Annotated in this window: 207 protein-coding genes, 1 riboswitch and 1 other annotated feature (2 of these 209 cut by a window edge); of the genes, 91 read left to right on the top strand and 116 right to left on the bottom strand. The window is 53.9% G+C overall.

The window, feature by feature from the left end; translation table 11 throughout:
- The 45 genes from ACN28R_RS22435 to ACN28R_RS22655 all read right to left on the bottom strand — a co-directional run.
- Window positions 1-849: the 5' portion of a tail fiber assembly protein gene (locus ACN28R_RS22435; protein WP_095835512.1), read on the bottom strand. 33 nt of this gene lie to the left of the window's left edge; 849 of the gene's 882 nt are visible here — the first part of the coding sequence; its start codon is at window positions 847-849; its stop codon lies off the left edge, out of view.
- Window positions 849-1604: a phage tail protein gene (locus tag ACN28R_RS22440; protein ID WP_095835513.1), complete on the bottom strand. Its 756-nt coding sequence runs from the start codon at window positions 1602-1604 to the stop codon at window positions 849-851. The genes ACN28R_RS22435 and ACN28R_RS22440 overlap by 1 nt, the downstream gene beginning before the upstream one ends.
- A gap of 2 nt (window positions 1605-1606) precedes the next feature.
- Complete coding sequence (locus ACN28R_RS22445; protein ID WP_095835514.1) at window positions 1607-2191, bottom strand: YmfQ family protein; 585 nt, start codon at window positions 2189-2191, stop codon at window positions 1607-1609.
- Entirely contained in the window at window positions 2176-3249 is a 1074-nt protein-coding gene (locus ACN28R_RS22450; RefSeq protein ID WP_095835515.1) for a baseplate J/gp47 family protein, read from the bottom strand. The genes ACN28R_RS22445 and ACN28R_RS22450 overlap by 16 nt, the downstream gene beginning before the upstream one ends.
- Window positions 3239-3688, bottom strand: a complete 450-nt coding sequence (locus ACN28R_RS22455; protein ID WP_095835516.1) for a phage GP46 family protein — start codon at window positions 3686-3688, stop codon at window positions 3239-3241. The genes ACN28R_RS22450 and ACN28R_RS22455 overlap by 11 nt, the downstream gene beginning before the upstream one ends.
- A complete protein-coding gene (locus ACN28R_RS22460) occupies window positions 3685-4224 on the bottom strand; it encodes a phage baseplate assembly protein V (protein WP_095835517.1) in 540 nt (179 codons plus the stop codon). The genes ACN28R_RS22455 and ACN28R_RS22460 overlap by 4 nt, the downstream gene beginning before the upstream one ends.
- On the bottom strand, window positions 4215-5297 hold the full coding sequence (locus ACN28R_RS22465) for a phage baseplate assembly protein (RefSeq protein ID WP_095835518.1): 1083 nt from the start codon (window positions 5295-5297) through the stop codon (window positions 4215-4217). Before ACN28R_RS22465 ends, ACN28R_RS22460 begins: the two co-directional genes overlap by 10 nt.
- Window positions 5290-6549, bottom strand: coding sequence for a DNA circularization protein (locus ACN28R_RS22470; RefSeq protein ID WP_095835519.1), 1260 nt, complete (start codon window positions 6547-6549; stop codon window positions 5290-5292). Before ACN28R_RS22470 ends, ACN28R_RS22465 begins: the two co-directional genes overlap by 8 nt.
- Window positions 6549-8330 (bottom strand): phage tail tape measure protein, encoded by a 1782-nt coding sequence (locus ACN28R_RS22475; RefSeq protein WP_095835520.1) that lies wholly within the window; start codon window positions 8328-8330, stop codon window positions 6549-6551. Before ACN28R_RS22475 ends, ACN28R_RS22470 begins: the two co-directional genes overlap by 1 nt.
- A 98-nt stretch (window positions 8331-8428) precedes the next feature.
- Window positions 8429-8812 carry a phage tail assembly protein gene (locus ACN28R_RS22480; protein ID WP_095835521.1) on the bottom strand — a complete coding sequence of 128 codons (384 nt, stop codon included), beginning with the start codon at window positions 8810-8812 and terminating at the stop codon, window positions 8429-8431.
- A 2-nt stretch (window positions 8813-8814) separates the two neighbouring features.
- Window positions 8815-9165 (bottom strand): phage tail tube protein, encoded by a 351-nt coding sequence (locus tag ACN28R_RS22485; protein WP_095835522.1) that lies wholly within the window; start codon window positions 9163-9165, stop codon window positions 8815-8817.
- A 9-nt stretch (window positions 9166-9174) separates the two neighbouring features.
- Complete coding sequence (locus ACN28R_RS22490; RefSeq protein ID WP_095835523.1) at window positions 9175-10653, bottom strand: phage tail sheath subtilisin-like domain-containing protein; 1479 nt, start codon at window positions 10651-10653, stop codon at window positions 9175-9177.
- Window positions 10654-10655: 2 nt separating this feature from the next.
- Window positions 10656-10844, bottom strand: a complete 189-nt coding sequence (locus ACN28R_RS22495; protein WP_095835524.1) for a DUF2635 domain-containing protein — start codon at window positions 10842-10844, stop codon at window positions 10656-10658.
- Window positions 10825-11445 carry a hypothetical protein gene (locus tag ACN28R_RS22500; RefSeq protein ID WP_095835525.1) on the bottom strand — a complete coding sequence of 207 codons (621 nt, stop codon included), beginning with the start codon at window positions 11443-11445 and terminating at the stop codon, window positions 10825-10827. Before ACN28R_RS22500 ends, ACN28R_RS22495 begins: the two co-directional genes overlap by 20 nt.
- Entirely contained in the window at window positions 11442-11984 is a 543-nt protein-coding gene (locus tag ACN28R_RS22505; protein ID WP_095835526.1) for a phage virion morphogenesis protein, read from the bottom strand. The genes ACN28R_RS22500 and ACN28R_RS22505 overlap by 4 nt, the downstream gene beginning before the upstream one ends.
- Window positions 11984-12418, bottom strand: a complete 435-nt coding sequence (locus tag ACN28R_RS22510; RefSeq protein WP_236840167.1) for a gp436 family protein — start codon at window positions 12416-12418, stop codon at window positions 11984-11986. The genes ACN28R_RS22505 and ACN28R_RS22510 overlap by 1 nt, the downstream gene beginning before the upstream one ends.
- Window positions 12418-12894, bottom strand: coding sequence for a hypothetical protein (locus ACN28R_RS22515; RefSeq protein WP_147438986.1), 477 nt, complete (start codon window positions 12892-12894; stop codon window positions 12418-12420). Before ACN28R_RS22515 ends, ACN28R_RS22510 begins: the two co-directional genes overlap by 1 nt.
- 63 nt (window positions 12895-12957) lie before the next feature.
- Complete coding sequence (locus ACN28R_RS22520) at window positions 12958-13860, bottom strand: Mu-like prophage major head subunit gpT family protein (protein ID WP_095835529.1); 903 nt, start codon at window positions 13858-13860, stop codon at window positions 12958-12960.
- A complete protein-coding gene (locus ACN28R_RS22525; RefSeq protein WP_095835530.1) occupies window positions 13860-14825 on the bottom strand; it encodes a phage protease in 966 nt (321 codons plus the stop codon). Before ACN28R_RS22525 ends, ACN28R_RS22520 begins: the two co-directional genes overlap by 1 nt.
- Window positions 14826-15037: 212 nt before the next feature.
- Entirely contained in the window at window positions 15038-15880 is an 843-nt protein-coding gene (locus ACN28R_RS22530; RefSeq protein ID WP_095835531.1) for a phage head morphogenesis protein, read from the bottom strand.
- A 104-nt stretch (window positions 15881-15984) separates the two neighbouring features.
- Entirely contained in the window at window positions 15985-16428 is a 444-nt protein-coding gene (locus ACN28R_RS22535) for a hypothetical protein (protein WP_095835532.1), read from the bottom strand.
- Window positions 16429-16651: 223 nt separating this feature from the next.
- Entirely contained in the window at window positions 16652-16966 is a 315-nt protein-coding gene (locus ACN28R_RS22540) for a hypothetical protein (protein WP_095835533.1), read from the bottom strand.
- A 141-nt stretch (window positions 16967-17107) separates the two neighbouring features.
- Window positions 17108-18688 carry a DUF935 domain-containing protein gene (locus ACN28R_RS22545; protein ID WP_095835534.1) on the bottom strand — a complete coding sequence of 527 codons (1581 nt, stop codon included), beginning with the start codon at window positions 18686-18688 and terminating at the stop codon, window positions 17108-17110.
- Entirely contained in the window at window positions 18688-20259 is a 1572-nt protein-coding gene (locus ACN28R_RS22550; protein ID WP_095835535.1) for a hypothetical protein, read from the bottom strand. The genes ACN28R_RS22545 and ACN28R_RS22550 overlap by 1 nt, the downstream gene beginning before the upstream one ends.
- Window positions 20259-20846: a DUF3486 family protein gene (locus tag ACN28R_RS22555; RefSeq protein ID WP_183096788.1), complete on the bottom strand. Its 588-nt coding sequence runs from the start codon at window positions 20844-20846 to the stop codon at window positions 20259-20261. Before ACN28R_RS22555 ends, ACN28R_RS22550 begins: the two co-directional genes overlap by 1 nt.
- Window positions 20847-20848: 2 nt before the next feature.
- Window positions 20849-21136, bottom strand: a complete 288-nt coding sequence (locus tag ACN28R_RS22560; protein WP_095835877.1) for a VpaChn25_0724 family phage protein — start codon at window positions 21134-21136, stop codon at window positions 20849-20851.
- A gap of 10 nt (window positions 21137-21146) precedes the next feature.
- Window positions 21147-21449 (bottom strand): DUF2730 family protein, encoded by a 303-nt coding sequence (locus ACN28R_RS22565; RefSeq protein ID WP_095835537.1) that lies wholly within the window; start codon window positions 21447-21449, stop codon window positions 21147-21149.
- Window positions 21430-21660, bottom strand: coding sequence for a TraR/DksA family transcriptional regulator (locus tag ACN28R_RS22570; protein WP_095835538.1), 231 nt, complete (start codon window positions 21658-21660; stop codon window positions 21430-21432). Before ACN28R_RS22570 ends, ACN28R_RS22565 begins: the two co-directional genes overlap by 20 nt.
- A complete protein-coding gene (locus ACN28R_RS22575; RefSeq protein ID WP_095835539.1) occupies window positions 21653-22261 on the bottom strand; it encodes a hypothetical protein in 609 nt (202 codons plus the stop codon). Before ACN28R_RS22575 ends, ACN28R_RS22570 begins: the two co-directional genes overlap by 8 nt.
- The gene (locus ACN28R_RS22580) at window positions 22249-22623 is read right to left on the bottom strand and encodes a hypothetical protein (RefSeq protein ID WP_095835540.1); all 375 of its coding nucleotides are present in this window, start codon (window positions 22621-22623) and stop codon (window positions 22249-22251) included. Before ACN28R_RS22580 ends, ACN28R_RS22575 begins: the two co-directional genes overlap by 13 nt.
- Entirely contained in the window at window positions 22598-22834 is a 237-nt protein-coding gene (locus ACN28R_RS22585; RefSeq protein ID WP_095835541.1) for a hypothetical protein, read from the bottom strand. Before ACN28R_RS22585 ends, ACN28R_RS22580 begins: the two co-directional genes overlap by 26 nt.
- Window positions 22835-22836: 2 nt before the next feature.
- On the bottom strand, window positions 22837-23418 hold the full coding sequence (locus ACN28R_RS22590; RefSeq protein ID WP_095835542.1) for a glycoside hydrolase family 108 protein: 582 nt from the start codon (window positions 23416-23418) through the stop codon (window positions 22837-22839).
- A gap of 103 nt (window positions 23419-23521) precedes the next feature.
- Window positions 23522-24043: a hypothetical protein gene (locus ACN28R_RS22595; RefSeq protein WP_095835543.1), complete on the bottom strand. Its 522-nt coding sequence runs from the start codon at window positions 24041-24043 to the stop codon at window positions 23522-23524.
- A gap of 9 nt (window positions 24044-24052) precedes the next feature.
- Window positions 24053-24448, bottom strand: a complete 396-nt coding sequence (locus ACN28R_RS22600) for a Mor transcription activator family protein (protein WP_095835544.1) — start codon at window positions 24446-24448, stop codon at window positions 24053-24055.
- Entirely contained in the window at window positions 24438-24968 is a 531-nt protein-coding gene (locus ACN28R_RS22605; RefSeq protein ID WP_095835545.1) for a hypothetical protein, read from the bottom strand. Before ACN28R_RS22605 ends, ACN28R_RS22600 begins: the two co-directional genes overlap by 11 nt.
- On the bottom strand, window positions 24965-25495 hold the full coding sequence (locus tag ACN28R_RS22610) for a gp16 family protein (protein ID WP_095835546.1): 531 nt from the start codon (window positions 25493-25495) through the stop codon (window positions 24965-24967). The genes ACN28R_RS22605 and ACN28R_RS22610 overlap by 4 nt, the downstream gene beginning before the upstream one ends.
- An 86-nt stretch (window positions 25496-25581) precedes the next feature.
- Window positions 25582-25776, bottom strand: a complete 195-nt coding sequence (locus ACN28R_RS22615; protein ID WP_095835547.1) for a hypothetical protein — start codon at window positions 25774-25776, stop codon at window positions 25582-25584.
- A gap of 2 nt (window positions 25777-25778) precedes the next feature.
- Window positions 25779-26393, bottom strand: a complete 615-nt coding sequence (locus tag ACN28R_RS22620) for a DUF3164 family protein (RefSeq protein ID WP_095835548.1) — start codon at window positions 26391-26393, stop codon at window positions 25779-25781.
- Entirely contained in the window at window positions 26386-26661 is a 276-nt protein-coding gene (locus ACN28R_RS22625) for a host nuclease inhibitor protein (protein WP_095835549.1), read from the bottom strand. Before ACN28R_RS22625 ends, ACN28R_RS22620 begins: the two co-directional genes overlap by 8 nt.
- 15 nt (window positions 26662-26676) lie before the next feature.
- Entirely contained in the window at window positions 26677-26913 is a 237-nt protein-coding gene (locus tag ACN28R_RS22630) for a hypothetical protein (protein ID WP_095835550.1), read from the bottom strand.
- A 1-nt stretch (window position 26914) separates the two neighbouring features.
- Window positions 26915-27166 carry a host nuclease inhibitor protein gene (locus ACN28R_RS22635; RefSeq protein ID WP_145957990.1) on the bottom strand — a complete coding sequence of 84 codons (252 nt, stop codon included), beginning with the start codon at window positions 27164-27166 and terminating at the stop codon, window positions 26915-26917.
- 5 nt (window positions 27167-27171) lie between these two features.
- Entirely contained in the window at window positions 27172-27369 is a 198-nt protein-coding gene (locus ACN28R_RS22640; RefSeq protein ID WP_095835551.1) for a hypothetical protein, read from the bottom strand.
- Window positions 27366-28322, bottom strand: a complete 957-nt coding sequence (locus ACN28R_RS22645) for an AAA family ATPase (RefSeq protein WP_095835552.1) — start codon at window positions 28320-28322, stop codon at window positions 27366-27368. The genes ACN28R_RS22640 and ACN28R_RS22645 overlap by 4 nt, the downstream gene beginning before the upstream one ends.
- Before the next feature lie 12 nt (window positions 28323-28334).
- Complete coding sequence (locus ACN28R_RS22650) at window positions 28335-30326, bottom strand: transposase domain-containing protein (RefSeq protein ID WP_095835553.1); 1992 nt, start codon at window positions 30324-30326, stop codon at window positions 28335-28337.
- Window positions 30323-30595 carry a helix-turn-helix domain-containing protein gene (locus tag ACN28R_RS22655; protein ID WP_183096789.1) on the bottom strand — a complete coding sequence of 91 codons (273 nt, stop codon included), beginning with the start codon at window positions 30593-30595 and terminating at the stop codon, window positions 30323-30325. The genes ACN28R_RS22650 and ACN28R_RS22655 overlap by 4 nt, the downstream gene beginning before the upstream one ends.
- 117 nt (window positions 30596-30712) lie before the next feature.
- Here ACN28R_RS22655 and ACN28R_RS22660 point away from each other — a divergent pair, with 117 nt between their 5' ends.
- From ACN28R_RS22660 to serA, 3 genes are all read left to right on the top strand, one after another.
- Entirely contained in the window at window positions 30713-31525 is an 813-nt protein-coding gene (locus ACN28R_RS22660) for a S24 family peptidase (protein ID WP_220701762.1), read from the top strand.
- A 454-nt stretch (window positions 31526-31979) separates the two neighbouring features.
- A complete protein-coding gene (rpiA, locus tag ACN28R_RS22665) occupies window positions 31980-32636 on the top strand; it encodes a ribose-5-phosphate isomerase RpiA (RefSeq protein ID WP_048639791.1) in 657 nt (218 codons plus the stop codon).
- Window positions 32637-32934: 298 nt separating this feature from the next.
- Window positions 32935-34167, top strand: a complete 1233-nt coding sequence (gene serA, locus ACN28R_RS22670) for a phosphoglycerate dehydrogenase (RefSeq protein WP_095835554.1) — start codon at window positions 32935-32937, stop codon at window positions 34165-34167.
- 41 nt (window positions 34168-34208) lie between these two features.
- On the opposite strand, the gene ACN28R_RS22675 is transcribed toward serA, so the two are convergent.
- Both ACN28R_RS22675 and ettA read right to left on the bottom strand, forming a co-directional pair.
- Window positions 34209-35210 carry a zinc-binding alcohol dehydrogenase family protein gene (locus tag ACN28R_RS22675; RefSeq protein ID WP_095835555.1) on the bottom strand — a complete coding sequence of 334 codons (1002 nt, stop codon included), beginning with the start codon at window positions 35208-35210 and terminating at the stop codon, window positions 34209-34211.
- 181 nt (window positions 35211-35391) lie between these two features.
- Window positions 35392-37059, bottom strand: a complete 1668-nt coding sequence (gene ettA / locus ACN28R_RS22680; RefSeq protein WP_095835556.1) for an energy-dependent translational throttle protein EttA — start codon at window positions 37057-37059, stop codon at window positions 35392-35394.
- A 447-nt stretch (window positions 37060-37506) separates the two neighbouring features.
- Between ettA and sltY the strand changes: the two genes are divergently transcribed.
- Window positions 37507-39435, top strand: coding sequence for a murein transglycosylase (gene sltY, locus ACN28R_RS22685; protein ID WP_048637415.1), 1929 nt, complete (start codon window positions 37507-37509; stop codon window positions 39433-39435).
- 70 nt (window positions 39436-39505) lie between these two features.
- The gene (trpR, locus tag ACN28R_RS22690; protein ID WP_095835557.1) at window positions 39506-39853 is read left to right on the top strand and encodes a trp operon repressor; all 348 of its coding nucleotides are present in this window, start codon (window positions 39506-39508) and stop codon (window positions 39851-39853) included.
- On the opposite strand, the gene yjjX is transcribed toward trpR, so the two are convergent.
- The gene (gene yjjX, locus ACN28R_RS22695) at window positions 39850-40386 is read right to left on the bottom strand and encodes an inosine/xanthosine triphosphatase (protein ID WP_048637417.1); all 537 of its coding nucleotides are present in this window, start codon (window positions 40384-40386) and stop codon (window positions 39850-39852) included. The genes trpR and yjjX overlap by 4 nt on opposite strands.
- Before the next feature lie 52 nt (window positions 40387-40438).
- Between yjjX and gpmB the strand changes: the two genes are divergently transcribed.
- Window positions 40439-41089 carry a 2,3-diphosphoglycerate-dependent phosphoglycerate mutase GpmB gene (gene gpmB, locus ACN28R_RS22700; protein WP_095835558.1) on the top strand — a complete coding sequence of 217 codons (651 nt, stop codon included), beginning with the start codon at window positions 40439-40441 and terminating at the stop codon, window positions 41087-41089.
- A gap of 8 nt (window positions 41090-41097) precedes the next feature.
- Here the strand turns inward: gpmB and robA are convergent, their stop codons facing one another.
- Window positions 41098-41970, bottom strand: a complete 873-nt coding sequence (robA, locus tag ACN28R_RS22705; RefSeq protein WP_048637419.1) for an MDR efflux pump AcrAB transcriptional activator RobA — start codon at window positions 41968-41970, stop codon at window positions 41098-41100.
- Window positions 41971-42215: 245 nt separating this feature from the next.
- On the opposite strand from robA, the gene creA reads away from it, so the two are divergent.
- Window positions 42216-42683, top strand: a complete 468-nt coding sequence (creA, locus tag ACN28R_RS22710; protein ID WP_048637420.1) for a protein CreA — start codon at window positions 42216-42218, stop codon at window positions 42681-42683.
- Window positions 42684-42771: 88 nt separating this feature from the next.
- On the opposite strand, the gene arcA is transcribed toward creA, so the two are convergent.
- Window positions 42772-43488, bottom strand: coding sequence for a two-component system response regulator ArcA (arcA, locus tag ACN28R_RS22715; RefSeq protein ID WP_048637421.1), 717 nt, complete (start codon window positions 43486-43488; stop codon window positions 42772-42774).
- 685 nt (window positions 43489-44173) lie between these two features.
- On the opposite strand from arcA, the gene ACN28R_RS22720 reads away from it, so the two are divergent.
- The 5 genes from ACN28R_RS22720 to thrC all read left to right on the top strand — a co-directional run bounded on the left by ACN28R_RS22720 (window position 44174) and on the right by thrC (window position 49965).
- Complete coding sequence (locus ACN28R_RS22720) at window positions 44174-44860, top strand: tRNA/rRNA methyltransferase (protein ID WP_048637422.1); 687 nt, start codon at window positions 44174-44176, stop codon at window positions 44858-44860.
- A 211-nt stretch (window positions 44861-45071) separates the two neighbouring features.
- Window positions 45072-45140, top strand: coding sequence for a thr operon leader peptide (gene thrL / locus ACN28R_RS22725; RefSeq protein WP_072065937.1), 69 nt, complete (start codon window positions 45072-45074; stop codon window positions 45138-45140).
- Window positions 45079-45194, top strand: a sequence feature (Thr leader region). Its footprint overlaps the gene before it by 62 nt.
- A gap of 86 nt (window positions 45195-45280) precedes the next feature.
- Window positions 45281-47740 carry a bifunctional aspartate kinase/homoserine dehydrogenase I gene (thrA, locus tag ACN28R_RS22730; RefSeq protein WP_095835559.1) on the top strand — a complete coding sequence of 820 codons (2460 nt, stop codon included), beginning with the start codon at window positions 45281-45283 and terminating at the stop codon, window positions 47738-47740.
- 2 nt (window positions 47741-47742) lie between these two features.
- Window positions 47743-48672 carry a homoserine kinase gene (gene thrB, locus ACN28R_RS22735; RefSeq protein WP_095835560.1) on the top strand — a complete coding sequence of 310 codons (930 nt, stop codon included), beginning with the start codon at window positions 47743-47745 and terminating at the stop codon, window positions 48670-48672.
- A gap of 3 nt (window positions 48673-48675) precedes the next feature.
- The gene (gene thrC / locus ACN28R_RS22740; protein ID WP_048637425.1) at window positions 48676-49965 is read left to right on the top strand and encodes a threonine synthase; all 1290 of its coding nucleotides are present in this window, start codon (window positions 48676-48678) and stop codon (window positions 49963-49965) included.
- Between the two features lie 164 nt (window positions 49966-50129).
- Here thrC and yaaA read toward each other — a convergent pair whose 3' ends face one another.
- Window positions 50130-50903 (bottom strand): peroxide stress protein YaaA, encoded by a 774-nt coding sequence (gene yaaA / locus ACN28R_RS22745; protein WP_095835561.1) that lies wholly within the window; start codon window positions 50901-50903, stop codon window positions 50130-50132.
- 364 nt (window positions 50904-51267) lie between these two features.
- On the opposite strand from yaaA, the gene tal reads away from it, so the two are divergent.
- Window positions 51268-52221, top strand: a complete 954-nt coding sequence (tal, locus tag ACN28R_RS22750; RefSeq protein WP_048637427.1) for a transaldolase — start codon at window positions 51268-51270, stop codon at window positions 52219-52221.
- 166 nt (window positions 52222-52387) lie between these two features.
- Here tal and ACN28R_RS22755 read toward each other — a convergent pair whose 3' ends face one another.
- A complete protein-coding gene (locus tag ACN28R_RS22755) occupies window positions 52388-53476 on the bottom strand; it encodes a GGDEF domain-containing protein (RefSeq protein ID WP_048637428.1) in 1089 nt (362 codons plus the stop codon).
- Window positions 53477-53867: 391 nt separating this feature from the next.
- On the opposite strand from ACN28R_RS22755, the gene mog reads away from it, so the two are divergent.
- Window positions 53868-54455, top strand: coding sequence for a molybdopterin adenylyltransferase (gene mog / locus ACN28R_RS22760; protein ID WP_095835562.1), 588 nt, complete (start codon window positions 53868-53870; stop codon window positions 54453-54455).
- Window positions 54456-54582: 127 nt separating this feature from the next.
- Window positions 54583-55920: an MFS transporter gene (locus ACN28R_RS22765; protein ID WP_048637430.1), complete on the top strand. Its 1338-nt coding sequence runs from the start codon at window positions 54583-54585 to the stop codon at window positions 55918-55920.
- 107 nt (window positions 55921-56027) lie between these two features.
- Here ACN28R_RS22765 and satP read toward each other — a convergent pair whose 3' ends face one another.
- Complete coding sequence (gene satP, locus ACN28R_RS22770) at window positions 56028-56600, bottom strand: acetate uptake transporter (RefSeq protein ID WP_048637431.1); 573 nt, start codon at window positions 56598-56600, stop codon at window positions 56028-56030.
- A gap of 462 nt (window positions 56601-57062) precedes the next feature.
- Between satP and dnaK the strand changes: the two genes are divergently transcribed.
- Together dnaK and dnaJ are read left to right on the top strand one after the other, a co-directional pair.
- A complete protein-coding gene (gene dnaK, locus ACN28R_RS22775; RefSeq protein ID WP_048637432.1) occupies window positions 57063-58982 on the top strand; it encodes a molecular chaperone DnaK in 1920 nt (639 codons plus the stop codon).
- A 111-nt stretch (window positions 58983-59093) separates the two neighbouring features.
- Window positions 59094-60224, top strand: coding sequence for a molecular chaperone DnaJ (gene dnaJ / locus ACN28R_RS22780; protein WP_048637433.1), 1131 nt, complete (start codon window positions 59094-59096; stop codon window positions 60222-60224).
- Window positions 60225-60515: 291 nt separating this feature from the next.
- Here the strand turns inward: dnaJ and rpsT are convergent, their stop codons facing one another.
- Window positions 60516-60779: a 30S ribosomal protein S20 gene (gene rpsT, locus ACN28R_RS22785; protein WP_009111382.1), complete on the bottom strand. Its 264-nt coding sequence runs from the start codon at window positions 60777-60779 to the stop codon at window positions 60516-60518.
- A gap of 416 nt (window positions 60780-61195) precedes the next feature.
- Here rpsT and ribF point away from each other — a divergent pair, with 416 nt between their 5' ends.
- The 9 genes from ribF (at window position 61196) to ACN28R_RS22830 (ending at window position 74046) form a co-directional block, all read left to right on the top strand.
- Entirely contained in the window at window positions 61196-62137 is a 942-nt protein-coding gene (gene ribF / locus ACN28R_RS22790; RefSeq protein ID WP_048637434.1) for a bifunctional riboflavin kinase/FAD synthetase, read from the top strand.
- A 32-nt stretch (window positions 62138-62169) separates the two neighbouring features.
- Entirely contained in the window at window positions 62170-64983 is a 2814-nt protein-coding gene (gene ileS, locus ACN28R_RS22795) for an isoleucine--tRNA ligase (protein ID WP_095835563.1), read from the top strand.
- Window positions 64983-65492: a signal peptidase II gene (gene lspA / locus ACN28R_RS22800; RefSeq protein ID WP_048637436.1), complete on the top strand. Its 510-nt coding sequence runs from the start codon at window positions 64983-64985 to the stop codon at window positions 65490-65492. The genes ileS and lspA overlap by 1 nt, the downstream gene beginning before the upstream one ends.
- Complete coding sequence (fkpB, locus tag ACN28R_RS22805) at window positions 65492-65965, top strand: FKBP-type peptidyl-prolyl cis-trans isomerase (RefSeq protein ID WP_095835564.1); 474 nt, start codon at window positions 65492-65494, stop codon at window positions 65963-65965. The genes lspA and fkpB overlap by 1 nt, the downstream gene beginning before the upstream one ends.
- The gene (gene ispH / locus ACN28R_RS22810; RefSeq protein WP_048637438.1) at window positions 65946-66896 is read left to right on the top strand and encodes a 4-hydroxy-3-methylbut-2-enyl diphosphate reductase; all 951 of its coding nucleotides are present in this window, start codon (window positions 65946-65948) and stop codon (window positions 66894-66896) included. Before fkpB ends, ispH begins: the two co-directional genes overlap by 20 nt.
- A 310-nt stretch (window positions 66897-67206) precedes the next feature.
- Window positions 67207-68028 (top strand): 4-hydroxy-tetrahydrodipicolinate reductase, encoded by an 822-nt coding sequence (gene dapB / locus ACN28R_RS22815; protein ID WP_095835565.1) that lies wholly within the window; start codon window positions 67207-67209, stop codon window positions 68026-68028.
- A gap of 436 nt (window positions 68029-68464) precedes the next feature.
- Window positions 68465-69613, top strand: a complete 1149-nt coding sequence (gene carA, locus ACN28R_RS22820) for a glutamine-hydrolyzing carbamoyl-phosphate synthase small subunit (protein WP_095835880.1) — start codon at window positions 68465-68467, stop codon at window positions 69611-69613.
- Window positions 69614-69627: 14 nt separating this feature from the next.
- A complete protein-coding gene (gene carB / locus ACN28R_RS22825) occupies window positions 69628-72855 on the top strand; it encodes a carbamoyl-phosphate synthase large subunit (protein WP_048637440.1) in 3228 nt (1075 codons plus the stop codon).
- Window positions 72856-73113: 258 nt separating this feature from the next.
- On the top strand, window positions 73114-74046 hold the full coding sequence (locus tag ACN28R_RS22830; RefSeq protein ID WP_095835881.1) for an SDR family oxidoreductase: 933 nt from the start codon (window positions 73114-73116) through the stop codon (window positions 74044-74046).
- A 58-nt stretch (window positions 74047-74104) separates the two neighbouring features.
- Here ACN28R_RS22830 and ACN28R_RS22835 read toward each other — a convergent pair whose 3' ends face one another.
- A complete protein-coding gene (locus ACN28R_RS22835) occupies window positions 74105-74719 on the bottom strand; it encodes a LysE family translocator (protein ID WP_095835566.1) in 615 nt (204 codons plus the stop codon).
- Between the two features lie 162 nt (window positions 74720-74881).
- Here ACN28R_RS22835 and ACN28R_RS22840 point away from each other — a divergent pair, with 162 nt between their 5' ends.
- The 3 genes from ACN28R_RS22840 (at window position 74882) to folA (ending at window position 76710) form a co-directional block, all read left to right on the top strand.
- Window positions 74882-75658, top strand: a complete 777-nt coding sequence (locus tag ACN28R_RS22840) for a threonine/serine exporter family protein (RefSeq protein WP_095835567.1) — start codon at window positions 74882-74884, stop codon at window positions 75656-75658.
- Window positions 75649-76119, top strand: a complete 471-nt coding sequence (locus tag ACN28R_RS22845) for a threonine/serine exporter (protein ID WP_095835568.1) — start codon at window positions 75649-75651, stop codon at window positions 76117-76119. Before ACN28R_RS22840 ends, ACN28R_RS22845 begins: the two co-directional genes overlap by 10 nt.
- Before the next feature lie 108 nt (window positions 76120-76227).
- Window positions 76228-76710 carry a type 3 dihydrofolate reductase gene (gene folA, locus ACN28R_RS22850; RefSeq protein ID WP_048637444.1) on the top strand — a complete coding sequence of 161 codons (483 nt, stop codon included), beginning with the start codon at window positions 76228-76230 and terminating at the stop codon, window positions 76708-76710.
- 117 nt (window positions 76711-76827) lie between these two features.
- Here folA and apaH read toward each other — a convergent pair whose 3' ends face one another.
- From apaH to lptD, 6 genes are all read right to left on the bottom strand, one after another.
- Window positions 76828-77667: a bis(5'-nucleosyl)-tetraphosphatase (symmetrical) ApaH gene (apaH, locus tag ACN28R_RS22855; RefSeq protein ID WP_095835569.1), complete on the bottom strand. Its 840-nt coding sequence runs from the start codon at window positions 77665-77667 to the stop codon at window positions 76828-76830.
- Between the two features lie 5 nt (window positions 77668-77672).
- Window positions 77673-78050 carry a Co2+/Mg2+ efflux protein ApaG gene (apaG, locus tag ACN28R_RS22860; protein ID WP_048637446.1) on the bottom strand — a complete coding sequence of 126 codons (378 nt, stop codon included), beginning with the start codon at window positions 78048-78050 and terminating at the stop codon, window positions 77673-77675.
- Between the two features lie 14 nt (window positions 78051-78064).
- Entirely contained in the window at window positions 78065-78883 is an 819-nt protein-coding gene (gene rsmA, locus ACN28R_RS22865; RefSeq protein WP_048637447.1) for a 16S rRNA (adenine(1518)-N(6)/adenine(1519)-N(6))-dimethyltransferase RsmA, read from the bottom strand.
- Window positions 78876-79877: a 4-hydroxythreonine-4-phosphate dehydrogenase PdxA gene (gene pdxA / locus ACN28R_RS22870; RefSeq protein WP_095835570.1), complete on the bottom strand. Its 1002-nt coding sequence runs from the start codon at window positions 79875-79877 to the stop codon at window positions 78876-78878. The genes rsmA and pdxA overlap by 8 nt, the downstream gene beginning before the upstream one ends.
- Window positions 79877-81172 carry a peptidylprolyl isomerase SurA gene (gene surA / locus ACN28R_RS22875; RefSeq protein WP_095835882.1) on the bottom strand — a complete coding sequence of 432 codons (1296 nt, stop codon included), beginning with the start codon at window positions 81170-81172 and terminating at the stop codon, window positions 79877-79879. Before surA ends, pdxA begins: the two co-directional genes overlap by 1 nt.
- A gap of 97 nt (window positions 81173-81269) precedes the next feature.
- A complete protein-coding gene (lptD, locus tag ACN28R_RS22880; RefSeq protein ID WP_095835883.1) occupies window positions 81270-83630 on the bottom strand; it encodes an LPS assembly protein LptD in 2361 nt (786 codons plus the stop codon).
- Window positions 83631-83816: 186 nt separating this feature from the next.
- Here lptD and djlA point away from each other — a divergent pair, with 186 nt between their 5' ends.
- On the top strand, window positions 83817-84683 hold the full coding sequence (gene djlA, locus ACN28R_RS22885) for a co-chaperone DjlA (protein ID WP_095835571.1): 867 nt from the start codon (window positions 83817-83819) through the stop codon (window positions 84681-84683).
- A 104-nt stretch (window positions 84684-84787) separates the two neighbouring features.
- On the opposite strand, the gene rluA is transcribed toward djlA, so the two are convergent.
- From rluA to ACN28R_RS22905, 4 genes are all read right to left on the bottom strand, one after another.
- On the bottom strand, window positions 84788-85441 hold the full coding sequence (gene rluA, locus ACN28R_RS22890; RefSeq protein ID WP_095835572.1) for a bifunctional tRNA pseudouridine(32) synthase/23S rRNA pseudouridine(746) synthase RluA: 654 nt from the start codon (window positions 85439-85441) through the stop codon (window positions 84788-84790).
- Between the two features lie 157 nt (window positions 85442-85598).
- Complete coding sequence (gene rapA, locus ACN28R_RS22895; protein WP_095835573.1) at window positions 85599-88502, bottom strand: RNA polymerase-associated protein RapA; 2904 nt, start codon at window positions 88500-88502, stop codon at window positions 85599-85601.
- A gap of 307 nt (window positions 88503-88809) precedes the next feature.
- Window positions 88810-91176 (bottom strand): DNA polymerase II, encoded by a 2367-nt coding sequence (locus ACN28R_RS22900; protein ID WP_095835574.1) that lies wholly within the window; start codon window positions 91174-91176, stop codon window positions 88810-88812.
- A 134-nt stretch (window positions 91177-91310) separates the two neighbouring features.
- Complete coding sequence (locus ACN28R_RS22905; protein WP_082153022.1) at window positions 91311-92885, bottom strand: sensor domain-containing diguanylate cyclase; 1575 nt, start codon at window positions 92883-92885, stop codon at window positions 91311-91313.
- Window positions 92886-93685: 800 nt separating this feature from the next.
- Here ACN28R_RS22905 and ACN28R_RS22910 point away from each other — a divergent pair.
- The 6 genes from ACN28R_RS22910 to ACN28R_RS22935 all read left to right on the top strand — a co-directional run bounded on the left by ACN28R_RS22910 (window position 93686) and on the right by ACN28R_RS22935 (window position 99339).
- Entirely contained in the window at window positions 93686-94750 is a 1065-nt protein-coding gene (locus tag ACN28R_RS22910) for an ABC transporter substrate-binding protein (RefSeq protein WP_372490528.1), read from the top strand.
- Window positions 94751-95018: 268 nt separating this feature from the next.
- Entirely contained in the window at window positions 95019-95918 is a 900-nt protein-coding gene (locus ACN28R_RS22915) for a branched-chain amino acid ABC transporter permease (RefSeq protein WP_048637455.1), read from the top strand.
- Window positions 95919-95977: 59 nt separating this feature from the next.
- Window positions 95978-96961 (top strand): branched-chain amino acid ABC transporter permease, encoded by a 984-nt coding sequence (locus tag ACN28R_RS22920; RefSeq protein WP_236840259.1) that lies wholly within the window; start codon window positions 95978-95980, stop codon window positions 96959-96961.
- Complete coding sequence (locus ACN28R_RS22925; RefSeq protein ID WP_231604333.1) at window positions 96948-97730, top strand: ABC transporter ATP-binding protein; 783 nt, start codon at window positions 96948-96950, stop codon at window positions 97728-97730. Before ACN28R_RS22920 ends, ACN28R_RS22925 begins: the two co-directional genes overlap by 14 nt.
- Window positions 97723-98418, top strand: a complete 696-nt coding sequence (locus ACN28R_RS22930; RefSeq protein WP_048637458.1) for an ABC transporter ATP-binding protein — start codon at window positions 97723-97725, stop codon at window positions 98416-98418. Before ACN28R_RS22925 ends, ACN28R_RS22930 begins: the two co-directional genes overlap by 8 nt.
- 150 nt (window positions 98419-98568) lie before the next feature.
- Window positions 98569-99339 (top strand): DedA family protein, encoded by a 771-nt coding sequence (locus tag ACN28R_RS22935; protein ID WP_048639796.1) that lies wholly within the window; start codon window positions 98569-98571, stop codon window positions 99337-99339.
- A gap of 142 nt (window positions 99340-99481) precedes the next feature.
- Here ACN28R_RS22935 and ACN28R_RS22940 read toward each other — a convergent pair whose 3' ends face one another.
- The 7 genes from ACN28R_RS22940 to ACN28R_RS22970 all read right to left on the bottom strand — a co-directional run bounded on the left by ACN28R_RS22940 (window position 99482) and on the right by ACN28R_RS22970 (window position 108103).
- Window positions 99482-100567 (bottom strand): iron-containing alcohol dehydrogenase family protein, encoded by a 1086-nt coding sequence (locus ACN28R_RS22940; RefSeq protein WP_095835577.1) that lies wholly within the window; start codon window positions 100565-100567, stop codon window positions 99482-99484.
- A 132-nt stretch (window positions 100568-100699) separates the two neighbouring features.
- Window positions 100700-101869: a histidinol-phosphate transaminase gene (hisC, locus tag ACN28R_RS22945; protein ID WP_095835578.1), complete on the bottom strand. Its 1170-nt coding sequence runs from the start codon at window positions 101867-101869 to the stop codon at window positions 100700-100702.
- Between the two features lie 152 nt (window positions 101870-102021).
- Window positions 102022-103716: a urocanate hydratase gene (gene hutU / locus ACN28R_RS22950; protein WP_095835579.1), complete on the bottom strand. Its 1695-nt coding sequence runs from the start codon at window positions 103714-103716 to the stop codon at window positions 102022-102024.
- A 55-nt stretch (window positions 103717-103771) separates the two neighbouring features.
- Window positions 103772-105322, bottom strand: a complete 1551-nt coding sequence (gene hutH, locus ACN28R_RS22955; RefSeq protein ID WP_095835580.1) for a histidine ammonia-lyase — start codon at window positions 105320-105322, stop codon at window positions 103772-103774.
- A gap of 117 nt (window positions 105323-105439) precedes the next feature.
- A complete protein-coding gene (locus ACN28R_RS22960; RefSeq protein ID WP_095835581.1) occupies window positions 105440-106225 on the bottom strand; it encodes an ABC transporter ATP-binding protein in 786 nt (261 codons plus the stop codon).
- Window positions 106225-107106, bottom strand: coding sequence for an ABC transporter permease (locus ACN28R_RS22965; protein WP_095835582.1), 882 nt, complete (start codon window positions 107104-107106; stop codon window positions 106225-106227). Before ACN28R_RS22965 ends, ACN28R_RS22960 begins: the two co-directional genes overlap by 1 nt.
- A gap of 16 nt (window positions 107107-107122) precedes the next feature.
- A complete protein-coding gene (locus tag ACN28R_RS22970; protein ID WP_095835583.1) occupies window positions 107123-108103 on the bottom strand; it encodes an ABC transporter substrate-binding protein in 981 nt (326 codons plus the stop codon).
- A gap of 731 nt (window positions 108104-108834) precedes the next feature.
- Between ACN28R_RS22970 and hutC the strand changes: the two genes are divergently transcribed.
- Together hutC and hutI are read left to right on the top strand one after the other, a co-directional pair.
- Window positions 108835-109635 (top strand): histidine utilization repressor, encoded by an 801-nt coding sequence (gene hutC, locus ACN28R_RS22975; RefSeq protein ID WP_095835584.1) that lies wholly within the window; start codon window positions 108835-108837, stop codon window positions 109633-109635.
- Between the two features lie 172 nt (window positions 109636-109807).
- On the top strand, window positions 109808-111070 hold the full coding sequence (gene hutI, locus ACN28R_RS22980) for an imidazolonepropionase (protein WP_095835585.1): 1263 nt from the start codon (window positions 109808-109810) through the stop codon (window positions 111068-111070).
- Between the two features lie 189 nt (window positions 111071-111259).
- Here hutI and ilvN (ACN28R_RS22985) read toward each other — a convergent pair whose 3' ends face one another.
- The 9 genes from ilvN (ACN28R_RS22985) to ACN28R_RS23025 all read right to left on the bottom strand — a co-directional run bounded on the left by ilvN (ACN28R_RS22985) (window position 111260) and on the right by ACN28R_RS23025 (window position 118366).
- The gene (gene ilvN, locus ACN28R_RS22985) at window positions 111260-111553 is read right to left on the bottom strand and encodes an acetolactate synthase small subunit (protein WP_095835586.1); all 294 of its coding nucleotides are present in this window, start codon (window positions 111551-111553) and stop codon (window positions 111260-111262) included.
- 4 nt (window positions 111554-111557) lie between these two features.
- Entirely contained in the window at window positions 111558-113222 is a 1665-nt protein-coding gene (gene ilvB / locus ACN28R_RS22990; RefSeq protein WP_095835587.1) for an acetolactate synthase large subunit, read from the bottom strand.
- 113 nt (window positions 113223-113335) lie between these two features.
- Window positions 113336-113440 (bottom strand): ilvB operon leader peptide IvbL, encoded by a 105-nt coding sequence (locus tag ACN28R_RS22995; RefSeq protein WP_072065837.1) that lies wholly within the window; start codon window positions 113438-113440, stop codon window positions 113336-113338.
- 131 nt (window positions 113441-113571) lie between these two features.
- Window positions 113572-114252: a fumarate hydratase C-terminal domain-containing protein gene (locus ACN28R_RS23000; RefSeq protein WP_048637461.1), complete on the bottom strand. Its 681-nt coding sequence runs from the start codon at window positions 114250-114252 to the stop codon at window positions 113572-113574.
- Complete coding sequence (locus ACN28R_RS23005) at window positions 114228-115181, bottom strand: fumarate hydratase (protein ID WP_095835588.1); 954 nt, start codon at window positions 115179-115181, stop codon at window positions 114228-114230. Before ACN28R_RS23005 ends, ACN28R_RS23000 begins: the two co-directional genes overlap by 25 nt.
- Window positions 115178-116953 (bottom strand): L-aspartate oxidase, encoded by a 1776-nt coding sequence (locus ACN28R_RS23010; RefSeq protein WP_095835589.1) that lies wholly within the window; start codon window positions 116951-116953, stop codon window positions 115178-115180. Before ACN28R_RS23010 ends, ACN28R_RS23005 begins: the two co-directional genes overlap by 4 nt.
- 2 nt (window positions 116954-116955) lie before the next feature.
- The gene (gene sdhC, locus ACN28R_RS23015; RefSeq protein WP_197088977.1) at window positions 116956-117312 is read right to left on the bottom strand and encodes a succinate dehydrogenase, cytochrome b556 subunit; all 357 of its coding nucleotides are present in this window, start codon (window positions 117310-117312) and stop codon (window positions 116956-116958) included.
- Window positions 117309-117644, bottom strand: a complete 336-nt coding sequence (locus tag ACN28R_RS23020) for a succinate dehydrogenase/fumarate reductase transmembrane subunit (protein WP_236840168.1) — start codon at window positions 117642-117644, stop codon at window positions 117309-117311. Before ACN28R_RS23020 ends, sdhC begins: the two co-directional genes overlap by 4 nt.
- 2 nt (window positions 117645-117646) lie before the next feature.
- Entirely contained in the window at window positions 117647-118366 is a 720-nt protein-coding gene (locus tag ACN28R_RS23025; protein WP_095835591.1) for a succinate dehydrogenase/fumarate reductase iron-sulfur subunit, read from the bottom strand.
- Window positions 118367-118887: 521 nt separating this feature from the next.
- Here ACN28R_RS23025 and ACN28R_RS23030 point away from each other — a divergent pair.
- Window positions 118888-119943 (top strand): ABC transporter substrate-binding protein, encoded by a 1056-nt coding sequence (locus tag ACN28R_RS23030; protein WP_095835592.1) that lies wholly within the window; start codon window positions 118888-118890, stop codon window positions 119941-119943.
- Window positions 119944-120230: 287 nt separating this feature from the next.
- On the opposite strand, the gene adhE is transcribed toward ACN28R_RS23030, so the two are convergent.
- From adhE to sgrR, 5 genes are all read right to left on the bottom strand, one after another.
- Window positions 120231-122912 (bottom strand): bifunctional acetaldehyde-CoA/alcohol dehydrogenase, encoded by a 2682-nt coding sequence (gene adhE, locus ACN28R_RS23035; protein WP_095835593.1) that lies wholly within the window; start codon window positions 122910-122912, stop codon window positions 120231-120233.
- 1129 nt (window positions 122913-124041) lie between these two features.
- Window positions 124042-124689, bottom strand: a complete 648-nt coding sequence (gene thiQ, locus ACN28R_RS23040; protein WP_095835594.1) for a thiamine ABC transporter ATP-binding protein ThiQ — start codon at window positions 124687-124689, stop codon at window positions 124042-124044.
- Window positions 124673-126283 (bottom strand): thiamine/thiamine pyrophosphate ABC transporter permease ThiP, encoded by a 1611-nt coding sequence (gene thiP / locus ACN28R_RS23045; protein WP_048637468.1) that lies wholly within the window; start codon window positions 126281-126283, stop codon window positions 124673-124675. Before thiP ends, thiQ begins: the two co-directional genes overlap by 17 nt.
- The gene (gene thiB / locus ACN28R_RS23050) at window positions 126259-127245 is read right to left on the bottom strand and encodes a thiamine ABC transporter substrate binding subunit (RefSeq protein WP_095835884.1); all 987 of its coding nucleotides are present in this window, start codon (window positions 127243-127245) and stop codon (window positions 126259-126261) included. Before thiB ends, thiP begins: the two co-directional genes overlap by 25 nt.
- Window positions 127246-127341: 96 nt before the next feature.
- Window positions 127342-127460: riboswitch (TPP riboswitch) on the bottom strand.
- Between the two features lie 41 nt (window positions 127461-127501).
- The gene (sgrR, locus tag ACN28R_RS23055) at window positions 127502-129160 is read right to left on the bottom strand and encodes an HTH-type transcriptional regulator SgrR (RefSeq protein WP_095835595.1); all 1659 of its coding nucleotides are present in this window, start codon (window positions 129158-129160) and stop codon (window positions 127502-127504) included.
- 90 nt (window positions 129161-129250) lie between these two features.
- Between sgrR and sgrT the strand changes: the two genes are divergently transcribed.
- On the top strand, window positions 129251-129415 hold the full coding sequence (gene sgrT / locus ACN28R_RS23060; RefSeq protein WP_048637470.1) for a glucose uptake inhibitor SgrT: 165 nt from the start codon (window positions 129251-129253) through the stop codon (window positions 129413-129415).
- A 223-nt stretch (window positions 129416-129638) separates the two neighbouring features.
- On the opposite strand, the gene phnE (ACN28R_RS23065) is transcribed toward sgrT, so the two are convergent.
- The 4 genes from phnE (ACN28R_RS23065) to phnD are packed head-to-tail and all read right to left on the bottom strand — an operon-like array spanning window position 129639 to window position 133114.
- Complete coding sequence (phnE, locus tag ACN28R_RS23065; protein ID WP_048637471.1) at window positions 129639-130454, bottom strand: phosphonate ABC transporter, permease protein PhnE; 816 nt, start codon at window positions 130452-130454, stop codon at window positions 129639-129641.
- Window positions 130454-131260 carry a phosphonate ABC transporter, permease protein PhnE gene (gene phnE / locus ACN28R_RS23070; protein WP_095835596.1) on the bottom strand — a complete coding sequence of 269 codons (807 nt, stop codon included), beginning with the start codon at window positions 131258-131260 and terminating at the stop codon, window positions 130454-130456. The genes phnE (ACN28R_RS23065) and phnE (ACN28R_RS23070) overlap by 1 nt, the downstream gene beginning before the upstream one ends.
- Complete coding sequence (phnC, locus tag ACN28R_RS23075) at window positions 131260-132093, bottom strand: phosphonate ABC transporter ATP-binding protein (RefSeq protein ID WP_048637473.1); 834 nt, start codon at window positions 132091-132093, stop codon at window positions 131260-131262. Before phnC ends, phnE (ACN28R_RS23070) begins: the two co-directional genes overlap by 1 nt.
- Window positions 132094-132151: 58 nt before the next feature.
- On the bottom strand, window positions 132152-133114 hold the full coding sequence (gene phnD / locus ACN28R_RS23080; protein ID WP_048637474.1) for a phosphate/phosphite/phosphonate ABC transporter substrate-binding protein: 963 nt from the start codon (window positions 133112-133114) through the stop codon (window positions 132152-132154).
- 217 nt (window positions 133115-133331) lie between these two features.
- Between phnD and ACN28R_RS23085 the strand changes: the two genes are divergently transcribed.
- Entirely contained in the window at window positions 133332-134042 is a 711-nt protein-coding gene (locus ACN28R_RS23085; protein ID WP_095835597.1) for a type III effector HopF2, read from the top strand.
- Window positions 134043-134167: 125 nt separating this feature from the next.
- On the opposite strand, the gene leuD is transcribed toward ACN28R_RS23085, so the two are convergent.
- The 4 genes from leuD to leuA are packed head-to-tail and all read right to left on the bottom strand — an operon-like array spanning window position 134168 to window position 138858.
- On the bottom strand, window positions 134168-134770 hold the full coding sequence (gene leuD, locus ACN28R_RS23090) for a 3-isopropylmalate dehydratase small subunit (RefSeq protein ID WP_048637476.1): 603 nt from the start codon (window positions 134768-134770) through the stop codon (window positions 134168-134170).
- Between the two features lie 13 nt (window positions 134771-134783).
- Window positions 134784-136184: a 3-isopropylmalate dehydratase large subunit gene (gene leuC, locus ACN28R_RS23095; protein WP_095835598.1), complete on the bottom strand. Its 1401-nt coding sequence runs from the start codon at window positions 136182-136184 to the stop codon at window positions 134784-134786.
- A gap of 2 nt (window positions 136185-136186) precedes the next feature.
- Window positions 136187-137278, bottom strand: coding sequence for a 3-isopropylmalate dehydrogenase (gene leuB / locus ACN28R_RS23100; protein ID WP_095835599.1), 1092 nt, complete (start codon window positions 137276-137278; stop codon window positions 136187-136189).
- Entirely contained in the window at window positions 137278-138858 is a 1581-nt protein-coding gene (leuA, locus tag ACN28R_RS23105) for a 2-isopropylmalate synthase (RefSeq protein WP_095835600.1), read from the bottom strand. The genes leuB and leuA overlap by 1 nt, the downstream gene beginning before the upstream one ends.
- A gap of 634 nt (window positions 138859-139492) precedes the next feature.
- On the opposite strand from leuA, the gene ilvI reads away from it, so the two are divergent.
- The 5 genes from ilvI (at window position 139493) to def (ending at window position 144931) form a co-directional block, all read left to right on the top strand.
- Window positions 139493-141211, top strand: coding sequence for an acetolactate synthase 3 large subunit (ilvI, locus tag ACN28R_RS23110; protein ID WP_048637480.1), 1719 nt, complete (start codon window positions 139493-139495; stop codon window positions 141209-141211).
- A gap of 2 nt (window positions 141212-141213) precedes the next feature.
- Window positions 141214-141705 (top strand): acetolactate synthase small subunit, encoded by a 492-nt coding sequence (gene ilvN, locus ACN28R_RS23115; protein ID WP_048637481.1) that lies wholly within the window; start codon window positions 141214-141216, stop codon window positions 141703-141705.
- Between the two features lie 375 nt (window positions 141706-142080).
- Window positions 142081-143085, top strand: a complete 1005-nt coding sequence (gene cra / locus ACN28R_RS23120) for a catabolite repressor/activator (protein ID WP_048637482.1) — start codon at window positions 142081-142083, stop codon at window positions 143083-143085.
- An 84-nt stretch (window positions 143086-143169) separates the two neighbouring features.
- Entirely contained in the window at window positions 143170-144423 is a 1254-nt protein-coding gene (locus ACN28R_RS23125; protein ID WP_095835886.1) for a DUF2075 domain-containing protein, read from the top strand.
- Window positions 144410-144931 carry a peptide deformylase gene (def, locus tag ACN28R_RS23130; RefSeq protein ID WP_048637483.1) on the top strand — a complete coding sequence of 174 codons (522 nt, stop codon included), beginning with the start codon at window positions 144410-144412 and terminating at the stop codon, window positions 144929-144931. The genes ACN28R_RS23125 and def overlap by 14 nt, the downstream gene beginning before the upstream one ends.
- Window positions 144932-144959: 28 nt before the next feature.
- Here def and ACN28R_RS23135 read toward each other — a convergent pair whose 3' ends face one another.
- The gene (locus tag ACN28R_RS23135) at window positions 144960-145433 is read right to left on the bottom strand and encodes an L-alanine exporter AlaE (RefSeq protein ID WP_048639801.1); all 474 of its coding nucleotides are present in this window, start codon (window positions 145431-145433) and stop codon (window positions 144960-144962) included.
- An 893-nt stretch (window positions 145434-146326) separates the two neighbouring features.
- On the opposite strand from ACN28R_RS23135, the gene mraZ reads away from it, so the two are divergent.
- From mraZ to lpxC, 16 genes are all read left to right on the top strand, one after another.
- Complete coding sequence (gene mraZ, locus ACN28R_RS23140) at window positions 146327-146785, top strand: division/cell wall cluster transcriptional repressor MraZ (RefSeq protein ID WP_048637484.1); 459 nt, start codon at window positions 146327-146329, stop codon at window positions 146783-146785.
- Window positions 146786-146787: 2 nt separating this feature from the next.
- Window positions 146788-147729 (top strand): 16S rRNA (cytosine(1402)-N(4))-methyltransferase RsmH, encoded by a 942-nt coding sequence (gene rsmH, locus ACN28R_RS23145; protein WP_048637485.1) that lies wholly within the window; start codon window positions 146788-146790, stop codon window positions 147727-147729.
- The gene (gene ftsL / locus ACN28R_RS23150; RefSeq protein WP_048637486.1) at window positions 147726-148046 is read left to right on the top strand and encodes a cell division protein FtsL; all 321 of its coding nucleotides are present in this window, start codon (window positions 147726-147728) and stop codon (window positions 148044-148046) included. Before rsmH ends, ftsL begins: the two co-directional genes overlap by 4 nt.
- Before the next feature lie 23 nt (window positions 148047-148069).
- Window positions 148070-149833: a peptidoglycan glycosyltransferase FtsI gene (locus ACN28R_RS23155; protein WP_048637487.1), complete on the top strand. Its 1764-nt coding sequence runs from the start codon at window positions 148070-148072 to the stop codon at window positions 149831-149833.
- The gene (murE, locus tag ACN28R_RS23160; protein ID WP_048637488.1) at window positions 149820-151307 is read left to right on the top strand and encodes a UDP-N-acetylmuramoyl-L-alanyl-D-glutamate--2,6-diaminopimelate ligase; all 1488 of its coding nucleotides are present in this window, start codon (window positions 149820-149822) and stop codon (window positions 151305-151307) included. Before ACN28R_RS23155 ends, murE begins: the two co-directional genes overlap by 14 nt.
- Window positions 151304-152665, top strand: coding sequence for a UDP-N-acetylmuramoyl-tripeptide--D-alanyl-D-alanine ligase (gene murF, locus ACN28R_RS23165; RefSeq protein WP_095835601.1), 1362 nt, complete (start codon window positions 151304-151306; stop codon window positions 152663-152665). Before murE ends, murF begins: the two co-directional genes overlap by 4 nt.
- On the top strand, window positions 152659-153741 hold the full coding sequence (gene mraY, locus ACN28R_RS23170) for a phospho-N-acetylmuramoyl-pentapeptide-transferase (RefSeq protein ID WP_048637490.1): 1083 nt from the start codon (window positions 152659-152661) through the stop codon (window positions 153739-153741). Before murF ends, mraY begins: the two co-directional genes overlap by 7 nt.
- A gap of 3 nt (window positions 153742-153744) precedes the next feature.
- Complete coding sequence (murD, locus tag ACN28R_RS23175; protein WP_095835602.1) at window positions 153745-155061, top strand: UDP-N-acetylmuramoyl-L-alanine--D-glutamate ligase; 1317 nt, start codon at window positions 153745-153747, stop codon at window positions 155059-155061.
- Window positions 155061-156263 (top strand): cell division protein FtsW, encoded by a 1203-nt coding sequence (gene ftsW, locus ACN28R_RS23180; RefSeq protein ID WP_048637492.1) that lies wholly within the window; start codon window positions 155061-155063, stop codon window positions 156261-156263. Before murD ends, ftsW begins: the two co-directional genes overlap by 1 nt.
- Window positions 156260-157351, top strand: coding sequence for an undecaprenyldiphospho-muramoylpentapeptide beta-N-acetylglucosaminyltransferase (gene murG / locus ACN28R_RS23185; protein ID WP_048637493.1), 1092 nt, complete (start codon window positions 156260-156262; stop codon window positions 157349-157351). The genes ftsW and murG overlap by 4 nt, the downstream gene beginning before the upstream one ends.
- 67 nt (window positions 157352-157418) lie before the next feature.
- Window positions 157419-158879 (top strand): UDP-N-acetylmuramate--L-alanine ligase, encoded by a 1461-nt coding sequence (murC, locus tag ACN28R_RS23190; protein ID WP_048637494.1) that lies wholly within the window; start codon window positions 157419-157421, stop codon window positions 158877-158879.
- An 8-nt stretch (window positions 158880-158887) separates the two neighbouring features.
- Window positions 158888-159808 carry a D-alanine--D-alanine ligase gene (locus tag ACN28R_RS23195; protein ID WP_095835603.1) on the top strand — a complete coding sequence of 307 codons (921 nt, stop codon included), beginning with the start codon at window positions 158888-158890 and terminating at the stop codon, window positions 159806-159808.
- 1 nt (window position 159809) lies between these two features.
- Window positions 159810-160676, top strand: coding sequence for a cell division protein FtsQ (gene ftsQ / locus ACN28R_RS23200; RefSeq protein ID WP_048637496.1), 867 nt, complete (start codon window positions 159810-159812; stop codon window positions 160674-160676).
- Window positions 160673-161929, top strand: coding sequence for a cell division protein FtsA (gene ftsA, locus ACN28R_RS23205; RefSeq protein WP_048637497.1), 1257 nt, complete (start codon window positions 160673-160675; stop codon window positions 161927-161929). The genes ftsQ and ftsA overlap by 4 nt, the downstream gene beginning before the upstream one ends.
- 68 nt (window positions 161930-161997) lie before the next feature.
- On the top strand, window positions 161998-163146 hold the full coding sequence (gene ftsZ, locus ACN28R_RS23210) for a cell division protein FtsZ (protein ID WP_048637498.1): 1149 nt from the start codon (window positions 161998-162000) through the stop codon (window positions 163144-163146).
- A 102-nt stretch (window positions 163147-163248) separates the two neighbouring features.
- Window positions 163249-164166: a UDP-3-O-acyl-N-acetylglucosamine deacetylase gene (gene lpxC / locus ACN28R_RS23215; RefSeq protein ID WP_048639802.1), complete on the top strand. Its 918-nt coding sequence runs from the start codon at window positions 163249-163251 to the stop codon at window positions 164164-164166.
- Window positions 164167-164178: 12 nt separating this feature from the next.
- Here lpxC and ACN28R_RS23220 read toward each other — a convergent pair whose 3' ends face one another.
- Window positions 164179-164706, bottom strand: a complete 528-nt coding sequence (locus tag ACN28R_RS23220; protein WP_095835604.1) for a DUF721 domain-containing protein — start codon at window positions 164704-164706, stop codon at window positions 164179-164181.
- A 28-nt stretch (window positions 164707-164734) separates the two neighbouring features.
- Between ACN28R_RS23220 and secM the strand changes: the two genes are divergently transcribed.
- From secM to mutT, 3 genes are all read left to right on the top strand, one after another.
- The gene (gene secM, locus ACN28R_RS23225) at window positions 164735-165247 is read left to right on the top strand and encodes a secA translation cis-regulator SecM (protein WP_048637500.1); all 513 of its coding nucleotides are present in this window, start codon (window positions 164735-164737) and stop codon (window positions 165245-165247) included.
- Between the two features lie 97 nt (window positions 165248-165344).
- Window positions 165345-168047, top strand: a complete 2703-nt coding sequence (gene secA, locus ACN28R_RS23230) for a preprotein translocase subunit SecA (protein WP_048637501.1) — start codon at window positions 165345-165347, stop codon at window positions 168045-168047.
- A 133-nt stretch (window positions 168048-168180) separates the two neighbouring features.
- Window positions 168181-168576, top strand: a complete 396-nt coding sequence (gene mutT / locus ACN28R_RS23235; protein WP_048637502.1) for an 8-oxo-dGTP diphosphatase MutT — start codon at window positions 168181-168183, stop codon at window positions 168574-168576.
- 41 nt (window positions 168577-168617) lie between these two features.
- Here mutT and yacG read toward each other — a convergent pair whose 3' ends face one another.
- The 4 genes from yacG to ACN28R_RS23255 form a co-directional block, all read right to left on the bottom strand.
- On the bottom strand, window positions 168618-168815 hold the full coding sequence (gene yacG, locus ACN28R_RS23240; RefSeq protein ID WP_048637503.1) for a DNA gyrase inhibitor YacG: 198 nt from the start codon (window positions 168813-168815) through the stop codon (window positions 168618-168620).
- 85 nt (window positions 168816-168900) lie between these two features.
- The gene (gene zapD, locus ACN28R_RS23245; protein ID WP_095835605.1) at window positions 168901-169653 is read right to left on the bottom strand and encodes a cell division protein ZapD; all 753 of its coding nucleotides are present in this window, start codon (window positions 169651-169653) and stop codon (window positions 168901-168903) included.
- Window positions 169646-170272, bottom strand: a complete 627-nt coding sequence (gene coaE / locus ACN28R_RS23250; protein WP_095835606.1) for a dephospho-CoA kinase — start codon at window positions 170270-170272, stop codon at window positions 169646-169648. Before coaE ends, zapD begins: the two co-directional genes overlap by 8 nt.
- Before the next feature lie 303 nt (window positions 170273-170575).
- Window positions 170576-172153 carry an alpha-N-arabinofuranosidase gene (locus ACN28R_RS23255; protein WP_095835887.1) on the bottom strand — a complete coding sequence of 526 codons (1578 nt, stop codon included), beginning with the start codon at window positions 172151-172153 and terminating at the stop codon, window positions 170576-170578.
- Between the two features lie 353 nt (window positions 172154-172506).
- Here ACN28R_RS23255 and ACN28R_RS23260 point away from each other — a divergent pair, with 353 nt between their 5' ends.
- A complete protein-coding gene (locus tag ACN28R_RS23260; RefSeq protein ID WP_048637506.1) occupies window positions 172507-173547 on the top strand; it encodes a GMP reductase in 1041 nt (346 codons plus the stop codon).
- A gap of 51 nt (window positions 173548-173598) precedes the next feature.
- Here the strand turns inward: ACN28R_RS23260 and hofC are convergent, their stop codons facing one another.
- From hofC to nadC, 4 genes are all read right to left on the bottom strand, one after another.
- Window positions 173599-174804, bottom strand: a complete 1206-nt coding sequence (gene hofC / locus ACN28R_RS23265) for a protein transport protein HofC (RefSeq protein WP_095835607.1) — start codon at window positions 174802-174804, stop codon at window positions 173599-173601.
- Window positions 174804-176246 carry a type II secretion system protein GspE gene (gene gspE, locus ACN28R_RS23270; protein ID WP_095835608.1) on the bottom strand — a complete coding sequence of 481 codons (1443 nt, stop codon included), beginning with the start codon at window positions 176244-176246 and terminating at the stop codon, window positions 174804-174806. The genes hofC and gspE overlap by 1 nt, the downstream gene beginning before the upstream one ends.
- 2 nt (window positions 176247-176248) lie before the next feature.
- Complete coding sequence (gene ppdD / locus ACN28R_RS23275) at window positions 176249-176695, bottom strand: prepilin peptidase-dependent pilin (protein WP_095835609.1); 447 nt, start codon at window positions 176693-176695, stop codon at window positions 176249-176251.
- 291 nt (window positions 176696-176986) lie between these two features.
- The gene (gene nadC / locus ACN28R_RS23280) at window positions 176987-177877 is read right to left on the bottom strand and encodes a carboxylating nicotinate-nucleotide diphosphorylase (RefSeq protein WP_048637510.1); all 891 of its coding nucleotides are present in this window, start codon (window positions 177875-177877) and stop codon (window positions 176987-176989) included.
- A gap of 406 nt (window positions 177878-178283) precedes the next feature.
- On the opposite strand from nadC, the gene ampD reads away from it, so the two are divergent.
- From ampD to ACN28R_RS23315, 7 genes are all read left to right on the top strand, one after another.
- Window positions 178284-178859, top strand: coding sequence for a 1,6-anhydro-N-acetylmuramyl-L-alanine amidase AmpD (gene ampD, locus ACN28R_RS23285; protein ID WP_095835610.1), 576 nt, complete (start codon window positions 178284-178286; stop codon window positions 178857-178859).
- Window positions 178856-179710: a beta-lactamase regulator AmpE gene (ampE, locus tag ACN28R_RS23290; protein WP_048637512.1), complete on the top strand. Its 855-nt coding sequence runs from the start codon at window positions 178856-178858 to the stop codon at window positions 179708-179710. Before ampD ends, ampE begins: the two co-directional genes overlap by 4 nt.
- Window positions 179711-180124: 414 nt before the next feature.
- Window positions 180125-182737 carry a type VI secretion system Vgr family protein gene (locus ACN28R_RS23295; protein ID WP_095835611.1) on the top strand — a complete coding sequence of 871 codons (2613 nt, stop codon included), beginning with the start codon at window positions 180125-180127 and terminating at the stop codon, window positions 182735-182737.
- Window positions 182734-184062 carry a VRR-NUC domain-containing protein gene (locus ACN28R_RS23300; protein ID WP_095835612.1) on the top strand — a complete coding sequence of 443 codons (1329 nt, stop codon included), beginning with the start codon at window positions 182734-182736 and terminating at the stop codon, window positions 184060-184062. The genes ACN28R_RS23295 and ACN28R_RS23300 overlap by 4 nt, the downstream gene beginning before the upstream one ends.
- Window positions 184063-184078: 16 nt before the next feature.
- Window positions 184079-185314, top strand: coding sequence for a type VI immunity family protein (locus ACN28R_RS23305; protein WP_095835613.1), 1236 nt, complete (start codon window positions 184079-184081; stop codon window positions 185312-185314).
- Window positions 185315-185326: 12 nt separating this feature from the next.
- Entirely contained in the window at window positions 185327-186565 is a 1239-nt protein-coding gene (locus ACN28R_RS23310; protein WP_095835614.1) for a type VI immunity family protein, read from the top strand.
- 12 nt (window positions 186566-186577) lie between these two features.
- The gene (locus ACN28R_RS23315) at window positions 186578-186802 is read left to right on the top strand and encodes a hypothetical protein (protein ID WP_095835615.1); all 225 of its coding nucleotides are present in this window, start codon (window positions 186578-186580) and stop codon (window positions 186800-186802) included.
- Here the strand turns inward: ACN28R_RS23315 and ACN28R_RS23320 are convergent.
- On the bottom strand, window positions 186799-188157 hold the full coding sequence (locus ACN28R_RS23320) for an amino acid permease (protein WP_095835616.1): 1359 nt from the start codon (window positions 188155-188157) through the stop codon (window positions 186799-186801). The genes ACN28R_RS23315 and ACN28R_RS23320 overlap by 4 nt on opposite strands.
- Before the next feature lie 657 nt (window positions 188158-188814).
- Here ACN28R_RS23320 and pdhR point away from each other — a divergent pair.
- The 5 genes from pdhR to ACN28R_RS23345 all read left to right on the top strand — a co-directional run bounded on the left by pdhR (window position 188815) and on the right by ACN28R_RS23345 (window position 197546).
- Window positions 188815-189579, top strand: coding sequence for a pyruvate dehydrogenase complex transcriptional repressor PdhR (gene pdhR, locus ACN28R_RS23325; protein ID WP_048637514.1), 765 nt, complete (start codon window positions 188815-188817; stop codon window positions 189577-189579).
- A gap of 263 nt (window positions 189580-189842) precedes the next feature.
- A complete protein-coding gene (aceE, locus tag ACN28R_RS23330) occupies window positions 189843-192506 on the top strand; it encodes a pyruvate dehydrogenase (acetyl-transferring), homodimeric type (protein ID WP_095835618.1) in 2664 nt (887 codons plus the stop codon).
- Between the two features lie 14 nt (window positions 192507-192520).
- A complete protein-coding gene (gene aceF, locus ACN28R_RS23335; protein ID WP_095835619.1) occupies window positions 192521-194401 on the top strand; it encodes a pyruvate dehydrogenase complex dihydrolipoyllysine-residue acetyltransferase in 1881 nt (626 codons plus the stop codon).
- Window positions 194402-194674: 273 nt separating this feature from the next.
- Window positions 194675-196102: a dihydrolipoyl dehydrogenase gene (gene lpdA / locus ACN28R_RS23340; protein ID WP_095835620.1), complete on the top strand. Its 1428-nt coding sequence runs from the start codon at window positions 194675-194677 to the stop codon at window positions 196100-196102.
- Between the two features lie 271 nt (window positions 196103-196373).
- Entirely contained in the window at window positions 196374-197546 is a 1173-nt protein-coding gene (locus tag ACN28R_RS23345) for a dienelactone hydrolase family protein (RefSeq protein ID WP_095835888.1), read from the top strand.
- 39 nt (window positions 197547-197585) lie between these two features.
- On the opposite strand, the gene ACN28R_RS23350 is transcribed toward ACN28R_RS23345, so the two are convergent.
- The gene (locus tag ACN28R_RS23350) at window positions 197586-198572 is read right to left on the bottom strand and encodes a helix-turn-helix transcriptional regulator (RefSeq protein WP_095835621.1); all 987 of its coding nucleotides are present in this window, start codon (window positions 198570-198572) and stop codon (window positions 197586-197588) included.
- A gap of 389 nt (window positions 198573-198961) precedes the next feature.
- Between ACN28R_RS23350 and ACN28R_RS23355 the strand changes: the two genes are divergently transcribed.
- Entirely contained in the window at window positions 198962-201256 is a 2295-nt protein-coding gene (locus ACN28R_RS23355; RefSeq protein WP_095835889.1) for a TonB-dependent siderophore receptor, read from the top strand.
- Window positions 201257-201457: 201 nt separating this feature from the next.
- Complete coding sequence (locus tag ACN28R_RS23360; RefSeq protein WP_048637519.1) at window positions 201458-202324, top strand: alpha/beta hydrolase; 867 nt, start codon at window positions 201458-201460, stop codon at window positions 202322-202324.
- 49 nt (window positions 202325-202373) lie between these two features.
- On the opposite strand, the gene ACN28R_RS23365 is transcribed toward ACN28R_RS23360, so the two are convergent.
- Window positions 202374-203993: a methyl-accepting chemotaxis protein gene (locus ACN28R_RS23365; RefSeq protein ID WP_095835890.1), complete on the bottom strand. Its 1620-nt coding sequence runs from the start codon at window positions 203991-203993 to the stop codon at window positions 202374-202376.
- A 417-nt stretch (window positions 203994-204410) separates the two neighbouring features.
- Here ACN28R_RS23365 and acnB point away from each other — a divergent pair, with 417 nt between their 5' ends.
- Entirely contained in the window at window positions 204411-207008 is a 2598-nt protein-coding gene (gene acnB / locus ACN28R_RS23370; protein WP_095835891.1) for a bifunctional aconitate hydratase 2/2-methylisocitrate dehydratase, read from the top strand.
- A gap of 256 nt (window positions 207009-207264) precedes the next feature.
- Entirely contained in the window at window positions 207265-208335 is a 1071-nt protein-coding gene (locus ACN28R_RS23375; RefSeq protein ID WP_095835622.1) for an alkene reductase, read from the top strand.
- 112 nt (window positions 208336-208447) lie between these two features.
- On the opposite strand, the gene ACN28R_RS23380 is transcribed toward ACN28R_RS23375, so the two are convergent.
- From ACN28R_RS23380 to fepB, 4 genes are all read right to left on the bottom strand, one after another.
- On the bottom strand, window positions 208448-209257 hold the full coding sequence (locus ACN28R_RS23380; protein WP_095835623.1) for an ABC transporter ATP-binding protein: 810 nt from the start codon (window positions 209255-209257) through the stop codon (window positions 208448-208450).
- A 36-nt stretch (window positions 209258-209293) separates the two neighbouring features.
- Window positions 209294-210328 carry an iron-enterobactin ABC transporter permease gene (gene fepG / locus ACN28R_RS23385; protein ID WP_095835624.1) on the bottom strand — a complete coding sequence of 345 codons (1035 nt, stop codon included), beginning with the start codon at window positions 210326-210328 and terminating at the stop codon, window positions 209294-209296.
- Window positions 210329-210339: 11 nt separating this feature from the next.
- A complete protein-coding gene (fepD, locus tag ACN28R_RS23390) occupies window positions 210340-211317 on the bottom strand; it encodes a Fe(3+)-siderophore ABC transporter permease (protein WP_236840260.1) in 978 nt (325 codons plus the stop codon).
- Between the two features lie 272 nt (window positions 211318-211589).
- The gene (gene fepB, locus ACN28R_RS23395) at window positions 211590-212603 is read right to left on the bottom strand and encodes a Fe2+-enterobactin ABC transporter substrate-binding protein (protein ID WP_095835626.1); all 1014 of its coding nucleotides are present in this window, start codon (window positions 212601-212603) and stop codon (window positions 211590-211592) included.
- Window positions 212604-212892: 289 nt separating this feature from the next.
- On the opposite strand from fepB, the gene ACN28R_RS23400 reads away from it, so the two are divergent.
- Complete coding sequence (locus tag ACN28R_RS23400; protein WP_095835627.1) at window positions 212893-213819, top strand: Rpn family recombination-promoting nuclease/putative transposase; 927 nt, start codon at window positions 212893-212895, stop codon at window positions 213817-213819.
- A gap of 358 nt (window positions 213820-214177) precedes the next feature.
- Here ACN28R_RS23400 and ACN28R_RS23405 read toward each other — a convergent pair whose 3' ends face one another.
- On the bottom strand, window positions 214178-216934 hold the full coding sequence (locus tag ACN28R_RS23405; RefSeq protein WP_095835628.1) for a winged helix-turn-helix domain-containing protein: 2757 nt from the start codon (window positions 216932-216934) through the stop codon (window positions 214178-214180).
- Between the two features lie 221 nt (window positions 216935-217155).
- Here ACN28R_RS23405 and ACN28R_RS23410 point away from each other — a divergent pair, with 221 nt between their 5' ends.
- The 5 genes from ACN28R_RS23410 to yacL all read left to right on the top strand — a co-directional run bounded on the left by ACN28R_RS23410 (window position 217156) and on the right by yacL (window position 222681).
- Window positions 217156-218118 carry a thiamine pyrophosphate-dependent dehydrogenase E1 component subunit alpha gene (locus ACN28R_RS23410; RefSeq protein ID WP_095835629.1) on the top strand — a complete coding sequence of 321 codons (963 nt, stop codon included), beginning with the start codon at window positions 217156-217158 and terminating at the stop codon, window positions 218116-218118.
- A gap of 10 nt (window positions 218119-218128) precedes the next feature.
- A complete protein-coding gene (locus tag ACN28R_RS23415) occupies window positions 218129-219148 on the top strand; it encodes an alpha-ketoacid dehydrogenase subunit beta (RefSeq protein ID WP_095835630.1) in 1020 nt (339 codons plus the stop codon).
- A 2-nt stretch (window positions 219149-219150) separates the two neighbouring features.
- Window positions 219151-220683, top strand: a complete 1533-nt coding sequence (locus ACN28R_RS23420) for a 2-oxo acid dehydrogenase subunit E2 (protein ID WP_095835631.1) — start codon at window positions 219151-219153, stop codon at window positions 220681-220683.
- Window positions 220684-220691: 8 nt separating this feature from the next.
- Window positions 220692-222089: a dihydrolipoyl dehydrogenase gene (gene lpdA, locus ACN28R_RS23425; protein WP_095835632.1), complete on the top strand. Its 1398-nt coding sequence runs from the start codon at window positions 220692-220694 to the stop codon at window positions 222087-222089.
- Window positions 222090-222318: 229 nt separating this feature from the next.
- The gene (yacL, locus tag ACN28R_RS23430; RefSeq protein WP_048637533.1) at window positions 222319-222681 is read left to right on the top strand and encodes a protein YacL; all 363 of its coding nucleotides are present in this window, start codon (window positions 222319-222321) and stop codon (window positions 222679-222681) included.
- Window positions 222682-222865: 184 nt separating this feature from the next.
- On the opposite strand, the gene ACN28R_RS23435 is transcribed toward yacL, so the two are convergent.
- The 4 genes from ACN28R_RS23435 to ACN28R_RS23450 all read right to left on the bottom strand — a co-directional run bounded on the left by ACN28R_RS23435 (window position 222866) and on the right by ACN28R_RS23450 (window position 227371).
- The gene (locus ACN28R_RS23435; protein ID WP_082153026.1) at window positions 222866-224188 is read right to left on the bottom strand and encodes an MFS transporter; all 1323 of its coding nucleotides are present in this window, start codon (window positions 224186-224188) and stop codon (window positions 222866-222868) included.
- A 112-nt stretch (window positions 224189-224300) separates the two neighbouring features.
- A complete protein-coding gene (locus ACN28R_RS23440; RefSeq protein WP_095835633.1) occupies window positions 224301-225251 on the bottom strand; it encodes a phosphoglycerate dehydrogenase in 951 nt (316 codons plus the stop codon).
- Between the two features lie 62 nt (window positions 225252-225313).
- Window positions 225314-226198 (bottom strand): dihydrodipicolinate synthase family protein, encoded by an 885-nt coding sequence (locus ACN28R_RS23445; protein WP_048637535.1) that lies wholly within the window; start codon window positions 226196-226198, stop codon window positions 225314-225316.
- Window positions 226199-226234: 36 nt separating this feature from the next.
- The gene (locus ACN28R_RS23450) at window positions 226235-227371 is read right to left on the bottom strand and encodes an iron-containing alcohol dehydrogenase (protein WP_048637536.1); all 1137 of its coding nucleotides are present in this window, start codon (window positions 227369-227371) and stop codon (window positions 226235-226237) included.
- Between the two features lie 215 nt (window positions 227372-227586).
- Between ACN28R_RS23450 and dtnK the strand changes: the two genes are divergently transcribed.
- The 3 genes in view from dtnK to ACN28R_RS23465 are tightly spaced (at most 45 nt apart) and all read left to right on the top strand, a layout consistent with a single transcriptional unit that may run on beyond the window.
- Window positions 227587-228900 carry a D-threonate kinase gene (gene dtnK, locus ACN28R_RS23455; RefSeq protein WP_095835634.1) on the top strand — a complete coding sequence of 438 codons (1314 nt, stop codon included), beginning with the start codon at window positions 227587-227589 and terminating at the stop codon, window positions 228898-228900.
- A gap of 16 nt (window positions 228901-228916) precedes the next feature.
- The gene (locus ACN28R_RS23460; protein ID WP_236840261.1) at window positions 228917-229873 is read left to right on the top strand and encodes a D-threonate 4-phosphate dehydrogenase; all 957 of its coding nucleotides are present in this window, start codon (window positions 228917-228919) and stop codon (window positions 229871-229873) included.
- A gap of 45 nt (window positions 229874-229918) precedes the next feature.
- On the top strand, window positions 229919-230686 hold the 5' portion of the coding sequence (locus ACN28R_RS23465) for a DeoR/GlpR family DNA-binding transcription regulator (RefSeq protein ID WP_048637539.1). The gene runs 48 nt beyond the window's last position; the window shows 768 of its 816 coding nt (coding positions 1-768); it begins with the start codon at window positions 229919-229921; the stop codon falls past the right edge of the window.

Below are 230686 nucleotides of genomic sequence, written 5' to 3' on the forward strand. Positions count from 1 at the left end.
GGTAGACGTGTCAACGCGGTTTAATTCGACGCGGTACGTCTCCCACAATGGTAATGCGGTTGTTTCGCTTTCTGAGGCGATTCCGTTATTAACTGCATACGTCAGAATAGATATTTGTTCCGTGGCGGCCGTTAATAGTCTGGCCTTTTGACGTTCAGCAAGATCAACGTAATAGGCGTGTTCGCTTTCTTCATTTTTTACCCATGCGCTGCCGTCCCATTCATCAAATTGCCCAGGGACTAATAGCGTATAATCGGCGGGCAGTGGCCCCAGTTCAGAAATAACAAGCGCAGCTTTAGTTTCGGTGGAATAGGCAACCTGACCGCGCAAGTCTTTCACATAAACCCATTCGTTGCCGTCCCATTGCGTGACGAACGTGGGCTTAGCGTCTGGTGGTGCCATGAATGTATAGCCATCAGGGAGCGTGAAATAGGCATTTGGGACAAGGTTTTTATTGCCGTTTCTATCGTAATAAGCCTGGCCGGTTTTATCTTCAATTTGCGTCCATTCATCATCAACAAACAGCAATACATAGCCATCATCCGGCGCTGGCGGCGGCGTCAGAATAGCCCAATCAGGTAATGATTCCTGAATAGTGGAAATAACAAAGCCAACGCCACGAGGATTCCAGTATTGCGTACCGCGACTATCATCAACGTAATTCCATGACTCGCCATTAAATACACCAGTTTTTCCAGCAGCGGGTTCACACGGGATGTGAGTGGTATTAGCAGGTAAGCCCGTATATGGAGGGATAAAATAAAAACTATTTCCAACATAGACGCCGGTTTCATCATATGAATAAATCCATATGCTGCGTGGATCACCAGAAAATTCAAACTTATCCATTAATACAGCCTCACAATATAGTTAAACGCCCGATTTTTTACCGTGTTTTCGGTGTTACCCGTTGCCAGTATTGTGGCCAAGTGTTTATGAGCACCCAGGACAAGATTATGTATATGGGCACCGGCTGAACTTGTTGACCGATTATTCCCGTCAGTAATTGTTTCCCGATAGATGTTATCAATAGAAAAATTATCACCGGTTACACCGTACGTATGAACGTGTGCGCCGTTCTCCGTCGTCTGTTTTGTGCCCAAATCAGTGTTATCAATCTCAATGCCATGCGTGTGGCTGATTACACCATCAGCCTCATAACTCAATGGATCACGCCCTGGTGGCGTCCCTTTTATCGTGATGCCGATCATGTCTGGAATGATTAAATCGGGGTAGGCTTCCGCTAATAAAGGGTACGCCAGTCCACTGAATGATTGCCCAACCATAAACGCATACCTATTTCCATACCGGGCGGGAATGGTTGTGCGAGTCCAAGGCAAGGGAATACCGGGCATCAACATATAATCAGACGAAAAAAAACGAATTGCCTGGGCGAACTGGTCATGCTGATTTTTATCTGGGGTAATATTAGCCAATGCTAAAACATTCATCATTTCAGCTTGAATAATATTAAACCAGTCAGCGCCAGGGTAACTCGGCTGAATACCGTCACCGCCCTCGGTAAACCAACGGCGCTCGGTAAATAATACCGGGGCCGTTTGGGGCATATCGACAACGCTGGAATCATTATCCAAGTGATACATAATTAAACCTCATACTGAAAATCATAATCGTGACCACCCAGGCGATAGCGTCTTAAGAAACACTCCAGAATTTGAGCCTGATAACTAATTAACGGCGTCAGCACATTACTAATGGTTCTAAATCGAATCATCGGCATATCCGTTACCGTGACCTGCATAATGAATCGATATTTGCGTGAATAAATGGGATACATAATATTGCGCAGGCAGTGATGCGGTAATATTTCCGTTACCTGGATGGTGAATCCCAATGCATCTTTAACTGCCTGTTCAATCTGCCAGGGCGCTAATCCACCCTTACGATGATATTTTTCAACCACAACATCACGGCGGCGTTCAAAGCCATCAGGAATGGCATTACATTCCGGCAAGCCTAAATAGTCTTCCCATTCTTCCAGCATTAATTCTGTCGTTTCCGGCCGCATCTCGTTAATCAGCAAGTCGGCATTGGCTTCAGCCGCGTGTAAACGGGCGCTAAACCCCTTTAAAAGTGACGTTAAAGCGGCCGTTTGATCGCGTGGCCAGGCTTTACCGCGCGGCATCAATTGCTGAATGACGTCATGCCATTCGTCTACACTATGCGCCATGTGATCGCTCCCATCGTAATCAGCTCATAGTTTTCACTGTTCTGATTCGTCGTAAGGTCTAGCTCGTAGTCCGTCACGCCCGTAGCCGAGCCGATCGCGGTACGAATGGAAGAAAGTAGCAATGTATCTCCGGGAGAAACAGAGCGGAACAGCGCCGTTAAATTGCTTTGTGTCGCGGTGCGAGTTGACGCCGTATCCGGCACGATGCGAATTTCCATATCGACGGGCTTTAGCGTTAACGGAATTGGCCAGACTTCAATCCCGCCGGGCTTGCCCACCCAGTCTCCGGTAGCCGGATCCTGATGACGGTATAGATAGGCGAACATCGTGGTTCTGTCCGTCTCTGTCGGGATAATGTCGGGGCGCTGGTCATAAACCCATGCAAGGCCAACAGTGCTTAATCCGTGCCAGCTATCAAACGCCCAGGCGCGGCTTACGCCCGCTGTTTCAGTGGCCCAGATAACGTAATCATGCAGTGCGCCGCCCAGCGGCGGGTTGCGCTTGCGGTACAGCAAGCGGGTGAGTAGCTCGCTGATGGTTTCAATATCCGCGCCGCCGCTTACGCCTTCACTGGCCACCGTACCTTCGCTGTTAACGCCAGGAACTGGCGATATCAGCGTCAATACTTCGCCGCTGGCCAGGTTGCCGCCGGTGCCGACGTCTTCGGCCTGGACTGTTACGCGCACCTGGCCGTTCGCCGGGTCTTCAGTCGCCGTAACGTAATAAACAACGCCGTCATCCGTCTGCATTTCCGTATCAAGCGGCAAAGGGTTAGTACCGGTGAATATTACCGGCCCGGATGCATACGCCGCCGCTTTACGAATAACGCCTTCATTTCTGGCGGTATCGACAATAGTGTCGTCATCAGATTTATCAGACGGGATAATTTGATTTTTAATCCACGTTTGATGGTCATATAAATCACGTAATGCGCCGCTGAATGCCGTATTTAACGCGCGTTCAACGCCGACTATCGGCAACTGCTGATTTAATTCAATCTCTAAGTCTTGAATGCCGGTGCGAATAAGCTGGCGAGTGGTCGGGACGTTATACGCCATTGGATATCGCCTCCCAGCGTTTATTTATTTCTACCGTCAGCGCCGATTTATCCGGCCGGGTCAGCACAATACTCAGCGCCAGCCAATTCATACGCGGAATAGTGGCAATAACCGTCGCGGTACGGGCGTAGCCGTAGCTGATCAAGGGTTGCATTGAAAGGGTGGCGTAGTTTTCCGCACGCAGCCGCACGGCTTCTGTGAGCTTTTCACGCTCAATTAGCCACAGCTTTGAACCCCAGGGGAAATCACTAAAAGAATCGCCGGGCCAGCCACGCCGGTCATCAGTACCGTCGGGAATTTCGTCGCTGTCGTCAGCACGGGCATCTGTGAATAAGCAAATCAGCACTAAAGAAACAAGGCCCTCGTCAGACGAAAGGCCATTGTGTTCTATTTCAATATCGCCGCCAGCGGGCAGGTGCCAATTTACTCTGATGGTCATAACGGTGTCGTTGTTTGCGCACCTTCACCATCCAAATGAGTGTGGTCGAGGAAACTTTTTCCGCTAACCGTAATATCTTCACTGAAGTGGGTGGGGCCGGTGACATTAATCAGTGGACTCACAATGTCACAGGACTCTTCAGCAACCAGATTAACCTTTTTCCCCCTTATCTCTATGACGCCGTCTTGCTTGAGGGTAATTGTGTGGCCCTCACCGTGATACACGCAAACGTCGCACGGATCCAGCCCTTTCGGTCGACAGGTTTTATCCTCGACGGCGATGGCCACCATGCCCGAACGGCGGCCACCGATAGCCACAACAACAGCTTCAGAACCGGCTGGCGGCACGGACGACATCCCGTAATTTTGGAATCGCTCGACGTTGTCATTCGTCTCGTCTGCCAGGCTCTGAACCTGTAGGTTTTGCCGCCCCAGGCTATCAGTCACAATGCGCACCACGGCGCGGTCAACAATCAGGCGCAGACGTCGGCCGATAGCGCTTATAGAGCGGGAAAAATTGCTTTCTTTCAGTCCCATGTCATCCCCACGCTCGACTTTTTCCCTTTCTTCTTCTTGGCATTCTGGCGCGGCATATCCATTGATTCAGGCGGCACCAGCGTTAACACCGTCTGACGGCCGTTATCGCTCTCCATGAATGAAACGGTTTTAATCAGCCATGTCACGTCCATTTGTTGAATAACGTCTTTGACGGGGATCAGCCGGTTTACCTGCCACAACGCTCCGGTTGCGCCGTTCTCCCGCCAGCCCGCCACTGTGATTTCCGTTGTATTGGCTTCGCCCAGTACCGTCGCTTTGTACCACTCTCCACGTGCGCTGGCACCGCCGACGGTTAGATTGTCTTCATTCACCAGAATCTTGGGGCGGTAGCGAGTTATCTCTGAGTCGGTGACAATGACCTGGCGACCGCCAACCACTTTGACGGGCTGATCGTCCCATGTTGCGCCACCGGCAGCGGCGGAGCCTTTGACGATGTATTGACTGGCCCGTTCGCGCCAGCTAAAGCGGCCACGGGCGGCAAGGATGTTATCACCCAGCACCAGGGAAACACCGGCGCGGGTGGTTGATGCGCGGGTGATAACCAGCCGCCCCCAAGCGTCGGACGTCATCAATACGCCGCGCTGTTTGGCCAGGCGATCAAGCAGTTCGAACCCGGTTTCACCTTGTTCCAGCGTGATGCTGGTGAAGGCTTCGCCGGTGTCGGTTTCGTTGATAACCTCGATACCGTAGGGTTTGCATATGGTTGCCGCCAGTTGTTCCAGCGTCTGACCGCGCCACTGGCCGGATTTATCGACCACAGAGCTATCGACCAGATCGCCGGTTTTGTCTCGTCCCAGCACGCGCAATGAAACATTCTCGGCGTCATAGCTGGGGATAAAGTCGTCGATGTATCCGGTCATCACCCGGTCACTACCGATAGAGACATAACACACCATCCCCGGCTTAATGGAGCGCGGCGCGGCGGCAGACCAGCGAGCGGTGATAGTAAGGTCAAACTCACCGGCGATGCTGTCCAACGAGCGGTTAATCGTCATTTCCGTCCAGCCACCCCAGATTTTACCGTCAACGTTCAGGGTTAATTCTTCACTCACTATCAACTACCTCAATCACCTGTGATGGCAGGATAAACGACGGATGGCGCATACGGTTACGCGTCACAAGGGCATCGCTCCGCTCGGCATCGCCCGTTTCACGCCAGGCTAACAGCATCACCGGCGTCGTCTGCGTCGGCGATATGCGCCTTAGCTCAGGGAGTTGGACGCTACGAATACGCACGTCGTTAACCACGGCGAAACGCAGATCGCGCAGGCTACGCCACAGCTCACGCTGGCCGGATTCAACCGCATCTATCGCTTGCTCACCCAGCCGTTCGGCCAGGACGTCGCCGGCGTTTTCCGCGTCCTGGCTGGTTTCAAATGTCATGCTGGCCACGGTTTCCGCCTGTGCAACCAGGGAAGACACAATCACCATGCGCTGAAACTCATCGATATTCGTTTGCATGGCATCAGAAATTTCAATAGTCGATGACCGGGTCACGCTACTTGCAAATCCGGTTTCAACGTTGACAACTATATTTTCCGCCAGTGATTTGGTCGCTGCCTGTGATGCCCGTTCGCCGTCCCACTTATCGCGTAACTGGTCATAAACGCTCAACGCCCAGGGTGGCTCTGTGACCAGGTCTTTTATGTCGCTGATAATGCCGGTGACGTCGCGGATCAATTCGCCTGGCGCGGCGGCGATAATGCCAGCCTGGTCTTTAAAGCGGTTCAGCCTGTCCATCCATTCGTTTACCGCATCAGGGATGGAAGGCAGATTAGTGACAAAGCCGTCCAGATCATCAAGCAGCGTATCCACCATGTTGCCGACGCCATCCAGCGCGGCAAAGTAATCCCCATTGGCCAGGGCTTCCTTGACGCTGTCGGCCGCACTCAGCGCCGTGGCCGTGGTGTCTTCGGTCTGCGTGGGGAAAAGCTGTTCACCGGCTTCGAACACTTCAAACGACACATAGGCAATGCCGCCCTGTTCTGTACTGAGCTTGTGCGTGACCTTGCCGATTTGTACCTGCTGCGCCCCGAACCACGGATGCACAAGCTCGCCTGGCCCGGCCGTATTCAACGCCGCAAGCAGGCGGTCAAGCTGGGTCTGGTAATCACTTCCCAACAGGATGGCGTTAATCTGCTGCTGGGTCAGTACCGCACCGTGGTCTTCCGTCCAACCTACTTCTTTTTTCGGATAAGCGTGGGGAATGGCGCGACGGCCGCCAGTGCCTTCGACGTCAACAAAGTAAAAGGGGACGTTCCGAAATGACGCATCGCGCAGGTCTTCCCATCTAGTCGTGGCCATTAGTCTTGCTCCACATTGCGAATGCCGGTTTGCGCACTCATCGTTACGCCAGGCGTATTGATTTTTACTTTGCTGACCTGCACCCGGTCATCTTTAACCGTGACCTCGATTTCGCCCTGGAGCTGTTGTAGCTGCTGCGGAATGTAGGGATAGGTTCCCATCATGTTGGGGTGCAATGCATCCCATTGCGGGGATGACGGCGGCGCTGGCGGTGCGGTCAGCCATTTCTTAATGTCATCCCACATTGTTTTGCGGTTGCTGTTATCCTGCGCCCGTTGGATGAGTGCGGCACGTTCTTCATCAGTTTTCGGGAATGGCACCAGGGATGTGATTTCCGATGCGGTATTGATGGCCATGCCGAGTACGCCGCCCTTGTCGTACTTGCTTTTGTTACTACCTGGTAAGTCTGGGACGCCCGGCCCGCCATTCCCCATGCCGCCCACGCCCATATTGGTGACATAGACAGGCATAACACCGGATCCAAATACGTCGGCCACTCCGGCTGGAATGCCTTTTTTCCCCGGACGCAGGAAGTCATACGCGCCTTTACTGATTTGAAACGCCTTTCTTGCAACCAGCAATCCGCCCGTTGCGATGGCGACGTTCTTGCCGATCTCCAGCCAGTTCTGTACTGTTTCCTGGTCTACTGAATTAAGTGCGTCGGCCAGCTCTTGTACTGGCGCGGCAAGCTGGCTATTGGCAAATTTGTTCCATGTGGTATTCATGCTTTGCATAGCGGACGTAAAGTCTTTAGCGGCATATTCGGCATCTTTCATAATGCCTGTGCCGTCGCCAATCACTGACTGATAACGTTTCAGGTTCTCAGCGCCTTTCCCAGATGTCACGCTGCTGATTAACAGAATACTATCCTGATTAAAACCAGCGTCTAATAAGCGGGCATTTTGCTGTTCTGCGCCCCGACTACCTGACTTTTTTGCAATTTCTTGAAGCAGCGTTGGAAGGTCACGCATCTTTCCAGATTTGTCATAAACATCAACACCATTTTTTCTCAATGTCTTGACAGCTTTAGGAAGTTGCAGATCACGAATGAGATTTTCTGTAGCAGTAGCAGCAGTGTCACGATTACCGGTCGCATCAATGGCAGATTCCATAACTACACCAACGGCCTTTATCCCGGCAACACCAAGTCCACCGGCTGATGCATACAGTGAAAAGGCTCTGGCACCTTTTTCCGCTAGATCTTTTAACTCAAACGCACCTTCTTTACCCAATCGGTTCAGCGTATCCATCGATTTGATTGCGTCTTGTTCATTCTGAATTTGGAACTTTGTAAAGCTAGCAAACAGCCCCCCGATAGACTCACCCGAACCGCCCGATGCTGCGATAGATGCTGATATCGCATTACGATTTTTATACCCGTAATCAATATCGCCCGTAACCGTGCCGACTTTTTCGATAGCGTTAACCACTTCGCTATCATCGACACGGAATTTGATTGATGCATCTTGCATACCGCTCAGCATCTCGGCCATTTCTGCCTTTGTCTTTTCTGCCGCGATACCAATGCGCGTCATTCGTCGATCAATCTGGGTAAACTCGCGCAACATCGAACCGCCAGCAAATCCCGCGACCAGGCCGGTATAGCGGTTTCCCAGCATATCCAACCCGCGCCCAGCCGCCGCGCTGGTTGCCTTAACAACGGACATTGCCCGCTCATTGCGGCGGGCGAACTCAGACATATTGGCACCGTACTGGCGGGCTTTGGCGGTCAGATTGCCCGCCAGATTGATGATGATTTCAGTGTCGAGGCGCTTGGCCATGCTGCTTCCTCAGTTGTTCGGTGATGCGGAACAGTTGCCGCAACGGCAACTGTTCCAGGTATGACACACTAAAGCGTGATGAGAGGTTGACGAGAAGGTTAGTCAGCGCCGTCGCCAGCGGCATCAGTTCGCCCCCGGTTGCTGACCTCCGTCAGCAAATCATCCATGTCGCTGGCGCGTTCCGTCAGCAGATCGAGATCTTTGGGGTGAAGCTGGTAAAGCTGCTTGAGACTGAGCGGGCCGGGGATATCCCCGACAGATGCAATCTGCCGGCGCAACATTTCCAGCCCCATCATGACTTCAGAGCAATAGGCATGCGCTTTGCCGTTCTCGCCGATAACAACGCGCTCACTAGCAAGCTGGGAGTCAATCACATCCTTAGTATCCAGTTCGCGCAGTTCAACAACCATGTGCCGAGCTTCATCTGCCGTGCCTTTGCCCGTGACCAGGCCATGAATCAGCGTTACCGTAATCGTTGCCATGCTTACACCTTCACGCACTTGGCGCCGATGAATGTGACTGAGATTTGCCCGTCAGACTCGGACAACTCGCTGGGGTTTTCCGCCGCCGCGCCGGTCATCATATAGCTCAGCCCATTGTCGCCTTCGAACATCACCGTGACTTCTTCCCAACCGCTGATCTCGATAACGTCCATATCTTCAGCGGCCGCGATAGTAAGCTGCACAGACGGATTAACCCGCTTACGGGACATGCCCCACGTTTTACCCGCGCCGTTGTGCGCCGTGCGGGCATAGCCGCCAGGGTTCAGCGTGGACGTCCCTTTAGTTTTGATTTCACGGCCATTCACGCGAATGGCTGCTTCGCCTAAAATCATGCTGCCCCCTTAGAGCTTGAACTGGATCAGGCCCGCTAATACGCGGAGCTGGTTAACGATGTTCGGGTGAATGATGAAGTTCAACCGGTTGCGGTCTGCGGTATCACGCACTACGGACAACGTCTCTTTGTAGTCGTCAAAATCCTCGACTAACCCGGCAGGCTCCAGCTCCGTAAGAAAGATATCAATCAGCTCCTGCGTGCACAGTTTGGGCGTCATGACCGGCTGGCCGGGTTCTAATACGTCGAGCACGTCATCATCCGCCAGCTTGTGACGGGGATAGCGGTTAGTGAACCGGTTCTTAATGACGTAACGAATATTGCCCAGCGTTGCCGGGGACGTGATATCAAGATAAGACGTATCCGCATCGCCAAAGCTGTTCACGCGGTACGTCGTGATTTCACGCTCGATGCATACATTGCCTGACGCATCGACATAGTGCGTTGCCACCCCGTCAAACAGCAGCAGGTTGCGCTCTGTCATATCCCAGCGGACTTCTTTAGCCGGGGCCAGGATGCCAGGCAATGCCAATGTTTGAAGCGGCCGCGCCGGGTCAATCGCCAGGTAATAAGCGGCGATCCCCGCGTAAGCAGCGGCCCACAGATAAGCCGGTTGCGGAGCCTGATTGGTTCCCATTGCGGTAATCAGATAATCATTGCGGTTGCCGCCCCAGGTGCCGGTGGCGGCATGGGTGCCGCGAACGGCGGTATAGGCGATGGCTTCAATCATGCGCATCGGCCCCCAGCGGTTCAGCAATTCATCGCGCAGTGTGTTCAGGCTGGCCACATCGTTGAACGGGCAAACGATGTGGTTAATCCATTCATCGCCCAGCGCCGCCACCACCGATGACATATCCGGGGTGCCGGTGCCGCCGGTGAACGCCGTCGGCGTTACGCTCAGCCCGGCCGGGGTCTGCTCGCCCACGTAGTAATTGACGCGCACGTCCAGGTCGTTGGTCGTCTGGCCTTTCCAGTTAGCCGTGAGCACCACCGTACCGGCCGCATCAGCTTTCACGGCGGCCGTAACCGGCAATGTAACCACGGCATTGACAGCCGACACAATTGACGCAGCCACCGTATCAGCGGTATCCGCCGCGCTGACGCCAACCTGCACCGTTACGCCACACACCAACAGCGCCAGCGTACCGGCGGCGGTAGCCGGGCCCGTCACCACAATTTCAGCGCTGGCAGCATTTCCGGCCGCAAGGTCTTCAATACCCATCGCCCAGGTTTCGGTATAGCTATTGCCTTTGCGCAAGGTCTTCAGCATTTCCGCCAGCATGGATCCGCGCCCATACAGATTATCGGCCGTGCTGTCGCTTGTGATGCGGTTCTGCGTCAACGGCGCGGCGCTACCGGATGCCAGTTGCTGGCCGATCACCAGAATCTTGTGTTGCTGCGCCGGGGCGCTGTCGAGCGCCATCGAATTATCGATTTCGATATAGACCAGCGGCACCCGGATATCATTGGGAATAGAGCCTAACGCCATGGTTATTTCTCCGCCTTGGTGGATTTGGTGACCGGTACGGTGGCGACGTCAGTGACTTCAAGGTCGCCTTCGGCGATGCGCCGCAACCAATAGGATGACAGCGGTAAATCTTCGCCGTCGTCTTTTAAGTATGTGCCGTCGGGCTTGCGTACCTTGACGCTGCCCTTGGGCTTAAGGTGTTTGGTCTTCATTGTTTTCCTGTCCTCTTACGGGGATCACGGCTTCAATTACAGGGACGCCGCCGCGTGGCGTGGCTGTCATCCCCAGTCTGAGGAAATCAGGCAATTCGCTGATATCCGTTTCTTCATCGAGTTTGAATTCCTGGCTCCACATCACCGCCCACATCGTCAGCCCCAGGTTATCCAGGGAACCGCTGTAGATGTTGTCCGCTGATAACGTGTCGGCCTTGCGCTCCGCGCCTATCTCTTTGGCTGCCAGCGGGTTGGCAATACGTTTAGCCAACCGCGCCACCATCACTTCAGCGCGGAGATCACGGCCATAGCCCCAGTAGTCGGTGGCCATTACATACGCGCACCAGGTCACCGTCCCAACCACGCCACCCGCTTGATGTTGGATGTCACGGACGCGCAGGGCCGCGATGCGGATACAGCCATTTTTATCGGACAGATGACGCTTAACCTCGTCCGGGGTATTGAACTGACCGATATGGCGCTCAACCATTGGAACCTGGTCGGCAGCGGTTCCTTGCAAAACCGGTTGCAGCCAGGCAACAATCCGTTCAGCGGCGGATATCGTGCTGCCCAGCGTGACCAGGCTAGGACGTTCACTCACGGCAATACCTCTTTCCAAAAGTCACCAATGACGTGCAACAGCTCTTCGCTATTGCTGTTTGACAGGCCCAGCCATTCACGCTGGGGGATGCTCATCATGCGGCTATGCGCTTTCACGCTTTGCCAAACCGGGTGTTTGAGTACCCGGCCGAACGCCTTTTTAATCAAGCGCTGATGCGCACTAATCGCCACGTTACCGCTGTACCCGTCTTGATGGACGCCCGCGTATCCCAGCGGGGAACCGACGCGCACTTGATTGCGTTCAACAACAAAGGTGACGCTGTCCAGCAAGTCACCATTGCCTTGCAACAAGCTCTGGTTGCCGTGTCGGGTCTTTGCATAGCCTTCCGACCAGTCTTGCCATGCTGTACCGGCTGGCGATTCTTTCTCATCGGTAATGCGGCGACGGGTCTGTGACTCAGCAATGGCACCGATGCTTTCCAGCAGTTCGGCGCGGAGGCTGCTATCTGCCAACTTCTCCATTGCCTGACGGATCTGCGCGAGCTTTTCCGCCCCCATCACTTCGACCTGGATCCCCATTACAAGACGCCTTTGAGGTTGTTACGGGTGAACAAGCGCGGGTTTTCGCCGGTCATGAACACTTTGCCGCTTTCCCCCTCGGTAGGCTGTTCCAGCGTCGGCAGGCCGATATCACGCTGGCCGCTGGCGATTTCCTTCAACGTCTTGATGGCATCTTCATAGCGCTTGCGCACCAGTTCAGTGGCAACGTTGTCGCGGTCAGCCAGCCAATAAAAGGCGATTGATACCGCCACCCGGTTCAGAATGCGGGGAACCGTGGTCTCCAGCGGCAGCTTGTACCGGCGCGACAGCAACGAATTGATTTCCTCGTCGGTGTCTTCCAGCGCCTGAGCAATTGCGGCTTCATCCAGTTCATTGGTTTCCCTGTTGATCGCCACGTTCCAGACGTAGGAACCATCGGCAACCAGCAAATCCTCACGGGTGGCGTAGCTCATTATTCCCCCTGGCTTTCAGCCGTGACGGTCTGTATCACCGTCACACGCAATTGCGGTTCAGCTTTCAGCCGTTCGGCAATAGCCGCACTGATGAACGGCTGAATCGGCGTACCGTCATCCGCCTCGCTTTCGGCGTTGTCGCCGTCCGGGTCATCACTGACGAACACATGCACGCCATCGAACGGCCAGAAGCGGCCGCAACGATAGAAGCCGTTCTTTGATTTGGCTTGTACCAACAATGCTTCTACATCCATTGCGGCGGCGTCAGAGGCAGACAGTACCGCGTCGGCTACTGGTTGATTACCTGGGATGACGGGTTGTGAACCCACCGGGATGTAATGCCCTGGTAATACGATTCCCGGTTCATGTCCGTCACCGTTGCTTTCAGTAAGCGGTGCCACTTCCGGCGATGGAACCGGGACAGTGCTATCCGTAGCCTTTTGCTGGCTCGCTGTCTTTGTTTTCGCTCCACTCATTTTCCATCCTCTTTAAAGGGGCGTTACAGCGGGTTTAACCCCGCTGTAAACCGGGGTTACTGGTTATGCCGGGGTGACAACGAACGGGCTGTTTACGATTTCCACATCCTTGTAATAGATGTTTGAATCCCCGCCATCGACCAGCATAGCGTCAATTATTTTCTTGGCGGCGGCGCGGTTTTGGCGGCCCACGACAAGCGTAGTCGGGTTGATACCCAGCGGCTCACCATCGTCGCGCTTCATACCCTGGAGGAGAACAACGGCCTTTTCGTAGTTCGCTACCGTCAGCGGCGCACGGGAGCCAACGGCGGTTTGCCAAAAGCCGAAACCGACATTGCAACGGCCATCGACGCCATACACGAACTCGTTATTCAAAACAGTGTGGGGATTGTCTAAATCATCCAGTGCGACGAACTTAAACGGACGACGGTTCTGATACAGGATCGGTTTCAGAACCTGCGATTCATCAATTAAGAACCACGGCTCACCGGTATCCGTTGTAATGTCGCCCACGACATTACTGTATGTACTGCCCGCCATGGGATGGTCAGTGTCAAAGAAGTTTTGCCCATCAAAGCAAAGCGAATTGAACCCATTAGACAGCAGCTTAAATGACAGCGTATCCGGGAAAACGCCGACTTTGCGGCCGTATCCCTGCGATACAATGCTGTATTGCCCGATTTGATCATCTTCAATATTTTCCCGCTTCACGCGGATGGAACTTTCCCATGTACGGTTGGTGATGGTGTAACCCTGTTGGCTCAACACTGCGAGCTGGCGTTCGCCGATCCATTCTTTGATTTCTGGCAAGTCGGACAGCCAACCATATGTATTAGATGCTGAACTGCTCGGCACTTCGGTAGCGATGCGTAGGTATTGCGGCTTGACGCCTGCCAACCCGGCGGTAAAGGCGGCACTCAGCGATGTAGTTAGCGCGTGTAAAATCTCGGCGGATGGAGTCGGCATTATTGCTGTTCCTCTTGGTTAGCTTTTGCGGCCAGGAATTGTTCTTTGCTGATGCCCATAGCGCGGCAGGTCGCCAGCTCCACGTCGGTCAGTTCCTGATTTGTTTTGGTCGGATTCGGCTTTTTGGCCTGGTCGCCACTGGCAATCACCGGCGCAACTTTGACGAACTCGGTAAACTGCTTGCGGCCTTCTTCGCTGCGGCACGTTGCCAAGTACATCTCTTTGTTGGCCGGGGCCACTTTCCCTTCCTTGATCGCCAAATCCACCAGGGCTTCGGCTTCATTTTCAGCCTGCGCCTTCAGCTTGCCTTCGGCTTCCGTCGCCCGGTTCAACGCCAGTTGATGCGTCTCCACAGGAATGAACTTGGTCAAATCAGGATTTTCGGCACGGTTCAGCGCCACCTGTTCACTGGTTTTGATTTGCTGGATGGCTTTCACAGCGTCATCAACTGACGCGGTGGCAGACAGTCCCAGCACTGTCACAAGCTGGACAGGGATGGTCATATCGGTGTTCTCCGAGTTAAGGGCTGGTAAATCCAGGTTGGGTTTGTTGGTTAGTCCGACGCTGGACAGGCTGGTCACCTGGCCGTCGGCGGTAAAGTAAAAAGCGGGGCTGTAATACAGGTAATTTTTGCCACGAATAAGGGCTTCGCCGTCGTTATTCCATTCGATGCGGGCATCAATAGAACCGTCATCCCGCAAGCGCAGTGTGTCAATCCAGCCAACTGCCGGGGCATCATCACCCTTTGGGCCTTTCAGTTCGGTTGCGTGCTCCTTATCTATCGGTAATTTCGGATAGACGAAAGACGCATCGATCACATTAGCGGGGTTGCTGTTCACCCACGAACGGCCATCACGGCCGGTGAATTGACCAGCGGGAATGACGGGGAGCCATTCAGGAAGTTTGTCGTTATCAAACCGTGGCAATTCAAAGCACAGGGCCAACAGTTCAAGCTGGGGGTTCATGGTGTCGTCCGTAATCAGGAATACTGACGGACAGTGTGCGATGTGAGGGTAAGAAAGGCGGATTAACCGCCTTCACTCTAACTGGGGGGAGGAACCGCGTTTAAACCATGTTTAAAAACGCACAGAAACGTTTAACAAAATTTCCATGCGCCATCGTATCACAGACGACGATAACGTCACCACGGCGGTTTTATGGAGACTAACAGATAAGGTTATTGGTCGGCATCGAATGCCTGTTGCTTGGCATTGAGCTGGCGCTCAAGCGCGGCCTGGCGATTGATGCCGGGGTTATAGTTCCAGCCTGGATCGATGCCTTCAGGAATTAGCTCTTCTTCACCCGTGCGCTTATTCAGCCACTTCACATTTTTAACCGGCGGTGCCTGTGTCTTCAGCGGCACTTTAGTCCGCGTGACCTGACCTGTCGGCTGGCCGTCTTCATACACCGGGGCGGTGGCCGTGACGCCGTTCTTCACCATTTCGTCATACTCGTATTTGCTGACCTGGCGCAGACTGCATTTACATCCCCATCCGTTTGGGCAGGAATGCGTCAGCCAAAACGGATGTTCTACAGGTAAGCAAGTGTTTGCCCATTTAAGATGATCAACGCGGTGTTCACGTGACGGCCCCAGCGTATACAACAAATACGGCATGGCGCGTTTGGTTCGCTCGATGCGTTGCCATTGGCCAGCGGCGCGGGCGGTACGCATATTGGTGTCGTAGATAGTACGCAAACGCTGGTCGCTGCCGAGCTGTACCAGCTTGTTTTCCCCCGTTAACGGGTCAACCATTTCGCGCACACCCCACCAACCGCGTTTCACCAGTTGCGGCTCTAGCGCTTTCTGGAACTCCCTGAAGGTCTGGCCTTCTTCCAGTGCCTTGGTAAGCATCTCTTTTACGTCGTTAAGCAAATCAAGATTGGTCATCTTGGCAACGGTAAAGGCGGCGCTATGCTCTTCGAGCCAAACGTCGCGATAGTCAAAGCCTGGCTTCAGCTTTTTGGCTTTAAACCAGGCCAGAGACTCTTTTGGGATGATGTCGGGGATTTTATCAGACATGCTTCCTACCGTAATAATAGCCATGGACTTGAGCAAAATACGTATGATGTTTCACCGGCCAGTATTCAGGCCGATGGAAATCAAGCCGCTCACGGCGTACATATTTAGTTCGCATCGGCGGTATCCTTTATCGTCTCGCTAATCCAACTCAGCCCATCGACTTTTTTGAACTGCCGGATAAGGCTGGCAGAACTGGAAAAGTATGGAACCCGGTAAGACATAGATTCATGCAGCGATGGGAAGTTTTTCTTAGCGCTCCGTTTACCGAATCGCTTTTCAATCTCTGCAACACGCTTTGGTGAATAATAGCGTTTCTTCTTCTCGCACCAGAAAAGTTTGGTCATAGGGTTGTAACTATCGCTTTTTTCTAAACCCCAGCCGCCGCGAATTATGCCGTCAAAATAAATGGATAAGACTGTACGGCTTTCACCGTGCCGCTCACGCGTGACAGTAATCACCGTATCATGGTACTTGAACTGAACGCGGCAGAAGTAACCCTGTAATTCCTCTGCTATCAGCGCCCATTGTTCTTTAGTGATATCTGACATCATCCTTCCTCATTCGGTTGGTGATCGCGCAGCCGGGCGACGTATAGCGCTTTTGTTCGACCAGATGATCCACACGCAGTGCAAATCACGGTTGAATATTCGCTGGGAGTATAGTGATACCCGTTAAATGCGGAATGATTGCAGTAGCGCTGCGACACAAACCATTGACGTTCTTCTACCGGCTTCTTACGTTCGGCACATTTACATCTGAAAGATACAGACATCATTCCCCCTGCTGTGTATCAAGCTGAGCGCGGGCCTGCCATACATGCCAGAAGATGGCCTTAAAAAACGCCTCACTTTCATCACTGGCGGCCGAGCTTTTGTCCGGGGAATAGTCCGATGCAAACCACAGTTCAAACGCTTCTTGCTCGTTGATTGGGGATAGTGCGGGACAGTCTTTCTTTGTCTTCACATCCAAAAGTGCTTTTGCTAACTGATGAATTATGTGATTTTCAGGCCACATAACCATTAAACGGGGCAAATGATCAGGATCATTTGCTAACGTAGCCATACGCTTTTTAGTCGAACTCAACATGATTATTCCCCATCAACCGGCGTAAAGGTTTTGCATCCACAGTTCGGACAGCATTTGTCCGTCCATTTGCCGCGTGGGTTCCACTTATCGACCAGTTCGGCCTTATTCAAAACTTTGCGACAACGACGGCATTTAATCTTTTCAGGCATCACTAACATCCCCCAATCCACGCGCCTGGAAACACAGCCGCGCCAGTTGATCAACAAATTCACCGGCGTCCAGGCTGTCTTGCAGCTCCGGCAACCGGGCCAAAAACGATTCATAGCTATCCACTTCATTGGCCAGCGCTAACACAGGATTGGTAAACGCCGTACCGACGCGTTGCCAGTCGCTGATAGCCTCGCCGGTAAGCTGGTCGATATCGTCCGGGGGCGATGTGCGATTGAGCGCGATTTGCTCCCGGTTCATCGCGGGCAACATGGCATAGCTACCCGATTGAGCATTAACCGGCAGCAGAATTTCCGCGCCTTCTTCCGGCTCGGCCAGGCCGAACTTGTCGCGCAGTTCGGACATCTGCACTTTCATGCCCCTGTCAATCAACGGGATCAGCGACTCGACCAGCGCCTTCAGGTCTTCAGGTTCATTGATGCGTAAACAAACGCGCGGATAGTTTTCCTGCACGCCGTAGTTGAGCATGACGAACGGGCGGATCAGGAACTCATTCAGCGTGTTCTCAAGCTGCCGCGCATCCCATTTTGCAATGTCCATGCGAACCTGGTTATGTACGTTCGCCTGGCTCTGGCTGCTGCCGTCGTCCGTTGTCATAGTCTGGCCAAGCACTGCTTTACTGGTCTGTGCATCGCACCATTCCGCCATACCTTCGAAAAGATCGCCGCCGCCCTGGCGGCTGGCGGTTTCTTTCATGTCAATCAGCATTGATTGCGGGATGGCACAACCGGCATCGCTCGCAAGGGACGCAATCGCATCAATCAGGGTCTGGATATCTTGCGGGCTGGCATTCGGCCCATATTTGCCGATGACGATCGGCAGACCGAATTTTTCACCGAACGCCCACCAATCTCGAACAGTAAAGGATTTCAGCATGTACATAACGGCGACCAGCCGCGCCAGGCCGTTACGCAACGGCAAGCCGGATTTCAGACGGGGTTGGTGAATGATGTACTTGTAAGCGGCCAGCGGTTCGCCGTTAAACGGTTCCGCTTCGGTTAACACATGCACCTTGCGCAACGTGTCGGCGTCCATTTTGAGGAAGCGCGGATCAACCCATGAGTAGTCTCGCGGCATCCAGGGAATCGTTGACGTGTCCCACAATATTTCCGCGACGGCGATACCTTTTCCCAGACCATCAAGCAGGTCAAACAACAGCTCGGGGATTTGCGGCCGTTCCATCATGACGCGTACCGCATCCGCCAGTTTGATGTCGTTTTCATCATCGGATGCAGCTTCTACCGTCGGGACGATCCCGGCGACGGTCAGCTTCCGGGTACGCAGAACGCTGGAATAATGGAGATCACGCTCTTCCATCTCTTCGGCCAGGATAAAGTAGTCTAGCGGACTACCATCAGCGGCATTACGCAACACCCCGGCAAGGCGGCGCGGGGTAAGGGTACTGGCGACGCTGATACCGGCATTTGCCCGACGAATGCCCGTAGAACGGGCGCGGGTCTGCTCTTGCTGCAATGCCTCTTTGCTGACCTGAACCGGTTCCCCGGTATCGGGGTGGAGCAACTTACGGATTGCTCCTGTGACTTTATTTAACATTACAACAGCCCTCGTTGATTCTTCAGCCCACGGGTGATCCGCATCTGGCGGCGTTCTTCTCGCTCGTCCGGCCGTTCGGGTTTATTTAAGCGATGCAGCTCGTAGCGGCGGCAATCTTCTTTGCTGGCCAGGAATGCCAGAAAGATGGCATAGGCGCTGTCGCCATGACGTTTATGGCCATCGCTCCCTTTGTTCTCTTTGTCGTCAATGCCCGGTACGCCGCGCAACACGACAATCTGGCCCAGGTCGTTAATGACGTCCTCATGCTTTGGCACCACCAGTTCATCGTCTTCAAATGCGGCTTTGAAGCGCGGCATGTTCTCCCGATAGTGGGCGACGGATGGCATCACCACTTCGACTTCATTGCCGTAGCGTTCGGCGGCTTGCTCTGCCAGATAGTTACCGTTTCCCCGGCCATCAAGTTTGATACCATCGCGGCGCGGCAGACGGTCACAGATGAAGTACAGCGCCTGTTCCTGCTGCTTGTATGGCACGTTGGCCAGTTCGACCAGGAACGGCACCGTGCGGGTAGTGTCATCGTTGACGGTAATGGGCGCGAATACGGTAAGGTGGCCGCTGCGGGCAAAGTCTTCACCCAATGCATGGCGCAGGGTGACGGGTAGCTGATTGAGCACGGTCAATACGGTTTGCTCTAACCACTCTTGCATATCCAGTGCGCGGAGTGATTCAGGGAGTTCGTTGTATTCCGTTGTGCCGGTAAAGCGCAGAACGGGGCCTGTGCCACGGGCTGCACGCTCCCGGATGGAACGCGGTAAATATGTGCCCCCGCCGTTCTTCGGTACGCAGTAATATTCCTCCAGGGCATCTTCCTGGGTAGCGGTATCGCGCAGCAAATCGGCTTTCCACTGCTCTTCCGCTTCCTGGCTCCACTCCCATTTCCTCACCTGGCAAATGCGCTTATACAGACCATCGTTACACGCATCATCGAGGGTGATTGTATGAACGGAATAGCGTTTCTTCCCTGCTAGACTGTCCTGGATCAACTCGTTGAACAGGTTTTCAACGCCATTGTGTGTGCTGATAATCCGAACTTTCGCCCCCCACATCGTCAGCGCCAGAGCGGCTTTAAGCACTTCGGCCAGACGCTCATGGAATGCGGCTTCATCAATCGTGACGTTGCCCTGCATACCACGCAAGTTACTGGGGTTACTTGATAGCGCCTGGACTTTAAAACCGCTGGCAAAGTAGATGACAAAGGTCAGTATGTCCTTACCATCGTCAACCAGGACTTCTTCACAGACGTCTTCGGCCGCCAGGTCATAGGCTTTGGCCCACATTGCCGCCGCGTCAATAAACTCGCGGGCCATCTCTTTATTTGAGCCGACATAGAAGTGGTTAGTGCCGCCCGCCGACTTTGCTTTAGCGGCGGTCAATGACGCATCGGCGGCTTCTGCCCAGGTGAGACCTGTCCGGCGTGATTTTTGGGCAATCTTGAGCGGCGACTCGTCGGCAATCCATCGGCGTTGATAACCGAGGAGGACTTCATTTTCATTGAAGTCCTCCCCGCCGATAATGCCGCTGGCAACGGCGTTTAAACTGGCTAGTAGCATCAGGCAATCCCCAATATCTGTTTCTTGATGTCGGCGACTTTGTCAGCCGATAGCCCTGCTTGCGAGACGATTTTCTCTGTCTGCGCCGCCGCTTCTTCCGCGAACGCCTGGCGGATCTCTTTTTCTCGCTTATGGCTGGCCATCGCTGCCGCCTCAAGGCGTTGAGCGACAAGCGCCAATTGTCCCAAGGCTTTTGGTTCAACGGCTTTCTTGCCTTCTTCTGACTCTTCGGCGAGGGTCATAGACGTCTCAAACGCCAGCGTCTTCACAAACTCCATCAACAATTTACCGACGTCGGTGGTCGGTGACGTTCCCAGCCGAGCAACCCACACATCGGCCATTTCCCGCGATGCCCGGATGCGTGAACCAATCTTTTCCATCCTGCTGGCGTACCGATTGAGGCCCGTGCGGCTCAGTTGCATATCGTCCGGCAGGTTGTGTTCGTCAATCAGTTCGTTAATGGCCTCGCGGATCTGCTCTTGAGTAAATTGTTTATCACGCAGCATCTGATGCAACGCATCACGAATACCGGGCGGCAACAAATCAATCTTTGAAGGACGGCCACGGGTCGGGCGTTCATCAGCCATAATTAACCCCGCGCCCGTGGTTTCTTAACGCCTGGCACCACGGCCAGGCCGCGAGCCACATCGTCACCGCGCCCAGTTATTGCAGCGACAAAGCAACCGGCCACGTCCTCCAGGTCGATAAGCCCTTGCTCTGACAACCAGCTCAAATGGGTACGCACCGCATCACGGGAAACGCGATGGCCGTATGCCAGCAGGCAGGTTTGCAGCACGGATTCGTTGGCGCTATCGCCCGCATCAAGCAGTGAGCGCAAGATAACTAACCGCTGATCGCTATCCAGAATTTCACGCATGGCCATGGCCTCACTTATCCTTTAATTCATTTTCAAGTAACAAATCGCTAATCCGTTGAACCTGCGCCAACTTTGGGGCCAGTGCTTTCAAATCACCCCGCAAGTTGCTCATTTCCAACTGAAGCGCATGAAGCTCTTTTTGATTCGGCATTGATGCAATAACGGTTTCCATTGCTGTTACCCGCGATTTCAGCGTGTCAACTTCCTCACGCTTCACATAAGTCTTTGCCAAAAGAATCATGACCAGGTTTACCCCGGTCATCACCAGCGCCCAAATGATGCCCCAATACTCTTTAATGACTTGCCAGTCCACGCTGAGCCTCCCGCAATTCTCTGATTTCCTGACACGTCACACAGCAAACGGCATCGGGGTGCGCGGCCAGACGTTGGGCGGGAATGTCATCTCCACAGTCATTACAAAAGCCGTATTCAATCGGGGCTTCTTTAATACGGTTTAAATGGGCATTTAACACCCGTTCCCGTTCATCAATTTCCAGCGAACTGGCGCGATCAAAATCATCCATTGCTCAGCGGCACCTTGTGTTTGCTGGATTTGCTATAACGGGCAAAACCGTCAAGCGTTCTGAATCCCAGATATCCCAGGGCCGGGGTACACAGCATCAGCGCGATATCCCAGTCCGGTGCGGGCATTGTCATTACATGCCCGGTGGCTGTGAAAATGGCGGCAATCTGCTGGCCGATGCTCATCATCAGCACATAGCCAATAGAGCTATACAGCGAGAGCCGGGCCATTTTGGGGCGCGTCTGGCGAACATACTCATCCGTCGCGTTATCCCCGTTTCTGATGGTTTCCTGCTGTTCGTGCTGCGCAGCCTGCTGGTCGGCCAACGTGGCCTTTTCCCGTTCGAGCTGGATTTGCTGCAACTGAACTTTCAGGGACTCAAGTTGAACCAGTTGATCCGGGGGAAGATTCGCCAGCGCGTTTTCTAACACGCGCTGTTGGTCTTGCGGATTAACGGCGCTGTTAACGCTCTCAACGATACCGGCAACCGAATCGGCTGTTTTAGCCGCATCGCTGCCGAACCAGCCGCCGACAGTTCGCAGAACGGACGGGCCAGCTTTCAGCAACACACCGGCGATAGATGAAATGGTTATCGGATCCATGGAACTCCCCACACGGTTGCCGTTCTATGTAAAACCAGGCAGGTAAAACCCGCGACCAGGAAAAATAAGGAGCCGTATTCGACACCGACATAAGCCAGGCACAAAAGCCAGGCGGCGCAGAATGTACCGCAACCGATGACGCCCAGGGCGATTTGATACATGAATATGAACGGCTCTTTATCCGGTAAAAGAGCCGGGTGGCCGCGATGATCAAAAAGGATGATTGAGCCGATAAAACAAAGGGTGGTTATCAAACCGCCCGCCAGCCCGTACATGATGATGCCGCTCACCGCGACAGCAATCACTAATGCTGAACAGGCGGCCCAAAACCATTTGCTACTGAATATTTTTTTGACGCTCACGTTGTATTTCCTTGTAACGCTGACATTGAAAAACAATGTCGCGTAGGTCTACAGAGTTCCAACCTTTCATGTAATAACTGGCATGGGTGCCGTCACAGCCCCGGTAATCCGTTGGTTCTGGCTTCGGGCCGTTGGCCATGCGGTGAAGCACCTCGCGGGTGAGGCGATCACGACGGCCACGGCGCATAGACGACTCCCAGCCCTTACCCATGATTAGGCTCGCGCTACCGACGCAGAGCCGCCGACAACCTCCCAAGCGGCATTGGTGACGCTATCGAGGCGGTTGTACCAGCCGTTGAGGTATTTACCCTGGGAGGAATTCGACTTGATGATGTCCGCGTAATAACGCGCACGGCGTAACAGATAGCGGGTCAGCAACCATTCCGGATCGGCACTGATGACCGCCGCTTTGGTCTTCGGGCCGACGATGCCGTCCGCTGTCACGCCAGCGGCGTCTTGCAACAATTGCAGCGCCTTTTTAACGCCATGCTGCACGGCGGAATCAAAGACGATCAAGGAAATGCCATCCGGCCATTCATTGCAGTACGCCGGATACCAGTAGTCGCGGTAGTAAATCTGGCTGGCTTGTTCGAGGGTTAAATCTTTAATACGGACGTCGGGCTTTTTATCGCCGTCAATGTCCGTCATGCCGTCGGCCACACCGTCGCGCAGGTCGGAAACGCCGAATTTGGTTTCGCCGCCTTTATCAGTAGGGTCATTGACATAACCGCCTTCTTTGCCAAGTACAAAAGTAACGGCGTGGGTGAAGGCGGGAGAGGGAAGAAATTGGCTCACTGTTGCACCTCTGAGACACTCGCTGGATAAAAAAATCAGTAGTGTTCATAGTGCGGCAGGCATAAAAAAAGCCGGATTAACCGGCTTCATTGGAAATGGGTGTTTAAACCTTTTTGGCGGAACAGGTTGTTAACATGACTACTCGGTAAATGCTAACCTTCCAGCCATCAATAACCTTTTCAAATTTTTCGTTATGAACCTTATCAAGATTACTTTCACGCATAAAATTGAATGGGTCATCTTTAGCATCTACTGGATCTGAATCATCATCCCATGATACTGGTTCATCATTTTGGGGTTTCGGGTGTATCAATTCAGATATAACTAATAAGCACACGTCCGTAGTGATTCGGCTAAACTCATCACTGTCCGGGTATTTAGGCCCAGATACATATTGCATCTTGATGTTAACTTCATTATCCCTTACAGACGTTTTTATATGTCGATAAACACCGATAAACCCATCATTTTCAGCAAAGGCTGTATCGCCTTTATTATACCAGTCAACAGAATCTACTCGCGCGTATCGTTCCAACAATGCTTTAGCATCTTCTTTGACGGACGGGGGAGCGGCCAAGGCTGAAAACGATACGAAAAGCAATAGCCCAAGAAGTATTTTCCGCATTTTATATCCTTAAAAAAGTGGCATCTGGTGTTTGCGATGCTCAAGTTTTCGCATCCGTTTGATAGCTTTATACACCGTTTTATAGGTAACTTGGTAGCGTTCAACCAGTTCCGGCACATTGTGGCCGTCAAAATCCCGCCAGATTTTCATATCTCTAACCAGGAATTCAAGCACCTGGCCGCGCGGAAAATAGACTTGCATACCGCCGATCTGCTTGCTAATGGCAACCACAAGTTCCAGCGAGTAGCGCGGGTCACAACCCAGCCGTTCCAGTTCAAGGCGCAGCAACGCATTCAGTTCAGCCAGCAATGTCGGGAAACGGGAGCGTTCGCCGTCATCTTCATCAAGATGATCGAGAATACTATCATCCTGTTTATCATCAAACATATCCAGATTATCCGCCATTTTTAGCGCCTCCGTTACGTTCCAGCCACTCTATGCCGCCCGGCAGTTTCGCAACATCCTGGCCAAGGCTATGCATATGCGATAAGTAATCATCCCGGCTTTTTTCCTGGTCTATAACTCGACTGTTCGCATCCTTCTCCCGTGCCGCGACATTGCTGCCCTGGGCAAACAATTGTTCTGACGTGCGATAGACCTCACGTAAATAACTGTGATTGCTGAGCGGTTTTCTGTCCCCGTTGTTGCGCTTGGCCCGGATCCGTTCGACGGTTTCGCTCAATGCGTGGGTCAGTACGCGGCCGGGCTGGTGTTGTTCCAGCACTTCATTAACCAGCTTTACGGCGCGAGAGTTAGACAAGTTCGACTTCTCCGGGCGGAACAGACCGATATACGCCACCATGGCTTTGGCCGCGCCGCCGGGTAATTTAGTTAATACGGTTAGCAGATCCCGCGCGGCATCATCTTCCAGAATGGCGTCAAGATGCAGATCGGAATGGCAAACAGGGCAACGTGCAATTTTCATCGGCGAGCCTCATACAAATTCACAATAACGCTGTAGTCCCGCGATGCTTTACCGTTACTCGGATTAATAACAAAACCTAACCGATCAAGAAGCATGGATTTAAGCATCAACCGTATATGCCATTGCTTGATTGATTCGAGAACGCGGGTAGCTAACGATGGATTCAGCCAACCCAATTCATCAACACCGTGGCCGTTATTTAACGATGCTGTCATACGTTTTACATAAGCATTAAGCGCCGCATCATCGCCATTTTTAACAAAACCGTGCCGGTGCATGGTGATCCAGATGGCGCGGATTTTCGCTATTTCAGCCGTTTTAACTTTCGCTGGCGTCTTTTTAAAACTGCGTTTAAACCCTTTTTCACGCAACGCGGAATAAACACTTTCTAATTCCTTGTGGTTCATTTCGCTGCAACTTGTTTTACCATTGGCAATATTGGCTAACAACGCCCGGTAAGTTTCATCGTCAATTTTCAGCGTTCCTTTTGCGACGTGAATCAGCCTGATTAATTGCGGCTTATCCATAGTTCACCTCGTAATACATTGATTTTGGCGTAAGCCGATACCGACGGGTTTACGCCATATAAATCAGAATGAATATATTGGGTTAATTAATCTGTCGGTTTTAGTGAAGACAATTTCACAAAAAAAGGAGCCAGACTAATTTCCACAATTGCCCCGGACTTTTCAAAATCCCGCGCAACATCTTTGGTTCTTACTACCTTACCGCCCAATTCAGCCGGGCCGATAAGATAGATAAAACGCGAACCGATAGAATATTTCCGGTTAAACTCTTTTGCGTTCATCGTCACACCTTCGCAATATCGAGGTTGATTTGCTGATACTGACCATCCTGTTTGCGCTCATAAATGCGCAGGTACTGGCTGGTGCCGGACACCTGGATAGAGTCAGCGATAGCAGACATAGCGGATTGCCATTCTGGATCGTCGATATCAATCTGGCGCAAGCTAAGCACCTGATTAACATCAATCCGACCTTGTTTGTTCACGCGGAAAGCATGGTTGATGATCGCTTTTATTTTAGGGTCGGCATCGGCTCCCCAGCGAATAACCAAATCATCCAGAATCTTTTTTGCTGCCTGGATGCGCTCATCAAAAACACGATGATCGCCAACCGCGCGGCGCACCTGATAATGGCCGTCAAAGCTGCTCAACAGCACGTTCCCTTTAGCTCCGCCGTATTCAACGCCGTACTCACTGGCAGACAGATCAACAAAGTCGGCGATTTCGGCCATGGACTCAATCTTGAATTCAGCCATTGCCTTACGCTGTTCCTTCGCCTTATTAACGATATTCAGCACAACGTCGTCACGCAGCTTATCGATGGGCTTGATTAAGTCCTCCGGCACCAGATGGCCAAGGGAATTCAGGCGGTAGCCTGCCGGTATAGTTTCTTTATTCATGGTCGTTTCCTCTGGAGACAATACGGTCATACGTTTCTTTTACGCGGCTGGTAAAACGGATTAAGGCATCACAGGCTTCATGCTGGCTATCTGATTCTGGAATGCCTGGAACAAGCAAATCGTCATTGACACGAGAATGACGCGCAATCACATCAATAGCTTCACGCACAGCGCTATCTTGACCACGAATTACAGGTAACGCGCCATCAGGCAATGTTTTCCCAAACTCAATTAAACCGCTGGCCCAGGCGTATGCAATTAATTTCATTTATTTCCCCTTGCATTAATTCAAATAACGCGGTTTTTGGTTAATCGGGATTTCGATTAAATTCTGTGTATTGGCATGATCAACACAAATATCGACTGCATGAGTATGAAATCCTTCCAGCAGTTCCTTATATTTGTGGATAAAATCATGAAATACTGAATCACCTTCAATATCGATACTTGTGGCCATACCTTCCGGCGTGGATGTGACAATCATATTCAACTTCATAACTTGCACTTGTTTATTAGCCATCCTAACCCCCATTACATTTATAAGTTTGTTTCACTTGTTTAGAGAAACAGTACAGTTCGCTATAGGCCGAATGCCTGTTATCGGATTCAGCCATACCCGGAACCAATAACACACCGCTATTTAACTTTCTGGCGTGGCTATTTACTGCTTGACGTAATTTATTGGGTTCCCCCGCTAAAATTAATGTTGCGTAATCAGGTACGTTCTTCCCAAACTCAATAACACCGCTTGCCCAGGCATAGGCAATTAACACGTTGTTTATCTCCAATAGATAATGCAGTCCTGGATCGTTGCCGCCGAAACCACATGATAATGGTGCGCTTTGCGCATCAAATCGGCGTCGGGCGCAAACACTTCAACGATGGGCCGCGAACGGCTGACATTGACATGCTTGATTTCAATATTGCGGCGTTGCAGCCAGCCGAGCGTATTAACCAGTTTTGTCGGGTTGATCATGATGAAAGCCCCTCTAAATCTTTAATAGCGGCACGAATATGGCATTCGGATAACGGCTCGTTTTTACCATGCGCGAACATCGCGGCCAGGCGCAGGGTGTGGGATATCGTTCTTAATGCGCCGGGTTTCTCTGATAACGCATGAATTAACTCACGCTCTGCGTTTTTATTTAAACTCCATGCATCGGCAATAGCGTCTACATCGGCCTTTTTGGTTTTTAGAATGGAAACCTTTTTAGCGATACGGCTAAATAAGCGGGCAAAATCCATATTGCGGCTATTACCACCGGTTAATTTCCCGTAAACCTGATGGTTACCAACCAACGCCAGACCAACGCCGGTCTCTTCCTGCAAAATCCGCAGCTCTTCTAAGACGGAATAATCAAGGTGATCGGCTTCATCAACAATCACAATACCGTTCGTACCGCGCAGTTTACGGCGAATAGCGCGGCCTAACTGGCCGGAACGGCGCGGCGCATCGCCGATCCCCAACTCTAACGCCAGCTCATACAGGCATTCGCTCAGACTGGCGCGGGACGGGGAAACCGTAATCAGCCAGACGTTGGGACGTTCAGTAGCGAACTGTTGCAGGGCGCGCGTTTTACCCACGCCTGAATTGCCGTAAATAACGGTGATGCACTGCGCAAGCTGCGCGTATTGCAACGCATTCCAGATTTGTTTAACCGTGCGTGTAGCAATAAAGTCCGGCGCGGTTGGCATTTCATTGGTGCGGCGCGAGCGGTTATCAAGCCATACAGCGAGTTTCCCAGCCAGTGAGTTATTATCCCCACGGTAGGCATCATTAACAAATTGTGAAAGCTGGCTATTTGAAACCCCGATTTCACGCGCGACGGCGGCATAATTAATATCGGAATTATCAACGGCATTACGTACCGCTGCGCGAACGGTATTAATAGTTTCTTGCTGTTGGTCTAAATCAATTACGTTAGTCATTCTGCTTCTCCGTTAAATATGGTTCTTTTGAAAATCGGTGTATAACTGGCTTACAGCATTGCCAAAGGCTTCTTCTGATTCCTCGTCAATCTCTTCCTCTACTAAATGGCGCTGCATGGTATTACCGGCAGGGCGCAGAATTTCCACCACCCGCGATTCTGGCGGCGCTGGCGGAACGGTATCCGGCATAAGCTCGGCCGCTTCCAGCGCCGACATGCGGCGGGCAGCTTGCGCGGCCTCTTTGGTACGTTTAACAAATTGGGTACGATTACGTTTATGCTCACGCGCCGCCTGGGTATCCCCAAAGCCGGTTTTCTCAATACAGGTTGCTTCACAAATAAAACGGCCATCGAGCGTGTAGCAAAGAACGCTTTGATGCAGGTTTTGCGGGTCGAAACGCACCACGACTTTATTCGGTTTAAGGCCCAGTAAACGCTCGTTAAAGTAACGGTTTTTACGCGCCTGAACCTTGCCGCCCGCTTCCATCACAAACGTACCGGATTCACTGATGCGTACCGCTTCGGCAGGCAACAGCAGCAAACGGCGCTGTTCCGGCGTGGCTTTGCGGATAGTCGCTTGTTGATAGCTTTCTTCAAATGCGTCATCAAACGACATCATGCCCCGGCAGATCTCGGTATTACGGTTCGGGCGACGATTCCAGAACGCGATCCCCTCGGCTAACGCTTTCAGGAAAACATCGGCATCGACCACCCGGTCACCATAATTATCTGGCTTATCCATCGGGTTCGGCCCGGTATGCGCCCCGGCCAACAGCGGATGCTTATCAACCGCTTCACCCAGGCCGCCGTGTGAGAACGCACGTTCAACCGGTTTCGCCTGGCCATGGCCGCGCCCAAACATCACGCTAGTCCAATGCAACTCAATGCCAAGCAGCGGGATGATACCTTTCGGGTCATCATCTTTAACTTTGAAGCGGTAGCGGTTAGGAACGCCGCCCGTTGTCCATTTGTTTGCCGCCGCCATCGTGTTATCGATTGTGAGCTGGCGTGGAATGCCATAGCGTTCAATCATGTCAGACAGAGACAGGCGGATCGAATCGCTGTTTTCGCTGACGTCTGTACGCCATGCCAGAATCTTTCGGGTACGAATATCCTGCCAAATCCATGTTTTTGGCCGCAAAACTTCACCGTTAAACCATTTCACAAACACGTTATGCTGATAACCATCGCCGTTCACCCATTCCATGGCGGCAATATCGGCAACGGTACGTTCCTGACAAGGAAAGAGACGCATGGCGGCGTGTTCGCCCTCACGCAACAGCACCCGCTGTTCAACCGGTATTTCGCGCTCTAGCTTGCGGCGCATAGACGACAGGCTTGGAATCACCCAGGCGTTGGCTTTTGCAGCGTCTTCCAGACGTGCATATACCGTTCTAAGCGCTGGACGTTCCGGGCGCAGATAATCAGCTAGAAAGAAGTCCCACGCCTTCGGATCGCAATCTGCTTCTTTCTTACGGCGGGTTTCGATGTTATGGCCATACTGCCCCAATAGCGACGCAACCCAGTCTTCACGCGCAAACTTACGCGCGGTGTAGTACCAGCGACGCACGGAAGCAACTGATGCATCATGCGTTTCGGCAACAGCATCGAACGCGGTAACAACATCTACGTTAGTGTCGATCAACGCCGCCACGGCCATTACCGCTTCGGTTTTCTTCTGCGCAGCCTGACGTTGCTTCTCAGTTGCGGACTCCCAACGATGCCAAAGGACTTCGCGGCAATATGTGTCCTCATTAACTTTTTTTATTTCATAGGAATGGCCACCTATGTTTACCACACCCGAATGCTTCATAACGGCGGCGCGGGTATAGGATGGTAGGCAGCTAAAATGATATTCCAGAGCCTTAGTACCTTCACGTTTCCGGCACAACTCAGGATTGGACTTAACCAAACGTTCCAAAGTATCTCTGGTTCTTCTGGCCGTTGATGGCATACCAGCCATACCAGCTAATTCATTAGCGCTAAACCATTCCATGATTATCATCCCGCCTTCAGTTTTCTGAGATAGCGGCTGGGCCAAATTTCTTCAGGCTGGACACCAAGCGCCTCCGCAATCAACTGTTCCGCTTTGGGATACGGACGATAAAACGCATTACCCAGCGTTCTAGAGTTTAAACCGGCACTTCTGGACACCTGGGCTAGAGACGTTCCACGCTTTTTAAGAGCGGAAAGGACGTCAGCCCTATGCCAATCACTTCCATCTGAAAGATTTTTCTGCGATGCTATTAAGTTAATCACTAGTAATAACTCCATATCATAAAACCTAGTAATAAGACGATAGGGACAAAAGGGACGCATGTCAACCCAAAAACGTCCGTTTCGTCTTTTTGTTTATTTGGTTTTCATCCCGTACATGACAAGGATCAAGCTGTGAAAAAGACGATAGACATTGAAAAGGACGTCGCGTCCCTTTTTGGTGACAGCAAAAGGACGCCCGAGGTGAATCTCAGCGAGAAATTAAAGAATCCGTGGGTTAGTGCTTCCGATATAGCTGGATTACCAGATGTACCTACGACTGCCCGTAGGGCACGTGACCTATTAAGTAAGGCAACGGCTGATAAGCCATCGTTGAAAAGGAGAAAGGAAGGGACGAAAGCGACGGTATATCACGCATCAGTCTTACCGCTGCAAACTATTCAATACTTGTTGAGCAAGGAGTCATCCCACGGCGAGTGCAAAGAGAATGATGTAAATTATTCAGCGGGAAAAGATAATAATTATCAAAAACATGTTGAATATTCGCTTACTGATTTTTTAGATGAGTTCGCATTAATACCGGGGTATGATGTCCAGGTTTCAACGGGTAATGGGACGTCAGCATTGGATGAACGCCAGCCTTGCCGTCATCTGGCGTTTCGCCGCAAGTGGTTATCCTACCGAGGGTTTAATGAAAAAGACTTGTTGCTGGTATGGGCGAAAGGCGATTCGATGGAACCGACAATTTCCAACAATGACACGCTAGTAGTGAACACAGCGCTAACAAAGCCTGTAGACGGACATATCTACGTCATCCGACAAGATGATACGTTATGGGCTAAGCGCGTACAGGTTCAACCTGGGGCATGGTTACTGATTAGCGACAACAAAGCTGTTTATCCTCCTATCGAGATCAAACGTGAGGATATGGCAAACTTTGAAGTGATAGGCCAGGTGGTTCACATTTCAAAAGATGTAGGGATTTAAACGCGGTTTAAACTCGCAAAAGCGGATTACTGGATTTATCAAACTAAACGAACAATTTTCCAGCTCCGCATTTTTTTCTCATTTTCTCTTTTCCCTGATTTTTCCCGCTATAATCGGGCTATGTTTTCGTTAACCCCTTGAGCCAAGCGGCTTACCGGATCCCGCGAGTTCCCGAAAAATTCCGCCAATTCCCTTATTTCTCTTTTTCATTCTTACTGACCCATAACACCCGCTATTTTGCTCCCTGAACGAACGGCATGGATCATGCCGCCGTGCCTTTTTACAACACTTCCCCGCCATCAATAACCAGGGCCATGCCCATCTTATCGCCGCGCTGACCGCGCTGGAATGAAAGTGGCGTCCCGGCCGCCGCGTAACAATGGGCGCTAGCGCCTATTGGGTATATAATATCCTCATATTTTCGTTCTTTCGTATCTACCGGCTGGAACAGACTATGACACAAGATGAACTGAAGAAAGCAGTTGGCTGGGCGGCGCTTGACTATGTTCGTCCCGATACCATTGTTGGGGTAGGGACTGGCTCGACAGCCGCTCATTTTATCGATGCGCTGGGTTCGATCAAGCACCAGATTCAAGGTGCGGTATCCAGTTCCGATGCCTCTACGGCAAAACTGAAAAGCCTGGGCATCGCGGTTTTTGACTGCAACGAGGTGGACTCGCTGGATGTTTATGTCGATGGCGCGGATGAAATAAACGGGCATATGCAAATGATAAAAGGCGGCGGCGCGGCGCTGACCCGTGAAAAAATCATTGCCGCCATCGCCCGTCAATTCATTTGCATTGTTGATGCGTCAAAACAGGTTGATGTGCTGGGCAGGTTTCCGCTGCCGGTTGAGGTTATTCCGATGGCCCGATCTTACGTTGCCCGCGAGCTGGCGAAAATGGGCGGACAACCGGAATATCGCCAGGGGGTAATCACTGATAACGGCAATATTATTCTCGATGTCCACAATTTGAACATTATGGATGCGGTAGCCGTCGAGAACCATATCAATGGCATTGCCGGTGTCGTGACCGTAGGGCTGTTTGCCAACCGCGGCGCGGATGTCGCGCTGGTGGGAACGCCGGAAGGCGTGAAAACGGTCAAGTAAGGTTATCGTTAGTCCCGGGCGCGCGCCGATTGCCGCGCCTGAAAATTTTTCGTGTAAAATTCCTTGAACTGTTAACAGCTCATTTTTGGTACTTAATATCACTTTTTCTTATTTTTTATATCGTCAATATGGCGATGGGTCTGTTTGGCAACATTTTTTGCCAGAAATTTTGCGTGCGTCGCTAACGCGCAATATGGGGTAGGCAATCGTTTGTATTGCTGACCGCGTAATTTTTGTTATGTTGACAGAGACTGTTTAGCAAACGGTCGTATCTGAAGTCTGAAAATAAGGTCGGGAAATGGCAAAGGTATCACTAGAAAAAGATAAAATTAAGTTTCTGTTAGTTGAAGGTGTGCATCAGAGCGCGTTGGACAATCTGCGTGCCGCCGGTTACACCAATATTGAATACCATAAAGGCGCATTGGAACCGGAAGCGTTGAAAGAATCCATCCGTGATGCCCATTTCATTGGTATTCGTTCTCGTACACATCTGACAGAAGAAGTTTTTGCCGCCGCTGAAAAGTTGATTGCGGTCGGTTGTTTTTGTATCGGTACGAATCAGGTTGAGTTACCGTCCGCGACAAAACGCGGTATTCCGGTATTCAATGCGCCTTTTTCCAACACTCGTTCCGTAGCCGAAATGGTGCTCGGTGAAATGCTGCTTATGCTGCGCGGTATTCCGGCTGCGAATGCCAGGGCGCACCGCGGCGTTTGGAACAAACTGGCCGCCGGTTCCTATGAGGCTCGCGGCAAGAAGCTGGGCATCATTGGTTACGGCCATATCGGTACTCAGTTGGGCATCCTGGCTGAAAGCGTGGGGATGCACGTTTATTTCTACGATATCGAAAGCAAGCTGCCGCTGGGAAATGCGCAACAGGTTCGTCATCTTTCCGATCTGTTGAACATGAGTGATGTGGTCAGCCTGCATGTTCCGGAAACGGATAACACCCAGAATATGATGGGCGCGGAAGAGCTGGCGCTGATGAAGCCGGGTTCAATCCTGATCAACGCGTCACGCGGTACGGTGGTGGATATTCCCGCGCTGTGCGATGCGCTGTCCAGCAAACATATCGTCGGCGCGGCGATTGACGTTTTCCCCAAAGAGCCGGCATCCAACAGCGAGCCGTTCCAGTCTCCGCTATGCGAATTTGATAACGTGCTTTTGACGCCGCATATCGGTGGGTCAACGCAGGAAGCTCAGGAAAATATCGGTGATGAAGTCGCCGGGAAACTGGTTAAATACTCGGACAATGGTTCCACGTTGTCTGCGGTCAACTTCCCCGAAGTTTCGCTGCCGACCCATAGTGAACGTGCCAGCCGCCTGCTGCACATTCACGAAAACCGTCCGGGCGTATTGACTCAGATTAACCACATTTTTGCCGAACAGGGTATCAATATTGCGGCGCAGTATCTGCAGACGTCCGCTGAGATTGGTTATGTGGTTATTGATGTTGAAACTGACGGCGCGCATACGGCGCTGCAACTGATGAAGGCGATCCCAGGCACCATCCGTGCCCGCTTGTTGTACTGATATCGCGTTAACCAGCCCCTGTTCGGGGCTGGTGTTTTCCATCAGAAAGCGATAACCACCTTGCCGCGCATGTGGCCTGCCAGCACTTTATGATGAGCCTGCCGTAGCGTCTCGACGCTCAGTCCCTGCAAGATTTCACTCGCCGTTCCCTGTAACTCTCCCGCATCGACCAACTGCGCGACCTGCTGCAGAATTTTACCCTGCTGAGCGATATCGGGCGTGGTAAACATACTGCGGGTAAACATAAACTCCCAATGTAGGGCGGCGCTTTTAAGCTTCAGGGTATCTTGATCGAGCGGATGCTGATTTTCCACGATAGTGCAAACGTGTCCCAGCGGGGCGATCAGCTTGCTGATTGCCTCCCAATGACCGTCGGTATCATTCAGGCAGAAAATGTAATCCACCTGGCTGATACCTTCTTTTTTCAGCGCTTCAACCAGATTACGGTAATCCACGACCAGGTGCGCGCCCCGCTGACGGCACCATTGCGCCGAATCGGGCTGCGATGCGGTGGCAATGATTTTTACCGGGCTGCGCAAGGCGGCCAGCGAAATCGCCAGTGAACCGACGCCGCCGGCCCCGCCGATGATCAGCAGTGTTTTTTCGCTATCGGCCTGCTGGATTTTCAAATGCTCAAACAGACCTTCCCACGCGGTAAGCGAGGTGAGCGGCAATGCCGCTGCCTGCGGCCAATCCAGCGATGATGGCTTATGCGCCACGATGCGGGCGTCGATCAACTGCTGCGTGCTATTACTGCCGGGGCGGGTAATGTCGCCGGCATACCATACTTCGTCGCCCACGTTGAAATTGCTGACGGCGCTGCCGGTTTTCAGCACTACGCCGCTGGCGTCCCAGCCGAGGATGCGCGGCTGATGTAAACCATTTTTGCACAGGCCGGCGTGTACTTTGGTATCTACCGGGTTAACGGAAACGGCCTTCACCTCAACCAGAAGATCATATTCACCTGGCTCAGGGATCTCCGGCGTGATGCTGATGAAATTTTCAGGATGTTGGGGATCAACAGCTATTGCATGAACGGTCATGTTGGCGCCTCTTGTTGTTTATTGCCGTAGATGTCTTCTTTCTTGTACACAGTGTAGAACGGCGTCATGGGATTGATAAGATAAACAGTCGTGGTTGGCGAGGTGATTGAGCTGGTTTTCGGACTGATATCGACCTGGCCCGGACATGTGAATCGGCCCGCGTTGGCGGGCCCGTTCGGCGTTACTTGGACATCTTTTTGTATTTGATGCGATGCGGTTCAAGCGCGTCGGCACCGAGCGTCCGTTTTTTGTACTCTTCGTACTCGGTGAAGTTGCCTTCAAAGAATTCCACTTTGCCCTCATCCTGGTAATCCAGAATGTGGGTGGCGATGCGGTCCAGGAACCAGCGGTCATGGGAAATGACCATGGCGCAGCCGGGGAACTCCAGCAGGGCGTTTTCCAGGGCGCGCAGCGTTTCGATATCCAGGTCGTTGGTCGGTTCATCAAGCAGCAGAACGTTGCCTCCCACTTGCAGCAGCTTAGCCAGATGCAGACGGCCACGCTCGCCGCCGGACAGTTCGCCCACGCGTTTGCCTTGATCGACCCCTTTGAAGTTGAAACGGCCCACATAGGCGCGGCTTGGCATCTCGGTGTTGCCGATACGCATGATATCCTGCCCGCCGGACACCTCTTCCCACACGGTTTTGCTGTTGTCCATACTGTCGCGGAACTGATCGACGGAGGCCAACTGCACGGTATCGCCCAGCGTGATGGTGCCTGAATCGGGCTGTTCCTGACCGGACATCATACGGAACAGGGTTGATTTACCCGCGCCGTTCGGGCCGATGATCCCGACAATCGCCCCTTTCGGTACGGAGAAGGACAGGCCGTCGATCAACTGGCGATCGCCATAGGATTTGCTCAGGTTAGCGACTTCAATGACCTTATCGCCGAGGCGCGGACCGGGCGGAATAAACAGTTCGTTGGTTTCGTTGCGTTTCTGGTATTCCGTGTTGTTAAGCTCTTCAAAGCGGGCCAGACGCGCCTTGCCTTTGGACTGACGGCCTTTGGTCCCCTGACGAACCCACTCCAGCTCTTTCTCGATGGATTTACGGCGCGCCGCTTCGGCAGAGGCTTCCTGCGCCAGGCGCTGATCTTTCTGCTCCAGCCAGGAAGAATAGTTGCCTTCCCAGGGAATGCCTTCGCCACGGTCCAGTTCCAGGATCCAGCCCGCCACGTTATCAAGGAAATAACGGTCGTGGGTGATGGCGACCACGGTGCCTTCGAAATCGTGCAGGAAACGTTCCAGCCAGGCCACGGATTCGGCATCCAGGTGGTTGGTTGGTTCATCAAGCAGCAACATGTCCGGTTTTTCCAACAGCAGACGGCACAGTGCGACGCGGCGACGTTCACCGCCGGAGAGGGTGGCGACCTTGGCATCCCAATCCGGTAGGCGCAGGGCGTCCGCCGCGCGCTCCAGCTGGTTGTTCAGGTTATGGCCGTCATGGGCCTGGATGATCTCTTCCAGTTTGCCCTGCTCGGCGGCCAGTTTGTCGAAATCGGCATCGGGTTCGGCGTAAAGCGCATACACTTCGTCAAGCCGTTTCAGCGCCGTGACGACTTCGGCCACCGCTTCTTCAACTGATTCGCGGACGGTGTGCTCCGGCTTCAGTTGGGGTTCCTGCGGCAGGTAGCCGATTTTGATGCCCGGCTGCGGGCGGGCTTCGCCTTCAATGTCTTTATCAATGCCGGCCATGATGCGCAGCAGGGTGGATTTACCGGCTCCGTTCAGGCCCAGTACGCCAATCTTGGCGCCGGGGAAAAAGCTGAGGGAGATGTTTTTTAAAATGTGACGCTTCGGCGGAACAATTTTGCCGACGCGATGCATGGTGTAAACATATTGAGCCACGTTGCGACTTCGCCTCTTTCAGTCTGTGTTGTTATTGACATAATCGTTTATGCGCCACGCGGTGGTAGGCACGTTGGGCTTATTGCCGCTGAGGGAAAACAGCGGATCGATCATTCTGATCCCGGAGTGTAGCTGGTTTCCGTGTTTGATCCCAGCCATCCGGCTATTTGCTGTTGCCCGTATGCGAAAAAGGGCGCTGACATAAAAAAAGTGAGTTTGGTTTGGCATTCTCTTCCGATTGGCGTGTCGTAGTCTTATGTGATGTGCCACACTTAACGCCAGTAAACAAGTTCATGATGAGCTTGCCTGATGTGTTGCACGAGCGGTTTTGTGGTATACCCTTCATCTTTCTCTTGCCGCCTTCCTGCAACGCGAAACCTATTGGGTATATTGAAATTTTAGATTGTATGATATCTGCATCGATAACGGACGAGGTTAACGCGGGTTATGGTCAAAGCGGGTCATTGGTGGTACGTCATTGCGGCAGTATGTTTGGTGGGAGCTTCAAGCCATGTATTGGCGGATTCTCTGGACGAACAGCGTCAGCGCTATCAGCAGGTTAAGCAGGCATGGGATAATAATCAGTTGGATGCAGTGGCGCAGATTATGCCGACGCTGCGTAACTATCCGCTTTACCCTTATCTTGAGTACCGTTCGCTGACGCAGGATCTGAGTCAGGTCAGCGCTTCGCAGGTTAAACAGTTTATTGCAACGCACCCTACCTTGCCGCCGGCGCAAAATCTGAATACCAGTTTTGTCAACGAGCTGGCGCGTCGTCAGGATTGGTCGGGATTATTGGCTTTCAGCCCGCAGCCGCCGAAGCCGGTAACGGCGCGCTGTAATTTTTATTACGCGCAATGGGTGACCGGACAGCGTCAAGAGGTCTGGGAAGCGACCCGGAATATCTGGCTGACGGGACGTTCACTGCCGGCCGCCTGCGACAAACTTTTTACTGTCTGGAAACAGGCGGGCGAACAGACGCCGTTGACGACATTGGAGCGGATCCGCCTGGCCATCAACGAGGGCAATAGCGGATTGGTGGCTTATCTGGTCAAGCAGCTTCCCGACGATTACAAAACTATCAGCGATGCGTTGGTGAATTTGCAAAACAATCCGGAAACGCTCGAAAGTTTCGCTCGTACGATAGGGCCGACCGATTTTACCCGCAAGGTGACGCTGGCGGCCTTTAGCCGCGTGGCCCGTCAGGACGTTGATAATGCCCGTTCCATGCTGCCTGTGGTGGCGCGTTTGCAAAAAATGAGCGCGACGGAACGACAAACGATGGAGGAAGTCATCGCCTGGCGTCTGATGGGCAACGATGCTACGCCGGAACAGGCGATATGGCGTGATAACGTGGCGCAGCGCAGCACCTCGACAACCTTGTTGGAGCGGCGGGTGAGAATGGCGCTGGGTAAGGGGGATCGACAGGAGTTGACGACCTGGATGGCGCGATTGCCGACAGACGTTCAGCAGAAAGATGAGTGGCGCTATTGGCGGGCCATGTTGCTGCTGGATCAGGGCAAACGCCAGGAAGGCGAGGCGTTGCTGCGCGAATTGATGTCTGAACGCGGCTTTTATCCCATGGTGGCGGCACAAAAGCTGAACCAACCCTATCCAATCATGATAAAGCGCGCCGTCAGGCCGGATCGCGCGTTATCGCAACTGCCGGAAATCGCGCGAGTTCAGGAGCTGATGTTCTGGCAGATGGACAATCTGGCGCTCAGAGAATGGGTTGGGCTGGTAGCCAACAGCAGCGCGCCGCAGCAGGAGGCTCTGGCCCGCTATGCGTTTGAACAGCGCTGGCCGGATTTAAGCGTTCAGGCGACCATCGTCGCCAAGCTGTGGGATCATTTAGAGGAGCGTTTCCCCTTGGCCTGGAACGACGAATTCCTGCGCGCCACGCAGGATAAAGGTATTAGCCAGAGTTATGCGATGGCGATAGCCCGTCAGGAAAGCGCCTGGAATCCGCAGGCTCGCTCTCCGGTCGGCGCCTCGGGGCTGATGCAATTGATGCCGGCGACGGCGCAGCATACCGCACAGATGAGTAATATCACGGCATACAGCAACAGCAGCCAACTCTTTGATCCGCAAACCAACATCCTTCTGGGCACCAGCTATCTGGAGTATGTTTATCAAACGTTCGGCCGCAACCGTATTTTGGCCTCCGCGGCCTATAATGCCGGCCCCGCCCGGGTCAATACCTGGTTGAGATATAGCGCGGGACGTATTGATCCAGTGGCGTTTATTGAAAGCATCCCGTTCTCTGAGACGCGTGGTTACGTGAAAAATGTTCTGGCTTATGACGTTTTCTACCGCCACTTTCTGCATCAGCCCGACAAGGTGCTGACCGATGAGGAGTGGCAGCGGCGCTATTAAGCCTCCGTGCGATCATTCTTCACAACTTGTGTTATGCTGCCGTACTAGTTAAATAGTATGGCAGCCTGTTATGAATTCGTTATCTCTTACCGATCCCGCGCTCTCCGAGCAAGGAAATAATGACTGGTTAAGCTTTGTGACTTTGCTTCAGCAGTCAATGAATGAAGAGCTCCACCTGCCGTTATTGCAACTGCTGCTGACAGCCGATGAACGTACCGCACTGGCCACTCGGGTACGTATTATCCAGGAGTTGTTACGCGGCGAAATGAGTCAGCGTGAATTGAAAAATGAACTTGGCGTGGGGATCGCTACCATCACCCGCGGCTCCAATAGCCTGAAGTCCGCACCACCCGCGCTGAGAAAGTGGCTGGAGGCGCAATTACTCTCCGTAGATGAAGCCTCCAAAAAAGAGGGTTAATTTATTATCTGCACCGGCGTCTGATAGATTGGATTATGGAAAGGGACGAGCGCCAATAGCAGAGCCTGATGATAAACGCTGGTGCGCGATAGTTTCCCATTAGTGAACACGCCTATTGCGCCGCCTTGGTGTTTAATATTCTGAATTCCGGTCAGTCGCGCCATTTCATCGCCTAATTCTCTTCCCTCACGGATACCTTGTAATATACTTTCCGGCAGAACCAGGCTGGCAGAACGAGATTCGCCGCGCTGGTGGGGGTTTTCAATCACCATCCAGGCGAATGTCATGTGTTCTTCTATTCCTGCTTCAACACCGACCCAAAAATTAGCTTCCGGGCGCACCTGGCGGGCCATCATTACCCGGTTTCTGGCTCCGGTACGGGTTTCAACCGAGCCAAGCGGCTGACGTGGAACGCCGCTGTCGACGTCAACGCCTTCTATGCGGCAGTTGTCTGCACCAAAGACGTCTGTGAACGCCAAAGTTATTGCTTCAATTTTTGCCGGGTTGGTGGTAGCGGCTACAACGTGATACATAACGGTTTTATACTCTTTTAGTTAATTTGACGCAGTATAACGGAAAACAACCATGTTACAGGTATATCTTGTTCGCCACGGCGAGACGGAGTGGAATGTGGCGCGGCGAATTCAAGGGCACTCCGACAGTGCCCTGACGCCTCGGGGTGAACATCAGGCGCATCAGGTTGCGCAACGCATGAAAAACGCGGGCATCACGCATATCTTAACCAGTGATTTAGGGCGAACCCGCCAAACCACAGACATTATCGCTCAGGCGTGCGGTGACTGTCAGATAATCATTGAACCGGGTTTACGCGAGCTGAATATGGGGGTTTTGGAGACTCGTCATATTGATTCGTTGAGCGTGGAAGAAGAGGGGTGGCGTAAACAGATGGTGGATGGCACGCCTAACGGGCGGATCCCTGAAGGGGAGTCAATGGCGGAAATGGCGAAACGCATGCATGGCGTGTTGGAGCGTTGCCTGGCGTTGCCTGAAGGCAGTCGCCCGCTATTGGTCAGCCATGGTATGGCGCTGGGATGTCTGCTCAGCACGATACTCGGTTTGCCCGCCTGGGCGGAGCGCCGCCTGCGTTTGCGCAACTGCTCCTTGTCGCGCATTGATTATCAGCAAAGCCCATGGTTGGCTTCCGGGTGGGTTGTTGAGACAGCCGGAGATATTTCGCATCTGGATACTCCGGCTCTGGATGAAATACAGCGCTGAACATCCGCTTAACGTTGGATAGGAATAAGGTATTCACAGAGGATCGTTTCAGGCACGTCATCGTTGTCCTTGGATGAACGCTGGGGTTGAAAACGTTCTGCATCGTATCCTTTGCGTCGAACAAGCTGTAACGTGGGTAAACAGGTGTCATACAGCGTAATGATAAAATCCTGTAAGCCGTCCGGCGGCCCGTTGTAAATAAACAGGGCGTAATCTCCTCCGGGCAGGGTGATAGGCTCTCCCGGATAGATGCCTTCGGGAACATGCCGAGGCTCCAGCGCCGTGGTGTACAGAACGTGGTGCTCATCATCCTTATCTTTGTTGGGATGGGCGTGATGCAGGCCGTACAAGAGCGGCGGAATAGCGTTGGTGTTGGCGAGATATTGACGCCAGTAGTGAATGCGAATTTCCGTACGAAAGTTACAAATCTGCTCCAGGCTGCATTTGTACTCTTGTGTTACGCCAAGCAGCGGCATGTCCGGCAGCGTGATAAATTGCGGCTGCGGCAGCGTGAATTCACCCAGTCGGATCGGTGGATGAATGCCGAAGGTGTTCCAGTTATCGGATCGGCGATAGGATGCCGGTGTTTGCGCAAACTGCTTTTTAAAAGCCCGAGTGAAGGTCTGCTGAGAATCGAATCGATATTGCAAGGCAATATCCAGGATCGGTCTGCCGGTCAGGCATAGCGCCACGGCGGCTTTGGTTAACCGGCGTGCGCGAATATATGACCCAATGGCATGTCCGGTCACATCTTTGAACATTCTCTGTAAATGCCATTTTGAATAGCCTGCTTTTGCCGCGACATTATCAAGTGATAAAGGCTGGTCGAGATGACTTTCCAGCCAGTTAAGTAAATCACGTATTATACTGGCTTGATCCATAGATCTTCCTCATAAAACACACTGAGCGCTAAGCGTATAGATAGCAGCATCATAGCAATTTTTTTACATTGGCACTGCTTAAGATTTTGACGGCGGTCGACGGCTGTTTAAATGTTTGTCTCCCTGCCGGTTACCAAGTCTTACAAGTGCGCGGGATCGCTTCTGTTTGCCTTCCTGTATCTTGGCGTTTACTGGGTATAAATGGGTGTTGATAATTGATGATGCACAATCTGAGAAACGGAAATATGAATAAAAAGTTGGTAGTGGTTGCAGGCCTGCTGATGTTGTCCTGGGGTTCTGTTCAAGCCGAACAGATCGGTTCAGTCGATACCGTGTTTAAGCTATTGGGACCGGACCACAAAATCGTCGTGGAAGCGTTTGATGATCCCGAGGTCAAAAACGTGACCTGTTATCTTAGCCGGGCGAAGACCGGGGGTATAAAAGGCGGATTAGGGCTGGCGGAAGACACGGCGGATGCGGCGATTTCCTGCCAGCAGGTCGGGCCGATAGAACTTACCGATAAAATAAAAAACGGCGGCGATTCGGGAGAGGTCGTCTTTCAAAAACGTACGTCATTAGTGTTTAAAAAATTACAGGTAGTGCGGTTTTACGATCGGAAACGCAATGCGTTGGTCTATTTGACCTACTCCGATCGACTGGTTGACGGCTCGCCGAAAAACGCGCTGAGCGCCGTACCCGTGATGCCATGGTGAAGAGCCACGGTGGAAAATAAAACTGAAAACGATCGGCCGGCGGGAAAGGAAAGGGCCGAAGCAGAGAATATCCGCTTCGGCAATGGGATCATTCTTCCAGATCGCCGCAGAAACGGTAACCTTCGCCATGAATGGTGGCGATGATTTCGGGCGTATCCGCCGTGGACTCAAAGTGTTTGCGGATTCGGCGAATGGTAACGTCAACCGTACGATCGTGAGGCTTCAGCTCGCGGCCGGTCATTTTTTTCAACAGTTCCGCGCGGGATTGGATCTTGCCCGGATTCTCGCAGAAATGCAGCATGGCGCGGAATTCACTACGCGGCAGTTTGTATTGTTCGCCTGCGGGGCTAATCAGCGAGCGGCTGTTGATATCCAGTTCCCAGCCATTAAACCGATAGCTTTCAACCAACCGGCGCTCTTCCGTGCCGCCGCCGAGATTCATGGTGCGGGACAGCAGGTTGCGGGCACGGATCGTCAATTCACGAGGGTTGAATGGTTTGGTGATGTAGTCATCAGCACCAATTTCCAGCCCCAGTATTTTATCTACTTCGTTGTCACGACCGGTGAGGAACATCAGGGCTACGCTGGCTTGTTCGCGTAATTCACGGGCCAACAGCAAGCCATTTTTGCCTGGCAGATTAATGTCCATAATCACCAGGTTGATGTCATTCTCAGACAAAATATGGTGCATTTCTGCGCCATCGGTGGCTTCGTGAACGATGTATCCTTCCGCCTCAAAAATACTTTTGAGGGTATTGCGAGTTACCAACTCGTCTTCAACAATAAGAATGTGAGGCGTCTGCATGTTTGCTACCTAAAATTGCCAACTAAAATTATAAATATCGAAAGTACAGAAGTCGCTGTTATCATTGGAGTTTTAAAGATAAAACTCACCATCTCAAGCAACACGGACTAAAGTACGTAAATTCGTTCCTGGTGCACATTTCACCTGCCAAAAGATACGGCGGACAGATGATAGCGGCGTGGTTAACGGCACTCAAAGTGGCGCATAGTTTAACCTTATTAACAGCAACATAACAGTAAGCTCTGATTTTGCTTACTGATAAATATACGGTTCTGTTGACATATATCAAATTTCATTGTAGCACGTTAACTATTTTGTGAAAAACACTTATAGGATTGCTAGTTTAGGTCACAATTTAGCACTTTTTGTGAACGATTCAGCATAGTAAATGCTGATAGCAAGGGGCGGAACGCCTAATACAAAATAAACTTCATTAATTTATTGAAATTAAATAAGTTATCTTGTCATTGCCGCTGGTTGTCGGCACCGGATGAATATTCTGGCGTCAATCCGTTTTTCTTTTCAGTAACGGCATTATATTCGCTATTTTGTTGTTTTATTGTTAACCCTTAGCAGAGTTAACGATATTTTTTTTACCGTAGGGAGAGGCGTTGTCTCGGGGGGATTCCCGCCCGTTTCCTTTCGTGCCATCACGGCATGGCGCCTGACGCTGCCGAGGAGATATATGCGGTTTCATATTATTTTGGTTGAGCCGGCCCGGGCTGAAAATGTAGGCGCCGCGGCAAGGGCAATGAAAACGATGGGTTTTGACGGGCTACGTATCGTCGGCAGCCGCGTCCATCAAGAGCCAGCCGCCCGCTGGGTCGCGCATGGCTCCGGGGATATCCTGGACGCGGCGACAACATTTCCCTCGCTGGCGGATGCGTTGGCGGACATCGATTTTACCATTGCGACGACGGCGCGCAGCCGGGCCAGGTTTCGTTACTATTGCTCGCCTGCCGAACTATTGAACGTGATGCAGGAAAAGCAGGGTTGGGTGGAGTCCGCCGCTCTGGTTTTCGGACGTGAAGATTCCGGCCTGACAAACGAAGAGCTGGCGTTGGCGGATATATTAACCGGCATCCCGATGAAGGCGGATTACCCGTCGCTGAACCTTGGTCAGGCGGTGATGGTGTATTGCTATCAACTGGCGGAATTAATGCAGGTAAGACCCGATGCCGTCACGCCGCCGCCGTCCGGGCAGCTATCGGCCTTACGGCAGCGATTAGATCGGTTGTTGATCAATCTGGCGGTGGATGATGATGAGAAATTACGGGACTGGATTCATCAACGGCTGGGGCGTTTAGAGCAGCGGGATACGGCAATGTTGCATATGCTGCTGCACGACGTCGAAAAAGCAATATCAAAATAAAAAATCTTCAAACGGGTTAATCTCAGATGAATAAATTGATTTATTATTTTTTGCAAAAAATAATTCCATCCTTGCTGAGTGCCGTGGTTTATTTCTCTTTTGCCCGCTTTTGTTCGGCGTGATGAGAAAAAAGAAATCCGTTGACTTCAAGACGTGATTGCCCTTACTAATAGGGCAGTCAAATCTAAATTCACCAAGATAAGATTTTATAATGCGTAATATCAGCCTGATCACCACGATTATTACCACCACCATTACAACCAGTAACGGTGCGGGCTGACGCATACAGAAGAATCGAAAAAAGCCCGCACTTGATAGTGCGGGCTTTTTTTTTATGGCGAGCGATGCCTGCTTGCCACAGAGACATTCAAAAATGCTTGCGGCGTTTTTGGCGGCGGAAATTCAGGAGAAAAAATAAAAATGCGAGTGTTGAAATTTGGCGGAACTTCAGTGGCAAATGCGGAGCGTTTTATGCGCGTTGCCGATATTATCGAAAACAATGCGCGCCAGGGGCAGGTTGCCACCGTACTGTCAGCTCCGGCAAAAATTACTAACCATTTGGTGGCGATGATTGATAAAACCGTTGCCGGACAAGATTTACTGCCCCATCTTAACGACGCCGAAGCTATCTTCTCCTCTCTGCTAAAAGGCCTTGCGCAAACCCAGCCCGGTTTTGACGACGCTCGTCTTAAGGCGCTGGTGGATCAGGAGTTCGCGCAATTAAAACAGGTTTTACACGGCATCGCCTTGCTGGGGCAGTGTCCTGATAGTGTAAATGCGTCGATCATCTGCCGTGGCGAAAAACTGTCGATTGCCATTATGGAAGCGGTGTTTCAGGCTCGTGGCTACTCGGTCTCTGTGATTAATCCGGTGGAAAAATTGCTGGCTCAGGGGCACTACCTCGAATCCACCGTTGATATCGCCGAGTCTACGCGTCGTATTGCCGAAAGTGCGATCCCTGCCGACCACATCATCCTGATGGCCGGCTTTACCGCGGGCAACGACAAAGGCGAATTGGTGGTGCTGGGCCGTAACGGCTCGGATTACTCAGCTGCTGTGCTGGCCGCCTGTTTGCGTGCGGATTGTTGTGAAATCTGGACGGATGTCGACGGTGTTTATACTTGCGATCCGCGTCAGGTGCCGGATGCCAGGTTATTGAAATCGATGTCCTATCAAGAGGCGATGGAACTATCCTACTTCGGCGCCAAAGTCCTCCATCCCCGCACCATCGCTCCTATCGCCCAGTTCCAAATTCCCTGCCTTATCAAGAATACCGAAAATCCTCAGGCTCCCGGCACGCTTATCGGGATGGACAGCACCGACACGCAATATCCGGTAAAAGGCATCACCAATCTGAATAATATGGCGATGTTCAATATTTCCGGGCCGGGAATGAAAGGTATGGTCGGCATGGCGGCCCGCGTATTTGCGGCAATGTCGCGGGCGGGGATCTCCGTCGTCCTGATTACGCAGTCATCCTCCGAATACAGCATCAGTTTTTGCGTGTCGCAGAATGAACTGGCTCGCGCGAAAAAGACGTTGGAAGAAGAGTTCTATCTGGAACTGAAAGAAGGTGTTTTGGATCCGCTGGATGTGATGCAGCGTCTGGCCATCATCTCTGTGGTTGGTGACGGTATGCGCACGCTGCGCGGCCTTTCCGCCCGTTTATTCACCGCGCTGGCAAGCGCCAATATCAATATTGTCGCCATTGCCCAGGGCTCGTCTGAGCGTTCAATTTCGGTTGTGGTCAATAATGATATGGCGACCATCGGCGTTCGCGTCGCGCATCAGATGCTGTTTAATACCGATCAGGTCATTGATGTGTTCGTGATTGGCGTCGGCGGCGTCGGCGGGGCGCTTTTGGAACAGATCCACCGTCAGCAGCCGTGGCTGCGGCAAAAACATATCGACCTGCGAGTGTGCGGCATCGCCAATTCCAAGGCGTTATTGACCAACATCAACGGCATCCCGATGGATAACTGGCGCGAAGAACTGGGGAAAGCGCGTGAGCCGTTTAACCTGGGGCGTCTGATCCGTCTGGTCAAAGAGTATCATTTGTTGAATCCGGTGATTGTGGACTGTACGTCAAGCCAGGCGGTTGCCGATCAATACGCCGATTTCCTGGCGGATGGTTTCCATGTCGTGACGCCGAACAAGAAAGCCAATACGGGATCGATGAACTACTACCAGCAAATACGCAATGCCGCGGCACAGTCACGCCGCCGCTTCCTGTACGACACCAACGTCGGCGCCGGCCTGCCGGTTATTGAGAACCTGCAGAATCTGCTGAACGCAGGCGATGAACTGATCCGTTTTACTGGTATCCTATCCGGATCGCTGTCGTTTATCTTCGGCAAGCTGGATGAGGGCATGTCATTGTCCGAGGCAACGCGGCAAGCCAAAGAAAAAGGCTATACCGAGCCAGACCCGCGTGACGACCTGTCCGGTATGGATGTGGCGCGCAAGCTGCTGATCCTGGCTCGCGAGGCCGGTTATAAGCTGGAACTGGATGATATCGACGTCGAATCCGTATTGCCGGCCAGTTTTGACGCCTCCGGCGATGTGGCCGACTTTATGAGTCGTTTGCCGGCGGTAGACGATGAATTCTCCAGCCGTATCGCACAAGCGCGTGATGAAGACAAAGTGTTGCGTTATGTCGGGGTGATCGAGGATGGGCGCTGTAAAGTTCAGATCAGCGCGGTGGGCAGCAATGATCCGCTGTTTAAAGTTAAGGATGGTGAAAATGCGCTGGCTTTCTATAGCCGTTACTATCAGCCATTACCATTAGTATTACGGGGATATGGCGCAGGTAATGATGTTACCGCCGCTGGCGTATTTGCAGACTTACTGCGCACCCTGTCATGGAAGTTGGGAGTTTGATTATGGTTAAGGTGTATGCCCCCGCATCGATTGGTAATGTCAGTGTCGGATTTGATGTGTTGGGAGCCGCCGTTTCGCCGGTGGACGGTTCACTGCTGGGGGACTGCGTCTCCGCCGTCGCGGCGGATCGGTTCAGTCTGCGTAGCGAAGGTCGGTTCGTCAGCAAGCTGCCGGATGATCCGAAGCAAAATATTGTGTATCAGTGCTGGGAGCGTTTCTGTCAGGAGATTGGTGAAACCATTCCGGTTGCCATGACGCTTGAGAAAAACATGCCGATTGGCTCAGGGTTGGGTTCCAGCGCCTGTTCCGTGGTGGCGGGACTGATGGCGATGAATGAATTCTGCGGTAAGCCGCTGGACGATACCCGGCTGTTGACGCTAATGGGCGAACTGGAAGGGCGCATTTCAGGCAGCGTACATTATGATAATGTGGCTCCCTGTTTCCTCGGCGGCATTCAGTTGATGCTGGAAGAACAGGGGATTATCAGCCAGTCGGTTCCCGCCTTTGATGATTGGCTATGGGTCATGGCCTATCCGGGCATTAAAGTCTCGACGGCTGAAGCGCGGGCTATTCTGCCGGCGCAATATCGCCGTCAGGATTGCATCAGCCACGGCCGTTATCTGGCCGGTTTTATCCATGCCTGTCATACCGGCCAGGCTTCGCTGGCGGCTAAGCTGATGAAAGATGTAATAGCAGAACCTTATCGGACGAAACTGCTGCCCGGCTTTGCCGAGGCGCGGAAGGCCGCTCAGGATATCGGGGCGCTGGCCTGCGGTATTTCCGGTTCCGGTCCGACGTTATTTTCCGTCTGTAATGAGATGAGTAGCGCTCAGCGCCTGGCTGACTGGCTGCGGGATAACTATTTGCAGAACGATGAAGGTTTTGTTCATATTTGCCGTCTGGATACGACTGGCGCACGACTACTGGGATAATGCATGAAACTCTACAATCTTAAAGATCATAACGAGCAGGTCAGCTTTGCTCAGGCTATCAAGCAGGGGTTGGGACGTCAGCAAGGGCTGTTTTTCCCCTTGGAATTGCCCGAGTTCAGCCTGACGGAAATCGACGAACTGCTGAAAATGGATTTTGTTACCCGCAGCAGCCGTATTTTGTCCGCTTACATTGGGGATGAGATGTCTGATGAAACGGTATATCAACGGGTTAAAGCGGCATTTGCCTTCCCTGCGCCGGTCGTTTCTGTTACGGAAGATATTGCTTCACTGGAGTTGTTCCACGGGCCGACGCTGGCGTTCAAGGATTTCGGCGGCCGTTTTATGGCCCAGATGCTGACTGAAGTCGCGGGCGACAACAAAATCACCATTCTTACCGCCACCTCCGGCGATACCGGCGCCGCGGTCGCGCACGCGTTTTACGGCCTGGAAAATATCCGGGTGGTGATCCTCTACCCGCGCGGCAAAATCAGCCCGCTACAGGAAAAACTGTTCTGCACGCTGGGGGGCAATATTCATACTATCGCCGTTGACAGCGATTTTGATGCCTGCCAGGCATTGGTCAAGCAGGCTTTTGATGATGAAGAGCTGAAAAAAACCATCGGCTTGAACTCGGCCAACTCGATTAATATCAGCCGATTGCTGGCGCAGATCTGTTACTACTTTGAAGCGGTGGCGCAGTTGCCGCAGGAAGCGCGTAATCAACTGGTGGTTTCTGTTCCGAGCGGCAACTTCGGCGATCTGACCGCCGGCCTGTTGGCTAAATCCCTCGGCCTGCCGATTAAGCGTTTTATCGCCGCCACCAATGCGAACGATACCGTGCCGCGTTTCCTGAGCAATGGCGTGTGGGAGCCGAATAAGACCGTCGCGACCTTATCCAACGCCATGGATGTCAGCCAGCCGAACAACTGGCCGCGAGTGGAAGAACTGTTCCGCCGTAAAAACTGGCAGTTGAAAACGTTGGGCTTTGGTTCGGTAAGCGATGAAACTACCAAAGAAACCATGCATGAACTCGACGCGCTGGGCTATACCTCAGAGCCTCACGCGGCGATTGCCTACCGCTTATTGCGCGATCAACTGCAACCCGGCGAATTCGGGCTGTTCCTGGGTACGGCGCATCCGGCGAAATTTAAGGAAAGCGTGGAAGCGATTCTGGGCAAAGAACTGGCGCTGCCTGAAGCCCTGGCGAAACGCGCCGATCTGGATTTGCTGTCGCATAACTTCCCGAATGATTTCGCGACCTTGCGTCAGTTCCTGATGACGTTGCCGCAATAATCCTTGCTCTTCAAGGGCGGAGGCATCCGCCTTTCAAGTGTCTGGTTAAGTTGGTTTCTTCCATTCGCAATCCCCGCGCAGCGCAGGCGGGGATTGATTTTATCTGACTCTACGGCGCGGGAATGACGGAAAGGGAACCACAATGACGATCGGGGCCGCAGTTGTCATTGCTCATGGCGCTTAAACACCAGTTCTTGCGCGGAAGATTCTGCATCAGCAAAGAAATAACCATCCAAATCGAAGTCTTTCAACTGTTCTGGCTGCGTCAGCCGATTTTGAATAATAAACCGGCTCATCAACCCGCGTGCTTTTTTGGCGTAAAAACTGATGACTTTAAATTTACCGTTCTTCTCATCCAGGAAGACCGGTTTGATGATCCGGGCAGGCAGTTTTTTGGGATTGACCGATTTAAAATATTCGTCAGAAGCCAGATTAATCAGAATATCGTCGCCCTGTTCGCCTAGCGCCTGATTCAGCTTGTTGGTGATGGTATCTCCCCAAAAGCTATAGAGATCTTTGCCGGCCTTGTTGCTGAGTTTGATCCCCATTTCCAGCCGATAGGGCTGCATTAAATCCAGCGGACGTAAAACACCGTATAAACCTGACAGCATACGTAAGTGCTGCTGGGCGAAATCAAAGTCGTCTTCGCTAAAATCTTGCGCGGCCAAACCCGTATAGACATCGCCTTTAAAGGCCAGTAACGCCTGGCGCGCATTATCAGGAGTAAAGTCCGGGCGCCAGTCATTAAAGCGAACGGCATTCAGGCTGCCCAGTTTGTCGCTGATACCCATAAGCGATGAGATCTGCGCCGGCGTCAGTTTCTTACAAATGGAAATCAACTGGCTGGCGTGATCCAGTAATTCCGGCCGGGTATAGCGTTTTGTCGCTAAAGGACTGGTGTAATCAAGCGTTTTTGCGGGAGAAATAGTTATTAACATTCGCCATGTCCTATAGGGCTGATTTCAATGCCCTTACTATAGCAAGAACCAGATAAAAATCAGGCAAGAAAGCGGCGATGGCTATAACAGGGAACAGCAATCATCGGGTTAGTCATCGAGCGACAATAAAATAATTGGCTGATAGCAGAGTATTACGCCGTCTTTTCACCCGCTATCAGCAACATGCGCGGGGGAAGCATGAAGCATCGCGCACAGATTGACGACGCTGGCGAAAAGGCTATCTTGCGCCCGATTTCGCGCGTGTTATTATCAGATTCAGGCGAAATATAGAAAATGCTACCGGTTCATGCATTAGTACTCTACGCATAAACTAATCCACATATAAACAATGAGAAATGCCAACATGACGGATAAACTGACTTCCCTGCGCCAATTTACAACGGTTGTGGCTGATACTGGTGATATCGCGGCAATGAAATTATACCAACCGCAAGATGCCACGACGAACCCCTCACTCATTCTGAATGCCGCTCAAATTCCTGAATATCGTAAGCTGATTGATGAGGCGATTGCCTGGGCGCGCGATCAGAGCGACAGTCGTGAGCAGCAGGTTATTGATGCTAGCGATAAACTGGCCGTTAACATCGGGCTTGAGATCCTGAAACTGATCCCCGGCCGTATTTCAACGGAGGTTGATGCTCGTCTTTCCTATGACACTGAAGCCAGCGTCGCAAAAGCCAAGCGTCTGATTAAGCTTTATAACGATGCAGGCATCAGCAATGACCGTATCTTGATCAAACTGGCTTCCACCTGGCAGGGGATTCGCGCCGCGGAGCAGTTGGAGAAAGACGGCATCAACTGTAATCTGACGCTGCTGTTCTCCTTTGCCCAGGCGCGCGCATGTGCCGAAGCCGGCGCATTTCTTATTTCGCCGTTTGTTGGCCGTATTCTGGATTGGTACAAGGCCAATGGCGATAAAAAAGAATTTGCCCCTGCCGAAGATCCGGGCGTGATATCTGTTAGTGAGATTTATAACTACTACAAAGAACACGGCTACGAAACGGTCGTTATGGGGGCGAGCTTCCGTAATGTGGGTGAAATCCTTGAGTTGGCCGGATGCGATCGCCTGACCATCGCGCCGGCGTTGCTGAAAGAGTTGTCTGAAAGTGAAGGTGAAGTGGTCCGTAAACTTTCTTATACCGGCGAGGTTAAAGCGCGTCCGGCTAAAATGACCGAATCGCAGTTCTACTGGCAGCACAATCAAGACCCAATGGCCGTAGATAAACTGGCTGATGGCATTCGTAAGTTTGCGGTCGATCAGGAAAAACTGGGAAAAATGATTGCTGAGTTACTGTAAAAGACGGTTAGGATAAACAGCCGGGTAGCGATATCCGGCTATTTTTATCGTGCCGAGTATATATCCTAAATATTGTCGACTATTAATCAGATTCGTTTATAAATTAAGAAATAGTACATATTTCGGCCGTTTTTATTCTCTGGGTAAACTGTCACTAAATGGATTGTTATTTTGCTACGGTATTTCGCATTTCCTTGGCGACATAGAGTTTCTCATCAGCCCGATTCATCACTTCTATTAAATCTTCTGATTCAATCTGATATTCAACCAGCCCGATACTCACCGTTAGGCTGAGGTCTGTTCCTAATATTTCACTGCGAATTTCGCTGATGCGTGATCTGGCTCGTTCCGCAACCACATAGGCCTCATTTAGCGCGATATTGGGTAAAATAATAGCAAACTCATCACCGCCGATTCGGCCAAAAATATCTTCCCGGCGGAACGAATTTTTAAACACGTCGGCCACCAGTCTTAATGCCTCATCCCCGGCGCTGTGGCCGAGCGTATCATTTACACTCTTAAAGTGATCGATGTCGATAAGAATGACGCAAAGGGGACGCTTGGAAAAATTGGATATACTCAGCGCCTTATTGGCAGCCATAAAAAATGCGTCTCGACGCAGGCAGCCGGTCAAGTCGTCATAGCGTGCCGTTAAAGGGAGTTCTATCAGGTATTTCTTGGTGAGAATGGAAAGCAGGCTGCCTAGTACGGCGATAAGCAGCACGATGCAAAGTATGGTAACGATGGCGGTGGTGGTGGATAGCGTGTCAAATATCGAGGGATACGGGTCATTTGCCGTTGTCCTGATGCGAATGCCCAGTAGATCATCGTCCTGCGCCGACAGAATAGGAAAAATGACGGTTAGCGTGCCCTTTCCTGCAAAACTTCCGATCGAGGGGAGTTTATTCTGACACACCCGGATAATCGTCATATCATTAAATTTCAGATCGGTGGTTGATAATCTATGGATGCATTCTCTGCGGACGTCTCGGGTATTAAATGCAAACGTTCTCATTCGGGCAGAAAGATAACGTCCTGTTTTTTCCGTTATATCAGTTTCTGTTACATCGCCGGAATTATATGATTCATAAGTTTTGATTATTGAATCCAGGTCGTGTCTTTCTACCTTCCAGGTTCTTTTGTTTGATTCATGTATGACGATGACAGAGATTGAAAAGGAAATAAAACCAAAAATAATGAAGGCGGACATAGGATGAGAAAAAAGTTCTAATATCTTATACTTAGCGCTATTCATGGGTATTTCCTTGGTGTGACTTTTTTACTTATTATCTTTATATATGAAAATTCGTGCCAACTTTACCATATTATCCAAAATCTGGTGAGGTTTAATGATGGCATGGCCTTCTTTTTCTTTGTTTAAATAGCTTTGTTTGGGAAAAATCTGATGTTTGTTTGGCGGCGGAAAACAGGGTGTCGCTATTACCTTTTTTAGGTTCGGCGCCCACGATGACTTGATTGAAGTGGGTTCGTTTCATTTTTTAAACGGTATTTAATAATTATTATCATATATCGCGCTGAACGATATTTTATGTTGTGATCCTGTCGTATCACTTTTCTTATTATAATGTGCTTAAATCAGACAATATCCTGATAAAATTAGTTTTTTATTTTATTAGAGGGTTGCTATGAACGTACTGCATATTGGTTTGGTCTCCATTTCCGATCGGGCATCCAGCGGGGTTTACCAGGATAAGGGAATACCCGCGCTGGAAACTTGGCTGTCGTCCGCATTGACGACGCCTTTTGTCGTTGAAACCCGACTGGTTCCTGATGAACAGCCGCTGATTGAGCAGACGTTGTGTGAACTGGTGGATGAACGCGGTTGCCATCTGGTGCTGACCACGGGCGGTACCGGGCCTGCGCGCCGTGATGTGACGCCTGATGCGACGTTGGCCGTTGCCGATCGTGAAATGCCGGGTTTTGGTGAGCAAATGCGGCAAATCAGTCTGCGATTTGTGCCAACGGCAATCCTGTCCAGGCAGGTGGGGGTGATTCGTAAGCATGCGTTGATTCTTAATTTGCCTGGGCAGCCTAAATCCATCAAAGAGACATTGGAAGGGCTTAAAGATGCTGACGGCAACGTTATCGTCGCCGGGATCTTTGCCAGTGTTCCTTACTGTATACAGCTACTGGAAGGGCCTTATGTGGAAACCGACCCAACGGTAGTAGCAGCTTTTCGTCCTAAAAATGCCGTACGTGAAATAAAAAACTAAAGTTGAGCTATTTCACAAATAAGATCCAGTCTTGCTGGTGTATAAAAATTTTGCCGGTATAGTAATCTTGGCTTTACACTTTAAGGGCGAAGTTTTATCTATTCCATCTGGCACTGCACGGTAAATTATGGAACGCGAGCATCAGCAACCACACCGTCGATTGAACCGACAGGATTACAAAACACTCTCTCTGGCCGCCCTGGGCGGTGCGCTGGAGTTCTATGATTTCATCATTTTCGTCTTTTTCGCGGCGGTTATCGGCGATCTCTTTTTCCCGGCGGACATTCCTGAGTGGGTGCGTCAGGTTCAGACCTTTGGCATTTTCGCCGCCGGTTATTTGGCTCGTCCGCTGGGGGGCATCGTCATGGCCCATTTCGGCGACCTGGTGGGGCGTAAGAAAATGTTTAGTCTGAGCATTTTGCTGATGGCGCTGCCGACGTTGGCGATGGGGATGCTGCCCACCTATCAATCTATTGGTATTGCCGCTCCATTATTACTGCTGCTGATGCGCGTGCTGCAAGGCGCGGCGATTGGCGGCGAGGTTCCCGGCGCCTGGGTGTTTGTGGCGGAACACGTTCCCCGTTCCCGCATCGGCCTTGCCTGCGGTATCTTGACCGCCGGCCTGACGGTGGGGATCTTACTGGGCTCCATGATTGCGACATTGCTGAATACCCTCTTTACCCCGGCGCAGTTAGCTGACGGGGGCTGGCGTTTGCCGTTCTTCATCGGGGGAATTTTCGGTCTGGTGGCGATGTATCTACGCCGCTGGTTACAGGAAACCCCCATCTTCATTGAAATGCAGGCGCATAAGAAGCTGGCCTCGGAATTGCCGTTGAAATCCGTGGTCGTCAATCATAAGAGAGCGGTCGTGGTTTCTATGCTGCTTACCTGGATGCTGTCGGCTTGCATCGTGGTGGTGATTTTAATGGCTCCCACCTATCTGCAAAAAGTACACGGCATTTCTGCTGCGATGGCGTTACAGGCCAACAGCCTGGCTACCATCGCTTTGATGTTCGGCTGCGTCGTTGCCGGTCTGCTGATCGATCGTTTTGGCACCAGCAAGATTTTTATTTTTGGCAGCCTTTTGCTGGCCGTGTGCAGCTGGTTTTTCTATAGTGTCGCGGCAAGCGATACGGAACTGCTGTTCGCCGGCTATGCAATCACCGGATTCAGCGTTGGGGTGGTCGGGGCGGTGCCTTACGTTATGGTGCGAGCCTTCCCGGCCGAGGTGCGTTTTTCCGGGATCTCGTTTTCCTACAATGTGGCTTACGCCATCTTTGGGGGGCTGACGCCGATTTTCGTCACCTTAATTATGAAGGTTACGCCGTTGGCGCCGGCCTGGTACGTATTAACGCTGGCTGGCGTCGGAGTGTCGCTGGGCGTTTATTTATCCCGCGATCTGGATAGTGACGCCGCCCAGCAGACTGCCGGGAAAGAAGGATCGCATTCTACCGTCGGCGTTTAATTCCGACGCGCCATCCCTTATCGTGCTGATGACAACGTCTGCACGATAAGGAACGACGAATGGTGTTGATTGGGCTTTGTCGGCGCACCCTAAATAGTATCTCGAATTTAGTGCGCGCGGCATTCGCCAATAGGCAGAATCCTGCGGCCTGACTGTTCGTTTATCACTTCCGCCATTGCCAGATAGATTGCGCTTGCCCCACAGACAATGCCTTCGAAGCCGGCAACGGTCAGCAGCGTATGGTTGCCGGTAAAATTACCGATGGCCAGCAAGGCGAACAGTACGGTCAAACTGGCAAACACGAACTGTAATGCCAGATTGGCTCGTAATGTTCCAAAAAACATAAACAGCGTAAAGATTCCCCACAGGCCGAGGAATACTCCCAGGAACTTGGCGTCGCTGGCTTCGGCCAATCCCATTTTAGGCAGCATGATAATGCCGACTAGCGTCAACCAAAACGCGCCGTAAGAGGTAAATGCGGTAACGCCAAAGGTATTTCCTTTTTTATATTCCAGTAGACCGGCCAGGATCTGGGCGATGCCCCCATAAAAGATACCCATGCTGAGAATGATGGAGGAAAGCGGGAAAAAGCCTGCATTGTGCAGGTTTAATAAAATCGTCGTCATCCCGAAGCCCATCAGTCCTAGCGGACCGGGATTAGCCAACTTGTTTGTGTGCATAAATCCTCTGCAATAACAGATTATTAATATTTCCTTCGCACTTGACGTTGACGCGGGAATAGCGGCAACTTCAAGCATGTTGAGGAAGGTGCTTTGTTAAGGTGCTATTGTCGCCATCACGCCGGGAAGATCCCTTTTTGCATCGGCGAGCGCGGCATCATATCGGGCGGTTTGCAGGGATACAATATGGCAAATCAAGAATAGTTTGCGCGAACAAGGGATAAAGCCCATTTTTTTTCATCTCCCCCCTTGATGATGGAATTGTTGACCCCATCTTATTTTCAACCAAAACAGTTTGACCGAATTAAAAAGGTTTATGTTGGCCGTTAAGCTCGCTTAGCATCGTTAAAATACGGCGCTAAATGAGTGGAAAACGATGTTGGGTAGTTGAAAAACAGCATATCGCCCACATAGTAGGTTGAACTACCACACCGAATATGACTTTTTAGTGGAGATGTTTAGATGGGTAAGATTATTGGTATCGACCTGGGTACAACCAACTCTTGTGTAGCGATTATGGACGGTACGCAGGTTAAAGTACTGGAAAACAGCGAAGGCGATCGTACGACTCCTTCAATCATTGCTTACACGCAGGACGGTGAAACTCTGGTTGGCCAGCCGGCTAAACGTCAGGCAGTGACTAACCCGCAGAATACGTTATTTGCAATTAAGCGTCTGATTGGCCGTCGTTTCAAAGATGAAGAAGTACAGCGTGATACCAATATCATGCCGTATAAAATTATTGCAGCCGACAATGGCGATGCCTGGTTGGAAGTAAAAGGCCAGAAAATGGCTCCGCCGCAAATTTCAGCGGAAGTGCTGAAAAAAATGAAGAAAACGGCTGAGGATTATCTGGGCGAACCGGTCACTGAAGCGGTTATTACCGTACCGGCCTATTTCAACGATGCGCAGCGTCAGGCGACGAAAGACGCCGGCCGTATCGCTGGTCTGGAAGTAAAACGTATTATTAACGAACCAACCGCAGCCGCATTGGCGTATGGCCTGGATAAAGAAGTCGGTAACCGTACTATCGCCGTGTATGACCTGGGCGGCGGTACATTCGATATCTCTATTATCGAAATTGATGAAGTCGATGGCGAAAAAACCTTTGAGGTTCTGGCGACCAACGGCGATACCCACCTGGGTGGCGAAGACTTCGATAGCCGTTTGATCAACTATCTGGTTGATGAATTCAAGAAAGAACAGGGCTTCGATCTGCGTAACGATCCCCTGGCGATGCAGCGTCTGAAAGAAGCGGCGGAAAAAGCCAAAATCGAACTTTCTTCCGCGCAGCAGACGGACGTTAACCTGCCGTACATTACTGCAGATGCGACCGGTCCGAAACACCTGAACATCAAGGTGACCCGTGCGAAACTGGAATCCCTGGTGGAAGATCTGGTTAATCGTTCCCTGGAACCGCTGAAGGTCGCGCTGAAAGATGCCGGTCTGTCCGTTTCTGAAGTTAAGGACGTGATCCTGGTCGGTGGTCAGACTCGTATGCCGCTGGTACAGAAAAAAGTGGCTGACTTCTTCGGCAAAGAGCCGCGTAAAGACGTTAACCCGGATGAAGCGGTTGCTATCGGCGCCGCGGTTCAGGGCGGCGTGCTGTCCGGTGATGTGAAAGACGTTCTGCTGCTGGACGTTACCCCGCTGTCTCTGGGTATCGAAACGATGGGCGGCGTGATGACGGCGCTGATTGCCAAGAACACCACGATCCCGACCAAACACAGCCAGGTGTTCTCTACGGCGGAAGATAATCAGTCTGCGGTGACGATTCATGTCCTGCAGGGTGAACGTAAACGCGCGAGCGATAACAAGTCTCTGGGTCAGTTTAACCTGGATGGTATTCAGCCGGCGCCGCGTGGTATGCCGCAGATCGAAGTGACTTTCGACATCGATGCCGACGGTATCCTGCACGTTTCCGCTAAAGATAAAAACAGCGGCCGTGAGCAGAAAATCACCATCAAAGCCTCTTCTGGTCTGAATGAAGATGAAATCCAGAAAATGGTTCGTGATGCGGAAGCGAATGCGGAATCTGACCGTAAGTTTGAAGAACTGGTTCAGATTCGTAACCAGGGCGACCACCTGTTGCACAGCACGCGTAAACAGCTGGAAGAAATTGGCGATAACCTGGCCGCTGATGATAAAACTGCCATTGACGACGCCCTGAAGGCATTGGAAAGCGCACTGAAAGGCGAAGACAAAGCGGATATCGAAGCGAAAATCCAGGCGCTGGTTCAGGCTTCTGGTAAATTGTTGGAAGCGTCTCAGCAGCAGGCTCAGGCCGGCGCTGAAGGTGCCGCGGATACGAACGATACTTCTGCTCGTAAAGACGACGACGTAGTTGATGCCGAGTTTGAAGAAGTAAAAGATAAAAAGTAATCGCCCTTAAGCGGGCGCAGTAACGGTAACTAGGGACTGTTGCTGGCAACCAGCACGGGCGTTGAGGAAACTCTGCGCCCGTGCACGCATGTTGAGGGCAGGAAAAAAAGAATGGCGAAGCAAGACTATTACGAGATTTTAGGCGTTGCTAAAGATGCCGATGAGCGTGAAATCAAGAAGGCTTATAAGCGTCTGGCGATGAAGTTTCACCCGGATCGTAATCCAGGTGATCAAAATGCCGAAGCACGGTTCAAAGAGATTAAAGAAGCTTACGAGGTCCTCACCGACTCGCAGAAACGTGCCGCCTACGATCAGTACGGCCATGCTGCATTTGAACAAGGTGGTATGGGAGGCGGCGGCGGTTTTGGCGGCGGTGCCGATTTTGGCGATATTTTTGGCGACGTTTTCGGGGATATTTTTGGCGGAGGCCGTCGTCAGCGTGCGAGTCGGGGTTCCGACTTACGCTATAACATGGAATTAACGCTGGAAGAAGCTGTCCGTGGCGTCACCAAAGAGATCCGTATCCCTACGCTGGAAGAGTGCGATACCTGCCATGGCAGCGGATCCAAGCCTGGCAGCTCTCCCATTACCTGTCCTACCTGTCATGGTAATGGTCAGGTACAAATGCGCCAGGGCTTTTTCACTGTTCAACAGGCCTGTCCGCACTGTCATGGGCGCGGTAAGATCATCAAGGATCCGTGCACTAAATGTCACGGCCATGGCCGCGTAGAAAAGAGCAAAACGCTGTCGGTGAAGATCCCGGCCGGGGTGGATACCGGCGATCGCATCCGTTTGTCCGGAGAAGGAGAAGCGGGGGAGCATGGCGCGCCAGCGGGCGATTTGTACGTTCAGGTTCAGGTGAAAGCGCATCCGATCTTCCAGCGTGAAGAAAACAACCTGTACTGTGAAGTGCCGATTAATTTCGCCATGGCGGCATTGGGCGGAGAAATTGAAGTCCCGACGCTGGATGGCCGCGTGAAGCTGAAAGTGCCTGCGGAAACGCAAACCGGCAAGCTGTTCCGCATGCGCGGCAAGGGCGTGAAATCAGTACGGGGCGGCGCGCAGGGCGATCTGTTATGCCGGGTTGTGGTGGAAACCCCCGTGAGTCTGAACGATCGGCAAAGAGAACTGCTGCAAGAATTGGCGGAAAGTTTTGGCGGCCCGTCGGGTGAAAGAAACAGTCCGCGATCGAAAAGTTTCTTTGACGGCGTGAAGAAGTTTTTTGACGATCTGACTCGCTGATATTTTATCGTCTTTAGGCATTGCAACAGAAAAACCGGTCGGCGAATCAGCGGCCGGTTTTTTTATGGCGGACGGCGCCGACTTTCCTTTGGACCGTTGCCGTATGATGACAAGCGAGTGAGCGGCACGGCGGTGCGAGAAGCGCTCATAAGCGACGATTTAGCGCTGGCGGAAAAACGTTTACGTCATCATGGCGGATGTGAAATTGATGACTAGTGAAGTTGATGAACTACAGACGCAAAAAAACCGGCCTGAGCCGGTTTTTTCTAGCAGCAATATGCGAAACCGCAATTATTGCATAGCGTTGATGCGCGCTACCAGATTGGATTTATGACGTGCAGCTTTGTTTTTGTGGATCAGGCCTTTGCTTGCCTGGCGATCCACGATCGGTTGCATATCATTAAACGCATTCTGTGCCGCTTCTTTATCGCCAGTAGCGATCGCCGCGTATACTTTCTTGATGAAAGTACGCATCATGGAGCGACGGCTTGCGTTATGCTTGCGGCGCTTCTCAGATTGTACGGCGCGTTTCTTAGCTGATTTGATATTAGCCAAGGTCCAACTCCCAAATATATTCTATCGAGGACAATTCAAAGGCCGAGGAATATGCCCTTTTAGCCTTCGTTTGTCAATGGATTTGTGCAAATAAGCGTCGTTTGTACGTCAACGCTTGTTACGTTGTGATGGCGCAGGATTTTAACAGCTTCACGCTGTGGAATACAGCTTTTCACGTTATAAATTTACCCGGATGTCATTAATCATTGATAAAACCATTAATCACGGATAAAACCCCGGCGGAATGCCTGACTTCCTGGCCGAAGCGGGTCGGCGATCGGCGTGCGGACAACAAAAATACCGACGGTATTGGCAATGCTGTCAGCAAAAGGCGTGAATCGCGGGTTAACCTTACTCGCTGTACAAGGTATAATCCGCCGATTTCCATTATTTAACCCATTTGTTCTGAGCCAGCTATGCAGCTAATTCGCGGTATACACAATCTTCGGGCGCGCCACCATGGCTGTGTGCTCACTATTGGTAATTTTGACGGCGTGCACCGCGGGCATCAGATGCTGCTTGAACGTCTGAAACAGGAAGGGCGGTCCCGCGGGCTACCTGTGATGGTGATGATATTCGAGCCGCAGCCTCAGGAGCTGTTTTCTGCCGAGAAAGCGCCTGCGCGGTTGACGAGCCTGCGCGATAAAGTGAATTATCTGAAGAATGCGGGCGTGGACTATCTGCTATGCGTTAAGTTTGACCCTCGCTTTGCCGCGAACCATGCGCAAACCTTTATTTCTACTTTATTGGTGGAAAAACTGGGCGTCAGGTTTCTGGTGGTAGGCGATGACTTCCGCTTCGGGGCTGGTCGTCAGGGGGATTTCCTGTTATTACAGAAGGCTGGCGCCGCGGCGGGGTTTGAGGTTATCAGCACCGCTTCATTTTGTAATGATGGCAAACGAGTGAGCAGCACAGCGGTGCGCGAAGCGCTCATGAGCGATGATTTAACGCTGGCGGAAAATCTGTTAGGGCATCCGTATAGTATTTCCGGGCGAGTAATTCATGGGAATGCGCTGGGACGAACGATAGGTTTCCCTACCGCCAATCTGCCGTTAAAGCGTCAGGTATCGCCAGTCAATGGCGTTTATGCCGTCAGCGTGTACGGCCTTGGCGAGAAACCGGTGCCGGGCGTAGCCAATATTGGTTCGCGTCCGACGGTAACCGGAGACAAGCGCCAGCAGCTTGAGGTGCACCTGCTGGATACGACGATGGATTTATATGGTCGTCATATAGAAGTGGTGTTGCGCAAAAAAATACGTAATGAACAGCGGTTTGCTTCGCTTGAAGCGTTAAAGCAACAAATCGCTGACGATGTGGTGACGGCCCGGATATTTTTTGGGTTAAAGACACCGGTTTAATTTTTCTAGCCGAAGACGAAATCGAGAATCTAATGAGTGACTATAAGACTACCCTGAATTTGCCGGAAACAGGGTTCCCGATGCGTGGCGATTTGGCCAAGCGTGAACCTGACATGCTGAAACGTTGGTATGAACAGGATCTGTACGGGATTATTCGCCATGCTAAAAAGGGCAAAAAAACCTTTATTCTGCACGATGGCCCTCCCTATGCGAATGGCAGCATTCATATTGGTCACTCAGTTAATAAAATTCTTAAAGACATTATCGTTAAGTCTAAAACGTTGTCTGGCTATGACTCGCCGTATGTACCCGGCTGGGACTGCCATGGGCTGCCGATTGAACTGAAAGTCGAACAGCTTATCGGTAAGCCGGGCGAGAAGGTCAGCGCCGCGGAGTTCCGCGCCGAATGCCGTAAATATGCGGCCGAACAGGTTGCCGGTCAGAAGAAGGATTTTATCCGTCTTGGCGTGCTGGGCGACTGGGAACATCCGTACCTGACGATGGACTTTACAACGGAAGCCAACATCATTCGTACGCTGGGCCGGGTCATTGATAACGGCCATCTGCATAAAGGCGCCAAGCCGGTGCACTGGTGTGCCGATTGCGGTTCCGCGCTGGCGGAAGCCGAAGTGGAATACTACGACAAAACGTCGCCCGCGATTGACGTTGCGTTTAACGCCGTCGATGCCGCTTCTGTTTGTGCGAAATTCGGCGTAAGCCAGGTTGACGGCCCGCTTTCTCTGGTCATCTGGACCACTACGCCGTGGACGTTACCCGCCAACCGCGCTATCGCGCTGAACTCAGCGTTCGTTTACCAGCTGGTTCAGATAGAAGGCCGGGCGTTAATTCTCGCCGCCGATCTGGTGGAAAGCGTGATGAAGCGTATCGGCGCCGAGCGCTGGGAAGTGCTGGGCGAATGCCAGGGCGGCGATCTTGAATTATTGCGCTTTCAGCATCCGTTCATGGGCTTTGATGTGCCGGTCGTTCTGGGCGATCACGTGACGCTGGATGCCGGTACCGGCGCGGTGCATACCGCCCCCGGACACGGTCCGGAAGACTATGTCGTCGGTCAGCAATATGGACTGGAAATCGCGAATCCGGTCGGGCCGAACGGCTGCTATCTGACCGGAACCTATCCCGATCTGGACGGCAAGTTTGTCTTCAAGGCTAACGATATCGTCGTCGAGATCCTGCGCGAACACGGCGCGCTGCTGCATCTGGAAAAAATGTTGCACAGTTACCCGTGCTGCTGGCGGCATAAAACCCCGATCATCTTCCGGGCTACGCCGCAGTGGTTCATCAGCATGGATCAGAAAGGACTGCGTAAACAGTCGCTGTCTGAAATCAAAAGCGTGCAGTGGATCCCTGACTGGGGCCAGGCGCGTATTGAAGCGATGGTCGCCAATCGCCCTGACTGGTGTATTTCCCGTCAGCGTACCTGGGGCGTGCCGATGTCGCTCTTCGTCCATAAAGAAACGGAAGAGCTGCATCCTCGCACCAAAGAATTGATCGAAGAAGTGGCTAAGCGCGTCGAGAAAGATGGCATTCAGGCCTGGTGGGATCTTGATCCGAAAGACGTGCTGGGTGCCGATGCCGAGAATTACGTTAAGGTTCCGGATACGCTGGATGTCTGGTTTGACTCCGGATCGACGCATGCGTCCGTGGTTGAGGTTCGCCCTGAATTCGGCGGCCATTCGGCGGATATGTATCTGGAAGGTTCCGATCAGCATCGCGGCTGGTTCATGTCTTCTCTGATGATTTCGACGGCGATCAAAGGAAAAGCGCCTTACCGTCAGGTGCTGACGCACGGTTTCACCGTCGATGGTCAGGGACGCAAAATGTCCAAATCGATCGGTAATACCATCAGCCCGCAGGATGTCATGAATAAACTGGGCGGCGATATTCTGCGTTTGTGGATCGGTTCAACCGACTATTCCGGTGAAATCGCGGTGTCTGATGAGATCTTGAAACGTTCGGCCGATGCCTATCGCCGTATTCGCAACACCGCGCGTTTCCTGCTGGCTAATCTGAATGGGTTTGATCCGAAGACGGATAGGGTGAAGCCGGAAGATATGGTGGTGCTGGATCGCTGGGCGGTCGGCTGTGCGCAAGCGGCGCAGGAAGAGATCACCGAAGCCTACGACAGCTACGATTTCCACCGCGTGGTGCAGCGTCTGATGCAGTTCTGCTCTATCGAGATGGGGTCATTCTATCTTGATATCATCAAGGATCGTCAGTACACCGCCAAGAGCGACAGCATCGCGCGTCGCAGCTGTCAGACGGCGCTGTATCATATTTCTGAAGCGCTGGTTCGCTGGATGGCGCCTATCCTGTCATTCACCGCGGATGAGATTTGGGGATATCTGCCCGGTGAACGCGCTCAGTATGTGTTTACCGAAGAGTGGTATGACGGTTTGTTCGGTCTGGATACGGCAGACGTCATGAATGACGCATTCTGGGCCGATATCCTGAAAGTTCGCAGTGAAGTGAACAAAGTGATCGAACAAGCGCGTAACGACAAGCGTATCGGCGGATCGTTGGAAGCGTCCGTCACGCTGTATGCCGACGCCGGTCTGGCGGATAAGCTGAATCAGCTGCATCAGGAACTGCATTTTGCCCTGTTGACCTCGAAAGCGAAGGTTGAGTCGTACGAAAATGCGCCGGCCGATGCACAGAGTACTGAACTAGCTGGATTGAAAATTGCCTTAAGCAAGGCGGAAGGGCACAAGTGTCCGCGTTGCTGGCATTACGAGTCAGATATCGGTATTGATACCGATCATCCCGACATTTGTGGTCGCTGCGCGACCAACGTCGGCGGCAAAGGCGAAGAGCGTAAATTTGTCTGATGAATAAATCGATCTGTTCGAGTGGGTTGCGCTGGCTTTGGCTGGCGCTGTTGGTTCTGGTTGTTGACCTCGGCAGCAAACAGTGGATTTTAGCCAACTTTGCGTTGGGGGACACCCAGCCGCTGATTTCGCATCTGAATCTGCACTATGCCCGCAATTATGGCGCGGCATTCAGTTTTCTGGCTGATAAAGGCGGTTGGCAACGCTGGTTTTTTGCCGGGATCGCCATTGCCATTGTCATTGCTATGCTGGTGCTGATGTATCGCGGCAGCGCGCGCCAAAGACTGAATAACATCGCTTATGCGTTGATTATCGGCGGTGCGTTAGGCAACCTGTTTGACCGGATGTGGCATGGTTTTGTCGTGGATTTTATCGATTTTTATGTAGGCAACTGGCATTTTGCCACGTTCAATCTGGCAGACAGCGCTATCTGTGTCGGCGCGGCGCTCATCGTACTGGAAGGTTTTTTCAGTAAACATGACGATTCGGTTAAGCAAAAGGGCCATTGATGTCTGAGACTGTACAGAGCAACAGCGCTGTGCTGGTGCACTTCACCCTGACCCTGGAAGACGGGTCAGTGGCGGAATCCACCCATGAAAACGGCAAGCCTGCGTTGTTTCGTCTTGGCGACGGCAGTTTGTCCGATGAACTGGAACAGCACCTGCGAGGCTTAAAACGCGGTGAGAAACGCCAGTTCACGCTGCCGCCGGAATCTGCTTTCGGCCCGCAGAATCCTGATATGATCCAGTTTTTTCTGCGCCGCGATTTTGCCCAGACCGGGGTGCCGGATGTCGGGACCATCATGTTGTTCAGCGGTATCGGTGGTACGGATATGCCTGGGATCGTCCGCGAAGTGGCGGAGGAGTCCGTTACGGTGGATTTTAATCACCCGTTGGCCGGTCAGTCTATTACGTTCGATCTAGAAGTGTTGGACATTGATCCATCTCAGCAGGAGGTTCCCCATGCAGATATTGCTGGCTAACCCACGTGGTTTTTGTGCCGGGGTTGATCGCGCCATCAGCATTGTTGAACGGGCGTTAGAGATATTTGGTACGCCGATCTATGTGCGCCACGAAGTGGTGCATAACCGCTATGTCGTCAACGGACTGCGTGAGCGCGGCGCGATATTTATTGAGCAGATAGACGAAGTGCCGGACGGCTCAATCCTGATTTTCTCCGCGCATGGCGTCTCCCAGGCCGTGCGCAATGAGGCGAAAAGCCGCGATCTGACGGTCTTTGACGCCACCTGCCCGCTGGTGACCAAAGTGCATATGGAAGTGGCGCGGGCCAGCCGTAAAGGGGTTGAGGCTATCCTTATCGGTCATGCCGGGCATCCGGAAGTGGAAGGGACGATGGGACAGTACAGCAATCCGGCTGGCGGTATGTATCTGGTTGAGTCGCCGGATGACGTCTGGCGGCTGCAGGTAAAGGATGAGAACAACCTGTGCTTTATGACGCAGACCACGCTGTCGGTTGATGATACGTCAGCGGTGATTGACGCATTGCGTGAGCGTTTCCCGCGGATTATCGGCCCGCGTAAAGATGATATCTGTTACGCCACCACCAACCGCCAGGAAGCGGTACGCAGTTTAGCGGGGATGGCGGATGTGGTGCTGGTGGTGGGGTCGAAGAACTCTTCTAACTCCAATCGATTGGCCGAATTGGCGCAGCGAGCCGGTAAAGCCGCTTATCTGATTGATGCCGCGGAAGATATTCAGGAAAGCTGGCTGGCGGGCATTGATCATGTCGGCGTGACGGCCGGCGCCTCGGCGCCGGATATTCTGGTGCAGCAGGTGCTCAGTCGTTTGCAGGCGCTGGGTGGCAAGGTTACGGTCGAGATTCAAGGGCGGGAAGAAAACATCGTCTTTGAAGTGCCGAAAGAACTGCGTGTCGAGGTAAAGCAAATCGACTAGAGTCGTCTGGCGGTGGCGAGGTTTCCTCCCTCCGCCTTTTTATCGCTTTCATACCTTCTGCACAGCCGTCATTACCCATTAATAATAATTTGATAAAAATGCATGTTTATGCGTTATTGTTTTCGAGTTATTGATTCCAGCCGCGGGTTATGATGGTTTTTACTGATTTAATTTTTCCGCTGACGTAATGTCTAATCGAGTGACAAATACGCTGGCGGCGGCGTTTCACGCCCGTTAACCTAACGTATACTCAGCGTTTTGACATTCATTAGCGACATCGTATAGCGGAAATAGCAAAGAGAGAGACATTATGAAGGATTCATTGATCCGTATCGCGGTAGCCGGTGCCGGTGGCCGCATGGGGCGTCAGCTTATTCAAGCGGTTGAACAGACTACAGGCGCGGTATTGGGCGCGGCGTTGGAGCGTCAGGGGTCTTCTCTGGTGGGGGCCGACGCGGGTGAACTGGCCGGGTTGGGGAAATCTGGCGTGGCGGTGAGCGACAACCTGGATGCCGTCCGTGATGATTTTGATGTGCTTATCGATTTTACCCGGCCTGAAGGCACGCTGGCCCATTTGGCGTTTTGTCGTCAGCACCATAAGTCGATGATTATCGGCACCACTGGTTTTGATGAACAGGGAAAAAACGCTATCCGCGAGGCTGCACAGGATATCGGTATTGTTTTTGCCGCTAATTTCAGCGTTGGCGTGAATGTCATGCTGAAACTGCTGGAGAAAGCCGCCAAAGTCATGGGGGAGTATACCGATATCGAAATTATTGAAGCTCATCACCGCCATAAAGTGGATGCGCCTTCAGGAACGGCGTTGGCGATGGGCGAAGCCATCGCCGGCGCTTTGGGCCGGGATCTGAAAACATGCGCGGTTTACGCACGGCAAGGGCATACCGGGGAGCGCGATCCGAAAAGTATTGGTTTCGCCACCGTGCGGGCGGGGGATATCGTCGGTGAGCATACGGCAATGTTTGCTGATATTGGCGAGCGCGTTGAGATTACCCATAAGGCTTCCAGCCGTATGACATTTGCAAATGGCGCCGTTCGTTCCGCAATATGGCTAAAAGATAAAAAAACCGGGCTTTTCGATATGGGCGACGTGCTGGGATTGGCTGATTTATAAAAGATAATTTATTGTTAACTGATTGATATAAGTAGCGATTATTTATCGTTACTTATATTTATTGGTCTATGGTCTGTTTTTTTTACTAAATCCTTTCTTTTTGTTGTTTTCTCTTGTTTTCAGTCGCGTTTGTGGCTGCTGAAACCCGATAATCGGCGATATTGGTTGATTAATACACTTGTTTCAGCCATGTGGGTTGGCAACCGTTTACTTTCCTTAGTTAACATACCTTTTTACGCTTGAGGGACGGTATTTATACCATAAAGGATAAAAAGAAGGGAAAAAGTGCGGTTGAAGTAGACAATTTAGCCGGTCATCATTAAAATGCGCCCAATTTGCCAAAAATTTACCTTGAGGGTGGTTTTTGCGTTGATTTAGATCGATTAATCTGAATTAATATGCAAATAACATGATTTTTTATTCCTTGGAGGGTGTTTTGATTAAGTCAGCGCTATTGGTTCTGGAAGACGGAACCCAATTCCATGGTCGGGCCATCGGGGCAGTAGGGTCGGCAGTGGGGGAAGTGGTCTTCAATACGTCGATGACCGGATATCAAGAAATCCTTACTGATCCATCCTATTCCCGCCAGATTGTCACTCTCACTTATCCCCATATTGGTAATGTCGGCACTAACGCCAGTGATGAAGAATCCTCTTCCATACAGGCTCAAGGTTTGGTAATCCGCGATCTGCCGTTGATTGCCAGCAACTACCGCAGTGAAGAAGACCTTTCTGAGTACCTCAAACGCAACAATGTCGTTGCCATCGCCGATATCGATACCCGCAAACTGACTCGCCTGCTGCGCGAAAAGGGCGCTCAGAATGGCTGCATTATCGCCGGTGACGAACCGAGCGCCGAACTGGCGCTGGAAAAAGCGCAGGCTTTTCCCGGGCTGAAAGGGATGGATCTGGCGAAAGAGGTCACCACCGCGCAAAGCTATCGCTGGTCGCAGGGGAGCTGGACGCTGGAAGGAGATCTGCCGGCCGACACGCCGGAAAGCGAACTGCCTTACCATGTAGTGGCTTATGACTACGGCGTGAAACGCAACATTCTGCGTCTGCTGGTCGACAGAGGATGCCGCCTGACGGTTGTGCCGGCGCAAACGTCGGCAGAAGAGGTTTTGAAACTCAACCCGGATGGCATTTTCCTGTCGAACGGACCGGGCGACCCGGAACCTTGCGACTACGCCATCCGCGCGATTAGGGCTTTCCTGGAAACGGATATCCCGGTATTCGGTATCTGTCTCGGTCACCAACTGCTGGCGCTGGCGAGCGGTGCGCAGACGATCAAAATGAAGCTTGGTCACCACGGCGGCAACCATCCGGTCAAAGATCTGGATAACAACCGCGTGATCATCACCGCACAGAACCACGGTTTTGCGGTTGATGAAAATAATTTGCCCGACACGCTGCGCGTGACGCACATCTCGCTGTTCGACCAGACGGTGCAGGGGATTCACCGCACGGATAAACCGGCGTTCAGTTTTCAGGGGCATCCCGAGGCCAGCCCGGGGCCGCACGATGCGGCGCCGTTTTTCGACCACTTTATTGAATTGATCAAGACTTACCGTTCTTCCGCCAAATAATCAGGAGCGAGAAAATGCCAAAACGTACAGATATTAAAAGCATCCTGATTCTGGGCGCTGGCCCGATTGTTATCGGCCAGGCCTGTGAGTTTGACTACTCTGGCGCACAGGCGTGCAAAGCGCTGCGTGAAGAGGGATATCGCGTCATCCTGGTGAACTCAAACCCGGCGACCATCATGACTGATCCGGAAATGGCCGACGCCACCTATATCGAGCCGATTCACTGGGAAGTGGTGCGCAAGATTATCGAGAAAGAGCGCCCGGATGCGGTGCTGCCGACGATGGGCGGCCAGACGGCGCTGAACTGCGCGCTGGAGCTGGAGCGCCAGGGGGTGCTGGCTGAATTCGGCGTGACGATGATTGGCGCAACCGCCGACGCCATTGATAAAGCCGAAGATCGCCAGCGTTTCGACAAGGCGATGAAGAAAATCGGCCTGGATACCGCCCGTTCCGGCATCGCGCACAATATGGAAGAGGCGCTGGCCGTCGCGGCCGATGTCGGCTTCCCCTGCATTATCCGTCCTTCCTTTACCATGGGCGGCACCGGCGGCGGGATTGCCTATAACCGCGAAGAGTTTGAAGAGATCTGCGAACGCGGTTTGGATCTCTCCCCCACCAAAGAACTGCTGATCGATGAATCGCTGATTGGTTGGAAAGAGTACGAAATGGAAGTGGTGCGTGATAAAAACGACAACTGCATCATCGTCTGTTCAATCGAAAACTTCGACGCCATGGGGATTCATACCGGTGACTCCATCACCGTTGCGCCGGCGCAAACGCTGACCGACAAAGAGTATCAAATCATGCGTAACGCTTCGATGGCGGTACTGCGTGAAATCGGTGTGGAAACCGGCGGCTCGAACGTGCAGTTTGCGGTAAACCCGAAAAATGGCCGCCTTATCGTTATCGAGATGAATCCGCGCGTTTCCCGTTCCTCAGCGTTGGCGTCTAAAGCGACCGGTTTCCCGATTGCGAAAATCGCCGCCAAGCTGGCCGTTGGCTACACGCTGGATGAACTGATGAACGACATTACCGGCGGTCGTACGCCGGCGTCGTTTGAACCTTCCATTGACTACGTCGTAACCAAGATCCCGCGCTTTAACTTTGAAAAATTCGCGGGAGCCAACGACCGTCTGACCACGCAGATGAAATCGGTGGGCGAGGTGATGGCGATTGGCCGTACCCAGCAGGAATCGTTGCAGAAGGCGTTGCGCGGTCTGGAAGTAGGCGCCGCGGGATTCGATCCGAAAGTGGATCTGGACGATCCGGAATCGTTGACCCTGATTCGCCGTGAGTTGAAAGACGCGGGCGCCGAGCGGGTATGGTATATCGCCGATGCCTTCCGTGCCGGCATGTCGGTCGATGGCATATTTAACCTGACCAATATTGATCGCTGGTTCCTGGTGCAAATTGAAGAGCTGGTACGCCTGGAAGCGCAGGTTGCCGAACAAGGCGTTACCGGCCTGGATGCCGCTTTCCTGCGCCTGCTGAAGCGTAAAGGTTTTGCCGATGCGCGTCTGGCGACATTGGCCGGCGTGGCCGAAAGCGAAATCCGCAAACTGCGTGATAAGTTCGATCTGCACCCGGTCTATAAGCGCGTGGACACCTGTGCGGCGGAATTCTCGACCGATACCGCGTATATGTACTCCACCTATGAGGATGAGTGCGAAGCCAACCCGAATCAGGATCGTGACAAAATCATGGTGCTGGGCGGCGGGCCAAACCGTATCGGCCAGGGGATCGAATTTGACTACTGCTGCGTTCACGCCTCGCTGGCGCTGCGTGAAGACGGTTATGAAACCATCATGGTGAACTGTAACCCTGAAACCGTTTCGACCGATTATGACACCTCCGACCGTTTGTACTTTGAACCCGTTACGCTGGAAGATGTGCTGGAAATCGTGCGCATCGAGAAGCCGAAAGGCGTCATCGTCCAATATGGCGGACAGACGCCGCTGAAGCTGGCGCGTGCGCTGGAAGCGGCCGGCGTGCCGATAATCGGCACCAGCCCGGATGCCATTGACCGTGCGGAAGACCGCGAGCGTTTCCAGCAGGCGGTCGACCGTCTGGGTTTGAAACAACCGGCTAACGCCACCGTGTCGGCGATTGAGCAGGCGGTGGAAAAAGCGCGTGACATCGGTTATCCGCTGGTGGTTCGTCCCTCCTATGTTCTGGGCGGCCGGGCCATGGAAATTGTGTACGACGAAATTGACCTGCGCCGCTACTTCCAGAATGCCGTCGTGGTTTCCAACGATGCGCCGGTGCTGCTGGACCATTTCCTGGACGAAGCCATTGAAGTCGATGTGGATGCCATCTGCGACGGTGAGCGCGTGCTGATCGGCGGCATCATGGAACACATCGAGCAGGCGGGCGTTCACTCCGGCGACTCAGCCTGTTCTTTGCCGGCCTATACGCTGAGCAAAGAGATTCAGAATGTGATGCGCCAGCAGGTAGAGAAACTGGCGTTTGAACTGTGCGTGCGCGGCCTGATGAACGTACAGTTTGCGGTTAAGGACAATGAAGTCTATCTGATTGAGGTTAACCCGCGCGCGGCGCGTACCGTTCCGTTCGTTTCCAAAGCGACCGGCGTAGCGCTGGCGAAAGTGGCTGCCCGCGTGATGGTCGGACAATCTCTGGAGCAGCAGGGCGTGACGAAGGAAGTGATCCCGCCATACTACTCGGTGAAAGAAGTCGTTCTGCCGTTCAACAAGTTCCCCGGCGTGGACCCGATTCTGGGGCCGGAAATGCGTTCAACCGGTGAAGTGATGGGCGTCGGCCGGACATTTGCCGAAGCGTTCTCCAAAGCGATGCTGGGCAGTAATTCACAGATGAAGAAATCCGGCCGGGCGCTGCTTTCGGTGCGTGAAGGCGATAAAGCCCGCGTGGTGGATCTGGCGGCCAAGTTGCTGAAGCATGGTTTCGAACTGGATGCGACTCACGGTACGGCGATCGAATTGGGCGAAGCAGGGATTAACCCTCGCCTGGTGAACAAGGTTCATGAAGGTCGTCCGCACATTCAGGACCGTATCAAAAACGGCGAGTACGCCTATATCGTCAACACCACGGCGGGACGTCAGGCTATCGAGGATTCGAAACTGATTCGCCGCAGCGCGTTGCAGTATAAGGTTCACTACGATACGACCATGAACGGCGGATTCGCCACGGCGATGTCGTTAAACGCCGATCCGACGGAGAAAGTCACCTCGGTGCAGGAAATGCATGCCTTGATCAAAGGCTGCTAATCGCCCGTAGTTAGCCGGTTCAGCCAGCGTTTGTTAATCACAGACGCTGGCTTTATTTTTTTCAGGCGGAGGTCCGGCGTTCCGTTCAGATATTACGATGCACATCTAACGTTTATTCAATTTTTCCTGCTGTATTTCCTCGCGTTCTTTTCCCTTGTTTCTCGCCTTTTATGAAAAATACCGGATGACTGCCTACACTTAAGCATGGTGTTTGAATTTTTATGCCACAGCGATATTTTCAACAATCAGAGGCGAAAGATGAGTTTGAATGAAAAAAATCAATCTGTAGACAAGGGCGCCGTATTATCGCGGCCAGGTAAAAATCCGTTAACGGCCTATCCTCAACCTCCCTTTGAGCGTCAGCCGCAGGAGGCGCCGGGGCTTGCCAGCAAAATGAAGCCGCTTCCCGATCATGGCGAAAAAAGTTACCGGGGAAGCGGGCGGCTTGAGGGACGTAAAGCGTTAGTTACCGGCGGCGATTCGGGAATTGGGCGTGCTGTTGCCATCGCTTACGCCAGGGAAGGCGCGGATGTGGCGATTAATTACCTGCCGGAAGAGGAATCGGATGCGCGGGAAGTTATCGAACTGATCCGCGCCGAAGGACGTACCGCGGTCGCGATCCCCGGCGATATTCGGACCGAGGATTTCTGCCGGCATCTGGTCAAGGAAGCGGCCGAAAAGCTGGGCGGGCTGGATATCCTGGTGAACAATGCCGGTCGGCAGCAGTATGCCGAATCCATTGATGAGCTGTCGACGGAAGCCTTTGATGCGACGTTTAAGACCAATGTCTATGCGCCGTTCTGGATCTCGAAAGCCGCAATGGCCTATTTGAAAGCGGGCTCCGTCATTATTAATTCGTCATCCGTGCAGGCATTCAACCCCAGTGCGATCCTGCTGGATTATGCCCAGACCAAAGCCTGCAATGTCGCTTTTACCAAAGCGCTGGCCAAACAGGTCGCCAAAAAGGGGATTCGGGTTAACGCGGTTGCGCCAGGGCCTTATTGGACCCCGTTACAGTCGAGCGGCGGACAGCCCATGGAGATGGTGATGGCCTTCGGCGAAAGTACGCCATTGGGCCGTCCTGGTCAGCCCGTGGAGATCGCGCCTTTGTACGTGACGCTGGCGTCGGCGGAAAGCAGTTTCACATCGGGACAGGTATGGTGTTCAGATGGCGGGACTGGAGCCGCCTGACGGCAATGATAAGGCTGTTACAGTCGTTTGAGCCGCCGTTCGGCGGCTCTTAAAAACATTAACCCAGCGCAACTTTGATACCGAGCGCAATCAAAACCGTCCCCAGTATTTTATCCACCAGCTTTTGCGCCTTTTCCAGACCTCTGCGTACCGGGGAACTCTGGAAAAGCACCACCAGCAACGGCCACCAGATAACCGACAGCCCCCAAATGATGGCGGCATACCACAGCTTCTCGCCGACGCCGGAATTGATACTCAATACCTGAGTGAATACGGCAAGGAAGAACAGCGTCGCTTTGGGGTTAAGCAGGTTACATAAGTAGCCCTGTAAAAACGCTTTTTTCAGGCTGACGCGCTGCGGCGACAAATGAGAAAGATTCATTTTACTCCCGCCGCGGGACAGCAGCGCTTGAATCCCCACCCATATCAGATAAGCGGCGCCGGCATATTTCAGCAGATTAAACAGCCACGGCGTAGTGGTGATGACGACGGCCAGCCCCGCCACGCAATACGCCATATGGGTTGCTACGCCGCAAATCACGCCCAACGACGTCATCAGTGCGGCGAGCCGTGGATAGCGCACCGAATTTTTGATCACCAGAAAAAAATCCGGGCCGGGAGAAAGCATACCGAGCGTGGCAATGGTAGCGACAAACAAAGACGTTTCGAACATGATGTGTTCCAGGTGGCAAAATAGTAAGACAAAACGGGTAGAATGATAGCGCCAGAGTAAATAATTAGCATCACCAATATTGGCTAATGGCTTGCAATATGTTAACAAGTTGCCTTGCTTTCTTTAGGGTTATTCTTCCGTACGTAGAATCGGGATAAAAACATGGTCAGTGAAACAACACAGCAAAGGGAGATTACCCGGTTGTGTATTCAGTGTGCGCTTTTGCTGTTACAGCATGGTGCGGAAAGTATGGTTGTGGAAAAGTTATCTTCCCGGCTTGGCGTGGCGTTGGGCGCTGATAGCGTTGAGACGTCAATCTCAGCCAACGCCATTGTGCTAACCACGATAATGCAAGGGAATTGCCTGACGTCCACGCGAAATAATACCGATCGCGGCATTAATATGCATGTGGTGACCGAGGTGCAGCATGTGGTCATTATGGCTGAACATAAATTGCTGGATGTAGAAGGGGTGGGGAAGCGCTTTGCCCATATCAAACCGTTGCGCTATCCGCGTTGGCTGATGGTATCGATTGTGGCGCTCTCCTGCGGCTGCTTCAGCCGGTTGAATGGGGGCGGTTGGGACGCCTTTGTGGTGACGATGATTGCCAGCGGGTTGGCAATGTACGTCAAACAGATTTTGACCGCGCGTCAGCTTAATCCGTTGATCAACTTTTGTATTACGGCATTCGTGGCGACCTCGGCCTCCGGGCTATTGATGAAGCTTCCCCTATTCCAGCAGGCGTCGACCGTGGCGATGGCGGCCAGCGTGCTGCTATTGGTTCCCGGTTTCCCGCTGATTAATGCGGTGGCCGATATGTTCAAGGGCCACGTCAATACGGGGTTGGCGCGCTGGATGGTGGCGAGCTTGCTGACGCTGTCGACCTGTATTGGCGTAGTGATGGCGTTGTCGCTGTGGGGGTTGCGCGGATGGGCTTAAGTCTACTGTGGGCGCTGTTGCAGGATATGGCCTTGGCGGCGGTCCCGGCTCTGGGATTTGCCATGGTTTTCAACGTTCCGGTAAAAGCGTTGCGTTATTGCGCCGCCCTCGGCGCGTTGGGTCATGGTGTGCGATTCATCTCCATGTACTTCGGTTTGAATATCGAATGGGCCTCTTTCCTGGCGGCGATTACTATCGGGATCATCGGTATTCGCTGGTCGCGCTGGCTGCTGGCGCATCCCAAGGTGTTTACCGTCGCCGCGGTCATTCCCATGTTCCCGGGCATTTCTGCCTACACCGCGATGATTTCCGTGGTGGAAATCTCTCATCTTGGCTACAGCGAAGAATTGATGAATGTGATGATGACCAATTTCCTGAAAGCCAGCTTTATCGTCGGCGCGCTGTCTATCGGCCTGTCGTTGCCGGGAATATGGTTATATCGTAAGCGCCCCGGCGTATAGCCCTCGTCGGGGTTCTTGTAAATATTCTTCTATAAGATGTATCTATATCGACGAGTAGTGGGGCTTTCCGTATAGTGTCAGCAATTTTCTGACCTACAGGGTTTCACCATGGTTATTAGTTTGATTGCCGCATTGGCTGTGGATCGTGTTATCGGTATGGAAAATGCCATGCCGTGGCATTTACCGGCGGATTTGGCATGGTTTAAGCACAATACGTTAGGTAAGCCGATCGTGATGGGCCGTAATACTTTCCGCTCTATCGGCCAGCCGTTGCCCGGCAGACTGAATATTGTCGTCAGCAGCCATCCCGGCGATGATGAACGCGTCACCTGGGTCTCTTCGCTGGATGAAGCCATTGCCGCCGCCGGTGATGCGGAAGAAGTGATGGTGATTGGCGGCGGAAGTATTTACCAGCAGATGTTAGCTAAGGCTAACCGCCTGTATCTGACTCACATTGACGTGGAAGTGGAAGGCGATACGCATTTCCCGGATTATGAACCCGATGAGTGGCAGTCCACCTTCAGCGAGTTTCATGATGCGGATGAGCACAATTCCCATAGCTATTGTTTTGAAATTCTTGAAAGAAATTGATTTCTTTCGTCTAAAACGCCGGCACTGTAATCCGGCGTTGTTTGAGATGCCTCCTCGCGAAGGCGGCATGTGCTGAGGAAAGCGCGCCGCCAACGTCTGACTAAACCGGATGCGGGATTACTCGGCGTTATTCGTATCAGGACGTGACAGGGATTTTTGCGTGAAATACTGTTGGTCTTCCCAACGCAGCATGGTCAGTTCTCCTCCCCAGCAGCAGCCCGTATCCAATGCGTAGATATTCTGCGGCGTGCCTTTCCCCTCCAGCGAGGCCCAATGTCCAAAGGCAATGGCGTACCCAGCTTCCGTTATCCGGCTTGGCAACGCGAACCACGGTTTCAACAATGACGGCGCCTGCGTCGGCGCATCCTTACAGATCATATCCAACTGGCCGCCGGAGAAGCAGTAGCGCATACGGGTCAACACGTTGGTGCTGAAACGCAGGCGGGAAAGACCGCTGAGTTGGGGGTCCCAGTGATTCGGCATATCGCCGTACATCGCATCGAGAAACAGAGGATAGCTATCGCTGCTCAGCACGGCTTCCACTTCCCGCGCGCACAATTCCGCTGTTTCCAGATCCCACTGCGGCGTAATTCCGGCATGGGCCATTACAAGTTTTAAATTTTCATCAACCTGCAACAGCGGTTGCCGGCGCAGCCAATTTATCAGCTCATCGGCGTCCGATGCTTTCAGCAACGCAGAAAGCCGATCTTTGGGTTTACTGCAGCTAATTCCCGCGTAGACGGCGAGCAGATGTAAATCGTGATTTCCCAGAACAATACGGGCTGATGCGCCGAGAGAACGAACATAGCGCAGCATCTCAAGCGAATCCGGACCGCGGGCGACCAAATCGCCGGTCAGCCATACCGTATCTTGCTGTGGATTAAAGGAAACCTGCGCCAATAGCGCCTTGAGTTCAACTAAACAGCCGTGAACATCGCCAATTAAATAAGTAGACATAAAATTTAGTGTATCAGTGAGGGGATCGCCAAACGGAATACGGGGATACTGACCTGAAAGTCGTTACCTTGATGATCGAGCATCTGGTAATGTCCTTCCATCGTACCTAACGGGGTTTCCAGGATAGTGCCGCTGGTGTACTGGAATTCGCTTCCCGGCTGTATGACCGGCTGCTCGCCAACAACGCCTTCGCCCTGAACTTCGGTTTGGCGTCCATTCGCGTTGGTGATCAACCAGTAACGACCGCAAAGTTTTACTTCATGCCGCCCCAGATTGCGGACAATAATCGTATAAGCGAATACGAAACGTTCTTCATCAGGCTGCGACTGAGACTCGACATAGAAACTTTGAACCTGTACACAAACACGGGGCGCATTAATCATCACGACAACTCCAGTTATTCCTGTGCTGCAGGATGCTCGGTCAGCCAGTTTGCCAACCGGCAGTATTGTTCAACCGTAACATTTTCAGCCCGACAGCCTGAGTCGATATCCAACTCGGCGAGCTGTTCCGGCGTAAAGAGATTACCCAGGCTGTTGCGCAGCGTTTTACGGCGTTGATTAAACGCTTCTGTTGTAAGCCGGCCCAATACGCGGATGTCATTCACCGGGTACGGAACCTGAGCGTGAGGAACCAGACGGACAACGGCGGAATCGACTTTCGGGGCCGGTTTAAACGCGGTGGGCGGTACTTCCAGCACCGGGATCACCTGACAGTAATATTGCGCCATGACGCTTAGGCGGCCATAGGCCTTACTGTTCGGGCCGGCGACCAGACGGTTAACCACTTCCTTTTGCAACATAAAATGCATGTCGCGGATAGCCTGAGTATAGCTGAACAAATGGAACATCAGCGGTGTTGAAATATTATAGGGTAGGTTACCAAAGACGCGCAGAGATTGACCAGCCTGTTCGGCTAATGCGGAAAAATCCACCGTCATGGCATCTTGCTGGATGATAGTCAGCTTATCTTTCAGCGTAGGGTGGTTTTCCAGACGCGCCGCCAGATCGCGATCCAGCTCGATCACCGTAAAGCGATCCATTCGTTCTCCGACCGGTTCGGTCAATGCACCCAGACCGGGACCGATCTCGACGATGGCCTGACCGGGTTGCGGATAAATGGCGGAAACAATGCTGTCGATCACGAAGCGATCGCTCAAAAAGTTTTGCCCAAAACGTTTACGGGCGAAGTGACCTTGGTGTACTCGATTATTCATTAATGTGTTTTGTCATTTTAATGGCAAGGTTTAATGCCGTGATAAAGCTGCCGGAATCGGCGCTGCCGGTGGCGGCCAGTTCCAAGGCGGTGCCGTGATCGACCGAAGTGCGGATGAACGGCAGCCCCAGCGTAATATTTACCGCCCGGCCAAATCCCTGATATTTAAGAACTGGCAGGCCCTGATCGTGATACATCGCCAGTACCGCGTCCGCGTGTTGCAGATACTTCGGCTGAAACAGCGTATCTGCGGGTAACGGACCAATAAGGGCGATGCCTTGTCGGCGGAGTTCGTCCAGCGCAGGCGTGATGACGTCCAGCTCTTCACGCCCCATATGACCGCCTTCGCCCGCGTGGGGATTCAAACCGCAAACGTAGATTTGTGGTTGTTCGATGCCGAATTTGGTCTGCAGGTCGTGATGCAGAATAGTAATGACTTCATGCAGGCATTGCCGGGTAATGGCGCTTGAGACCTCAGAGAGCGGCAAGTGCGTGGTCGCCAACGCCACGCGTAGTTCTTCGGTCGCCAGCATCATGACGACGCGTTTGCAGTGGCTGCGATCGGCAAAAAATTCGGTGTGGCCGCTGAACGGCACGCCGGCATCGTTGATGATGCCTTTGTGCACCGGTCCGGTAATCAGGGCGGCGAATTCGCCGCTCAGGCAACCATCACAGGCCCGCGCCAGCGTATCGACGACATAGGCGCTGTTGCTGACGTTAAGCTGACCGGCCACCGTGGTTGCCCGGGTGGGGATCGACAATACCGTCAGGCTCCCCGCCTGTTGGGGGCGTGCGGGTTGCCCTGCCTGGTAGTGCTGCAACGTCAGGGGTAAATGCAGTTGCAGCGCGCGGCTCAGCAGCAGGTCAGGATCGGCGCACACCACCAGTTCGACCGGCCACGCCTGCTGCGCCAGCGCAATAACCAGGTCGGGGCCGATCCCGGCGGGTTCGCCGGGAGTGATCACAACACGCTGCGTTCCGATCTCAGTTTGCATTAATTATCAGTACCATCAATGATTTTGACATAGGCCGTGGCCCGCTGTTCCTGCATCCAGGTTTGCGCTTCCTCGGCGAACTTCCGGTTAAATAGCATCCGGTATGCGCGTTCTTTCTGCGCGGCGTCGGTTTTATCAACCTGACGGGTATCCAGCAGTTGAATCAGATGCCAGCCGAAAGCAGAGTGAACCGGTTGGCTGATTTCGCCTTTTTTCAGTTTCAGCAGCGCGTCCCGAAAAGCCGGATCGTACATGTCCGGAGACGCCCAACCCAGATCGCCGCCCTGATTGGCGGTGCCGGGATCCTGCGATAGCTGTTTGGCCTGAGAAGCGAAATCGCTGCCGCCATTTTTGATCTGCTGAGCAACGTCTTCCAGTTTCTCCTGCGCCTGGCCGTCCGTCATCACCACAGAGGGTCTCAGCAGAATGTGGCGGGCATGGAATTCGGTGACGGACACCGTTTGGTCGCCGCCGCGAATATCGTTAACGCGCAGAATATGAAAACCGACGCCGGAACGGATCGGCCCGACGATTTGTCCTTTCTGGACCTGCATCAGCCTTTCGGCAAACAGCGTCGGGATCTCTTGCAATTTACCCCATCCCATTTGCCCGCCGTTCAAGGCCTGAGAATCGGCGGAATAGGCGATAGCCAGCTTGCCGAAATCGGCGCCTTCATTGAGCTGTTTCACCAGGGAGGTCGCCAGGTTTTCAGCGTCGTCCACCTGTTGCTGGCTAGGATTTTCCGACAGCGGAATGAGAATATGGCTTAAGTTCAGCTCGTCGTCTTCGCCGGTTTGGTTGGCGATCTGTTTCGCCAGCGCATCGACTTCCTGCGGCAGCACGCTGACACGGCGGCGAACCTCGTTATTACGCACCTCGGCGATCAGCATTTCTTTACGGATCTGCTCGCGATAGGTTTTGTAGTTAAGACCTTCATAAGCCAACTGGCTTTTTAACTCGTTAAGCGACATACGGTTTTGCGCCGCGATATTGCCGATGGCTTGATCCAGTTGTTCGTCCGTAACCTGGATACCCATTTTTTGCGCCATCTGCAGGACGATGTTATCCATAACCAGACGATCGATAATCTGGTGACGTAATGTGGCATCATCCGGTAATTGCTGACCCGAATGCTGGGCGTTCAGCTTAACGGACTGAAAAAGACTGTTTACGTCGCTTTCCAGTACAACGCTGTTGTCTACCACTGCTGCGACTTTATCAACCACCTGTGGTGCTGCGAACGCGGTAGAGGCCGTTAGTGCCAATCCGAAAATAAGCGTTCTCCAGTTATTCATACCTTTCCCATTTATCTCATCCGCAAGGCGGGTTAAAAGTTTCATTGACACAGCCTGCCTGCCGCATTTATCGCGTTACCGCACTCTGCCCGATATATCAGAACGCGCGTTGGTAAGGCAAAATGCCTGAACGCAGCATTTTTTCGGAGCCCAGGCTGTAGTTATTGCTTAAACCACGTAATTCGATATTAAACGACACTTTATTGTCGTACACGCTGTTGCCGCTGGCGCTATTCCAGTCGGTAATCTTACGTTCATAGCCAACGCTGACCGCCCAGCAACAGGTATTGTATTGCAAGCCAATCAACTGGTCGGCCGGCTGATTGGCTTTGGTATCATAGTAATACGCGCCCACAACGGCCCAGCGATCCACGATAGGCCAACTGGCCATGACGCCCACCTGGGAGATCCCCTGTTGAAAACCGGGGTTCTGCACGTTTGGCAACATGGCGCGAATATATTGAGGACTGGCATAGCGGTAGTTTAACTGTACCAGACGCTCCGCGTCTTTACGGTATTCCACCACGGCATCGCCCAACGCCACTTCGTTGAGACGGGCATCGTACTGCAATCCTCCCCGCAGACCCCAATTGTCGTCAACCCTTAGATAAGAGTCCCCGGCCCATACCATGCTGCCGTTATTGTCACTTTGATCGAGCATCATATTGTTGTCGCCGGTACGAGGGCGATCAAAGTAATAGATTTGACCTACGGAGGCATTAAAACGTTCAACCAAAGCATCATCATAAATGCGGGATGTTACCCCGGTTGCGATTTGGTTGGCGGAAGCAATGCGATCCAGACCGCTGTAGTTGCGGTCGCGGAACAGCCCCGAGTAGTCGGACTGCAGCAACGTCGAGTCATAGGTATGAATGCTGCTTTGATTGCGATATGGCACGTACAGATACTGCGCCCGCGGCTCCAGCGTTTGGGTATAGCCTTGCGACCAGTTCATTTCACGCTCGAACACCATTTTGCCGTCCACTTTGAACTGCGGCATCACGCGATTTACCGAACTTTTCAGATCGTTTTTCGCCGTGTCGGTGACCGAGGCATCAGCCTGGTAACGATCGAGCTTGGTCTGTTGATAATGCGTCGCCAACAGCTTGGCTTCGGTATTCAGGCTGCCCCAGCGATTGGAGAGCGGTAGGTTCAACGCGGGTTCGAAATGCAGACGCGTCGCTTCCGGCCGGTTAGCGTTAATGTTGGTGAATTTTACCGCCTGACCATAAAGATGCATATCAAACGGGCCGATATCATTCTGATAATAATTGATATCGAGCTGGGGTTCGGCACGGTAGATATCCCGGCTGTTTGCGCTGGAAAATACCTGGAACTGTTTGGTGGACAGCGTGGTGTTCCAGTTTTCGTTGGCATAACCCAAACTGAATTTCTGCGTGACGTAACCGTCCGTGGTCGAACCGTAATTGGAGTCCAGATCGGTGAAGTAGCGATCGTCGCTGACTTTTGTATAGTCGGCGTTGAAACGCCACACCTGATCCATGACGCCGCTATGTCCCCAATAGAACAGCCAGCGGGTGGCGTTATCGTCTTCCGGGAAGTCTTTGGCGTATTTATTGTCGCTGGGGAGCCAGTCAAGCTCGATGGTCCCCCGGCCGGGCGGAGTCAGATAACGGAATTCGTTCTGCCATTGCATACCGCGTTTGGTTTGCAGGTGCGGCGTGATCGTGGCGTCGAAGTTCGGGGCGATATTCCAGTAGTATGGGGTGATGAGCTCAAAGCCGTTGCTGCTGCCGTATTTGGCATTGGGGATCAGGAAACCCGAGCGCCGTCTGTCGCCAATGGGCAATTGCAGATAAGGGCTGTAGAACACGGGAACATTGCCGATCTTGAAGCGGGCATTCCAAATTTCGGCAACCTGTTCTTCACGGTCTTGAATCACTTCCGAACCAACGACGCTCCAGCTATTATCTCCCGGCAGGCAGGATGTGAAGGTGCCGTTTTCCAAAATGGTATAGCGGTTGTTATCGCGTATTTTCATTTTGTCGGCCGCGCCGCGCCCTTGGCGGCCGACCATTTGATAGTCGCCTTCATACACATCGGTATCTTTGGTATTAAGGTTTGACCAGGCTTTCGGACCTTTCAGGATGACTTGGTTATCATCGTAGTGCACATTGCCGGTGGCGGTCACGGTGCGGGTGGGCGTGTCCTGATTGCCGGATTCGATCTGGTTAAGTTCCACCTGCTCGGCGGTCAGGATGCTGTTGCCCTGTTCGATATTCACATTGCCGATGAAGCGGGCGTTTTCCGGATAGCTGGCTTCGGTTTTGTCGGCCTGAATGTGAACCGGTAATTGATTCGGCTCGCCCGTAACCAGCGGTCTGTTGTACGTGGGGACGCCCAGCATGCACTGTTCGGCGAGATCGGCCAGCGATTGTTGACTGTATAGCGCCGACCAGATCAAGGTGGCCAGCAGGGTTGGGAAACTTTTTTTCATACGCTGTATCGGATGTTCCGTTATCAGAGGCATCATGCCGGCAAACGGTCAGAGACTATATTAGTCGCCAGCGTTGCGCCAGTGTTAAATCCCCACTGTTTTATACGCGCTGCCGTTAGGTGCAAAGATAAATGACGGGTATGATAAAGCAATTTTTAGCCGACGGCATGAGGATTTGAGGAGTATATGCGGTATTGGGGAAAGTTGCTGGGGCTTATATTGGGGATTATGTCTAACAGCGGTATCTGGGGAATGCTTATGGGACTGCTGATGGGCCACTGGGTCGACAAGACCAGGGCATCGCGTCGCCGTAACTTTTTTTCCGCCCAATCTACCCGCCAGTCGTTGTTTTTCCTCACGACTTTTCAGGCAATGGGGCATTTAACCAAATCCAAAGGCCGGGTGACGGAAGCCGATATCCGCATTGCGACCAAAATCATGGATCGTCTTGAGCTGTTTGGTGAAGCGAGAGCGGCGGCGCAACAGGCGTTTCGCGAAGGTAAGGCCAGCCACTTTCCACTGCGTCTTAAACTGCGGAAATTGCGTGATGCCTGCCTTGGACGTTTTGATTTAATTAAGATGTTTCTGGATATTCAGATTCAGGTCGCTTTTGTCGACGGGGCGCTTCATCCAAATGAACGGCGCTTGTTGTATGTTATTGCCGACGAGCTCGGCGTGAGTCGCGAACAGTTCGAGTTTTTTCTGCGTACGATGGAGGGGCCGGCCAACCGCGCCGAACCCGGCGGCAAACAAGGCGGGAAGTCGTATCAGCGGCGCAGTCAGTCGTCTAACGGCCATTCTTACGGCGGTCAACGGCAGTCGGCCGCACCGCGCGGGCCGACGCTGGAAAGCGCCTGCCGTACGCTGGGCGTGAGCCGCGGCGATGATGCGGCGACGATTAAACGCGCCTACCGTAAGCTGATGAGCGAGCATCATCCTGATAAGCTGGTGGCGAAAGGGGTGTCGCCCCGCATGATGGAAATGGCAAAGCGCAAAGCGCAGGATATTCAGGCCGCCTATGAGTTACTGAAAAACGTCAATCAATTTAAATAACCCGCTCTCCCGCTCGCTGTCCTTCTACACCGTTTTTCCCTTCCGCCTCTTCGTTTGCCCGTCTCCCTGAACGGCAGATTGCATTGACGTGATTAACCACGCGTTTAGAAATCCGCTTCACAGCGAAAATGCATGGGCGTTTTGAATTCAGGATGCATGATGCACAGCTCCTGCGCGTGGAGCAGCAGGCGCGGCGCCTTGGCTTTGGCTTGCGGATGGGCATAGAAACCGTCGCCCAGAATCGGGTGGCCCAGAGCCAGCAGGTGGACACGCAACTGGTGGGAGCGTCCGGTGATCGGCATCAGCCTGACGCGCGTAGTGCCATCGGCGTCACGGGATAGCACCTGATATTCGGTTTGCGCCGCTTTACCCAGTTCAAAACAGACTTTCTGTTTGGGGCGGTTCGGCCAGTCGCAAATCAGCGGCAGGTCGATTAATCCTTCGTCGCGCTCCATCAATCCCCATACGCGGGCGATGTAGGCTTTTTTGGGTTCGCGTTCGCGAAACTGGCGTTTTAACTCACGCTCGGCGGCTTTGGTCAGCGCGACGACGATGACGCCGCTGGTGGCCATGTCCAGACGGTGGACGGACTGCGCGTCTGGGTAGTTCGCCTGAATGCGGCTCATCACGCTGTCTTGGTGTTCCGGCGCACGGCCGGGCACCGAGAGTAAGCCGCTGGGCTTATTCACCACCATGATGTGCCGATCCTGATACAGAATGTGCAACCAGGGATCGGTAGGGGGATTGTAAGGTTCCATCGCTGCTGCCTTTCTCCAGGCTATTGATAACGTGTGATGCTTTATCGCCACTCCCCCGGCGTCCCCTTTGTCAGAGGCGTCGTGGCACGCAATATTCGCTTTTCTCCCTCCCTTGTGAAGGGGAGGGACGGGGTGGGGTTAATCAATAAAAATACGCTTACTGATGCGTGACCACCACCAGACGGATCGCATCCAGACGCCAGTTTGCCTGATGAAGATTGGTTAATACCTGCTCGCGCTGACTTTCCAACGCGCTCAGCTCATCTTCACGAATATTCGGGTTCACGGCCTTGAGCGCTTCCAGGCGTTCCAGCTCACGGCGCAGCTGCCGATCGGCCTGCTCCTGGGCGTCGGTAATGAGCTGACGAGCCTGAGCCTCCACCAGCGGTTCAGCCTGTTGCAGCATGGCGTGGACGTCCGCCTGTACGGCATTCACCAGCTTACTCGACGTATGGCGGTTCACCGCGCTGAGCTGACGGTTGAAGCTTTCAAACTCCACCTGTCCGGCCAGATCGCTTCCTTTGCGATCCATCAGCACGCGGATTGGCGTCGGCGGCAGGAAACGCGTCAATTGCAGGTGTTTCGGCGCCTGCGCCTCCACCACATAGATCAGTTCCGCCAGCAGCGTACCGACCGGCAATGCCTTGTTTTTCAACAACGATACGGCGCAACTGCCGGTATCGCCGGACAGAATCAGATCGAGTCCGTTGCGGATCAGCGGATGTTCCCAACTGATAAACTGGGCGTCTTCGCGGGATAGCGCCTGTTCGCGATCGAAGGTAATGGTGCAGCCGTCCTGCGGTAAGCCGGGAAAATCGGGCACCAGCATATGATCGGAGGGCGTCAGGATAATCAGGTTGTCGCTGCGATCTTCCTGATTGATGCCCACGATATCGAACAGATTAAGCGCAAAGGTGACCAGATTAACGTCGTTGTCCTGTTCGGCAATGGCTTGAGCCAGCAGTTGCGCCTGTTCGCCGCCATTCGAATGCATTTCCAACAGACGGTCCCGGCCTTGCTCAAGCTGCTGTTTCAACTGCTCATGCTGCTGTCTGCAGGCGCGGATAAATTCATCCAGCCCTTGCTGCTCGCCTGGCGTGGTTAGCCGTTCGATCAATTGGTCATAATGGGCATCATAGATGGCGCGGCCGGTCGGGCAGGTGTGCTCAAAGGCGTCCAGCCCCTCGTGATACCAGCGCGCCAGCAGCGCCTGAGCGGTATTCTCTAAATAAGGGATCATGATCTGGATTTGCTGTGTCTGGCCGATACGATCCAAACGGCCGATGCGCTGTTCCAGCAGATCGGGGTTGAACGGCAGATCAAACATGATCAACTGGCTGGCGAACTGGAAGTTGCGGCCTTCGGAGCCGATCTCCGAACAAATCAGAACCTGCGCGCCCTCTTCTTCAGAGGCGAAATAGGCGGCGGCGCGATCGCGCTCCAGAATCGACAACCCTTCGTGGAATACGGCGGCGCGGATGGCTTCACGGGTGCGCAGCACCTGCTCCAACTGCAGCGCGGTCGCGGCCTTGGCGCAAATCACCAGCACTTTTTCGTTACGGTTGGCGGTCAAATAGTTCAGCAGCCACTCAACGCGAGGATCAAAATTCCACCAGGTGGCGTCATCGCCTTCCAACTGTTGATAAATCTGTTCCGGATACAGCATGTCGCGCGCGCGGGCTTCCGGCGCTTTGTTCGCGCCCATAATGCCGGAAACCTTGATTGCCGTCTGATACTGGGCGGGCAAGGGCAGGCGGATTTGGTGCAGCACCCGCTGCGGGAAACCTTTCACGCCCTGGCGGGTATTACGGAACAGCACGCGGCTGGTGCCGTGCCGATCCATCAACATGGTGATCAGTTCCTGACGCGCTTTCTGGTTATCTTCACTGTCGCTGTTAATCGCTTTCAACAGCGGCTCGATATCCTGTTCATCCAGCAATTCGCCCAGCGCATTGAGTTCGGCGGTGGTGGCTTTTTCTCCGGAAAGCAAGGAGGTCACCGCATCGGCGACCGGGCGGTACTGGCGCTGTTCATCAACGAATTCACGATAGTCGTGGAAGCGATTCGGGTCGAGCAGGCGCAGACGGGCAAAGTGGCTCTGCTGCCCCAACTGTTCCGGCGTGGCGGTAAGCAGCAATACGGCCGGGATATGCCGGGCCAGTGTCTCAACCGCCTGATATTCCGCGCTGGGCGCTTCTTCGCTCCAGGACAGATGATGGGCTTCATCCACCACCAGCAGATCCCAATCGGCATTGACCAGTTGCTCGAAACGCTGCGCATTGCGCTGGACAAAACCCAGTGAACAGATAACCAATTGCTCTGTTTCAAAGGGATTGCTGCTATCCAGTTTCGCTTCGGTATAGCGTTCATCATCAAACAGAGAAAACAGCAGGTTGAAGCGGCGCAGCATTTCCACCAGCCACTGATGCTGCAGGGTTTCCGGTACAATGATCAATACGCGCTGGGCGCGGCCGGCCAGCAGTTGCTGGTGAATAATCATCCCGGCTTCAATGGTTTTCCCCAGACCGACTTCATCGGCCAGCAATACGCGCGGTGCGTGGCGTTGCCCGACTTCGTAGGCAATATGCAACTGATGAGGGATCAGGCTGGCGCGCATGCCACGCAGTCCGCCCCATTGCTGAAGCGCTTGTTCGTGCTGATTCTTGCGCGCGCGGTAGCGCAGGGCGAAGCGGTCCATGCGGTCAATCTGACCGGCAAACAGGCGATCCTGCGGTTTGTTGAACGTCAGTTTGCTATCCAGCAGAATTTCACGCAGTTCAGACGGCGCGTCGTCGTCCAGACGCCGACCGATATAGACCAGCAGGCCATTCTCATTGCGCACGTCCTCTACCTTGAGCTGCCACCCTTCATGACTGGTGACGGTATCGCCGGGGTTAAACATAACGCGGGTGATGGGGGCATCGCTGCGGGAATAGAGTCGGTTTTCACCGCTGGCCGGGAAAAGCAGAGTGACCATGCGGGTATCGACGGAAACCACCGTCCCCAATCCAAGTTCGCTTTCCGTATCGCTGATCCAGCGCTGACCAAGTGTAAAAGGCATAAATTCTTTGCTCGATTTTTGTCTGTGTCGGGATAGTGTCAGGTGATGCTTTTGGAATACGGGCAACGCACGTTAACGCGGTGTTGCTCTATTCCTCTTTGTCATTCCTGTGTTTGCGCCGTCATTCTGGCTTTAGCTAGCCGTACATGGGAACGACAATAGTGATAAAAAATGTCATCAGTTTGATGTGTATTGGCATTTACCTAATAAGCGCGGGTGTTGATGATGCCAATCCAGAAAGGGCGCTATGGTAATGGATGGCAGCGCGTTCGTCACCTGATCAAACGCCTTGAGCTGACGCAGATTATTAAAATAATCCCATCTGGCCGGTAACCAACGTAGCAAAATCATCGTGCAAAAAGGGGAGTATGGCATCGGCCACCGGCTGTAGCTGGCGCTCCACATAATGTTGATAGTCCAGCGGCGAATGCCGGGTTTCCAGCGGCTCCGGCCCGTTGGTGGTGATCACGTAGCTAATCCAGCCGCCATTTTGATATTGCAGCGGCCGCCCTTGTCGGCGGTTATAGTCATCGGCGATTTTGGCGGCCCTGGCGTGAGGCGGTACGTTGCGCTGGTAGTCGTCAAGGCGGCGGCGCAGCCGTTTGCGGTAGATTAACAGCTCATCAAATTCGCCGTTCAGGGTTTTACTGACATAGTCCCGCAGCCATTCCTGATAAGGCTGCTGTTGAAAAATAAGCAGATAAAGCTGCTGTTGGAACTGTTGCGCCAGCGGGGTCCAGTCCGTTCGCACGGTTTCCAGCCCTTTAAACACCATTTTCTCGCCTTGCGGCGTCGCAATCATTCCGGCATAACGCTTTTTACTCCCTTGCTCCGCTCCACGAATGGTCGGCATCAGAAAACGGCGAAAGTGTGTTTCGAACTCCAGCTCCAGCGCGCTGGTCAACCCGAGAGTTTGTCGTAAATGTTTTTGCCACCACTGATTCACCTGCTGTACCAGCATATTGCCGATACGAGCGGCCTCTTCTTCCGTATGCGCGCGTTTCAGCCACACGAAGGTGGAGTCGGTATCGCCATAGATCACCTGGTAGCCTTGCGTTTCGATCAATTCTCGCGTTTTCAGCATGATTTCGTGGCCGCGCAGAGTGATGGAAGAGGCCAGCCGCGGATCGAAAAATCGGCAACCACTGGATCCCAGCACGCCGTAAAAGGCGTTCATGATGATTTTCAGCGCTTGTGACAGCGGCTTGTTGTTGATGCGTTTGGCGGCTTCACGCCCCTGCCAGATATGTTCGACAATAGCCGGCAGGCAGTGATGCTCGCGGGAAAACCAGGCGCCGCGGAACCCTTCGACGGCGTGCTGTTCGTCGGGGTGCGACATGCCGACGGCCAGGCCGACCGGATCGATCAAAAAGGTGCGGATGATCGACGGATACAGGCTTTTGTAATCCAGCACCAGAACGGAATCGTATAAGCCGGGGCGCGAATCCATCACGAACCCCCCCGGGCTGGCCTGCGGCGCGACCTCTCCCAAATTCGGCGCCACATAGCCGATGCGGTGCATACGCGGCAGGTAAAGGTGGGTAAACGCCGCCACCGAACCGCCGCTGCGGTCGGCCGCCAGGCCGGTGACGCTCGCTCGCTCCAGTAAAAACGACATCAGCGCGGTTTTGGCGAAAATGCGCGTCACCAGTTCGCAATCCTGCAGGTTATAACGGGCGAGCGCGGGTTTATCCTCGGCAAAGCGGCGGTCGATTTCATCCATTCGCTGGTAGGGGGTATCAATGGCCTTGCCTTCGCCCAGTAACGATTGCGCGACAAACTCCAGACTGAAGGAGGCGAAATTCCAGGTGGCCGATTTTAGCGCTTCGATTCCATCGATAATGAGGCGGCCTTCCGCGCCGGCAAAAAAATGCCCGGCCCTGAAACCGTGTTCGCGCCATTCCATCTCTGTGCCGTTACGCCCCAGCCGTAAAGGGATCCGGTAGCGCTCGGCATGTTTTTGTAATACGCGCAGATCGAACTGCACCAGATTCCAACCGATGATGGCGTCAGGATCGTGCAATTGCAGCCATTGGTTCAGCTTTTCCAGCAACAGTGGACGACTGGCGACATATTCCAGCGTGAAGTTGTCGGTAGCGGCGGGATCACCGTTCTCGGGCCCAAGCATGTACACCTGACGCTGACCGCAGCCTTCCAGACCGATGCAGTAGAGTTCGCCGTGGCGATTGGTTTCGATATCCAGCGAAACCAATCTGAGGTTGGGGCGGTAATCCGGATTGGGCTTCATGCGGACCTGGGTCAGCAGGTTTGATGAAGCAGGCTCGCCGCTCAACCAAACGGACGCGGTGATGAAACGTTCCATAAGGAAACGGTCGGGCGGGCGGATATCCGCCTCGTAAACCTGAATGCCGCCTTCGCGCAGCATCTTTTCCAGTTTCAAAAGCTGGCGGTATTGAGGGCAATACAGCCCCAGCAAGGGCTGGTGATGGAAGTCCTGTAAGGGCAGCGGGCGTAATTGCCAGTGTTTTTCGCTACTGAGTAGCTCGGTGGCTCGGGATTGCTGCACAGCGGGAATAAACGCGACAGCCTGTTGCACCGGCAGACGAGCCTGCAGCGGACCATTATCGGTCGCCAGCCAGAATTCTACCTGCGTGCCCGCAGGAGTATCTTGCCAGTGGCGGGTAAGGATAAAACCCTGACGCGTCTGGGTCACTAAGACTGCCTTTATTGATATACGATAGTGAAGGAAAGTATGGTTATTTATACAGTTCTTGTCCAGCCGTTTGCGCATCCCTGTCGGCGGTCAAACAGGCGGCGAAGATTATTCAAGCATAACAGCCGCCTTATTCAGGCTGGATCCGAGGCGACCACCCGATTGCGACCCGCCTGTTTGGCTTTATATAACGCTTCATCCGCCATTTTAAAGGCGTGTTCGATGGTGATGTCATTGGCGCCTGGAGACCATAGCGAAACGCCCAGCGAGATAGTGATATTACCGACTGACGGGATCGTGGCTTTCTGTGTCTCGTTGCGTAAACGTTCCGCGATGCAGACCGCTATTTTTATCTCGGTGTCAGGCAATAAAACCAGGAACTCCTCCCCGCCGCTGCGGCATAATATATCGGACTCGCGGGAGCCGGAACGAATAAGCTGAGCCATATATTTAATCACGCTATCGCCAATATCATGACCATAGGTGTCGTTAACGCGTTTGAAATGGTCGATGTCCAGCGCGATGATGGCGAAGTTTTTCTGCCTGATCAGCCAGTAGCGCAGGATGCTTTCCAGTCCGCGGCGATTGAGCAGGCCGGTCATCGGATCGGTTTGCGCTTCGGAACGCAGTTTACCGATTTTTTTCTGTAGCAGATCGATGCCAATCAACATGGCCTGCTTGAGCTGGGTGGCTTCAAAATACCAGGAATGGATTTTCCTGATGTCATCGGAAACATTGAGCGAGTCCATTTTATTGGCGCTTCGGGCCAGCAGCCACAGCGGCTGGGCAATGAAACGGGCCAGCAGCCAAACGCAGAATATCGTCAGAATCGCTATCGGCAGAGAATGACGTAACACATTCATCATCAGGCTATCCAGGGGTTTTAATGTTTCCCTGGTTGATCGCACCACCACCACTTCCCAACGATTTGCGGGAATCACGGCGTATCCGACCAGCACCTTTTCGCCCCGGCTATTGGTTATCTTCCGACTGCCGTTGCTGTATGTGCGGCTGTCAATGGTCGGACTATGGCGGAGAACTTCGCCGATGCGGGCGAAATCTTTATGGTACAGAATTCTTCTATAGTGGTCGGTAACATAGATGTAAGAACCGTCCCGATAATAGTGCTGGTCAAGCAGTGCGTTGAGAATACTGGGTTTTTCCAGGTGAATGGAGCCGCTGACAAATCCTTTGTAGCGTCCGTCCCGGGTAAATATCGGCGCTGAGATAAGTACGATCAGGTTATTGGCCACGGAAACATAGGGTGAGCTGATCTGCGGACTCTTTGTCTGTAAGGCTTGCCTGACGCCAGCCGTTGTGACCTTTTTCCCTAGCCACCGAGAGATATTCGGGAAGCTCGACTTGAGTACGCCATGTTCATCCACAATCGATACCGTATTAAAACTGCTGCTTTGTAGTCCAATGCGTCTGGCTTCCTCGTTCAGTCTATTGCCGTCGTACATGCGGTCCGCAATCTCGCCAGCGCTGTAAGCCAACTGCTGCAACGATGCGTTGAAGAAAACATCGGTGGTGGCCGCCAGCTTCGCGGCATAAACGCGATTGGCTTCCAGGGTATTATCGATCAGGAGCTGGCGTTGAACCTGGTAACTGGCATAAAGGCTGTTGCATAGCATGATTAACGCGCTTGTGACGGCCAGAAGCAATATCAGTCGGTGTAATCCGATGTGCTTGAATAGTTTTAATGACATTATTTCGTTTTAGCAGGTTGGCGCAGTGGTGAGAAATGGCCGCTATCATAGGTGTAGATGTATATTCTGTAAAATAATTATCCTGATAATTATCATTGGTGTGATTATATCGTTGAATATTACATAACATAGTGATGGATAACGTAATGTGTTGAGTTCAGTGTTTATAGCGCGATTAAAAGCGCGTAATCGGGGAATCTGAAGCCAGCCAGAACCTATTATAGACAACTCGCGGAGGAATTATAAATTTTTCTACAACTTCTTAATTATACAGACATCTTGATCGACGGTTTTAGCATAAAAGTTGGCAAATGACATATTTAAAGAAATTATCACTATAAAAGCGGGCTGTAAGGCAGTTTGGATAGCATATAAATAATATCTTGCGTTCATCACGCGGAGATATTGCCAACTTGCGGTGGATGACTGATTTACTTATAGAATTTTGCCATTCACGCCAACGCACTTTTTAAAAGCAACGACGAAACAAATTGGTGCATTCCGTTTCTCCTCCTCTCTTCTCTCTCTTTCTATTTGGTGCAATAAATCGATTTTCCTTTTGTTTATTAGCTTGTTAATGATGATTCAATTGTTCTGGCACATTTATTGCTGAATTTAATTCGGCCAACAGAATATATCCCTGTGGCACTTTTTGGATTCTCACAGTCAGGCATACGGCTTTATTCCATTACTGGGATTTGAATCTCTCATTATTTCAAGAGGCGATCATGAATAACAAAATTGTCAGGATAACTATAGCAGCTGCATTTGTTTCCTCTGTCATCTGCGCCGGCAACGCAATGGCGGCTGAAGTGAAGATCGGGGTGGTTCTGCCTTTAAGCGGCGCGCTTAGCGGTTATGGGCAGCCTTCTCAAAAAGGTGTTGAGCTGGTGAATAGCATGGAGCCGACGCTGAAAAATGGCGATACGATTAAACTGATCATCATTGATGATAAGAGCGATAAGGTCGAAGCGGCTAACGCCATGCAGCGTCTGGTCTCCAGCGATAAGGTCGATGCGGTGATCGGGGAGGTAACCTCCACCAATACGATGGCGATGACCAAAATGGCGGAAGACACCAAAACGCCGCTGGTCTCTCCGACCGCCACCAACGACCGCGTGACCCGCAACCGTCAATATGTCAGCCGCGTGTGCTTTTCCGATAGTTTCCAGGGCGTGGTGGGCGCCAACCTCGCATCGCGTGACTTAGGCGCGAAAACCGCCGCCATCATGTTCGACAGCAGCAATGATTACTCTGTTGGCCTGGCAAAATCCTTCCGCACTCAGTTCCTCAAAAACGGCGGCACTATTCCGATCGAAGTTCAGGCGCCCGGCGGCAGCAAGGATTTCAAAGCCCAGCTTTCCACCATCAAAGCTAAAAATGTCGACATGATCTATATGCCGATCTATTACACCGAAGGCGCGTTGATTGCGGTGCAGGCCAAACAGCTGGGGCTGAAAGTGCCGGTGGTCGGCGGCGATGGTCTGGCGGCCGATCCGGTATTCTTCAAGCTGGGTCAGGATGCGGTGGAAGGTTATATGACTACCGATTACTACTCGCCGAATGCCAAGGAACAGACGCCTGAAGGTGAGAAATTCATCAAGGCCTGGGAAGCGAAATATAAGGAACCGACGCATACCTGGGGGGCAATGACGGGCGATGCTTACAAGATGATCGTCAACGCGATGAATCAGTGCAGCGATCCTAAAGACCGTGTTTGCGTGAATGAAAAAATCCGCGCCACCAATAATTTTGAAGGCATTACCGGCACCCTGACGCTGAAAGATGGTGATGCAATCCGCAACGCCGTCATCAATGAGGTCAAAGATGGACAATTGGCCTTTAAAACGGTGGTTAAACCTTAATTTATCCCCTTCACCTTTCAAGTGCAGTGATCTCGGCTCCCTTACATTACCCGGCTCCCTGGTGGAGCCGCTGTAAGCTGCGTTCGGGTCTGCTTCAGGCAGGTTTGTCCTCGCCGCCGCTGAGTCGGTTGCGGTGGATGGAGCGGTTAACGCCGTGCTGCACCTTGAAAAAACGCCGGGCGAGTTTTTGAACGACGCGGAGCGTTGGGCCGGGGGCGGGCAGGAGAGCCCGCATAAATCTGGATCAAGGTAAATAAGGATTGAATTTATGGATGCTGCCATTTTCTTTCAGCAAGTGGTTAACGGCATGAGCCTGGGCAGTATGTATGCGCTGATTGCTATTGGTTACACCATGGTGTACGGCGTATTACGACTGATCAACTTCGCTCACGCCGACATTATGATGGTCGGGGCGTTTCTGGCGCTTTTCGGCTCAACCACCTTTGAACTGCCTTTCGGGGCCGCGATTTTATTCGCTATTCTCTTCTCCGCATTGCTGGGCGTTTGTATCGACCAGATCGCCTATCGTCCTCTGCGTCAGGCCTCTAAGATTTCCATGCTGATTACCGCGATTGGCGTGAGTTTCTTTTTAGAGAATCTGTTCAACGTACTGTTTGGCGGTAGCCCGCGTTTCTTTGCCGCTCCCGAATTCTTTAATCGAACCGTTTCGTTCGGCAGCATCATTATCACCAATGTGGCCTGGCTGGTGCCGTTAGTCACGCTGGTGTTGCTGGGATGCATTCTTTTTATCCTGTACCGGACGCGGCAAGGGATGGCGATTCGCGCGGTAGCCTTTGATGTCAATACCGTTCGCCTGATGGGGGTGGACGCCAACCATATTATTGCTTTTGTCTTTGCTCTGGGCAGCGCGCTGGCGGCGCTCGGCGGTATTTTTTACGCCACCAGTTATCCGACGATCGACCCATTAATGGGCGTGCTGATTGGCTTGAAGGCGTTCGCCGCCGCCGTATTAGGCGGTATCGGCAGCGTAACGGGGGCGGTGATCGGCGGCTTTATTCTGGGCTTCACCGAAGTGGTCGCCGTGGCGGTATTTCCTGAGTTGGGCGGATATAAGGACGCCTTTGCGTTTATGTTTTTGATCCTGGTTCTGTTATTCAGACCGGTAGGCATTATGGGTGATGAAAGACTGGAAAGGAGCCGTTTTTGATGAGAATGCCAACCAACTCATTTTCGCTGCTAATAGGCTATATCGGGTTATTTGTCATCATGCTTCTGATGCTGTTCGCATTGCAGAATGTCTTTGACGATTATGTTATCCGTATTGTCTGCAATATTTTTATTTTTATGATCCTGGCGGTGAGCTACAACCTGATTAATGGCGTAACCGGCCAGCTCTCGCTCGAACCCAATGGTTTCGTCGCCGTCGGCGCTTATATTACCGCTCTGCTGTTGTTAAGCGCGGATACCAAATTGGATATGTTCGAGATGGCTTCTCCCAGCCCGCTGATATTGGCCGTACATACCACCTTTTTACCGGCGTTGATTATCAGCGGCATTTGCGCGTCGATACTGGCGGTATGTCTGGCATTCCCGGTTTTCCGGGTGCGGGGCGATTATCTGGCGATTGTCACATTGGGCTTCGGTTTTATTATTAAAATCCTGGCGATTAATAATCCGCAGTTCACCAACGGCGCGATTGGTCTGAATGAAATTCCGCAGGCCAACCATATGCTGTACTGGTGCGGATTTATCGCCCTGATTGCCGTGTTGCTTATTTTGCAAATCGTGTATTCGAAATTCGGACGGGCAATGAAAGCCGTTCGCGATGACGAAGATGCGGCGATAGCGATGGGGATTAATACTTTCAAAATTAAAACCTGCGCGTTTGCCACCAGCGCTTTTTTAGAAGGCGTCGGCGGCGGATTATTGGCATCGCTGTTGACGATTATCTCCCCCGATCTGTTTGATTTCATGCTGACGTTCCAGCTGTTGATCATCATTGTGCTCGGCGGGCTTGGCAGTACCAGCGGCGCTATTCTGGGAACCATTATGGTGGTGGGAAGCGGCGAATGGCTGCGTTTCCTCGATCAGCCGTTGAGTTTCTTTGGTGAGGATTTAGGGTCTTATCCCGGTTTACGCATGGTCGTATTCTCACTGGTGTTGCTCATTATCATGTTGTTTGCCCGCGAAGGATTATTGGGTAAGCAGGAGATTTGGGAAGTTAATAGGAAGCGCCATCATGGAAAATAAATCTATTCTCAGCGTTGATAATATCATCATGCAATTTGGCGGATTGCGGGCTATTGATGGTGTCAGCTTTACGCTTAATCAGGCTGAAATATTTGGTCTGATTGGTCCGAATGGCGCGGGAAAAACCACGCTGTTTAATGTTATTACCTCAAACTATAAACCGACCTCGGGAACGGTGATGTTGGGTAATGAGAAAATTACCGGGTTAAGACCGAACCATGTGGTTAATCGCGGCATTGCCCGTACTTTCCAGAACATTCGTTTGTTTAATTCGATGACGGTGCTGGAAAACGTATTAATCGGTTTTGATCGCTCGATTCATTATTCGTTTATTGAGGCGGCGCTGCATATGGGGCGGTTTTTCTCGGCGGAAAAACGGGCGAAAGCGAAAGCGATGGAGATCCTTGAATATATCGGTATCGCTGAACACGCCCAGTCGCTGGCGACCAACCTGAGCTATGGCAACCAGCGTAAAGTGGAGATCGCCAGGGCATTGGCGACTTCGCCGGCCTTGCTGTTGTTGGATGAACCCGCAGCCGGTATGAACCCCAGAGAAACCAATGAATTAGCGCAGCTGATTTTTAAAATGCGTGAGGACTACAAATTAACGGTTTTACTGATTGAACATGATATGTCTTTCGTTAATACCCTGTGCGAGCGGGTATTGGTGCTGGATTATGGTAAACCGTTATTCAGTGGCACCACCTATGAGGCGATTAATAATAAAGAGGTGATTGCCGCGTATCTTGGAGATGTCGATTATGCTTAAGGCCGATGATCTATGCGTATTTTATGGATTGATTCAGGGGTTAAAGGGGATCGACATCGAGGTAAATAATAGCGAAATCGTGACCTTGATTGGCAGTAACGGCGCGGGGAAAACCTCAACGCTGAACGGTATTATTAACCTGGTGAAATCGACCGGGCAGGTCAATTTCCTGAATGAAGATATCTCCAACAGCCTGACGCACCAGATCGTCAGGAAAGGGCTGGCGCTGGTGCCGGAAGGACGCAAAGTTTTCACCAATTTAACCATTGAAGAGAACTTGCGCATGGGCGCGTACAACAATCCGGTTAATTTCAACTATCTGAAAGACAAAATGTACACGCTGTTTCCGCGCCTAAAGGAACGCCGTAACCAACTGGCGGGCACGATGAGCGGCGGCGAGCAGCAGATGCTGGCGATCGCCCGGGCATTGATGAGCGAACCGGTATTGCTGATGCTGGATGAACCCAGCCTGGGGCTGGCGCCGAAGATAGTTGGCGAAATGTTCAATATTATTAAGCAATTGCAGAAGGACAATATTACCATCCTCCTGGTTGAACAGAACGCGACCGCGGCCTTGAAGATTGCCGATCGCGCCTATGTGCTGGAGAACGGGAAAATTGTTCTGAAAGGCGCGGCAAAGGATATTCTGGCCAACCCCGAAGTGAAGAAGATGTATTTGGGGGGATAAATTTTCCTAACCCGTCGTCCCCGTGGCAGTAGACGGGGATCTGTTTTTGTGCGCAGCAATGACGAAGTCTATGTATATGAAAATGACCTATTGACGGTTTCCGCCAAGTTCCAGACAATCCCCTCTTTCATCAAGAGTGAGCGGGAATTTATGGAAGCATGGCTGGATCATCTGGTGACGCAATCAGTAACCTATGCGCTGATCGCGGTCATGCTGGTTGCCTTTCTGGAGTCTCTTGCGGTCGTGGGGCTGCTGTTGCCGGGCACGTTGATGATGGCGACGCTGGGGGCATTGATTGGCAGCGGCAAGCTGGGGCTGTATCCGGCGTGGGGCGTGGGGATTATCGGCTGCCTGCTGGGCGACTGGATCTCCTACTTTATCGGCTGGCGTTTTAAAGGGCCGCTACATCGATGGTCGTTCCTGAAAAAGCATCAGACGATGCTGCGCAAGACGGAACATGCGTTGCATCGGCATCATATCGCGACTGTGCTGATTGGCCGCTTCGTGGGGCCGACGCGGCCGCTGATCCCGATGGTCGCCGGCATGCTGGAACTGCCGCCTTACAAATTCGCGTTCCCAAACATTATTGGCAGCCTGACCTGGCCGCCGGTGTATTTCTTTCCGGGTATTCTGGCCGGCGTCGCTATTGATATTCCCGCCGCAACCAATAGCGCCGGGTTTAAGTGGCTGTTATTGGCAACGGCCTTACTGGTGTGGAGTGCGGTATGGCTGTGCTGGCGCTGGTGGCGGGGAGATAAGCGTAAAAACCGCGACTGGTTCAGCCAGTGGCTGCCGATGAACCGTTTACGCTGGGTTGCGCCGCTGTCGCTGGCGGTCGCGGGGGTAAGCCTGGCGTTACTGATACAACACCCGTTAATGCCGGTTTATCGCCACCTGTTGTGGCAGGTGTTGAATGGGTAAACTCCAGCGAACGATGCGCACAGCTAAAAGATGCGACAGAGCCGGGAGAGATCTGTCGCAGCCTTTCCCATGCGGCTTCGGCGCGGCGGATTAAGCGGCCGCAGAGTGTGAGAAACCGCAACCAGTGCCGCGCGCATCGGCGTCAGATTGAATCCGCCAGCGCCTCAACCCGTGCAATCGCCTGATAAAGCGCCGCCGCCGTCGTCACTCCGGGCATATTTTCCATATCCGGGGCATGCAGCGACGCCTGCACGATACTTTCCAACTCCGCTGAGTTCAGTTCCGCAATTTCGCGCAGACGCAGCGGAAGCGCGCAGGCATGCGCCAGTTTGATCGCTTCCAGCAACGCATCATCGCTGCGGTTTTCCAGCGCCAACAGGCAAAGATTACCGAAACCAACCAGCAATCCGTGGCCGAATGCGCGGGTTTTGTCGCAAACGGTAAAACCTTCGTAAATTGCGTGGGAGGCGGCCGCATGGGCACCGCTGCTCATCAGCGAGGTCAGACCGGCGAACATGAAAATGGCGTCGAGCACCTGGTCCAGCTCGGCGGTGGGTTTCCCGGCGCGGACGGCGTCGCAGGCTGATGGGCCGTAAAATCCTATCAGGTCGTAACAAATCCGGCTATTGGCGTGAGAAGAGCGCGCCACACCGCTCTGTTGGCTATGATGACCGCTGATGGCGCGGAATTCGTACCATTTCGCCAGCGTATCGCCGAGGCCGGCGGCCAGCCAGCGCAACGGCGCGGCGGCGATGATTTCGCTATCGATGATGACCGCCGCCGGAGCCTGCGGCAGCGGAAATAAATCACGGAAGCGGCCGTCGTCGTGATAACGAATGGTCAGCGGCGTAACGGCGGCGCAGGTCGCCGCAATGGTCGGAATGGTCACGACTGGCACGTTGGCTTTTACACCAACGGCTTTACCGGTATCCAGGGATTTACCGCCGCCGACGCTAATCACCACGTCCGCCTTCCGCTCTTTGACCGCCTGCGCCAGACGGTTGATATTCTTTTCGCTGCTTTCGCCGCCAAACCATAGGCTGCCCGCCAGTTCTACCGTGGAACCTGGCAACTGGCGACGAATTTTATCACTTACCGCGGCCAGCGACTGGCGCCCGCCAATCACCAGCGCACGTTTGCCCAGCAACGCGCAAATATCGCCAAGCTGAGAAATAACGCCGGGACCGCGCAGGATTTGCGCCGGAAAAATGATGTTCTGTGCCTGCATGACCGCCTCTCCGTAATTTTTGTGTTTATCTGGTTCTGGTTAAAAATCTTCTGGGGATGTTTATAGTGATGACTTATTGATACCTATGGTTGAAGGCGCGGCCTGTGCGGTTCCGATCGCACCCGACACATTTCATGCGGCTTCTTCCGCCAGAAGCTTTTTCAGGCTGTCCATAAACTGCCGGTTGTCCTGTTCGCTGCCGATGGTCACGCGGATCCAGTTTTCATAGCCGGTTTCCCTCCACGGTTTGATAATAACGCCATAAGCGAGCAATCGCCGTGCCAGTTCACTACTTGGCCGACCGCAATCGAAGAACAGAAAATTAGCGTAAGACGGCGCCACGTCGAAACCCAGCGCCGCGAGTTCCGCCGCCATCATCCCGCGTTGCGCGGTCGTCAGCGCAATGCTATCGATAACGTGCCGTTTATCCTGCAAGGCCGCCACCGCCGCCGTTTGCGCACAACGGTTGATGTTGAACGGCGTGCGAACGCGATTCAGCAGATTAACCAGCTCCGGATGGCTGGCTAAGCCATAGCCGACGCGCAGCCCCGCCAGACCGTACGCTTTCGAAAAGGTGCGCAGCACAATCCACGGGCGCGCTTGTTCCGCCAGAATGCGCAGGCTGTCGGGGTAATCAGGATCGCTTTCACAATATTCGAAATACGCTTCGTCGATCGCCAGCAGGCAATCCTGCGGCGCGGCATCGATAATTCGGGCGAATCCTTGTTTGTCGAGCATACAGCCGACCGGATTAGACGGATTACTAAAAATCACCATTTTGGCCGGCGTCGAAAGCGCCGCTTCCCAGGCTTCGACGTCAAAACGCCGGTGCGCATTAACGCCAACCAGGGTGACTTCCGCGCCCATCATGCGTGGGAAAATTTCGTGCAGACCAAAGGATGGCATCAACGTGACCACGCGATCGCCGGGGTTGAGAAAGGCCAGCGCCAGCATATGCAGAATGTCTTCCGAACCGTTGCCAACCACAATATTTTCCGCGTCCACGCCGGTATGTTCCGCCAGCGCCCGGCGCAGCGCCGCACTCGACGCATCGGAATAAACCGCGCTGAAACGGGCATCCGCCTGAAGTGCGGCCACCACCTGCGGGCTGGCGCCCAACGGGTTTTCGTTGCTGGCGAGTTTCGCCACATGCGCGACGCCATATTTTTGCTGCACGCTATCGGCGGAAAGCCCGGCGTTATAAACGCCCAGTGAACGCGAAGCCGCTCTTGCCAGGTTTCTCAGCCCTTGTTTTCCCATATCAATATCTGCTGTATCGAATATTGCCGCATCTGAAGCCATCTCTTACTCCATGCTGTTACACGTCGCCATTTATGGTCGTTTTACGTCGCTTTTGCATCATCTCAGCTTGTCGGGGCGACAACATACGCCACGGCCAGCGCCGTTGCCCGTGTTCATTGCCCGGTTTACTCGCCTGCGGAATGAGCCGCTTATCACAACTGATTGCGCAGCAGCGGCAAGTTAAGCCCGTTACGAACCGCGCATTCTTTCGCCTGCTCATAACCTGCATCCGCATGCCGCATCACGCCGGTCGCCGGATCATTCCACAAAATACGTTCAAGGCGGGCATCCGCTTCCGGGGTTCCGTCGCACACAATGACCATCCCGGCATGTTGCGAGAAGCCCATGCCGACGCCGCCGCCGTGGTGCAGACTCACCCACGTCGCGCCGCCTGCGGTGTTTAACAGCGCATTGAGCAGCGGCCAGTCGGAAACGGCATCGGAACCGTCTTTCATCGCTTCGGTTTCGCGGTTTGGCGAGGCAACGGAACCGGTGTCCAGATGGTCGCGGCCGATCACGATGGGCGCTTTCAGTTCGCCGTTGCGCACCATTTCATTGAAGGCCAGCCCGGCGATATGACGTTCGCCCAGACCGAGCCAGCAGATACGCGCCGGTAAGCCCTGGAAGGCAATACGTTCACGCGCCATGTCCAGCCAGTTGATCAGGTTGGCGTTATCCGGGAACAGCGCTTTCAGTTTGGCGTCGGTTTTATAAATATCTTCCGGGTCGCCGGAAAGCGCCACCCAGCGGAACGGCCCTTTTCCTTCACAGAAAAGAGGGCGAATATACGCCGGGACAAAGCCAGGAAAATCAAAGGCGTTATCAATGCCTTCGTCTTTTGCAACCTGACGAATATTGTTGCCGTAATCGACGGTCGGAATGCCCATCGCATGGAAATCGAGCATCGCCTGAACGTGTTTCGCCATAGACGCGCGAGCGGCTTTTACCACGGATTGCGGGTCGGACTGACGCGCTTGCCGCCATTTTTCCAGGCTCCAGCCAGCCGGCAGATAACCGTTCAGCGGATCATGCGCGGAAGTCTGGTCGGTGACGATATTAGGGCGCAGGCCGCCTTCTTTGGCTCGCGCAACCAGTTGCGGCATCAGTTCCGCGGCATTGCCCAGCAGGCCGACGGAAATGGCTTTCTTCTCGGCGCAGGCTTTTTCGATCATTAACATCGCCTCATCGATGTCGTGCGCTTTGTAATCGAGGTAACGGGTGCGCAGGCGGAAATCAATGCGCGATTCCTGACATTCAATCGCCAACACGCAGGCGCCGGCCAGTACGCCCGCCAGTGGTTGCGCGCCGCCCATGCCGCCCAGACCTGCGGTTAAGATCCACTTGCCGCGCAGGTTGCCTTCATAGTGTTGACGTCCGGCTTCCGCGAAGGTCTCGTAAGTGCCCTGCACAATGCCCTGCGCGCCGATGTAAACCCATGAACCGGCGGTCATCTGGCCGTACATCATCAGGCCGGCTTTATCCAGCTCGTGAAAATGCTCCCAGTTTGCCCAGTGAGGCACGATGTTGGAGTTGGCGATCAGCACGCGCGGCGCATCGGTATGGGTGCGGAACACGCCAACCGGTTTGCCGGATTGAACAAGCAGCGTTTCGTCTTCTTGCAGTTCGCGCAGGCTTGTGAGGATGGCTTCAAATGCGGGCCAGTTACGCGCCGCTTTACCAATCCCGCCGTAAACCACCAGATCTTGCGGACGCTCCGCGACATCCGGATCAAGGTTGTTTTGGATCATGCGGTAAGCCGCTTCAATCAGCCAGTTCCGGCAGCTTAGTTCCGTGCCGCGCGGTGCGCGAACAACGCGGGCGGCGGCGGTTTTTTGTGGCGCGTTCATTGTTGTTTCCTTATCTGAAATTTATAAATGTCAGGAAGTTATTCATAGAAAGTTATCAGGCGAAGCTCGGCAGCAGCGCTTCAATCGCCATCGGCCAGCGTTCACGGCAAGCCCACCGGCGCATGACTTCGATGTCCGGCGCCATCAGGCGATCCTTTTCCAGGAACGCGACGTTTTCACGGATGGCTTTCATTTCATTTTCCAGCGTCGTCGAGCTTTGCAAAGGGCGATGGAAATCAATGCCCTGCGCAGCGGCCATCGCTTCAATGCCGACCACCACACTGGTGTTGAAACACATGTCGCCCAGACGACGTGCGGCATAAGTCGCCATCGAAACATGATCTTCCTGATTCGCCGATGTCGGCAGGCTGTCGACGCTGCCCGGATGCGCCAGTGATTTGTTTTCAGAGGCCAGCGCCGCCGCGGTGACCTGGGCAATCATAAAGCCGGAGTTCACTCCGCCGTCGTTGATCAGGAACGGCGGCAAACCGGAGAGGCCGGTGTCGAGCAACAGCGCCATACGACGTTCTGAAATCGCCCCGATTTCAGACACGGCCAGCGCGATAATATCAGCGGCGAACGCCACCGGTTCCGCATGGAAGTTACCACCGGAAATCACATCGCCGTTTTCGGCAAACACCAGCGGGTTATCGGAAGCCGCATTGGCTTCGATACGTAAAATGCGCGCGGCGTGGTGCAGATTGTCGAGGCATGCGCCCATCACCTGCGGCACACAACGAATGGAATACGGATCCTGCACGCGGCCGCAATCGGCGTGGGACATGACGATGCCACTACCCGCCAGGACATCGGTTAACGCGGCGGCGACGGCAATCTGTCCCGACTGACCGCGCGCTTCATGAATGCGGGAATCCAACGGTTTAATCGAACCTCTGATTGCTTCCAGGGACAACGCTCCCGCCACCAGGCCGGCGGAAAATATTCGCTCTGTCTCAAATAGCCCGGACAGCGCCAGGGAAGTTGAAACCTGCGTACCGTTCAGCAGCGCCAGCCCTTCTTTCGGACCCAGTTCAAATGGCGCCAGCCCCACGGTTGCCAGCCCTGCTATCGCCGACATTTTTTCGCCTTTGACCGTAACCTGACCTTCGCCGATCAGCATCAGGGAAAGATGCGCCAGCGGGGCTAAATCGCCGGAAGCGCCGACAGACCCTTTTTCAGGAATACAGGGATAAACCCCGGCGTTGAACAATGTAATCAGCGCATCGATCACCTCGATACGAATACCAGAATGTCCGCGCGACAGGCTGAGAACTTTGGTCGCCATAACCAGGCGAACCACGTTATCCGCCAGATCTTTGCCGATACCGACACTGTGCGACAATGCCAGATTACGTTGCAGTTCGGTCAGACGTTCGGCCGGAATGCGCGTTTGCGCCAGCTTGCCGAAACCGGTATTGATGCCATACACCACTTTGCCCGACTCCACGATGCGGGCGACCGTTTTCTGTGACGCCAGTATGCCGGCGCGCGCCTCATCAACCAGTTCAAGACGGACATTGCCCTGATAAATTTTGCGCAGCGTCGACAGGTCGACGTGACCTGGTCGCAAGCGGCAAAGGGGTAATTCGGCGGATGAAGAAGTCATAATCTATTCCTGTATAGACAAGTTAAGCTGTAAGTAAACCCGGCCAAGAACTCAACCCCGGGCATTTATGCATAATCTGACGCTAGGACCGCACAATCTTATGCTTTGAGAGCAAAATCAATGCGCCAGCGTTTGCATCGTCTCGGTACGAATTTCTTCGGTAATCTGCGCTTTCAGGGCCATAAATTCCGGCGATGTCTTCACGGTATAATCACGCGGATGCGGGAAATCAACGGCGATTTCGGTTTTAATCCGTCCCGGCCGCGCACTGAAAATCGCCACTTTGTTGGCCATGAAAATCGCCTCGTCAATGTCGTGCGTCACGAACAGCACGGTCTTGCGGGACGACTCCCAAATCGACAGCAGCAGCTCCTGCATCATCACTCGGGTCTGGTTGTCGAGCGCGCCGAAAGGCTCATCCATCAACAGAATTTTCGGGTCATTCGTCAGCGCGCGGGCTATCGCGGTACGTTGCTGCATGCCGCCGGAAAGCTGGCGCGGAAAATGCCGCTCAAAACCACGCAGTCCGACCTTGTTGATAAAGTAATCACTACGCTCTTTTTGCGCAGCTTTCCCGACGCCGCGCTCCCGCAAACCGAAGCGAATGTTCTGTTCGACGGTCAGCCAGGGGAATAAGGTATAGCTCTGAAATACCATGCCGCGGTCCGCGCCCGGACCGTCGACCAGCTCGCCATCAAGCCAGATTTCGCCGCGCGTTGGTTGATCCAATCCGGCAGCGATGCGCAATAGCGTGGATTTACCGCAGCCCGAAGGTCCGAGAATAGTGATGAAGTCATTCTCATTGACCTGATAATTCACCGGCAGCAACGCCTGGGTTTGCTCGCCTTTCGGACCGCTGAAAATACGTTCCACCTGACGAATGCTCAGTTTGGGATACTTCATCACAGCGAACTCCATACAAACAAACGGCGGTTGGCCGCTTTAAACAACAGATCGGATAGCAAACCGATGCAACCAATCACGATAATGCCGAAGATCATTTGTCCGGTATTGAGCAACGCCTGACTGTTGACGATCATATGACCGATACCGCTTGATGAACCAATCAGTTCCGCCACGATGACGTAAGTCCATGCCCAGCCCAGCACCAACCGTAACAGTTCGGCGATTTCCGGCGCGGCGCCGGGAATAATCACCCTGCGCACCACACTCTGGTTGGTCGCGCCCAGCGTATAAGCCGCTTCAACCAGATCACGTCTCGCGGCGCCGACAGTCACCGCTACCATCAGGGTTATCTGGAAGAATGAACCAATAAAAATCACCAGAATTTTCTGCATCTCGCCAATACCCGCCCACAAGATCAGCAACGGAACGAACGCCGAAGCAGGCAGATAACGACAGAACGAAATAAACGGCTCGAAGAAGGCTTCAATGAGTTTGTATGAACCCATCAGGATACCGAGCGGTATCGCGATAGCGCTGGCCAGAATAAAGCCCCCCAGCACACGCATCACCGTCATGATGATATCGGTTGCAAAATCGAAATCGGTAAACAGTAAAATGCCTTCCTGCAACATGCTGGCCGGGCTGGCGAGGAACGTTGGCGAAACAAGGCCGGTATAGGTGATCAGCGCCCACAATGCGAAAAACAGGACAAAGAAACAGAACCCGAGGAACCAGCGACGCCCCAAAGCGACTGGCTTTAAAGGCACCATCATCGGGTTATGCCAGACTTTTTTGCTTGCCGGCAACGGCGCCGGCTCGCGTAAGACTGGCTGCATGCTAACGGAATGTTCCGTCGCCTGACGGACAGGGCTATTCATGTCTTGAACCTCATGACTATTTAACGTATTGCGCGTCATATAATGTGCTGATGTCCGGCGTTTTACGCAGAATTTTCATCTCAGTCAGCAGGCGTGCGGCTTCGTTGCTGAAGGTTACGATTTCGCCGTTGAAGAATTTCTGGTTGTCATCGCGATCCTGCCAGTGCAAATAACTGGATTTTTCCGCAAACTGCTTACCGGTTTCTTTGATTGAGGCGCCCATGATTTCATAGGATTTCTCAGGCTCTTTCCTGATCATATCCAAAGCCTCGAAATAGCTGTTAACCAGCGCCTGCGCGGCGGTTGGGTTTTTATCCAGCCAGGCGGGCGTACAGCCAAGGGTATCCGTCACTGCCGGATATTCGATCGTCGTCGCCAGAATTTTGCCTTTGTCCGGGCTGTTGCGAATATTTGACAGGTAAGGTTCGTATGATATCGCCGCATCGTTCTGCCCGGCAATGAAAGCGCGTGCGGCCGCGTCAGGGCCTAATGTCGCCAGCTTGACGTCTTTCATCGTCATGCCGTTTTTATCGAGGATCCACGCGAGCAGGAAGTAGGAAGAGGTTCCCGGCGCATCAACGCCGATGGTTTTGCCTTTCAGGTCGGTAATGTTGTTGATGCCGTTGCGAACGGCGATACCGTCGGCACCGCGAGATTTATCCAATTGCACAATTTGTTTGACCGGAACGCCGCTGGCGTTCCAGGTTAAATAGGTTTCGACGGTGGTTGCCGCGCATTGCAATGAACCTGCGGCAATCGCCAGATGACGGGACTGTTGCGGCACCATTTTCAGGGTGACGTCGAGGCCGTTCTTTTTGAAAATGCCTGCTTTATCCGCCAGCGTCAGCGGTGCAAAGCCGATCCACCCTGAAATACCGATAGCAACCGGCGTATCAGTCGCTTGCGCCGTGCCGATGGTCATACTGCTCAGCATCGCGGTCAACCCTAACAAAGACAACGAACGTCTCAGTACCGCTCTGGGATTCATGTTGCTCATTTGCCACTCCTGCCAAAGTATCAGTCTTGGTGGGTGCCTGTTGCTGTGAAAGCAGCCGGCAAATTACGCCACTGTATATTCTTGTCTATACAAGTATGGTCGGCAAGGTTAAAGCAAACTTTATGCCAGTTTATTAATTGTCCGTTTTAATTCAGGTTTCTCGTCCCATGTGGGGGCTTTAGCTGGTCTGATGGATCAATTCGGTGCGTCGCCTGCTCAGTTTTGGCGCATTGTCGCGGCGGGCTCAGTCCCTGATCGAAGCCCACAGCAGAGGGCCATTGTTTTGCCGTGCGGTAATAAGTAGGTTTTCGCGCTTTTCAGTCTCAGATTCGGACCAGTAAAACCCTCTTTCCGCACCAAACGGCACGCCATTCGGTAAGCGCTAATTTATACACGTATACGGCAAGCGCAGGAAATCAGCTGCCGCGTCTGCACCGTCATACGCCATGTTTGCCCGTACCTGATACGTTTATTCAAGCGTCACGGCGGTAAGCCTTTCTGGCCAGCAAAGAGAAATATAAACGCGATTTTATGGCTATAATGGTAAAACTTTCATTCGATTTGTCTATACATATACATGTACCTAATTACACGGTAAACTTGCAATAACCCCTTTTTATCAGTTTAGTTTTCCGTTACGCACTTTCCGTTCGCTTTTTACTGGCGGACCCGCGGGCGTTCAGGGAGTTTTTTGAAATACCTGTGAATATTCATAGAGCGAGGTAAGAGACATGGCGGAGCCCACATCACTTTCGCAAAATGGCGCGGCGCATCAGGGCGTGTCCCGGCAGACATTATCCGAACTGTCTGCCGCGATGAGCGACGCCCCCGCGCCAATTTATCAGCGTGTGAAGCAGGCGATCGTTGGCCAGATCCGCGCAGGTGTCTGGAAACCGCATCAGCGCGTGCCTTCGGAAAGCGAACTGGTAAACGAACTGGGCGTCAGCCGGATGACCATCAACCGCGCGCTGCGCGAACTGACCAACGAAGGTTTTCTGATCCGTATGCAGGGCGTCGGCACGTTTGTTGCCGAAGCCAAGGCTTACTCGCCGATGCTGGAAGTACATAACATCGCCGATGAAATTGCCCAGCGCGGCCATCATCACGATAGCCAGATTCTGGTTTGCGAAGCGCGTTGCGCAGATACCAATCAGGCATTGCAATTGGGGATCGCTATCGGCGACACGCTGTTCTATTCGCAGATTGTGCATTACGAAAACAACGTACCGGTACAGATCGAAGATCGTTTCGTGAATCCTGAAACCGCACCGGACTACCTGCGACAGGTAATGAACAAACAGACGCCCTATGCCTATCTGATGGAGATCGCCCCCCTGACCGCGGGTGAACATCGCGTAGAGGCGATCAGCGCCAGTGATAAGCAGCGCGAGTTGTTGCAACTGAACGAGCATGAGCCTTGCCTCCTGATCCATCGCCGCACCTGGAGCGGCAGCCGAGTGGTGACCTCCGCGCGGCTGATTTATCCTGGCTCCCGGTATCAGTTGTTTGGGCGCTTCACCAGCCATGGCTGATGTTTTTCTCCTTCCTGCATACCCTACTGAAAAGGCCGTATCCTGTGGTTTACATTTTGCCGGACGTCTCGTGATAAGAAAAAACTATCGCTGGCCGCCTTGCTGGTTTGTCGGTTATGCGTTAGCTTGACTTTAATTGTATATACAAGATGAATTCAGCCTGGAGTCTGTCATGCCGGTCGTGCTATCCCCTCAGTTTTCCTCAGAATTGCCTTTCCGTTGTGACAGCATATGGCGAGGCGCCACGCTTGTGACCATGCAGGACGGGCATTACAACCTGATTGAAAACGGCGCGATTGCCGTTACAGACGGTAACATCGTCTGGCGCGGCAATATGGCGGATTGCCCTGCGCTCCCCGGTGCACGGTTGCATGAATTCAATGGTGGGATCATCACGCCGGGATTTATCGATTGCCATACGCATCTGGTTTTTGGCGGCGACCGCGGCGCGGAGTTTGAACAGCGGCTGAACGGCGCGAGTTATGCGGAAATTGCCGCGGCAGGCGGCGGAATTTTATCGACGGTTAATGCGACCCGTGATGCAACCGAAGATGAATTGCTGGCTCAGGCGTTATTCCGGCTGCAACCGCTGCTGGCTGAAGGCGTAACCTGTGTTGAGATTAAATCCGGCTACGGGCTGAGCGTGGAACACGAGCTCAAAATGCTGCGGGTGATTCGCCGGTTGGGCGCGACGCTGCCGGTCGACGTGCAATCCACCTGTCTTGCCGCACACGCTCTGCCACCTGAATTCGAAGGGGGCGCTGATGAATATATCCAACTGATTTGCGAGACGTTGTTGCCTGTCGTCGCCAGAGAAAAACTGGCGGATGCGGTTGATGCATTCTGTGAACATCTGGCTTTCTCACCTCAACAGGTTGAGCGGGTTTTCAATGCGGCACAAGCGTTAGGTTTACCCGTTAAATTGCATGCGGAACAACTTTCCTCCCTGCATGGCAGCGCACTAGCCGCGCGCTATCATGCATTATCGGCCGATCATCTGGAATATGCGGCCGAAGAAGACGTCAAAGCGATGGCCGCCAGCGGCACCGTCGCCGTTTTACTGCCGGGAGCCTATTATTTGCTGCGGGAAACACAGTGTCCGCCGGTTAATTATTTCCGCCGGCATAAAGTGCCGATGGCACTGGCCAGTGATGCCAATCCGGGCACATCCCCCGCGCTTTCACTGCGCCTGATGCTCAATATGGGCTGTACGCTGTTTCGTCTTACGCCCGAGGAAGCGCTGGCCGGGATCACCTGTCACGGCGCGCGCGCGCTTGGTTTACAGGATTCTCACGGTACGCTGGAAGTCGGGAAAGTCGCTGATTTTATTCACTGGCCGTTGTCGCGTCCGGCTGAGCTGGCTTACTGGTTGGGTGGTCAGTTGCCCTGTACCGTTGTTTACCGTGGAGAAGTAAGCGGCGCCGTTCGTTCATGAACCCGCTGACATCCAGCATTACCGCCGCTCCTGGTCATCTCTCCGCCAGCGTAAGTATTCCTTATACCGGTACACGCCTGACAGCGGAAGTCAGCCTGTAGTCTGAGCGGTGCGCCACCGCCGCTTTCAGATACTGACCCCGGCGAATTCCGCAACGGTACGATTTCCCTGGCGTTCGTTTGTTGTCGGCTAGCGATAAAATTCCGATACCTGATCGAAGATGCGCATTTCGTCCCCGTGTCGTTGTACTTGAAGGACATCCTCTAGCTTTTCTACCTGGCTGATCATCTGTTGCAGCCGTTGATCGTCCTGCACCAGTAGCCAGATCCGGCTTTCCTCGCCGCCAGACAGCGGCATACATAAGATGCCTTCAACGTTAAATGCCCTGCGGGCAAATAACCCGCAAACGTGCGACATCACGCCGGGATGGTTGCGCACCGCCAGCTCCAGCGTTACCTGGTTTGAAACAGATTGATTTGGCATGGTATTAATCTCCAATCATGTCGATGTTGGCGGCGCCCGGCGGCACCATTGGATAAACTTTTTCATTCGCATCAATCAGCACATGGATCAATGCGGGGCCGGGACGATTCAACGCGTCGGATAACGCCGCGCGCGGATCTTCCTCGGCGTTCAGATCGCAGGTGGCGAAACCGAAGCCGGCGGCGATAGCCAGAAAGTTGGTGCGATAGGGGTAATCCGCCGCAAAGACACGCTGCTGGAAGAACAGCTCCTGTTGCTGATGCACCAGGCCGAGAGACTGGTTGTTCATCAGAATAATTTTAACGTTCAGCCCTGCTTCCGCCGCGGTCGCCATCTCCTGAATATTCATCATCAGGCTGCCGTCGCCGGAGAAGCAAACCACGGTTCGCTCAGGTTCGGCCAGCGCGGCGCCGATGGCGGCCGGTAAGCCAAATCCCATGGTGCCCAATCCGCCCGATGTCAGCCACTGGCGCGGCCTGCGCAAGGGGTAAGACTGTGCGACCCACATCTGATGTTGGCCGACGTCGGTGGCGATAACGGCATCATCGGTCAGCGCCTCGGCGGCGGCCCGTATCAGCCCGTAGTGGCTCAACGGATTGTCCGTATCCGGCATGTTGAAAGGGAACGCTTGCCGCATGGCGCTGACTGTATCACGCCAGACGCTGCGCCGCCGAGGTTCGATCAGCGGCAGTAATTGATCCAGGGCTTGTGCGACATCCGCGTTCAGGGCCACGTGCGGCTGCCTGATTTTACCCAATTCAGCCGGATCGATATCGATATGGATAATGCCGGCCTGCGGGCAGAACTGCTCGGCCTTGCCGATTGCTCGGTCATCAAAGCGCGCACCCAGCACAATTAACAAATCTGCCTGTTGCAGGATCAAATTGGTTGAGCGTGCCGCGTGCATTCCCAACATTCCCAACGACAGCGGATGATCGACCGGCATCGCCCCTAATGCCATCAGCGTCATCGTTGTGGGTAAGCTGGCGCGTTCCGCTAACTGGATGGCCTGCCGATGCGCCGACGCATTGATGATGCCGCCGCCCAGATACAGCACCGGGCGCTGGGCGGCGTTGATCATGGCGGCCGCCTGCTCGATTTTCTGCCGATCGATAGCCGGTGGCGCGGCGTCCGGTTTGATCGCCGGAAGCGCATCCAGCTCGATTTCCGCGGTTTGCACATCTTTGGGGATATCGATCCATACCGGGCCGGGGCGGCCGGACTGGGCGATGCGAAACGCCTCGGGAATGACGCGCGCTAAATCCCGGATATCCCTCACCAGATAGTTATGCTTGGTAACAGGGATGGAAATACCGTAGGTGTCCACTTCCTGAAAGGCGTCGGTGCCGATCATGCAGGAAGAGACTTGTCCGGTGATACAGACCAGCGGAATGGAGTCGAGCTTGGCATCGGCGATGGCGGTCAGCAGGTTGGTGGCCCCCGGTCCGCTGGAGGCCAGACAGACCGCGGCGCGCCCGCTGGTACGCGCCATGCCTTGCGCCATAAAGCCGGCGCCCTGCTCATGACGGGCCAGTACATGACGGATGGTTTTACTCTGGCCGAGCGCATCGTAAAGCGGCAGGGCAGCGCCGCCGGGAATGCCTGCGACGGTGGTAATGCCCTGTTGTTCAATCAGCCGGATAATCAGCTGAGCGCCTGTATAACGCATGATCATATCCTTTATCAGGGCCGGTGCGGTATCAGAGCGGGGAGGGTAGAGATAAGAAACCCCGCTCGGCTTGCGCCGGCGGGGTTTGGGAATCTTATTTTGATTCGGACCCGTTACGGCGCGTTGCCGACGACCACCACGACGACCACGCGCACGACGACAACCGCGTCAACGTGCGCGGTGCTTAGTAGTGCTGAAGTGGAAGCGGTGTGTCTCACGGAGTACCTTTATCAAGTTTGGGTGTAAACGGCATTATCTAAACACGTTTAACCGACGGGGGACAAGTCCCCCAACGAATTAAAAAGGTAAAAATCGGCGGCGGCTCACATTGTTATTACACACATTGTTATCACATCAGTTCTTCCTTGCGATCGTCGGATTCGCCGTAGCGATGCAATATGGGCGGCTGTAGCCCCTGATAAAGACGATCGAGTCCGGCGTTGATAAGCTGGTTCTGTTGGTCAAACAGCGAGTTGCCGTGCAGGTCGCTTTCGACGATAAAGGGGCCGAACGCCTCCGTTTCGAACAGCCACAGCGCCTGGGCTATGCCGAGTTCTTCAAGCCAAAAGACGTCGATAACGCGTTTTATCCCCCGCCCTAGCAGCGCGCCGGTGCCGTATCCCACCGTGGTCAGATAGATGGCGCCCGCCGGCGCCAGTACTTGCCGATATTGCTCCAACGGCATGCCGCCTTTCCCCAGGATGATGTTGCTGCCGCTGAGTTTAAGCCAGGCGGCCATCCATTTCGCGAAACGAAAGCTGGCGGTCGCCGTTACGGCGCCGATCTGATAACCGCCTGCCGCGTCCGGTGCGGCGGCGGGCGAACAGTGGAAGTTGACGCGGCTGACGGCCGGCAGATTGACCGGCAGCGCATGACCCTCGGTTAATATCCGGTTATAGACCCCTTCACGCGCCGTATAGACCGCGCCGTTCAGGTAAACCACCGTCCCTGGAGTCAGCTTGGCAAGATCCCGGTCGGAAACCGGCAGTGTCAGATAAACAATATTCAGATCGTCGTATTTTCCGGCCATTCAACCGTCTCCCGGCGCAGATAGGGGGTGAACCATAAGGGATTGGTGCGATAGCTTATCGCGCCGCTGGCGTGGATGCGCGCCGTGGCGCGGCGCGAAGCAAGGCAGAAGGTATGAACGCTGACCGGCATCCCGCCGGTGTGGGTGTAGCCGACTTCGATATGGCAGTCCGCCGCCATCGACGAACCGCTAAAGCCCATCGCCCCAATGCCCAACGTATTCGCCAGCGTTTGCAGCTCCAGTTCCAGTTCGGCAATCCGCGGATCGGGATTACGATCGCCGATAATACGCAGGCAGGCCGCCTGCTTGCCCAGTTGCATACAGGTATCTTTCGAGCCGCCGATGCCGATGCCCACGATGGCGGGCTGACAGGCAAGACCCCGTTTCCCAAAGGCGATCAGCGTATCCAGCACAAAACGCTTAATGCCGTCAATGCCGTCGCCGGGGAACAACATGCGGTAGTCGGAGCCGAATAATCCCCCTTTATGCACGGTGGTGATATCAATCCAGTCCGCGTCGGGTTCAAACGACCACTCAATTTCCGGCGCGTTGATCCCCACGTTATTGTTATGTTCGGTCCGCCACAGCGGGTGTACGCGGTTGGGCCGCAGCGGGATGGTTTTCGTCGTTTGCGCGGTGGCCCGGCGAACGGCCCGCTCTACGCCGATAAACCCGCTCGCTACGCTGGCGTCGTTGCCCACTTTAATGTAGTAGCGGGGAAGTCCCGTGTCGGCGCACATGGGACGCCGATCCTGTCCCGCCGCCCGCCAGTTTTCGATCATGGTGTCCAGCACGAAGCGAGACAGCTGGCTACTTTCCGTATGCCGCATCGCCTGAATTTTTTCACGGTAATCCGGCGGAATATCAATAGCCGCGCGTTTCATTATTTCACTCGCGGCTTCTTCAATGCGTTCGATGGCGATAGTCATAGCGGTGACTCCTGTTCTGCGGGCACCCTCTGGCGCGCATCGGCGGGCGTTTCGCTCAGCAGCGACTGGCCGGGTTTTATCCGGGTAAATGAAACCGGCACCCTCTCCAGCGACAGATGTGCGCCGTCGCCGGATGCCTGAATGCGGGTGTAGCAGGTCTGATGGAGATCGCCGGTTTCCGGGAAATCTTCCCGAAAATGCGCGCCGCGGCTATCGTTGCGGGCCAGCGCCGCGGTGGCGATAACGCGTGAGATAAGCAGCTGACTGTCGAGATTCAGCCAGTCGTGCCAGCTCAGATTATACTGGCGCGCATCGTCACGAACGCCGATGCCGGTCAGCTCGGCGGCATGGTCGTTCAGCATGCTAATGCCGTGCTGGATCCCGGCGTGCGTACGCAGTACGCCAATGTCGTTCCACATGGTTTCCGCCAGCGCGTCGCGCAACGGCGCCAGAGACGCGGAAGGACGGGAGAAGGGCGCCTCGGCGCGGGCAATGGCGCGGTCGATACTTTCGCGCTCCGGCGCGCGCCAGCTCGTGCCCCGTTTAATCAGCGCGGCCATGGATTCTCCGGCAATGCCGCCGAAAACCGTCGAGCAGGCGACGCCGTTGCCGCCCAAGCGATTCGCGCCGTGTACGCCGCCGCTGTCCTCCCCCGCGACGTACAGACCGGGCACCGCCGTGGAGCAATTGGGCTCGAATTCGATGCCGCCCATCAGATAATGGGCCGTGGGGACGATTTCGACGCAGCCTCCGGCCAGATCGAAACCGCAGTCTGCACAGCGATTGACCATGCCGGGAAAGGCGCGCCGAACCTTATCCTCTCCCAGATGCTTCATCTGAATAAATACGCCGCCCATCGGGCCGATGCGGCCCGCGCGCATTTCCGCATAAATGCCGCGGCTGACCACATCACGCGTGGCGCGTTCGCCGCGCGCATCGTAGCGCTGCATAAAACGTTCGCCCAGGCCGTTGAGCAGATAGCCGCCCGCGCCGCGCAGGCCTTCCTCCAGCACCGTTCCCGTCATCCGGGTATTCGGGCCGCCGAGCAAACCGGTTGGATGAAACTGCACCATTTCCATGTCGCGCAGCTTCAGGCCGTAGCGCAGCGCCATCGCCAGACCGTCGCAGGCTTTCTCGCCGGAAGGCGTGTGGTAACGGTACATGGTGGGGCCGGCGCCGGTGGCAAGCAACACCGCTTTAGCCTGAATAAAACGGTAGATGCCGCGGCGCATATCAATGAACAGCACGCCGGCGATGCCTGAACCGTCCGATGCCGGGATCAGCTCTATCGCCCGGTGTTCTTCCAGCTCCCGCACGCCGGCGGCGCGCACCTGTTCCATCAGGCGGTTGATGATTTCAATGCCGGTCAGATCCGACTTGTGTACGGTGCGATCGAACGTTTGGCCGGCGAACGCTTTCTGGTGCAGCGTGCCGTCGGGGTTACGATCGAAGAAACAGCCCAGTTCGTTTTCCAGTTCCTGGACGCGTTCAACGGCGCCCTCCACCAGGCGCCATACCAGATCCTGGCGCGGCAGCCATTTGCCGCCGTTGATGGTATCCATAAAGTGGCGTTCTACGGAGTCGCCCGCCGCCAGCGCCACGTTATAACCCCCCTGTACCATGCGGGTACAGCCGCTTTTGCCCAGCAACCCCTTGGTGGCGACGATGACTTCCAGATCGGGGGCGGATTGTCTGGCATGCAGCGCGGCAAACAGTCCCGCGCCGCCGGAGCCTACAATCAGGATATCGGTTTTCAGCGACTCAATTTGCATACTCAGAGCACTCCCAGCAGAAACGCCGCGCCAACGGCGATGGAAAACGCGCTTCCCCAGCCGATCCAGTTAAGGCGCGTGGCCCGGATGCTGCGCCAGTTCAGGCACTCCAGCGCCAGCAGACGCAGGCCGAAACAAAAGTGCAGGCTGAGCAACATCACCAACCCCCATTCGGCGGCTTTCACCAGCGGGTGTTCGCTGAAACGAATAAAACGTTCCAGCTGCGCTTCGCTTTCCAGCGCCAGGCCAAGCACCAGAAAATGAACCGGCAAAAACAGGGCGAGCAGCAGCCCGGATAACCGGTGTCCGATAAACGCCAGCCAGGATTTATGGTGATGGAAGGATTGTATTTTTATCATGTCGGCACGCCTCCAACGGCAATCACCGCCCGGATGCCCAGGAGCAGCAACAGCAGGCTGAAGCTCAGACTGAACCAGCCGGCGCGACGATACGATAACCCGGCCCATTCGATCAGCACGCTGCGCACGCCAGCCAGCGTGTGGAGGGCGGCGCACACAACGAAAGCGGAATAAAATAGGATCCAGCCCCAGCTTCCCTGCGTTCTGCCCAGAATCGCCGCCGCGCTCAGGCCGTGATGCACGGCGTAGATCATCACCCCGAGGTGAATGAACACAAAAGGGATCAGCAACAGGGTGGTAAGGCGCTGTAGTATGAACAGGAATCGCTCCATGGTTACTCCTTTAGGAACCACTGGAACAAGGTGACTTTTTTCAGGCCGGCGATGCTGCGAGTGGGGCTAAGACCGATAGGGCAGCACTGCATACAGTTGCCTTCGGTGTGGCAGGCGCCGACGCCGCCTGCCGATCCCACCCGCTTTTTAACCTGACTTCTGTCGGCATGACGTTCATCGTTAAGCTGTGTCCAGGCGCGATTAAGCGCCGCCGGGCCGAGGTAATTTTTATCCCATGCCACGATATCGCAGGCGGCATAGCAGATAGCGCAGTTGATGCATTCGATCGCTTCACTGGCGCGCTGGCGCGGCTCACTTTGCGGATCGACGCGCGCCGGTGCGTCGGCGCGCGTGGCGGAGGATCGAAAATGACCGCCAGCCGCCTGCCATTTATCAAAGAACTCGCGCATATCCACCACCAGATCTTTAACCCGCGGCAGATTTCTGAGCGGCGCCAGGCGCAGCGTTCCCTGTTCTTCAACGCGGCTGACGTGCGTGCGGCAGGCCCAGCGCGGCGCGCCATTGACCATCATGGCACAGGAGCCGCAAACGCCGACCCGGCATGAAAAGCGATAGGCAAGAGAGGGGTCGATACGTTGCTGAATCTCCGTCACCACATCAAGCACGGTTTGGTTGTCGCGCCAGGGAACCAGATAAGTGGCTTCGGCATCCGGCGTATCGCCGCGTGATATTTTTACTGTTAGGTGTTTTTTAATGTCCATTGTTTTTGATTCATTTTCCCGGCGCTTGGTGTTTTTTATTTATTGCCTTTCTACCGCCTGCGTATGATTTGATGCCTGTTTATTTATCCTTATGAAAGATTAATAGCAGACTAATAGGAGTTGACTATACACATACGGAGAGTGTGGTTAACCATTAAATATAGATAAGTAAAATCAAAAAATAGAAATAGCCGCATATCACATTAAATGTGATCGCTAATAAATTTTTTGCAATGGCAGTATTATTTTTTGATTAAAATCAATTAATTAAATTAATTTCTCTATTTTTTTATGCATTAATGGGATATGTGATGAAATGATTTATCAGGCTGGATTGGTCCGGCATGGTTAATTAAAACGGATTTTTTAATTAATTTTATTAGAAAAATAAAAGTTACCTCTCACGATCGCGAGTTACGTATAGCTTATTCCAAAATACTATTTATTAATGGGTAATGAGTTATTTACTCTCTCCTGGGTTGATTCAATTATTATTTAACTTTCATTAACAGGTACTGTCCATGAAAAAGAACAGCAATAATACCGTTAATTCAGCAACGCGTTTACAAAATAAAGTTTTGGCTATCGTCACGGCGGCGAGTCTGCTGTTTGCCGGGCTGGGCATCTCCGCCCATGCACAGGCGGAAGGTAACCTGCGTATCGCCCAACAGTTTGGTATTGTCTATCTGCTGTTGAATGTCGCACAGGAAAACAAGCTGATTGAAAAACACGGCAAAGCCGAAGGGTTGGATATTAAGGTTGAATATCTGCAACTCTCCGGCGGTTCGGCCGTGAACGATGCGCTGCTCTCCGGCGCGGTGGATATCGCCGGCGCCGGGATCGGGCCGTTGTTTACCATCTGGGATCGCACCAGGGGGCGTCAGAACGTCCGCGCCGTCGTGGCGACCGGCAATTTCCCTTACTATCTGATTAGCACTAACCCGAATGTAAAAACCATTGCCGATTTTACCGAGAAGGATCGCATTGCCGTTCCGGCGGTAGGCGTGTCGGTGCAGTCGCGTTTTCTGCAACAGGCGTCCGCAAAGCTGTGGGGGGATAAAGAATACAACCGCCTGGATAAGTTGCAGGTCGCCGTTCCCCATCCGGACGCCACTGCCGCCATTATCAGCGGCGGCACGGAAATCACGGCGCATTTCGGCAATGCGCCATTCCAGGAACAAGAACTGGCCGGCAATCCCAATGCGCACATCGTACTTAATTCCTATGATGTCTCCGGCGGTTCGTCTTCTCCGGTGGTGCTGTACTCCACGGAAAAGTTTCGTCAGGAAAATCCGCGCACCTATCGCGCTTTCGTGAACGCCATTGCGGAAGCGGCCGACTTTGCCGCCAGTAACCCAGAGGCGGCGGCCGACGCATTTATCAACATCACAAAGTCCAAAATCGATCGTCAGCTGTTGCTCAGCATTCTTAAAAGTCCGGAAACGAAATTTACCATTACGCCACGCAATACGCTGCAGCTTGGTCAGTTCCTGCAGCAGGTCGGCGCCATCAAGAATAGACCGGAAAAGGTAGAGGATTACTTCTTTGAAGATCCGCATGTGGCGTCTGGAAGCTAAAGCGAGTCTGAACATTTCCCGTTAACTGTCAGAGGGAAAAAGGCCGGAATAGGCAAGTTCTCAAACGGAGCGTAGGCGGGTTTTACTTTGGCTGGAAGCCTATTGGACGGCGCTGGCGGGTCAATATATTCCTCATCTTGCGGCTGGCCTTCGCTGGAAGGCGGGACGGCATGAATATCCAGACTACTTGGCGTCTGTCCATTCCTGCCGTATTCGCCGGACGAGGGCTCAATGCTTTGTCAGCATGTGAGCCCTCCAGGGTTAGTGGTTAGCCTACTCAGCAGCCGTCAGTTCTTTGCTTTCCCCTTTTTGCCGTTTGTCGTGACTTTAGGCCCATCGGCCTGCTTAGACGCGGCGGGAGTATTGCTATAGGCGCGGCCGTAGTAGGTATCCAACAGGATCTGCTTCAGCTCGGAGATCAGCGGATAACGCGGGTTGGCGCCGGTGCATTGGTCGTCAAATGCGTCTTCGGACAGTTTATCGACCTTGGCCAGAAAATCGGCTTCCTGCACGCCGAAATCGCGAATGCTGGCTGGGACATCCAGCGCCGCCTTGGTCTCGTCCAGCCAGGCCAGCAGTTTGTCGATTTTCTGTCCCACGTCGTCGCCAGGGGCGCTGAGGGCCAGATAGTCGGCAATTTCCGCGTAGCGTTTGCGGGCCTGCGGATAACCGTATTGACTGAATGTTGTCTGTTTGGTCGGTTTATCGGTCGCATTATAGCGAATGACGTTACAGATCAGCATGGCATTGGCCAGACCGTGTGGAATATGGAATTCGGAACCCAGCTTATGCGCCATGGAGTGGCACACGCCCAGGAAGGCATTGGCGAAGGCGATACCGGCGATGCTCGCCGCGTTGTGTACCCGTTCGCGAGCCACCGGGTTTTTTGCGCCTTCCTGATAGCTGGTGACCAGATTGCCGTGCAGCAGTTTCAGCGCCTGCAATGCCTGGCCGTCGCTGAATTCGTTGGCCAGCACCGACACATAGGCTTCCGTGGCGTGGGTGACCGCATCCAGGCCGCCGAACGCGCACAGCGACTTCGGCATACTCATGACCAGATCGGCATCCACGATCGCCATATCCGGGGTTAACGCATAGTCCGCCAGCGGATATTTCACGCCGGTGACATCGTCGGTAACCACCGCAAACGGCGTGACCTCGGAACCGGTGCCGGAGGTGGTGGGAATACAGATCATGCGCGCTTTTACCCCCATTTTCGGGAAGGTGTGGATACGTTTGCGGATATCCATAAAGCGCAGCGCCAGATCCTCGAAGCGGGTTTCCGGATGTTCATACATAACCCACATCAGCTTGGCTGCGTCCATCGGCGAGCCGCCGCCCAGCGCGATGATAACATCCGGGTTGAAAGCATTAACCTGCTCGGTCCCCTTGCGAACAATGCTCAGCGTTGGGTCGGCCTCGACTTCGAAGAACACTTCGGTGGCGATGCCGTGTTGCTTCAAACGTGATATCACCTGATCGGCATAACCGTTATTGAACAGGAAGCGGTCGGTAACGATAAATACGCGTTTAGCACCGTCGCGCACGACTTCGGCCAGCGCAACGGGAAGCGAGCCGCGCCGGAAATAGATGGATTTGGGAAGTTTATGCCACAACATATTTTCCGCTCGCTTGGCTACGGTTTTTATATTGAGAAGGTGTTTTGGACCCACGTTTTCCGAAACGGAGTTGCCGCCCCAGGAACCGCAGCCCAGCGTCAGTGACGGTACCAGTTTGAAGTTGTACAGATCGCCGATACCGCCGTAAGAGGTTGGTGAGTTGATCAGCACGCGGGAGGTTTTCATCCGTTCGCCGAAGTAAAGCACCCGGTGGGCATGATTATCCTGATCGGTGTACAAGCAGCTGGTGTGGCCGATACCCTCCATGTTGAGCAGTTTTTCAGCGATATCGACCGCTTCGCTGAAATTCTGCGCCCGGTATAGCGCCAGCGTGGGAGACAGTTTCTCATGCGCGAAAGGCTCGGATTCGTCGGCTTTGGAAACCTCGCCGATCAGCACTTTGGTGTCCGGCGGGACGCTGATTCCGGCCATTTCGGCAATTTTCACCGCGGACTGACCAACGATAGCGGCATTTAACCCGCCATTTTTTCTCAGGATATTGCCGACGGCCGTGAGCTCTTGGCCTTGCAGAATATAGCCGCCCTGAGCGAGGAAGCCCGCGCGGACTTCGTCATAAATGCTCTTGACGACGATGGCGGACTGTTCGGATGAACAGATCATGCCGTTATCGAAGGTTTTTGACATCAGAATGGAGGCGACGAACCGTTTGACGTCGGCGCTTTCATCCACCACCACCGGCGTGTTGCCGGGGCCGACGCCCAGCGCCGGTTTGCCGGAGCTATAGGCCGCTTTGACCATTCCCGGCCCACCGGTGGCGAGGATCATGTTGATATCGGGGTGGTGCATCAACTGGTTGGTCAGCTCAATGGTCGGTTCGCTAACCCAACCGATGATATCTTCCGGGGCGCCGGCGGCGACCGCCGCTTGCAGAACGATCTCTACCGCCCGGTTGGTGGCGTTTTTCGCCCGCGGATGCGGCGAAAAAATAATGCCATTACGCGTTTTCAGGCTGATAAGCGCTTTGAAAATCGCGGTAGAGGTTGGGTTGGTGGTCGGCACGATGCCGCAGATCAGACCGACGGGAGCGGCGATACGGATCGTGCCGTAGGCGTCATCTTCAGACAGGATGCCGCAGGTTTTCTCATTTTTATAGGTGTTGTAGATGTATTCGGATGCGAAGTGGTTTTTAATCACTTTATCTTCCACTACGCCCATTCCCGATTCTTCCACCGCCATTTTCGCCAGCGGAATGCGGGCGGCGGCGGCGGCAAGCGCTGCAGCGTGGAATATGTTATCCACCTGTTCCTGCGTATAATCGGCATAGATGCGTTGGGCCTTTTTCACCCGGGCAACCAAAGTATCAAGATCATCAATTTGTGTAACGGCCATGGTGGTCTCCAATTAAGCAATTATCCGTCATATTTCATGTCGCTGGCGCGTTGGCTGTGCTGCTTGGCCCATCCGTGAACCTACGCTGCAAACGGCGTGCAAATTTGCCAGGAGCAGATTTGTCGCGCTCTCCAGTCACTTGACTTCAGTAAGCGCCTGGATGTTTGCGGCGTCGCCGCCTTCCCGCAACTCGAACTATTTAGGATAGATATCTTGCCAGGGGGCTTTCCCTGAATAAGGCGGCAAGAACTCACGAGACTAATACCGACGCATCGCGCACTCTTGCCAGGGCTTTGCTTCCACCTCTACGGCATCGGTTGCGGTAACGAATGCCGAGAGAAATATATTCCGTATCAAATTGGAGACTTTGATTGAGATTGATAACAAATTTATTGATAGCGATTCTGTTAACTGACGGCTCGTTATTTTGAGCGGGAATTAACAATAGCAAGCTAATTATTTCATGTTTGCTGTTGCTAATTAGAGATAACATCAGAAAAAAACAGATCTTTTATTATCAATCTCTATCAAAGTATCTTGTTGCGCTAGTGTTAATAATTCTTTGGTTTTATGTAATGATTATTTTTCTACCGGCATTGATGCAGTTTAATTTGCCATGCGACAGTAGAAAGATAATGAAAATAAGGCCAGAAATATGGATTTATACCTTTATCCCGCAAGCTGCATTTTTGCCGGATTTTCTTACATATCCTGACCATTTTCTGGAGTAAACTCCTGGAAATTCATGTAACTAGAAATCTATCGGGTATATGTGTATTTCCTGAAGACGAACGGAATAACGAGTAAAATCAAAAGTGTTCTTATATTTCCGATTAAAGACGGTGGTTTTGTTACTGTTATTTGTGATGATGATCTCATGATTACATCAGGTGATAATCATGATGACCTATATTGATTAATTGTTAGCATATTTTATTTTTTGTTGCGTTTCACGTATCAATTTAAATTTTTTGTCAGAATAACCGGATAGATCACAATATGGTGTGTGGAGGGAGCATTTATGTTAAAAAAATAGCGCTTTTATTTTAGTCCGACATTTTCGATTATCTGTTTGGCGAGTATTTAAAATGAACGCCAGGCATCGTCTTATCGTCGCAGCCATGACGGGTTAATCAAGCGGGCGGTTGTCGATAATGCGGCCGTCATTCACGGTCATCGTCCGGCTGGCGATGTACCTCGCATCATCCAGGTTGTGCGACACCATCAGCAGCGTGAGTCGACGTTCGTCGCAGACCTTTTCCAACAGTTGCAGCATTTCCTGCCGCAATGCCGGATCGAGCGCGGAAAACGGTTCATCCAGCAGCAAAATAGGCTGATGGCGAACAAGGCAGCGGGCCAGCGCGGCGCGCTGCCGCTGACCGCCGGAAACCTGAGACGGCAGGCGATTGAGTAGCTCGGTTAATCCAACCTGCTCGGCAATGTTTCTCAGCGTGTCCCGCTGTTCGTCATTGAGCCGCAGACCGGGATGCAGCCCCAGAGCGATATTTTTCTCAATGGTCAGGTGAGGGAAGAGATTGTTTTCCTGAAACAGAATGGATACCGGTCGCTTGGATGGCGGGGTGAGGCGGTGATTTTCCCCATTCAGACGCAACTTACCGCTATCGGCCATCAGAAAACCGGCTATCAGATTCAGGAGCGTACTTTTCCCGGCGCCGCTGGGGCCAAGAATCGCCACGCGCTCTCCAGCGTTGACGTGCAAATCAAAACGCATGGGAAAACCTTGATAGAGGTAGGTCAGTTTATCGAGAGAGATCATCACGATCCGCCAGTTTTTCAATCAGAGTGAACAGCGTGAAGCAGAGCAGCATCAGCAACAGTGCGGTAACGGCACCGTCGACGCTGCGATAGGCTCCAATCTGCTGATAAAGGTAAAAGGGCAAGGTGCGGAACTGCTCGTTGCCGAATAGCGCGATAACGCCAAAATCGCCGATAGACAGCACGCTGGCAAACGCCAATGCCTGGGCCAACGGCTGTTTCAGCGCCTGCAGTTCAATAATTTTTAACCGCTGCCAGCCGCGTAGATCCAGCGACAGACAGAGCCGATTATAGCGTTCGGCGACATCCAGCATCGGGTTTTCCAACACTTTTAGCGCATAGGGTATCGCCATCAGCGCGTTGGTGATCACCACCAATCCATAAGGCGATTCCGGCAACCCGATGGTATTGTTCAGCAACAGGAAAAAACCGGTTGCCAGCACAATACCGGGCATGGCGAGGATCAGCATTCCGCTCAGATTCATCAACTGGCCATAGAGCGGTTGCTGGCGCAGCTTAAGTTCCCGGCTGCTCCACAGCAGCATCATCGTCAGGATGATGCAAATAGCGCCCGCCGCCAGCGCAATACGCAGCGAGGTGAACAACGTTTCCCACAGCGTGGGTTGCTGTAATACCATGAGCAGGGACGGGTTGACGCCGTCTACCACGACGGCCAGCAGCGGTGGCACGATCAGCAGTAACGCCGCACCAATCAGCAGCGTGTCGCATAGCCGGCTGAACAGGCTGTCCTGCGGGTTCCGCCACGCCAGTTGCTGCGTGCTGCCAACCGGCAGAACCCCGCCCAGCCGCTGACTCAGCAGCACCAGCCCAAGACAACAGGTCATCTGAATCAGCGCCAGCAATGCGGCGCGGGACGGATCGTAATCAAAGCTCAGCGCCTGATAAATCGCCAACTCGATGGTGGTCGCTCGCGGTCCGCCACCCAGCGATAGCACGGTGGCAAAGCTGGCGAAACAGAGCATAAAAATAAGTGCGGCCACCGGCGGGATCTGCCTACGCAGCCAGGGCCATTCGACAATGCGAAAATGCTGCCAGCCATTCATCCCCAGTTGAGCCGCCAACTGACGTTGTTCAGTGGCGATGTTTTCCAGCGATTGCAGCAGCAAGCGGGTCGCCAGCGGCAGGTTGAAAAAAATATGCGCCAGCAGAATGCCTTGCAGCCCATAGGGGGAAAAATGATACGGCAGGCCGAAGATCTCCAGCAGATGCGCCAGCCATCCCTGACGGCCATATATGCTCAGCAAGCCGAAAACCGCCACCAGAACCGGCAGCACCAGGGTCATGGCGCATAGCCGCAATAGCAGACGATGGCCGGGAAAACGTCTGCGGTAGAGCGCTCTGGCAAGGAAAATAGCCGGCGTGGTAGACAGTAAGGCAGACAAAAACGCCTGCCAGAAAGTAAAGCGGATAACATGCCACAGATAGCTGTCATGCCAGAGCATTCGCCATTGGCTTTCCGGCGCCTGTAGCCACAATGCGCTGAAAGCCAGCGCCGCCACCAAGATTAACAGCGAGGCGGCCAGCAATCCCGGCCACAGACTTCCGCTACTCAACGACTGACGGCTTGTTGCCATGCCTGAATCCAGTTATTCCGCTGTTCTGCAACCTGTTGCGCGCTGTATTGCAAGGCTTTCTCCGGGACGGCGAGATGGGCGAATCCGGCCGGCAGATCGGTTTTGATTGCCGGATACATCCAGTTTTTGGTTGGGATCGCCTGCTGGAATGCGGGCGTCAGGATGAACTGCAGAAAGCGTTTTGCCAGCGCCGGATTTTTACTGGCGGCAAGCTGTCCGGCGACTTCAATTTGCAGATAATGTCCTTCGCTAAAGTTCGCCGCGGCGTAGTTATCGTTCTTCTCTTCAATGATGTGGTATGCCGGGGAGGTGGTATAGCTGAGCACCAGATCGGCTTCACCCTTTAGGAATAACCCATAGGCTTCGCTCCAGCCTTTGGTGACGGTAACCGTTTTCTTAGCCAGTTTTTGCCATGCCTGCGGGGCTTGATCGCCATATACTTTCTGCATCCATAGCAGCAGTCCTAATCCAGGCGTACTGGTGCGCGGATCCTGATAAATGACTTTCCACGGCTCCGTGCTGTCGATCAGCTCATGCAGGCTTTGGGGCGGATTCTTCAGGCGGTTTTTGTCATAGACAAACGCGAAGTAGCCATAGTCATAGGGAACAAAGGTCGTATTGTCCCAGCCGCCGGGGATATCAACGACAGCCTTGGTATCCAGGCCGTGTTTGGCGAATAGCCCGGTCTGTTCCGCCGCCTGCAACAGGTTGTTGTCCAACCCCAGAATGATATCCGCTTTACTGTTCTTCCCTTCCATACGCAGGCGGTTCAGCAGCGAGACCCCGTCTTCCAGCGCGACGAAATTCAGCTCGCAGTCGCACTCTTTTTCGAAGGCCGTTTTAATGACCGGCCCTGGCCCCCATTCGGAAGCGAAAGAATCATAGGTGTAAACCGTAAGCGCCGGTTTAGCGAAAGAGGAGGCCGACGCCAGCAACAGGCAGGGAAGGATTTTTTTCAATATTGACGTTGAACGTTTTAACAACGGTTGTTTGAGTAATGTGATATTTAACACTTTGCACTCCTGTCATCATAGGGTGGCAAAGGTCTTTGAGTCTCAGCGATGAGCACTCTCAAATCCCTTCGCCGGTATTAACCGGATCAGGTTCGACGGGTATTTTCTCAGCGCAAGACGTGTCGCATAGGCATTACACGTCTTCCGCACCCCGTTGAGAACGCTCTATTGTAAAGACTTATGGGTGACGGCGAAAGCGAGACGCTTAGTTTTCCGGCTGCGCGAACCAGGCGGACTTAAAGTCAAACCATCCCAGGGTATTCATGCGGATGCCCCGCATGCTGCGTTGCCCCTGAAGTTGCAGCCAGTTGTGGAACAGTGGATGTAACTGACAACTGGCAATAAGTTTTTCACTCCATTCCGCTATTGGCAACGCCTTGCCGCGCCACAGGCCGGCGTCCTCGTGCAGATCTTCATTAAGGCAATGCTGTATCAGCGGCTGCTCGTAAAACAGGGCGAACAGCGAGAACTCCAGCGGCAAGTAGCAGTTGTTGCTGCATAGCCAGATATCGCTTTCCGCTTCGCCGCGATACCACTCTTCGTAACCGATTGTCTGTAAGTCGAGTTGCACGCCATGTTCTTGCAGCACTTTTTCCATGATGCCGCTGATAACCCTATATTCAGGATGTTCCCGGTAGATTGTCAGGGTGATCCGTTGCAGATCTTTGGGTTTTCCCTGTGGCTCGATACGTTCCTGGTGATGCCAGCGGGGGAGCAGACCATAGGCTGGCGACCAGTCCCGCTGGTGCGAAATATCCGCATAACGCAGCAGGGCGATCGGATTGAATATCTGGCACAGCCAGCGGCGCACTTCCAGTTGGCTCGCCTGCGCCGAACGAGCATCAAACAGCAGGAAATAACAGCCTTCTTCCATGCGGCTTTCCAACTGGTTATGCGACGAATCATCCGATTCCAGATGCGGGGAGTAGGGATGCATCTCTGTCGCGTCGGGAATCACCCAGATGTTGACCTCGTCAATCAGCGCCCGATAGCCGAAGTAGTCATCGAATGCTTTGATTTTAAGTTGATTGTCGTTGTTGCGCGTTACCGCGTAAGGACCGGTTCCGATAGGGTGTCTGGCGAAATCCGGCAGGGTTCGCCACTCTTCCGGCAGAATCATCGCCGAAACGCTGCCAAGCAGCCACGGCAACCAGTCGTCGGGGCTGGTCAGCCGGACATCAATCACAAACGGCATGGGGGAGGTCACCTTCTCAATATGTGAAAACAGCGGGGACGCGGCAAGCCGGGTGAGCGAGGTAATGACATCCGCCATGGTCAGTTCCCGTCCGTGGTGAAAACGAATGGAAGGGCGCAGATAAAACCGCCAGTGCAGCGGCGACAACATTTGCCAGTGATGGGCTAAGTCGGGTTTTAGTTCCCCATTTTCCTCATTTATGTTGGTCAGCCCGCTGAATATCTGGCGGGCAATATGCATTTCCGAACGGCGCAGCGCCGATCCCGGCAACAGATTGCGCAGCGGACGATAATAAAGAATGCGCAGAATATGTTTACCCTGGCGAAAGCTGCGGCCAAGGTGCGAAAGCAGCATCTGCCGCACGGTTTGTTTATCGCCGACCAGTTGTACCAACTGATCGATGCGATCCTGCTCCAACAGGTCTTCGGCCCGCTGTTGCTGCAATGCCAGTCCGGTGTAGATAAAGGTCAACTGCGAACGTTTACTCCGCCCGGCTTCCGCCTGCCAGATAAGCCATCCCTGTTTTTGCATGGCGCCGAGCAGTGAACGGATATGGCGGCGAGAACAGCTTAATACCCCGGCCAGCTCTTGCAGCGTCGTGTCGGTGGTTTGCCCTTGATAGCGTTGCCACAGGCGAATGAACTGTTGTTGCAAACGAGATGAAGGCATAAAAGAGGAACTCCCCGCACTAAAGTCATCAATTTATCTTTCCCTATATTACGTCGATACTTTCATGCAATGAAAGCGGGGAGGTGGATTATGAAAGTTTCATCACTGTATCGGTTCTATCAAGCCTATCTTGCTGCGGGTCAATCTAAATGGTTGAGCGGGATATCGGTTCAACAGCGGGTGGAATTATTGCAGCAGGCGACGCAGTGGCAGATAGAAAACATGTCGGAAGAAGAGTACCGCCACTGGTTATAACCGTAAGTTTCGGGTAGAGAAACATTCTGAGTAATGGTGCGATTTCACCAGCCAGCGAACCTTCTGCTGGCTTTTTTTTTGCACCACGCTTTGCCCTCTCAGGTTATTAATGCTGTTCGTTTAAAGATCGAGATACCCGGGGCGACCACGACGAGAGGCGTCCCTGCGGGAACCTCATCGCCGTGTTTCCCCTAATATCAGGCTTAAGTGAACGGCATTACTGTCAGATTATGGCCTTTCTAACTACCGCCGATACCCATTCCGACACCGCCACGGTCAGCAGAATCACCAAAAAGATGACGGTGATTTGCGGCCAGGCCAGCATATTGAGCGACGATTGAAGGTTAAGACCGAGGCCGCCGGCCCCCACCAGGCCAAGAATGGCGGACTCGCGGATGTTGATGTCCCAGCGGAATACGGTAATGCCAAGCAGGCTGGGCAGGATCTGCGGAACAATCGCATAGTCAATGATCTGAAGCCGGCTGGCGCCCGTCGCCATAACGGCTTCAACCTGCGTTTCATCTATCTCTTCGATCGCTTCATACAACAGTTTTCCAATAAAACCAATGGATCGCAGCGCGATGGCGATAGTGCCGGCCATCATGCCGGGGCCAAGGATCGAAACCAGCAGCAGCGCCCAGATCAATGAGTTGATCGAGCGAGATGAGACGATGATCAATAGCGCGATCGAGCGGATAAACGCCGCCGGCGTGGTGTTGCGCGCCGCCAGAAACGCGATGGGCACGGCGATAAGCGTGCCGCCCAACGTGCCGAGCGTCGCCATATTCAGCGTATCCCACAGCGGAATAAGCAACTGTGGCAAATAGGACCAGCGCGGCGGGAACGCGCGCGCCAGAATATCTTCCCCCTGTACCGGCGCATCGTAGACGAATGACCAAATCGTATCTTTGGTCATTAACTGCCAGCAAAAGAGGAAGAAGGCGACAAGAACCAGCCAACCCGCCCATTGCAGCAGCTCCGCGCCGGTTGTCTGATGACGCCATTCGGGGGACGATGTTTTCGTCTTGAAGTCTGACATTATTGGATCCGTTTGCGGATAAGACTGGAAAAGTATTCCGCCGCCATGACGATGGCGATGATGATGATCAGGATGGCGCTGGCGCTGTCATATTCGTAGCGGTCGATTGCCGTATTCAGCGTGGCGCCGATGCCCCCGGCGCCGACAATGCCGATGACGGCGGATTCGCGGAAATTGATATCAAAGCGATAGAGTGAAAGCCCGATCAGCCGCGGCATCACCTGCGGCTGTACCGCATAGTTCAGCAGTTGCGGCCAGGATGCGCCGGTCGATCGGATCGCTTCGATCTGCGCGGCGTCGGTCTCTTCAATATCCTCCGCCAGCAGTTTGGCGATAAAACCGATCGTGGCGAAGGCCAGCGTCAGGAATCCGGCGAACGGGCCGAAACCAAACATGGCCACCAGCAGGATGGCGATGATGATTTCCTGAAAGGCGCGTGAAACGGCGATAATGCTGCGGCAAATCATGTAAATTGGCATCGGCGTCAGGTTGCGTGCGGCGCCGACTCCAATCGGAATCGAGAGCAGAATACCGACAATCGTCGCGCATACCGTCATGGTCAGGCTTTCCTGAAGGCCGGGAAGAATATCGCGCCAGCGTGAAACGAAATCCGGTTGCAGGAACCCCTGCAGGAAGCGCCAGCCGCGGTCAAGACCTTCCCAGGCCCGCCGCCAGTTTACTTCCATCGAGGAAAGCGCGGCCAACAGGTAGAGCGCGCATCCGCCATAGGCGAGCCAACGCACGGCCCTGCTACGAATAAAACGCGGCGGCCGCCGCCAGGTAGTGGGGTGAGTTGTGGTAGTCATTACAGGCTCTCGACCATTTTCCCGGCGGGAAGATCCATGTGGGCCAAGGGAGCCTCGGCTGCGTCATCCTTTGCCTGTTGGCGCATCGCCGCCCAGTCTTCTTCACCGTAAATGTGCGTCAGCGCGCTGTTGTCCAATCGATCGGGCGAGCCGTCAAAGACAATCTCTCCGGCGCGCAGGCCGATGATCCGTTCGACAAAATTCTGCGCAAGAACCACATCATGAATATTGATGATGGCCGGCAGGCCGCGTTCCCGGCAAATCTCGCTAATCAGCCGCATAATCTGCCGTGAGGTTTTAGGGTCGAGCGAGGCCGTCGGTTCATCGATCAGCAGCAGTTCAGGATCCTGCGCCAATGCGCGGGCGATGCCGACACGCTGGCGCTGACCGCCTGACAGGGCGTCGGCGCGTTTGTTGACATGTTCGGACAGCCCCACCCGTTCCAGCAGCGCAAACGCATTCGCCACATCCTGCGGCGGATAACGGCGGAAAAAACTGCGCCAGAAGGGAACATAGCCTAAACGGCCGGATAATACGTTCTCCATCACGGTAAGCCGTTCGACTAACGCATATTCCTGAAAAATCATGCCGATACGCCGACGCAAAATCCGCAGACGGGTACGCGAAATACCGGTAATCTCTTCATTTTTCAGGAAAATACGGCCTTCACTGGGTTCGATCAACCGGTTGATACAGCGGATCAGCGTCGATTTACCCGCGCCCGAGGGGCCAATCAGTCCGATAACCTGTCCGGCAGGCACCTCCAGGCTGACGTTTTTCAGCGCCTTGTCGCCGACACGGTAAGTTTTACTCAGGTTAGCGATGCGCAGCATCATGACCTCCGATACAGGTGGTGAGGGATGGCATAGGCCAGCCCATCTTCATGTAGGGTCATTTGCATGTATAGACGACGCCGTTGGCTTCATCTATCTGACGAATTACCTGCCAGGTATCCTTGAAGGTGATGGGGATGAACGCTTCCTGCGGCGGCTCGGAGTGCTTGAACTCTTCAAGCAGTTTCGATCCTTCCCATTGGTAAGTGAAAAACGCTTTCTTGATCTTTTCCTGTAATTCCGGCGTCAGGTTATGCGCCATACCGTAACCGGTGGTCGGGAAAGTCTGGGATTTGTAGATCGACTTAACCTGATCGGCTTTCACCACGTCGCGCGCGATCATGCGGTTCAACACGGAGTTGGCGACGGCGGCGGCGGGGTAGTCGTGGTTGGCGACGCCCAGGATCGAGTTGTCGTGCTTGCCGGAGAATACCGGTTCAAAATCTTTGCCCGGCACCATGTTATATTCGGCTTTAAGGATGGCGGAGGGCGCTTTATATCCTGAGTTTGAGGTTTCGGACGTGAAGGCCAGCTGTTTTCCTTTGATGTCCTCAACCTTTTCGATGCCGGAACCCGGCCAGGTGATGATCTCCATTTCGTAGCCGAAAGCGCCTTGTTTGGAAGCCATCATCGCAAAGGGGTGGAAACCGGCGCAGGCGACGGCGATAGGGTTGCCGCCGGTATTGAATCCGGCCACATGCAGGCGGCCTGCCCGCATCGCCTCGATCTGCGCGGCATTGGATTGTACCGGGAAGAACTGAACCTTTTTCCCAGTCACTTCCGCCATATGTTCGAGGAAACCCTGCCAGATATCAGCGTAAACCGCCGGATCTTCAACCGGGGTGTAGGCGAAAATCAACGTATCGGGATCGACCTGCAGTTTCTTATCCGTTGGAGTATCGGCGACCATATCGCCATCCGCGTCGGTATAACGGCTATCCAGTTTGAATTCCGCCTGGGCGGGAAGGGCAAGAGTGACTATAGACAGTGACAGCGCCAATGCCGCATAACGCATTTTCATGACGTTCTCCATGTAGCCAGAAGGTAAATAAATTAAGTAGTAATAAGTTGAAACTATCGATGTTGGGTAAATTTAATCAGGGTGATTATTCGGCAGATTTAATACGACTCTGTGATCGTTCAGAGACAGTTCTATGACAGAGGGGCAGGGTTGAAAAGGGAACCTAACCGTTGGAAAGGATACATAGAGCCATAACTCTATGGCGTAGGGAGAAATTATGGGACTGTGCGTATCGAAATCTTCCGCATCCGATTTTATGTCCGCTGGCGTTGGCGACGCGGCGGGAAGTTCTGGCGTTTCCGGCAATGGTAAATCGTGGTCTGACATGGTATCGAATATCAGAAATCCGGATGACGACAGCAGGGTAGCGGCGTTGATCAATATGATAGGAATGATCTATGACGCATCAAAAACGCTTCGGGAGCGAATGAATATTATCGATCGCGAGGGCGGGGTCGCCCTGCGCATTGTGCCTGACGGCGACATCCAGCATAGTTTTGGACATGCGGAGACGCTCATTCCACAGCGGGAAGCGGTAATTGCGCAATCCACGGCGCAAAATGTGAAAGGCGGTCATTTTCGTCCTCTGAGCATCATGCTGGTTGAGCTGACGAACATGAGCCGCGCCAATGACTTCCAACGGGTTATGACAAAATTCGATCAGGGCTATTGCGGTGTGGAAAGGGCTGCGCATGATTTAGAGCAGGTTGAGTATCAAACCACGCTGAATATGGGCCAATATTACAAAGAGGCGAGATCGGTTATTCAGCACCTGGATTATGGCACGCCCTCTTTATGGTATTTGCAGGCAAACGGAGACGCATACTATCCCACCTTTGAGCATTACTTCAGGAACATGTGCGATAGCGGGCATACTGATGCTTACAGAAACAATTTGCAGAGAACAATGAATGAGCACTCTGCGTAAGGCGGGGTTTCCCCGGTCTTGGTCAGCCCTTCTTGCCGGAGGTATTCAGTGCGGGTTATCGGACAAGCAATCATTCCGCTCGCCGTCGATTCGGCGTGGCGGGCGGAATGATTGCCAGATGAAGATCAGTGGAGGAAAGACGGCTGTTTCAGCTCGTAATCGGCAATGGCCGCTTCGTGCTGCAATGTCAGGCCGATGTTGTCCAGACCGTTGAGCATGCAGTGACGGCGGAAGCTGTCAATTTCAAACGGATAGCTTTTGCCGCCGGCCAATACGGTCTGGTTTTCCAAATCGACGGTGAAAGTAACGCCTTCTTCACTCTCGACCAGTTTGAACAGCGTATCGACATCCGCTTCGCTCAATCGTACCGGCAGCAGCTGGTTATTGAGCGCATTACCGTAAAAGATATCGGCAAAGCTCGGTGCAATCACAGCCTGAATACCGTAATCGGTCAGCGCCCAGGGAGCGTGTTCGCGTGAAGAGCCGCAGCCGAAGTTTTCCCGCGCCAGCAGGATGCTGGCGCCTTTATAGCGCGGTTTGTTCAGCACAAAATCAGGGTTAGGCTGCTGGCCTGATTCATCCAGAAAACGCCAATCGTTGAACAGGTGCTGGCCGAAACCGGTACGCGTCACCTTTTGCAGAAACTGCTTGGGAATGATTGCGTCGGTATCAACGTTAGCGGCATCCAGAGGAACCACCAGACCAGTATGTTGAGTAAATTTAGTCATGTCGGCTTCTCTCTTAATTCAACTCGCGGATATCGGCAAAACGGCCGGTGACGGCGGCGGCGGCGGCCATCGCCGGGCTCACCAGATGCGTGCGTCCCGCGCGGCCCTGACGGCCTTCAAAGTTACGGTTGCTGGTGGAAGCACAGCGTTCGCCGGGGTTCAGGCGGTCGTTATTCATCGCCAGACACATAGAGCAACCGGGTAAACGCCATTCGAAGCCGGCTTCGATAAACACTTTATCCAGCCCTTCCAGTTCGGCCATGGTTTTTACCGGGCCGGAGCCTGGCACCACGATGGCCTGCACGCCGTCGGCGACTTTACGCCCCTTGGCGATCTCCGCCGCCGCACGCAAATCTTCGATACGCGAGTTGGTGCAGGAGCCGATGAACACTTTATCGATCGCCACCTCGGTCAGTTTGATGCCGGGCTGCAAATCCATATACGCCAGCGCCTTGGCGGCGGAAGCGCGTTCCACCGGATCGCTGAAGGATTCGGGCGCAGGGATCGTCTCATTGACGGCAATCACCTGACCGGGGTTGGTGCCCCAGGTGACCTGCGGCGCAATCTGGGCGGCATTCAGCGTAACGACGGTATCGAAACTGGCGTCGGCATCGGATTCCAGCGTGCTCCAGTAAGCCACCGCGGCATCCCAGTCGGCGCCTTTGGGCGCGAACTGACGCCCTTTCAGATAGTCGAATGTCGTTTCGTCGGGCGCGACCAGGCCCGCCTTGGCGCCCATTTCAATCGCCATGTTGCACAGCGTCATGCGGCCTTCCATGCTCAGAGCCTGAATGGCCTTGCCGCAGAATTCAACCACATGGCCGGTACCGCCTGCGCTACCGGTTTTACCGATAATCGCCAGTACGATGTCTTTGGCGGTAATTCCCGGCGCGGCATCGCCGATAACTTCAATCTTCATGGTTTTAGCGCGCCCTTGTTTCAGGGTCTGCGTCGCCATCACATGCTCCACTTCAGACGTGCCGATACCAAAAGCCAGAGAGCCGAAGGCGCCGTGCGTGGCGGTGTGGGAGTCGCCGCAGACGATGGTCATCCCCGGCAGCGTCATCCCCTGCTCAGGACCGATGACGTGGACGATCCCCTGGTACGGGTGATTCAGGTCATACAGCTGCACGCCGAATTCAGCGCAGTTTTTTATCAGTTCCTGCATCTGAATACGGGCCATTTCACCACAGGCGTTGATGTCTTTGGTCTGGGTGGAAACGTTGTGGTCCATGGTGGCGAAGGTTTTACCCGGCTGACGCAGTTTACGTCCTTTGGCGCGCAGGCCGTCAAAGGCCTGCGGCGAGGTCACTTCGTGTACCAGGTGACGGTCAATATACAGCAGGGGCGTTTCATTCGGCGCTTCGTAGACGACATGCGCATCGAACAATTTTTGATATAACGTCTTACTCATCATCATGCCCCTTGTGCAACAAACCGGGCGATGATATCGCCCATTTCATCCGTACCGACCGCATTGCCTTCGCTGGCCAGATCCGACGTGCGATAGCCTTCGGCCAGCGCCGTGTTAACCGCTTTTTCGATAGCGGCGGCGGCATCATCAGCCCCCAGGCTGTAGCGTAACAGCAGCGCCAGAGACAAAATCTGCGCAATGGGGTTGGCGATATTTTTACCTGCGATATCCGGTGCGGAACCCCCTGCCGGTTCGTACAGACCAAAACCCTGTTCGTTCAGGCTGGCGGACGGCAACATGCCCATCGAACCGGTGATCATGGCGCATTCGTCGGACAGAATGTCGCCGAACAGGTTGGAGCACAGCACCACATCGAACTGCGAGGGGTCTTTGATCAACTGCATGGTGGCGTTGTCGATATACATATGCGACAGCTTCACGTCAGGGTAGCTTTTCGCAATTTCATTGACGATTTCACGCCACAGGATGGAGCTTTGCAGGACGTTGGCTTTATCAATAGAGGTTACGATACTGCGGCGTTTCCGGGCTGATTCGAAAGCGATATGAGCGATACGCTCAATCTCGAAGCGGTGATAAACCTCGGTATCGAATGCGCGTTCGTACTGACCGCTGCCTTCGCGGCCCTTCGGCTGACCGAAGTAGATGCCGCCCGTCAGTTCACGCACGCACAGAATATCAAAGCCCTTGGCGGCAATATCGCCGCGCAGCGGACAGAAGGCTTCCAGCCCTTGATACAGGCGCGCCGGACGCAAGTTGCTGAACAGGCGGAAATGCTTACGCAACGGCAGCAATGCGCCACGCTCAGGCTGTTCGTTCGGGGGCAGATGCTCCCACTTCGGACCGCCGACTGAACCGAACAGGATCGCATCGGCCTGCTCGCAGCCGGCAATGGTTGCCTGCGGCAGCGGCATACCCTGACGGTCAATGGCAATGCCGCCCACGTCGTATTCGCTGGTGGTAATCCGCATGTCGAAACGTTGACGTACCGCTTCCAATACTTTGTGGGCCTGTACCATTACTTCCGGGCCAATACCGTCTCCGGGTAAGACGGCAATATGGTAACTTTTTGTCATCACACTGTTTCCTGACTATTTTGTTGTTTGCTGTTGTGCTGCTGCAGACGTTGAATTTCTTTTTCTACCTGCTGAGCGCGTTTGATATTGTTCAGGACGTTCACCATCGCCTGAGCAGAAGATTCGACAATATCCGTTGCCAGGCCGACGCCATGGAAACGGCGGCCCTGATAATCCGTGACGATATCCACCTGACCTAACGCATCTCTGCCTTGTCCTTTGGCGGTCAGTTGATATTTAACCAGTGAAATCTGGTATCCGGTGATACGGTTAATCGCCTGATAGACGGCGTCGACCGGGCCGTTGCCGGTAGCGGCTTCGGACTGCGTTTCATCGCCGCACACCAGTTTGACCGAGGCGGTCGCCATCACGCTGGAACCGGATTGTACGCTGAAATAGTCCAGACGATAGAATTCCGCGTCTTCTTGCTTATTGTTGATGAACGCCAACGCTTCCAGATCATAATCGAAAACCTGGCCTTTTTTGTCAGCCAGTTTCAGGAATTCGGCGTACAGATTATCCAGGTTGTAGTCGCTATCTTTATAACCCATCTCTTCCATGCGGTGTTTCACGGCGGCGCGGCCGGAACGCGAGGTCAGGTTCAACTGTACTTCTTTCAGACCGATGGATTCCGGCGTCATGATTTCGTAGTTTTCGCGGTTTTTCAGCACGCCGTCCTGATGGATGCCGGACGAGTGGGCAAACGCGTTTGCACCGACGACCGCCTTGTTGGCCGGAATCGGCATGTTGCAAATCTGGCTGACCAGCTGGCTGGTACGATAGATTTCCTGATGATTGATATCGGTATGCACATGCAGGATGTCATGACGGGTTTTTATCGCCATGATCACCTCTTCCAGCGCGCAGTTGCCGGCGCGTTCGCCGATGCCGTTCAGCGTGCCCTCCACCTGGCGGGCCCCGGCGTGAACCGCCGCCATCGCATTGCCGACCGCCAGCCCCAAATCGTCGTGGGTGTGAACCGAAATGATGGCCTTATCGATATTGGGTACGCGCTCGTACAGAGAAGCGATGATATTGCCGAATTCATGGGGCATGGTATAGCCGACGGTATCCGGAATGTTGATCGTGCGGGCGCCGGCCTCGATCGCCGCCTCCACGACCCGGCTCAGATCCGCAATTGGCGTACGGCCTGCGTCTTCGCAGGAAAACTCGACGTCGTCGGTGTAGTTGCGTGCGTGCTTGATCATATAGATGGCGCGTTCGATAACGTCATCCAGCGTACTGCGCAGTTTGGTGGCGATATGCATCGGCGAGGTGGCGATAAAGGTATGGATGCGGAATGCATCCGCCACGCGCAGCGCCTCGGCGGCAACATCAATATCCTTTTCTACACAGCGGGTCAGCCCGCAGACCCGGCTATTTTTGACGTTGCGGGCGATAGTCTGTACGGATTCGAAGTCGCCGGGGGAGGAAACCGGGAAGCCAACTTCCATTACGTCAACGCCCATTCTTTCCAGCGCCAGTGCAATCTGGAGTTTCTCTTTCACACTCAGACTGGCCTGCAGAGCCTGTTCTCCGTCACGTAATGTGGTATCAAAAATAATCACTTGTTGGCTCATCGGTTTGATTCCTTATCGTATTTACTTGGCGCCCGGCGAGTAAAAAAAAACCCGCGCATCGGCGCGGGTTTTTTATTGATGGTGTGAAAAATCAGTTCTGAATTCTGCCCACCAGCATACCGCGCAATGTTGATGCGTTTAGTAGTAGGCCTAGTAGGAAGGAGTAGTTGAACATGATGTCTCGTCATCTGAAATTGATTCGCTGGTTCTATTGGTACTTGATTTGCAGGGTTATGTCAATATTTGATTTCTTTCGCTTCGGGGCAATCACCCCCGCACATGCCCGCCGGACGCGTTGTGCGCGCCGTCAAATAACATTGCGGTTTTGAATGATAACGGTAGACTGCTGCCAAAATTATGTACGACATATTTATGTTATGTTATGGATAAAAGCGGCTTATGCCGGCAGCGTTTTTAACGGCCCGGTTTTTTAACTACGTTAGATTTTTAACTACGTGAGATGGTTAACTACGCGTGACATTGATCACCGCCCCGGGGGATGGGCAGGATAGCCCGCCATAAATCTGTTATGTATATTTGAGTAAGAAATTAACATTATTAAAACAAAGTGAACGCGGGGATTTCCCCTGTCGATATGAAGCGTACCCGCTTTCTGAACAAAAGAGGCAAACCCATGGAGATGTTGTCAGGCGCCGAGATGGTGGTCCGATCGTTAATCGATCAGGGCGTAAAACATGTGTTCGGCTATCCCGGCGGTGCGGTGCTGGATATTTATGACGCCTTGCATACGGTCGGCGGTATTGAACATATTTTAGTTCGCCACGAACAAGGCGCGGTGCATATGGCCGATGGCTACGCGCGAGCTACCGGCGAGGTCGGCGTTGTGTTGGTGACTTCCGGTCCCGGCGCCACTAACGCCATTACCGGTATCGCTACCGCTTATATGGACTCGATCCCCATGGTGGTGCTTTCCGGTCAGGTCGCCACATCTCTGATTGGTTATGATGCCTTTCAGGAGTGCGATATGGTGGGAATTTCCCGCCCGATAGTGAAGCACAGTTTTCTGGTCAAGCAGGCGGAAGATGTTCCGACCATATTGAAAAAAGCCTTTTATCTGGCATCCAGCGGCCGTCCTGGCCCGGTGGTTGTGGATTTACCGAAAGATGTGATGAATTCGGCCAATAAGCTGCCTTACCTGTATCCCGACCATGTCAGCATGCGTTCATACAATCCGACGGTTCAGGGGCATAAAGGTCAAATCCGGCGCGCGTTACAAACGCTGCTGGCGGCGGAAAGACCCATTATTTACAGCGGCGGCGGGGTAATCACCTCCGACTGCCATCAGGAACTGCGGACGCTGGCGGAACAGCTCAATCTGCCGGTCACCACCTCATTGATGGGGTTGGGCGGCTTTCCCGGCACGCATCGCCAATGTCTGGGCATGCTTGGCATGCACGGCACTTATGAAGCCAATATGGCGATGCAGCACGCCGATGTGATTTTCGCCGTCGGGGTGCGTTTTGACGATCGCACCACCAATAATCTGGAAAAATATTGCCCTGACGCCACGGTCCTGCACATTGATATCGATCCGGCGTCGATCTCCAAAACCGTCGCCGCGGATATTCCGATCGTCGGCGACGCCAAACAGGTATTAACCCTGATGCTGGAACTGCTGGCGCAGGATGAGGCTCAGCAGCAGTTCGATGCATTGCGCGACTGGTGGCAGAATATCGAGCAGTGGCGGGCCCGTCATTGCCTGAAATATAGCCAGGAGGGCGATAGCATAAAACCGCAGGCGGTGATCGAAACCCTATATCGTCTGACGAAGGGCGATGCTTATGTGGCCTCGGATGTGGGTCAGCATCAGATGTTTACCGCGCTTTATTATCCCTTCGATCTTCCGCGTCATTGGGTTAATTCCGGCGGTTTGGGCACCATGGGATTCGGCTTGCCCGCCGCATTGGGCATTAAGCTGGCGCTGCCGGAAGAAACGGTTGTCTGCGTAACCGGCGACGGCAGTATCCAGATGAATATCCAGGAGCTTTCTACCGCGTTGCAATATGATTTGCCGATTGTGGTGGTTAATCTGAACAACCGTTTCCTCGGTATGGTGAAGCAGTGGCAGGATATGATTTATTCCGGTCGTCACTCCAGTTCGTATATGGAATCACTGCCGGATTTCGTTAAGCTGGCCGAAGCCTATGGTCATATCGGTATTTCCATCAACACGCCTGACGAGTTGGAAAGCAAGCTGGCGCAGGCGCTGGCGCAAAAGCATCGTCTGGTGTTTGTGGATGTTAAAGTCGACAGCAACGAGCACGTTTATCCCATGCAGATCCGCGGTGGCGGGATGGATGAAATGTGGCTAAGCAAAACGGAGAGGACCTGATCATGCGGCGGATTTTATCGGTATTACTTGAAAATGAATCAGGTGCATTGTCGCGTGTCGTCGGCCTGTTCTCTCAGCGTGGCTACAATATCGAAAGTTTGACCGTTGCGCCCACTGACGATCCCACGCTATCGCGCATGACCATTCAAACGGTCGGCGACGAAAAAGCGTTGGAGCAGATAGAGAAACAACTGCATAAGCTGGTGGATGTCCTACGCGTGAGCGAACTGGGGCAGGGTTCTCACGTTGAGCGTGAAATCATGCTGGTGAAACTGCAGGCCACGGGCTATGGCCGAGAAGAGGTCAAACGTTGCGCGGAGATTTTCCGTGGGCAGATTGTCGATGTCACCACTTCTCTTTACACCGTACAGTTGGCGGGAACCAGCGACAAGCTGGATGCATTCCTTAACGCGGTTCGCGAAGTGGCGGAGATTGTGGAAGTCGCGCGTTCGGGGATCGTCGGCGTATCCCGCGGCGATAAAATCATGCGCTAAGGCTATTTTTTCGCTGATTTTTCGTTTAAGAGGCCCGATAATTGCGTCGGGCCTCTTAATTTTTTCCGTCGATATCTTATATATACCCAATAGATTTCGAGATGCAGGAAGGCGGCGACGCAGAGAATCCCTGGGAGCTTACACCAGTAAGTGACCGGGGTGAGCGAGGAAAGCCAACGCACCTGCAACTTGAAAGATGAAGGGTATATACCCAATAGATGACAACGTTCGGACGGGCGGTACTCTGAAATATTAAGCATATATGATAAAAGCGGTTGCTGTTCGAGGTTGTCTGCGGTTAGATCTACGCCATATCCATGATGAGCTTATGGTCATCGCTCTACTTATTTATCCGGCTTACTAAAGGGGTTACCAGTGAAACTGGATGAAATCGCGCGTCTTGCGGGTGTTTCACGCACTACAGCCAGTTATGTGATCAATGGAAAAGCAAAACAGTATCGCGTCAGCGATAAGACCGTTGAAAAAGTCATGGCCGTGGTCAGAGAGCACAATTATCACCCCAATGCCGTCGCCGCCGGGTTGCGTGCCGGACGCACGCGTTCTATCGGGCTGGTTATTCCCGATTTGGAAAATACCAGCTATACGCGGATAGCCAATTATCTGGAGCGTCAGGCACGGCAACGTGGATATCAATTGTTGATTGCCTGCTCTGAAGATCAGCCTGATAACGAGATGCGCTGTATCGAACACCTGCTGCAACGTCAGGTCGATGCCATCATCGTATCGACGGCGTTACCGCCTGAGCACCCGTTCTATCAGCGTTGGGCGAAGGATAGCTTGCCGATTATCGCGCTGGACCGGGCATTGGATCGCGAACACTTTACCAGTGTGGTGGGCGCCGATCTTGAAGATGCTGAAATGCTGGCGCGGGAGCTGAGAAAAATTCCGGCCGAATCCGTTCTTTATCTGGGCGCCTTACCCGAGCTTTCCGTCAGTTTCCTGCGTGAACAGGGTTTTCGCCAGGCCTGGGCTGACGATCCCCGCGAAGTGCAATACCTGTATGCCAACAGTTATGAACGCGGAGTGGCGTCGGCGGTATTTGCCGAATACCTTAAAGATCATCCGATGCCCAAGGCGCTATTCACCACCGCTTTCCCGCTGTTGCAAGGCGTGATGGATGTGACGTTGAAAATGAGCGGACGCTTGCCGAATAATCTGGCGATTGCCACCTTTGGCGATAATGAACTGCTGGATTTTCTGGAGTGTCCCGTTTTGTCTGTCGCCCAGCGTCACCGTGAAGTGGCCGAGCGCGTGCTGGAACTGGTATTGGCGAGTCTGGACGAGCCGAAAAAGCCGAAACCGGGGCTTAACCGTATCCGCCGTAACCTCTATCGCCGGGGTTCGCTAAGCCGACGTTAACTCTGCCTTTTATTGCGCCATATGACGGGAAAGTATGGCGCCTGCTTGCAATGGATCGCGACATTCATAAATCAGCAAATCAGTATGTCAGAAATTAATCAGGCCAGCTTCAAGCTATCGCCGGAAAAAAACCTTTCGCAAGAGCAGTCCGCGTTAAAACGCAGTATTGAAACATTCCTGAATACGCATCGACATGATCAACATGCTTTTTTTGTTATTCACGGCGAAGCCGGCACCGGTAAAAGCGTTTTGTTGAATTCCATTTTCTGCGATCTGCAGACCCATGCTCGTCTGCAGCCGCAGCACCCTCTTTACGGCAGCGAAAACTACCTGCTGGTCAATCATCCTGAGATGCTTAAGGCTTATAAAAATGCGACGGATAACCAGCCGAGCCTGAGGAAAAAGGACTATGAACGGCCGACCACGTTCATCAATCGCATGGATAAACGGGGGGCGATAGCCGATATCGTTCTGGTCGATGAGGCGCATCTGCTACTGACCCGGCGCGACAGCTATAACCACTTTTTCCAGGATAATCATTTGGATGAGATTATCCGCCTGTCCCGGATTGTGATTCTGGTTTTTGATGAACAGCAGGTGCTGAAATTCAAGAGTCTATGGAGTGAAAGCCAACTGTCGCGCATGATGAACCGGTGGCCGCATGATGTTTATGTGTTGCGGCATCAGTTCAGAATGCGGGCTGATGCGGCGGTTCAGCACTGGATCCGCTGTTTTTGCCGGCGCAAGCTACCACCCCTGCCGTCTTCCGCTATGAATCATAGGGAAGGCGCTTTCGAAATCAGGGTATTCGATGACGCTCTGGCGATGTATGACGCGGTGAAAGAAAAAAACGCTTTCAGCGGGTTGTCGAGAATGCTGTCAACTTACGATTACCCTTATCGGCTGGACGGACAGGACTATTTTATTGAGGAAGGGCGATTTCGTTTGCGCTGGGATCGCTCGAAGCCCAACGAACGCTTGCCGTGGGCGGAGCGCGCAGACACCATTGACGAAGTGGGGTCGGTATATACCGTTCAGGGATTTGACCTGAACTATGTCGGCCTGATCCTGGGGCCGTCCGTGGCCTGGGATGAACAGCGCGAGGCGATTGTGCTCGATCCCGCCAGATACGAGGACAGCGCCGCTTTTCAGGGCAAAGCCTTGATCGATAATAGCGAGGCGGTGAAAGAGCGCATCATGCTCAATGCTATCAATGTGTTGATGACCCGCGCCATCCATGGCCTCTATCTTTATGCTCATGATGTAAAACTGCGTGCAAAACTCATGTCGCTACAGCAAAAGGCACGCATTAATGGAGATAACAATGACTGCAACTGAGGTGCTATGGATCGACGACCAGCGGATGAAACAGGTTTCTCATCATGTCGAGACCATTGATGAGGGTGTTAAAGCGGTGGTCGAACAGATGTTTGCCGTTATTGACGAGATGAAAGATTCGGGGCTTGCCGCGATTCAGCTCGGTATTCCGCAACGCATCGTCGTGATAGATATGGCCGATGAGCATGGTAAACGTCAACGTCTGGCTTTGATTAACCCACAGATAACCGAATTCTCGCAAGAGAAGACATCTCATCTGGAATTGTGTTCCTCCATTCCGGGACATCCTATGCCGGCGGAGCGTTCAAAACGGGTAAAAGTGACATTCCTCGATCTGGACGGCAACGCGCAAGAGATTGACGCCGGAGGGGAGTTCGCCGTGTGTCTGCAACATGAGATCGATCATCTGGACGGCCTGTCGCTTATCGACAATCTGTCTGACCTGAAACGCAACCGCCTCAAGGCGCAGCTTGCCAAACTGCGCCGTAAGACGGCTTCACGCCAGTGACGCCCGGCATCCGGATGCGCGCGGGGAATTAATTCGCGTGCCGCCTGTTGGTATGATGAAACTGCGTGGGTAACGTGACTCTGAATAGCCGGCGGCAGTATTCCAGAAAATAGCCGTACAGCACGCCCATCACCATGGAAACAACCGCATTGCTGGCAACGGCGGTCAGCATTTGTGATGAATCGACTCCGATATACCAAAGAATGGCGAAATAAACCGGAGACTGAAAGCTGACATACGCGAACAGGTCGGCAAGGTTGCGTATCAGTAAATGTGCGGAGATATGGCGCTTAGCCATGCTAAGCACCCGATCGCGGTAGAGGCCATAGGGCCAGGCAACAACAATATTGACTGGAATGGACAGCAGGCGGGAAGAGAACGATTGTTCGAAACTCATGCCAGACAGCCCTATCTCAATCACCATACCGGTGATGAAACAGTAAACGACTAACGCAAAGGTATCTGCGGTGGCATTACGTAATCGTGATGTAGGGGAAAACATACCAACCAACTCCAGTTTCAGGTAGTGAAGCGAACAAAAATCAGAGTAAAGATGTAATGCTGGTTTTTTGTTTTGCATTTAAAATTTTGAGTAGTGTACATCACTGCCATATCGCTTAATAAGTAGCTAAAAATATTTATTTTTGACCTTGCGGTCAGCTTTATCGCTACTTTATTTTTAGCAATGCAAGGAATCGCTAGTTTATGGCGCAATGATTGTTAAAGTACTTTTTAAACAATGGGTTGTCGTTTTTTATCCAAGTTGTTGCATGTGTATGGACGTATTAATGGAAAGGGAATAATGCGGGGAGGATAATAAATGGCTGGAATAGGCTATCCGATTTTTAACGCCGGCGGTCAGATGTTAAAAGAGACTAATTAATCTGTTTATATAAACAGTGTTTTTATTTCCTCTGGTCGAAAAGTTGGCAAAGCAAAAATGTAAATTAATGTCTAGCCGATGATTAATAAGGACGCGATAGCAGGAATATCAAAAATGTGACGTTGAGCAAAGGTTGCCAATAGCAGTATAATTGCCCCTATGAGCGCAAGCCTTGTCAGTTAAGGCCTGAGGCAAGCTAAGACTATTCCGGAAATATTTATATTTGGTATCAGTCTGTGACATTAAAAATAATCATCTGATGCGGATTTATTGCTATATTTTTATGCAAAGTTATTTTCTTAGTGAATTTTCCTCAAATTTTCATGACGTTAATCTTTATTAATTATCCAACCTTCTTTTTTTTACCCTCATGTCAGCTCAAATTCATGCAGAAATAATTCCAAAGCACACCCGCTCTGGCTTGACAAGGTTTTCATACCCTCCGTACACTCTTCAATGTGGGAATTTGTGGGATAAAGTGGCGAAAAAGGTTATGGAGGGGTAACTCAGGAATGTTTCGTGGGGCTACGCTGGTTAACCTCGACAGCAAGGGGCGGCTCGCCGTACCCACTCGTTATCGGGAAACGCTGATCGAGGAGTCGCAAGGTCAAATGGTTTGCACCATTGATCTTCATCAGCCATGCCTGCTGCTTTACCCCTTGCCTGAGTGGGAAATTATTGAACAAAAGCTTTCCCGTCTGTCGAGTATGGTTCCTGCCGAACGCCGTATTCAGCGTTTGCTGCTGGGACATGCCAGCGAATGTCAGATGGATAATGCAGGACGTTTATTAATCGCCAGTACGTTACGGCAACACGCGGCTCTTACAAAAGAAGTGATGCTGGTCGGACAGTTCAACAAGTTTGAGCTGTGGGATGAACAGACTTGGTATCAACAAGTCAAGGATGATATCGACGCAGAGCAGTCGGCTCAGGAACCGTTATCTGAGCGATTGCAGGACTTATCGCTATAGTCATGCCGGAAAATTATAAACACACAACCGTACTGTTGGATGAAGCCGTTAACGGTCTGAACATCCGCAGCAACGGAATCTATATAGACGGCACGTTTGGCCGTGGCGGTCACTCCCGCCTTATTCTTTCCCAATTGGGACCAGAAGGACGCCTGCTGGCTATCGATCGCGATCCTCAGGCTATTGAGGCCGCCAAATCGATAGACGATCCCCGGTTTTCTATTATTCACGGCCCGTTTTCCGCACTGGCCGACTACATGGCGGAACGCGACCTTACCGGTCGCATTGATGGTGTATTGCTGGATTTAGGGGTTTCTTCTCCGCAGCTTGACGACCCTGAACGCGGTTTCTCATTTATGCGTGACGGTCCGCTGGATATGCGCATGGATCCCACCCGTGGGGTGTCGGCGGCGGAATGGTTAATGAACGCGGAAGCGGAAGACATCGCCTGGGTATTAAAAACCTTCGGTGAAGAGCGCTTTGCCAAGCGTATTGCCCGCGCCATTGTGGAACGTAATCGTACCGAGCCGATGACGCGAACCAAAGAGCTGGCGGAATTGATTGCCGCCGCCAGTCCGATTCGCGAAAAGCACAAACATCCGGCGACGCGCAGTTTTCAGGCTATCCGCATTTATATCAACAGCGAGCTGGAAGAGATTGAGCAGGCATTGAACGGCGCGTTGAGCGTATTGGCTCCGCATGGCCGTCTGTCGGTCATTAGCTTTCACTCTCTGGAAGACAGAATTGTGAAGCGCTTTATTCGTCATCAGAGTCGTGGTCCACAGGTACCGGCGGGCATGCCGTTGACGGAAGAGCAGTTGCGCAGCCAGGGCGGGCAAACGCTTAAGCCGGTAGGAAAAATGATGCCTTCCGCTGAAGAGGTGGCTGAAAATCCGCGGGCGCGTAGCTCAGTCCTGCGGTTTGCCGAGAGGCTGCCGGCATGATAGGCAATGAGCGCCACGGTCTGGTTGGGGTGATCGGCGAGGATCTGCTGCGTAACGCCAAGATCCCGATGTTGCTGATGATCGCGGTGTTGATCTCTGCGGTGTTTGTCGTGACGACGGCGCACAAAACGCGCCTGTTGACCGCAGAGCGTGAACATCTGCTGCTGGAGCGCGATGCGCTGGATATTGAATGGCGTAACCTGATTCTGGAAGAGAATTCGTTAGGAGATCATAGCCGCGTTGAGCGGATCGCGACGGAAAAACTGCAAATGGGACATGTTGATCCGTCACAGGAAAATATTGTGGTTAAGCAATGAACTAAACAGGCATCCAATTAAGCATGAAAGCAGCTCGTACAGGAAGATTAAAACGCCAGGAAGACCAGGCCAGCTTTGTTAGCTGGCGTTTTGCGTTGCTCTGTAGCTGCATCCTGCTGGCCATGATCGGACTGATGGTTCGCGCCGCTTATCTCCAGGTAATCAACCCCGATAAGCTGGTGCGCGAAGGGGATATGCGCTCCCTGCGCGTGCAGGAAATACCGACGGCTCGCGGCATGATCAGCGATCGAGCGGGGCGTCCTCTGGCGGTCAGCGTGCCGGTAAACGCCGTCTGGGCGGATCCGAAAGAATTGAACGATCATGGCGGCATCACGCAGGATACTCGCTGGAAGGCGCTTTCCGACGCGCTTGAAATCCCGCTGGATCAGATGGCCGCCAAAATTAACGCCAATCCCAAAGGGCGTTTTGTCTATTTGGCGCGCCAGGTCAACCCGGCCATTGGCGAATATATCCATAAGCTGAAGCTGCCCGGCATTAACCTGCGCCAGGAATCCCGCCGCTACTATCCTTCGGGCCAGGTTACTTCCCATTTGATTGGTTTTACCAATATTGACGGTCAGGGCATCGAAGGCGTCGAGAAAAGTTTCGATCGCTGGCTGACCGGGCAGCCGGGCGAACGCACCGTGCGTAAAGATCGCTTTGGCCGGGTGATCGAGGACATCTCCTCGGTTGACAGTCAGGCGGCGCATAATCTGGTGTTGAGCATTGACGAGCGGTTACAGGCGCTGGTCTATCGTGAACTCAACAACGCCGTGGCATTTAACAAAGCGGAATCCGGCACCGCGGTGTTGGTTGATGTCAACACCGGGGAAGTGCTGGCGATGGCGAACAGCCCGTCTTATAACCCCAATAACCTGTCCGGCACGCCCAAAGACATTATGCGCAACCGCGCCATTACCGATATTTTCGAACCCGGCTCTACGGTGAAGCCGATGGTGGTGATGACCGCGCTGCAACGCGGGGTGATAAAAGAGAATAGCGTTATCAACACCCTGCCGTATTACGTTAACGGTCACGAAATCAAAGACGTGGCGCGTTACAGCGAGTTGACCCTTACCGGGATCCTCCAGAAGTCGAGTAACGTCGGTGTTTCCAAACTGGCGTTAGCGATGCCTTCCTCTGCGCTTGTCGATACATACTCGCGTATGGGGTTAGGGAAAGCGACCAATTTGGGGTTGGTCGGAGAAAGCAGTGGCTTATACCCGCAAAAACAACGGTGGTCTGACATAGAGAGGGCCACCTTCTCTTTCGGCTACGGGCTAATGGTAACACCGTTACAGTTAGCGCGAGTCTATGCCACCATCGGCAGCTTCGGGATTTACCGCCCGTTGTCGATTACCAAAGTTGATCCGCCGGTCGCTGGCGAACGCGTGTTTCCTGACGCGTTGGTGCGTACCGTGGTTCATATGATGGAAAGCGTCGCTCTGCCCGGTGGTGGTGGCACCAAGGCGGCCATAAAAGGCTACCGGATTGCAATTAAAACCGGGACGGCGAAAAAGGTCGGGCCGGATGGAAAATACATCAATAAATACATTGCCTATACGGCGGGCGTTGCGCCAGCCAGTAACCCACGGTTTGCTCTGGTTGTCGTCATCAACGATCCTCAAGCCGGTAAATATTACGGCGGTGCGGTTTCAGCACCGATATTTGGCGCCATCATGGGGGGCGTTCTGCGCACGATGAACGTAGAGCCTGACGCACTACCCTCGGGTGACAAAAATGAGTTTGTAATTAATAGAAAAGAGGGGCCAGGTGGCAGATCGTAATTTGCGCGAGTTATTAGCGCCGTGGGTGCAAGGCGCCCCGGCGTGCGCGCTGCGGGAAATGACATTAGACAGCCGTAATGCGGCTGCCGGGGACCTGTTTGTCGCCGTCGTCGGCCACAAAACAGATGGGCGGCGCTATATTCCGCAGGCCATCGCGCAAGGTGTGGCGGCGATTATTGCCGACGCTGAGGATGAATTCGGCGATGGCACGGTACGTGAAGTGCATGGCGTTCCCGTGGTTTACCTCAGCAATCTGCACCAGCGTCTTTCCGCCCTGGCGGGGCGTTTCTATCAACAGCCCGCAGAAAAATTACAGTTGATCGGCGTGACCGGCACTAACGGTAAAACCACCACGGCACAGCTATTGGCGCAGTGGAGTCAGGCGCTGGGCGAAACCAGTGCGGTGATGGGAACGGTCGGAAACGGTTTGTTGGGGCGCATTGTTCCGGCGGAAAATACCACCGGATCGGCAGTGGATGTACAGCATGTTCTGAGACAGCTGGTCGAGCAGGGCGCAACGTTTGCGGCCATGGAGGTCTCTTCTCACGGCCTGGTGCAGGGGCGTGTCGCGGCCTTGCCGTTTTCCGCTGCGGTATTCACTAATCTGAGCCGCGATCATCTTGATTATCATGGTGATATGGAGCATTACGAAGCGGCAAAATGGTCGCTATTCGCCGAACACCGAGTGGGCCAGATGATTATCAATGCGGATGACGAGGTCGGTCGCCGCTGGCTGGATAAATTGCCGGATGCCGTCGCCGTTACCATGGAAAATAATCTTATCCCTGGCTGCCGCGGGCGTTGGCTGAAGACTACCGGCGTCGACTATCACGACAACGGCACGATTATTCGTTTCGATTCCAGTTGGGGGCATGGCGAGATTGAAAGCCATCTGATGGGCGCGTTTAACGTCAGTAATCTGTTATTGGCGCTGGCTACGCTGCTGTCATTGGGTTACCCCTTGAGTCAACTGGTTGCCAGCGGTTCGCATCTGCAACCGGTGTGCGGCAGGATGGAGGTTTTTCACGCCGCGGGCCGACCGACGGTAGTGGTGGATTATGCCCACACCCCGGATGCGCTGGAGAAAGCGTTGGAAGCGGCGCGGCTACACTGTGACGGACTGTTATGGTGCGTCTTTGGCTGCGGCGGCGATCGTGATAAAGGTAAGCGCCCACTTATGGCGGGAATAGCGGAGCAACTGGCCGATCGCGTTGTGGTTACCGACGATAATCCACGTACTGAAGAGCCCGCCGCCATCATCAACGATATCTTATCGGGTCTGCTGGACGCCGGGCGCGTCCAGGTGATTCATGGTCGAGCCGAAGCCGTTACCCGCGCCATCATGCAGGCGAAAGATAATGATGTTGTGCTGGTGGCCGGTAAAGGTCATGAGGATTACCAATTGATTGGTAACCGCCGTTTGGACTATTCGGACCGTATTACTGTCGCCCGCTTGTTGGGAGTGATCGCATGATTAGCGTTTCTCTACAGCAGATAGCTTCGATACTGAACGCCAGATTGATTGGTGCAAGCGTCGAGATCGACGACGTCTCAACCGATACGCGCAAGCTGAAAGCCGGATGTTTGTTTGTTGCTTTAAAGGGCGAAAAATTTGATGCACACGACTATGCCGCCGACGCGGTAAAAGGCGGCGCGGCGGCTCTGTTGGTCAGTAAGCGCTTACCTATTGAGGTGCCGCAGCTATTAGTGGCCGATACCCGCCTGGCGCTGGGAAAACTGGCCGCTTGGGTAAGAGAACAGTCCAATGCTCGCGTGGCAGCGTTAACCGGGTCTTCCGGTAAGACTTCCGTCAAGGAAATGACCGCCGCGATCCTGCGTCAATGCGGCAACGTTCTTTATACCGCCGGCAACTTTAACAATGACATCGGTGTGCCGTTAACGTTATTGCGTTTGACGCCGGAGCATCAGTTCGCGGTGATTGAATTAGGCGCCAATCATATCGGCGAAATTGCTTATACCGTCGATCTGGTGCGTCCGGAAAGCGCGTTAGTCAACAACCTTGCCGCCGCGCATCTGGAAGGCTTCGGTTCTCTGGCCGGCGTTGCCCAGGCGAAAGGCGAAATCTTTGCCGGTCTGTCGGCCGACGGCGTGGCGATTATTAACGCGGACAGCAACGACTTCCCGCACTGGCAGCCGATGCTGAACCATAAAACGCTGTGGCGCTTTTCACCGCAGGCAGCCAGCGATGTCGATTTCTTTGCCAGCGGCGTCAAAGTGTTTGCCCAGGGCACGCGGTTCAATTTGCATACCCCGTTCGGGCAGGTCGAAGTGGTGTTGCCATTGCCGGGGCGCCACAACGTGGCGAATGCGCTGGCGGCGGCTGCGCTGTCCATGTCCGTCGGCGCAACATTGGCCGCGGTCAAAACCGGTTTGGCGCAAATAAAGGCGGTACCGGGGCGATTATTCCCGATTGCGCTGGCGGAAGGAAAACTGCTGCTGGATGACAGCTACAACGCGAACGTCGGCTCGATGACGGCTGCCGCGCAGGTGCTTGCCGAAATGCCGGGATACCGCGTGATGGTCGTCGGCGATATGGGCGAACTGGGCGAGCAGGCGGCGGAGTGTCATCGCCAGGTGGGGAAAGCGGCGCGCGCGGCCGGTATCGACAAAGTATTAAGCGTGGGAACGTTAAGCGAGTTGATTGGCCAAGCGAGTGGCAATGGCGAGCATTTTCAGAATAAAGCCACACTGGTTTCACGACTAAGCGCGTTGGTATCTGAACACAAAATAATAAGCATATTGGTTAAGGGTTCACGTAGCACTGCGATGGAGCAGGTAGTACGCGCATTACAGGAGAATGCAACATGTTAGTGTGGCTGGCCGAGCATCTGGTCAAATTTTATTCCGGTTTTAACGTCTTTTCTTATTTGACGTTCCGGGCCATCGTCAGCCTGCTGACCGCTTTGGTGATTTCTTTATGGATGGGGCCGCATTTGATTGCCTGGCTGCAACGCTTGCAGATTGGGCAGGTGGTGCGCAATGACGGACCGGAATCGCATTTCAGCAAGCGGGGAACGCCGACGATGGGCGGCGTGATGATTCTGGCCTCTATCACTGTTTCGGTGCTGATGTGGGTGAATCTCGCTAATCCGTATGTCTGGTGTGTACTGGTTGTTCTGCTGGGTTACGGCGCGGTCGGCTTTATCGATGATTATCGCAAAGTGGTACGTAAAGATACCAAGGGGCTGATTGCGCGCTGGAAATATTTCTGGCAGTCGGTGATTGCGCTGGTGGTGGCGTTCGTCATGTATTCGATCGGCAAGGACACGCCGGCAACGCTGCTGGTTGTGCCGTTCTTTAAGGACGTTATGCCGCAGTTGGGGCTGCTTTATATCGTGCTGGCCTACTTTGTGATTGTTGGGACCAGCAATGCGGTGAACCTGACCGATGGTCTGGACGGCCTGGCCATCATGCCGACGGTGTTTGTTGCCGCCGGGTTTGCATTGGTCGCCTGGGCCACGGGGAATATGAATTTTGCCGGTTATCTGCATATTCCCTATATCCGTCATGCCAGTGAGCTGGTGGTTGTGTGTACGGCGATTGTGGGCGCAGGGCTTGGATTCCTGTGGTTTAACACCTACCCAGCCCAGGTTTTCATGGGCGATGTGGGTTCGCTGGCGTTGGGCGGCGCGTTGGGAACAATCGCGGTGCTGCTGCGTCAGGAGTTTTTGCTGGTGATTATGGGCGGCGTGTTCGTAGTGGAAACGCTGTCGGTCATTTTGCAGGTAGGATCCTTTAAGTTACGAGGTCAGCGTATTTTCCGCATGGCCCCGATTCACCATCATTATGAACTTAAAGGATGGCCGGAACCGCGCGTGATTGTACGTTTCTGGATTATTTCGCTGATGCTGGTGCTGATTGGCCTGGCAACGCTGAAGGTACGGTAAAATATGGTGGACTATCAGGGTAAAAAAGTCGTCATTATCGGGCTGGGGCTAACCGGCCTCTCCTGTGTTGATTTCTTTCTTGCGCGTGGCGTGGTGCCGCGCGTGGTGGATACCCGTGTCAGTCCGCCCGGATTGGATAAACTGCCGGAAAATGTGGAGCGCCATCTCGGCGATCTCAACGAAAGCTGGCTGATGGACGCCGATTTGATCGTGGCCAGCCCGGGCATCGCCTTGTCTACTCCCATACTGGGCGATGCCGCAGACGCCGGGATTGAGATTGTCGGCGATATCGAACTGTTTTGTCGTGAGGCCCAGGCGCCTATCGTGGCGATTACCGGTTCTAACGGTAAAAGCACGGTGACGACGCTGGTTGGCGATATGGCGCGTGCCGCCGGCTGGCAGGTGGGCGTGGGGGGGAATATTGGTTTGCCCGCGCTGCAATTGCTTCAGCATGAATGTCAACTCTATGTGCTGGAGCTGTCGAGCTTCCAACTGGAGACCACCAGCAGCTTACATGCGGCGGCGGCGACCATTCTGAACGTGACCGAAGATCATACCAACCGTTACCCGCTTGGTTTGCAGCAGTATCGCGCCGCTAAGTTACGTATTTATGAAAACGCCAAAGTATGCGTCGTCAATGCGGATGACGCGCTGACGATGCCCATTCGCGGCGCGGACGAACGCTGCGTCAGTTTTGGTGTCGACGTCGGCGATTATCATCTGAACCGCCAGCAGGGGGAAACCTGGCTGCGAATTAAGGGCGAGCGGGTATTGAACACCCGGGAAATTAAACTGGTGGGACAGCATAACTACACCAATGCGCTGGCTGCCCTGGCGTTGGCCGACGCCGTCGGCATCCCCCGTTCGTCGGCGTTAACCGCGCTGACCGCTTTTACCGGGCTGAAGCATCGCTTTCAACTGGTGTGGGAAAACAACGGCGTGCGCTGGATCAATGACTCCAAGGCGACCAACGTTGGCAGTACCGAAGCGGCTCTGAGCGGTCTGAACATCGACGGCACCCTGCATTTGTTGTTGGGCGGCGATGGCAAATCCGCCGATTTCTCGCCTTTGCTACGTTATTTTCAGGGCGATAACATCCGGCTTTATTGTTTCGGACGCGATGGTCAGCAACTGGCGGCGCTGCGGCCAGAAATTGCAGAGAGAACGGAGACAATGGAACAATCCATGCGGCTGATAGCCGGGCGCGTGGCGCCAGGCGATATGGTGTTGCTGTCGCCTGCGTGCGCCAGCCTCGATCAGTTCCGCAGTTTTGAACAACGGGGTGATGAATTTGCCCGCTTGGCGGAGGAACTGGGCTAATGCGGTTGTTTGGGCTGGCATTTATCGAACGTATAAAGCACTGGGTTATGGGGTCGCGGGAAAGCGATTCGCTGAGCCTTGTCCTGTATGACCGTACCCTAGTATGGCTGACGTTCGGGCTGGCTGTTATTGGTTTTGTGATGGTGACGTCGGCTTCAATGCCGATCGGACAACGTCTGGCGAGCGATCCTTTCCTGTTTGCCAAGCGGGATGCGTTGTATCTGGGGTTGGCCTTAGGGTTGTCTCTGGTGACGTTACGCATTCCCATGGAGATTTGGCAGCGTTACAGCCCGGTTCTGCTGCTACTGGCGATGGTGATGCTGCTGGTGGTGCTGGCCGTTGGCAGTTCCGTAAACGGGGCATCCCGCTGGATTTCGCTGGGGCCGCTGCGTATTCAGCCTGCGGAGTTATCCAAGCTGGCGCTGTTTTGCTACCTCTCCAGCTATATGGTGCGCAAGGTGGATGAAGTGCGTAACAATTTCTGGGGATTCTGTAAGCCGATGGGCGTGATGGTGGTGTTGGCCGTGCTGCTGCTGGCTCAGCCGGACCTGGGAACGGTGGTGGTGCTGTTTATTACTACGCTGGCGATGCTGTTTTTAGCCGGCGCGAAACTGTGGCAGTTCCTGGCTATTATCGGCTGCGGTATTTTCGCCGTCTGCCTGCTGATTGTCGCCGAACCTTATCGTATGCGGCGTGTGACGTCCTTTTGGAATCCATGGGAAGATCCGTTCGGCAGCGGCTATCAGTTGACCCAGTCTCTGATGGCGTTTGGCCGCGGTGAGCTATGGGGGCAAGGGCTGGGCAATTCGGTGCAGAAGCTGGAATATTTGCCGGAGGCGCATACCGACTTTATTTTCTCCATTTTAGGCGAAGAACTCGGCTATATCGGTGTGGTTTTGGCGCTGTTAATGATATTCTTCGTCGCTTTTCGTGCGATGTCCATCGGGCGGCGGGCGCTGGAGATTAACCAGCGTTTTTCAGGTTTTCTGGCTTGTTCGATCGGCATCTGGTTCAGTTTTCAGACGTTGGTAAATGTCGGCGCGGCGGCGGGTATGCTGCCGACCAAAGGGTTGACGCTGCCGTTGATCAGCTACGGCGGTTCGAGCCTGCTCATTATGTCGACGGCCATCGTTTTATTGTTGCGTATTGATTTTGAAACGCGTCTGACCAAAGCGCAGGCGTTTACGAGGAGTGCCAGATGAGTGGCGAAGGAAAGCGTTTGATGGTGATGGCAGGCGGCACGGGAGGACATGTTTTCCCCGGTCTTGCCGTCGCGCATCATCTGATGGCTCAAGGCTGGCAGGTACGGTGGCTGGGTACAGCGGATCGTATGGAAGCGGATTTAGTCCCCAAGCATGGTATTGAAATTGATTTCATCCGTATCTCCGGACTGCGAGGCAAGGGGCTAAAAGCACAGCTATGCGCGCCTTTACGCATTTTCCGGGCGGTTCGTCAGGCGCAGGCCATTATACGTCGTTATCAGCCTGATGTGGTGCTGGGAATGGGCGGCTATGTTTCCGGACCGGGAGGCTTGGCCGCCTGGTTGTGCGGCGTGCCGGTGGTGCTGCATGAACAAAACGGCATTGCCGGGCTAACCAATCGCTGGCTGGCGCATATCGCCAAAAAAGTATTGCAGGCATTTCCGGGCGCATTTCCGAAAGCGGAAGTGGTCGGCAATCCGGTAAGAACGGATGTACTGGCTTTGCCCGCGCCAGCGGCTCGTCTGACCGGACGTACCGGACCGGTTCGGGTTTTAGTGGTTGGCGGTAGCCAGGGCGCAAGGATCCTTAATCAGACGCTGCCGGGCGTCGCCGCGAAGTTAGGCGATAGCGTTACGATTTGGCATCAGGTCGGTAAAGGCGCGCAGGCGGAGGTTGAGCAAGCCTATCGGCAGCTTGGGCAGCCGCAGCATAAGATCGCTGAATTTATTGATGATATGGCGGAAGCCTATGCCTGGGCCGACGTGGTGGTTTGTCGCTCCGGCGCGCTGACGGTCAGTGAAATCGCTGCGGCTGGACTGCCCGCGCTGTTTGTTCCTTTTCAGCATAAGGATCGCCAGCAGTATTGGAACGCTCTGTCGCTGGAAAGAGCGGGGGCGGCGAAGATTATCGAACAACCACAGTTTAACGTTGCATCAGTGACTGAGGTTTTAGCGAGCTGGGATCGCGCCACGTTGATGGCGATGGCGGAAAAGGCCCGCTCTGTGGCCATCCCCGACGCGACGCAGCGCGTAGCTGAAGTGGTGAGCGCCGTGGCGGGCGGACGAACCGGTCGTGTAGTTCATAGCTGATTAATTAATACAGTATTGCCGGGCGGCGCGGCCGCTCGGGGATTAAATAAGGTAGCGATAGAAAAAAGTGAATACTCAACAACTGGCGAAACTGCGTTCAATCGTGCCCGAGATGCATCGCGTCCGGCACATTCACTTTGTCGGCATTGGCGGTGCCGGCATGGGCGGTATCGCCGAAGTGTTGGCTAATGAAGGCTATGAGATAAGCGGCTCCGATTTGGCGCCGAATGCCGTGACCCAACAATTGAGCGCGCTGGGCGCGCAGATTTATTTCCATCATCGGGCCGAAAATGTGCTGAATGCCAGCGTGGTCGTGGTCTCCACCGCGATCTCCGCTGATAACCCGGAGATTGTCGCGGCGCATGAAGCGCGTATCCCGGTGATTCGCCGGGCGGAGATGCTGGCGGAATTAATGCGCTTTCGTCACGGCATCGCGGTTGCGGGAACGCACGGTAAAACTACCACGACGGCCATGGTCGCCAGCATTTATGCCGAGGCCGGGTTGGATCCGACATTTGTGAATGGTGGTCTGGTGAAGGCGGCGGGCACGCATGCGCGTCTGGGTTCCAGCCGTTATCTGATTGCCGAGGCGGATGAAAGCGACGCGTCGTTCCTGCATTTGCAGCCGGTGGTCGCTATCGTCACGAATATCGAAGCCGATCACATGGATACGTATCAGGGCGATTTTGAAAACCTGAAACAGACGTTTATTAACTTTTTGCACAATTTGCCGTTTTACGGTCGGGCCGTAATGTGTGTGGATGATGATGTTATCCGTGAGCTGTTGCCGCGGGTCGGGCGCCATATCACCACCTACGGTTTCAGCGATGATGCCGATGTACGCATCGCCAGCTACCGGCAGACCGGTGCGCAAGGGCATTTCACGCTGGCGCGTCAGGATAAGCCGCTGCTGAATGTGACGCTGAACGCGCCTGGCCGCCATAACGCGTTGAATGCCGCCGCCGCCGTCGCTGTTGCGATGAACGAAGGCATTGATGATGAGTCGATTCTGCGGGCGCTGGAAAAATTTGAGGGTACCGGCAGGCGCTTTGATTTCCTGGGCGAGTATCCGCTGGAGCTGGTGAACGGTCAAAGCGGCAGCGCCATGTTGGTGGATGACTACGGTCATCATCCGACCGAAGTCGACGCGACCATCAAGGCGGCGCGCGCGGGATGGCCGGACAAGCGTCTGGTAATGATTTTTCAGCCGCACCGTTATACGCGTACTCGCGACTTATATGATGACTTTGCTCACGTTCTGTCGCAGGTGGATGTTTTGTTTATGCTGGATGTTTATCCGGCGGGCGAATCGCCGATCCCCGGCGCGGATAGCCGCTCTTTGTGCCGTACCATCCGCGGACGCGGTAAGATTGATCCGATTTTAGTGTCGGATGTGGATACGTTGCCGGAACTGTTGTCACAGGCGCTACGTGACGGGGATCTGGTCCTGGTTCAGGGCGCCGGCAATATCGGCAAACTGGCGCGGAAACTGGCTGATTCCAGGCTACAGCCACAGATAAGTGAATGAGGAACATCATGACTGAGAAAGTTGCTGTATTGCTTGGTGGAACCTCTGCCGAACGTGAAGTGTCGTTGCTTTCGGGTCAGGCGGTGCTGGAAGGTTTGCAAGAAGTGGGGATCAACGCCCACGCTGTCGATACGCGCGAGTTTCCGGTGACGCATTTAAAGGATGAAGGGTTCACTAAGGTTTTTATCGCTCTGCACGGCCGTGGCGGCGAAGACGGCACCTTGCAAGGTTTGCTGGAGTTCTTGCAACTGCCCTACACCGGCAGCGGCGTGATGGCGTCCGCGCTGACGATGGACAAACTGCGCACCAAACTGGTGTGGCAGGCATTGGGCTTACCGGTCTCGCCTTATGTCGCCCTGAGCCGGCAGGCGTTTGCCGCCGCCGATCAGGATGCGCTGTTGGCGAAATTCGCGCAGTTAGGCATGCCGCTGATTGTAAAACCAAGCCGCGAAGGCTCCAGCGTCGGGATGAGCAAGGTGAGTCAAGCCGGTGAGTTGGCGGCCGCGCTGGAAGAAGCGTTCCGCCATGACGATGAAGTGCTGGTCGAAAAATGGCTCAGCGGTCCGGAGTACACGGTCGCTATTCTTGGCGATGAAGTCCTGCCGTCTATTCGCATCCAGGCTGCGGGCACATTTTACGATTATGAAGCGAAATATCTGTCGGATGATACGCAGTACTTTTGTCCAAGCGGTTTGTCATCTGAAAAAGAGCGGGAATTGGCCGAACTCTCGATGGCGGCCTATCGTGCGCTGGATTGCAGCGGCTGGGGCAGGGTGGATCTGATGATGGATAGCGACGGTTCCGCCTATCTGCTGGAGGTGAATACCTCTCCGGGGATGACGAGCCACAGTTTGGTGCCGATGGCGGCACGGCAACACGGCCTGACCTTCTCGCAGCTGGTTGCCAGGATTTTGGAGTTGGCCGACTGACATGTCGCAGGCAGCACTGAATACGCGCGGACGAGAGCCGGAGTCTCAAGGCGCTCGTCGCAGTAACGGGAGCCAGTTGGCGGGATTGATTTTCCTGCTGATGGTTGTAGGAACGATCGTCTGGGGCGGCTGGATGGTCGTGGGATGGATGCATGACGCCAGTCGTCTGCCTTTGTCAAAAATGGTGGTGACCGGTGAAAGGCAATACACCACTAACGACGATATTCGTCAGGCGATTTTAGCGCTGGGTTCACCGGGAACCTTTATGACGCAGGATGTGAACGTAATCCAACAGCAGATTGAACGTCTGCCGTGGATCAAACAGGCCAGCGTTCGTAAGCAGTGGCCGGATGAATTGAAGATTCATCTGGTTGAATATGTTCCGGTTGCGCGTTGGAATGACCTATTAATGGTTGACGCCGAGGGGAACTCCTTCAGCGTGCCGGCTGAGCGTATTGGCAACCGTAAGATGCCGTTATTGTACGGCCCGGAAGGCAGTGAAGTAGAAGTGCTGGAAGGCTATCGGACCATGAATCAGGTGCTGGCCGCAGGGAAGTTTACTCTGAAAATGGTTGCGATGAGTGCTCGCCACTCCTGGCAACTGGGGTTGAGTGATGATACCCGCCTTGAATTGGGACGGGACGATCGGGCCCGGCGCCTAGAGCGCTTCATTGAGCTCTATCCGCTGTTGCAACGTCAGGCGCAGAGCGATAGCAAACGTATCAGCTATGTCGATCTGCGTTATGACTCTGGCGCGGCGGTAGGTTGGGGGCCGGCCTTGTTTGATCAGCAAAGTGTTGATCAGCAGCAAGACATTGATCAGCAACAGAATAGTAATCAGAATCAGGCACAGGCTAAACAACAATGATCAAGTCGACGGACAGAAAACTGGTAGTTGGGCTGGAAATCGGTACGGCAAAGGTGGCTGCGCTGGTAGGGGAGGTTCTGCCCGATGGCATGGTCAATATTATCGGTGTGGGCAGTTGCCCGTCGCGCGGTATGGATAAAGGCGGCGTTAACGATCTTGAATCGGTCGTCAAATGCGTTCAGCGTGCGATTGACCAGGCTGAACTGATGGCGGATTGCCAGATATCTTCGGTATATCTGGCGCTCTCTGGCAAACATATCAGTTGTCAGAACGAAATAGGGATGGTGCCTATTTCGGAAGAGGAAGTCACGCAAGAGGATGTCGAAAGCGTGGTGCATACCGCCAAGTCGGTACGCGTACGCGATGAACACCGCGTTCTGCATGTGATTCCGCAAGAGTATGCGATTGATTACCAGGAAGGGATCAAAAATCCGGTCGGATTATCCGGCGTGCGTATGCAGGCGAAGGTTCACCTGATTACCTGCCATAACGATATGGCGAAGAATATTGTTAAAGCCGTAGAACGCTGCGGCCTGAAAGTGGATCAACTGATTTTCGCCGGTCTGGCATCCAGCTATGCCGTGCTGACGGAAGATGAGCGCGAGCTGGGCGTCTGTGTCGTGGATATCGGCGGTGGAACGATGGACATCGCGGTATACACCGGCGGCGCCTTGCGGCATACCAAGGTTATTCCTTACGCGGGTAACGTGGTAACCAGCGATATCGCCTACGCTTTTGGTACGCCGCCGACGGACGCCGAAGCGATCAAAGTTCGCCATGGCTGCGCGCTGGGCTCGATTGTCGGTAAAGATGAAAATGTTGAAGTCCCCAGCGTAGGGGGGCGCCCACCACGCAGTCTGCAACGGCAGACGCTGGCGGAAGTGATTGAACCGCGTTACACCGAACTGTTGAATTTGGTGAACGACGAACTTTTACAGTTGCAGGAGCAGTTACGTCAACAGGGCGTCAAGCACCATCTGGCGGCAGGCATCGTGCTTACCGGTGGCGCCGCGCAAATAGACGGCCTGGCGGCCTGCGCGCAGCGCGTGTTTCACACGCAGGTGCGTATCGGCCAGCCATTAAATATTACAGGTCTGACAGATTATGCGCAGGAACCTTACTACTCCACAGCGGTCGGGTTGCTGCATTACGGCAAGGAGTCTCACCTTGGTGGTGAGCATGAAGTCGAAAAACGCGCTTCAGTAAGCAACTGGTTCAAAAGAATCAATAGCTGGCTGAGGAAAGAATTTTAATTTTATCAAAGAGATCATTTAGCACAGTTTATGATCTCGAAGTTACAGGCACAAAGCGGAGAGAAACTATGTTTGAACCAATGGAATTAACCAACGACGCGGTGATAAAAGTCATCGGCGTCGGCGGTGGCGGTGGCAACGCTGTCGAACACATGGTGCGTGAACGCATCGAAGGCGTCGAGTTCTTTGCTGTGAATACGGATGCGCAGGCGTTACGTAAGACAGCGGTGGGCCAAACGATTCAGATTGGCAGCGGCATTACCAAAGGTTTAGGCGCCGGCGCGAATCCTGAAGTCGGCCGGAATTCAGCCGAGGAAGACCGTGAAGCGTTGCGTACGGCGCTTGAAGGCGCTGATATGGTGTTCATCGCCGCAGGCATGGGCGGCGGCACCGGTACGGGCGCCGCGCCGGTCGTTGCTGAAGTTGCGAAGGATCTGGGGATCCTGACGGTTGCCGTCGTGACTAAGCCTTTCAATTTTGAAGGCAAAAAACGTATGGCTTTCGCGGAGCAGGGGATTGCCGAGCTGTCTAAGCATGTCGACTCCCTGATTACTATTCCGAACGATAAACTGTTGAAAGTTCTGGGTCGCGGCATCTCTTTACTGGACGCATTCGGCGCGGCGAACGACGTCTTGAAAGGCGCGGTTCAGGGTATCGCCGAACTGATTACCCGTCCTGGCTTGATGAACGTCGACTTTGCCGACGTTCGCACCGTGATGTCGGAAATGGGTTACGCCATGATGGGGTCGGGTGTGGCCCGTGGCGAAGATCGTGCGGAAGAAGCGGCGGAAATGGCGATCTCCAGCCCGTTGCTGGAAGATATCGACCTGTCTGGCGCCCGTGGCGTATTGGTTAACATCACGGCAGGTTTCGATCTGCGTTTAGATGAGTTCGAAACGGTAGGTAACACCATCCGTGCATTTGCTTCCGACAACGCGACGGTGGTTATCGGTACGTCGCTCGATCCGGAAATGAATGACGAACTGCGCGTTACCGTGGTCGCTACCGGCATCGGCATGGATAAGCGTCCGGAAATTACGCTGGTGACGAATAAACAGTCTCAGCCGGTTATGGACCATCGTTATCAGCAGCATGGCATGACGCCGCTGACGCAGGAAAAACCTGCGGCCAAGGTGGTCAACGACCAGAACTCGCAGACCAATAAAGAGCCAGATTACCTGGATATCCCGGCGTTTCTGCGTAAGCAGGCGGATTAATACCGTCGTATAACGTTGGAATCTCCGCTCTTTGTGCTAAACTGTACCACCGAGCCTAGTGTATGCTAGGTCGGTAGGTTCAGTAACATGCGAGATAAAATGATGATCAAACAACGTACATTAAAACGTATTGTTCAGGCGACAGGGGTCGGTTTGCATACCGGCAAGAAAGTCACCCTGACCATGCGTCCTGCACCGGCAAATACCGGGGTCATCTATCGTCGCACTGACTTGAATCCACCGGTTGATTTTCCGGCTGATGCAAAATCCGTGCGTGATACCATGCTCTGTACTTGCCTGGTTAATGAGCATGACGTGCGTATTTCTACGGTGGAGCACCTTAACGCTGCGCTTGCAGGGTTAGGAATTGACAATATTGTCATTGAAGTTGATGCACCGGAAATTCCAATTATGGACGGTAGTGCCAGTCCTTTTGTTTACCTGCTGTTGGATGCGGGTATCGAAGAACTGAACAGTGCCAAGAAATTCGTGCGTATCAAACAGCCTGTACGGGTTGAGGATGGCGATAAATGGGCTGAGTTGTCTCCGTTTAACGGTTTCAGTCTGGATTTCACCATCGACTTCAACCATCCGGCTATTGATGCAGGCTCTCAGCGTTATCGCCTGGACTTTTCTGCCGATGCCTTCGTGCGCCAGATAAGTCGTGCACGTACTTTCGGTTTTATGCGTGATATCGAGTATCTGCAGTCTCGTGGGTTGTGCCTGGGCGGCAGTTTCGATTGTGCGATAGTCGTAGATGATTACCGCGTGCTGAACGAAGACGGGCTGCGTTTCGAAGATGAGTTTGTGCGCCATAAAATGCTGGATGCCATCGGCGATCTGTTTATGTGCGGTCACAACATCATCGGCGCGTTTACTGCGTTTAAGTCAGGACATGCCTTGAATAACAAACTGTTGCAGGCTGTGTTGGCTAAGCAGGAAGCGTGGGAATACGTCACGTTTGAAGACGATGCGGAAATGCCGTTGGCATTTAAAGCGCCGTCGACCGTATTGGCTTAACGCTTAAGATCGTTACTTCTTATTACGACTGGTTTTACTGGTACTCTCTCCGGCCAGTGAAGCCAGTCGTTCTAGTATTTTGCGTAATTTCTCCGGGCTATGGCTCGCCAAACCTCTCAATGTTTCCGCACTTTGTTCGCTTAACTGACGCAATGGTTTTTGATCTGCCTGCTCAGGTGCGGTGATATCACTGTTTTTCACTATTTCATGCCCTTTTGCGGCGAGCGCTGGATTAATCCTGATGTCGATTGAGGCCAATGATGGTAATATTTGGGCGCGTAATGCAGAGAGTAATGCCGGCTGTTCATAACGTAACCGCATCAACCAGTTAGCGTTGGCGGTTTCCAGCACCAGCAGCCCCTGTCGATAGTTGGCGACGCGGCACCAGGGGTGCAACTGTGCGGGAAGTATTCCACGTACGGCCCGGTTGAGTTTTAGTAACGCGATAGCGCGCTGCTGCACATCACGCAGTGGTCCAGTATCCGCACCTGATGCGCTATCAAACAGAGATTCAAGTGATTGTGGGCGGCTATCACGCATAAATCAGGCTCCGACGGACGTTAAACTAGTGATCGGTATTCTAAATCGTTGGCGACAATTTGGCAGACGTTATTTCTGGCCGCATCTCTTATTAGGGATGGTCGCGGCGAGTCTTGGCCTGCCGAACACGCTGAATGCGTCGCAGAAGCTGGTTCCGTTACCTGATTCCGCTTCCAGCGTCAGCCGTCAGAACAGCGTATCACTCAGCCTTACCGATTTAGTCGCGTTGAAAGAAGCGCATCGTCGCTCTTCTTTTGGTGTGGATTACTGGCATCAGCATGCCATTCGTACGGTAATACGTCACCTCTCTTTTGCACTTACCGCGCCACAGCAGCTAAACGCACAGCAGGTTGATGACTTGCCTCCGCATTCGCTGGTGTTATTGGATACGCTGAATGCATTACTAACACGCGAAGAGAAACTACCAACCATCATTCGCCAGACAGGGCGACTATCCTCTTTCCCATCACCACATCATCAGACAGGGATCTGGCTGGCCCAGGTTCGCGGCATTCGCGCCGGTCCATATTTTCATCGCTGAAAAATATTGATTACTAATTAATAACTGTAGTACTTTCCCCAGTTTTTTGATGTTTTGCAGCCACTGGATGTGTGGCGCTTGTGAGATTAAATTTATTATGGTCATGAATATATTAACAAAAATCTTTGGTAGTCGTAACGAACGTACCCTGCGCCGTATGCGCAAGAAAGTCGATATCATTAATCGTCTGGAACCCGATATGGAAAAGCTTTCAGACGAAGAGCTGAAAGCCAAAACCAATGAATTCCGTGAACGCCTGAAAAAAGGCGAATCGTTAGAGAGTCTGCTGCCTGAAGCTTTTGCCGTGGTGCGTGAGTCCAGTAAACGTGTGTTCGGTATGCGCCATTTTGACGTCCAGTTAATCGGCGGGATGGTATTGAACGAACGCTGTATCGCTGAAATGCGTACCGGTGAAGGTAAAACGCTGACGGCGACGCTGCCTGCTTATCTTAATGCCCTGACCGGGCGAGGCGTTCATGTCGTGACAGTGAACGACTATCTGGCGCAGCGCGACGCGGAAAATAACCGCCCGCTGTTTGAATTTTTGGGGCTGACCGTGGGGATTAACCTGCCGGGAATGCCTGCGCCGGCTAAACGCGAAGCCTATGCCGCTGACATTACTTACGGCACCAACAACGAATACGGTTTTGACTATCTGCGCGATAATATGGCTTTCAGCCCGGAAGAGCGCGTGCAGCGTAAACTCTATTATGCGCTGGTGGATGAAGTCGACTCCATCCTGATCGATGAAGCCCGTACGCCGCTGATTATTTCCGGCCCGGCTGAAGACAGTTCCGAACTTTATATCCGCGTTAACAAGATTATTCCTCACCTGATTCGGCAGGAGAAAGAAGATTCGGACACCTTCCACGGTGAAGGCCACTTCTCTGTTGATGAGAAAGCGCGTCAGGTTAACCTGACCGAACGTGGTCTGGTGCTGGTTGAAGAATTGCTGGTGAGGGAAGGCATCATGGAAGAGGGCGAGTCACTGTACTCGCCAGCCAACATTATGCTGATGCACCATGTTACCGCGGCTTTGCGTGCTCACGTGCTATTCGCCCGTGACGTGGACTACATTGTGAAAGACGGTGAAGTCATCATTGTGGATGAACACACCGGGCGTACCATGCAAGGACGTCGTTGGTCCGATGGTCTGCATCAGGCGGTAGAAGCGAAAGAAAACGTCGCTATCCAGAATGAAAACCAGACATTGGCGTCAATCACCTTCCAGAACTACTTCCGTTTGTATGAAAAACTGGCCGGGATGACGGGGACGGCGGATACGGAAGCCTTTGAATTCAGCTCGATTTATAAGCTGGATACCATCGTTGTTCCGACTAACCGTCCGATGATCCGTAAAGATTTACCCGATCTGGTCTACATGACGGAACATGAAAAAATTGACGCCATCATTGAAGATATTAAAGAGCGCGCGGGTAAAGGGCAGCCGGTACTGGTGGGTACGATTTCCATTGAGAAGTCGGAAGTGGTTTCTCAGGCGCTGGAAAAAGCCGGCATCAAGCACAATGTGTTGAACGCCAAATTCCATGCGATGGAAGCGGATATCATCGCTCAGGCGGGTCAATCCGGCTCGGTCACGATCGCCACCAACATGGCGGGGCGCGGTACGGATATTGTGCTGGGCGGCAGTTGGCAGGCTGAAATCGCGCAGTTGGAGAATCCGGATGAGGCGCAGATAGCCGAAATTAAAGCGGCATGGCAGAAACGTCATGATGCGGTATTGACTGCCGGCGGTCTGCATATTATTGGTACGGAGCGTCATGAATCCCGTCGTATCGATAACCAGCTGCGCGGTCGTTCCGGCCGTCAGGGGGATGCGGGTTCTTCCCGTTTCTATCTGTCGATGGAAGATGCGCTCATGCGTATTTTTGCTTCCGATCGTGTTTCCAACATGATGCGTAAATTGGGTATGAAACCCGGCGAGGCGATTGAGCATCCCTGGGTGACCAAGGCGATTGCCAATGCGCAGCGTAAAGTGGAAAGCCGCAACTTTGATATTCGTAAACAATTGCTTGAATATGATGATGTCGCCAATGACCAGCGTCGGGCGATTTATTCTCAGCGTAACGAGTTGCTGGATGTTTCCGATATCAGTGAAACCATCAACAGCATTCGCGAAGATGTGTTCAAAACGACGATTGATAACTATATTCCGCCGCAATCGCTGGAGGAAATGTGGGACGTCGACGGTCTGGAACAGCGTCTGAAGAATGACTTTGATCTGGAAATGCCGATTAAAGAGTGGCTGGATAAAGAGCCCGAGCTGCATGAAGAAACGCTGCGTGAACGTATTTTCCAACAGGCCGTCGAGGTGTATCAGCGCAAGGAAGAAGTTGTGGGCAGCGAAGTGATGCGCAACTTTGAGAAAGGCGTTATGTTACAAACGCTAGACTCTCTGTGGAAAGAGCATCTGGCGGCAATGGACTATCTTCGTCAGGGTATTCATCTGCGCGGCTATGCGCAGAAGGATCCCAAGCAGGAATATAAGCGCGAGTCCTTTGCGATGTTCGCCGCCATGCTGGAATCACTGAAATATGAAGTGATCAGTACGCTGAGCAAAGTTCAGGTCCGTATGCCGGAAGAGATCGAGGCTCTGGAGCAGCAGCGTCGTGAAGAAGCCGAACGTTTGGCTCGTCAGCAGCAGTTGAGCCACCAGGAGGAAGCGAGCCAGAGTACCGGAATGCCTGTTCAGGCGGAGCGGAAAATCGGTCGTAACGATCCCTGTCCTTGCGGTTCAGGAAAAAAATATAAGCAATGCCACGGTCGTTTACAGAAGTAACCGATCGTTGAATTGAGTAATAATGCAAAGGGGCGTACTGACAAACCCTCTCTTCCTGATTGGGTATTACGCAGGCCACTTTGTCGATAGTCTGAGGCGGTCGTAGGCCGCCTTTTACTTGATAGGACGTACCATGGATCAAAAGCAGTTATCCGTTGCGGTAGGCATTATTCGCAATGCCGAGCAAAAGTTATTTATCGCTCGCCGGCCGGCCGGGGTTCATATGGCCGGTATGTGGGAGTTTCCTGGTGGAAAGGTTGAAGCGGGAGAAACGCCGGAGCAGGCGTTGATACGCGAGTTACGTGAGGAAACGGGCATTGAGGTTGAAAATCCGCAGCCGTTGAACAATAAAACCTTCGCGACACCCGAGCGCATGATTACGCTGCATTTTTTTCTGGTGGAACATTGGCGGGGGGAGCCGTATGGCCGTGAAGGGCAGGCTTCTCGCTGGCTGCGGGCGGATGAGTTGCTGGAAGATGAATTCCCGCCAGCGAATGTGGATATGATCCGCTGGCTGAAATCTAATTAACGGTGAGAATCAGACGGCTGAAAAGCGGCCGCGAACGAGTCTCACTGCTGAGATTCGCTCCACTCTTCGCTGTCTGAAATGATGTCGTCGCTGGGAATGCGTTTTTCTTCATCCGCCCATTCCCCCAGATCGATAAGCTGGCAGCGTTTGCTGCAAAATGGGCGATAAGTACTTTTTTCATTCCATTCGACCGGCTTTTTACAAGTCGGGCATTTTACGATGGTCACGTCATTATTCATGGGGCTTCTCCTATACCTTTTATCTTTCAAACCGCAGCGTTGAAATCTATTGGTATAATCTAACTAATTGTTTATAAATCTGTTATTAACAACAGGCCAATTCAAACGTCAGGCGTGGCGGAATTTGTCCGTTCTCGCTATCCAGCGCAAGAAAACGGATAGCGTAGCGCGTCTTATGACCAGAGATTTGCGGATAGAGTTGATGGGCCAAATCAATGCGTAAGCGCAATAGGTCGGCATCGGACGCATTATCCTGAAAAAAGCCGTTTAAACTGATTTGTGGGCGAAAAGTTGCGGAGTGGCGAATCAACTCCAGCACCATCGTCAGCGAGTCCCTCAACGGCGACAATGAGTTGAGCCAGCCAGCGACCAGTTGTTCGCGCTGTTCCTGCGGCTGATAAAGCCAGATATGCAGGGTAGGCAAGTCGAAACTGCAACAGCCTCCCGGAATGCTGATCCGCTGTCGAACCATGCCAATCAGACGATCTTCGCGCAATACTTGTCCCATCCTCGGTGCTGCCATCAGCGCGGATGACTGCTCTTTTAACTGTTGGCGTAGTGAATGGATCCGTTCCATATCGACACCGGGAACGTCTCTCCATTGCAGTAACTTTTGTTGCTGGCGTTCCAGTTCTTTCAATAGTTCAGTCCGAACATCTCCGCGTTCTAATATGTCCATCATGTCGGCAAGAGCGCGGAAAAATGTCATCGCACTTCCCATGTCAATCAGGGCGTGATTATGATGCAACTGCTGTAGCAGCGACTCGATACGCAACCAGGTACGCATTTTTTCGTTTAGCGGATGTTCAAACAAAATAGTTGAGGAAACGTCACTCATGCTTAGTAATCCTGTTAGCGGCTGAGGCGGCGAGCTCAAGATAACGTTGATGCAGTTCAGCAACACGTGAAGCAAGCTCTCTTTGGCTACGGTTATTATCAATAATATCATCGGCATGGGCCAGGCGCTGTTCGCGAGTCGCCTGGGCCGCCAGTATGTTTTCTGCTTGTTGTCGACTAATGCCGTCCCGGGCAAGCGTGCGTTCAAGCTGGGTTTTTCGGTCTACATCGACAACCAGAACACGCTGGGCATGTTGTTGCAAACCGTTCTCTATCAGTAATGGCACAACCCACATTACATAGGGATCGGTTGATTCTTGAAATTGAGATAGCGTTTCTGCATGAATCAGCGGGTGTAACAGATTATTCACCCATTGTTTCTCCTCCGGAGAGGAAAAGATTTTTTGGCGCAGCGCGGCACGATTCAAAGAACCATCGGCGTTCAGGATATGGCCGCCAAATCGCTGTTTGATCGCATTCAAGGCAGTGGTTCCAGGCTCAACAACCTGACGTGCAATGACGTCCGCATCAATGATAGCCACTCCAAGTTTAGCAAACTCATCGGCTACCGTGCTTTTCCCACTGCCAATACCGCCGGTTAAGGCTACGATATATGTCATATGCCGATTTTGAAGGTTAATGGATAGATTTACCCGATTTTATCCCAAGTATGGAAGTTTTGCGCGTGGAATAAAACGGCGAAAAGATGGAATGATATCAGTATGACCACGGTCTCTGACGAGGTTCAACCCAAGACTCCGCCTGCTGCCATAGCCGGACGGATTCGCCCCGGAAAGGCCGGTTCTACAAAGATCCGGCGCAACTTGAGGTTTCCGCAGGTGATTAGCGCTGCCGACGGCAGCGCGAAATATTGAACGTTGTGCTAAAAACGGCGTAAGGCGATTTAGCTCTCGGCTTCGAACTTACTCCAGACTCACCACCACCACTGATTTAGCCGGGATTTTCAACGACAGCACCGAGCCGTTAATTTTGCCATCTTGATAGTTTACCGGGTGAATAACTTCAGACTGGCCGGGAATGTTGTGCGCATCCATCACCGTGCTGGTCAGTATTTCACCGGAAACAGACTTCGCTTTAAGCGATCCCAAATTAATGGACAGGTCATAGCCTTCATGCAGGTTCATGTTGGCGACGCCTATATATATCTTGCCGTCTTTCGCCCTGGCGGCGGAGACATTGAAAGCCGGGAACGATTTGCCGCCGGAAGTCAACTGCGGCGCCTTAACATCAAGCGGGATAGCGGTAGAATCCTGGAACGGCACATACATCTTGAAGGCATAATAGGTCGGCGTCAGCGCGATCTTGTCGCCTTCAGTCAGAATCATCGCCTGCAATACATTGATGGTCTGGGCGATGTTGGTCATACGCACGCGCTCGGCATATTTATGAAAAATATTGAAATTGGCGGCAGTCAGGATACCGTCGCGCAGGGTGTTCTGCTGGAACAGATGACCAGCATAGGTGCCGGGCTCAACGTTGTACCAGGTGCCCCATTCGTCAACGAACAGACCGATTCGTTTTTGCGGATCGTGCTTATCCATGACGGCAATATGCTGCTGCAGTACATCGTCCATGCGTAAGGTTTGCTGGAAAATCGCGTTCCACTGCTCTTCGGGGAAACCCGTCGCGCTGGCCTGATTACGGTTTACCCACTCACCCGTCAGTACCGTGTAAAAATGCAAAGAGATTGCATCCATATGAAACGCGGCGTTTTTCATGACCACGTCAGTCCAGTGGGTGTCGTCGTTATTCGCGCCGGAAGCGACGCGCAGCGCGGTATTGTCATTACCTTCATGGAAGTTGAGGCCGTCTTTATGGAAAAAAGATCCCCAGCGGCGCAGTTCATTGGAATAATACTCCGGCGTCATATTGCCGCCGCAGCCCCAGCTTTCATTGCCGATGCCGATAAAAGGCACCTTAAACGGCTCGTCGCGGCCATTGGCGCGGCGCTCGTTGGCCAGGCTGTCCTGTTCCTTCGACGTCAAATATTCAATCCATTCACGCATTTCTGTCGGCGTGGATGACGCGACATTAACCGAAAGATAGGCATCCGCGCCGATCTGTTCGGCAAAATCGAAAAACTCATGGGTGCCGAAGGCATTGTTTTCCAGACCGCCTCCCCACCAGTTATTTTTGCGCACCGGGCGTTTATCGCGCGGACCTATGCCGTCGCGCCAGTGATATTCGTCAGCGAAACATCCGCCCGGCCAGCGCACGACCGGCACCTTGATCGCTTTGAGGGCTGCGACCACATCGTTTCTGATGCCGCGCGTGTTAGGAATGGATGAATCAGGACCGACCCAGATGCCATCGTAAATGCCGCGCCCCAGATGCTCGGAAAACTGGCCATAGATATAGCGCGATATCTGAGGGCCGGGTTGTTCGGCTTTCAGTGTCGCGTCGATGCGGCTTTCTGCGGCTGTTGCCGACATCATTCCCATTAATCCCACCATTAATACCGAGAGCTTCATCTTTCTCATATTCATCCCGCCAATAATATTCAAGTTAAAAAAAAACCTGAGTGAGCCTCTTGCGAGAACCCACTCAGGTTTTGCCTGGTCGATGACCAGTGACAATCCGGTGTTATATCAGCGGTAAAGATTATCGAGATTAAGCGATCGGTGATGTAACGTACGTCACATTTCCGCTCTAACCATCCTCAATATCAGCTTAACGGCGGTTATTGCGGCCTTCCGCCATGCTGCTTAAAAAAGTAAATTCGCAGTCTTGTCGTGGGATTATTCCCGCGTATGATAACGTCACTGGATATGGCATTAATCTCGCCGATCACAATTTTTGCGAATCGTCGCCACTAACCAGGAATTCAACCCCCATGCGTATTGAAGAAGATTTAAAGTTAGGTTTTAAAGACGTTCTTATCCGGCCTAAACGTTCTACTCTCAAAAGCCGCTCCGACGTTGAGCTTGAACGTCAATTCACGTTTCTCCACGCCGGGTGCGACTGGTCAGGCGTGCCGATTATCGCTGCCAATATGGATACCGTAGGTACCTTTCATATGGCTGAGGCATTGGCATCCTTTGATGTATTAACGGCAGTCCATAAACATTATTCACTGGAACAATGGACAGAGTTTGTTCAGCGTTCGTCCGCATCGGTGTTACGTCACGTGATGGTGTCAACCGGCACCTCGGAAGCCGACTTCATCAAGCTGAAGGACATTCTGGCTCTGTCATCGGAGCTAAAGTTCATTTGTATCGATGTTGCCAACGGTTATTCGGAGCACTTTGTCACGTTTCTGCAAAAAGCGCGTGAGGCCTGCCCGGATAAAGTGATTTGCGCGGGTAATGTGGTGACGGGGGAAATGGTCGAAGAGCTGATTTTGTCCGGCGCGGATATCGTGAAAGTCGGTATTGGTCCGGGGTCAGTCTGCACCACCCGAGTGAAAACGGGCGTTGGCTATCCACAGCTTTCCGCGGTCATTGAGTGCGCAGATGCCGCTCATGGCCTTGGCGGCCAGATTGTCAGCGACGGTGGTTGTACTGCGCCAGGCGATGTCGCCAAGGCCTTTGGCGGCGGTGCGGATTTCGTCATGCTGGGCGGCATGCTGGCCGGGCATGATGAGTGTGAAGGCGCCATTATTGAAGAGAATGGCGAAAAAATGATGCTGTTCTATGGCATGAGTTCCGCTTCAGCCATGGAGCGCCATGTCGGCGGCGTGGCAGAGTACCGGGCGGCTGAAGGCAAAACGGTCAAACTGCCGCTGCGCGGCCCTGTTGATAACACCGTACGCGATATCCTGGGGGGATTGCGTTCCGCCTGTACTTATGTCGGCGCTTCCCGCTTGAAAGAACTGACCAAACGCACCACGTTTATTCGTGTCGCCGAGCAGGAGAACCGCGTTTTCGGTGGTTAACCGATAGCTTCCGTCATCTGACGTTGTTGACATGCGCCTGTATTGGCCGGTTTATGCTCCGGCCAATACATTGCCCAGTTGAAAAATAGGTAGATACATTCCAATCACCAGCGCGCCGACCATTCCGCCGACAATCAGCATCATCGCCGGTTCCATCGTTTGCATCACTGTTTCCGCCTGCTGTCGCGTTTTTCTTTCATACCATTGCGCCAATTGCATAAACAACATATCTAATTCCCCGGTTTCCTCTCCGACTCGGATAAGCTGCTGGCAAGGCGCCGGAAACAGAGCCGTATATCGTCGTATTGCGTCATGGAGCGTGATGCCCTGTTGGATCGCTGTTTGGATCTGTTGAATGGCGTTCTGATAAATGGGGTGACGGATCGTGGCGGCCGCATCTAATCCTGCCGGCAATGTCAGCCCCGCGTGCTGTGTCATCGCCAGTATAGTAAATATCTGACTCAGACAGTTACCGCGTATCAGCTTAGCGATGACCGGCAACTTTAGTAACCATGCCTGCTCTTTCTCCCGCCAGAAGGGTCTGCGCCGTCGTAGGTTGAAATACCCCGATAACGCGGCAAAGAGGAGAATCAGCCCCGTTAAACCATAATTGCGGATCCCATTCGCCAGATGCAGCAGTTGTTGGGTAAACCAGGGCAGCGGCGTATCGAAAGAGGCGTACAGGCTGGAAAATTCCGGTAATACCAAGGTTAGCATCAGTACGCTGACCAGCGTCGCGATGATCAAGATGAAACAGGGGTAGCGCAGCGCTTTCATCACCTTTTGCTGTAGTTGGGATTTCCCTTCCTGTTGCCGGGCTAATTGGAGACAGCACTCATCAAGATTTCCTGTCAGTTCGCCTACGGCAATCAGAGAGCGGTAGATGACAGGGAAGATATGCGGATATTCCGTCAACGTCTCAGACAGTGACTTTCCTTGCGCGATCTGGGCGCCGATCTCCTTTAATATGCAGCGCCAGCCGGGACGTTCATGCTGTTCAGCCATCAGCTTGATGGCTTCCAGTAGAGGAAGCCCGGCGCGTAAAAGCATGGCTAATTGCTTGATCAGTTCGCTGAGCCGCTCTCCTTTCCAGTAACGTGGCGACAGATACTGGCCCGTTCTCAATGACAAAGGCTGATATCCCTGAACAATTAAACGGCTATAGGCCTGCTGCCGGTAGGCGCTGATTATCTCTCCGTGGGCCAATGTTCCTTCCGGTGTGATAGCCTGCCAGTGATACAAGCGTTCCCATTTCATTAAACCGTCTCCTGGCTCAGGATACCTTCGCCCACGATACGATAGATCTCCGTTATTGATGTCTCGCCGTCATTGACCAGAGATAAACCGGCGGCGAGTAGCGTGGTCGAGCCTGACTCACGGGAGAGTCGAGTGAGCTGGTTGTTGTTCGCGTTATTGGCTAATGCTTGCTGTAGTTCGGGCGTAATGACTAACAACTCATAGATGGCGATGCGGTCGTAATACCCAGACAGGCAATGATTACAGCCTGCGGCCCGCCAGTTACGCAACGGACCGCGCCACAGTTCTGACGGCAGGTGCAGGAGAGGGGCGGCCTGTGTTTTACAGTGGGGACACAGACGGCGTACCAGGCGTTGGGATATCACCAGTTTCAGCGCGGCGGCGATCAGATAGCCGGGGATGCCAAGATGGCTCAGCCGGGTCAGGGTTTCCACCGCCGAGTTGGTATGCAGCGTCGACATCACCAGGTGCCCGGTTTGCGCGGCTTTAACGGCGATTTCAGCGGTTTCGGCATCGCGGATTTCGCCGACCATGATTACGTCGGGATCCTGGCGCAACATCGCCCGTAATATCCGGCTGAAATCCAGGTCGGCTTTGGGGTTGATCGCCGTCTGGTTAATTCCCGGCAGCGGAATTTCGATCGGATCTTCCACGCTGCAGATGTTGCGGCTGACATTATTCAGCCAGCGTATGGCGCTGTATAGCGTAACGGTTTTGCCACTGCCGGTGGGGCCGGTTACCAGAATCATCCCTTGTGGCGAACTGAGAATTTGGGTGAGCCGATCCCGATCGGGATCCGACAGTCCCAGTTTATCCAATGCCAGTTCCTGCTGCCGAGTTTGCAGAATACGCAGTACCACTTTCTCTCCATGCTGTACCGGCAATGTTGAGATACGTAGCGAATAGGCCTGCTGATCCAGTGTGATGCTGAACTGCCCATCCTGCGGCAATCTTCGTTCGGCTATATTCAGCTTGCCCATGATCTTCAACCGGGCGGTAATGCGAGCGGTCAATTCGGCCGGCGGCGCCGATATTTCCTGCAATACCCCGTCAATGCGCAAGCGGACGCGATAGTAAGCCAGCAACGGTTCCAAATGAATATCGGATGCGCGGCGTTGAATCGCCGAACGCAACGTTTGATTAATGAAAAGCACCGCAGGCGTATCTTCGTCATTGGTACGATCGTCTGACTCCGTATGGTAATCCTCCGGCGACTCCTCAACGGCGTTTACCGGGCTGAGCCGTTGTTCCAACCTCGCCAGAGGCCATTGCTCTACCAAAATCTGGCGGTTGCCGGCGAAACGCAATGCGGCGATCATCTCCGCCGAGGGCGGGCCATTTACCGCCACTGACAAGGTCTGTTCGTCTATGTTCAGCAGCAAAGCGTGATAGCGCTGGCACAGTACCTGCAATTCATTGGTGAGATGTTTTGCGTCAGCCATCTTTAACCTGCCGTATTATCAAAACGAAAAACATTCTGACAGGCGGATTGCAGATCGATGGCTTTACTCTCGGTAACGCAATTTTTTGTCCAGCGTGATGTGCTGGTCGTGGTATCCCACTCTGGAGTCAGCACCACGCTCAGCCCCTGTAACGTCGATTGTCCGGTTAAGGTGATAACGCCTTGGCTAACGCTCACCGCACTGACGTAGCGTGAGGTTTGACTCGCGGGAATGCCCTGGTTTCCTGCATTGCAGGTCGAGAAAGCCGCATTCTCCAATCCGCAAAGGTCGACGGCGGTTTTATACGACGCCATCGTTTGCAGCATATCGGTCATCGCCGCTTTTTGCAGATAGCCCTGATAGGCCGGTACGCCAATGGCGCTGAGGATGGCGACAATCGCGATGACGATCATCAGTTCAACCAGCGTAAATCCCTGTTGTTTACTCATATGTATTTCCCTGTCGTGGTCGGTATATCGACAAGATAGAAAAGGTGCCGACTGTTGGCGACAGGGGCGGGTTGAAGCGGGAATCCGGCGCGAAAAAAAATTGGTGATTTGCTGATTATTGAATGGCTTTTGCGAGCGGTTTTGCAATAGCAAAAGTGATTTGGCGCAGTGAAAACGCCAGGAGAGGAGAGAGTTGTAACGTGGGGATGCGTCTCTTAAGACGAAACTCTTGATCCCTGATAAACGATGCCGCTCAAGCGCCTGGACGATAAAATCGCCAGGCGAATTTCACTAGAGGAAACGCATCGACAGATCCAATGCGCGGACATGCTTGGTCAGCGCGCCGACGGAAATATAGTCCACGCCGGTTTCTGCATAATCGCGTAACGTCTCTCGTGTTACATTGCCTGATATTTCCAACAGCGATCGGCCCTGGGTGATTTTTACCGCTTCGCGGATATTATCCAGGCTGAAGTTATCCAGCATGATGATGTCCGCACCGGCATCCAGCGCCTGTTGCAACTCATCAAGTGATTCCACTTCCACTTCTATCGGCACGTCATTACGCAGTGAAAAGGCTTTTTCCACCGCCTGTTTGATAGAGCCCGCCGCAATGATGTGGTTTTCCTTAATCAGGAATGCATCAGATAAGCCAAGCCGGTGGTTATCACCGCCGCCGCATGACACAGCATATTTCAGCGCGGTCCGTAATCCTGGCAACGTCTTACGCGTATCAAGCAGGCGGGTACGGGTGCCGGCCAATAAAGCGACGTAATGGCCGACCTCGGTCGCCACGCCGGAAAGCGTTTGCAGAAAATTCAGCGCGGTCCGTTCACCCGTCAAAAGCTGTTTAGCGGAACCGGTTATATCGCACAAGGTTTGCCCAGGCGCGATGACATCGCCATCGGCAACGCGCCAGGTAATGGATGTTGCCCCGCCCAGTTGGGAGAAAACCTCCTCAAGCCAGCGTTTACCGCAGAAGATGCCGGTTTCACGGGTAATAATACGCGCATGAGCCTGGATATTATCCGGTAATAATCGGGCGGTAATATCCTGGGAGGCATCGGCAACGCCGCCCAAATCTTCACTTAACGCCAGTTGAACACTGGCGGGGATATCCTGCGCAATACGGTTGAGCAGGTCGGTTTGGCGTTGCTCCTGGCTGTAGCGACGTGTTGTCATCACAAAAACTCCGACGGGGATCCGGGGCTATATGCTATCTTGTTTAGGTCATGACATCCAGAATGAATATTCATTATAATTCAATTAATTAGATAAAATTAATAACGTGCGATGCTAGCCGCCGCCAGGTGTACGGGCTTGATTCTCGTCAGTGAGTAATAGAACGGGACGATTAAGGCGACTGCGTCAGGGGATTGGCGGGAATCGAACGAATGCCGCTATTCAAGACGTTTTATCGCGTTATGCCAATGTGTGGGGAAAGCAATAAACCTTTTTATATCCAGTTGGTTAGGCATGATGTTGATAATCATGGTAATCTGTGGGGGATAGTTTTTTTGTTAAACATTGTTCCACTTGACAGCACCTTATTCAGCCCGGCAAACGACAAGATGCGAGGTTATCGCCGATGCTTTTGGAAAATGGCTGGTTATCTGAAATAAAGCACGTACCTTCGCCACACTGTGATAGTCGTCCTAACGATGAAGCGCCATCTCTGCTGGTGATCCACAACATCAGCTTGCCGCCGGGGGAGTTTGGCGGTCCTTACATCGATCAATTATTTACCGCGACGCTGGATCCGGCAGCGCATCCTTATTTTCCCGATATCAGTCACTTACGTGTGTCCGCGCACTGTCTGATTCGTCGCGACGGGCAAATTATTCAGTACGTGCCTTTCCATCAGCGAGCCTGGCATGCGGGCGTTTCCGTGTTTGAAGGCCGTGAGCGGTGTAACGATTTTTCCATTGGCATCGAACTGGAAGGAACGGATACGTTACCTTTTACTACAAAACAATATTCTCAACTGGTGGCGATAACCCGGCTGTTGATCGGCGCTTATCCTATTACGCCGTCGCGAATTACAGGACACAGTGATATTGCCCCCGGACGTAAAACCGATCCCGGTCCGGCTTTTGATTGGGATTTATATCACCGTCTGTTACAGGAAAACTGTATAGAGAACGAAGGGAGTATAAAACGATGACGCTGTTTACATTGTTGCTGGTATTGGCGTGGGAGCGTCTGTTCAAACAGGGCGAGCGTTGGCAGCTGGATCACCGTCTTGAGGCTGTGTTTCGCCATCTATCTTCTCCTTCTTTATGGCAAACTCTGTTCCTGACGCTTTGCTGCATGGGCGCGGTGGCCATCTTGTTATGGCTGGCTGAGGGGCTTTTATTCGGTCTGGTTCTACTACTGTTGTGGATTGTTATCTGTTTGATGTGTATCGGCGCCGGGAGCGTTCGCCAGCACTATCGACGCTATCTGCAAGCGGCTCAGAACGGTGAATCCGACGCTAGCCGGGAAATGGCGTCGGAGTTGGCGTTAATTCACGGCTTACCCGTAGGGGCCGGAGAACAAGAGCGGCTAAAAGAGCTTCAGAACGCGCTGCTGTGGATTAACTTTCGCTTTTATTTAGCGCCTTTGTTTTGGTTTACCGTGGCCGGTCCTTATGGCCCCGTCGCCGTGGCGGGCTATGCTTTTTTACGTGCCCGGCAAACCTGGCTGGCGCGTAACCATACGCCTCTGGCGCGCGCGCAATCCGGCATTGATTCATTGCTGCATTGGCTTGACTGGATCCCGGTGCGTTTGGCCGGCGTGGCTTATGCTTTGCTGGGGCATGGCGAGAAGGCATTACCGGCATGGTTCGCCTCTCTTGGCGATTACCGCAGTTCGCAATACTGGGTTTTGACTCAGTTGGCGCAATATTCGCTGGCGCGCGAACCTCATATCGATCCCGTCGAAACGCCAAGGGCGGCGGTAGCGCTGGCGAAGAAAGTTACGTTGGTGCTGGTGGTCGTGGTGGCTTTACTGACGATTTATGGCGCGCTGGTGTAAAGCGGGAAGAGAAAGAAAAACGGCCGGCGCGGGACGGCTTAATCACCCCGTACCCAGGGGCTTGTAGCTGAATGATGTCTGCCTCCCTGCCGGTGTTCATGACCGCGATTTGAGCCGCTAGTGACGGAATACGCGTCTTATCCCTGAGACTCGGTCTGTCGGCGTAAAATCTTGGTTTATGACTGGCGGAGGCGCTTACCGAATTTACTTTGATTATCAGACGGAATCGAAGCGCCCTTGTTTCGTTTGATCCTTTATCTTGAAATAGTAATAATCAATATTATTGTTCATTTAATGATTTGATTTAAAAGAATATTTATACGATTTTGCTGTTAAATTTTCTTGCGGGCTTGTGTTTTTTTTCGGCATAATCGGTTCCGAAAGTTTCTCGATGGACATGAAACAGGGAACCGCATGAAGCACAATTTCTCGACACCCGCGACTTTTTCTTCTTTATCTACAACGCTCGCCCGCTATCAACTGTCCGTGTCCGGCAGAACCGACCTGGACGTGGAGTCCTTTAGCGCCAGCGAGGGGCTGAGCCAGACCTATTGCTACCAGATAACCTTTACCAGCGGCAGCGATATCGCCCCCGGCGAGATGCTGTTGCAGGACGCCACCTTTACCTTCAACGCGCCGGGCGTCACGCTCGGCGATGTGGCGCTGCCTGCGGCCTCGGCGCGTGCGGTGCACGGGGTGGTGACGCAGTTTCAGCGGCTGTCGGCGTCGGCGGACGAGGTGCGCTATCAGCTGACGCTGGAGCCGCGGCTGGCGTTGCTGGCCAATGCCGGGCGGCCGGCGATATACCAGAACCAGTCGGTGCCGGAGATAGTCGAGCAGATATTGCGCCGGCAGCATCAGTTCGAAGGCTGGCAGTTCGAGTTCCGCCTGCGCAACCGCTACCCGCCGCGTGAGCAGGTGATGCAGTGGCAGGAGAGCGACCGGGCGTTTATCGACCGGCTGCTGGCGGAAGTGGGCATCTGGTATCGCTTCGAGATGGACGCGCGGCTGAAAAGGGAAGTGGTGATTTTCGCCGACGACCAGCAGTTCTACCAGTTTGACGTGAGCCTGCCGCTGCGCAGTCCGTCGGGAATGAACGACAACGGGGTGGAGTCGGTATGGGGGCTGAGCTCGGCGCATCAGGTGGTCAGCCAGTCGGTGCGGGTGAAGGATTACAACTACCGCCAGGCGCGAGACGGCCTGCAGACCGAAGCGGAGGTGAGCGGCGGCGGGGAGAGCACTTACGGGCAGGTGTACCGCTACGGCGACAACTATCTGACGCTGGGCGGCGAAAGCGGTGAGTCGGGCGGAGAGACGGCGGAAGGGGGCGATTTCTACGCGCGGCTGCGCCACGAACGGCTGCTGAATAATCAGCATCAACTGAGCGGGAAGAGCAATGCCTCAACGCTGGCGCCGGGACAGATGCTGGAAATCGCGGGTAGCGTGCCGGCGATATTCGCCAAAGGGATAGTCATCACCACTATCAGCGCCGGCGCGCGGCGCGACAGCAGCTATACGCTGACGTTTAGCGGCATTCCCTATAGCGAAACGGTGGGATTCCGTCCTACCCCCAAAGCGCGGCCGAGGATAGCGGGGACGCTGCCGGCGCGGGTAACGAGCATTACCGCGGGCGACACTTACGCGCATCTGGACAAGATGGGGCGTTACCGGGTGAAGTTCGACTTCGACCTGGATAACTGGAAGACGGGTTACGAAAGCCTGTGGGTGCGTCTCGCTAAACCCTACAGCGGCGACACCTGCGGCATGCACCTGCCGCTGCTGGCGGGAACGGAGGTGGCGATAGCGTTTGAAGAGGGCAACCCGGACCGGCCGTATATCGCCTGTGCGCTGCATGACTCACGGCACCCGGACCATGTGACGCAGGCGAACAACAAACGCAACGTTATCCGCACGCCGGCCAACAACAAGCTGCGGATGGAAGACGAGCGGGGCAAGGAGCATATCAAGCTGTCGACCGAGTACGGCGGCAAGTCGCAGTTGAACCTGGGGCATCTGGTGGACGGCAGCCGCGAGCAGCGGGGGGAAGGGTTTGAGCTGCGCACCGACCAGTGGGGGGCGATACGGGCGGGGAAAGGGATTTTCATCAGCGCAGAGGGACGGGAGCGCGCCGGTTCCGAACAGCTGGACATGCAGGAAGCGATAGCGCAGTTGGAGAATGCCCGGTCGGAAGCGCAAGGGCTGCGGCATGCGGCGCAGGCGGCGAGGGCGGAGCTGGCGGATATCGAGAAGCAGACGGCGCTGCTGAATGAGACGCTGAAGGCGCTGAAACAGCAGGCGGTGCTGATATCGGCGCCGTCGGGGATAGCGCAGGTGACGCCGGGGAGCGTGCAGTTGTCGGCGGGCGAGAATCTGATAGCCACGAGCGGAGCGGACGGGGATATCGGCATCGGCAAATCGTTTCGTGTGGCGGTGAGGGAGACGCTGAGTCTGTTTGCGCAGCGGCTGGGAATAAAGCTGCTGGCGGCGGCGGGCAAGGTGGAGGTGCAGGCGCAGAGCGATGCCATGGACCTGCTGGCGCAAAAACAGCTGACGGTGGCGAGTCAGGACGACAGGGTGGTGGTGACGGCGAAGACGGAACTGCTGCTGAACTGCGGCGGGGGGTATATCCGGCTTAAGGATGGTCAGATTGAACTGGGGGCGTCGAATAATGTGCTGCTTAAGACACCGGTGGTGCAGCGGATGAGCGCCGCCAGCCTGAATGTACCACTGCCCAATATGCCGCAGGCCGATGGTTACAGTGAACACTTTATTATCAGGGATCAGGCGACGGGCGAACCCCTTGCGGGCGTCCCCTATTCCATTGCTTACCAGCAACAGCAAATAACGGGCATCAGCGATGAACAGGGTAAAACCATTGCCGTGTATAGCCGGCAACCCGATCTTTTGACATTACAGCCGCATATTGAACAAGTTAATCGCGAGTGCCTGAACGTTAGCTATTGGGATGATGCAACCCCGTTGAAAATCGACTTTTCCCGCACAGATAAAAAGGATGAAGCCAAATGAGTACAGGGAAGAAAACCGCCACGCCGGCCACGGAGAACACGCCTACCGCCACCACGAAGAAAGAGCCGGTCGGCACCGCGGCGCCGGTAACCGATCCGCTGGATCTATGGTATCTGTGCGAGAAAGTGGGCTATGCGCTCAATAACCCGAAAATTCGCTCGGACGGCCAGCCGATGTACCAGCGGGTGGTGACGCAGCTAATTCGGCTGGATGATGAATTGTCCGACTACCACTTTCCCTATATCGGCGAGGTGGGGTACGACATGACGCAAAACCCGCCGAAACCGGTAATGAGCCGGAAGCGGCCCAACTATCCCAGCAGCTTTCCTTTATCCAAATACGCGGCGATTAAACGCGGCCATCAGTGGCGTGTGCGCGGGCTGGCGGGCAGCGATATCGCGGTAGAAGTGGTGAGCGAGTTAATGAGTCTGGATGAGCTGGAAAGCACTCTGACGCCGGACATGCGGCAAAGCGCCGACAAGGCGAAGCCGCTACCTGATGAACTGTCGAAAATATTCAACAAACGTCAGGGGTTATTTCGTATTCCAGATGTGGTGCGGCTGAAAAACCGCATGTTGATTGGCAAACAGGCCTTTAGCCAGCCTAATCTGCATACGGTGATTGAAATCAAGTTTCCAGGGGATAACTTATCAGATAAGCAGCAAAGGGATTATGAATATATCGCGGGAGTCAGGAGAAATTTTCGTTTACTGAAAACGGATACCTGCCAGGTGGATGATAAGGCTAAACGCGAGTGGCTGCGGGACGCCCAAAAAGAGCCGGTCTATCTGCCCATCGGCCTGGCGGGGGCGCGTAACAGGCTGTGCCAGCGCCCGGAGATCGAGGCCTATCCGCTGCTGGAGGGGCTGATCGCCCGTGAGCATCAGCAGGTAAAAGATTATTTTCTGCCTTATTACCCGCCGGTTAGCGCCGGTCCGCGTTTGGAGCCGCTGCCCGATCCGGCAATCGACGCCGCACAGCAACGCCAGCGTCAGAGATCGCGGGCGCAGTTGGAAATGGCGCTGGGCGGGCCGTTTTTCGCTATTTCGGCGGGTGTCGCTGCCGGGGGCGTAGTCACCATCGTCAGCGGGTCGGCGGCGGTGGCAACCGGTAGCGCGGCCAGCGGCAATGGCCTGCTGCTGGGCAAAGCAGCCGGTCAGGTGGTGAGCTATGTGCGCAATATGCTGGCGGGCGGCGCCGCGGCGGGAGCGGGCGGCTATGCCTTTGCCGAACAGCCGGCGGCCCCCGCATCTTACTCGCGGACGTTAACCTTTTTAGACAATCCGGCGCAGCAGCGGCAGGATTACGTCTACTGGCCAGATTAAGCAAAGGAGTCAATAGATGGACTTTTTTACCCGTTTTGAACAGGCGCGCTGGGAATTTACCTATGGCGCGCCGGACAGCCCGGACGAGCATAATGCCTTGCAGGTCGGGTTGGTGGCCTATTTTTACTTGGATAAAGGCTATAGCGACCAGAAACGTCAGGCGATGGCCGAGGTATTGGCGCGCTATGACGCCGAGTTTGGCGATAAACTGCGCTGGGGATACATTGATGATTCTAATAAAGATGAAACTTATAATCGCACGCAGTTACATAAATACCAACAAACAATAATAGATAGGGATGGTGATGATATCGATATGTTGTGGGCTTCGGAGTCAGGGACTTGTTATGCCAGTGATTATTTAATAAAAATTAATTCCCCTGCCGACTGGTTTGAATACGTTCATTATGCCGTTTCTTGCATGCTGTTTTATCTCCCGATCGAAGTATTAAAAGACGGCGGCGATAAACGCTTTGAAGCCTTGTTGCTGGAGTTTTGCCAGCGTTTAAAACCGCTGCACGGTCTGGCCGGTTTGGGTGTACAGCAGTGTTATGAAAGTGAAGAGTACGAACATCTGGAATATGAGATAGGGCAGGAATTTTTGGCCCTTGATATCCCAAACTCCCATACCTGGAAAACCGGGCGTGACGGTATCCGTTCGGTAAACTGGTATACCTTTGTGCAGACCGAATGGCTGGAGAAGCTGGGCGGGGAAGCGGCTTTAGAACGCCAACTGGCCGATACGCGTATCGCTTTGTTGCCCTATAGCGGCGGGGTAATGATCCGGGCGGGGGACTGGCCGGAGCTGGGCTGGGTTAAAGACGATCCCTATCCTGAGCTGTATGTGAAGGTCAATAACGCGCTGAAGCCGATCCGAGCCCCTGAAATCGGTGGAATCCATCATGGCTCCATTTCCGGCGAGATCCGCTTTGATGAAAATTCCACCGCGGCCTGGCTGGCGCGCTTCGATTGTCCCGATGCGCCGCCGGCAAAAGCTGAGCCGGATCCGGTGGCGCAGGAGCCTGTGGATCAGGATCCAGACGCGCGCCGCCAGTTTTTGACTCGGCCCAGCGGCGAACGCTGCCTATACAGTGGTATCTGGAGCACCTATCAGGGCGGGCGTATCGTGCGCCAGCACTTTAGCGAAGGGGATATTTTTCCGCAGTGGCGGGACAGCGAGACGCGAACCCGGGTTATTTACTGGACGCTGATAGAGCGGGACGACGGCATGAGCGCGCAGTTTCCGATGTAGAGAGCGCCGAGAATGGACTTTTTCACCCGTTTTGAACAAGCGCGCTGGGAATTTACCTATGGCGCGCCGGACAGCCCGGAGGAGCATAATGCCTTGCAGGTCGGGCTAGTGGCCTATTTTTACCTGGATAAGGGCTATAGCGACCAGAAGCGTCAAGCGATGGCCGAGGTGTTTGCGCGCTATGACGCCGAGTTCGGCGATAAGCTGCGCTGGGGGTTTTACCGAGATCCTAATAAAGGCGAACCTTACCGTAAACGCACGCTGCAACAAAAGCAGGCACAGATGCTGGCGGAAGACGGCGAGCATATGGATTTCTGGTGGGCCTCGGAAGAGGAAACCACCTATGCCAGTGATTATCTGATTAGCATAATCTCGCCTGCCGACTGGTTTGAGTACGTTCATCATGTCGTTTCTTGCGTGCTGTTTTATCTTCCGATCGAAGTATTAAAAGATGGCGGGAGTAAACGCTTTGAAGCCTTGTTGCTGGAGTTTTGCCAGCGTTTAAAACCGCTGCACGGTCTGGCGGGGTTGGGTGTACAGCAGTGTTATGAAAGTGAAGAATACGAACATCTGGAATATGAAATTGGGCAGGAGTTCTTGGCCATTGATATCCCAAATTCACACACATGGGAAACCGGGCGTGACGGTATTCGTTCGGTAAACTGGTATACCTTTGTACAGACTGAATGGCTGGAAAAACTGGGCGGGGAAGCAACGTTGCAGCGGCAAATGGCCGATCCGCGTATCGCCCTGCTGCCCTATAGCGGCGGGGTAATGATCCGGGCGGGGGACTGGCCGGAGCTGGGCTGGGTTAAAGACGAGCCCTATCCTGAGCTGTATGTGAAGGTCAATAAGGCGTTAAAGCCGATTCGCGCGCCTGAGATTTGCTCTATGGGCTATGGATCTATTGCCGGCGAAATCCGCTTTGATAAAACTTCCACGGCGGCCTGGCTGGCGCGCTTTGACTGTCCCGATGCGCCGCAACCAGAGAAAGCAGAGCCGGATCCGGTGGCGCAGGAGCCTGTGGATCAGGATCCGGACGCGCACCGCCAGTTTTTGACTCGGCCCAGCGGCGAACGCTGCCTATACAGTGGTATCTGGAGCACCTATCAGGGCGGGCGTATCGTGCGCCAGCACTTTAGCGAAGGGGATATTTTTCCGCAGTGGCGGGACAGCGAGACGCGAACCCGGGTTATTTACTGGACGCTGCTGGAGCGTGACGACGGCATGAGCGCGCAGTTTCCGATATAGGGAGCGTCGAGAATGGATTTTTTCACCCGTTTTGAACAGGCGCGCTGGGAGTTTACCTATGGCGCGCCGGACAGCCCGGAGGAGCACAATGCTTTACGTCTCATCAGCATATTTCGCTCGCCGACTGGTTTGCGTCTGTTCATCATGCCGTCTCTTGTGACGGCCATCAGGCTAGTTTGTCAATTATCCGCAATGGCCGACGATATCGGCCATTTTTTTGAGCACCAGGCTAATTAACTCACCCGCTTTTTCTGCTTGATGAAGTAACCCACTCCCAGAATGATCAACCATACCGGTATCAGCAAGACTGATATCCGTATGCCCGGCGTCAGGTACATCACGACCAGCACACCCGCCAGGAACAGCAGACAGATATAGTTGCCCAGCGGATAAAATAGCGCCTTATACTTGGTTACCGTGCCTTCGCTATCTTTCTTCGCCCGGAATTTCAAATGGGCGAGACTGATCATGGCCCAGTTGATCATCAGTGCGGAAACCACCAGCGACATTAATAATTCAAACGCCTTACCGGGAATCAGATAGTTGATCAGTACGCAGAACGCGGTAGCCAGGGCGGAAACGCCAATGGCCACCACAGGAACGCCGCGGCTATCGACAGTGCGCAGTACTTTAGGACCATTGCCCTGTCTGGATAGGCCGTACAGCATGCGGCTGTTGCAATAAACGCAGCTGTTGTAAACCGACAGCGCGGCAGTCAGCACCACAATATTCAGCACGGTCGCCACCACGTTGCTGTTCAGTTCATGGAAGATCATCACGAAAGGACTACCGCCTTCCACGACTTTGCCCCATGGATAAAGCGACAGCAGGATGGTCAGCGAACCGATATAAAAGATCAGAATACGGTAGATAACCTGATTTGTGGCGCGTGGAATACTCTTTTCCGGATTATCCGCTTCTGCCGCCGTGATCCCGACTAACTCCAGCCCGCCGAACGAGAACATGATCACGGCCATCGCCATCAACAACCCGGTCGTGCCGTTCGGGAAGAAGCCGCCCTGCGCCCATAGGTTAGTGACCGTCGCTTCCGGGCCGCCGGTGCCGCTAATCAACAACCAGCCGCCAAACACGATCATGCCGATAATGGCCGCCACTTTGATGATGGCGAACCAGAATTCCATTTCACCGTAAATTTTGACGTTCGCCAGATTAATGGCGTTAACCACCAGAAAGAAGACGGCGGCGGAAACCCAGGTGGGGATATCGGGCCACCAATACTGCACATAGATTCCCACCGCGCTGAGCTCGGCCATGGCGACCAATACATACAGAACCCAATAGTTCCAGCCAGAGGCAAAACCGGCAAAGTCCCCCCAGTACTTATAAGCAAAATGGCTGAAGGAACCGGCCACCGGCTCTTCTACCACCATTTCCCCAAGTTGACGCATGATAAGAAAGGCGATCAGCCCTCCGATGGCGTACCCTAAAATAACTGACGGTCCAGCCATTTTTATCGTTTGAGCAATTCCGAGAAAAAGCCCGGTACCCACCGCGCCACCCAGGGCAATCAACTGAATATGACGGTTTTTTAAGCCACGCTTTAACGTTCCGTCTTGTTGTTGACCATCCATTAATTTAACCCTCTAGCCCATTGTTAACAAAAACGTACTGCCTCCTGAAAAAGCGCAGCGTATTTGTGTGGTTACGTTCGTGTAATTTTATTTTTACGATAAAGCGCTAACTATTACTCACGCGCCTCTACCGTTTGTCAGAGAATAGTGGCAAGCAAAAAAGATTGCACTGATTTCTTGACGGTCCATAAAAGAAAAATCGTAGCCACATCAACGTCTCACTCGTGGGCCGACCATGGCGATCGCCGGAGCGCGTTTTGGCGTTCCGTTTTTTATCTTGTTTTTTTACCTTTCCGCCGCGAATTTGCCAATTGACCGTGATAATTGCTCCGGTGAATGACCTAATCTTGGGGTTGGTGTGAATTAAAATTCAAAATAAATGAATTTTAATTCACTATTGTCGTTGTTTAAACGGTTCAGCACCACCTGTTTTTCGTTTCATTAAAGTTAAAACATCAGCAAAGGGATCAATGGCAATCCCTCCGATGTACTATTACTTTGCCTTACATTCTTCGTGCATTTGTTAAAATCTGAGGAGATTGGTGATTTTACTCAACGTCCTTATGGACAGAAGGTGAATAATTTGTTACTTTAGCGTCACGTTTTTAAATTGGTATTACCAATTGACTCCGCGCCATTCGCAGAGATGAATCCACCATGGCATACAGCAAGATCCGTCAACCCAAACTGTCAGATGTGATTGAGCAGCAACTGGAGTTTTTGATTCTTGAGGGAACCTTGCGCCCCGGCGAGAAACTGCCTCCTGAGCGTGAACTGGCCAAACAGTTCGATGTTTCCCGCCCTTCTCTGAGAGAAGCCATTCAACGCCTGGAAGCCAAAGGGTTACTTTTGCGCCGTCAGGGTGGCGGTACCTTCGTTCAGGCCAATCTATGGCAAAGCGTCAGCGATCCGCTGGCGGAATTACTGAGCAATCATCCCGAATCGCAATTTGATCTGCTGGAAACCCGCCACGCGCTGGAAGGCATTGCCGCCTATTATGCGGCTTTACGCGGAACTGAATCGGATCTGCAACGTATCCGCGACTGTCATGCGGTTATTCAGCAGGCCAGAGATGCCGGTGATTTGGCGGCGGAGTCCGAAGCGGTTATGCAGTATCAGATAGCCGTAACGGAAGCGACCCATAATGTGGTGTTGCTGCACCTGCTGCGCTGCATGGGGCCGATGCTTGAACAGAATGTCAGACAGAATTTTGAATTGCTTTATCTAAGCCGGGAAGTGCTGGCGCAGGTGAGCATTCATCGCGCCGGGATTTTTGAGGCGATTGTCGCCCGCGAGCCAGAAAAGGCGCGCGAGGCTTCACATCGCCATCTGGCGTTTATTGAGGAAGTATTGCTGGATCTTAACCGGGAAAATAGCCGACGAGAAAGGTCATTACGCCGGCTCCAGCAACGCAAGGATTGAGCGTCCTATACCCTAAATAATTCGAGTTGCAGGAAGGCTGCGGCACAGAGAATCCCCAGGAACTTACATGGATAAGCGGCTGGGGGAACGAGGAAAGCCAACGCGCATGCAACCTGAAGGATGGCGGGGATTTTGGGGACGCTGAATACGGCGACTACGACGATGAGCCTGTCTTCGTGTGTTTTATCCAGATTTCAACTGGGCCAGAGCACAGGAAGACAGGCTCCAACAAACTAACTTATTAGAGAAGATAAGGAATAACCATGTCAGATCGTTTAAATAATGACGTGGATCCGATCGAAACCCGCGACTGGCTGCAGGCGATCGAATCGGTCATCCGTGAAGAGGGTGTTGAGCGCGCTCAGTTCCTGATTGATCAGGTATTGGGCGAAGCGCGTAAAGGCGGGGTAAGCGTTGCCGCCGGCAGCGCTGCAAGCCAATACATCAACACCATCGCAGTGGAAGATGAACCGCAATATCCGGGCGATCTGAACCTGGAGCGCCACATTCGTTCAGCAATTCGCTGGAATGCGGTAATGACGGTGCTGCGTGCTTCGAAAAAAGATCTGGAACTGGGTGGTCACATGGCTTCTTTCCAGTCTTCCGCCACCTTCTATGAAGTGTGTTTTAACCATTTCTTCCGTGCGCGCAACGAACAAGACGGCGGCGATCTGGTTTACTTCCAGGGTCACATCTCTCCCGGCATTTATGCCCGCGCCTTCCTTGAAGGCCGTCTGACTGAAGAGCAGATGAACAACTTCCGTCAGGAAGTGCATGGTAAAGGTCTGTCTTCTTATCCTCACCCGAAACTGATGCCGGAATTCTGGCAGTTCCCGACCGTTTCCATGGGCCTGGGGCCGATTGGTGCAATCTATCAGGCCAAGTTCCTGAAATACCTTGAGCACCGCGGCCTGAAAAATACCTCTCAACAAACCGTTTACGCTTTCCTGGGCGACGGTGAAATGGACGAACCGGAATCCAAAGGCGCGATCACCATCGCGACTCGCGAAAAGCTGGATAACCTGGTCTTCGTTATCAACTGTAACCTGCAACGTCTTGATGGCCCGGTTACCGGTAATGGCAAGATCATTAACGAACTGGAAGGCATCTTCGGCGGCGCCGGCTGGGAAGTGATCAAGGTTATCTGGGGCGGACGTTGGGACGAACTGCTGCGTAAAGATACCAGCGGCAAACTGATCCAACTGATGAATGAAACCGTCGACGGCGACTATCAGACCTTCAAATCCAAAAACGGCGCCTATGTACGCGAGCACTTCTTCGGTAAATATCCGGAAACCGCGGCGCTGGTGAAAGACTGGACCGACGATCAGATCTGGGCATTGAACCGTGGTGGCCACGATCCGAAGAAAGTCTATGCCGCGCTGAAAAAAGCGCAGGAAACCAAAGGCAAGCCGATTGTTATTCTGGCGCATACCATTAAAGGTTATGGTATGGGCGAAGCGGCGGAAGGTAAGAACATCGCTCACCAGGTTAAGAAAATCAACATGGAAGGCGTGCGTTATTTCCGCGATCGCTTCAACGTGCCGGTCAGCGATGAGAACGTCGAAAAACTGCCGTTCATTACTTTCGATAAAGACTCCGCAGAATACAAATACCTGCACGAACGTCGTCAGGCGCTGGAAGGCTACCTGCCGACCCGTCAGCCGAAATTCAGCGAAACGCTGGAATTGCCGACGCTGGAAGACTTCGGTCCTTTGCTGGAAGAGCAGAACAAAGAGATCTCTACCACCATCGCTTTCGTTCGCGCCCTGAACGTGATGTTGAAGAACAAGTCGATCAAAGATCGTCTGGTGCCGATCATTGCCGATGAAGCGCGTACCTTCGGTATGGAAGGTCTGTTCCGTCAGATCGGGATTTACAGCCCGAACGGTCAGCAGTACACCCCGCAGGACCGCGAACAGGTCGCCTACTATAAAGAAGACGAGAAAGGCCAGATCCTGCAGGAAGGGATCAACGAACTGGGCGCCGGCGCATCCTGGCTGGCGGCGGCAACGTCATACAGCACCAACGACCTGCCGATGATTCCGTTCTATATCTACTACTCCATGTTCGGTTTCCAACGTATCGGCGACCTGTGCTGGGCGGCAGGCGATCAGCAGGCGCGCGGCTTCCTGATCGGCGGGACTTCCGGCCGTACTACGCTGAACGGCGAAGGGTTGCAGCATGAAGACGGCCACAGCCACATTCAGTCGCTGACCATCCCAAACTGCATTTCTTACGATCCGGCCTATGCTTACGAAGTCGCCGTCATCATGCATGACGGTCTGCACCGTATGTATGGCGAAGCGCAGGAAAACATTTACTACTACATCACCACGCTGAACGAAAACTACCACATGCCTGCCATGCCGCAGGGGGCGGAAGAGGGTATCCGTAAGGGTATCTACAAGCTGGAAACGATTGACGGCAGCAAAGGCAAAGTACAGCTGCTGGGCTCCGGCTCTATTCTGCGTCACGTGCGTGAAGCGGCGCAGATCCTGGCGAAAGACTACGGTATCGGTTCCGATGTCTTCAGCGTGACTTCCTTCACCGAACTGGCTCGTGATGGTCAGGACTGCGAACGCTGGAACATGCTGCACCCAACCGAAGAACCACGTGTTCCTTATGTGGCTCAGGTATTGAGCGAAGCGCCTGCCGTTGCGTCAACCGACTACATGAAGCTGTTCGCTGAGCAAATTCGCAACTTCATCCCGGCCAGTGACTATCGCGTCTTGGGAACTGACGGTTTCGGTCGTTCCGACAGCCGTGAGAATCTGCGTCATCACTTTGAAGTGGATGCGTCTTACGTTGTGGTTGCGGCCCTAGGTGAACTGGCCAAACGTGGTGAAATCGACAAGAAAGTGGTTGCTGACGCGATTGCCAAATTCGAGATCGATGCAGATAAAGTTAACCCGCGTCTGGCATAAGAGGTAAAGATTACATGGCTATCGAAATCAACGTACCGGATATCGGTGCAGATGAAGTTGAAGTCACCGAAGTGCTGGTGAAGGTGGGCGACAAGGTTGAAGCTGAGCAGTCGCTGATCACCGTAGAAGGCGATAAAGCCTCTATGGAAGTGCCTTCTCCTCAGGCCGGTGTGGTTAAAGAGATCAAGGTTTCCGTCGGCGACAAAGTGGAAACCGGCAAACTGATTATGATTTTCGATTCCGCCGACGGCGCGGCTGACGCTGCGCCTGCCAAGGCTGAAGAGAAGAAAGAAGACGCCAAACCGGCTGCCGCCGCGGCCAGCGCCAGCAAAGAAGTCAACGTACCGGACATCGGCGACGATGAAGTTGAAGTCACCGAGGTGCTGGTTAAAGTGGGCGACAGCGTGGCGGCCGAGCAATCTTTGATCACCGTTGAAGGCGACAAGGCCTCCATGGAAGTGCCGGCGCCGTTCGCGGGCGTGGTTAAAGAGATCAAAATCAATACCGGCGACAAAGTGAAAACCGGCTCGCTGATTATGGTATTCGAAGTCGCGGGCGCGGCTGCTGCTGCACCGGCGGCGGCGAAGGAAGAAACCCAGGCGGCTCCGGCTGCCAGCGGCGCGCCTGTCGCCAAAGAAGTCAACGTGCCGGACATCGGCGGTGACGAAGTCGAAGTCACTGAGGTGATGGTTAAAGTGGGCGACAAAATCGCCGCAGAACAATCACTGATCACGGTTGAAGGCGACAAGGCTTCCATGGAAGTGCCGGCGCCGTTCGCGGGCGTGGTCAAAGAGATCAAAATCAATACCGGCGACAAAGTGAAAACCGGCTCGCCGATCATGATCTTTGAGGTCGAGGGCGCAGCCCCGGCGGCCGCCCCTGCCGCCAAGCAGGAAGCCGCCGCCCCGGCGAAGCAAGCCGAAGACGCACCTGCCGCGAAAGCGGAAGCGAAAGGCGAATTCGCCGAGAACGACGCTTACGTGCACGCGACGCCGGTTATCCGCCGTCTGGCCCGTGAGTTTGGCGTGAATCTGGCTAAGGTGAAGGGCACCGGTCGTAAAGGCCGTATCCTGCGCGAAGACGTTCAGGCTTACGTGAAAGAGGCGATCAAGCGTGCCGAATCCGCGCCTGCCGCCACCGGCGGCGGTCTGCCGGGTATGTTGCCGTGGCCGAAAGTCGACTTCAGCAAATTCGGTGAAATCGAAGAAGTCGAACTGGGTCGTATCCAGAAAATCTCCGGCGCCAACCTGAGCCGTAACTGGGTGATGATCCCGCACGTTACGCATTTCGACAAAACGGATATCACCGAGCTGGAAGCGTTCCGTAAACAGCAGAACGTAGAAGCCGAGAAGCGTAAACTGGACGTGAAGATCACCCCGGTTGTATTCATCATGAAAGCTGTCGCCGCTGCTCTTGAGCAGATGCCGCGTTTCAACAGCTCGCTGTCCGAAGATGGCCAACGTCTGACGCTGAAGAAATACATCAACATCGGCGTTGCGGTTGATACCCCGAATGGTCTGGTGGTTCCGGTGTTCAAAGACGTGAACAAGAAAGGCATCGTCGAGCTGTCGCGCGAACTGATGACGATCTCCAAGAAAGCCCGTGACGGTAAGTTGACCGCAGGCGAAATGCAGGGGGGATGCTTCACTATCTCCAGCATCGGCGGCCTGGGTACGACGCATTTCGCACCGATTGTCAACGCGCCGGAAGTGGCTATCCTGGGTGTGTCCAAGTCAGCGATGGAACCGGTCTGGAACGGTAAAGAGTTTACGCCGCGGCTGATGATGCCGATCTCTCTGTCCTTCGACCACCGTGTCATTGACGGCGCTGATGGCGCGCGCTTTATTACCATCATCAACAACACGCTGTCTGACATTCGCCGTCTGGTGATGTAACCGTAAAGGCTGGCCTTACGGCCGGCCTTTTTGTTAACGTCAGTGTTGCTAAGCATATTAGGCTTCTAAAAGTACCGATCGTTGGGGGTTTGAAGCATAAATGTTATTAGGCGGCACTGTTGAGACACTTTTCATTCGCTGGTGATTTGCAGGTTGTTAACAATTATGTAAACTGCTGGCAATGAAAGCGTCCCGGTGGATGAAGGGCGTACTTAAATTAACTCGCCATAAGAATGTCGTCTGGCCGCCGGACAAACAAAACATGAGGTCATGATGAGTACTGAAATTAAAGCTCAGGTGGTGGTACTTGGTGCCGGCCCTGCAGGTTATTCGGCTGCATTTCGTTGTGCGGACTTAGGCCTGGAAACCGTGCTGGTGGAACGCTACTCCACGCTGGGTGGCGTGTGTCTGAACGTGGGTTGTATCCCTTCCAAAGCCTTGCTGCACGTCGCTAAAGTGATTGAAGAAGCGAAAGCGCTGGCAGAGCACGGTATTGTATTCGGTGAACCTAAAACCGATATTGATAAAATTCGCTTGTGGAAAGAGAAAGTTATCAATCAGCTGACCGGCGGCCTGTCCGGTATGGCGAAGGCACGTAAAGTTAAAGTGGTTACTGGTCTGGGTAAATTCACCGGCGCCAATACTCTGGTTGTCGACGGCGAAAATGGTCACACAACGATCAATTTCGAAAACGCGATCATTGCCGCCGGTTCCCGCCCAATCCAACTGCCGTTTATTCCGCATGACGATCCGCGCGTGTGGGATTCCACCGCGGCGCTGGAACTGAAAAACGTTCCGGAACGCCTGCTGATTATGGGCGGCGGCATCATCGGTCTGGAAATGGGGACCGTGTACCATGCTCTGGGTTCTCAGATCGACGTGGTTGAAATGTTCGATCAGGTGATTCCGGCCGCGGATAAAGATATCGTCAAGGTCTTCACCAAACGTATCAGCAAGCAGTTTACGCTAATGCTGGAAACCAAAGTGACGGCGGTTGAAGCCAAAGAAGATGGTATCTACGTCACGATGGAAGGTAAAAAAGCGCCGGCTGAACCGCAGCGTTATGACGCGGTGCTGGTGGCGATCGGTCGCGTGCCTAACGGTAAGCAACTGGATGCCGGTCAGGCGGGCGTTGAGGTGGACGAGCGCGGCTTTATCCGCGTTGATAAGCAGATGCGCACCAACGTGCCGCACATTTATGCGATTGGCGATATCGTCGGTCAGCCGATGCTGGCGCACAAGGGCGTTCATGAAGGGCACGTTGCCGCTGAAGTTATCGCCGGTAAGAAACACTACTTCGATCCGAAAGTGATTCCTTCCATTGCCTATACCGAGCCGGAAGTCGCCTGGGTCGGGCTGACCGAAAAAGAAGCGAAAGAGAAAGGCATCAGCTATGAAACGGCGACTTTCCCGTGGGCGGCGTCTGGCCGTGCCATCGCTTCCGACTGTTCGGACGGTATGACCAAACTGATTTTCGACAAAGAGACGCACCGTGTTATCGGCGGGGCGGTTGTCGGCACCAACGGCGGTGAACTGTTAGGTGAAATCGGTCTGGCGATTGAGATGGGTTGTGATGCCGAAGATATCGCGCTGACCATCCATGCTCACCCGACGCTGCATGAATCCGTTGGTCTGGCGGCTGAAATTTACGAAGGCAGCATCACCGACCTGCCGAACCCGAAAGCGAAGAAGAAAAAGTAATTTTGTTCGCTTTCCAACCGAGTGAATCCAATCCGACGCCGTAAAGGCGCCGGATTTTTTTTGCCGCTGCCTGGTTACTGGCGGTTTTACTGATCAGCCCTTTACTGACGGCGTACTAGATGATCCCTTACTCTCAGCCAGTGACGAATCAGTCGGCCGGCGGGATTTTTTTCGCCGGTTGCGCGGAATGTGGCGGCGGCCCGGTTATTTGTTGCGCGACGCTTTACAATTTTGTCTCAAAGAAAAACAACGTCTTATCTTTGGGGCTATTATGACGTACATTTCACGACGAGCGCCGTTCTGGTTGTTGGCGGCCAGCCTGATCACTCCTTCACTTATGGCACATGACATGACGCATCAAACTTCGGCGGTGACGGATGACGCGTTGCCGGTGTTTTATCCTCAGCTTAAGCAGCGTATGACCTACCCGGATTCCTGGTTGGTGAGTGAGCATGTTCGCTTCGAGGACTGGAAGCATCATGCCCGCCAGACGTTGCGCGCTGCGCTGCTGACGCCTGATTCGACCCGCGCTTTCGCGCCGCAACCGCTTGCCCGGCAGGATCGCGGCAGCTATCTGGCGGAGAAAGTCGCGTTTAACCTGACGGATGAAAGCCGGGTCAGCGCATTGCTGTTGACGCCTAAAACGCCTGGACCTCATCCGGCGGTGATCCTGCTGCACGATCACGGATCGAAATTCGATATTGGTAAAGAGAAAGTGATCAAACCGTGGGGAAACGAAGAACAGCTTGCTTCCGCACAGGCGTGGGCCGATCAGTTTTTCTCCGGGCGCTTTATTGGCGATGAGCTGGCGAAACGCGGCTATGTGGTGCTGGCGGTGGACGCGCTGGGCTGGGGCGATCGCGGGCCGATGCAATACGAACGGCAGCAGGCGCTGGCGAGCAACTTCTTCAATCTGGGGCGTTCACTGGCGGGTCTGATGGCCTATGAGGATATGCGAGCCGCGGATTTTCTGGCTTCGCTGCCGCAGGTGGATGAAGCGCGTATCGGCGCGCTCGGGTTTTCCATGGGCGCGTACCGCGCCTGGCAACTGGCGGCGTTGTCCGACAGGATCGCCGCTACGGCGGCGGTATCGTGGATCGGCACCTATAACGGGCTGATGACGCCGGGGAATAACGTGCTGCGCGGCCAGTCGGCCTTTTATATGCTGCATCCCGGACTGTCCGCGCGCCTGGATTTTCCTGATGTCGCCAGCATTGCCGCACCCAACCCGATGCTGTTTTTCAACGGCGATGCCGATCGCCTATTCCCGATCGGTTCGGTGCGGGAAGCGTATGACAAAATGCGCCGCGTCTGGCATTCGCAGCAGGCGGACGCCAAACTGGAAACCAAACTCTGGCCGCAACGGGGTCATGTATTCGAGCAAGAACAGCAGGAAGCCGTGTTTAGCTGGCTGGATCGCTGGCTTGTCCCGGTGGAGGACTAATCGCGGTGTGGTTCCCCGGCCTGCTTAACGGCATTCGCCTCAGAACCGGTTTTTGATCTGTCCCGGCGTGATGCTGAACGCGCGACGCAGGGCGGTAGTAAAGTTGGCCGTGCTATTGTAGCCGGCGATGCTGGCGGCCTGGGAAATACCGATACCGTCTTTTTGCAACGCCAGCATGGCGCGTTGCAAGCGGCAGTTTCTCAGGTATTCAAACACGGTCAGGTTGAATGTCTGGCGAAAGTGGCGTTGCAGCGTGCTTTCACTCATATTGACGCTTTTGGCGATTTCAGCGATGGAAAGCTGGTCGGCGCTTCCGCTTTCCAGCATATCCCTGACCTGCTGGATGCGGTGATGAGTGCGCAAGTTGACGCCGGGCGCGCTTTTATCCTGTATCGCGTGGCGGGTAAGTGAATCGAAGGCTTCAATAATCAACATCATGCACTGGCTTTCCAGATACAGACGCTGTAGAGGCGTATGGCAGGGGCCTGCATTCAGAATCTGCCAGGCGATGGCCAGCGCCTGACGCGAAGGCGTCCATAAATGGGTGGAAAGATGGGTCTGTGTGAAGTTATAAATAGCTTGCCAGTCGTCGACGCTATCCAGCAGGTTACCGTATAGCCATTCCCGGCTAAAGGTGAGCGAAACGGTGCGTTCGTATTCATCTCGTTTGCCGTTACGGCTGAATTGCGTGGGCTCGGTCAGTGAAATCAGCGACGCCGGCTGGTGATTTCCCAGATGTAACAGCTTTTCATCATAGGTAATATGCGCGACGCCGTTTACCACAATCGCCAGTTTGATCGCCCCATTCAGCACGCTCTGCGTCTTCATGTTGTGCAGGTTGATTACATCCGCCGTATGCAAAATCAGATCGCGATTCAGTTGTATCACATCGAAATTGCCAAACAGTACGGGAGTATCGTCGATCAATCTCGGTCCAAGCAGACGGTAGTCATTTGAGACCAGACTTGACTGCTGGACGATGTGACTCTTATAAATCGATTTCGATGACGGCACATGATTTTGCATGATATCCCCTTACATTGTCTGGTTATCGTCCGCCATTTTGCCGTTCTCGCAAAACAATTTGCTGTTTACGCAAAACCAGCCCTAAAAAACAAATGTAACAATGACTGACCAAAACAGGTAATGCAAATACTTCTCAGTAGCATTTTTTGTTGACGGTCGGTAAGGCGCGGGCGGGAATTTTTGTCCGCGTGAGCGGTTTTCGCAACAGATAGCGGGGTTACTTGAACCGTCGCTGATGTATTTCTGTTCGATAGCCGCCCAATGATACGACAGGCTTGTCTCCACAAAGTATGGACGCCGTTTACGGCAATAAATGAAGCCTGTCAGCGCTTGCCCCTGTCAACATCCGCGGTCTTTCAAATTATGATTCTACAGGGCGATTTTAAATGATGAGATTACCACCACGTCACTACCTGGCGACGTTTATCGGGTTGAGCTGTGCGGCCATGCCTTTGATGACAGGAGCCGAGACGCCGGCGGCCGCCACCCAGCAAACCCAGCAGGACACGGCATCTGATTCTTCTGACACTATCGTGGTGACCGCCGCTGAGCAAACGCGTCAGGCGCCGGGCGTATCGACGATCACCGCGGAGGATATCAGTAAACGTCCGCCGGCCAACGATCTGTCTGAACTGATCCGCACCATGCCGGGGGTGAATCTTACCGGAAACTCCACCAGCGGTCAGCGCGGGAATAATCGTCAGATCGATATCCGCGGCATGGGGCCGGAAAATACGCTGATTCTGGTGGACGGCAAACCGGTTTCCAGCCGCAATTCCGTGCGTTATGGCTGGCGCGGCGAGCGCGACACCCGCGGCGACGCCAACTGGGTGCCGGCGGATCTGGTGGATCGCATCGAAGTGCTGCGCGGTCCGGCGGCGGCCCGTTACGGTAACGGCGCGGCGGGCGGGGTGGTGAATATCATCACCAAGCAGCCGACGCAGGAGTGGCATGGCAGTTGGAACACCTATTTCAACGCGCCGCAGCATAAGTCGGAAGGGGCGACCAAGCGCACCGATTTCAGCTTGATGGGCGGCCTGACCGATAACCTGAGCCTGCGCCTGTACGGTAATCTCAACAAGACGCAGGCGGACGCCCGCGATATCAATGAAGCGTATAAATCGGAGCGGACAGGCAGCTACGCCAGCTCCGTGCCGGCTGGCCGCGAGGGAGTACGCAACAAGGATCTCAACGCGCTGTTGCGCTGGGATATCACCGAACAGCAGTCGCTGGAGTTTGAGGCCGGCGTCAGCCGTCAGGGCAACATCTACGCGGGTGATACCCAGAATACCAACAGCAATGCGCTGGTGGTCGGTAATTATGGTCGTGAAACCAATCGTATGTACCGGCAGAACTTCGCCGTAACCCATCGCGGCTATTGGGATAACGGCGTCAGTTCCACTTCCTATCTGCAATATGAGCGTACGCATAATACCCGCATTGCGGAAGGGCTGGCGGGCGGGGTTGAAGGGATCTTCGATACCACAGCTCCGAACGAATACCGGACCATCAAGCTGGATACCCTGACCGGCCATAGCGAGGTGAATATCCCGTTTGAGGCGTATTTCAACCAGACCGCCACCCTCGGCATGGAGGTATCGGATCAGCGCATGAAGGATCCGGCCTCCACGTCCTATGACATCTCGGCGATCGGCGCTATTGAGGGCTATGCCAGCAACAACCGCGACAGCAATATCGATGCGCAAATCTTCTCGCTGTTCGCCGAGGACAACGTCGAACTGACGCAAAGCACCATGCTGACGCCGGCGCTGCGTTTCGATCACCACAGCATTGTGGGGAATCACTGGAGTCCGTCGCTGAACCTGTCGCAGGGGCTGGGCGAGGATTTCACTCTGAAAATGGGTATCGCCGCCGCTTACAAAGCGCCCAACCTCTACCAGCTCAACCCTAACTATCTGCTCTACAGCAGAGGGCAGGGGTGCTATCTGATTAACGGCGCCAGCAATAACTGCTATCTGATCGGCAATGAAGATTTGAAGGCGGAAACCAGCATCAACAAGGAGATCGGCATCGAGTTCAAGCGCAACGGCTACCAGGCCGGCATCACCTACTTCCGCAACGACTACCGCAACAAGATCGAAGCCGGGCTGGTGCCGACAGGCACCACCACCAACGGCACCACCAACGTCTTCCAGTGGGAAAATATTCCCCGGGCGCTGGTGGAAGGGCTGGAAGGCACAGTGAATATTCCGGTGACGGAAACCCTCCAGTGGAACAACAACCTCACCTGGATGCTGCGTTCGAAGAACAAAACCACCGGGGATTATCTGTCCATTACCCCCGAGTTTACTCTGAACTCGTCGCTGAATTGGCAGGCAACCGAGGATCTTTCTTTCCTGACCGACCTGACCTGGTACGGCCGACAGAAACCGAAGAAGTATAACTATCGCGGCCTTCCGGCATCAGGCGGGGAACTGACCGAACTCAGCCCGTACGCCATTGTCGGCCTGAGCTCCACCTATCGGTTCAACAAGCACCTTAGCTTGACCGGCGGGGTGAATAACCTGTTCGATAAGCGGTTGTTCCGCAAAGGCAACGCCTCGGCCGGCTGTACGGTGGCCGCCGACGGCAGTTGCAGCGCCATCACTATCGGCGGCGCCGGAGCGGCTACCTACAACGAACCGGGCCGCACTTTCTTCTTGAGCGTGAATACCTCGTTCTGACGATCGTAAAGGCGGCGCGAAAGAGCGCGCCGTGTTAAGCGTCAATCGTTTCCGGTGCGGGCCTGTTGCCCCACCGGATTTTTTATGCTGGGATGGCCTGCCGCTCCAGCGGATCGTCGCCAGCGATATTAAAAAAACTGCCCAATATTTTTGGTTGCTCGTCGGCAGGAATAATAAGAAGAAATAAATACGGGAGGATGGGTGTATCAGTTACGCAATACTCGTGATGAGATGTTCGATTCAACCGCATGCGGGCGCTACCGCGTCATGTCTTTTGGCCCGGAGATCGCGCCGCCGCCGCAGGGATGGCCGATAATCTATATTTTGGACGGCGCCCGTTATTTCCCCGCCGCCGTGTCGCTGATGGAAGCGCTGGCCGGCCCGCGCTGCGGCATGGCGCCGGGTATTATCGTGGCTCTTGACTACGAGGGGCCGACCCGGCGTGAACGGGATTATCGTCCCGCCGTTGAACGCATCGTGCCGGAAGCGGACCCTCGGGGCGGTTATTATCCGTCCGGCATGGCGGGGAATGCGGCGGGATTCCGGCGCTTTATGCTGGAAGAGCTAAAACCCTTTATTGCCGACAGATATGCGGTCGACAGCCGGAGAGAGGCTTTATTCGGTCATTCCTATGGCGGTTTGTTTACCGTCGATACGCTGTTTGCGTCGCCAAATGCGTTTCAGCATTATTATGCCGCCAGCCCGTCTGTCTGGTGGAATGGCGGCTACCTTGTCGAGCAGGCCGGGGTGTTTCTTGCCGGCGCCGGATTACCGACGATGCAGCCGGTCAGCCTGGCGTTGTCGGTGGGAGAATATGAACAGTCTCTGGAGCGTTGGGAATTGGATTTGCCTGACGAACAGCGCCAGGTTTTGCGCCGGCATCGTAACCAGCGGCGGATGGTCGATGGGATTCGGGAACTGGCCTGGACGTTGCAGAATCGTGCGCCGAATTTACGCGTAACCTTGGATATCTACCCGGAACAGTCGCATCAATCTGTGCCGTTGTTCGCGCTACAGCACGCGTTGCGCACCCATTTTCAGCAGCGTTTTTCCGCAACCGGGCAATAATTCCCGGTCGCGGGGGCCGGTATAATTGCCCGTTATTGATGCCTTGCGCTCAGGATACCGTGGCAGCCAACTGCGGCACCGTTTGCGCGTCCGATTTCGTTTCGCTGTGCGCCTGATCCTGTTCCAGTTGGAAAATGGCGACGGCCTGCATCAGTTGGCGAGCCTGCTCTTCCAGTGAAGCGGCGGCGGCGGCCGACTGCTCCACCAGGGCGGCGTTCTGCTGCGTCACACTGTCCATCTCCGTCACGGCCTGGCTGACCTGGCTAATCCCCTGGCTTTGTTCGTCCGAGGCGGCGGCGATCTCCGCCATCAGGTCGTTAACCTGTTTGATGGACGCGATCACATCATCCATCACATTACCGGTACGGGCCACCTGTTTGGCGCCGGCATCCACGCGATTAACGGATTCCGCGATCAGCCCTTCGATTTCTTTCGCCGCCTGAGCGCTTTTCTGCGCCAGATTACGGACTTCGCCCGCCACCACGGCGAAACCGCGCCCTTGTTCACCGGCGCGCGCGGCTTCAACGGCGGCATTCAGAGCCAGGATATTGGTCTGAAAGGCGATGCTGTTGATCATGCCGGTGATTTCGTTGATTTTACGCGAGCTGGTGGCAATGCTGCCCATGATCTCTCCGAGTTCGCGTCCCATCTCCCACCCCTGTTTCGCAACCGACGTCGCTTTTTCCGCCAGCCCGGTGGCCTGATGCACATTGTCGGTATTGTGTTTTACCGTGGTGCCCAACTGTTCCATGCTGGCGGCGGTCTGTTGCAGCGCTGCGGCCTGCTGTTCGGTGCGCGAAGAGAGGTCGTTGTTGCCCGCGCTGATCTCCGACGTGCCCTGATAGATGGAATCCGCGCTGCTGCGGATGGTGCTTACCGTCATTTTCAGACTTTCCTGCATTTCCCGCAGATAGGGAATTAACTGACCGGCATCGTTACGGCCGAAATCATCCAGAGGACGATCCAATTTCCCCCTCGCCAGCGTTTGGAAGTGATCTTTGATCAGCGTCAGCGGCTTCACGATATAGCCGGTCAGGTAGCGGTCGGTCAGCAGCAGAATGATGATGCCCACGACCATCGCCGCGATCAGCGTTTTTTTACACCAGTCGACCAGCGTATACACATGCTGCACGGTACTGTTATCCGACGCGATATCCTGATAGTTGCCGGCCGCGGCGATAAACGTTTCGTTTAACGCCTGAAAATCATCGCGAAACAGCCGTCGGTACTCGGCGAACCTTTTTTCCAGCAGAGACGTCATCATCGGCTGCAGCCCCTGTTCGATCAGTTGGCTCCACGACGTTACCACTTCATCGACGATGCGCCGATCGATGTTCGTATGCGCCTGACTTTTGAATTTCTCGAGATTTTCCTGGCTGCTTTTCAGCGCCTCGTTAGCCGATGTCACGGTGACGTCGATATCATCCAGTTTGCCGCTTTGCATCAGCGTCATGGCCCGGTTAATGCGGATCACCGAACGCAGCGCCTGTTCGGTGCCGTTCGTCAGGGTATTTAAGGAATCGACCTGGGTATTGCCGAGCGTTAGGTAATGGGTAGCCTGATTAAGCGATGACAGCGTAAACCATGACACCCCGCCCCATAAGAGTAGAAAAAGACTGAGAATAACCAACAAAACCTTTCTGATCGTAACATTCCGTAAAAAGGACATATGCACTCCCAATGGCGTTGACATCAACCTGCCCATTAGGAAACTATCGGCAATCGGGCGAATAGCTTGTATATCGATTTATTATGGAGTTCAAACCGTTATACCCTTCATCTTTCAAGTTGGATTTCTTTAGCCGCTTACTGACAGAGCCATAATCTATGGTCGATTTTACCGCTAACATGTTAATCTTCAGGCGTTAGGCATTATCGGATTGACGTAATACCCGTCGGTTAAAATAGCCATAATGTTGCCATTATGTTAATTAATTAACAATCGATTCAAATCGTGATAGGCTAACGAAGCTAGACCGGTCACTCTCTTACCTTACCTCCACAGGCTTATGATACAGGCATGGACATTAGAATCAGGAACAAGAGCGCCGGGCATAATGAAGACAATGAGAGCGAGGAGAAAGTCGTGCTAGAAGAATATCGTAAGCACGTAGCCGAGCGGGCTGCACAGGGGATAGTTCCCAAACCGTTGGATGCCACGCAGATGGCGGCGTTGGTTGAGTCATTAAAACATCCACCGGCTGGCGAAGAGGACGTTTTACTGGATCTGCTGATTAATCGTGTTCCCCCTGGCGTAGATGAAGCGGCATACGTTAAAGCCGGCTTTCTGGCCGCCATTGCCAAAGGTGAAGCCTCTTCTCCGTTGATCACGCCAGAAAAGGCCGTTGAACTGCTGGGCACCATGCAGGGCGGTTATAATATTCATCCGTTGATTGACGCGCTGGACAGCGAACAGCTGGCGCCGATTGCGGCCAAGGCGCTGTCTCACACGCTGCTGATGTTTGATAACTTCTATGACGTGGAAGAAAAGGCGAAGGCCGGCAATGTTTACGCCCAACAGGTGATTCAGTCCTGGGCCGATGCCGAGTGGTTCCTTTCCCGCCCTGAACTGGCGGAAAAAATTACCGTCACCGTTTTCAAGGTGACCGGCGAAACCAACACCGATGACCTCTCTCCCGCGCCCGATGCCTGGTCGCGACCGGATATCCCGTTGCATGCGCTGGCGATGTTGAAAAACGCCCGTGAAGGTATCGAGCCCGATCAGCCCGGCGTGGTCGGACCGATCAAACAAATCGAAGAACTGAACAAGAAAGGTTTTCCGCTGGCCTATGTCGGCGATGTCGTCGGTACGGGTTCTTCCCGTAAGTCCGCCACCAACTCCGTATTGTGGTTCATGGGCGACGACATTCCCCATGTGCCGAACAAGCGCGGCGGCGGCGTGGTGCTGGGCGGCAAAATCGCGCCGATCTTTTTCAACACCATGGAAGACGCCGGCGCGTTGCCGATTGAGGTGGACGTCAGCGATCTGAATATGGGCGATGTGATTGATATCTATCCGTATAAGGGCGAGGTTCGTCGCCATGATACGGGTGAGATCCTGGCGACCTTTGAGTTGAAAACCGATGTTCTGCTGGATGAAGTGCGTGCCGGCGGCCGTATTCCGCTGATTATCGGCCGTGGGCTGACGTCAAAAGCGCGTGAATCGCTGGAACTGCCGCTGAGTTCGGTGTTCCGCATTGCGAAGCCCGTGGCCGACAGCCATAAAGGTTTCTCGCTGGCGCAGAAAATGGTGGGGCGCGCCTGCGGCGTTGCCGGTATTCGCCCGAATGAATATTGCGAACCGAAGATGACCTCTGTCGGTTCCCAGGATACCACCGGGCCGATGACCCGTGATGAACTGAAGGATCTGGCCTGTCTCGGCTTTTCCGCCGATCTGGTGATGCAGTCATTCTGCCACACCGCCGCCTATCCGAAGCCGGTGGATGTGACCACGCACCATACGCTCCCCGACTTCATTATGAACCGCGGCGGGGTGTCGCTGCGTCCGGGGGATGGGGTGATTCACTCCTGGCTCAACCGTATGCTGCTGCCGGATACCGTCGGCACCGGCGGCGATTCCCATACCCGTTTCCCGATTGGTGTCTCTTTCCCGGCGGGCTCCGGGCTGGTGGCGTTCGCGGCGGCGACCGGCGTAATGCCGCTGGATATGCCGGAATCCGTACTGGTGCGCTTCAAAGGGAAGATGCAGCCGGGCATCACCCTGCGCGATCTGGTGCATGCGATCCCGCTGTATGCGATTAAGCAAGGGCTGCTGACCGTCGAGAAGAAGGGCAAAAAGAATATTTTCTCCGGCCGTATTCTGGAAATCGAAGGCTTGCCGGATTTGAAAGTTGAGCAGGCATTCGAGTTGACCGACGCCTCGGCGGAACGTTCCGCCGCCGGCTGTACCATCAAATTGGATAAAGCGCCGATTATCGAATACCTGAGTTCCAATATCGTGCTGCTGAAGTGGATGATCTCGGAAGGTTACGGCGATCGCCGTACGCTGGAACGCCGTATTCAGGGCATGGAAAAATGGCTGGCCGATCCGCAACTGCTGGAAGCCGATGCGGACGCCGAATATGCCGCGGTGATCGACATCGATCTGGCGGAGATCAAAGAACCGATCCTCTGTGCGCCGAACGATCCTGACGATGCGCGTCTGCTGTCCGAGGTGGCCGGCGAGAAGATCGACGAAGTGTTTATCGGCTCCTGCATGACCAATATCGGCCATTTCCGCGCCGCCGGTAAACTGCTGGATAACCACAAGGGCCAGTTGCCGACCCGTCTGTGGGTGGCGCCGCCGACTAAAATGGATGCCGCGCAGTTGACCGAAGAGGGCTACTACAGCGTGTTCGGCAAGAGCGGGGCGCGTATTGAGATCCCCGGCTGTTCATTGTGTATGGGCAACCAGGCGCGCGTGGCGGATGGCGCGACGGTGGTTTCCACCTCTACGCGCAACTTCCCGAACCGCTTAGGCACCGGCGCCAATGTTTATCTGGCATCCGCGGAACTGGCGGCGGTGGCTTCGCTGTTGGGCCGTCTGCCGACGCCGGATGAGTACCAGACCTACATGGATCAGGTGGATAAAACCGCGCTGGACACCTATCGCTATCTGAACTTCGACCGTTTGCACCAATACACGGAAAAAGCGGATGGCGTGATTTTCCAGACGGCGGTGTAAATCGCGTTCGTTCGCCTCATCTCTCAGGCTTCTGAAATCCTCAGAAGCCTTTTTTATGCGTTTTTCTGAATATGGCCTGCCGGGACATCGCTGGTATTATAATTTTTTGTTATTGAATAGTTATAAATTATATGGCGCTATCGCACGCAATGTTGCGAGTTTCTTGACTAATTAACTCATCATAGAACGTGTCGCCGACAGATTTTATCCGTCAATAACCTTACATTTAATATGGCTTTGCCTTAAGGAAAATGCTATGCCAAGTTTGTTTGATCCTATCGAGGTTGGCGCTATCACGTTATCCAATCGTATTGTGATGGCGCCGCTTACCCGTATGCATGCTGCTGAACAACGAATTCCCAGTGCGTTGTCGCTGGAATATTACGTCCAGCGGGCCAGCGCCGGACTGATTTTGACCGAAGCCACCGCCGTAACGCCGAAAGCGGTGGGGTATCCCAATACGCCCGGCATCTGGTCGGAAGAGCAGATCGAAAGCTGGAAAAAGATTAATGACGCGGTGCATCAGGCCGGCGGGAAAATGGTTATCCAGCTCTGGCACGTCGGGCGTATTTCCGATCCGATCTATTTGGATGGCGAACTGCCGGTGGCGCCCAGCGCGATTGCGCCGGAGGGGCACGTCGCCACGATTCGGCCGTATAAACCCTATGTGGTGCCGCGCGCGCTGGCGACGGGCGAAGTGGTCGGTCTGGTGGCTGATTTCCGCCGGGCGGCGGAAAATGCCAAACGCGCCGGTTTCGACGGGGTGGAAATCCATGCCGCCAACGGTTATCTGTTCGACCAGTTCCTGCATGACGGTTCCAATAAACGGACGGATCAATATGGCGGCTCCATCGCCAATCGCGCCCGTTTCCTGCTGGAAACGGTGGACGCCATTCTGGAAGTGTGGCCGGCGGATCGGGTGGGGGTACATCTGAACACCATGTCCGATACCCATTCCGTGCAGGATTCCGATCCTAAGGCGCTGTTCGGCTACGTGGCGGAACAGTTGGATGAACGGCATCTGGCGTTTATCTTCGTGCGTGAAGCGCTGGCGACGCCGGTGCGCATCCTGCCGCTGATCCGCCAACGTTTTAGCGGCGCGGTGATTGCCAATGACGGTTTGACGCAGGAATCCGCTGAAAAGCTGATTGCCGAGGGGGAGGCCGACGCGGCGTCTTTCGGCCGGCTATTTATCGCCAATCCGGATCTGGTAGAGCGTTTCCGCCTCAAGGCGCCGTTGAATGCGCTGAATAGCGATACCATCTACGGCGCCGGCAGCACCGGATATACCGACTACCCGACGCTGGAACAGACCCTCGGCGGCTAAGGTCGCCGACCCGCTTACCAGGCCGGCCGCCTCAGGCGGTCGGCGTCAGACTCTTCGCCATAACCATAGCGGATCCCGGCTGGTTTATCGCCGGGCTGGCGGCGTTGCGGCATCAGGAGATGGCGCCCGGCACAGGGTGGTAACGCCCGCAAGGCACAATCAGCGGCGTGTGGGATACCGGATCGTCGATGATGATGCAGGACATGCCGAATACCTGCTTAACCAGCTCGGCGCTGATGATCTCGGCGGGTCTCCCCTGCGCCATAATCTGTCCGGCCTGCATCACGATCAGATTATCAGCGTAGCGGCAGGCCTGATTCAGATCGTGCAACACCGCCACCAGCGTGCGGCCGTGTTGCTGATGAAGATCGCGAAACAGGTCAAGCAGGTCGATCTGGTGCGCCATATCCAGCCAGGTGGTGGGTTCGTCCAGCAGCAGCAGCGGCGTCTGCTGCGCCAGCACCATGGCGATCCACACCCGTTGGCGCTGTCCGCCTGACAACTCATCCACGCTGCGTTCGGCCAGCGAATCGACATTGGTGGCAAGCATCGCCTGTTCCACCGCTTCCTGATCCGCGGTGTTCCACTGGCGCAGCAGACTCTGATGCGGGTAGCGCCCGCGCGCCACCAGATCCGCCACGGTGATATTATCCGGCACGATGGCCTGTTGCGGCAGCAGGCCGATTTGTCGCGCCAGCGCTTTGGTGGGGAGGTGATGAATGTTTTTGCCGTCCAGCAGCACTTTGCCCGAAAGCGGTTTTAACAATCGGCACAGCGCCCGCAGCAGGGTCGATTTGCCGCAGGCGTTCGGGCCGATAATCACACTGAATTGATTATCCGGGATCGTGACACTCAATGCTTCCGCGATGACTTTTTTATCGTACGCGAGCGTGAGGTTGGTGGCGTGCAAAAGATGCGTCATCAATGTTTTACCCTGCAAGTGATTAACCATGGATGATTAGCGGCGTGCTTCACGGATCAGCAGCCAAATCAGATAAACTCCCCCAATGCTGACGGTCACCGCGCCAACCGGAAGCTGAATATTGGCAAAGGCGTTCTGGGCGACAATATCCGCCGTCAGCAACAAAATGGCGCCGACCATCGCGGCGGAAAACAAGGGGGTCGTGCTGGACTGGGTCATGCGCCGGGCAATCTGCGGTGCGGCCAGGGCGATGAAAGAGATCGGGCCGGCGGTGGCGGTGGCGACGGCGGTCAGGATGATGCCGAACAACATCAGCCACAGGCGGCTGGCTTCGGCGTTCACGCCCAGCGCCCTGGCGCTATCATCGCCCATTTCCAGCAGTTGCAGACGTTTGCCCATCAACAGCGCGGCGGCGATCGCCATGGGGATCAGCAGGATGGCGGGCTGGGCTTTTACCCAGGTCATGCCGTTCAGCGAGCCGGTTGCCCATAGCTTCGCCGTCATCGCGCTTTCCAGCGAACCGGTAATGATCAGCCAGGTATTCAATGCCATCAGAATCGCGCTGATGGCAATACCGACGATAATCAGGCGAAAGCCGATAATGCCGCCCCGCCAGGCCAGCAGATAGACCAATGCCGCGGTAACGATGCCGCCCAGCATAGCGCCGCTGGCGATCTGGTAGTAGCCGCCGTGCAGCAAAATGATGGTAATCAGCACGCCGGTATAGGCGCCGGTGTTAAAACCAATAATATCCGGGCTGCCCAGCGGGTTACGGATGATCGACTGAAAAATCGCGCCGCTTACGCCCAGTCCGGCCCCCAGCAACAATGCCGCCACGGCGCGTGGCGCGCGCCACTGCGTAATAACGGCGATGACGCCGGGCTCCCCGTGGCCGGCGAAGGCCCGCCAGACATCGAGCGGGGATAACTGTAAAGTCCCGATACTCACCGCCATCGTGATCAGCAACAGGCTTAACAGCAGCATTATACCGTTGATAACTAACACGCGTAGCGGCAGCCGGGCATAGAGATTTCCTGAGCGGCCGCGGAGGTACAGCGTTCTGGCAATCATATTGCGTTTCCTTACACTTTGCGCCGACGAACCAGCCAGATCAGTACCGGCGCGCCGATGAAGGCGGTCACCACCGATACCCGTAACTCGCCGGGAACCAGTAAACGACCGGCAATATCGGCACACAGCAGCAGTACCGGCGCAAATAACAGGGAGTAAATCAGGATCCAGCGCTGATCCGGCCCCGCCCACCAGCGGGCGATATGGGGGATCATCAGCCCGACAAAACCAATCGGCCCCACCAGCGCGGTGGAGGATCCGCACATCAGCATAACGGCTACAACCGCAATCGCGCGGATGAATACCACTCTGGTGCCCAGCGCGGTGGCGATATCTTCGCCCATACTGAGCGCATTCAGCGATCGGGATGCGAACAGCGCCAACCCGCAGCCCAGCAGGATAGTGGGCGTGACCAACGCGATATGGCGCATAGATCGGATATCTAATGTGCCGGCCTCCCAGATGCGCAACTGGTCGAACGCATCGGGATTCAGCAGCGAAATCGATGAGGTGATGCCGGTCAGTACGGCGCTTATTGCGACACCGGCCAGGGTTAAACGAATGGGATTGATGCGGCCGCCGCTGAGTGTGCCGATGATCCAAACCATCAGACTGGTCGCCAGCACGCCCAGCCAGGCAAAACCGAGCCAGGCCGCCATGCCGTTGATGCCAAAAAAAGTAATGCCGATCACAATGGCGAAACTTGCTCCGGCGTTAACGCCGAGGATCCCGGGATCGGCGAGCGGATTACGGGTTAGCGCCTGTATCAACGCCCCCGAACCGCCTAGCGCCATACCGGCGATAATGCCCGCCAGCGTACGCGGCAAACGGGCGTTAAGAATGATGGTGCTGTCCGCATTGTCGAGTTGCCCGGTAAGGCTCATCCAGACCACCTCCGGCGAAATGGATTTGGCGCCTAGCATCAGGCTGGCGACCGCGCCGGCGGCAATAATCAGCAGGCATACCATGATACCGGACAAACGCCTCATGTGATTAGGGCGGGGAAAACTCGATATGTTATTGGCGGCGTCAAAATGGGAACGGTGACATGACATCCTCAATGAACACTCCCTTCATCAAAGAATGAATATAATAATTATTATCATTAGTGTAACTGTGCCGCCATGTTAGCATGCGCGACTTATCAAATACATTGACGTAAACCCGGAGTTAAGGGGATTGTCGGCGCGGGGTATCCAGTCGTGCGCCGGGCGGATGTTCCCGATGCCCGCCACTAGGCCTGACATCGGGGATGCGTTGCCTATGGTTTGCCGAACTGGCGTTCAATACTATCCAGCATATTGCTGGCGCTGTAATAATCCAGCCGGAACGTATCTAATCCCAAGGCCCACACCTGATTTTTAATCACCGGTTCCAGGTGGCTAAGGAAAGGATTTCCTATCAGTCGATAGACTGTTCTGTTATCCGCGGCGAACAGCAACAGCGACTTGCCGTTAAGACTATCGGCCATGTTTTCGCCGGAGATCTGCACGATATCCAGACGTTTGCCCTGCGAGGTTCCCGTTTTGATATTGGCGGGAAGCGTCGCGAGCTGGAATCCCAGTTCGTTCAGCAACTGCCCCTGCGCCGATGCCGCGGTACAGATATTGGCGCCGCGGCCGTCCTCATAATACACCAGCGCCGAAACGGGCTGCGGCGGCAGTTGGATAGCCTGTTTGACGGCGAGCACCCGCTGTTCGAACTGGCTGATGACGCGCTGCGCATCGGCTTCATGACCGGTTGCCTCGCCGAGCAGCAGCGTCAGCTGTTGCCAGCTTTTATCACCGTAATCAATCACCAGCGTCGGCGCGATAACCGACAATTGTTCATACAGTTTGAGCGCCGAATCCCCGCCGGTGGCGGCAATGACGATCAGATCGGGCGCCGCCGCCGCGACGGCTTCGGCATTCGGTTCAGAGATATAAAGCGGTTTTACGCCGCGCTCTGCGGCCAGATGGCCCCATTGCAAGAAGAAGCCCTGATTATCCGCCATCATGCTGCGGGGGCTGGTGGCGCCGGAGCCAATCAGCGGCGCATTAATGGCGAGCAGCGTGCCGCTGAGGGTCACGCTGGTGGAGACGATCCGCTGCGGCGGTTGTTGCAGCGTCAGCGGGCCTTTAAATGTTTGTATGGTTCGCGGCCAGCCGTCGTGCCGGTCGGTGGAAGTCTGCGGCGACGTATCCTGTGCGTCGCAGCCGCTGATAAGGATGCCGGCGAACAGACTGAAAACAAGTGCGACTATTTTGTGAATATGCTGCTGACTTTTACCTTGCATAACCGTTTGACTACCCCTTTACAGACTGCGAACAACCGACGTGGTAAAGGAGGTTAACGGTAATACTTCTCATATACAATAACCTGTGGCGACGTTATGAAAAATGGCGCCATAACGTCGGCGGCCGCCGTATTTTGTTTATGCGGCGCGGCGCACAGAAAAATGACGTTTCGCTGTTCCTTCGGTGTATTCTTTCGGGCCTGTTTGCATAACCTGCCGCATAATCTTTACCCGCTGGCGCCATCCGTTATCCTGCCGGTCTTAGGGAGCACAACCAGTCAGGGACGACATGCAGCCACACGATAAGGTATTCAAACTGTTTCTCAGCGATATTGATGTCGCGCGGGATTTCCTTACCGTCCACCTGCCGCTGGATATCGGCGAACGCTGCGATTTCAGCACGCTGCGGCTGGAGTCCGCCTCATTTGTGGATGAAGCGCTGCGCGCCCGGGTATCCGATATGCTCTATTCGCTGCATACCAGTGCCGGAACCGGCTATATCTACTGTCTGATTGAGCATCAGAGCAAACCGGAACATATGATGGCATTTCGCCTGATACGTTACTGTCTGGCGTCGATGCAACAGCATCTTGAACAAGGCCATAAACGGCTGCCGCTGGTGGTGCCGCTGCTGTTTTATCAGGGGGAGCGAAGCCCGTATCCGTATAGTCTGCGCTGGCTGGATGCGTTCGATGACCCCGCATTGGCGGCACAAATTTACGGCAATGCTTTTACGCTGATCGACCTTACCGTTATTCCCGATGAGGAGATTAAAACCCACCGGCGGGCGGCGTTGCTGGAGTTGGTGCAAAAACATATCCGTACGCGGGATATGCTGGAACTGGCGCGGGATATCGGGTTATTATTTGAGCGCTGGCAGGTGCCGCTGACGCAGAAACGGGCGTTGCTGTATTACATCGCGCAAACCGGCAATACATCCAGACCAGCCGATTTTATCGAGAGAGTGGCGGAGCCGTTGTCAACGGATCGGGAGGAGATAATGACGATTGCACAGCAGCTGAAACAAATTGGATTTGAAGAGGGTTTGCAGGCCGGGGTCATACAGGGAAGAGAGCAAGGCATAGAGCAAGGAATGAAAGCCAGCGCGCGGCAGATTGCGCGCCAGTTATTGCAGACCGGCATGGCGCGCGGGCAGGTCCAACAAATCACCCAGCTTTCCGACGAGGAGATGGCGCAATTAGCTGTTTCTCGGTAGTGAAAACCAATATCAGGCCGCCACGGTTTCCGTGTTGTCTTATTAAATGATTGAGACCGAGCTGGCTCGTTGTGACGTGCGTTGGAAGGCATCGAATGAAAGGCATAAGTAGCCATATTGCCGTCTACAGAGCGAGCTTGAACAAGGCGATATCAGGACGGCAGACGTGTATTTGGTAAAGTATGTCATGCATCTGAGAGCGCACTTTTTAAACATTCTTGCGGATAGAAACTTCAAATCAGCAAACATGAATAAAGGGGCGGCGTCCTTCGGCGCAAGCATTTCGGCTGGCCTATCACCGTCTGGCGTCACTCTCCGGGCCGTGGCAACCAACGTTAAACATTGCTCCCGGCGATTTTTATTCGGCGCAGTCGACCTCGCTTAACATTTTGATCCGATTCATGGCCTGGGTACGGCTGGTCACCTCAAGTTTGCCGTAGAGATTCTTTAAGTGCCATTTGACCGTTTCAACCGAGATCGCCATGGTGCGGGCGATTTCTTTGTTCGACCGACCCTGGGCAACCAGCTGCAGCGTCTGGTTTTCCCGTTCAGTCAGCGAGGGCAGCGGATGCCTATCGGCCATCAGGGGGGCGGCAGGCCAGGGTGAACCGCGCAGCAGATCGCTGATATAGGCACGATCGCTGGCTTCCACTTCCTGCTGGATACGCTGAAGTATCGGGTAGATCTCAATGCCGGCATCCAGCAGGCTGCGCTTCAGGTTTTGGCTTTTTGCCAGTTTCAGCACCGGCAATAGCACATCGCAGGCGCGCTGTTGTTCTCCGTCCTGCCACCAGGCCACCGCACATAGCGCCCGTTGCCTTATCGCTTCCAGGATGCAGCGGCGTTTTTCCAACTGTTGCACCAGCGGCCACAGCAGGCGCGCCGCTTTTCCGGCATGGCCTTCATCCATCAACATCAAGGCCTGGCTGGCGATGCGGCTGGTTTGCAGGTAGTTGGCGAGTGGAAAGATCTGCCGGTATTGTTCACTGAGTCCGGTTAATTGTTGCATCAGTTCCAATGCCTGGTGGCGCTGGTTATGCAGTACCGCCACGCGCAGTTGCTCCGCCAGCAACACGCCTTGCAGCCGCGGCCAGCCCCGGTTGGCGACCACCTGCTGCGCATGTTCCAGTAAAATTTTCGCCTGTCCCGCATCGCGCAGCAGCGCCCGCCGAACCAGCGCCCGGTAGGCGCTCAATAAGGCATCCGGCGGCGCGATAATATCGATTTTGGCTAAATGCGGCGCGATCTGGGAATCCAGCAGCAGGAAATTGTTCTCTTCGTAATGGATCTCCGCCAGCAGAGCCTGCAGCGTTGCGCTGCCGCAGGAGTCGACGCCGGTCAGACGCTCGGCCTGCGTCAACGCCTGGCGGTAATAAATTTCACCGGTGCGTAAATCAGCCTGACGAACATGATTGAGGCCCAGAATAAAGGCCCGGTAGACGCTGACAAACAAATTGTCCTGCGGGGTAGTCGGCGAGGGCATATGTTGTTGCACGGCGGCAACGTCCTGATAGCGGTCCTGAACCAGGTAGTCATAGCTGAGGATATTGCACACCAGACCGTCCACCCAACTGTCGCCGCAGGGAATTCGGTTGAGCAACGGTTTGGCCAGTTCTTCGCTGGCGGCGATATCTTCGGCGAACGAGGCGGAAATCGCGCTGATTACCTGCCATTTAATGCGTAAACGTTCGCTTAATCGATGAAGGATAAAACAGGACTGCAGCCGCTTGAGCAACGCTTCCGCTTCATCAAAACGGAAGTAGTGGGCCAGCGCCCAGGCTAGATTCAACTGTAGCTCGATGCGTTCTTCCTGCGCGCCTTCGGTTAGCGGCAACTGCTGCAGCCAGCGAACCAGCGTATCGAGATCGCCTTCTTCCGCCAGCGATTGCGCGCTCGGTGCGGCATAGGCGGTGCTGTTATCCAGCTTGCCCGCCGCCAGCGCGTGGCGAATGGCCTCCGCCCAGTGACCGTTGGCCGCCAGCCAGTTACTGGCGCGTTCATGCAGTTCGGCGATTTTTACCGGCCCGCTGGTCAGGCGTTCGTACTGCGCTTCGGCAAACAGCGAGTGGTAGCGAAACCAGCCGCCCTGTTCGTCCAGCGGTGAAATAAACAGGTTATGCTGTTCGATAAAGGCCAGCATCTGTTTGCCATCCTGGCGTTGGGTCACCGCATTGCACAACTCCGGCGTGAAACGGTTAAGGATGGAAGTCTGTAATAAAAACTGCTGGATTTCCGGCGGCAGCGGATTCAATACCACTTCCTGCAAATAGTTCGCCATCTGTTTGGCGCCGGCCGGGCCTTCAATCGTCTGAAAAAGAACGCCCTCGTTGCTGGTCGCGGAGAGCGCGGCTATCTGGATGCCGGTGATCCAGCCTTCGGTGATATTCAGCAGACGTTGGATCTCCGCCTGATCGAGGTTTTGGTGGGTGGTTTCGGCAAAATACGCCTCCGTTTCCGACGGATTGAAGCGCAGATCGTTGATATCGATAATCACCATCTGATTGCCTGCCAGCATACGCGCCAGCGGCAGCGTCGGCAGGCTGCGGCTACCCAGCAGCAAATGCAGGCAGGCCGGCGCATAGTTCACCAGTTCGTTGATATCCTGCAAAATCACCGGATTGCGAATCAGATGAAAATCATCAATCACCAGATACAACGCGGTTTGACGTTGGCTCAGGCTATTGATCAGATTACGGATAAAACCGTCCTCGGTACACAGCGAGGCGTTTGGCGATATGGGTTCGAGCTGATTGAATAGTTCACCGCAGTAAGGGTGCAGGGCGGCTAACAGGTAGCGGCGAAAGTCATGCAGGGCGTTGTCTTGTTCATCCAGACTCAGCCAGGCCGCGCTGTGCCCCTGGGAAGTCAGCTCCCGGTGCCACTGGCTAAGCAGGGTGGTTTTGCCGAATCCGGCGCCGGCGCAGACCAGCGCCAGGCTGCGTTGATGAACCAAATCCAGACGAGACAAGAGTCGTGCGCGGCGCAGGACGGCGCCCGAAGTGCGCGGCGGAGAGAGTTTGGTCGCGATCAGCGGCAGTCCGTGGCTGAGCGTAAATGATTTCTGGCGATAATCGATGGCTGACGTTTGTATCGGGTACAAAAGGTGCTCATTCATGGGGCATTATCCTCATGTGGTCCTGTTGTCATCAGATGGTTATTCGCCGGCGTGATGGCTGCGCTTTTATTCCCCCCCCCCCTCAATTTAGCCGCTTTTGCCACCCGTTTGGGTAGTTACCCCCGCCGTTTTATATCCCTATCTTAATCTCTGGCGAGGGTGGATCCCGTGATAGGGGTCACCGTTAACAGCGGTAAAACCAGGCAAGTGAGGGCAATACTATGTCTTTAAGCAAGCAGGCGTTATTGCAGGCCTACCGCAAAATGCGTGAGATACGCGTTTTTGAGGAACGGCTGCATCAGGAAAATACCACCGGAGATATTCCGGGGTTTATTCATCTGTATAGCGGTGAGGAAGCGATTGCTGTCGGCGTTTGCCAGAACCTGAGCGATCGGGACTATATCGGCTCCACCCATCGCGGACACGGGCATTGCATCGCCAAAGGCTGTGATATCCACGGCATGATGGCGGAAATCTTCGGCAGGGAAACCGGGTTGTGCCGCGGGAAAGGCGGTTCGATGCATATCGCCGATCTGACCAAGGGGATGCTCGGCGCCAATGCGATTGTCGGCGGCGCGCCGCCGCTGGTGATCGGCGCGGCGCTGACGGCAAAAACGCTGGACACGACGGATGTGGCCGTCTCCTTTACCGGGGATGGCGGCTCCAATCAGGGATTGGTTTTTGAAGCCATCAATATGGCGGTGGTATTACAACTGCCCGCCATCTTCGTATTCGAAAACAACGGGTTTGGTGAAGGCACCGGTCATGATTATGCGGTAGGCGGTCGGGATATCGCCGGCCGCGCCAGCGGTTTCGGCCTGCCGGCGGTAAAGGTGGACGGCTCGGACTTTTTTGCCGTTTACGAAGCCGCGGAACAGGCGGTGCGGCGTGCGCGCAGCGGCGGGGGGCCGAGCGTCATTGAAGCGGTGGCAACCCGCTGGCACGGACATTTCGAAGGCGACCCGATGCTTTACCGTCAGGAAGGCGAAGTGGATCGCCTGCGCGAAGAAAAAGATCCCCTGCAAATCTTCAGTAAGCGTGTGGAAGGGCGGATCTCCGCCGACGAACTGGCCGCCATCGATAACGACGTGCAGGCGCTGGTGGATGATGCGGTACTGAAAGCTCGCGCCGCGCCGTTCCCGGCGGTGGAACAGGTTCTTACCGACGTTTATGTCTCTTACTGAGGGCACGACCATGGCAATCAAAACGTATCGTGAAGCGATAAAAGAAGCGCTGGCGCAGGAAATGGAGCGGGATGAACGTGTGGTGCTGATTGGTGAAGACGTATGCGGCGGTCAGGCCGGCACGGTGGAAGTCGGCTCCCGCGGCGAAGCGATGGGCGGGGTATTCGGCGTCACCAAAGGATTGTGGACGCAGTTTGGTTCATCGCGGGTGATTGATACCCCGATTACCGAATCCGCCATTATCGGTATGGCCGCCGGGGCGGCGCTGACTGGCTTAAGGCCGGTGGCGGAACTGATGTTTATGGATTTTTTCGGCGTCAGCCATGACATGGTGTATAACCAGGCGGCGAAATTCCGCTATATGTTCGGCGGCAAGGCCAAGGCGCCGCTGGTGGTGCGCGGGATGATCGGCGCGGGCTATTCGGCCGCCGCTCAACATTCGCAATCTCCCTACAACATTTTTGCGTCGACCCCCGGTCTGAAAGTGGTGGTCCCGTCATCGCCCTATGACGCCAAAGGCCTGTTGATCCAGTCCATCCGCGACGACGATCCGGTGATGTTCTGCGAACACAAAATCTTGTACGACACCAAAGGCGAGGTGCCGGAACAGGCTTATGCCATTCCGTTCGGCGTCGCCAATTACACCCGCGAAGGCACGGACGTCACAATTATTGCGCTGGCCGCGATGGTGCATAAAGCCAATCAGGCGGCGGATCAACTGGCGAAAGAGGGGATCTCGGCGGAGGTTATCGATCCGCGCACCGTCTCTCCGTTGGATGAAGAGGGGATCCTGGAGTCCGTTGCCGCTACCGGCCGGGTGGTCATCGTTGATGAGTCGGCGGCCAGATTTGGTTTCGCCCATGATGTTGCCGCGCTGATTGCGTCGGAAGTGTTCTATCAGTTGAAAGCGCCGATTGCGATGGTTACGCCGCCTCATACGCCGGTTCCTTTCTCAACCGTGCTGGAGCAGGCCTGGATACCCAGCGTCGATCGTATCAAGGCCGCCGTTCGTAAAGTGATGGAGGAGTGACTATGAGCGCCATTCGGGTAATCGAAGTACCTAAGTGGGGACTGTCGATGGAAGAGGGAACGCTTAATGTCTGGCTGATTAAAGAGGGAGACAGTTTCACTGCCGGGCAAGAGGTTTGCGAGATTGAATCCAGCAAGATCACCAACGTGCTGGAAGCACCCTTTGCCGGCGTGTTGCGGCGTATTCTGGTGCAGCCGGGCGAGACGGTGCCGGTTAGCGCGCCGCTGGCGCTGGCGGCTGACGCCGATGTCAGCGACGATGATATCGATCGTTTTGTTGCCGAATTGCAAGGCAGCGGCGGCACGGATAATTCATCGTCGCCACAGGCTGTGACACCGCCGCCGCAAACGTCATCGCCGGCACCGCCCGTCGCGGTAGCGCCGGTCGCCGAGGTTAAAAAAGCGCATAGCGCGGCGGCAACGTCCACCGCTTATCAGGTGCCGTCGCAACTGCTTGGCGACGGCGGCGCGGATAGTTTTGCGACGCCGCGGGCGCGGCGTCTGGCGACCTACCTCGCTATCGATCTGAGCAAGGTGGCCGGCAGTGGACGGAACGGTCGCATTTCGCTAGCCGATATTGATGCGGCCATCGTGCAGCATGGCGGCAAGGTGAAAGCACCGGAGCGGCAGGTACGCGCGCAGCGGCAACCCGGCTCACGCCAGGATGACTCTCAGGTGGCGGCGACGCCGGTCGCCCGCCGGCTGGCGGCCAGGCTGGGTATTAATCTGCACGATTGCCGGGCAACCGGCAGCCGGGGCCGGGTATGCCAGACGGATGTCGAACAGGCGGCCGCACATTTGGCTATTCCGGCGGCGGGGAATACGGCGCAAGGAGAAACGGCGACGCCGGAGTATGAAGTTACCGCCATGAGCGGCATGCGACGGGCCATTGCCTCTCGCTTGCAGGAGTCCAAACGCAATGCGCCGCATTTCCGTCTGCAAGTGGATTTGGCGCTTGATCGTCTGCTGGCGTTGCGTAAAGAGATCAATGCCGCTGTGCCGGCGGTCAAACTCTCAGTCACCGATATGCTGATCAAAGCCTGCGCTCTGGCGCTGGTTAAGGTTCCCGGCGTCAATGCGCTGTTCGATCAGGATCGTCAGGAGATCCAACAGTACCACGATGCGGACATTTCGATCGCGGTGGCGCTGCCCGCCGGTCTGATCACCCCGATTGTGCGGGCGGCGAATCGCAAAACGCTGACCGAGATCGCCGGGGAAATGTTGACGCTGGTGACCAAGGCCAAAGCGGGAACCCTGAAGCCGGAAGAGTTCCAGGGCGGCACGTTCAGCATTTCCAACCTTGGGATGCACGGCGTGCGCCAGTTCGACGCCATTATCAATCCGCCGCAGGTCGCGATTCTGGCGATCGGCGCCGGCGAGCGCCGTGTGGTGGCGGAACAGGATCAGATGGTGGTGCGCACATTGATGAGCGTCACGCTATCCTGCGACCATCGGGTGGTCGATGGCGCCAGCGGCGCCGAGTTTCTTAACCAACTCAAGCATCTGGTGGAAAATCCCGCCACGTTGCTTGTATAGGAGCGGAAATGAAAAATAACTATGACGTTTTGGTTATTGGCGGCGGTCCGGGCGGCTATGTCGCCGCCATCCGCGCGGCGCAGCTGGGGCTCAATACCGCGCTGGTGGAGAAACAGCATTTGGGGGGCGTGTGTCTCAACTGGGGCTGTATCCCGACTAAAGCGCTGCTGCGCGGCGCTGAACTGGCTCATCAGCTGGCGCATATGGATGAGTTCGGATTCAGCGCGGAAGCGGTGCATTTTGATATCGGCAAACTGGTCGCCCGCAGCCGCAGCGTATCAGCCGGGCTGACCGCCGGCATTGCTTCTCTGTTGAAAAAAAATGGCGTTACGGTGATTACCGGCACGGCGACGCTGACCGGTAAAGGGGAGGTCAGCGTGAGCGCCGGGGGCGAAGCACGCGCTTACCGCGCCGATCATATTATTCTGGCTACCGGCTCGCGGCCGCGGGGGCTGCCCGGCATCACGCCGGACGGCAAGCGTATCTGGAACTATATGAATGCGCTGGTGCCGGAGTCGGTGCCGCCGTCGTTGCTGATTGTCGGCACCGGCGCCATCGGCGTTGAGTTCGCCAGTCTGTATAACGATCTGGGCTGCGCGGTGACGCTGGTGGAGCTTGCCGATCGCATTATGCCGCTGGAGGATGCCGAGGTGTCCGCGCTGGTCGCCCGCCAGTTTAGCCAGCGCGGCATCACCATTCTGACCAAGGCCAGCGTGACCGCGGTCGAATCGGATGCCGAGTGCGCCAGATGCCGCATTCAGTTGGCGAACGGCGACCAGCAAGCTATTGACGTCAGTCAGGTATTGCTGGCCGTCGGCGTGCGGGCCAACTATGAAGATCTGGGGCTGGAAGCGCTGGGCGTTGAGATTGAAGGCGGGTACATCAAAACCGACGAGTGGTGCCGAACCAACGTCTTTGGCCTCTATGCCATCGGCGATGTCGCGGGGGCGCCCTGTCTGGCGCATAAAGCCAGCCATGAGGCGGTGATCTGTGTGGAGAAACTGGCGGGCGTAGACGCAGTCGAGCCGCTGGATAGGCGCGCGATCCCTGCCTGCACCTACTCCAGGCCGCAGGTGGCCAGTTTCGGCCTGAGCGAAGCGGCGGCGCGGGCCAGCGGCCGGGCGATTTCGGTCGGCCGTTTTGACTATCGGGCCAACGGTAAGGCGCTGGCGATGGGGGAAGCGCTGGGCTTTGTGAAAACCATTTTCGACCGAGACAGCGGCGAACTGCTCGGCGCGCATATGGTGGGGCCGGAGGTGACCGAACAGATTCAGGGATTCGGTATCGCTCATCATCTTGAAGCGACCGAAGCGTCGCTCAGTCATGTGATTTTCGCCCACCCGACGCTCAGCGAAGCCATGCACGAAGCGGTGCTGTCCGCCAGCGGTAAAGCGCTGCATCAATAGGCGGAATCCGGCGCAATCTTTCCGCGCGCCGGATAACCTGATATCGTTCGGCTGCGTTGCTTCCTGCATCAAAATTACGTGAGCTTTATCCGCCCCAAATGGGCCGTCGCTGATGCGACGTCAAAAATTTCTTCCGGAAATTTTTTGCTTCCAATTATGCGAGCTATCACTGTGGTAGGACAGGAGGACGATTACACTGAAGACAAGCAATATCACTGAGGACGGCATCATGGACTATGAATTCTTGCGGGACATTACCGGTCAGGTAATGGTACGAATGTCGATGGGACATGAGGCGGTGGGACACTGGTTTAACGAAGAGGTCAAAGGGCAATTGACCCTATTGAACGAGGTGGAGGAAGCCGCCCGAACGGTGGCGGGAAGCGAAAGAGAGTGGCGGAAAGTCGGACACGAATACACGCTATCGCTGAATGCCGAGGAAGTGATGATTCAGGCCAATCAGTTGGAGTTCATCGTCGATGATATGGAAGAAGGCATGAGCTACTACGATGAAGAAAGTCTGTCGCTGTGCGGCCTGGAGGATTTTCTCAACCTGGTGACGAAATATCGTGAATTTGTGCAGACGCGTTGAGGCGGCCGGTATTACGGACGTCATCAGACTTTGCGCAGCAAGAAGGATTGGCTGTTACCTTGAGCCAGACGAGTCATCGGCATCGTCTGCGAATACGCCGATCCGCAGACGATGCCGAAGGTATATGGTATTACTGCGGGGCGCCGCCGAAACCGGGCGTGCCTTTATCCTTGCGTAAAGACCATTAATGATGACTGGCCGGGAGCGTGTCGCCAATATTAAGCTCGTCGGTTTTAATGGGTTCCACTTTACCCAGCAGGAATAAATAATTAACAATTCCCAGACAAACCAGTGCGGCGGAGAATACCAGCGCATAGGTAAACGATCCGGTTGCGGCAACAATTGCCCCGGTAATTATCGGGCCGATGGCGCCGCCCATATTCGATACGGTATTTTGTAAACCCGCAACAATGGAGACCATATTTTTAGGCGCGACATCACCGGGCAATGCCCATACTTGCGATGCCGCAACCGTTGTGCCGCATTTCGCCACGCATAATAAAATAACCGTCACGACGACAGAGTCGGTAAATGGCGCAAAACCAATACACAAAGCCATTAATAACCCAATGGTCAAAAACAGTTTACGGGCCGCCGTTAACGAGAGCAGCTTTTTATGAACGACGCGATCGGAAGCCCAGCCGGCAATAACTTCAATAATCATTCCAGATAACAGAGGTAGAGCCGCGATAATCCCCATTTGAATAAAATCCATCCCTTTTTCCTGCACCAGATAGGTAGGCAGCCAGGTGATGAAAAAATAGGAAGTATAGTTAATGGTGAAAAAGCCCAGGCACATAGCCCAAATATTTCGGTAACGCAGCAACTGATACCATTTCATTGGCAGTTTTTCGCCGGCGCTATGGCGCTGCACCTGACCGCTGCGTATATATTCCACTTCCTCTTTACTTATTTTCTTATGATCTTCCGGGTTTTCTGCGTAGATAAAATACCAGGCAATAACCCAAATCAACCCGATACCCCCAATGAGCAGGAAGGTAATGCGCCAGTCGAAAACATAAATCATCCATACAATAAGCGGCATGGCTACCGCGCCGCCGAATTTTGACGCGCTGTCAAACAGGCCGGATACCGTTGCGCGTTCACGATCGGGAAACCATTTTGCCGCGATACCGGCGTTGCTGGGATAGGCCGCTGCTTCGCCAACGCCCAGCGCGATACGTAAAGCCAATAATGATTTAAAGCCGGTGGCCAGCCCCATCGCCGATGTTGCGATGGACCACCATGCGACGGCCAGTCCCAACCCCTTTTTTTGCCCGAAGCGGTCGGCAAACCAACCGGCGGGAATTTGTAACAGCGAATACGACCAGAAAAATGCAGCCATGATCAGACCCATCATTTCCGGCGTGAGTGTTAACTCACTGATGAGATGGGGAGCGGCAGCGGATAATACCGTTCTATCAATATAGTTGATGGCAATGGCTAACCACATTAATGCGGCGATCCACCAGCGTATTGATGTCTTTTTTGGGGTAAGATTATTCATGATGTTTATTTTCCTGTCTGTTGTATTATCTATCAGACAATGTAGGGTGTTTTATACTGAGCTATTTCTCACGTTATCTATTCCGCTAGTCACTCAATATGTGCAGGTGAATTTATAAATCATTCATGATATTTAGGGGCCTTTGATGATGAATGACGTGGTTAATGATCTGCTCAACGCAATGTATGCCGATGGCATTGATTGCCCCGTCGGTATAACCCGCAATATGTGAGGTGGGAATAAAGTTATCCAGGCTGAATAAAGGATGATCTTTAACCGGCTCCTCTTCAAAAACATCCGCCGCCGCGCCAGATATTTTTTGGCTGCTCAACGAATGATAAAGCGCCTGTTCGTCAACGACGCCCCCGCGGGATACGTTGATTAAATAAGCATTTTTTTTCATTTTGCCAATACGGTCCGCATCAAAAAGATGATGGGTTTCTACCGTTAACGGGGTATGCAGCGTAATAAAATCACTCTGTCGGGTTAATTCATCCAGGCTGACGAATTCAATATTATGTTTTTCGGCAAAATCGCTATCCGGATAAAAGTCATAGGCCAGCACTCGCATATTAAATCCCTGCGCGCGTAGCGCTACCTGCTTGCCGATATTACCCAGACCGACGATCCCTAATGTTTTACCATAAGCATCCGTGGCGAATATTCGCGGCCATTGGCCTGCGCGGGTTTGTTTTTCTGCCTGGGATATTTTTCTGGCGCAGTTTAATAACAGTGAAAATGCGAAATCCGCAACTGCATGTTTATTGGCATTCGGTACGTTAGTGACAAAAATATTCCTTTTCTTTGTCGCAATAAGATCAATGTTATCCACGCCAACGCCGTGCTTGCAGACGATTTTAAGATGAGGCGCATGCGCCAGTAAGGCCTCATTGACTTCGGTGAACGCGACAATCATGGCGACGGCGTCCTGCAGGTGGGGAATCAGCGCGTTTAACGGCGCATCCGCGGGCAATGCCACGAGGTCAAGCCCCTGTTTTTCAAGATCGGCAATAGGCTGCCGATCGTATTTTGCGAAAGAAGGTGAGGTTGAAATAACTTTCATTGCTATGTACCTATCTGGTGTTGACATAAGCGGTACAGCGCTTGACCGTACCGCCGATGAACTTAGCTAACGAAATGGGAAACGATCTTTTTGATGTTGTCTTCATCCTGTGCGGAGAACTGGATGGGGTAACGGCTGACGCCGACATCCTCGCCCATCAGCACCAGCGCTTTTTTCACCGCCGCCGGGGAGAACGCCACGGCATACAGCGTCTTACGCAGTTCGCTTACCTGTTCCTGCGCCTGACGCGAACCTTCAATATCGCCGGCGTGGAAGCGATGCCAGATCTGGCTAACGGCCTCGGGGGCGACGTTGGCCAGCCCGGAAATGCAGGCCGAGCAGCCGTCGACGAATCCCTGATGGATGAGCGAGTCCGGCCCGTTCAGTACGTCGAAGCCCTGTACCCCTTTCACCGCCTGCAAGTAGGCGCTCAGGCTTTCATAACTGCCCGCGCTGTCTTTAATACCGATAATGTTGGGATGATCCGCCAGGATACGGACGGTTTCCGGCGCCAGCGTGTTGCCGGTGCGCGCGGGGATGTTGTAGAGAAAGACCGGCACGGTCAGGGCATCCGCCACCGCGCGATAGTGGGCGATAAGCTCTTCTTGTTTCAGCGGCACAAAATAGGGGGTGATAACCGAAACCGCATCCACGCCCAACGCCGCGATGCGTTTACCCAGCTTGATGGTTTCACGGGTTGAGATTTCGCCAATGTGGCCGACAACCGGCACGTTGCCTGCGGCCTCGTCCACGCAGGTTTCGGTAACCGCCACTTTTTCGTCGGTATGCAAAACGAAAAATTCACCGTTGGTGCCGTTGCAGAAGATCCCATTGCCATATTTCATCTGACGTTGCACCTGATGGCGCAAAGCCGATGGATTGAATTCACCCTGATTGTCGAAAGGCGTGACAATCGCCGTTAGTACACCTGCAATCTTTTTACTCATCATTTTTCCTCATTGATTCGTCATCAAAAATGAAAACTAAAACAGCGTCAGATAGATCTCGCGCACGTCATCGGCACTCACCTGTGCCGGCACGTTTTTCATTAAACGCTGAACCTGTAGTGCGGCGTCGACCAGATAGGGCAGGTGGGCCTTTTCCACCCCGAGCTGTTGCAACGTATCCGGCAGATTGAGCCGCTTCACCAGGTCGGTGAAGTACGTCACCAGCGCCTGAGCCTTATGCGCTGAACTGAGCGTTAGGTCTGCTTCCGGCAGCAGGTCGTAGGCTTGAGCAAATTTCTCCTGTGCGGCGTTCTGTACAAAACGCATACAGGGCGCGAGCAGAATGGCGTTCGCCACACCATGGGGAATGTGGTATTTGCCGCCCAGCGGGTAGGACATGGCGTGAACCAGGTGGGTGCCGGAGTGGGCAATCGCCGCGCCGCCGTAGTAAGACGCCCACAGCATATTCAGCTTCGCTTCCAGGTTGTCTGGTTCGCGAACGGAAGTCTCAATATTGGCAAACAGCTTCTTCAGGCCAATCAACGCGTAGTTATCGCTGACCGGGTTGGCGATGGTGGCGGTGAAGCACTCGATCAGATGGCATAACGCGTCGATACCGGTTGAGGCCGCAATATGCGGCGGCATGCTGGTGGTTAATTCCGGCGCCAGCGCGACGTAATCCGGCAGCATGACGGGACTAATAATGCCGACTTTGGTTTCCTTTTCCGGAATCGCCAGAATGGCGTTAGGCGTGGCTTCCGAGCCGGTGCCCGCGGTGGTTGGAATTAACAGCGACAGCGTGCGTCGCGTGGGTTTTTCGCCGGCCAACAGCGTATCGAGCGTGACGGTATCATCACCCGCGCACAGCACCGACAGGAGTTTGGCCACATCCAGTACGCTGCCGCCGCCGACGCCGATGACCAGATCGGTGCGCGTTTGTGTGAGCTGAGCCAATATTCCCGCCACGTCATGTTGACTGGGCTCGGCGGGAACGTTATCCACCAGCAATACCTGCGGAATCGTCTGCTTCACTTGTTCGATCAGCGCCTGAACATCGGGCAGGCCGACGATATTTCCGTCAGTGACAAACAGGGCGTGCTGTTTTCCCGCCATGAGATGGCGAATATCTTGGAGTGCCCGATAGCCGCTGATGATAGTGCTATTGATGTTCATGCTATCCCCTTGTCTTTCCGTCAGAATCACGGCCCGATATGTTGTGATTTTTATCAATCAATAAGATCGTATTCACTCAATAAAAACCATCAAATGCCGCATTGTAGGGATAATTTATAGGTTAAATTCCTTTTAAATAATTTGAGATTGCTCACATATAATCAATTATGATTTAATATAATCATTATCAGCGAATTGATAACCGGGGATGGGGTATGCCGAAAGAGCAGCAGTCAGCGATTCAGGTCTTGGTGGTCGCGGATGATTTTACGGGAGCAAATGATGCCGGCGTCGGCCTGTCTCTGAATGGCGCTCTGGTCAGCGTGATATTTGATGTCGGCAAACTGTCTGCGGGCCTGCCGGGAAACGCGGTCGTTATCAATACCGATAGTCGAGCGGTTAGCGCTGAGATTGCCGCGCAGCGAACCGCCGGGGCGATTGAAGCATGGCGTGCCGCCGGAGGAAAAGGCTGGGTGTTCAAAAAGATAGACTCTACGTTACGGGGGAACTTAGGGGCTGAAACGGCCGCGGCTTTATTCGCCGCGCAGAGTCCGATGGCTTTGATCGCGCCGGCGGCGCCGGCGTTGGGGCGCATCACCCGCGGCGGGCAGGTTTGGGTAAACGGACGTCTGCTTACCGAGACGGAATTCGCCAGCGATCCCAAAACGCCTGTGCTTTCCGCCGCGGTGAGCGCCCGTCTGGCCGAGCAAACCGGGCTTCCTGTCGCGGAGGTCTCCTTAGCCGATGTGCGTCAAGCGGGTTTGGCCGGTTATCTGCAGAAGCTGTCCGACCAAGGGATCCGCCTGGTGGTTCTGGATGCTGAGCACCAGCGTGACCTGGAGAAAATCATGCATGCTGCCAGCAATTTACCCTTCTCCCCTCTGCTGGTGGGATCGGCAGGACTGAGTGACGCGCTGGCAAAACAAACCGGCACTCAGCAGCCTGTGGTTAAACCGCTGCTGGCGGTGATCGGAACAATGAGCGATATCGCTCAAAAACAGATTGAATTTGTTAATCAACGAAAAAACGTATCGATTATTAATATTAATATCAATGAGTTATTCACCGTTGATGCGCCGGACGCCACGGAACGATGGCGCCATGACGCGTTGACGGCATTGGATAGCGGGCATCACTGCATTATTCGCACCTGTTGCCGCGACAGTCAGCGGTTTGACATCGTCCGGCTATGTCAACGGCATCAACTGAACCGGCAGCAGTTGGGCGAAACCATCAGTCATTTTCTGGGGGAGTTGAGCCGAAGCATTGTGCTGAACAGCGACAGGATTAACCGGCGCCTGCTGGGCGGGCTGTATTTATCCGGCGGCGACATTGCGATTGCCGTGGCGACCGCACTGGGCGCCAGCGGTTTTCAGATTAAGGGGCAAATTGCATCGTGCGTGCCTTGGGGGCGGTTGCTGGACAGTTCGCTCGGTGACGTTCCCGTCATGACTAAAGCGGGGGGATTTGGTAACGAAACCACTTTGCTGGACGTTTTGCGTTTTATTGAGGAGAAGGTCAGTGAATAAAATTATTGCGGTAACGATGGGTGACCCGGCGGGCATTGGCCCGGAGATTATTATCAAATCGCTGGCTGAGGGAGAACTCTCTGGCGCCCCTGCGGTGGTGGTTGGCTGCGTGCAAACGCTGCGCCGTATTCAGGCGTTAAATATTGTGCCTGTTGTTGAACTAAAGGTGATCGAGAAGCCTGCCGATGCGGTGTTTACTCCCGGCATGATCAATATCATTGATGAACCGCTGGAAAAACCGGATACGCTGACACCGGGGAGCGTACAGGCGCAGGCGGGGGATTTGGCTTACCGCTGTATAAAACGCGCCACTGAATTGGCGATGGCGGGAGAGGTGAGCGCTATCGCCACCGCGCCGTTGAATAAAGAAGCGCTGCACTTGGCCGGGCATATGTATCCGGGTCACACGGAACTGCTGGCGAAGCTGACCAATAGCCGTGATTACGCCATGGTGCTGTATACCGATAAGCTGAAAGTTATTCACGTATCGACGCATATTGCGCTGCGTAAGTTTCTCGATACGCTGAGCTGCGAACGCGTTGAAACCGTGATTGCGATGGCCGATACTTTCCTTAAACGGGTCGGATATACGCATCCGCGTATTGCGGTTGCCGGGGTCAATCCGCATGCGGGGGAGAACGGCTTGTTCGGCGATGAGGAGATCAGGATCGTATCGCCTGCGGTTGAGGTCATGAAAGGCAAAGGCATTGATGTATACGGCCCCTGTCCGCCGGATACCGTCTACCTACAGGCGTATGAAGGGCAATATGATATGGTGGTGGCGATGTATCACGATCAGGGCCACATCCCGTTGAAGCTGCTGGGTTTCTATGATGGAGTCAATATTACCGCCGGGCTGCCTTTTATTCGTACCTCCGCCGATCACGGCACCGCGTTTGATATTGCCTGGACAGGAAAAGCGAAGTCTGAGAGCATGGCGATCTCAATCCGGTTGGCCATGCAACTCGCTTAATTTTAGGATGATTTTCTATGGCTAATCGGCATCTTGGTTAAATAAATGGATATCGTCGTGGGGCAAACATTGAGTGATGCTTTCCGCGTGAGCGGAGATAAAATGAAGGGGCAAAGCCGTCTTGATCAGATTATGGATTATCTGAAAAGCCATAATCTGGTGACGGTGGATGAACTTGTTACCGTCATTGATGCTTCCCCGGCGACGATTCGCCGCGATCTGATCAAACTGGATGAACAAGGCGTGATCAGCCGCACCCACGGCGGCGTCACGCTTAACCGATTTATTCCCGCCCAGCCGACCACCAACGAAAAACTTCAGCGTAACTTACAGGAAAAGCAGGCTATCGCCCGCTATGCGGCGACGCTGGTACAGCCGGGCAGCGCGGTGGTGCTGGACGCGGGCACGACGACGCTGGAACTGGCGCGTAACCTGACGCACCTGCCGCTGCGGGTAATCACCGCCGATTTGCAAATCGCGCTGTTTCTGTCCGAGTTCAAACAGATTGAAGTGACGATCATCGGCGGCCGCATTGATGACAGTAGCCAATCGTGTATTGGCGAGCATGGCCGGCGCCTATTACGCAGTATTTACCCGGATATTGCGTTTATCAGTTGCAACTCGTGGAGTCTGGAAAAAGGGATTACCACGCCGACGGAAGAAAAAGCCGGCGTGAAGCAGGATCTCGGCCTGAACGCCAGCCGCCGGGTTTTGCTGGCTGACAGCAGTAAATACGGCGCCTATTCATTATTTTGCGTCACGCCGCTATCCGACTTGTCGGATATCGTCACCGACTCAGGGCTCCCGCCCGAG

The organism is Brenneria goodwinii (genome assembly GCF_002291445.1).
Lineage (GTDB): Bacteria > Pseudomonadota > Gammaproteobacteria > Enterobacterales > Enterobacteriaceae > Brenneria > Brenneria goodwinii.

What these genes read in the sequence shown, in the direction of transcription:
- ilvN (WP_048637481.1), top strand. Translation starts at nt 141,214, where the DNA reads ATGCGGCGGATTTTATCGGTATTACTTGAAAATGAATCAGGTGCATTG.
- ACN28R_RS22840 (WP_095835567.1), top strand. Translation starts at nt 74,882, where the DNA reads ATGGTCAGTGAAACAACACAGCAAAGGGAGATTACCCGGTTGTGTATT.
- ACN28R_RS22545 (WP_095835534.1), bottom strand. Translation starts at nt 18,688, where the DNA reads ATGTTAAATAAAGTCACAGGAGCAATCCGTAAGTTGCTCCACCCCGAT.
- ACN28R_RS22605 (WP_095835545.1), bottom strand. Translation starts at nt 24,968, where the DNA reads ATGAAAATTGCACGTTGCCCTGTTTGCCATTCCGATCTGCATCTTGAC.
- ACN28R_RS23310 (WP_095835614.1), top strand. Translation starts at nt 185,327, where the DNA reads ATGGACTTTTTCACCCGTTTTGAACAAGCGCGCTGGGAATTTACCTAT.
- dnaK (WP_048637432.1), top strand. Translation starts at nt 57,063, where the DNA reads ATGGGTAAGATTATTGGTATCGACCTGGGTACAACCAACTCTTGTGTA.
- ACN28R_RS22455 (WP_095835516.1), bottom strand. Translation starts at nt 3,688, where the DNA reads ATGACCATCAGAGTAAATTGGCACCTGCCCGCTGGCGGCGATATTGAA.
- ACN28R_RS23350 (WP_095835621.1), bottom strand. Translation starts at nt 198,572, where the DNA reads ATGCAAAATCATGTGCCGTCATCGAAATCGATTTATAAGAGTCACATC.
- sltY (WP_048637415.1), top strand. Translation starts at nt 37,507, where the DNA reads ATGGTCAAAGCGGGTCATTGGTGGTACGTCATTGCGGCAGTATGTTTG.
- ftsQ (WP_048637496.1), top strand. Translation starts at nt 159,810, where the DNA reads ATGTCGCAGGCAGCACTGAATACGCGCGGACGAGAGCCGGAGTCTCAA.
- sdhC (WP_197088977.1), bottom strand. Translation starts at nt 117,312, where the DNA reads ATGATAAAAATACAATCCTTCCATCACCATAAATCCTGGCTGGCGTTT.
- ACN28R_RS22965 (WP_095835582.1), bottom strand. Translation starts at nt 107,106, where the DNA reads ATGAATAGCCCTGTCCGTCAGGCGACGGAACATTCCGTTAGCATGCAG.
- fepD (WP_236840260.1), bottom strand. Translation starts at nt 211,317, where the DNA reads ATGAGGCGTTTGTCCGGTATCATGGTATGCCTGCTGATTATTGCCGCC.
- ACN28R_RS22610 (WP_095835546.1), bottom strand. Translation starts at nt 25,495, where the DNA reads ATGGATAAGCCGCAATTAATCAGGCTGATTCACGTCGCAAAAGGAACG.
- ACN28R_RS22525 (WP_095835530.1), bottom strand. Translation starts at nt 14,825, where the DNA reads ATGAACCCCCAGCTTGAACTGTTGGCCCTGTGCTTTGAATTGCCACGG.
- hofC (WP_095835607.1), bottom strand. Translation starts at nt 174,804, where the DNA reads ATGAAATGGGAACGCTTGTATCACTGGCAGGCTATCACACCGGAAGGA.
- ACN28R_RS22625 (WP_095835549.1), bottom strand. Translation starts at nt 26,661, where the DNA reads ATGAAATTAATTGCATACGCCTGGGCCAGCGGTTTAATTGAGTTTGGG.
- robA (WP_048637419.1), bottom strand. Translation starts at nt 41,970, where the DNA reads ATGGATCAAGCCAGTATAATACGTGATTTACTTAACTGGCTGGAAAGT.
- djlA (WP_095835571.1), top strand. Translation starts at nt 83,817, where the DNA reads ATGCGGTATTGGGGAAAGTTGCTGGGGCTTATATTGGGGATTATGTCT.
- ACN28R_RS23295 (WP_095835611.1), top strand. Translation starts at nt 180,125, where the DNA reads ATGAAGCACAATTTCTCGACACCCGCGACTTTTTCTTCTTTATCTACA.
- pdxA (WP_095835570.1), bottom strand. Translation starts at nt 79,877, where the DNA reads ATGCAAACTGAGATCGGAACGCAGCGTGTTGTGATCACTCCCGGCGAA.
- ppdD (WP_095835609.1), bottom strand. Translation starts at nt 176,695, where the DNA reads ATGAGTAAACAACAGGGATTTACGCTGGTTGAACTGATGATCGTCATC.
- ACN28R_RS23025 (WP_095835591.1), bottom strand. Translation starts at nt 118,366, where the DNA reads ATGGACATTAAAAAACACCTAACAGTAAAAATATCACGCGGCGATACG.
- fepB (WP_095835626.1), bottom strand. Translation starts at nt 212,603, where the DNA reads ATGCAAGGTAAAAGTCAGCAGCATATTCACAAAATAGTCGCACTTGTT.
- coaE (WP_095835606.1), bottom strand. Translation starts at nt 170,272, where the DNA reads ATGACATATATCGTAGCCTTAACCGGCGGTATTGGCAGTGGGAAAAGC.
- mutT (WP_048637502.1), top strand. Translation starts at nt 168,181, where the DNA reads ATGGATCAAAAGCAGTTATCCGTTGCGGTAGGCATTATTCGCAATGCC.
- leuD (WP_048637476.1), bottom strand. Translation starts at nt 134,770, where the DNA reads ATGACTAAATTTACTCAACATACTGGTCTGGTGGTTCCTCTGGATGCC.
- hutC (WP_095835584.1), top strand. Translation starts at nt 108,835, where the DNA reads ATGGCGGAGCCCACATCACTTTCGCAAAATGGCGCGGCGCATCAGGGC.
- ACN28R_RS22630 (WP_095835550.1), bottom strand. Translation starts at nt 26,913, where the DNA reads ATGGCTAATAAACAAGTGCAAGTTATGAAGTTGAATATGATTGTCACA.
- ACN28R_RS23020 (WP_236840168.1), bottom strand. Translation starts at nt 117,644, where the DNA reads ATGGAGCGATTCCTGTTCATACTACAGCGCCTTACCACCCTGTTGCTG.
- ACN28R_RS23435 (WP_082153026.1), bottom strand. Translation starts at nt 224,188, where the DNA reads ATGAATAATCTTACCCCAAAAAAGACATCAATACGCTGGTGGATCGCC.
- surA (WP_095835882.1), bottom strand. Translation starts at nt 81,172, where the DNA reads ATGAATAACTGGAGAACGCTTATTTTCGGATTGGCACTAACGGCCTCT.
- zapD (WP_095835605.1), bottom strand. Translation starts at nt 169,653, where the DNA reads ATGAGTGACGTTTCCTCAACTATTTTGTTTGAACATCCGCTAAACGAA.
- ilvI (WP_048637480.1), top strand. Translation starts at nt 139,493, where the DNA reads ATGGAGATGTTGTCAGGCGCCGAGATGGTGGTCCGATCGTTAATCGAT.
- ACN28R_RS22540 (WP_095835533.1), bottom strand. Translation starts at nt 16,966, where the DNA reads ATGTTGAGTTCGACTAAAAAGCGTATGGCTACGTTAGCAAATGATCCT.
- mog (WP_095835562.1), top strand. Translation starts at nt 53,868, where the DNA reads ATGAACGTACTGCATATTGGTTTGGTCTCCATTTCCGATCGGGCATCC.
- ACN28R_RS22910 (WP_372490528.1), top strand. Translation starts at nt 93,686, where the DNA reads ATGGCGGCTGAAGTGAAGATCGGGGTGGTTCTGCCTTTAAGCGGCGCG.
- ACN28R_RS22765 (WP_048637430.1), top strand. Translation starts at nt 54,583, where the DNA reads ATGGAACGCGAGCATCAGCAACCACACCGTCGATTGAACCGACAGGAT.
- ACN28R_RS23320 (WP_095835616.1), bottom strand. Translation starts at nt 188,157, where the DNA reads ATGGATGGTCAACAACAAGACGGAACGTTAAAGCGTGGCTTAAAAAAC.
- mraZ (WP_048637484.1), top strand. Translation starts at nt 146,327, where the DNA reads ATGTTTCGTGGGGCTACGCTGGTTAACCTCGACAGCAAGGGGCGGCTC.
- ACN28R_RS22615 (WP_095835547.1), bottom strand. Translation starts at nt 25,776, where the DNA reads ATGAACGCAAAAGAGTTTAACCGGAAATATTCTATCGGTTCGCGTTTT.
- hutU (WP_095835579.1), bottom strand. Translation starts at nt 103,716, where the DNA reads ATGAACGCGCCACAAAAAACCGCCGCCGCCCGCGTTGTTCGCGCACCG.
- rapA (WP_095835573.1), bottom strand. Translation starts at nt 88,502, where the DNA reads ATGCCTTTTACACTTGGTCAGCGCTGGATCAGCGATACGGAAAGCGAA.
- ACN28R_RS22490 (WP_095835523.1), bottom strand. Translation starts at nt 10,653, where the DNA reads ATGGCGTTAGGCTCTATTCCCAATGATATCCGGGTGCCGCTGGTCTAT.
- ACN28R_RS22830 (WP_095835881.1), top strand. Translation starts at nt 73,114, where the DNA reads ATGAGTTTGAATGAAAAAAATCAATCTGTAGACAAGGGCGCCGTATTA.
- ilvB (WP_095835587.1), bottom strand. Translation starts at nt 113,222, where the DNA reads ATGCGTTATACAGGCGCTCAGCTGATTATCCGGCTGATTGAACAACAG.
- ACN28R_RS22905 (WP_082153022.1), bottom strand. Translation starts at nt 92,885, where the DNA reads ATGTCATTAAAACTATTCAAGCACATCGGATTACACCGACTGATATTG.
- ACN28R_RS23440 (WP_095835633.1), bottom strand. Translation starts at nt 225,251, where the DNA reads ATGAAAGTTATTTCAACCTCACCTTCTTTCGCAAAATACGATCGGCAG.
- thrC (WP_048637425.1), top strand. Translation starts at nt 48,676, where the DNA reads ATGAAACTCTACAATCTTAAAGATCATAACGAGCAGGTCAGCTTTGCT.
- ACN28R_RS23195 (WP_095835603.1), top strand. Translation starts at nt 158,888, where the DNA reads ATGACTGAGAAAGTTGCTGTATTGCTTGGTGGAACCTCTGCCGAACGT.
- yacL (WP_048637533.1), top strand. Translation starts at nt 222,319, where the DNA reads ATGGACTATGAATTCTTGCGGGACATTACCGGTCAGGTAATGGTACGA.
- sgrR (WP_095835595.1), bottom strand. Translation starts at nt 129,160, where the DNA reads ATGCCTTCATCTCGTTTGCAACAACAGTTCATTCGCCTGTGGCAACGC.
- ACN28R_RS23345 (WP_095835888.1), top strand. Translation starts at nt 196,374, where the DNA reads ATGACGTACATTTCACGACGAGCGCCGTTCTGGTTGTTGGCGGCCAGC.
- ACN28R_RS22510 (WP_236840167.1), bottom strand. Translation starts at nt 12,418, where the DNA reads ATGAGCTACGCCACCCGTGAGGATTTGCTGGTTGCCGATGGTTCCTAC.
- ACN28R_RS22520 (WP_095835529.1), bottom strand. Translation starts at nt 13,860, where the DNA reads ATGCCGACTCCATCCGCCGAGATTTTACACGCGCTAACTACATCGCTG.
- hisC (WP_095835578.1), bottom strand. Translation starts at nt 101,869, where the DNA reads ATGGCTTCAGATGCGGCAATATTCGATACAGCAGATATTGATATGGGA.
- ACN28R_RS23005 (WP_095835588.1), bottom strand. Translation starts at nt 115,181, where the DNA reads ATGACTATCGCCATCGAACGCATTGAAGAAGCCGCGAGTGAAATAATG.
- ACN28R_RS22620 (WP_095835548.1), bottom strand. Translation starts at nt 26,393, where the DNA reads ATGAATAAAGAAACTATACCGGCAGGCTACCGCCTGAATTCCCTTGGC.
- ACN28R_RS22555 (WP_183096788.1), bottom strand. Translation starts at nt 20,846, where the DNA reads ATGGCTGATGAACGCCCGACCCGTGGCCGTCCTTCAAAGATTGATTTG.
- lpdA (WP_095835620.1), top strand. Translation starts at nt 194,675, where the DNA reads ATGAGTACTGAAATTAAAGCTCAGGTGGTGGTACTTGGTGCCGGCCCT.
- ACN28R_RS23460 (WP_236840261.1), top strand. Translation starts at nt 228,917, where the DNA reads ATGGGTGACCCGGCGGGCATTGGCCCGGAGATTATTATCAAATCGCTG.
- ACN28R_RS22530 (WP_095835531.1), bottom strand. Translation starts at nt 15,880, where the DNA reads ATGTCTGATAAAATCCCCGACATCATCCCAAAAGAGTCTCTGGCCTGG.
- ACN28R_RS23365 (WP_095835890.1), bottom strand. Translation starts at nt 203,993, where the DNA reads ATGTCCTTTTTACGGAATGTTACGATCAGAAAGGTTTTGTTGGTTATT.
- ACN28R_RS23410 (WP_095835629.1), top strand. Translation starts at nt 217,156, where the DNA reads ATGTCTTTAAGCAAGCAGGCGTTATTGCAGGCCTACCGCAAAATGCGT.
- aceE (WP_095835618.1), top strand. Translation starts at nt 189,843, where the DNA reads ATGTCAGATCGTTTAAATAATGACGTGGATCCGATCGAAACCCGCGAC.
- leuC (WP_095835598.1), bottom strand. Translation starts at nt 136,184, where the DNA reads ATGAGTAAGACGTTATATCAAAAATTGTTCGATGCGCATGTCGTCTAC.
- ACN28R_RS23375 (WP_095835622.1), top strand. Translation starts at nt 207,265, where the DNA reads ATGCCAAGTTTGTTTGATCCTATCGAGGTTGGCGCTATCACGTTATCC.
- carB (WP_048637440.1), top strand. Translation starts at nt 69,628, where the DNA reads ATGCCAAAACGTACAGATATTAAAAGCATCCTGATTCTGGGCGCTGGC.
- sgrT (WP_048637470.1), top strand. Translation starts at nt 129,251, where the DNA reads ATGAAAGTTTCATCACTGTATCGGTTCTATCAAGCCTATCTTGCTGCG.
- yjjX (WP_048637417.1), bottom strand. Translation starts at nt 40,386, where the DNA reads ATGTATCACGTTGTAGCCGCTACCACCAACCCGGCAAAAATTGAAGCA.
- serA (WP_095835554.1), top strand. Translation starts at nt 32,935, where the DNA reads ATGGCAAAGGTATCACTAGAAAAAGATAAAATTAAGTTTCTGTTAGTT.
- folA (WP_048637444.1), top strand. Translation starts at nt 76,228, where the DNA reads ATGGTTATTAGTTTGATTGCCGCATTGGCTGTGGATCGTGTTATCGGT.
- murG (WP_048637493.1), top strand. Translation starts at nt 156,260, where the DNA reads ATGAGTGGCGAAGGAAAGCGTTTGATGGTGATGGCAGGCGGCACGGGA.
- thiQ (WP_095835594.1), bottom strand. Translation starts at nt 124,689, where the DNA reads ATGATCTCTCTCGATAAACTGACCTACCTCTATCAAGGTTTTCCCATG.
- ACN28R_RS23450 (WP_048637536.1), bottom strand. Translation starts at nt 227,371, where the DNA reads ATGAACATCAATAGCACTATCATCAGCGGCTATCGGGCACTCCAAGAT.
- aceF (WP_095835619.1), top strand. Translation starts at nt 192,521, where the DNA reads ATGGCTATCGAAATCAACGTACCGGATATCGGTGCAGATGAAGTTGAA.
- gpmB (WP_095835558.1), top strand. Translation starts at nt 40,439, where the DNA reads ATGTTACAGGTATATCTTGTTCGCCACGGCGAGACGGAGTGGAATGTG.
- ACN28R_RS22570 (WP_095835538.1), bottom strand. Translation starts at nt 21,660, where the DNA reads ATGGATGATTTTGATCGCGCCAGTTCGCTGGAAATTGATGAACGGGAA.
- ACN28R_RS22595 (WP_095835543.1), bottom strand. Translation starts at nt 24,043, where the DNA reads ATGCGGAAAATACTTCTTGGGCTATTGCTTTTCGTATCGTTTTCAGCC.
- hutI (WP_095835585.1), top strand. Translation starts at nt 109,808, where the DNA reads ATGCCGGTCGTGCTATCCCCTCAGTTTTCCTCAGAATTGCCTTTCCGT.
- ACN28R_RS22480 (WP_095835521.1), bottom strand. Translation starts at nt 8,812, where the DNA reads ATGGCAACGATTACGGTAACGCTGATTCATGGCCTGGTCACGGGCAAA.
- lspA (WP_048637436.1), top strand. Translation starts at nt 64,983, where the DNA reads ATGAATAAATCGATCTGTTCGAGTGGGTTGCGCTGGCTTTGGCTGGCG.
- dtnK (WP_095835634.1), top strand. Translation starts at nt 227,587, where the DNA reads ATGCCGAAAGAGCAGCAGTCAGCGATTCAGGTCTTGGTGGTCGCGGAT.
- trpR (WP_095835557.1), top strand. Translation starts at nt 39,506, where the DNA reads ATGAATTCGTTATCTCTTACCGATCCCGCGCTCTCCGAGCAAGGAAAT.
- ACN28R_RS22645 (WP_095835552.1), bottom strand. Translation starts at nt 28,322, where the DNA reads ATGACTAACGTAATTGATTTAGACCAACAGCAAGAAACTATTAATACC.
- ACN28R_RS22935 (WP_048639796.1), top strand. Translation starts at nt 98,569, where the DNA reads ATGGAAGCATGGCTGGATCATCTGGTGACGCAATCAGTAACCTATGCG.
- fepG (WP_095835624.1), bottom strand. Translation starts at nt 210,328, where the DNA reads ATGATTGCCAGAACGCTGTACCTCCGCGGCCGCTCAGGAAATCTCTAT.
- ACN28R_RS22650 (WP_095835553.1), bottom strand. Translation starts at nt 30,326, where the DNA reads ATGATAATCATGGAATGGTTTAGCGCTAATGAATTAGCTGGTATGGCT.
- ACN28R_RS22915 (WP_048637455.1), top strand. Translation starts at nt 95,019, where the DNA reads ATGGATGCTGCCATTTTCTTTCAGCAAGTGGTTAACGGCATGAGCCTG.
- ACN28R_RS22720 (WP_048637422.1), top strand. Translation starts at nt 44,174, where the DNA reads ATGCGGTTTCATATTATTTTGGTTGAGCCGGCCCGGGCTGAAAATGTA.
- ACN28R_RS22970 (WP_095835583.1), bottom strand. Translation starts at nt 108,103, where the DNA reads ATGAGCAACATGAATCCCAGAGCGGTACTGAGACGTTCGTTGTCTTTG.
- rpiA (WP_048639791.1), top strand. Translation starts at nt 31,980, where the DNA reads ATGACACAAGATGAACTGAAGAAAGCAGTTGGCTGGGCGGCGCTTGAC.
- fkpB (WP_095835564.1), top strand. Translation starts at nt 65,492, where the DNA reads ATGTCTGAGACTGTACAGAGCAACAGCGCTGTGCTGGTGCACTTCACC.
- phnD (WP_048637474.1), bottom strand. Translation starts at nt 133,114, where the DNA reads ATGAAAATGCGTTATGCGGCATTGGCGCTGTCACTGTCTATAGTCACT.
- ACN28R_RS22560 (WP_095835877.1), bottom strand. Translation starts at nt 21,136, where the DNA reads ATGCGTGAAATTCTGGATAGCGATCAGCGGTTAGTTATCTTGCGCTCA.
- phnE (WP_048637471.1), bottom strand. Translation starts at nt 130,454, where the DNA reads ATGTCAGACTTCAAGACGAAAACATCGTCCCCCGAATGGCGTCATCAG.
- ACN28R_RS23155 (WP_048637487.1), top strand. Translation starts at nt 148,070, where the DNA reads ATGAAAGCAGCTCGTACAGGAAGATTAAAACGCCAGGAAGACCAGGCC.
- ACN28R_RS23010 (WP_095835589.1), bottom strand. Translation starts at nt 116,953, where the DNA reads ATGCAAATTGAGTCGCTGAAAACCGATATCCTGATTGTAGGCTCCGGC.
- ACN28R_RS23300 (WP_095835612.1), top strand. Translation starts at nt 182,734, where the DNA reads ATGAGTACAGGGAAGAAAACCGCCACGCCGGCCACGGAGAACACGCCT.
- nadC (WP_048637510.1), bottom strand. Translation starts at nt 177,877, where the DNA reads ATGACAACACGTCGCTACAGCCAGGAGCAACGCCAAACCGACCTGCTC.
- ACN28R_RS22585 (WP_095835541.1), bottom strand. Translation starts at nt 22,834, where the DNA reads ATGGGTAAGGGCTGGGAGTCGTCTATGCGCCGTGGCCGTCGTGATCGC.
- rluA (WP_095835572.1), bottom strand. Translation starts at nt 85,441, where the DNA reads ATGGAACCTTACAATCCCCCTACCGATCCCTGGTTGCACATTCTGTAT.
- adhE (WP_095835593.1), bottom strand. Translation starts at nt 122,912, where the DNA reads ATGGCCGTTACACAAATTGATGATCTTGATACTTTGGTTGCCCGGGTG.
- ACN28R_RS22475 (WP_095835520.1), bottom strand. Translation starts at nt 8,330, where the DNA reads ATGGCCAAGCGCCTCGACACTGAAATCATCATCAATCTGGCGGGCAAT.
- ACN28R_RS23030 (WP_095835592.1), top strand. Translation starts at nt 118,888, where the DNA reads ATGAAAAAGAACAGCAATAATACCGTTAATTCAGCAACGCGTTTACAA.
- ACN28R_RS22440 (WP_095835513.1), bottom strand. Translation starts at nt 1,604, where the DNA reads ATGTATCACTTGGATAATGATTCCAGCGTTGTCGATATGCCCCAAACG.
- lpxC (WP_048639802.1), top strand. Translation starts at nt 163,249, where the DNA reads ATGATCAAACAACGTACATTAAAACGTATTGTTCAGGCGACAGGGGTC.
- rsmA (WP_048637447.1), bottom strand. Translation starts at nt 78,883, where the DNA reads ATGAATAATCGAGTACACCAAGGTCACTTCGCCCGTAAACGTTTTGGG.
- yaaA (WP_095835561.1), bottom strand. Translation starts at nt 50,903, where the DNA reads ATGTTAATAACTATTTCTCCCGCAAAAACGCTTGATTACACCAGTCCT.
- ACN28R_RS22575 (WP_095835539.1), bottom strand. Translation starts at nt 22,261, where the DNA reads ATGGATCCGATAACCATTTCATCTATCGCCGGTGTGTTGCTGAAAGCT.
- ACN28R_RS23220 (WP_095835604.1), bottom strand. Translation starts at nt 164,706, where the DNA reads ATGCGTGATAGCCGCCCACAATCACTTGAATCTCTGTTTGATAGCGCA.
- lpdA (WP_095835632.1), top strand. Translation starts at nt 220,692, where the DNA reads ATGAAAAATAACTATGACGTTTTGGTTATTGGCGGCGGTCCGGGCGGC.
- ACN28R_RS23125 (WP_095835886.1), top strand. Translation starts at nt 143,170, where the DNA reads ATGTCAGAAATTAATCAGGCCAGCTTCAAGCTATCGCCGGAAAAAAAC.
- satP (WP_048637431.1), bottom strand. Translation starts at nt 56,600, where the DNA reads ATGCACACAAACAAGTTGGCTAATCCCGGTCCGCTAGGACTGATGGGC.
- ispH (WP_048637438.1), top strand. Translation starts at nt 65,946, where the DNA reads ATGCAGATATTGCTGGCTAACCCACGTGGTTTTTGTGCCGGGGTTGAT.
- thrA (WP_095835559.1), top strand. Translation starts at nt 45,281, where the DNA reads ATGCGAGTGTTGAAATTTGGCGGAACTTCAGTGGCAAATGCGGAGCGT.
- secA (WP_048637501.1), top strand. Translation starts at nt 165,345, where the DNA reads ATGGTCATGAATATATTAACAAAAATCTTTGGTAGTCGTAACGAACGT.
- ampE (WP_048637512.1), top strand. Translation starts at nt 178,856, where the DNA reads ATGACGCTGTTTACATTGTTGCTGGTATTGGCGTGGGAGCGTCTGTTC.
- ACN28R_RS22640 (WP_095835551.1), bottom strand. Translation starts at nt 27,369, where the DNA reads ATGATCAACCCGACAAAACTGGTTAATACGCTCGGCTGGCTGCAACGC.
- ACN28R_RS23255 (WP_095835887.1), bottom strand. Translation starts at nt 172,153, where the DNA reads ATGAGAAAGATGAAGCTCTCGGTATTAATGGTGGGATTAATGGGAATG.
- ftsW (WP_048637492.1), top strand. Translation starts at nt 155,061, where the DNA reads ATGCGGTTGTTTGGGCTGGCATTTATCGAACGTATAAAGCACTGGGTT.
- lptD (WP_095835883.1), bottom strand. Translation starts at nt 83,630, where the DNA reads ATGAAAAAAAGTTTCCCAACCCTGCTGGCCACCTTGATCTGGTCGGCG.
- ACN28R_RS22515 (WP_147438986.1), bottom strand. Translation starts at nt 12,894, where the DNA reads ATGAGTGGAGCGAAAACAAAGACAGCGAGCCAGCAAAAGGCTACGGAT.
- yacG (WP_048637503.1), bottom strand. Translation starts at nt 168,815, where the DNA reads ATGAATAATGACGTGACCATCGTAAAATGCCCGACTTGTAAAAAGCCG.
- ACN28R_RS22655 (WP_183096789.1), bottom strand. Translation starts at nt 30,595, where the DNA reads ATGGAGTTATTACTAGTGATTAACTTAATAGCATCGCAGAAAAATCTT.
- ACN28R_RS23380 (WP_095835623.1), bottom strand. Translation starts at nt 209,257, where the DNA reads ATGACGCATCTTTTGCACGCCACCAACCTCACGCTCGCGTACGATAAA.
- ACN28R_RS22495 (WP_095835524.1), bottom strand. Translation starts at nt 10,844, where the DNA reads ATGAAGACCAAACACCTTAAGCCCAAGGGCAGCGTCAAGGTACGCAAG.
- ACN28R_RS22845 (WP_095835568.1), top strand. Translation starts at nt 75,649, where the DNA reads ATGGGCTTAAGTCTACTGTGGGCGCTGTTGCAGGATATGGCCTTGGCG.
- ACN28R_RS22470 (WP_095835519.1), bottom strand. Translation starts at nt 6,549, where the DNA reads ATGGCCACGACTAGATGGGAAGACCTGCGCGATGCGTCATTTCGGAAC.
- ACN28R_RS23135 (WP_048639801.1), bottom strand. Translation starts at nt 145,433, where the DNA reads ATGTTTTCCCCTACATCACGATTACGTAATGCCACCGCAGATACCTTT.
- ACN28R_RS23445 (WP_048637535.1), bottom strand. Translation starts at nt 226,198, where the DNA reads ATGAGTAAAAAGATTGCAGGTGTACTAACGGCGATTGTCACGCCTTTC.
- ACN28R_RS22485 (WP_095835522.1), bottom strand. Translation starts at nt 9,165, where the DNA reads ATGATTTTAGGCGAAGCAGCCATTCGCGTGAATGGCCGTGAAATCAAA.
- apaH (WP_095835569.1), bottom strand. Translation starts at nt 77,667, where the DNA reads ATGTCTACTTATTTAATTGGCGATGTTCACGGCTGTTTAGTTGAACTC.
- ACN28R_RS22460 (WP_095835517.1), bottom strand. Translation starts at nt 4,224, where the DNA reads ATGGGACTGAAAGAAAGCAATTTTTCCCGCTCTATAAGCGCTATCGGC.
- thrB (WP_095835560.1), top strand. Translation starts at nt 47,743, where the DNA reads ATGGTTAAGGTGTATGCCCCCGCATCGATTGGTAATGTCAGTGTCGGA.
- ACN28R_RS22600 (WP_095835544.1), bottom strand. Translation starts at nt 24,448, where the DNA reads ATGGCGGATAATCTGGATATGTTTGATGATAAACAGGATGATAGTATT.
- ACN28R_RS22755 (WP_048637428.1), bottom strand. Translation starts at nt 53,476, where the DNA reads ATGAATAGCGCTAAGTATAAGATATTAGAACTTTTTTCTCATCCTATG.
- apaG (WP_048637446.1), bottom strand. Translation starts at nt 78,050, where the DNA reads ATGATTAATGCGCCCCGTGTTTGTGTACAGGTTCAAAGTTTCTATGTC.
- pdhR (WP_048637514.1), top strand. Translation starts at nt 188,815, where the DNA reads ATGGCATACAGCAAGATCCGTCAACCCAAACTGTCAGATGTGATTGAG.
- ACN28R_RS23260 (WP_048637506.1), top strand. Translation starts at nt 172,507, where the DNA reads ATGCGTATTGAAGAAGATTTAAAGTTAGGTTTTAAAGACGTTCTTATC.
- leuB (WP_095835599.1), bottom strand. Translation starts at nt 137,278, where the DNA reads ATGACAAAAAGTTACCATATTGCCGTCTTACCCGGAGACGGTATTGGC.
- ACN28R_RS22960 (WP_095835581.1), bottom strand. Translation starts at nt 106,225, where the DNA reads ATGAAGTATCCCAAACTGAGCATTCGTCAGGTGGAACGTATTTTCAGC.
- gspE (WP_095835608.1), bottom strand. Translation starts at nt 176,246, where the DNA reads ATGGCTGACGCAAAACATCTCACCAATGAATTGCAGGTACTGTGCCAG.
- ACN28R_RS22930 (WP_048637458.1), top strand. Translation starts at nt 97,723, where the DNA reads ATGCTTAAGGCCGATGATCTATGCGTATTTTATGGATTGATTCAGGGG.
- dnaJ (WP_048637433.1), top strand. Translation starts at nt 59,094, where the DNA reads ATGGCGAAGCAAGACTATTACGAGATTTTAGGCGTTGCTAAAGATGCC.
- ribF (WP_048637434.1), top strand. Translation starts at nt 61,196, where the DNA reads ATGCAGCTAATTCGCGGTATACACAATCTTCGGGCGCGCCACCATGGC.
- ACN28R_RS23000 (WP_048637461.1), bottom strand. Translation starts at nt 114,252, where the DNA reads ATGGCCGGAAAATACGACGATCTGAATATTGTTTATCTGACACTGCCG.
- ACN28R_RS23405 (WP_095835628.1), bottom strand. Translation starts at nt 216,934, where the DNA reads ATGAATGAGCACCTTTTGTACCCGATACAAACGTCAGCCATCGATTAT.
- ACN28R_RS22940 (WP_095835577.1), bottom strand. Translation starts at nt 100,567, where the DNA reads ATGCAGGCACAGAACATCATTTTTCCGGCGCAAATCCTGCGCGGTCCC.
- phnE (WP_095835596.1), bottom strand. Translation starts at nt 131,260, where the DNA reads ATGACTACCACAACTCACCCCACTACCTGGCGGCGGCCGCCGCGTTTT.
- ACN28R_RS22445 (WP_095835514.1), bottom strand. Translation starts at nt 2,191, where the DNA reads ATGGCGCATAGTGTAGACGAATGGCATGACGTCATTCAGCAATTGATG.
- rsmH (WP_048637485.1), top strand. Translation starts at nt 146,788, where the DNA reads ATGCCGGAAAATTATAAACACACAACCGTACTGTTGGATGAAGCCGTT.
- ACN28R_RS23415 (WP_095835630.1), top strand. Translation starts at nt 218,129, where the DNA reads ATGGCAATCAAAACGTATCGTGAAGCGATAAAAGAAGCGCTGGCGCAG.
- murF (WP_095835601.1), top strand. Translation starts at nt 151,304, where the DNA reads ATGATTAGCGTTTCTCTACAGCAGATAGCTTCGATACTGAACGCCAGA.
- ACN28R_RS22920 (WP_236840259.1), top strand. Translation starts at nt 95,978, where the DNA reads ATGCTTCTGATGCTGTTCGCATTGCAGAATGTCTTTGACGATTATGTT.
- phnC (WP_048637473.1), bottom strand. Translation starts at nt 132,093, where the DNA reads ATGCTGCGCATCGCTAACCTGAGTAAAACTTACCGTGTCGGCGACAAG.
- ACN28R_RS23085 (WP_095835597.1), top strand. Translation starts at nt 133,332, where the DNA reads ATGGGACTGTGCGTATCGAAATCTTCCGCATCCGATTTTATGTCCGCT.
- ileS (WP_095835563.1), top strand. Translation starts at nt 62,170, where the DNA reads ATGAGTGACTATAAGACTACCCTGAATTTGCCGGAAACAGGGTTCCCG.
- ACN28R_RS22835 (WP_095835566.1), bottom strand. Translation starts at nt 74,719, where the DNA reads ATGTTCGAAACGTCTTTGTTTGTCGCTACCATTGCCACGCTCGGTATG.
- ACN28R_RS22535 (WP_095835532.1), bottom strand. Translation starts at nt 16,428, where the DNA reads ATGTCAGATATCACTAAAGAACAATGGGCGCTGATAGCAGAGGAATTA.
- dapB (WP_095835565.1), top strand. Translation starts at nt 67,207, where the DNA reads ATGAAGGATTCATTGATCCGTATCGCGGTAGCCGGTGCCGGTGGCCGC.
- leuA (WP_095835600.1), bottom strand. Translation starts at nt 138,858, where the DNA reads ATGAGCCAACAAGTGATTATTTTTGATACCACATTACGTGACGGAGAA.
- ACN28R_RS23305 (WP_095835613.1), top strand. Translation starts at nt 184,079, where the DNA reads ATGGACTTTTTTACCCGTTTTGAACAGGCGCGCTGGGAATTTACCTAT.
- ftsA (WP_048637497.1), top strand. Translation starts at nt 160,673, where the DNA reads ATGATCAAGTCGACGGACAGAAAACTGGTAGTTGGGCTGGAAATCGGT.
- murD (WP_095835602.1), top strand. Translation starts at nt 153,745, where the DNA reads ATGGTGGACTATCAGGGTAAAAAAGTCGTCATTATCGGGCTGGGGCTA.
- ACN28R_RS23400 (WP_095835627.1), top strand. Translation starts at nt 212,893, where the DNA reads ATGCAGCCACACGATAAGGTATTCAAACTGTTTCTCAGCGATATTGAT.
- ampD (WP_095835610.1), top strand. Translation starts at nt 178,284, where the DNA reads ATGCTTTTGGAAAATGGCTGGTTATCTGAAATAAAGCACGTACCTTCG.
- hutH (WP_095835580.1), bottom strand. Translation starts at nt 105,322, where the DNA reads ATGACTTCTTCATCCGCCGAATTACCCCTTTGCCGCTTGCGACCAGGT.
- ACN28R_RS22675 (WP_095835555.1), bottom strand. Translation starts at nt 35,210, where the DNA reads ATGACCGTTCATGCAATAGCTGTTGATCCCCAACATCCTGAAAATTTC.
- def (WP_048637483.1), top strand. Translation starts at nt 144,410, where the DNA reads ATGACTGCAACTGAGGTGCTATGGATCGACGACCAGCGGATGAAACAG.
- arcA (WP_048637421.1), bottom strand. Translation starts at nt 43,488, where the DNA reads ATGCAGACGCCTCACATTCTTATTGTTGAAGACGAGTTGGTAACTCGC.
- ACN28R_RS23420 (WP_095835631.1), top strand. Translation starts at nt 219,151, where the DNA reads ATGAGCGCCATTCGGGTAATCGAAGTACCTAAGTGGGGACTGTCGATG.
- ACN28R_RS22505 (WP_095835526.1), bottom strand. Translation starts at nt 11,984, where the DNA reads ATGGGGATCCAGGTCGAAGTGATGGGGGCGGAAAAGCTCGCGCAGATC.
- ilvN (WP_095835586.1), bottom strand. Translation starts at nt 111,553, where the DNA reads ATGCCAAATCAATCTGTTTCAAACCAGGTAACGCTGGAGCTGGCGGTG.
- creA (WP_048637420.1), top strand. Translation starts at nt 42,216, where the DNA reads ATGAATAAAAAGTTGGTAGTGGTTGCAGGCCTGCTGATGTTGTCCTGG.
- ACN28R_RS23355 (WP_095835889.1), top strand. Translation starts at nt 198,962, where the DNA reads ATGAGATTACCACCACGTCACTACCTGGCGACGTTTATCGGGTTGAGC.
- thiP (WP_048637468.1), bottom strand. Translation starts at nt 126,283, where the DNA reads ATGGCAACAAGCCGTCAGTCGTTGAGTAGCGGAAGTCTGTGGCCGGGA.
- ACN28R_RS22550 (WP_095835535.1), bottom strand. Translation starts at nt 20,259, where the DNA reads ATGCTACTAGCCAGTTTAAACGCCGTTGCCAGCGGCATTATCGGCGGG.
- tal (WP_048637427.1), top strand. Translation starts at nt 51,268, where the DNA reads ATGACGGATAAACTGACTTCCCTGCGCCAATTTACAACGGTTGTGGCT.
- ACN28R_RS23315 (WP_095835615.1), top strand. Translation starts at nt 186,578, where the DNA reads ATGGATTTTTTCACCCGTTTTGAACAGGCGCGCTGGGAGTTTACCTAT.
- ftsL (WP_048637486.1), top strand. Translation starts at nt 147,726, where the DNA reads ATGATAGGCAATGAGCGCCACGGTCTGGTTGGGGTGATCGGCGAGGAT.
- ftsZ (WP_048637498.1), top strand. Translation starts at nt 161,998, where the DNA reads ATGTTTGAACCAATGGAATTAACCAACGACGCGGTGATAAAAGTCATC.
- ACN28R_RS22450 (WP_095835515.1), bottom strand. Translation starts at nt 3,249, where the DNA reads ATGGCGTATAACGTCCCGACCACTCGCCAGCTTATTCGCACCGGCATT.
- mraY (WP_048637490.1), top strand. Translation starts at nt 152,659, where the DNA reads ATGTTAGTGTGGCTGGCCGAGCATCTGGTCAAATTTTATTCCGGTTTT.